General features: G+C 33.3%; 180 protein-coding genes, 1 tRNA gene, 2 pseudogenes and 2 riboswitches (1 of these 185 running past the window's edge). Of the genes and pseudogenes, 18 read left to right on the forward strand and 165 right to left on the reverse strand.

The window, feature by feature from the left end:
• Positions 1-2,270, reverse strand: partial view of an excinuclease ABC subunit UvrA gene (uvrA, locus tag BLV68_RS04780; protein ID WP_093751371.1) — the 5' portion only. The gene continues 559 nt to the left of window position 1, outside the view; 2,270 of the gene's 2,829 nt are visible here — the first part of the coding sequence; the start codon lies at positions 2,268-2,270; its stop codon lies off the left edge, out of view.
• A 38-nt stretch (positions 2,271-2,308) separates the two neighbouring features.
• The gene (uvrB, locus tag BLV68_RS04785) at positions 2,309-4,288 is read right to left on the reverse strand and encodes an excinuclease ABC subunit UvrB (protein WP_093751373.1); all 1,980 of its coding nucleotides are present in this window, start codon (positions 4,286-4,288) and stop codon (positions 2,309-2,311) included.
• 144 nt (positions 4,289-4,432) lie between these two features.
• Here uvrB and BLV68_RS04790 point away from each other — a divergent pair, with 144 nt between their 5' ends.
• The gene (locus tag BLV68_RS04790; protein ID WP_093751375.1) at positions 4,433-6,040 is read left to right on the forward strand and encodes a TolB family protein; all 1,608 of its coding nucleotides are present in this window, start codon (positions 4,433-4,435) and stop codon (positions 6,038-6,040) included.
• Between the two features lie 21 nt (positions 6,041-6,061).
• Here the strand turns inward: BLV68_RS04790 and BLV68_RS04795 are convergent, their stop codons facing one another.
• The 5 genes from BLV68_RS04795 to ftsE all read right to left on the reverse strand — a co-directional run bounded on the left by BLV68_RS04795 (position 6,062) and on the right by ftsE (position 11,304).
• On the reverse strand, positions 6,062-6,997 hold the full coding sequence (locus BLV68_RS04795; RefSeq protein WP_159428614.1) for a PDZ domain-containing protein: 936 nt from the start codon (positions 6,995-6,997) through the stop codon (positions 6,062-6,064).
• Positions 6,998-7,252: 255 nt separating this feature from the next.
• Entirely contained in the window at positions 7,253-8,476 is a 1,224-nt protein-coding gene (locus BLV68_RS04800; RefSeq protein WP_093751379.1) for a S41 family peptidase, read from the reverse strand.
• Between the two features lie 98 nt (positions 8,477-8,574).
• Positions 8,575-9,714 (reverse strand): murein hydrolase activator EnvC family protein, encoded by a 1,140-nt coding sequence (locus BLV68_RS04805; RefSeq protein ID WP_234949833.1) that lies wholly within the window; start codon positions 9,712-9,714, stop codon positions 8,575-8,577.
• A gap of 17 nt (positions 9,715-9,731) precedes the next feature.
• Positions 9,732-10,634 (reverse strand): permease-like cell division protein FtsX, encoded by a 903-nt coding sequence (gene ftsX, locus BLV68_RS04810; RefSeq protein ID WP_093751381.1) that lies wholly within the window; start codon positions 10,632-10,634, stop codon positions 9,732-9,734.
• A complete protein-coding gene (gene ftsE / locus BLV68_RS04815; protein WP_093751383.1) occupies positions 10,609-11,304 on the reverse strand; it encodes a cell division ATP-binding protein FtsE in 696 nt (231 codons plus the stop codon). Before ftsE ends, ftsX begins: the two co-directional genes overlap by 26 nt.
• Before the next feature lie 185 nt (positions 11,305-11,489).
• On the opposite strand from ftsE, the gene BLV68_RS04820 reads away from it, so the two are divergent.
• Entirely contained in the window at positions 11,490-12,071 is a 582-nt protein-coding gene (locus BLV68_RS04820; RefSeq protein ID WP_093751385.1) for a 5-formyltetrahydrofolate cyclo-ligase, read from the forward strand.
• 69 nt (positions 12,072-12,140) lie between these two features.
• Positions 12,141-13,328 carry a coenzyme F420-0:L-glutamate ligase gene (locus BLV68_RS04825; RefSeq protein ID WP_093751387.1) on the forward strand — a complete coding sequence of 396 codons (1,188 nt, stop codon included), beginning with the start codon at positions 12,141-12,143 and terminating at the stop codon, positions 13,326-13,328.
• Between the two features lie 32 nt (positions 13,329-13,360).
• Here BLV68_RS04825 and BLV68_RS04830 read toward each other — a convergent pair whose 3' ends face one another.
• The 25 genes from BLV68_RS04830 to BLV68_RS04950 all read right to left on the reverse strand — a co-directional run bounded on the left by BLV68_RS04830 (position 13,361) and on the right by BLV68_RS04950 (position 36,544).
• Positions 13,361-15,757: a Lon protease family protein gene (locus BLV68_RS04830; RefSeq protein ID WP_234949842.1), complete on the reverse strand. Its 2,397-nt coding sequence runs from the start codon at positions 15,755-15,757 to the stop codon at positions 13,361-13,363.
• A gap of 143 nt (positions 15,758-15,900) precedes the next feature.
• On the reverse strand, positions 15,901-16,338 hold the full coding sequence (locus tag BLV68_RS04835) for a protease complex subunit PrcB family protein (RefSeq protein ID WP_093751391.1): 438 nt from the start codon (positions 16,336-16,338) through the stop codon (positions 15,901-15,903).
• 117 nt (positions 16,339-16,455) lie between these two features.
• Positions 16,456-17,391: a transketolase family protein gene (locus BLV68_RS04840; RefSeq protein WP_200773648.1), complete on the reverse strand. Its 936-nt coding sequence runs from the start codon at positions 17,389-17,391 to the stop codon at positions 16,456-16,458.
• Positions 17,384-18,211, reverse strand: a complete 828-nt coding sequence (locus BLV68_RS04845) for a transketolase (protein WP_200773649.1) — start codon at positions 18,209-18,211, stop codon at positions 17,384-17,386. The genes BLV68_RS04840 and BLV68_RS04845 overlap by 8 nt, the downstream gene beginning before the upstream one ends.
• A 14-nt stretch (positions 18,212-18,225) precedes the next feature.
• Entirely contained in the window at positions 18,226-19,080 is an 855-nt protein-coding gene (locus BLV68_RS04850) for a YitT family protein (RefSeq protein ID WP_093751395.1), read from the reverse strand.
• Positions 19,081-19,093: 13 nt separating this feature from the next.
• Positions 19,094-19,849, reverse strand: coding sequence for a WecB/TagA/CpsF family glycosyltransferase (locus tag BLV68_RS04855; RefSeq protein WP_093751397.1), 756 nt, complete (start codon positions 19,847-19,849; stop codon positions 19,094-19,096).
• A gap of 8 nt (positions 19,850-19,857) precedes the next feature.
• Entirely contained in the window at positions 19,858-20,952 is a 1,095-nt protein-coding gene (gene csaB / locus BLV68_RS04860; protein WP_093751399.1) for a polysaccharide pyruvyl transferase CsaB, read from the reverse strand.
• Positions 20,953-20,983: 31 nt separating this feature from the next.
• Positions 20,984-22,327, reverse strand: a complete 1,344-nt coding sequence (locus BLV68_RS04865) for an O-antigen ligase family protein (RefSeq protein WP_093751401.1) — start codon at positions 22,325-22,327, stop codon at positions 20,984-20,986.
• Positions 22,328-22,349: 22 nt separating this feature from the next.
• Positions 22,350-22,859 carry a hypothetical protein gene (locus tag BLV68_RS04870; protein ID WP_093751403.1) on the reverse strand — a complete coding sequence of 170 codons (510 nt, stop codon included), beginning with the start codon at positions 22,857-22,859 and terminating at the stop codon, positions 22,350-22,352.
• A 10-nt stretch (positions 22,860-22,869) separates the two neighbouring features.
• Positions 22,870-23,364, reverse strand: coding sequence for a DUF4330 domain-containing protein (locus tag BLV68_RS04875; RefSeq protein WP_093751405.1), 495 nt, complete (start codon positions 23,362-23,364; stop codon positions 22,870-22,872).
• A gap of 19 nt (positions 23,365-23,383) precedes the next feature.
• Entirely contained in the window at positions 23,384-23,845 is a 462-nt protein-coding gene (locus tag BLV68_RS04880) for a DUF4330 domain-containing protein (RefSeq protein ID WP_093751407.1), read from the reverse strand.
• A 4-nt stretch (positions 23,846-23,849) separates the two neighbouring features.
• Positions 23,850-24,968 carry a glycosyltransferase family 4 protein gene (locus BLV68_RS04885; RefSeq protein ID WP_093751409.1) on the reverse strand — a complete coding sequence of 373 codons (1,119 nt, stop codon included), beginning with the start codon at positions 24,966-24,968 and terminating at the stop codon, positions 23,850-23,852.
• A gap of 58 nt (positions 24,969-25,026) precedes the next feature.
• The gene (locus tag BLV68_RS04890; protein ID WP_159428615.1) at positions 25,027-26,115 is read right to left on the reverse strand and encodes a glycosyltransferase; all 1,089 of its coding nucleotides are present in this window, start codon (positions 26,113-26,115) and stop codon (positions 25,027-25,029) included.
• A 33-nt stretch (positions 26,116-26,148) separates the two neighbouring features.
• A complete protein-coding gene (locus BLV68_RS04895; protein WP_093751413.1) occupies positions 26,149-27,054 on the reverse strand; it encodes a PIG-L deacetylase family protein in 906 nt (301 codons plus the stop codon).
• Positions 27,055-27,561, reverse strand: a complete 507-nt coding sequence (locus tag BLV68_RS04900; RefSeq protein WP_093751415.1) for a hypothetical protein — start codon at positions 27,559-27,561, stop codon at positions 27,055-27,057.
• 23 nt (positions 27,562-27,584) lie between these two features.
• Positions 27,585-28,361, reverse strand: a complete 777-nt coding sequence (locus BLV68_RS04905) for a GNAT family N-acetyltransferase (RefSeq protein ID WP_159428616.1) — start codon at positions 28,359-28,361, stop codon at positions 27,585-27,587.
• Positions 28,362-28,514: 153 nt separating this feature from the next.
• Complete coding sequence (locus BLV68_RS04910; protein WP_093751419.1) at positions 28,515-28,865, reverse strand: type II toxin-antitoxin system PemK/MazF family toxin; 351 nt, start codon at positions 28,863-28,865, stop codon at positions 28,515-28,517.
• Positions 28,862-29,143 (reverse strand): CopG family ribbon-helix-helix protein, encoded by a 282-nt coding sequence (locus tag BLV68_RS04915; protein WP_093751421.1) that lies wholly within the window; start codon positions 29,141-29,143, stop codon positions 28,862-28,864. Before BLV68_RS04915 ends, BLV68_RS04910 begins: the two co-directional genes overlap by 4 nt.
• A gap of 116 nt (positions 29,144-29,259) precedes the next feature.
• Positions 29,260-30,435 carry an alanine racemase gene (gene alr / locus BLV68_RS04920; protein WP_093751423.1) on the reverse strand — a complete coding sequence of 392 codons (1,176 nt, stop codon included), beginning with the start codon at positions 30,433-30,435 and terminating at the stop codon, positions 29,260-29,262.
• A gap of 130 nt (positions 30,436-30,565) precedes the next feature.
• Positions 30,566-31,828 (reverse strand): NAD(P)H-hydrate dehydratase, encoded by a 1,263-nt coding sequence (locus tag BLV68_RS04925; protein WP_093751425.1) that lies wholly within the window; start codon positions 31,826-31,828, stop codon positions 30,566-30,568.
• 12 nt (positions 31,829-31,840) lie between these two features.
• Positions 31,841-32,443, reverse strand: a complete 603-nt coding sequence (locus BLV68_RS04930) for a V-type ATP synthase subunit I domain-containing protein (RefSeq protein ID WP_093751427.1) — start codon at positions 32,441-32,443, stop codon at positions 31,841-31,843.
• Positions 32,444-32,601: 158 nt separating this feature from the next.
• Positions 32,602-33,891 (reverse strand): amidohydrolase, encoded by a 1,290-nt coding sequence (locus BLV68_RS04935; protein ID WP_093751429.1) that lies wholly within the window; start codon positions 33,889-33,891, stop codon positions 32,602-32,604.
• Between the two features lie 13 nt (positions 33,892-33,904).
• On the reverse strand, positions 33,905-34,321 hold the full coding sequence (locus BLV68_RS04940; RefSeq protein WP_093751431.1) for a DUF1893 domain-containing protein: 417 nt from the start codon (positions 34,319-34,321) through the stop codon (positions 33,905-33,907).
• A 1-nt stretch (position 34,322) separates the two neighbouring features.
• Positions 34,323-35,696, reverse strand: a complete 1,374-nt coding sequence (locus BLV68_RS04945) for an MATE family efflux transporter (protein WP_093751433.1) — start codon at positions 35,694-35,696, stop codon at positions 34,323-34,325.
• 50 nt (positions 35,697-35,746) lie between these two features.
• A complete protein-coding gene (locus BLV68_RS04950; protein WP_093751435.1) occupies positions 35,747-36,544 on the reverse strand; it encodes a M55 family metallopeptidase in 798 nt (265 codons plus the stop codon).
• A gap of 157 nt (positions 36,545-36,701) precedes the next feature.
• On the opposite strand from BLV68_RS04950, the gene BLV68_RS04955 reads away from it, so the two are divergent.
• On the forward strand, positions 36,702-38,075 hold the full coding sequence (locus BLV68_RS04955) for an MATE family efflux transporter (RefSeq protein WP_093751437.1): 1,374 nt from the start codon (positions 36,702-36,704) through the stop codon (positions 38,073-38,075).
• Between the two features lie 74 nt (positions 38,076-38,149).
• Here BLV68_RS04955 and BLV68_RS04960 read toward each other — a convergent pair whose 3' ends face one another.
• Together BLV68_RS04960 and BLV68_RS04965 are read right to left on the reverse strand one after the other, a co-directional pair.
• A complete protein-coding gene (locus BLV68_RS04960) occupies positions 38,150-39,817 on the reverse strand; it encodes a putative ABC transporter permease subunit (RefSeq protein ID WP_093751439.1) in 1,668 nt (555 codons plus the stop codon).
• Entirely contained in the window at positions 39,810-40,538 is a 729-nt protein-coding gene (locus tag BLV68_RS04965; RefSeq protein ID WP_093751441.1) for an ABC transporter ATP-binding protein, read from the reverse strand. Before BLV68_RS04965 ends, BLV68_RS04960 begins: the two co-directional genes overlap by 8 nt.
• Before the next feature lie 130 nt (positions 40,539-40,668).
• On the opposite strand from BLV68_RS04965, the gene BLV68_RS04970 reads away from it, so the two are divergent.
• Positions 40,669-41,325, forward strand: coding sequence for a hypothetical protein (locus BLV68_RS04970; protein ID WP_093751443.1), 657 nt, complete (start codon positions 40,669-40,671; stop codon positions 41,323-41,325).
• 59 nt (positions 41,326-41,384) lie between these two features.
• Here BLV68_RS04970 and BLV68_RS04975 read toward each other — a convergent pair whose 3' ends face one another.
• On the reverse strand, positions 41,385-42,068 hold the full coding sequence (locus BLV68_RS04975) for a peptidoglycan-binding domain-containing protein (protein ID WP_200773650.1): 684 nt from the start codon (positions 42,066-42,068) through the stop codon (positions 41,385-41,387).
• Positions 42,069-42,168: 100 nt separating this feature from the next.
• Positions 42,169-42,276 (reverse strand): annotated as a pseudogene (locus BLV68_RS16250) (BhlA/UviB family holin-like peptide); the annotation flags it as partial.
• A 727-nt stretch (positions 42,277-43,003) separates the two neighbouring features.
• Here BLV68_RS16250 and BLV68_RS04985 point away from each other — a divergent pair.
• Positions 43,004-43,600: a hypothetical protein gene (locus tag BLV68_RS04985; protein ID WP_093751447.1), complete on the forward strand. Its 597-nt coding sequence runs from the start codon at positions 43,004-43,006 to the stop codon at positions 43,598-43,600.
• A 344-nt stretch (positions 43,601-43,944) separates the two neighbouring features.
• Here the strand turns inward: BLV68_RS04985 and BLV68_RS04990 are convergent.
• The 5 genes and pseudogenes from BLV68_RS04990 to BLV68_RS05010 form a co-directional block, all read right to left on the reverse strand.
• Positions 43,945-44,307, reverse strand: a pseudogene (locus tag BLV68_RS04990) (transposase); the annotation flags it as partial.
• A 250-nt stretch (positions 44,308-44,557) separates the two neighbouring features.
• Complete coding sequence (locus tag BLV68_RS04995) at positions 44,558-44,917, reverse strand: hypothetical protein (protein WP_093751449.1); 360 nt, start codon at positions 44,915-44,917, stop codon at positions 44,558-44,560.
• A 90-nt stretch (positions 44,918-45,007) separates the two neighbouring features.
• Positions 45,008-45,250 carry a BhlA/UviB family holin-like peptide gene (locus BLV68_RS05000; protein ID WP_093751451.1) on the reverse strand — a complete coding sequence of 81 codons (243 nt, stop codon included), beginning with the start codon at positions 45,248-45,250 and terminating at the stop codon, positions 45,008-45,010.
• An 11-nt stretch (positions 45,251-45,261) separates the two neighbouring features.
• A complete protein-coding gene (locus tag BLV68_RS05005; RefSeq protein WP_093751453.1) occupies positions 45,262-45,804 on the reverse strand; it encodes a sigma-70 family RNA polymerase sigma factor in 543 nt (180 codons plus the stop codon).
• 368 nt (positions 45,805-46,172) lie between these two features.
• Positions 46,173-46,658 carry a hypothetical protein gene (locus BLV68_RS05010; protein ID WP_093751455.1) on the reverse strand — a complete coding sequence of 162 codons (486 nt, stop codon included), beginning with the start codon at positions 46,656-46,658 and terminating at the stop codon, positions 46,173-46,175.
• Between the two features lie 599 nt (positions 46,659-47,257).
• Here BLV68_RS05010 and BLV68_RS05015 point away from each other — a divergent pair.
• The gene (locus tag BLV68_RS05015; protein WP_093751457.1) at positions 47,258-47,575 is read left to right on the forward strand and encodes a hypothetical protein; all 318 of its coding nucleotides are present in this window, start codon (positions 47,258-47,260) and stop codon (positions 47,573-47,575) included.
• A gap of 285 nt (positions 47,576-47,860) precedes the next feature.
• Here BLV68_RS05015 and BLV68_RS05020 read toward each other — a convergent pair whose 3' ends face one another.
• The 7 genes from BLV68_RS05020 to BLV68_RS16260 form a co-directional block, all read right to left on the reverse strand.
• Positions 47,861-49,396, reverse strand: a complete 1,536-nt coding sequence (locus tag BLV68_RS05020; protein WP_093751459.1) for a Mur ligase family protein — start codon at positions 49,394-49,396, stop codon at positions 47,861-47,863.
• Between the two features lie 29 nt (positions 49,397-49,425).
• A complete protein-coding gene (locus tag BLV68_RS05025; protein ID WP_093751461.1) occupies positions 49,426-50,616 on the reverse strand; it encodes a carboxylate--amine ligase in 1,191 nt (396 codons plus the stop codon).
• 151 nt (positions 50,617-50,767) lie between these two features.
• The gene (locus tag BLV68_RS05030) at positions 50,768-51,271 is read right to left on the reverse strand and encodes a hypothetical protein (RefSeq protein WP_093751463.1); all 504 of its coding nucleotides are present in this window, start codon (positions 51,269-51,271) and stop codon (positions 50,768-50,770) included.
• A gap of 4 nt (positions 51,272-51,275) precedes the next feature.
• Positions 51,276-51,674 (reverse strand): DUF4430 domain-containing protein, encoded by a 399-nt coding sequence (locus BLV68_RS05035; RefSeq protein WP_093751465.1) that lies wholly within the window; start codon positions 51,672-51,674, stop codon positions 51,276-51,278.
• Positions 51,675-51,691: 17 nt separating this feature from the next.
• Complete coding sequence (locus BLV68_RS05040) at positions 51,692-52,174, reverse strand: ATP:cob(I)alamin adenosyltransferase (protein ID WP_093751467.1); 483 nt, start codon at positions 52,172-52,174, stop codon at positions 51,692-51,694.
• 169 nt (positions 52,175-52,343) lie between these two features.
• Positions 52,344-52,516: riboswitch (cobalamin riboswitch) on the reverse strand.
• Positions 52,517-52,561: 45 nt separating this feature from the next.
• Positions 52,562-52,702 carry a transketolase-like TK C-terminal-containing protein gene (locus tag BLV68_RS16255; protein WP_407702344.1) on the reverse strand — a complete coding sequence of 47 codons (141 nt, stop codon included), beginning with the start codon at positions 52,700-52,702 and terminating at the stop codon, positions 52,562-52,564.
• A gap of 77 nt (positions 52,703-52,779) precedes the next feature.
• Positions 52,780-52,881, reverse strand: coding sequence for a transketolase-like TK C-terminal-containing protein (locus BLV68_RS16260; RefSeq protein ID WP_399263736.1), 102 nt, complete (start codon positions 52,879-52,881; stop codon positions 52,780-52,782).
• 286 nt (positions 52,882-53,167) lie between these two features.
• Between BLV68_RS16260 and BLV68_RS05050 the strand changes: the two genes are divergently transcribed.
• Positions 53,168-54,412 (forward strand): Y-family DNA polymerase, encoded by a 1,245-nt coding sequence (locus tag BLV68_RS05050; protein ID WP_093751471.1) that lies wholly within the window; start codon positions 53,168-53,170, stop codon positions 54,410-54,412.
• A gap of 11 nt (positions 54,413-54,423) precedes the next feature.
• Entirely contained in the window at positions 54,424-54,687 is a 264-nt protein-coding gene (locus BLV68_RS05055; protein ID WP_093751473.1) for a hypothetical protein, read from the forward strand.
• Between the two features lie 427 nt (positions 54,688-55,114).
• On the opposite strand, the gene BLV68_RS05060 is transcribed toward BLV68_RS05055, so the two are convergent.
• The 6 genes from BLV68_RS05060 to BLV68_RS05080 form a co-directional block, all read right to left on the reverse strand.
• Entirely contained in the window at positions 55,115-55,477 is a 363-nt protein-coding gene (locus tag BLV68_RS05060) for a YkgJ family cysteine cluster protein (protein ID WP_093751475.1), read from the reverse strand.
• A 32-nt stretch (positions 55,478-55,509) separates the two neighbouring features.
• Complete coding sequence (locus tag BLV68_RS05065; protein ID WP_093751477.1) at positions 55,510-56,883, reverse strand: radical SAM/SPASM domain-containing protein; 1,374 nt, start codon at positions 56,881-56,883, stop codon at positions 55,510-55,512.
• Between the two features lie 91 nt (positions 56,884-56,974).
• Positions 56,975-57,136 carry a hypothetical protein gene (locus tag BLV68_RS15405; protein ID WP_159428617.1) on the reverse strand — a complete coding sequence of 54 codons (162 nt, stop codon included), beginning with the start codon at positions 57,134-57,136 and terminating at the stop codon, positions 56,975-56,977.
• A gap of 278 nt (positions 57,137-57,414) precedes the next feature.
• Positions 57,415-58,848 carry a radical SAM/SPASM domain-containing protein gene (locus tag BLV68_RS05070; protein WP_093751479.1) on the reverse strand — a complete coding sequence of 478 codons (1,434 nt, stop codon included), beginning with the start codon at positions 58,846-58,848 and terminating at the stop codon, positions 57,415-57,417.
• A complete protein-coding gene (locus tag BLV68_RS05075) occupies positions 58,845-60,182 on the reverse strand; it encodes a radical SAM/SPASM domain-containing protein (protein WP_093751481.1) in 1,338 nt (445 codons plus the stop codon). Before BLV68_RS05075 ends, BLV68_RS05070 begins: the two co-directional genes overlap by 4 nt.
• Positions 60,183-60,306: 124 nt before the next feature.
• Positions 60,307-62,007 carry a peptidase domain-containing ABC transporter gene (locus tag BLV68_RS05080; protein ID WP_143035246.1) on the reverse strand — a complete coding sequence of 567 codons (1,701 nt, stop codon included), beginning with the start codon at positions 62,005-62,007 and terminating at the stop codon, positions 60,307-60,309.
• 469 nt (positions 62,008-62,476) lie between these two features.
• Here BLV68_RS05080 and BLV68_RS05085 point away from each other — a divergent pair, with 469 nt between their 5' ends.
• Positions 62,477-62,713: a hypothetical protein gene (locus tag BLV68_RS05085; protein WP_093751485.1), complete on the forward strand. Its 237-nt coding sequence runs from the start codon at positions 62,477-62,479 to the stop codon at positions 62,711-62,713.
• A 26-nt stretch (positions 62,714-62,739) separates the two neighbouring features.
• Here the strand turns inward: BLV68_RS05085 and BLV68_RS05090 are convergent, their stop codons facing one another.
• Together BLV68_RS05090 and BLV68_RS05095 are read right to left on the reverse strand one after the other, a co-directional pair.
• Positions 62,740-63,873: a DUF1648 domain-containing protein gene (locus tag BLV68_RS05090; RefSeq protein WP_093751487.1), complete on the reverse strand. Its 1,134-nt coding sequence runs from the start codon at positions 63,871-63,873 to the stop codon at positions 62,740-62,742.
• Between the two features lie 15 nt (positions 63,874-63,888).
• Entirely contained in the window at positions 63,889-64,269 is a 381-nt protein-coding gene (locus BLV68_RS05095) for a GntR family transcriptional regulator (RefSeq protein ID WP_093751489.1), read from the reverse strand.
• A gap of 123 nt (positions 64,270-64,392) precedes the next feature.
• Between BLV68_RS05095 and BLV68_RS05100 the strand changes: the two genes are divergently transcribed.
• Positions 64,393-65,223, forward strand: coding sequence for a sigma-70 family RNA polymerase sigma factor (locus BLV68_RS05100; protein WP_159428619.1), 831 nt, complete (start codon positions 64,393-64,395; stop codon positions 65,221-65,223).
• Here BLV68_RS05100 and BLV68_RS05105 read toward each other — a convergent pair.
• The 9 genes from BLV68_RS05105 to BLV68_RS05145 form a co-directional block, all read right to left on the reverse strand.
• On the reverse strand, positions 65,205-66,443 hold the full coding sequence (locus BLV68_RS05105; protein WP_159428620.1) for a M48 family metallopeptidase: 1,239 nt from the start codon (positions 66,441-66,443) through the stop codon (positions 65,205-65,207). The genes BLV68_RS05100 and BLV68_RS05105 overlap by 19 nt on opposite strands.
• A gap of 612 nt (positions 66,444-67,055) precedes the next feature.
• Positions 67,056-67,886, reverse strand: coding sequence for a hypothetical protein (locus BLV68_RS05110; protein ID WP_093751495.1), 831 nt, complete (start codon positions 67,884-67,886; stop codon positions 67,056-67,058).
• Between the two features lie 12 nt (positions 67,887-67,898).
• On the reverse strand, positions 67,899-68,597 hold the full coding sequence (locus tag BLV68_RS05115; protein ID WP_093751497.1) for an ABC transporter ATP-binding protein: 699 nt from the start codon (positions 68,595-68,597) through the stop codon (positions 67,899-67,901).
• Positions 68,594-68,962 (reverse strand): GntR family transcriptional regulator, encoded by a 369-nt coding sequence (locus tag BLV68_RS05120; RefSeq protein ID WP_093751499.1) that lies wholly within the window; start codon positions 68,960-68,962, stop codon positions 68,594-68,596. The genes BLV68_RS05115 and BLV68_RS05120 overlap by 4 nt, the downstream gene beginning before the upstream one ends.
• Positions 68,963-69,064: 102 nt before the next feature.
• Positions 69,065-69,898 (reverse strand): aminotransferase class IV, encoded by an 834-nt coding sequence (locus tag BLV68_RS05125; RefSeq protein WP_093751501.1) that lies wholly within the window; start codon positions 69,896-69,898, stop codon positions 69,065-69,067.
• A gap of 22 nt (positions 69,899-69,920) precedes the next feature.
• The gene (locus tag BLV68_RS05130) at positions 69,921-70,802 is read right to left on the reverse strand and encodes a hypothetical protein (RefSeq protein ID WP_093751503.1); all 882 of its coding nucleotides are present in this window, start codon (positions 70,800-70,802) and stop codon (positions 69,921-69,923) included.
• 52 nt (positions 70,803-70,854) lie between these two features.
• A complete protein-coding gene (gene cls, locus BLV68_RS05135) occupies positions 70,855-72,312 on the reverse strand; it encodes a cardiolipin synthase (protein ID WP_093751505.1) in 1,458 nt (485 codons plus the stop codon).
• Between the two features lie 42 nt (positions 72,313-72,354).
• The gene (gene typA / locus BLV68_RS05140; RefSeq protein ID WP_200773652.1) at positions 72,355-74,175 is read right to left on the reverse strand and encodes a translational GTPase TypA; all 1,821 of its coding nucleotides are present in this window, start codon (positions 74,173-74,175) and stop codon (positions 72,355-72,357) included.
• A gap of 148 nt (positions 74,176-74,323) precedes the next feature.
• Entirely contained in the window at positions 74,324-74,728 is a 405-nt protein-coding gene (locus BLV68_RS05145; protein ID WP_093751507.1) for an ATP-binding protein, read from the reverse strand.
• Positions 74,729-74,890: 162 nt separating this feature from the next.
• On the opposite strand from BLV68_RS05145, the gene rd reads away from it, so the two are divergent.
• Entirely contained in the window at positions 74,891-75,052 is a 162-nt protein-coding gene (gene rd, locus BLV68_RS05150; protein ID WP_093751509.1) for a rubredoxin, read from the forward strand.
• A 13-nt stretch (positions 75,053-75,065) separates the two neighbouring features.
• Here rd and yihA read toward each other — a convergent pair whose 3' ends face one another.
• From yihA to BLV68_RS05210, 12 genes are all read right to left on the reverse strand, one after another.
• On the reverse strand, positions 75,066-75,677 hold the full coding sequence (yihA, locus tag BLV68_RS05155) for a ribosome biogenesis GTP-binding protein YihA/YsxC (RefSeq protein WP_093751511.1): 612 nt from the start codon (positions 75,675-75,677) through the stop codon (positions 75,066-75,068).
• Positions 75,664-78,036: an endopeptidase La gene (lon, locus tag BLV68_RS05160; protein WP_093751513.1), complete on the reverse strand. Its 2,373-nt coding sequence runs from the start codon at positions 78,034-78,036 to the stop codon at positions 75,664-75,666. The genes yihA and lon overlap by 14 nt, the downstream gene beginning before the upstream one ends.
• Positions 78,037-78,122: 86 nt before the next feature.
• Positions 78,123-79,403: an ATP-dependent Clp protease ATP-binding subunit ClpX gene (gene clpX / locus BLV68_RS05165; RefSeq protein WP_093751515.1), complete on the reverse strand. Its 1,281-nt coding sequence runs from the start codon at positions 79,401-79,403 to the stop codon at positions 78,123-78,125.
• Between the two features lie 13 nt (positions 79,404-79,416).
• Positions 79,417-80,004 carry an ATP-dependent Clp endopeptidase proteolytic subunit ClpP gene (gene clpP, locus BLV68_RS05170; protein ID WP_093751517.1) on the reverse strand — a complete coding sequence of 196 codons (588 nt, stop codon included), beginning with the start codon at positions 80,002-80,004 and terminating at the stop codon, positions 79,417-79,419.
• A 17-nt stretch (positions 80,005-80,021) separates the two neighbouring features.
• Positions 80,022-81,311: a trigger factor gene (gene tig / locus BLV68_RS05175; RefSeq protein ID WP_093751519.1), complete on the reverse strand. Its 1,290-nt coding sequence runs from the start codon at positions 81,309-81,311 to the stop codon at positions 80,022-80,024.
• 159 nt (positions 81,312-81,470) lie between these two features.
• Positions 81,471-81,554: transfer RNA gene (locus BLV68_RS05180), tRNA-Leu, on the reverse strand.
• Between the two features lie 224 nt (positions 81,555-81,778).
• Positions 81,779-82,003, reverse strand: coding sequence for a hypothetical protein (locus BLV68_RS05185; RefSeq protein ID WP_143035248.1), 225 nt, complete (start codon positions 82,001-82,003; stop codon positions 81,779-81,781).
• Entirely contained in the window at positions 81,978-82,949 is a 972-nt protein-coding gene (locus BLV68_RS05190) for an ABC transporter ATP-binding protein (RefSeq protein WP_093751523.1), read from the reverse strand. Before BLV68_RS05190 ends, BLV68_RS05185 begins: the two co-directional genes overlap by 26 nt.
• Entirely contained in the window at positions 82,946-83,926 is a 981-nt protein-coding gene (locus BLV68_RS05195; protein ID WP_093751525.1) for an ABC transporter ATP-binding protein, read from the reverse strand. Before BLV68_RS05195 ends, BLV68_RS05190 begins: the two co-directional genes overlap by 4 nt.
• 17 nt (positions 83,927-83,943) lie before the next feature.
• Positions 83,944-84,882 carry an oligopeptide ABC transporter permease gene (opp4C, locus tag BLV68_RS05200; protein ID WP_093751527.1) on the reverse strand — a complete coding sequence of 313 codons (939 nt, stop codon included), beginning with the start codon at positions 84,880-84,882 and terminating at the stop codon, positions 83,944-83,946.
• A gap of 16 nt (positions 84,883-84,898) precedes the next feature.
• Positions 84,899-85,861 (reverse strand): ABC transporter permease, encoded by a 963-nt coding sequence (locus BLV68_RS05205; RefSeq protein ID WP_093751529.1) that lies wholly within the window; start codon positions 85,859-85,861, stop codon positions 84,899-84,901.
• 127 nt (positions 85,862-85,988) lie between these two features.
• Complete coding sequence (locus BLV68_RS05210; protein ID WP_093751531.1) at positions 85,989-87,692, reverse strand: peptide-binding protein; 1,704 nt, start codon at positions 87,690-87,692, stop codon at positions 85,989-85,991.
• Positions 87,693-88,198: 506 nt separating this feature from the next.
• Between BLV68_RS05210 and BLV68_RS15410 the strand changes: the two genes are divergently transcribed.
• On the forward strand, positions 88,199-88,360 hold the full coding sequence (locus BLV68_RS15410) for a hypothetical protein (RefSeq protein ID WP_159428621.1): 162 nt from the start codon (positions 88,199-88,201) through the stop codon (positions 88,358-88,360).
• Between the two features lie 32 nt (positions 88,361-88,392).
• Here BLV68_RS15410 and glmM read toward each other — a convergent pair whose 3' ends face one another.
• From glmM to BLV68_RS05250, 8 genes are all read right to left on the reverse strand, one after another.
• Positions 88,393-89,739 (reverse strand): phosphoglucosamine mutase, encoded by a 1,347-nt coding sequence (gene glmM / locus BLV68_RS05215; RefSeq protein WP_093751533.1) that lies wholly within the window; start codon positions 89,737-89,739, stop codon positions 88,393-88,395.
• 469 nt (positions 89,740-90,208) lie between these two features.
• Positions 90,209-91,549: a CCA tRNA nucleotidyltransferase gene (locus BLV68_RS05220; RefSeq protein ID WP_093751535.1), complete on the reverse strand. Its 1,341-nt coding sequence runs from the start codon at positions 91,547-91,549 to the stop codon at positions 90,209-90,211.
• Positions 91,550-91,662: 113 nt separating this feature from the next.
• On the reverse strand, positions 91,663-92,901 hold the full coding sequence (fabF, locus tag BLV68_RS05225) for a beta-ketoacyl-ACP synthase II (RefSeq protein ID WP_093751537.1): 1,239 nt from the start codon (positions 92,899-92,901) through the stop codon (positions 91,663-91,665).
• Between the two features lie 16 nt (positions 92,902-92,917).
• Entirely contained in the window at positions 92,918-93,154 is a 237-nt protein-coding gene (gene acpP, locus BLV68_RS05230; protein ID WP_093751539.1) for an acyl carrier protein, read from the reverse strand.
• 16 nt (positions 93,155-93,170) lie between these two features.
• Entirely contained in the window at positions 93,171-93,914 is a 744-nt protein-coding gene (gene fabG, locus BLV68_RS05235) for a 3-oxoacyl-[acyl-carrier-protein] reductase (protein ID WP_093751541.1), read from the reverse strand.
• Positions 93,911-94,870 (reverse strand): ACP S-malonyltransferase, encoded by a 960-nt coding sequence (gene fabD / locus BLV68_RS05240; protein WP_093751543.1) that lies wholly within the window; start codon positions 94,868-94,870, stop codon positions 93,911-93,913. The genes fabG and fabD overlap by 4 nt, the downstream gene beginning before the upstream one ends.
• Positions 94,867-95,823, reverse strand: a complete 957-nt coding sequence (gene fabK, locus BLV68_RS05245; protein ID WP_093751545.1) for an enoyl-[acyl-carrier-protein] reductase FabK — start codon at positions 95,821-95,823, stop codon at positions 94,867-94,869. Before fabK ends, fabD begins: the two co-directional genes overlap by 4 nt.
• A gap of 11 nt (positions 95,824-95,834) precedes the next feature.
• A complete protein-coding gene (locus tag BLV68_RS05250; RefSeq protein ID WP_317921623.1) occupies positions 95,835-96,839 on the reverse strand; it encodes a beta-ketoacyl-ACP synthase III in 1,005 nt (334 codons plus the stop codon).
• 187 nt (positions 96,840-97,026) lie between these two features.
• Here BLV68_RS05250 and fabZ point away from each other — a divergent pair, with 187 nt between their 5' ends.
• Positions 97,027-97,458: a 3-hydroxyacyl-ACP dehydratase FabZ gene (fabZ, locus tag BLV68_RS05255; protein ID WP_200773654.1), complete on the forward strand. Its 432-nt coding sequence runs from the start codon at positions 97,027-97,029 to the stop codon at positions 97,456-97,458.
• Positions 97,459-97,473: 15 nt separating this feature from the next.
• Here the strand turns inward: fabZ and BLV68_RS05260 are convergent, their stop codons facing one another.
• The 26 genes from BLV68_RS05260 to lysA all read right to left on the reverse strand — a co-directional run bounded on the left by BLV68_RS05260 (position 97,474) and on the right by lysA (position 121,681).
• The gene (locus BLV68_RS05260) at positions 97,474-97,878 is read right to left on the reverse strand and encodes a hypothetical protein (protein ID WP_093751549.1); all 405 of its coding nucleotides are present in this window, start codon (positions 97,876-97,878) and stop codon (positions 97,474-97,476) included.
• Between the two features lie 344 nt (positions 97,879-98,222).
• Positions 98,223-99,341, reverse strand: a complete 1,119-nt coding sequence (locus tag BLV68_RS05265) for an NAD/NADP-dependent octopine/nopaline dehydrogenase family protein (RefSeq protein WP_093751551.1) — start codon at positions 99,339-99,341, stop codon at positions 98,223-98,225.
• Between the two features lie 94 nt (positions 99,342-99,435).
• Positions 99,436-99,564, reverse strand: a riboswitch (cyclic di-AMP (ydaO/yuaA leader).
• A 305-nt stretch (positions 99,565-99,869) separates the two neighbouring features.
• Positions 99,870-100,427, reverse strand: a complete 558-nt coding sequence (locus BLV68_RS05270) for a 2-oxoacid:acceptor oxidoreductase family protein (RefSeq protein WP_093751553.1) — start codon at positions 100,425-100,427, stop codon at positions 99,870-99,872.
• Positions 100,428-101,174, reverse strand: a complete 747-nt coding sequence (locus tag BLV68_RS05275; protein WP_093751555.1) for a thiamine pyrophosphate-dependent enzyme — start codon at positions 101,172-101,174, stop codon at positions 100,428-100,430. It abuts the gene before it with no gap.
• Entirely contained in the window at positions 101,174-102,235 is a 1,062-nt protein-coding gene (locus BLV68_RS05280; RefSeq protein ID WP_093751557.1) for a 3-methyl-2-oxobutanoate dehydrogenase subunit VorB, read from the reverse strand. Before BLV68_RS05280 ends, BLV68_RS05275 begins: the two co-directional genes overlap by 1 nt.
• A 20-nt stretch (positions 102,236-102,255) precedes the next feature.
• Positions 102,256-102,483, reverse strand: coding sequence for a 4Fe-4S binding protein (locus BLV68_RS05285; protein ID WP_093751559.1), 228 nt, complete (start codon positions 102,481-102,483; stop codon positions 102,256-102,258).
• Positions 102,484-102,509: 26 nt separating this feature from the next.
• Entirely contained in the window at positions 102,510-103,184 is a 675-nt protein-coding gene (locus BLV68_RS05290; protein WP_093751561.1) for a nucleotide-binding protein, read from the reverse strand.
• Between the two features lie 15 nt (positions 103,185-103,199).
• Positions 103,200-104,276 carry a butyrate kinase gene (buk, locus tag BLV68_RS05295; protein ID WP_093751563.1) on the reverse strand — a complete coding sequence of 359 codons (1,077 nt, stop codon included), beginning with the start codon at positions 104,274-104,276 and terminating at the stop codon, positions 103,200-103,202.
• 12 nt (positions 104,277-104,288) lie between these two features.
• Entirely contained in the window at positions 104,289-105,191 is a 903-nt protein-coding gene (locus BLV68_RS05300) for a phosphate butyryltransferase (protein WP_093751565.1), read from the reverse strand.
• Positions 105,191-106,276, reverse strand: coding sequence for a butyrate kinase (gene buk, locus BLV68_RS05305; RefSeq protein ID WP_093751567.1), 1,086 nt, complete (start codon positions 106,274-106,276; stop codon positions 105,191-105,193). Before buk (BLV68_RS05305) ends, BLV68_RS05300 begins: the two co-directional genes overlap by 1 nt.
• 9 nt (positions 106,277-106,285) lie before the next feature.
• A complete protein-coding gene (locus BLV68_RS05310; protein ID WP_093751569.1) occupies positions 106,286-107,500 on the reverse strand; it encodes a CdaR family protein in 1,215 nt (404 codons plus the stop codon).
• Positions 107,481-108,314, reverse strand: coding sequence for a diadenylate cyclase CdaA (gene cdaA / locus BLV68_RS05315; RefSeq protein WP_093751571.1), 834 nt, complete (start codon positions 108,312-108,314; stop codon positions 107,481-107,483). The genes BLV68_RS05310 and cdaA overlap by 20 nt, the downstream gene beginning before the upstream one ends.
• Before the next feature lie 107 nt (positions 108,315-108,421).
• A complete protein-coding gene (locus BLV68_RS05320) occupies positions 108,422-109,630 on the reverse strand; it encodes a CapA family protein (protein ID WP_159428622.1) in 1,209 nt (402 codons plus the stop codon).
• A gap of 66 nt (positions 109,631-109,696) precedes the next feature.
• Positions 109,697-110,401, reverse strand: coding sequence for a PrsW family intramembrane metalloprotease (locus tag BLV68_RS05325; RefSeq protein ID WP_093751575.1), 705 nt, complete (start codon positions 110,399-110,401; stop codon positions 109,697-109,699).
• Positions 110,402-110,519: 118 nt separating this feature from the next.
• The gene (gene ptsP, locus BLV68_RS05330) at positions 110,520-112,229 is read right to left on the reverse strand and encodes a phosphoenolpyruvate--protein phosphotransferase (RefSeq protein WP_093751577.1); all 1,710 of its coding nucleotides are present in this window, start codon (positions 112,227-112,229) and stop codon (positions 110,520-110,522) included.
• Positions 112,230-112,241: 12 nt separating this feature from the next.
• Positions 112,242-112,505, reverse strand: a complete 264-nt coding sequence (locus tag BLV68_RS05335; protein WP_093751579.1) for an HPr family phosphocarrier protein — start codon at positions 112,503-112,505, stop codon at positions 112,242-112,244.
• A 162-nt stretch (positions 112,506-112,667) separates the two neighbouring features.
• Positions 112,668-113,213, reverse strand: a complete 546-nt coding sequence (locus BLV68_RS05340; protein ID WP_093751581.1) for a rubrerythrin family protein — start codon at positions 113,211-113,213, stop codon at positions 112,668-112,670.
• A gap of 309 nt (positions 113,214-113,522) precedes the next feature.
• Positions 113,523-114,491 (reverse strand): ABC transporter ATP-binding protein, encoded by a 969-nt coding sequence (locus BLV68_RS05345; RefSeq protein ID WP_093751583.1) that lies wholly within the window; start codon positions 114,489-114,491, stop codon positions 113,523-113,525.
• Positions 114,491-115,480: an ABC transporter ATP-binding protein gene (locus BLV68_RS05350; RefSeq protein ID WP_093751585.1), complete on the reverse strand. Its 990-nt coding sequence runs from the start codon at positions 115,478-115,480 to the stop codon at positions 114,491-114,493. The genes BLV68_RS05345 and BLV68_RS05350 overlap by 1 nt, the downstream gene beginning before the upstream one ends.
• Before the next feature lie 13 nt (positions 115,481-115,493).
• Entirely contained in the window at positions 115,494-116,399 is a 906-nt protein-coding gene (locus BLV68_RS05355; protein ID WP_234949834.1) for an ABC transporter permease, read from the reverse strand.
• Positions 116,400-116,411: 12 nt separating this feature from the next.
• Positions 116,412-117,338: a nickel ABC transporter permease gene (gene nikB, locus BLV68_RS05360; protein WP_093751587.1), complete on the reverse strand. Its 927-nt coding sequence runs from the start codon at positions 117,336-117,338 to the stop codon at positions 116,412-116,414.
• An 84-nt stretch (positions 117,339-117,422) separates the two neighbouring features.
• Entirely contained in the window at positions 117,423-118,946 is a 1,524-nt protein-coding gene (locus BLV68_RS05365; protein WP_200773655.1) for a glutathione ABC transporter substrate-binding protein, read from the reverse strand.
• Positions 118,947-119,240: 294 nt separating this feature from the next.
• Positions 119,241-119,813: a manganese catalase family protein gene (locus BLV68_RS05370; protein WP_093751589.1), complete on the reverse strand. Its 573-nt coding sequence runs from the start codon at positions 119,811-119,813 to the stop codon at positions 119,241-119,243.
• A gap of 14 nt (positions 119,814-119,827) precedes the next feature.
• Positions 119,828-120,085, reverse strand: coding sequence for a spore coat protein CotJB (locus BLV68_RS05375; protein WP_093751591.1), 258 nt, complete (start codon positions 120,083-120,085; stop codon positions 119,828-119,830).
• A complete protein-coding gene (locus tag BLV68_RS05380) occupies positions 120,078-120,263 on the reverse strand; it encodes a spore coat associated protein CotJA (RefSeq protein WP_093751593.1) in 186 nt (61 codons plus the stop codon). The genes BLV68_RS05375 and BLV68_RS05380 overlap by 8 nt, the downstream gene beginning before the upstream one ends.
• 155 nt (positions 120,264-120,418) lie before the next feature.
• Positions 120,419-121,681 (reverse strand): diaminopimelate decarboxylase, encoded by a 1,263-nt coding sequence (gene lysA / locus BLV68_RS05385; protein WP_093751595.1) that lies wholly within the window; start codon positions 121,679-121,681, stop codon positions 120,419-120,421.
• Between the two features lie 369 nt (positions 121,682-122,050).
• Between lysA and BLV68_RS05390 the strand changes: the two genes are divergently transcribed.
• Entirely contained in the window at positions 122,051-122,278 is a 228-nt protein-coding gene (locus BLV68_RS05390) for an alpha/beta-type small acid-soluble spore protein (protein ID WP_093751597.1), read from the forward strand.
• 65 nt (positions 122,279-122,343) lie between these two features.
• Here BLV68_RS05390 and BLV68_RS05395 read toward each other — a convergent pair whose 3' ends face one another.
• From BLV68_RS05395 to BLV68_RS05415, 5 genes are all read right to left on the reverse strand, one after another.
• On the reverse strand, positions 122,344-123,069 hold the full coding sequence (locus tag BLV68_RS05395; protein WP_093751599.1) for a L,D-transpeptidase family protein: 726 nt from the start codon (positions 123,067-123,069) through the stop codon (positions 122,344-122,346).
• A 202-nt stretch (positions 123,070-123,271) separates the two neighbouring features.
• Positions 123,272-123,664 (reverse strand): SLAP domain-containing protein, encoded by a 393-nt coding sequence (locus BLV68_RS05400; RefSeq protein ID WP_093751601.1) that lies wholly within the window; start codon positions 123,662-123,664, stop codon positions 123,272-123,274.
• A gap of 59 nt (positions 123,665-123,723) precedes the next feature.
• A complete protein-coding gene (locus BLV68_RS05405; RefSeq protein ID WP_093751603.1) occupies positions 123,724-127,425 on the reverse strand; it encodes a chitobiase/beta-hexosaminidase C-terminal domain-containing protein in 3,702 nt (1,233 codons plus the stop codon).
• A 5-nt stretch (positions 127,426-127,430) separates the two neighbouring features.
• Positions 127,431-129,284, reverse strand: coding sequence for an S-layer homology domain-containing protein (locus BLV68_RS05410; RefSeq protein ID WP_093751605.1), 1,854 nt, complete (start codon positions 129,282-129,284; stop codon positions 127,431-127,433).
• A gap of 444 nt (positions 129,285-129,728) precedes the next feature.
• Entirely contained in the window at positions 129,729-130,013 is a 285-nt protein-coding gene (locus BLV68_RS05415; protein ID WP_093751607.1) for a hypothetical protein, read from the reverse strand.
• A gap of 341 nt (positions 130,014-130,354) precedes the next feature.
• Between BLV68_RS05415 and BLV68_RS05420 the strand changes: the two genes are divergently transcribed.
• From BLV68_RS05420 to BLV68_RS05430, 3 genes are all read left to right on the forward strand, one after another.
• On the forward strand, positions 130,355-131,035 hold the full coding sequence (locus tag BLV68_RS05420) for a Crp/Fnr family transcriptional regulator (RefSeq protein WP_093751609.1): 681 nt from the start codon (positions 130,355-130,357) through the stop codon (positions 131,033-131,035).
• Between the two features lie 399 nt (positions 131,036-131,434).
• A complete protein-coding gene (locus BLV68_RS05425; protein ID WP_093751611.1) occupies positions 131,435-133,237 on the forward strand; it encodes an ABC transporter ATP-binding protein in 1,803 nt (600 codons plus the stop codon).
• A 14-nt stretch (positions 133,238-133,251) separates the two neighbouring features.
• Positions 133,252-135,054: an ABC transporter ATP-binding protein gene (locus BLV68_RS05430; RefSeq protein ID WP_234949835.1), complete on the forward strand. Its 1,803-nt coding sequence runs from the start codon at positions 133,252-133,254 to the stop codon at positions 135,052-135,054.
• Positions 135,055-135,117: 63 nt separating this feature from the next.
• Here the strand turns inward: BLV68_RS05430 and BLV68_RS05435 are convergent, their stop codons facing one another.
• From BLV68_RS05435 to tuf, 49 genes are all read right to left on the reverse strand, one after another.
• Entirely contained in the window at positions 135,118-135,804 is a 687-nt protein-coding gene (locus BLV68_RS05435; protein ID WP_093751615.1) for an ABC transporter ATP-binding protein, read from the reverse strand.
• A 1-nt stretch (position 135,805) separates the two neighbouring features.
• On the reverse strand, positions 135,806-136,567 hold the full coding sequence (locus tag BLV68_RS05440) for an ABC transporter permease (protein WP_093751617.1): 762 nt from the start codon (positions 136,565-136,567) through the stop codon (positions 135,806-135,808).
• The gene (locus tag BLV68_RS05445) at positions 136,542-137,564 is read right to left on the reverse strand and encodes an ABC transporter substrate-binding protein (RefSeq protein WP_234949836.1); all 1,023 of its coding nucleotides are present in this window, start codon (positions 137,562-137,564) and stop codon (positions 136,542-136,544) included. The genes BLV68_RS05440 and BLV68_RS05445 overlap by 26 nt, the downstream gene beginning before the upstream one ends.
• 254 nt (positions 137,565-137,818) lie before the next feature.
• The gene (locus BLV68_RS05450) at positions 137,819-138,430 is read right to left on the reverse strand and encodes a phosphatase PAP2 family protein (protein ID WP_093751619.1); all 612 of its coding nucleotides are present in this window, start codon (positions 138,428-138,430) and stop codon (positions 137,819-137,821) included.
• A 34-nt stretch (positions 138,431-138,464) separates the two neighbouring features.
• On the reverse strand, positions 138,465-139,877 hold the full coding sequence (gene lpdA, locus BLV68_RS05455; protein ID WP_093751621.1) for a dihydrolipoyl dehydrogenase: 1,413 nt from the start codon (positions 139,875-139,877) through the stop codon (positions 138,465-138,467).
• A 10-nt stretch (positions 139,878-139,887) separates the two neighbouring features.
• Complete coding sequence (gcvPB, locus tag BLV68_RS05460) at positions 139,888-141,348, reverse strand: aminomethyl-transferring glycine dehydrogenase subunit GcvPB (RefSeq protein WP_200773656.1); 1,461 nt, start codon at positions 141,346-141,348, stop codon at positions 139,888-139,890.
• A complete protein-coding gene (gene gcvPA / locus BLV68_RS05465) occupies positions 141,345-142,691 on the reverse strand; it encodes an aminomethyl-transferring glycine dehydrogenase subunit GcvPA (RefSeq protein WP_093751623.1) in 1,347 nt (448 codons plus the stop codon). The genes gcvPB and gcvPA overlap by 4 nt, the downstream gene beginning before the upstream one ends.
• Before the next feature lie 4 nt (positions 142,692-142,695).
• Complete coding sequence (gene gcvH, locus BLV68_RS05470) at positions 142,696-143,079, reverse strand: glycine cleavage system protein GcvH (protein ID WP_093751625.1); 384 nt, start codon at positions 143,077-143,079, stop codon at positions 142,696-142,698.
• 70 nt (positions 143,080-143,149) lie between these two features.
• Positions 143,150-144,247 carry a glycine cleavage system aminomethyltransferase GcvT gene (gene gcvT, locus BLV68_RS05475; RefSeq protein WP_093751627.1) on the reverse strand — a complete coding sequence of 366 codons (1,098 nt, stop codon included), beginning with the start codon at positions 144,245-144,247 and terminating at the stop codon, positions 143,150-143,152.
• 377 nt (positions 144,248-144,624) lie between these two features.
• Complete coding sequence (gene cwlD, locus BLV68_RS05480) at positions 144,625-145,350, reverse strand: N-acetylmuramoyl-L-alanine amidase CwlD (protein ID WP_093751629.1); 726 nt, start codon at positions 145,348-145,350, stop codon at positions 144,625-144,627.
• A gap of 431 nt (positions 145,351-145,781) precedes the next feature.
• Entirely contained in the window at positions 145,782-146,180 is a 399-nt protein-coding gene (locus tag BLV68_RS15415) for an ATP-binding cassette domain-containing protein (RefSeq protein ID WP_159428623.1), read from the reverse strand.
• Positions 146,181-146,653: 473 nt separating this feature from the next.
• Positions 146,654-147,046, reverse strand: a complete 393-nt coding sequence (rpsI, locus tag BLV68_RS05490) for a 30S ribosomal protein S9 (protein WP_093751633.1) — start codon at positions 147,044-147,046, stop codon at positions 146,654-146,656.
• Between the two features lie 27 nt (positions 147,047-147,073).
• Positions 147,074-147,502: a 50S ribosomal protein L13 gene (rplM, locus tag BLV68_RS05495; RefSeq protein WP_093751635.1), complete on the reverse strand. Its 429-nt coding sequence runs from the start codon at positions 147,500-147,502 to the stop codon at positions 147,074-147,076.
• 158 nt (positions 147,503-147,660) lie between these two features.
• Positions 147,661-148,395 (reverse strand): tRNA pseudouridine(38-40) synthase TruA, encoded by a 735-nt coding sequence (truA, locus tag BLV68_RS05500; RefSeq protein WP_093751637.1) that lies wholly within the window; start codon positions 148,393-148,395, stop codon positions 147,661-147,663.
• Positions 148,396-148,406: 11 nt separating this feature from the next.
• Complete coding sequence (locus tag BLV68_RS05505; protein WP_093751639.1) at positions 148,407-149,213, reverse strand: energy-coupling factor transporter transmembrane component T family protein; 807 nt, start codon at positions 149,211-149,213, stop codon at positions 148,407-148,409.
• Positions 149,206-150,063 carry an energy-coupling factor transporter ATPase gene (locus BLV68_RS05510; protein WP_093751641.1) on the reverse strand — a complete coding sequence of 286 codons (858 nt, stop codon included), beginning with the start codon at positions 150,061-150,063 and terminating at the stop codon, positions 149,206-149,208. The genes BLV68_RS05505 and BLV68_RS05510 overlap by 8 nt, the downstream gene beginning before the upstream one ends.
• On the reverse strand, positions 150,057-150,893 hold the full coding sequence (locus BLV68_RS05515) for an energy-coupling factor transporter ATPase (protein ID WP_093751643.1): 837 nt from the start codon (positions 150,891-150,893) through the stop codon (positions 150,057-150,059). Before BLV68_RS05515 ends, BLV68_RS05510 begins: the two co-directional genes overlap by 7 nt.
• A gap of 150 nt (positions 150,894-151,043) precedes the next feature.
• Entirely contained in the window at positions 151,044-151,385 is a 342-nt protein-coding gene (gene rplQ, locus BLV68_RS05520; RefSeq protein ID WP_093751645.1) for a 50S ribosomal protein L17, read from the reverse strand.
• Between the two features lie 23 nt (positions 151,386-151,408).
• Positions 151,409-152,356, reverse strand: a complete 948-nt coding sequence (locus tag BLV68_RS05525) for a DNA-directed RNA polymerase subunit alpha (protein ID WP_093751647.1) — start codon at positions 152,354-152,356, stop codon at positions 151,409-151,411.
• Between the two features lie 65 nt (positions 152,357-152,421).
• Positions 152,422-153,045 (reverse strand): 30S ribosomal protein S4, encoded by a 624-nt coding sequence (gene rpsD / locus BLV68_RS05530; RefSeq protein ID WP_093751649.1) that lies wholly within the window; start codon positions 153,043-153,045, stop codon positions 152,422-152,424.
• A 20-nt stretch (positions 153,046-153,065) separates the two neighbouring features.
• Entirely contained in the window at positions 153,066-153,464 is a 399-nt protein-coding gene (gene rpsK, locus BLV68_RS05535) for a 30S ribosomal protein S11 (RefSeq protein WP_093751651.1), read from the reverse strand.
• 24 nt (positions 153,465-153,488) lie between these two features.
• Entirely contained in the window at positions 153,489-153,854 is a 366-nt protein-coding gene (gene rpsM, locus BLV68_RS05540) for a 30S ribosomal protein S13 (RefSeq protein ID WP_093751653.1), read from the reverse strand.
• Positions 153,855-153,906: 52 nt separating this feature from the next.
• Positions 153,907-154,020, reverse strand: coding sequence for a 50S ribosomal protein L36 (gene rpmJ, locus BLV68_RS05545; protein ID WP_006555676.1), 114 nt, complete (start codon positions 154,018-154,020; stop codon positions 153,907-153,909).
• A gap of 17 nt (positions 154,021-154,037) precedes the next feature.
• The gene (gene infA, locus BLV68_RS05550; RefSeq protein ID WP_093751655.1) at positions 154,038-154,256 is read right to left on the reverse strand and encodes a translation initiation factor IF-1; all 219 of its coding nucleotides are present in this window, start codon (positions 154,254-154,256) and stop codon (positions 154,038-154,040) included.
• A gap of 30 nt (positions 154,257-154,286) precedes the next feature.
• The gene (locus BLV68_RS05555) at positions 154,287-154,568 is read right to left on the reverse strand and encodes a KOW domain-containing RNA-binding protein (RefSeq protein WP_093751657.1); all 282 of its coding nucleotides are present in this window, start codon (positions 154,566-154,568) and stop codon (positions 154,287-154,289) included.
• Positions 154,569-154,651: 83 nt separating this feature from the next.
• Positions 154,652-155,296, reverse strand: a complete 645-nt coding sequence (locus BLV68_RS05560; RefSeq protein ID WP_093751659.1) for an adenylate kinase — start codon at positions 155,294-155,296, stop codon at positions 154,652-154,654.
• Between the two features lie 19 nt (positions 155,297-155,315).
• On the reverse strand, positions 155,316-156,599 hold the full coding sequence (secY, locus tag BLV68_RS05565) for a preprotein translocase subunit SecY (protein ID WP_093751661.1): 1,284 nt from the start codon (positions 156,597-156,599) through the stop codon (positions 155,316-155,318).
• Positions 156,600-157,046 (reverse strand): 50S ribosomal protein L15, encoded by a 447-nt coding sequence (gene rplO, locus BLV68_RS05570; RefSeq protein WP_093751663.1) that lies wholly within the window; start codon positions 157,044-157,046, stop codon positions 156,600-156,602.
• Positions 157,047-157,067: 21 nt separating this feature from the next.
• Positions 157,068-157,244: a 50S ribosomal protein L30 gene (gene rpmD / locus BLV68_RS05575; protein ID WP_093751665.1), complete on the reverse strand. Its 177-nt coding sequence runs from the start codon at positions 157,242-157,244 to the stop codon at positions 157,068-157,070.
• Positions 157,245-157,256: 12 nt separating this feature from the next.
• Positions 157,257-157,763, reverse strand: a complete 507-nt coding sequence (gene rpsE, locus BLV68_RS05580; protein WP_093751667.1) for a 30S ribosomal protein S5 — start codon at positions 157,761-157,763, stop codon at positions 157,257-157,259.
• A gap of 17 nt (positions 157,764-157,780) precedes the next feature.
• A complete protein-coding gene (rplR, locus tag BLV68_RS05585) occupies positions 157,781-158,149 on the reverse strand; it encodes a 50S ribosomal protein L18 (protein ID WP_093751734.1) in 369 nt (122 codons plus the stop codon).
• 16 nt (positions 158,150-158,165) lie between these two features.
• A complete protein-coding gene (rplF, locus tag BLV68_RS05590; RefSeq protein ID WP_093751669.1) occupies positions 158,166-158,705 on the reverse strand; it encodes a 50S ribosomal protein L6 in 540 nt (179 codons plus the stop codon).
• 33 nt (positions 158,706-158,738) lie between these two features.
• Positions 158,739-159,134, reverse strand: a complete 396-nt coding sequence (gene rpsH, locus BLV68_RS05595) for a 30S ribosomal protein S8 (protein WP_093751671.1) — start codon at positions 159,132-159,134, stop codon at positions 158,739-158,741.
• A gap of 30 nt (positions 159,135-159,164) precedes the next feature.
• On the reverse strand, positions 159,165-159,350 hold the full coding sequence (locus BLV68_RS05600) for a type Z 30S ribosomal protein S14 (RefSeq protein WP_093751673.1): 186 nt from the start codon (positions 159,348-159,350) through the stop codon (positions 159,165-159,167).
• Positions 159,351-159,367: 17 nt separating this feature from the next.
• On the reverse strand, positions 159,368-159,910 hold the full coding sequence (rplE, locus tag BLV68_RS05605) for a 50S ribosomal protein L5 (RefSeq protein ID WP_093751675.1): 543 nt from the start codon (positions 159,908-159,910) through the stop codon (positions 159,368-159,370).
• A gap of 25 nt (positions 159,911-159,935) precedes the next feature.
• Positions 159,936-160,250 (reverse strand): 50S ribosomal protein L24, encoded by a 315-nt coding sequence (gene rplX / locus BLV68_RS05610; RefSeq protein WP_093751677.1) that lies wholly within the window; start codon positions 160,248-160,250, stop codon positions 159,936-159,938.
• Positions 160,251-160,265: 15 nt separating this feature from the next.
• On the reverse strand, positions 160,266-160,634 hold the full coding sequence (gene rplN, locus BLV68_RS05615; RefSeq protein ID WP_093751680.1) for a 50S ribosomal protein L14: 369 nt from the start codon (positions 160,632-160,634) through the stop codon (positions 160,266-160,268).
• A gap of 28 nt (positions 160,635-160,662) precedes the next feature.
• Complete coding sequence (gene rpsQ, locus BLV68_RS05620) at positions 160,663-160,917, reverse strand: 30S ribosomal protein S17 (RefSeq protein ID WP_093751682.1); 255 nt, start codon at positions 160,915-160,917, stop codon at positions 160,663-160,665.
• Between the two features lie 6 nt (positions 160,918-160,923).
• On the reverse strand, positions 160,924-161,130 hold the full coding sequence (gene rpmC, locus BLV68_RS05625; RefSeq protein WP_093751684.1) for a 50S ribosomal protein L29: 207 nt from the start codon (positions 161,128-161,130) through the stop codon (positions 160,924-160,926).
• Positions 161,120-161,563, reverse strand: coding sequence for a 50S ribosomal protein L16 (gene rplP / locus BLV68_RS05630; RefSeq protein WP_093751686.1), 444 nt, complete (start codon positions 161,561-161,563; stop codon positions 161,120-161,122). The genes rpmC and rplP overlap by 11 nt, the downstream gene beginning before the upstream one ends.
• 34 nt (positions 161,564-161,597) lie before the next feature.
• Entirely contained in the window at positions 161,598-162,278 is a 681-nt protein-coding gene (gene rpsC / locus BLV68_RS05635) for a 30S ribosomal protein S3 (protein ID WP_093751688.1), read from the reverse strand.
• Positions 162,279-162,295: 17 nt separating this feature from the next.
• Positions 162,296-162,631, reverse strand: coding sequence for a 50S ribosomal protein L22 (gene rplV, locus BLV68_RS05640; RefSeq protein ID WP_093751690.1), 336 nt, complete (start codon positions 162,629-162,631; stop codon positions 162,296-162,298).
• A gap of 20 nt (positions 162,632-162,651) precedes the next feature.
• Positions 162,652-162,936 carry a 30S ribosomal protein S19 gene (rpsS, locus tag BLV68_RS05645; protein ID WP_093751692.1) on the reverse strand — a complete coding sequence of 95 codons (285 nt, stop codon included), beginning with the start codon at positions 162,934-162,936 and terminating at the stop codon, positions 162,652-162,654.
• 28 nt (positions 162,937-162,964) lie between these two features.
• Entirely contained in the window at positions 162,965-163,795 is an 831-nt protein-coding gene (gene rplB, locus BLV68_RS05650; RefSeq protein ID WP_093751694.1) for a 50S ribosomal protein L2, read from the reverse strand.
• Positions 163,796-163,823: 28 nt separating this feature from the next.
• Positions 163,824-164,114: a 50S ribosomal protein L23 gene (gene rplW, locus BLV68_RS05655; protein ID WP_093751696.1), complete on the reverse strand. Its 291-nt coding sequence runs from the start codon at positions 164,112-164,114 to the stop codon at positions 163,824-163,826.
• Complete coding sequence (rplD, locus tag BLV68_RS05660) at positions 164,114-164,737, reverse strand: 50S ribosomal protein L4 (RefSeq protein WP_093751698.1); 624 nt, start codon at positions 164,735-164,737, stop codon at positions 164,114-164,116. The genes rplW and rplD overlap by 1 nt, the downstream gene beginning before the upstream one ends.
• A gap of 25 nt (positions 164,738-164,762) precedes the next feature.
• Positions 164,763-165,392, reverse strand: coding sequence for a 50S ribosomal protein L3 (gene rplC / locus BLV68_RS05665; RefSeq protein WP_093751700.1), 630 nt, complete (start codon positions 165,390-165,392; stop codon positions 164,763-164,765).
• 56 nt (positions 165,393-165,448) lie between these two features.
• Entirely contained in the window at positions 165,449-165,766 is a 318-nt protein-coding gene (gene rpsJ, locus BLV68_RS05670; RefSeq protein ID WP_093751702.1) for a 30S ribosomal protein S10, read from the reverse strand.
• Between the two features lie 429 nt (positions 165,767-166,195).
• The gene (gene tuf, locus BLV68_RS05675) at positions 166,196-167,389 is read right to left on the reverse strand and encodes an elongation factor Tu (protein WP_093751704.1); all 1,194 of its coding nucleotides are present in this window, start codon (positions 167,387-167,389) and stop codon (positions 166,196-166,198) included.
• Between the last annotated feature and the right edge of the window lie 18 nt (positions 167,390-167,407).

Below are 167,407 nucleotides of genomic sequence, written 5' to 3' on the forward strand. Positions count from 1 at the left end.
ACATCGGGTAAGAAGTGCATTTCCACCCTTAAAATCCCATCGCCTTTACAAGCTTCACATCTGCCCCCTTTTACATTGAAGCTAAATCTACCTTTTTCATATCCTCTCATTTTAGCTTCTGGAGTCATGGCAAATACATCTCTTATATGATCGAATACTCCTGTATAGGTGGCAGGGTTGGATCTTGGAGTTCTGCCAATGGGAGATTGGTCTATTACTATCACCTTATCTAAATGTTCTAACCCCCTAATCTCCTTATGTTTCCCAGGCTTAACCTTTGCTCCATTTAGCTTTTGAGCAAGGCTTTTATATAGTATTTCATTAACCAAGGAGCTTTTACCAGAACCAGATACTCCTGTTACACAGGTGAAAACCCCCAAGGGAAATTTCACATTTATTTTTTTAAGATTATTCTCCTCTGCCCCTATCACTTCTATCCAATTGCCATTGGGTTTAGTCCTTTTAGCTGGAATTTCAATTCGTTTTTTCCCCGATAAATATTGGCCTGTAATGGATTCAGGATTATTTCTAATATCCTCAACAGTTCCTTGTGCCACTATATACCCGCCATGAACTCCGGCGCCAGGTCCTATATCCACTACATAATCTGCACTATATATGGTATCTTCATCATGTTCCACTACTATGAGGGTATTGCCTAAATCGGTTAGGTTTCGCAAAGCCTTTAAAAGTTTAGCATTATCCCTTTGATGAAGTCCTATACTTGGTTCATCTAATACATAGATTACTCCTACTAGACTTGACCCAATTTGGGTCGCCAATCTAATTCTCTGTGATTCTCCTCCAGAAAGGGTTCCAGCACTTCTTGATAGGGTTAAGTAATCTAGTCCTACATCCTTCAAAAAACTTAATCTTTCTCTTATCTCCTTTAACACCTGATGTCCTATTGCTCTTTTTCTGTCATCTAACTCTAAGTTATTTATAAAGTCAATGGCCTGGGAAATGGACATGTGAGTAAATTCAGCAATATTTAGCCCTCCTACTTTAACTGCCAGTATCTCATCCTTTAATCTATCCCCCTTACATTTAGGACAGGGTATTTCCGTCATATAATCTTCTATCCAACCTTTTATATAATCAGAGTTAGTCTCCCTATATCTTCTTTCCAAATTAGGAATAACTCCCTCAAAAGTTCCATTATAATTGCGAGGTCCATTGTAGCGGCTATTAAATTTAATATTTATAATCCTATCAGTCCCGTATAACACTTCATCCAAAAATTTCTTAGGTGCATATTTCAAAGGAGTATCCATATCAAATCCATTTTCCTCAGCTAATGCTTTAAATATCTGATGATAGTAGCTCGATTCATTTGTAGTATTATAGGGGGCAATACCTCCCTCATTTATGCTTAATTCGGGATTTGGTATTACTAAATCCTTGTCTACTTCATAATGATATCCTATCCCATTACAATTGGGGCATGCTCCATAGGGTGAATTAAAGGAAAACATCCTTGGGGATAGCTCCTCTATAGCCACACCACAGTCGGGACAGGCTAATTTTTGACTAAATAAAATCCTTTCCTTATTTATTACACCTACAATGACTAATCCATTAGATAACTTGAGAGCCGTTTCTAAGGAATCAGTTAGCCTACCTTCCACTCCTTCTCTTACAATGATTCTATCTACCACTATTTCAATATCGTGTTTTTTATTCTTTTCCAACTTAATTTCATCGGTTACCTCATATATTTCTCCATCTACCATTACTCTGATAAAACCTTCTTTTTTAATATTTTCTAATATATTCTTATGTTCTCCTTTCTTACCTCTAACTACTGGAGAAAGTATTTGAATTCTAGTTCCTTCCTCAAACTCCATTATTCTATCCACCATTTGATCTACAGTTTGGCTAGTTATCTCCTTGCCACATTTATAGCAATAAGGAGTGCCTATTCTAGCATATAATAGCCTAAGATAGTCATATATCTCCGTTACCGTTCCAACAGTAGAGCGAGGGTTTCTGCTAGTAGTCTTCTGGTCAATAGAAATAGAAGGCGATAAACCTTCCACATAATCTACATCCGGTTTTTCCATTTGTCCTAGAAATAATCGGGCATAACTGGATAGGCTTTCTACATATCTTCTTTGCCCTTCTGCATATATGGTATCGAAAGCTAAGGAGGATTTACCAGAACCACTTAATCCAGTAATTACAATGAATTTATTTCTAGGAAGTTCTAAATCTATATTCTTTAAATTGTGTTCTTTTGCACCTTTAATTATTATTTTGTCATTTACCACTATATTTTCACCTCTTTTTTCAATTCACAATCTGGAAATTATCTTATTCCTGCATCTTGCAGTTTTTTCAGTTCTATCATCTTATCCCTTAGTTCAGCTGCTTTTTCGAAGTTTAACTCTTCTGCAGCTTTTAGCATGGCTTCTCTTAAATTGTTTATCATAACTTCCAATTCTTCTCCAGTAAATGTATCTGCTACATATTCTGCCTCTTCTTCTAAGACGACAGTGGCTTCTATTACATCCCTTACCCCCTTAACAATACTCCTTGGAGTTATGTTATATTCTTTATTATATCTTGCTTGTATTTCCCTTCTTCTATTGGTTTCCTTAATAGTATTTTCCATAGATTTAGTTATGGTATCTGCATACATAATAACCTGACCATTAACGTTCCTCGCAGCTCTTCCAACAGTCTGTATTAAGGAAGTCTCAGACCTCAAAAATCCTTCCTTGTCTGCATCAAGTATAGCTACTAAAGATACCTCTGGAAGGTCTAACCCTTCCCTTAATAGGTTAATCCCTACTAGTACATCGTATTTTCCAAGCCTTAAATCTCTTATAATCTCCATTCTTTCAATGGTGTCAATATCGGAATGGAGATAGGTTACCTTTATTCCAATTTCTTTGAAATAATTAGTTAAATCTTCTGCCATTCTCTTAGTCAGTGTTGTTACTAAGACCCTCTCATTTTTCTCTGCCCTAATTCGTATCTCCCTTACCAAATCGTCTATTTGGTGTTCTGTAGTCCTTACATCGATTTTAGGATCTAATAACCCTGTTGGTCTTATGATTTGCTCTACTATCTGTTCAGAATGCTTCTTCTCATAGGGGCCTGGTGTAGCAGAAACATAAATTATCTGATTGACCAATTCTTCAAATTCAGAGAATTTTAAAGGTCTATTATCTAAAGCTGAAGGAAGCCTAAATCCATATTCAACTAAGGTAGTCTTTCTCGACTTATCCCCTTCGTACATACCTCCAATTTGGGGAATGGTAACATGGGATTCATCCACAATTATAAGAAAATCTTTAGGAAAATAGTCTATCAAGGTAAAGGGTCTACTTCCAGGAGGCCTACCGCTTAAATGTCTTGAGTAGTTTTCAATCCCTTGACAAAATCCCATTTCCCTTAACATCTCTATGTCGTATCTGGTCCTCTGCTCCAATCTTTGAGCTTCTAATAACTTACTTTGCGCCCTTAATTCCTTTAATCTTTCCTCCAACTCCTCTTCTATGGTAGTTATCGCCCTATTAATCTTTTCAGGAGATGTAGCATAGTGGGAAGCAGGAAAAATAGAAACATGTTTCCTAGCACCTATAATCTCTCCGGTTATATGATTTACTTCCACTATCCTGTCTATTTCATCTCCAAAAAATTCAACTCTAATGGTATTCTCACTGGATGAAGCAGGAAATATTTCCAGTATATCTCCTCTAACTCTAAAGGTTCCTCGAGTAAAATTTATGTCATTGCGCATATATTGGATATCTATTAGCTTTCTTATTATTTCATCCCTGTCTTTAACCATACCAGGCCTTAAGGACACTACTAAATTTTCATAATCAATAGGGTCTCCCAACCCATAGATACAGGATACGCTGGCTACTATTATTACATCTCTTCTTTCAAATAAGGCAGCTGTTGCTGAATGTCTTAATTTGTCTATCTCATCGTTTATTGAAGCATCCTTTTCTATATAGGTATCCGTCTGAGGCACATAGGCTTCCGGTTGATAATAATCATAATAGGACACAAAATACTCTACTGCATTTTCTGGGAAAAACTCCTTAAATTCGCTAGCTAATTGATAAGCTAAAGTCTTATTATGTGCTATAACCAAAGTAGGCTTTTGTACCCTTTCAATTATATTTGCCATAGTGAAAGTCTTCCCAGAACCAGTTACTCCTAAAAGGGTTTGATGTTTTAATCCGTTTAATACGCCATTTGATAATTTTTCTATAGCTTGTGGTTGGTCGCCAGTTGGTTTGAAATTAGAATGGATTTTAAATCTTTGCATATATTTCACCTCTGATTGAACGCTTGTTCCTGCCTATTATTATAATACATATAATATAAAAGTCAAAACAATAATTCTGAAATGAAAATAATATTGAACAATTATTATTAATATTATAAACTATTAGGTAAGGAGGAGCTAATTATGAAAAAAATATTCCTTATAGTAGTAATCTTTGCATTAGCCCTAATAACCCTAGGATGTAGTAGCCATATAGACAAATCCTATTCCGGCATTAACAATGAAATTAAGGAAAAATCTTTAAACTACATGATTGAAAAAATTACTTTGTCTAAAGGGTTCCAAGCCCTAGATCCTAGCGTAGAAATACTGGATAAAACTAATAATTTAAAACTTCTGGCAAACATTGGATTGATAGAAAGCTCTGGTGTTAGGATAGATAAAATTACAAAAACCCAAAATACTATAAATATCTTTGTAAGTAGTTTGCAAGAAGAAGGAAAAACCCAGTTAGCTGTTCCCAAAGTAGTATTGGAATTGCGAGATACCATTGATGAAAAAATTGAAAATTTAAAATTTAATATAATCAACCAAAACTATGACCTTATTCCTCTAAAATTTAATAAAGATCAAATATTAGATAAAATTTACACCGATTTTAAAATTGAACCTAATTCCATACCAGAAGTAACATTAGGTAAACTGAGAAATCAAATATATTGGAATATTATTTTTACCAATATATTTGATAAAGAAAACCGAGAATCTCCATTGATAAACTTTAACATAAAAGTTGATGCCCTTACTGGTACTGTATTAAGTTCAACAAAGGAACCCATTTCTACTTATATTGATAATGGCATACTATTAGATTATATACCCAACAGCTACTTATTATATAAGCAATCCCATGCTGAAAATAATATGGATTATGAAGCTCTTTGGATTTACGATCTTGAAAAGGAAGAGCAAAATAAACTATACAGCTCTAAAGCTAAAATTCAATCTGCCCAATTCAGTCCTGATGGTAAATGGGCGTCCATAATTGAAAAGGTTGAAGATAAAACTGATTTATACCTAATATCGATACAAGAAAAAATTGCTTATAAGATTAACCCCGATAGCTATTTGCACCCTAAGCTCATGAAATGGAAGGATAATAAAACACTTATCTTTATAAATATGAAAAATGGATACTCTAACTTTTTAACCTATGATCTAGATAAAAATGAAGCAAAGCAAATATTTAAAACCGACAAAAATGTAGATTCCTTTGATATATATGGGGATATGATACTATTTACTGAACCAAGGCAGGATCTTACCAATAAGAATATCTATATCTATGACGGTGGTAACAAATATAGCGATGGCAACAAATCAATAAAGATAGGGGAAGGATTTAAAATTAGCTTTTTAAATGATGAAAAGATTATTTATTTGAAAAATTTAGAAGTCGAAAATAAGAATATATTTTATATATTTGATTTAAACGAAAATAAATTTGAATATAAAATAGATAAAAATATCGCCAACTACATGAAATTAAGTAAAGACGAATTCATTATCATTGAGCAAAATACCCACAACAAGGACTATACCCTATACAAGTTTAATAATTTGGAAAAGACCATAACCCCATATGCTAAAATTAATAACGATAAATTATTCTATGATTCCGCTAAGGAAAAAGGATATATCAGTACTCACTTACCCTATGATAGGGATGAAATGAGTATTATATATGCAGTAGACTTAAGCAAATCCGATGTAGTTAATAATAAAAATTAATGAACCCTAAAATAGGGTTCATTAATTTTTATTTCTACATCTTCTCTTTTTAAAATTTTTGATAAGCTTATTTACAGGAGCAATGGATTCTTCTACTATAAAAATCTGTTCTGGAATTTTGGGAACTACAACAATTCCTAAGTGACTAATGCCATTCTGATAATCTTTGTACTCCTTTGTTACAAACCTCTTATTTAAGTCATAAACCTCCATCCAGATGTATTTTGGTCTAAAGAAAAGCAAAGTTTCGATATCTCTATTAGAATATACCCTACATCCATTTAAAGCTAATATAATGTCACCAGGATTAAGTCCTATTTTTTCACCAATACTTTTTGGCAATGTGTCCAATACTCTTAACCCCTCATCTACAGAAGTAAAAATATAATCCTTTTCTTCCATTTTTCTTCCTATCTTTATTATTATTTCGTGAGCTACAGGTGAAAAGATAGCTGCCAAGTATTTAAAAATAAAGTATTCCCGAGATAGTCTTGCTAAAATCAGTAAAGTTAAGCTAAATAGAGAAAGCATACTAGCAGTTATTCTAGCTTTTTTTTCTGGAAAATTGGAAAGGACAAAATCACCATAACCCAATATGGCAAATACGGTTACTGGGTGTAAATATCCTGAATTAATAAGTATGGTAAAGGGGACCGGCCAAAACCTATTCATGGAAAAACCACCTACTATTTCCCCTCTTCTTTCCATAAAGACTGGTATTTTACTACTTTTCCCATCTACAAGGATTAAAAAGCTTTCTACCAAATGAAGCACTCCAATTATAAACATTATTTCACTTATATTAATTTCAGGCCATCCAAATATAAGACTTATAATGGAAATAATTCCACCAGCATATGAAAAACAAATGAATCTAGGATGAATTAAGGATAAAAATAAAGCTAATGGCAGAATAAAATAAAAATCCATAGCCCTAATAGTTATGCCGAAGTACATTAATAAAATACTTCCTAATATGCCTCCTATTAATCCATATATAGTGGATAGTAATACATTTAGAAAAGGGGAAACTTTATAACAACCTAGGATCCCCTCCTCCATTTTTCCATATTTTCTATACTGAATATATATAACCCCGATAACAACCCATAAAAGGGGAGATTTTAAAATATTAAATACATTGTATATGGAATAATATACAATTTGTAATAGATAATGCATATCATTGCTCCCTTACAATGGTTTAAAAAGTTATTGAATCATATCTTTAATCTTCTCTATGGCCTTTTGTAATTGTGTATCTTCTTTTAAGTTTTCTACTCCTATTTCCTGTATATCTTCAGGCAAGTCTACAACTATATCTGGTTCTATCCCTACGCCATGAATATTGGTGCCATTTGGAGTAAAGTATTCAGATACTGTTAATTTAAAACCAGAACCATCAGATAATTCTCTTATCCTTTGGACAACCCCTTTGCCAAATGTTTTGCTTCCTATAAGAATTCCTCTGTTATGGTCCTTAATAGCTCCTGCTAATATTTCAGATGCACTGGCACTACCTTCATTTACTAACACTACTAAGGGAATATCTACATGTCTTTTATCCGATCTCTCATAAACCCTTTCTCCATGTCGAGTTTCTGTATATACTATTACCCCTTCTCCCAGTAGCTCATCTGCTATATCCACACATACATTTAATAGTCCACCAGGATTATTCCTTAAATCTATTATAATACCTGCTATATCTTTATTCATCAGATTGTTTAAATCCTTTTTAAAGTCATCATAAGTTAATTCATCGAATGAGGTTATCTTAATATACCCAATATTGTCCTGTATTATATCCGATTTAACCGTCTCCAATCTAATTTCTTCCCTTATTATTTCTAAATCTATATACTCATTCTTGCCATCTTTATCTTTCCTTAAAATGGTTATATTTACTTTTGTTTTGGGTTCACCCTTCATCAATTTTACAGCTTGATCCATCCTATCTGCTGTAAATTCTTCACCGTTCACCTTGATAATCTTATCTCCCGTTTTAATGCCTGCTCTTTCGCCTGGAGTTCCTTCTATGGGAGATACCACAGTTATTAGATTGTCCTCGCCAGGTGTTACTATTACTCCTATTCCTCCATATATTCCTTGAGTTTGTTCTGTAAAACTTTTAAATTCATCTTCAGTCATATATACTGAATAAGGGTCTTCTAGGGCTTGGAATAACCCTTTTAATTGCCCTTCCATAAGCTTATCTTCATCTACAACCTTAAGGTAATTATCTTTAATATAATTTTCCAACCCCATAACCTTAGAATATTTTCTATACGAAGACATAAGCTGTTCATATTCACTTGCTGGTAGAATAACTCTATCTTTGAATCTAATGGTCAATAAGTTGGTTGCTCCAAAGGTAATAATATTTGTAAATATGATCAATATTATTACCAACGTTATGTTTCTTTTTTTAGACATGTTCTCACCTCTATATTATGGATATGTATTCTATTGTATTAGTTCTACTCAAACATTATACCATAAAAGGACCAAAGAAAGATAATAAAAAAGGGGAATCAATTCCCCTTTAGCCAAGGTATAGGATCTACATATGAACCATTCTTTCTAACTTCAAAATGACAATGTGGGCCTGTAGATATGCCAGTACTACCTATTTTTGCTATTGTATCGCCTTTTTTCACCGATGTCCCTTCACTTACCACCAGCGAGGAATTATGTCCATATAGTGTGACAATACCTCCTCCATGATCTATCATTATTGTTTTCCCATATCCTCCTAAAGTGCCCGAATATATTACAGTACCATCAGCTGCTGCAACTACTTTAGTTCCTGTAGATGCAGGAATATCGATTCCCGTATGTAATTTTTTAGTCTTAAATACTGGATGTATTCTATACCCATAGGGAGAGCTAATCCTAGTATGCCCTGGTACTGGCCAAGCCATAACTCCACCAGAATAGGGACCATCCACCCTTTGCCTTTTTACTATTTCTGACTCAATATCCTTCGCTAACTTGTTTAATTTATCATATTCTTCCTCATATTTCTTTATATCCTTTTCTAATTCCGCCATTAAGGATTCTTTAGCCCTAGTGGCTCTTGCTAATTCAGATCTCCTTTCCTCCAATTTACTCCTTGTAACCTCAACGGAGGCTCTTTGCGCCTGAAGTTGAACCTTCTTAGCATCTATAATATCCCTCTGTTCCTTCATATACTTTAAAAGCTCCACATCATGATCAACTATTGCTTGTATCATATCCATTCTAGTTAAAAAATCGCTTATATCTGCAGACGATAGCAATACTTCTAAGTAACCTACATTTCCATTTTTATACATTACCCTTAAACGAGAATTAAAAACATCTTGTTTTCCTTCTATCTTCTTTTCTGCTTCTTCTAACTCCTTCAATGTTTTATCTATAGCTTGGTTTAATTCCTCCAATTCCTTTTCCACTTTCTCAAGCTCTACTGCTGCATGATCCATTTGCCTGTCCAATTCATCTATTTGGCTGCTAACATCTTTAGCCTGATTCTGTAAATTTTTAATTTCCTCTTTTGTTTTATCCATCTGTTGCAGTGTTTCTTTTTGCTTCTTTTTTAAATCGTTTAAAGAATTATCTGCAAAAACCAAAGCATAGTTAAAAATTAACATTAGGGCAATGATAAAATATATTTTTCTCTTCTTATGTCTCAAAATCCCCAACCTCCTTTTTATGCATCTAAAAAACGCTTCAAAGAAACTAAACTACCTAAAGTCCCTATTCCCGAACCTATTGCTAAGAAGATGATAGCAATATCCTTTACCAACACCTTAGGCGATACTAAGTATACGGTAAATAATACATAAAGCCTATCATTTACCCTGTTAAAGAAATAGCCATACCCATAATTTATAATTAAAATGGATATCATGGCTCCAATAAGCCCAAAGAGTAAACCTTCTATAATGAAAGGTCCCCTTATATAGCCATTAGTAGCTCCTACGTATTTCATAATGTCTACCTCTCTTCGCCTTGCAGTTACAGTTATCTTTATGGTATTAGATATAATAAATACCGAGACAAACACTAAAATAGCAACTACTACTAGTCCTCCCGCTCTAATATAATTAGCAAATAGTACCAGTTTATCTATAATATCCTTATTGTATTTAATTTCTTCTACTCCCTGAAGACCTTTTACCTTGTCCACTACTAAATCAGCATACTCTATATCCCTTAACTGAACAATCAAAGCATCGGGTAGAGGATTTGTTTCTAAACCTTCCAATAGATAAGCATCATCTTCCCACTGTCTCTTCATTATTTCCAAAGCCTGTTCCTTTGTTTGAAATACTACTGATAAAACCCCTTGGGTATTCTTAGCCTCATTCTCAATCTTGCTTCTCTGTTCATCTGTAATTCCATCAGTTAGAAATATTTGCACTTCATCAAATTTATTCTTGGTATCGATTACCACATTATTTATGCTCAAAATAATTATTAGAACCAAACCAAGGATTACCAATACTGCAGTAATAGAGCTAATGGAAGCTAGTCCCATTCCTCTATTCCTCCACATTCCTTGAAATCCCTGCTTGATAATATTCTTAAGAATTCGAAAGCTCATGCTCATACACACCCTTCTCTTCGTCTCTAATTATCCTGCCTCCTTCAATGGCAATAACCCTCTTTTTCATAACATCTACTATGTCTTTAGCATGAGTTGCCATAAGTATAGTGGTTCCTCTTCTATTAATATCCCTTAATACTTTCATTATCTCCCAAGCTGTATCCGGGTCTAAATTCCCCGTAGGCTCGTCTGCTATTAAAATAGGAGGGCTGTTGACTATGGCTCTGGATATTGCCACCCTTTGATGTTCTCCTCCAGAAAGTTCATGGGGATAGCAGTGAGCTTTCTGACTTAAATCAACCATACTTAAAACCATAGGAACATTTCTTCTAATATCCTTAGGATGTGCCCCTATTATTTCCATAGCAAAGGCTACATTCTCATATACCGTTTTATTTGGTAATAATCTAAAATCTTGAAAAACTACTCCAACATTCCTTCTTATGTAGGGAATTCTCCTATTTTTCACTTTTGTAATATCCATATCATTTAAGTAAATCCTTCCTTCCGTTGGATCTTCCTCTTTTAAAATTAACTTTATTAAAGTAGACTTTCCTGCTCCACTAGGCCCAACTAGGAAAACAAATTCTCCCTTAGATATAGTAAGATTTATATTAACCAAAGCTTTTACTCCATTTTTATATTCTTTGCTTACATTGACAAACTTTATCAAAAGTTTTCACCTCTATGTATTAAAAATTCTACATAATCTGTATATTATGATTATAACATAATTACTTAACTATTCTATTTTAAATTTAGAAATCCTTTTATTATTTCAATCCTAATTTACATATTCGCTTAATTATATATTATAATATAAGCTAGACTATAAATAAACAGTAAAGGGTGGTAATTTTGGATAAAAAAGCAATGCGAAAGGAAATATTGGAAAAGAGAAGTAAACTAACAGAAGAGGAGATAAGAGAAAAATCCAATATAATTAAAGAAAAACTAATGGGGTTAGATAAATTCAAAAAATCTAAATTCATATTTTCTTTTATAAGCTTTGGAGATGAGGTTGATACCCACAATATAATAAAGGAAGCTTTAAATTTAGGTAAAAGGATAGGGGTCCCCATCACTGTCCCCGAAAAAAGAAGGCTATTAGTTTCAGAGTTATACGATTTCGATAAAGAATTGGAATTGGGATATTACAACATATTAACTCCTAAAAAGGAGTATATTAGAGAAGTGGATCCTAAAGAAATAGATATGGTATTGGTGCCTGGGGTAGTATTTACTCCAGATGGCTATCGTATAGGCTATGGTGGCGGATATTATGACCGATTCTTTAATAAAAACGATAAATTATTTAAAATAGGTTTGTGTTTTGATTTACAAATTGCAGAAAAGATTCCCGTTGACATTTATGATATACCCGTTAATTGCATCATTACCGAAAAAAAGATAATAAATTGTTCTAAAGAAAATTTCTAATTTATTATCTTTATATTACAAATAATGTTATAATATATATGGTTAAATTAGATTCTAGGAGGAATTTAGATGGTAAGAACTGTTGGCACTACGGTAAGAGGCATAAGAGCTCCTATTGTTAAAAAAGGGGACGATTTAATAGAAATTGTTGTAGAATCGGTGCTCATGGCAGCAGAACAGGAAGGATTCAGTATCAATCATAGAGATGTAATTGGAATTACCGAATCTTTAGTAGCAAGGGCTCAAGGTAATTATGCAACTGCAGAAGATATTGCACAGGACATTAATAAAAAGTTTCCTGGAAGTATTGGCGTTGTATTCCCAATATTAAGCAGGAACAGATTTTCAATTATTTTAAAGGGCATAGCTTTAACTGGCAAAAAAATATATCTGTTGCTTAACTATCCTTCTGATGAAGTAGGAAATAGATTGATGGATATAGATAAAATGTATGAACTTAATATAAATCCCTATACTGATACATTAAGCGAAAATGAGTATAGGAAATTATTTGGAGAAAGGATATATCATCCTTTTACGGGAATAGATTATGTAAAACTGTATAAGGATTTAATTGCAGAAAATGGCGGAGAGATATATATTTCCAATGACCCTACAGTAGTTTTGAAATATACAAATGATGTTTTGGTAGCCAATATTCATGATAGAAAACGGACTAAAAAGATTTTGAAGGACGCTGGTGCCAATATAGTATTTGGATTAGATGAAATATTAACTGAACCCAATAATAGTAGTGGATATAACCCAGATTATGGTCTACTAGGTTCAAATTTGGCAACGGAATCAAAAATTAAACTATTCCCAAGAGATTCACAACATTATGTAAAGGAAATACAGAAAAGAATTAAGGAGAAAACAGGAAAATTAGTAGAAGTGATGGTTTATGGGGATGGAGCCTTTAAAGACCCGGTAGCTAAAATTTGGGAACTAGCAGATCCCATAGTTTCACCTGGCTATACTTCTGGTTTAGAAGGCACTCCAAATGAAGTTAAGTTAAAATACTTAGCAGATACTGAATTAAATGACCTTAAGGGAGAAGAAGCCATAGAAGCTGCTAAAAAACGAATTGCAAGTAAGGATGCAAATCTATTATCCCATAATGAATCCCTTGGTACAACACCTAGAAGATTAACTGATTTATTAGGCAGTTTATGTGATTTAACTAGTGGCAGTGGGGATAAAGGGACTCCAATAGTCCTTATCCAAGGATATTTCGATAATTATGCTACTGAATAATACTTTAAATATTAAGAAGGAGTTGTTGAATATCATTCAACAACTCCTTCTTTACTCATTTCATAATAGCTTCTCAACTTTTCCTGAACAAAATAATTAATTGTTCCTTCAGGATACTCGCCATTATCATCTAATTGTCCTGCTTCTATTCCAGTCAGTATTTCGATTCCTTCATCTATGGTTTTAACAGCATATATTTTAAATTTGCCGTTTTTTACCGTGTCAATTACCTCATCTTCCAGCATTAGATTATCTATGTTTTGATAAGGTATGATGACCCCTTCTTCCCCTGTTAATCCTTTCAATTTACAAAGCTTATAAAATCCTTCTATCTTCTCATTTATTCCTCCTACAGGCTGAACTAGACCTTTTTGATTTACAGATCCAGTAACCGCTATGGACTGCTTTATAGGTATTTCAGCCAAACTGGATAACATGGCATACAATTCAGTGCTAGAAGCACTATCTCCATCTATACCGCTATAGGATTGCTCAAAGGTAATGCTGGCAGTTAAAGTTAAAGGGAATTTTTTCGCATACTTCTCTCCTAAATAACCTCCTAAAATTAAAACTCCTTTATCATAGATACTGCCTGATTGTTCTACTTCCCTTTCTATATTTATAATACCTTCTTTACCAGCATAGGTATTTACAGTAATTTTACTTGGTCTCCCAAAGGCATATTGGCCTGAATCTATTACGGACAATCCATTAATTTCACCTATTTTTTCTCCTTTTGTGTCTATTATTATTGTGTTATGCTCCATTAATTCCATTAACTTTTCTTCATAGGTATTATTCCTATAGTTTTTCTTCTCTATTGCTTTTATTACATCTTCTCTACTAACTATATCTCTGCCATCCATACTAGCCCACAAATCGGCTTCATAAATTATCTCCACTAGTTCATTAAATTTTGCTGTTAATTTGCTCTGATGCCCTGCAATACGACTACTCCGTTCTATTATAGCTGCCAATGCAGTTTTGTCAAAGGGCTTTAAATTTTCTTCTTTACACTGATAGGCTACAAAAGAACCTATCTTCTTAATATTTTCTTCCGTTTTTTCCATTTCCACATCAAAATCTGCCCTTATCTTAAATAGCTTTCTAAAATCATCATCGAAAGTGTATAGCAATTGGTGGAGGTAATAATCTCCAATTATTATAACCTTTATTTCTAAGGGAAGAGGTTCTGGATGCAATGTTTCAGATATTAGATTTAGGCCTGTTATGTTTTCCACAATCAACTCTTCTGTAGTTAAAGCTCTTTTTAACCCTTCCCAAGCATGAGGGTTTTGTAATATATCCCTTACCTGTATTATTATATAGCCACCATTAGCCTCATGTAAGGATCCAGGTCTAATTCGCATATGGTCTGTCTTTAATACACCAAATTCATTCACATACTCAATCTTTCCAAACAAGTTGTAATAAGTAGGATTCATCTCCCTTATTACTGGAGCAGTCTTTCTCCCATTGTTATCTATGAATAGATTTACTTGGTACCTTTTCATAAAACCTTCTTTTCTATCAACTGGTGTAAATATGGTTTCTAAATATTCTTTCTCTTCTTCTTTCATGAACATTTCATAATTTTTCACTATATCCATTTTCATATCATTAAGATATTCACATATATCCTCATTATCCTTATATTTTTCTATGAGAAGGTCTATATGATTGTTTAAAACCTTTAGTACATTTACCTCTCTTAACTCTCTTATTTCCTTTAAATATTCCTTTTCTACTTCCTTTATCCTTTCAACATAATCGTAAGCCTTTTGGTTTAATTGGTTGGAAGTTTTAACCAGTTCTTCAATTTTAGATTCCGATAATTGTTCTAATTCCTCATCGGTCATAGGCTTACCATCTATTAACGGTATACTCAATATTCCCTTTTCAGTATGTCTGAAAATAAAATTATATTGTTTAGCTAAGTCGTTTAATTCGTTTATTATCTTTTGGGCTCTTTTTTGATGAGTCGTATATAATAAATTCCTATTATTTTCATATTCCTTAGAAGTTAAAGTTTTGGGAATTTCTGTACCTATAGCTTTTATTACCTGTTCCACGTCTTTCTTAAATTCTTTCCCCTGTCCTGGCTCCATGCCTATTGCTTTAGGACATTTAGGCCTTTTAAAATTGAATACATAGCACCAATCCTTAGGAGCTTTCCTCTTTTCTGCAAATTCCTTAGCAACTAGATAAGAATAGCTATTTCTTCCAGTCCCTGTTAAGCCTGAAACATAAATATTATACCCCTTTCTTTGGATGGAAAGTCCATATTTTAGGGCCTCCATAGCTCTATTTTGCCCAATTAATTCTCTTGATGCAGGTAAATACTCTGTTGTATCATATTCAAATAGATTAGGATCACATTTTTTCTTCAGCTTCTCTACAGGTACTAAATACTTATCCAAATATTCCACCCCCTTTAAAATAATATACCCAGTTTGTTTCATGGTACATTCTAATTGTTCGTAAAATATTTTTATTAACTATTTAATCGAACTTAACTTTTTTCATAGATACCTATAAAATTTAAGACGCCTATTAGGCGCCATAATCGGTTTTATTTCACATAATCTACTTCTAATCTGATGCTTTCAGGCATCTTATCTAAGTTCGTTTTTACTATGGTGAAAGGATATGAAAAACTCTGGGTTACAATGTCATTAGCATCTGGATCTTTAAACTTGGCATAAACTACTAAATCAAAATCATCTTTGTTCTTCTTTTCCATGATGATTTTGTCCACATTTACAGTATAGCCCCCGGTCTGTTTTTCTCCTCTTGTCACTAATACATATATTTCATCACCTAATCTACAAGTTATAGCTCTTTCTTCAGATAAGTATTTAGGAAGTATTTCCTTTATTTTTTCTGGTATTTCAGATGATTCCAATACTTTGAATTTCACCTTTTTATCCTCCTTGCTTAATATTTTGGGAACAAAAAGGGCCCCTAAAATCAATATTATGATTATTCCAAACATATATTTTTTTTTCAACTCCATCCCTCCAACCTTACCTTTTATATTATCCTATTCTTGGAGAGATTGGTTTATGTATTTATGAAAAAATATAGCACCAAAATATGCTGGTGCTATATTATATTATCTAAAATGCTATTTTGATAATATTCTCTTTGCTTTATCGATGATATTCTTTTCATTTAACCCATACTTTTCAAGGAGCTTATTGCCATCTCCCGATTCACCAAAAGTATCCTCGACACCAATTCTCTCTAGATGGGTAGGATAGTTTTCTACCAATACTTCTGCTACAGCACTACCTAATCCTCCAATTATACTATGTTCTTCAATAGTAACTATTCCCTTAGTCTCCTTTGCTGCCTTAATGATTATCTCTTCATCTATTGGTTTGATAGTGGATATATTGATGACTCTTGCAGAAACACCTTCTTTACCCAATTCTTCAGCAGCCTTTAATGCCTTTTCAACCATTATTCCAGTTGCAATTATGGTTACATCATTACCTTCTACTAACTCTACTCCCTTACCTATTTCAAACCTATAGGTTTCATCGAATATTACTGGTACCTTACTTCTTCCCAATCTAATGTATACAGGCCCATCATATTCTGCTGCCCTATAAATACATTGCTTTGCCTCCACAGCATCGGCAGGATTTATAACTACCATATTTGGAAGACTTCTCATTATACTTATATCTTCTAAAGCCTGATGGGTCGCACCATCTTCCCCTACCGTCAATCCCGCATGGGTTGCTGCTATTTTTACATTTAGTTTTGGGTAACATACGGAATTCCTTATTATTTCAAAAGCTCTTCCTGAAGCAAATACCGCAAAGGTACTTGCAAAAGGAATTTTACCTGCTGTTGCTAATCCTGCTGCTGTTGCAATTAAGCTCTGTTCTGCAATTCCCACATTAATAAACCTTTCTGGAAAGGCTTTTTTAAAAACGATAGTTTTAGTTGAACCTGATAAATCTGCATCTAACACCACTATATCATTATTTTTCTCTCCTAATTCCTTCAAAGCTTCACCATAGGCATCTCTAGTTGCTACCATATTAGCCATTTATCCCACCTCCTAGTTCTTCTAATGCCTTCAATGTTTCTTCTTCATTAGGTGCCTTGCCATGCCACTCTGCTACATTCTCCATAAAGGACACCCCTTTTCCCTTAACGGTTTTAGCTATAATAATGGAGGGCTTGCCCTTAATATTTTTAGCTTCATCTAGAGCCTTGAATATTTCCTCAAAGGAGTGCCCATCAATTTTCATTACATGCCAGCCAAAGGATTTGAATTTTTCATCTATAGGCTCTATATCCATTACCTCTTCATTGGCCCCATCAATTTGCAATCCATTATGGTCTAAAAAAACAGTAATGTTGTCAAGTTTATAATGGGCTGCTAACATGGCAGCTTCCCAGATTATACCTTCCTGACATTCTCCATCGCCAATTAAAACATATACCCTGTAGTCTCTTCCATCAAGTTTTCCTGCTAAGGCCATTCCATTTGCAACTGCTAAGCCCTGGCCTAAAGAACCGGTGGTCATATCTACTCCCGGTGTACCTTTCATGTCAGGATGGCCTTGCAACATAGAATCTATTTTTCTAAGCCTATATAACTCCTCTTTAGGGAAATATCCCTTTTCAGCTAAAGCAGCATAAAGCACCGGTGCAGCATGTCCCTTGGATAGGACGAATCGGTCCCTATCAGCCCACTTGGGATTTTTAGGGTCCACATTCATTTCCTTGAAATAAAGGGCTGTAAGAATTTCAGCCGCTGAAAGAGAGCCTCCAGGATGGCCAGATTTAGCTTCCTTTAGCATTTCGATTATACTAATCCTAATTTTCTTGGCTACATTTTCCAAGTAACTATAATTTTCCATTTCCATACCTCCTATTACTTTTTAATTTCTTCAAATCCTTCTCCTAAAACTTCTGACATTTCTGTAACCATAATGAAAGCATCTTTATCAATGTTATAGACTATATCCTTGGCCTTTGTAAATTGATACCTATTAACTACACATAGAAGCACATCCTTTTCCTCTTTTGTATACATTCCTTTTCCTTTAAAAAGGGTAACACCTCTATCTAAGTCCTCCATTATTCTTTGGCTTATCTCTTCGGGTTTACTAGTAATAATTATAAATCCTTTTAAATAGCCAATTCCTTCTAATATCATGTCGATAACCTTAACGGTTATATACATGGATATTACAGAATAAAGGGAAGTTTCCACCTTTTTATCTACGATGCCTGCAAAAGCTACTACCACCACATCTATCATCATCATGAAAGTGGACAAACTTAAGGTGGGAAAGAACCTATTTAATATAGCACCAGCTAAATCCGTTCCTCCAGTAGTACCACCAAACTTAAAAACTATTCCTAAGCCTATACCCGCAACTAAACCTCCAAATATGGAGGATAGCAGTAAATCTTGAGTAACTGCTTGAGCAGGTATAATCTTTAGAAATAGGGATAGTAGGGCTGTTGCATATAAGGTCTTCCATCCAAAATTCTTCCCCAATACCATTATCCCAATTATAAATAGTGGAATGTTTATTGCAAGATTGGTTATGTAGACAGGGATGCCTGTAACCTTCTTAAACACAATAGCAAAACCAGTTACTCCTCCTGGAGCAATGGTATTGGGTTCTAAAAAAAAGGTTAATCCAATTGCCAACAAGAATACGCCTAAAGCTATTCCTATTAAGTTTAATAAATATTTTCCCACCTTTCCCTTTTCCATATTGGCCTCCTATTTATTGAATAGCATCCTTAGAGAATAATACATACAGCATAAATTTAGGCAATACTACCTGTCTTTTAATGCGCTTAGGCTCCCTGATCAATCTATATAACCACTCCAAACCAAGCTTCTGAAAAATTTCAGGAGCTCGTTTAGAATCCCCAGATAAAATATCCATGGTTCCTCCATTGCCTATTATAACTTTTCCATAAATCCTGTTTTTATTTTCAGCTATCCAAATTTCTTGTCTTGGAAATCCAAATCCAACAAATATTATATCTGGTTTGGACTTATTAATCTTATCTATTATTTCCAATTCTTCTTCATAATCCTTATGTCCAGTATGACTACCCTTGAAATATCCATGATGATATCCTGCTAATCTTATATTGGGATATTTAATTTTGATATTTTCACCAGCTCTTTTAGCGACTCCTTCCTTTCCACCCAATAAAAATAAGCTATAACCCTTCTTATTGGCAATCTCTAATAACTTTATGGAAAGGTCAAAACCGGTAACCCTCTCCTTGAGAGGCTTTTTCCGGATTCTTGAGCCATATATAAGTCCAATACCATCTGGAATTACTAAATCGCTTTCATTTATTATTCTCCTTAGGTACTCATCATCTTTAGCGTTCATTACAATTTCAGTATTAGGGGTTGATATGGTTTTTAATCCATCTTCCATAAGATACTCTTCAACAGTCCTACTTGCTTCTTCTAAGGTAATATTATCTATCCTTATTCCAAATACACTTACACTTTCCATAAAACCACCTATTCCCGTAATAATTCTAAAGCCATGTGTACATTCCTTAGAGCTTGTTGCCTCATATGTATATCTATTTCCTTTAACTTTTCCTCCAAATGCCTCCTATTTTGCCATACATAATCTATATTGGAAATAAGTTCATCATATTTTAAATCCTCAACGGAACACATACTATCCATTCCAATGGATTTCAAAAACCCTTCTATTTTAGGGTCATATACTAACCCAACCATGGGTACTTTTTGAGTTGCTGCATATATTAGGGAATGAAGCCTCATGGCTATTATTATCTCTGTTCTACAAATTATACCCATTATATCTTCTACACTATATTTTTTAGAAATGATATAGCAATTTTTAGTGGCAACTCTATCTAATATACTATTGCTAATGGATAGATCTTCAGGATAATGCATTGGAATTAATATGGCATTTGCTTGGTATTTTTCTACAATATAATCTATAGCTTTAGCTAAAATTGATACTAAATTTTCTGCATTTGTCCAGTTTCTAACCGAAATTCCAATTAAGGGTTTATTGTCATCTATCCCTTCTGCCTTAAATAGCCCTGCTATAGTCTTCTCATCGGTAGGCTCTAGAGTAAACACTGGATCCGCCGTTACATACATATTTTCATTACTAACTCCCAATTCCTCAACAAACCTCTTAGAATCCTCATCCCTTAGAGTAATTAAATCCACTTTTTCTAAAATATTCCTAGTTATGTATCTATTCATCTTTCCATTAATAGGACCTATGCCATTGGCATAAACCATTACAGGTTTATTGAATATCTTGGCTAATTTTATTAGGGCTAAATAGTATAATAGGGAACGGGTACTGGTTACATCCTGTAATAGGCTTCCTCCCCCAGATATAAACAGGTCACAACCCCTAATAGACCTTATTATATCAACAATGCCAAATCTATTTACAGCTTCAATACCATATATCTGCTCTGTGAAAGTAGGGTTGTTGGAAAATGCAGTTATTTGTATAGACTCATCCTCTGCCTTTAAATCTTTGACAATTGCTTTTAATATGGCGTCATCCCCACTATTATCGAATCCATAGTAGCCAGATATTAAAACTTTCTTCATTATAAAAAACTCCTTTATTATAGTTGATAGACTAGAAGCTTTCTAACTCCTCTTTATCGCTGAACTCTAAAATATATCCTACAATTCCAATTGAAATTAATATCCAAAACATCAAAATAATCCTATCGTTAAAGAAAATATGGTCTACTAGCCCATGAAAAAGTACCCCTAATATTGATGCAATTACTGATACACTGATCCTTTTGATTCTAACATCTACTCCCTTAACAAAAGTTATCAAGCTTACCCTAATTGAATTAAATATAAAAGCTATAAATCCTATAAAGCCAAATACTCCCGATTCTAAAAACATTTGTAAAAATACATTATGAGAATGCACAGCCACTATCCCCTGTCTCATATAACGTGGATATATGGCTCTAAAAGCATTTATTCCCAGACCAATTCCATTAATCCAGTGATCTTTAATCATTTGTATAGTAGCTTTCCATAAAGGAATCCTATAAGCGTTAGAACTATCCTCCATGCTTCCAATAGTTGATAGTCTAGTCATTATTGCTTTAGGGCTAATTATAATTAAACCCATTCCTGCTAATATATATAATAATAATAGTCTTCTATCAACAAAAATTGCAAATATCAGCATGGCCAAAAATAGTCCAAGCCAACCACCTCTAGAAAAAGTAAGCAAAATACATAGCCCCTGAATAATCAATCCTAAAAGAAATAATAACTTTTTCAATATACTATCTGTATTATATATAAGAGCAAAGGTTATGGGAATAGTAAGTATCAGATATTCGGCTAATATATTAGGGTTATCAAAAGTTGATATTACCCTCGTTTGAATATCTGGATTTTGCTCCTTATCTATCCAGCTTTCCTTCAACTCAATTCCCGTCTTATATTGATATAAACCATAAAGCCCTACTATAGTAGCAGCAATAATCAATGCAATTATTAAGTAATATAGCTTGCGTTTGTCATCTATCAAGTTCATAGATAAAAATAGGAATAAAAAAGCAATGATATATACTATTAGCTTCACAATACTCTGTTTTAAGGTAAAGGAAGTTATAGCTGCAAAAACTAAAGGAACTAAAAAGAATGTTATTGAGTATTTAATAGGTATTTTCTTAAAACGAAAATCTTCATCTATAAGCATTTTCAATCCAAAAGAAATAGCTGTTAATCCAAATAACAAAGCCACATATCTAAATGAGATAAGTGGTAGCGTTATTACCGTAAAATATAATCCAAATTCAGGCTTATATAATACCAGCACCACTCCAATAATCCCTAATATCATTTTTAATCCTTTTGTTAGTGGAAATAGGAATAATATAATTCCTATTAATAATCCAAATATGAGCCCTATTATATTAACTTTATTCTTTCTAAGATAGTTTTCCATATATCTCTCTCCTATAAATTGTTTAGCTGTTGTAGTCGAATATTTTCTTTATTATTCTTATAAACTTGCTATCCTTGAAAACCAAGTCCATTTCAATATTTAGCCATCCAAATACAAAAGGTAAAATCCCTAAAACTATGATAAATAGGGTTCTTTTAATTGAATATACTCCTTTAATAAAGGATAGTACTCCAAAGGTACATATGCTTGTGCCTATAGCTGTAAACATGAATCTATAGATATCGGAAGCAATAGTTCCCATAACAGAGTTTACTAGGTTAATTAGCAAACTATTAGATATGGATTTGTAAAAGATTCCCCTAATCCATTTTAATAATTTGATAATACCTCCATGAAGCCTTTCAACAGTCTTTAATAGTAAACCATTTTTGCCGTAAATATTTCCATCCTTTAAGAGAGTAGAAATAATGAAGCTATTATTTAAACTATTAATAAATACCTTTTTAATTATTGATAATATTCTACATATAAAGCTATCCTTCCACAAATCTATCAGTAAATTCAAAACCACAAACTCACCTCTATTCCTCTTTTACATTCACTTCTAATATTATAGAGTCCAGAGCATAGGTTTTTGTCCTTAGAACCAATTTATTGCCTATTCTCAATTCACTTTTTCCAGATATTATAGAATTATCAGTTACTATAGCCTCTCCATCTATGGTAATTATTAAATCATATCTGTCTGGAATCTCAGCTGCTTTTATCTCACCTTCTGTCGTTACCACTTCAGTAGATGCTGGATATACTTCCACTTTCTTTATTTGCCCTAGTATCGTCCCTGTATCATATTCTTTCAATATATCCCCTTCCTTTATCACATCCACGCCTATTTTTTCTCGATTCATAACTATAATCTTTAATTCAATAGGTTTGGGCCTTATCATATCAGTTGGATTAGCCCTACTGATCTTATAAAAACCACCTATACTTAAAATTAAAACCATAAGTATTATAAATAAGTCCAGTATATTAAATTTCCCAAAAATTCTTCCCTTCTTATCTAATAAAGGCATTTTCCTTTCCTCCCTAGAATTATTCAAGTATATTAATATCTGTAATAATGGATTTTACGGAACTCAAAGTACTCTTCAAAAATACTGTACCCTCAATTCTCATGTCTCTGCCTCCCATACGGATATAATCATCGGTAATTATAGCATCTCCCCTAATAGTTATATATACATCATATCTATTTGGTCTTCTGCTCTTCACTATTCTCCCATCACCAGTTTCCACTAATTCATAGGCATCCGTTACCTCTTTAGCCACAACTTCTCCTATAACCTGGTTAGTATCCTTATCCTTAAAAATATCTCCTATTTTAATGCCATTGACAGATTCCATTAAAACTCCTTCTACTCTATAGGTTATCTCTACAGGTACCTTCTCTACGGAAGTACCGCTAGGTTTCAATACAAATGAATATCCAACATAAAAAATTGCCACTAATATACAGATAATTGCAATATCTATCCAATTAAATTTTCTCTTCATATTATCACCTACCTAATATTTGTTGGTAAATTAATATCTGTTTATCTGCCATCTTTTCTGATGTATAAAGTTTATTAATTTTATCGTATAGATTATTGCCCAAGAACTTTCTTAACTCTTCATCCTTGATTAATGTCAACATATGCTTTGCTAAAGTATCTATATCTCCAGGTTCAAACATTAATCCAGTTTCTCCATCAGTTACCAAATCCTTTATTCCACCCACATTGGAAGCTATTATAGGTTTTTTAAATACCCCACCTTCTAAAATTACATAAGGAAAACTTTCACTATAAGAAGTATTGGTATTTATATCCATTTGGTTGATAAAGCTATATGGATCTCGAATATATCCCAATAAATGTACTTTGTCATCAATCCCTAAATCTTCTGATAATTTTAATAGGTTTTCGCGCTCTTCCCCATCACCTGCAATAAAAAATTCAACATCCTGTCTTTCTTGTAATACCTTATGGGCAGCTTTTATAAATACATCCACTCCCTTTACAGGATATAACCTAGCCAAAATCCCTACCTTTATTGTGTTTTCATCTAGAATTATTCCATATTCCTGCAAGAAGCTTTTATTTATATTTGCTGATTCAACTTCCTTCACATTTATCCCATTATAAACCGTCATTACCCTATCAGGGTCAAACTTTCTATCTATAAGCATTTCTCTAAAACTTTCAGAAACCCCAATATAATAATCAATATGTTTCAGTGAAAAATAATTAATATTTTTATAAATAAGATTTTTATAAAAGTTCCCTTTAAAATCCAATTTATAATCGCTGTGTATTGTAGTCACAGCAGGAATATGACAAAACCTTTTTAGGATATACGTAATAAAATTTGCCCTAGCCCCATGGCAATGGATTAAATCATATTCTTCTTTTTTGATTTCTTCCAATAATCTTTTTATGATAGATAGATCATAACGCTTTTTTTGCTCAAAAACTTGAATATTGATTCCCTTTTCTTTAGCCTCATAATAGAATTCGCCCTTAATAAAACAAATAATCTTTACATCAATTCTTTCGTTTAACTCTTGCAATAAGTTTATTACATGGGTCTTAGCCCCTCCTGTATCTCCTCCACTAATTAAATGTAAAACTTTCATTATATTAACCTATTGTATAATAGGTTCGACCCTCCTTTTATATATTTCCTAAATCTATTTATCCTTTAATCAAGTCATAATATAAATTGTGCGTTTTTTCTAGCATACTAATTTGAGAAAAATTCTTTATTACCATATCCCTACAATTCGATTTAAATGAATTTAACTGCTGATTATTATTATATAATTCAACAATTACTTTGGCAAATCTATCTTTATCTCCAAAGGGTATTAAAACTCCCACATGGCCCTTTTCGAATATTTCTGGAACTCCTCCAACCTCGGTAGCTACAACAGGTACACCACAGGATAATGCTTCTATAATAGAAAATGAAATGGCCTCATTTTCGGAAGGAGATATATAAATATCGGTAGCTGCTAGTATTTCAGGAATATCTTCTCTATACCCTAAGAAGATCACATGATTTTCCAAGTCATACTCTTTTACCTTTTCTCTAATAAAACCTTGATCTTCTCCTTCTCCTACTAATAACGCTTTAAAATTTGCAATATATTTTTTTAACTCATTTAATCCTTCAATCAAAAAGCTATAACCCTTTTCCTTCCTAAATCTCGATATGGTAGTTAATACAAGGGTATCCTTTTCAATATTTAGCTCATCCCTTATAAATCCATCTCCCAAAGGCTTAAAATAATCAGTGTCCACCCCATTGTATATCACCTGGATCCTATCTGGTGATATGCCTTCTTTTATTAAGGATAATTCCACAGCTTTAGAAACACATACAATCCTATCTACAAATTTGGAAAAGATTCTATTGAAAAACTTAATTATACTATTATTTTCTGCAATTAAATGGGTGGTCCATATTATTTTAACCCTTGGATTAAATATTTTTGATAAAACGCTAATATAATTTTCCCTCAAAAAATGGGTTTGGATTATATCAATATCGTTCTCTTTACAGTATTTGGCTACTTTCCTAGCAGCCACTATATCGAATACATTTCTCATCTTCATTATTTCCACATTACTGCATCTATTTAAAATTTTTTCATGGTTAGTCCCTTCATGGTCACATATTACAAAATAATTCACATCTTCTTCAGGATTGTCTAGTAAATTATACAAATAGGTTTCTGTACCGCCCTTTTCTATACTGAAAATTATTTGGAGTATATTCAAAGCCATTCTCCTTTCGGCTAAACTTTCATATGATTAGAGTTTTTTTAATATATCCATGTATTTATCCTTCAATTTTTTATTCTTCATATAGCTTAGGATTAAATTATATCTACTGCTTAGTTGCCTAAATTCATAAGGATTAAATTTCTCCTCAATAAGGATATCGTTAAATTCAATTATCTTATCTAAATCTCCTTTTACAAATCCTTCTAAAGCATAACCTTCCTTTGCAATAAGCCTTAATGCCCTATTAACCGACATAAAAGCATCAAATCCCATAACATATTGAGATTCAAATACACGATATAGGCTGTTTTTCTTTTGGAATAAATGCTTATCCATTATAGTAATTGAATTAATAATATCTGGCCTAATAGGAGTATTTACGCTATACATATAAATATGATTAAAACTACTATTCCAACGTTTTATACTCTCAATAACTATCCTCGCACTATTTACATGGTCTATATGACCATCCAAAAGGAAAGGAACATAGATAATATCTGGATTCTCCTTGATTAAAATGGAATAGACTTTATCGATATATTTATCCTTAACTATAACTTGTCCATCGGGAATATCTAAAAAATACACTTTGTCCATCCCAATTAGGTCCTTTATCTTATTAGCTTCTTCCTTCCTCAATTGAATTAAGGATTCCTTATCTAGATTAGATACCGCTCCTCCTCCATCTGCCACATATAAGCAGACTATCCGATCCCCTTTTTCCCCATGCATTAAAAGAGTTCCTCCCGCTCCAATGGTTTCATCATCTACATGGGGCGCTATAAATAATATCTTGTTGTTCTTATCCGAGAAAGCAGTAGTTTTCTCATAGGTTCCTTTTTCACATAAGCTGTAATACACATGCAAAAATACATTATTGAGTAATATAATAGGATATTTCAAAATGATTTTAACAAACTTCTTTAACAACTAATTCACTTCCTCCGTTAATCCTTGTATTATTTCATACTCTCCTCTAACTAAAAACACAGAATCATTAATAGCATGAACTCCTCTTCCATCATCTCTTGGGACTATCAATAAATGATTTAAAGGTACTTCTTCACCCCTTTTTAAATCCTTTCCATCTGTTAAATCCGATAGGCCATCTTTACCCATGGCTACTATCTTCGCTTTTCCAGGTCCATTTCCTGTTCCCCCTCTCAGTATAATCTCTGTTCCCCCTTTCCCAATAATAGATTGGCCAGATGATATCTCCACCACTACAAAGGTATTAGACAAATTATTATTCTCTCCAATGTTCAATAATCTGTTATCTATGTATTGTTTTAGTTCATCTATTTTTTTCTCTAAATAGCTCAATGACACCAAAGGGTCTGTTTCCGAGCCTGGCTCTGAAAAAACAAATACACTTCCTAAAATTACCAATATTATAATTAACCCAGATAAAACTTTCTTGAAATTGGCAGCTTTCATCTAATCTCCTCCTCTTTTAATTATTAAAAGTAATCTGCCTTATACTCGGGAATAGGTATCCTTTCTTCAACTTCTATTCCATTATTATAAAAAACTATAGTAGCCTTGTTTTTAAATATTTTATATATGATAGTCTTATTGGTAGTATATTTAAACAATATAGGAAAACTAGCTTTAATAAAATAGTCTTTAAATTTTCCATTAAACCTTCCTAATACATAATAAATATTTTTTCCCCTATTAAATAGCAGGTAAAATTCCCCACCTTTTTGACAATAGTGATATTTTTTTATTGGAGATTTAATAAATCTCCACATTAAATAGTCGTCATCTATAAAATGGGTTTCATCCTTTAATCTAACCTTATTAAATACAGGTTCTAAATATGCGAATCTATCTATCTTCCAACCTAGTTTTAAATTCCCTGGCAAAGAGTTTTCATTGGGAAAATTATAGATAAAGGCTCCTTTCGTGTTTTCCAAGGCTGTTAAGCTTGTTTTTGTAAATATACCCCTTCCCCTATATTCCTTTAATACGGCTGTATCACAAGGTTGGTAGCATAGATAATTCCCTATATCGTTCCTCCAAAAGGCTCTTATTCCGATAACCTTGTTCTTATCATAAGCCAAAACAATATATGAATCTCCATAAATATTATCTAAGTATTTCCAATTAAACCATTCTAAATCATAATTGGTGTTAAAAACCCTATTGAAGACTTGTAAAAATCCTTCTTTTTCTTCCTTAGACAATTGACTGCTCAACTTACATGTATAAATTAAATCTTCTTTATCCGACAAAATTCAACACCTTCTTTCCCGTATATATTACCCTTCTTCATTTGATTATACTACAATTTAGCTGCCTTTTAAATAAAAGAAAAAAGGCTCCTACCGAAAATATTATGGGGAAGCCTTTTGATACTCATTATAGAAAGCACTCCTATTAAATTTTCATAAGTCTATAAGACCTAAACTTATTTTTAGACACTCATCTACTTTAGCCATCATTTCATCATTGAATCTGCCTATTTTTTCTCGCAGTCTCTTCTTGTCAATGGTTCTAACCTGTTCCAATAACACTACAGAATCTTTTGGAAGTCCATACTCTGGAGCACTGATTTCCACATGGGTAGGTAGCTTAGCTTTATTTATTTGAGAAGTAATAGCAGCTACAATGGTAGTAGGACTGTACTTATTCCCTATATCATTCTGGATAACGAGAACTGGTCTTATTCCACCTTGCTCTGAACCAACAACAGGACTCAGGTCAGCATAAAAAACATCTCCTCTTTTTATATTCACATTTTTTCACACCCAGTTAAATTTGTTTCATATTGGCTTAATTCTGCCATATCCTGTTCAAAGCCAATTTCAGCAAGAGCTAAGTTTATCTTACTCATTTCAACATATCCATCCTTCAATCTTTGAGAAACTTCCATGCGCCTTTTTTCGCGAATATATAATTTCATAGCCTCTTTAATGAATTCACTCCTATTCTTCTTTTCCATGGAGACGATAAAATCTACCTCTTTTAACAAACTATTTGGTAGGCTAACCGTAATCCTCTTAGTCTCAGCCATTGAATTTCCACCCCCAAGCAAGTTATATAAAACCAAAAAAGCCCACAAGTATAAGTCAATTATATATCCTTAGCATTAAGTGTGTCAATATAAATAGATATTTATTCAAATATGGATTATTCCAATAAATAATCTATTACATCTATTATTTCTCCATTTTTTACATATATTCTAGGAACCCTCCTTCCAACCATACAAACTATTTCATAGTTTATAGTATTTAATCTATTTGCAACCTCGTCTACATGGGGGACCCCTTCTTTCCCATAGCCAAACAATATTACCTCATCTCCTACCTTCACATTATCTAAATCGGTAACATCTAACATACATTGATCCATACATATTCTACCTACAACTGGTATCCTTTTCCCTTTTAAGAAAACTTCAGTTTTAGAGGTTAAAAGCCTTGTAAAGCCATCAGCATAGCCTATGGGAATGGTAGCAATTTTAGACTCCCTTTCAGTAACGAATATTTGACCATAACTAATTCCAGTACCTTTTGGAACCCTTTTTACATGGGAAATCCTGGCCTTCAAATTCATTGCGGGTTTTAAATGCACCTTATCTTTACATACTTCATTAGAAGGATAAAAGCCATATAACATAATACCTGCTCTGACCATATTTAGGTTATATTCTGGTAGGTCTATTATAGCTGCACTATTAGATACATGTTTAATAGGAATAAATAATCCCTTCTTTTCCAATGCCTCAATTATTTCCATAAACCTTTCATACTGAACCTTAGTAAAAGCTTTATCCTTTTCATCGGCAGTAGCAAAATGGGTATAAATCCCTTCTATCTCCAGATTGGGAAGTTTAGAAATCTTGATTATAGCTTCAATAGTCTCATCTCTGCACAAAAGTCCTACCCGCCCCATGCCGCTATCAACCTTTAAATGGACAATAGCCTTTTTATTAAATTGAGCAGCAGCATCCGAAATGACCTTAGCACTTTCATAATCCCATATGGTTTGGGTAATATCATATTTTAACACCTTTGAATATTGTGATTTGGGAGTATAGCCTAGAATAAGTATAGGAACATCTATATTAGCCTTTCTTAGTTCCAGAGCTTCCGATAAAGTTGCTACGGCTAATCGTTCTGCCCCGTTGTCTAAGAAGGTCTCAGCGGATTTAATAGCCCCATGACCATATGCATTTGCTTTGACTACAGCCATTATCGAAACGCCTTTATTCACATTTTTCTTTACTTCTCTCATATTATGAGCTAAATTATCCAAATTAACCTCTGCCCAAACAGGTCTCAAATCCTTCAATATATCCATCTTACCACCTCTTGCATTGCCATATGCTTCCAAATATTACTTCATCTAATATATTCAACCTGTTATGGACAAAATCCTTCTTTTTATACTAAATTTTTTGAACTTTTTCATTTTTGCAAATCTTATGATGCTAACTTAAGAGCTCAAACTCCTTTATGCTATAAGGAATATTAGCAAGTATGTCTCCAGAAATCAATCCATACTCTCCTTTGTCTCTCTTAGCCAAATCTCCTGCCAATCCATGACAGTATACCCCCAGCAAAGCTGCTTCATATGAAGGTATTCCTTGCCCTACAAAACTGGCAATGACACCAGTCAAAACATCTCCGCTACCAGCAGTCGCCATTCCAGGATTTCCCGTTGTATTTATATATACATCTCCTTTTGGGCTAGTAACTACAGTATTAGCCCCTTTCAATACGTTTATTACATTATATTTATTAGAAACAAATTTAGAATATTCTAACCGCTGCCCTTGAATAGTTTTAGTATCTACATTTAATAGCCTTGAAAGTTCTCCAGGATGAGGGGTTATTATAGTATCACCCTTTCTATTTCTCAATACCTCTGGATTGCCCTTTGAAATACAATTTATGCCATCAGCATCTAATACTATCGGCTTTTGATAGGTTAAAAGTATCCTCTCCACTAATTCTATTCTAGATTCATCAACCCCTATCCCAGGTCCAATCGCTAAGACATCCATATCTCCTATTATTTCTTCTATTTCCTTAAAGGAATCAAAAACAAAATGACCAGTTCCCCTATCTTCTACAGGTTTAATTATGGCCTCTGTCAATTTCACTGAAAAAATATCACATAAGCTATTGGGGATGATAGTATAAACTAGTCCACTGCCGCTTTTGAGAGCTGCCATAGTAGTTAAATAGGCAGATCCAGTCATACCTTTACTACCGGCAATTACTCCTAGTCTACCAAAGGTACCTTTATGTGAATTCTCCTTCCTTTTAGGTAATATGTTTTTAATCTCAGGAGGAATAGTTATTTCTTCTTTAGTCCCTTCCATCCCTATTACAAAAGCTATAGCATACTCTCTTTCATGGGATATAGACAATTGAATATTTATAATACCTAATTTTTTGGCAATTTTCAGCCCTTCACCATACAGGCTTACAAAGGGCTTTCCATTATCGTCATGGAGTACTTCTACGTCCTTCCAGTTTATTTTCCCAATGCCAGTTCCTAACATCTTTGACAAAGCCTCTTTTGCAGCAAATATTCCGGATACAGTTTGAGGATTGTATCTTTTCTTCTCTATATATTCCTTTTCAGTTTGGGTAAATACTTTCCTCAAAAAGCTTTCCCTTTTATTCATCAGCATTTCTTCAATTCTGGATACTTTAACTATATCTACTCCATTTCTTAAAACCATAAAGATTCCCCTTTATTCCAATATTCGCTCATCCAATTTTTCAGTTTCCTCCCTACCTAATAGCCCATGTAAGAAAGAATAAGTTAAATTTATCCATTCTTCATAGTCGTATTTCTCATTGATCAATACTTTAATCCTTTTCCTCAGCCTTTCCAACTCATCAACAATTTCCTTTAATTTGGACTCTCTTGTTTTAAGTTCTTTATAACCATAGTAAACTGTAGCCTCTAACAGTTGGAAGTTTAATTCCCTAATTTCTTGTGGGAGGGTTTCCAATTGATAAGTTATATCATCTAACTCCTCGTTAATTCCCTCTATTTTTTCCTTATATTCATCTAGTAATCCAACAGTATGAACCTTGTTTTCATTATTTACAGCATTTGATATTCCTAAAATCATCTTCATTGCCATGGTTTTATCCTTTTGAAGGGTTTTTTGCCTTCTTTCCAATTCCCTTTTCCTTTCTACCAGCTCTTTTAATTCCTCCTCAGCATATTGAATGTCCTTGTTGTTCACATCTCCAAACAGTTTGACCCAAGTCTCATCCTCTATCAATAAAGGAATCTTATTTTTCAAAATTATCTTTTCATCCAAATCTATTTTTTTAAATGCCATAATATTCACTCCTCTATAAAAGATTATACTACATAATCCTTCATGAAGGGATGAGATATTAAGATTATTTTTTGATAATATTCCATATACAAAAGTTTTTCTTTTGGTTAAAAAATAAGGCAATGAACTAACTTATCATTAGTTCATTGCCTTATTTTTTATCTATTTACCAAATCCTTAGCAACTTTTTCTGCATTAAATATAATCTTTTCAACATCTAAAGTCTTTATTTCCCTATTTTCCATTATTATGTTTCCATCCACTATTACCGTATCTACATCGGAACCTTGTACCGAATAAGCCAATGCTGAAATTATATTATGCCGTGGATATAGATGTGATTTATACATATCGATTAATATAATATCGGCCTTTTTACCTACTTCAATGGAGCCTATCTCTTCATCCCATAGTAAGGCCTTAGCTCCATTGATGGTAGCCATCTCCAAGGCTGTTATAGCAGGCACAGATACAGCATCCATATTAACTGCCTTGTTAACTATGGAAGCCAAGTGAATTTCTTCAAACATGTTTAAATTATTATTGCTGGATGACCCATCAGTACCTAAGCATACATTAATTCCAGATTTGAGCATCTGGTCTACAGGTGCAAATCCACTGGCCAGTTTCAAATTGCTGCTTGGATTATTTACTGGGCTTACATTGTTATCCTTTAATATCTTAATATCTTCTTCATCAACATGGACACAGTGGGCAGCTATAGTAGGTAGTTTAAATAGCCCTAAATCATATACATGTTTTATAGGTGATTTGCCATAAGTTTTAAAGCTATCTTCCACTTCCTTTTTGGTTTCTGACAAATGAATGTGTATCCCAGTATTTAATTCGTAAGCTAAATCCATTATATCCTCTAAATATTTAGGACTGCAAGTATATGGGGCATGGGGTGCTACCATCACCTTAATCCTTCCATTAGCATTTCCATGCCATGACTTGTAAAGTCTCCTTGTATCGTCAAGTTTTTCTATTTCTTGTCCTTTCTCCTCTATAATTCCCCTAGTTAAAACTCCCCTAATGCCTGCTTCTTCTATTCCCTTTCCTACCTGATCCATAAAAAAATACATATCACAGAAGGCAGTAGTACCCGATTGGATCATTTCTACCATGCTTAATAAAGAACCCCAATAAACATCGTCTCCAGTAAGCTTTGCTTCTATAGGCCATATTTTATCATTTAACCATTCATGTAAAGGTAAATCATCGGCATAATTCCTAAGTAAGGACATACCAATATGAGTATGGGCATTAATTAGCCCAGGCATAGCCACCTTGTTTTTCCCATCGATGGTTTTATCTATTTTAAAGTTCTCTTTTAATTCCCCAATTGAAATTATTCTATCCCCTTCAATATAAATATTTGTATCTTCCAGGACCTCATCTTTACTATTCATAGGCACTACGGTAACATTCTTAATGAGTATACCCATTTTATCCCTCCTTCTAATATCCTAAAAACTCCTTTAAATGGGCAAGAAATTCTTCTGGAGTTTGAGCCTTAAGAGCTATCTTTTCAACAGGGCATATATCCGTTCTATCCCTATTCTCAATATAAGGACTTAAGTCATCATAGCTATATGGAATGTTGTTTTCCAATAGTATTTCCACTGCCTTGTTGGACATTAACTTTCCATATACCTCTTTTACTTCTAAGTATATGGAAAGCATAGCTGCTGCTTTACCTATTACCCTATCAGCTACAGACGAACCCTTTATTTGCTCTTTCATTTGGGAAGCCAATATATACATGGGTTTAATGCCCCTATCCTGACTTCTAAATATTAGCTTCCCATCCTTTACCACAGCTATGGCCAAACGTTTTTCTTCCAAATACCTTTTTGCCAATTCTATATCCATCATTTTATTCACCTTCAATCAAAGATTTACTGCCATATACATCCTTTTTCATAAATAATATTAAACCACAGATAAACCTGAATATTAAGTCCAAACCTAGGGCAACCCAAATAAAAGTAATACTAACCTTAAATACAAAGGCAACCAATAAGGAAAGAGGTACCCTTATCAACCACAAGCCTAACATGGCTATTATCATTGGAATTTTAGAATAGCCAGCCCCTCTTAAGGCTCCATTGAATACACCGTTAATATTTTGCGGTATCTGCACCAAACCCATTACAAATAGATACATGGCACCTATTTTTATAATCTCCCCATCATTGGTTAAAAGTCTCATAACTTGCTTTGGGAAGAAAACTAATACTCCTCCTGTGAATAGAGTAAGTATACTTGTCCATTTAATTAGCTGTCGAATATATTTCCTTCCTTCCTCCCCATCTTTAGATCCTATAGCATGGCCTGTAAAGGTAGTAGCTGCTATCCCAAAGCCAGCTGCTGGCATATAGGAAATAGCTTCAGCTTGTAAGCCCAGTTGATAAGCTGCATAAGCAATTTCTCCATAAGTTAGAATAGCTTTAGTCATTAGAATGGCTGCACCTTCCCAGAATATAGTTTCAAAAGAGGTAGGTAATCCTATCCTATATACAGGCAATACTTCTTTTAATTGAATATTAATGGGAGATTTATCTCCTATTGTGGTTAATACTCCATCTTTTCCAAATAACACCTTTAATCCTAATATAGCTGCAATAATTTGTGCTATCAATAAACCGAATGCAGCTCCTTTTAATCCCATAGGCCGTATTCCCAACTTTCCGAATATGAATACATAACTAAAGGTAATATTTACAATATTCATTATCATAGCAATCTTCATAGGAGTTTTAGCATTTCCCATGCCTTGTAAGGCACCAGCCACTATTAAAACGACAGTAATAAAAGGCAGTCCCCAAGAAATGATTCTAAGATACAATGTACCATTAGCTAATAGCTCTTGACTAGGGTCAAATATTTTTAGCAGAGTATTAGCATTCCAAAAAAGTAACTGGTGAAGTACTATAACCAATAGGATTGAAAAAAACAAGGTCTGGGTGACGATTTTCTTCAACTTAATGTAGTTATTAGCACCATGAGCTTGAGCAACGAATACGGATACTCCCGTTGATACCCCCCTAAATATAGCCCATATCATATTAAAGACGATATTGCTCATCCCTATGGCCCCAACGGCTATAGGGTTGATCCTACCTACCATAGCCATGGAAATAATTCCAGATGTCATCTGAAGAACGTTCTCAAGGGTTATAGGCAGGATTATAGATAGTATATTCTTTCTAATTATTCTGTTTTCTGCCTTTTTACTTATGCTGCTCATTTAATCTACCTCTGTTTAAGTTTTTAATTATAATTTCACTACATTCTAGGCTATATTAAAAACCTTATAGCTCTAACTATTTCCATTAAATCTTTAGATTTAAAGCTAACTCTCATGGAATCTATAGCCTCTACTCCCTTATAATTTAAAGCCTTTAAGGCATCTGCATGTTGCCTATATTTTATCTCTAAGTTAAATTCCTCTGGCAGCTCTATTTTATAAAGAGACAAATCCCTTTTTAAGCTTGTCTCTACGCCATCCCTTATCAGCTCTAAAGCCAACTGAGGATGGATGCTTATAGTGGAATTTCCTCTTCCCTCCTTTACCGCCACTGTAACTATATTTTCATTTATCTTCTTTACCTCATTGCATAATCCTAAATCTCCACTTAAAAACACTACTGGTACCTTTAAATAAGATGCTATATAGCTATGGATAAGGAATTCCGATAGATATTCTCTATTTAGTTTCATATAATCTATATTGGTATTCATAGTGTGGGATAAAGGATTGTCATTAGTACCTCCAGCTGAATGGTATCCTATAAATACTAAGGCATCAAAGGTTTCGTCTAACTCTTGAACCATAGAAAACATATGGCCACTCCAGCCTCTAATCAACTTGGTGCTTTTAGGCAATAGGTTATGGTCTATGTTCCTAGCGCTATCGTGAGCATCTTTTACCCAAATTTCATCTGCACCTGCATTAATGGCTCCTTCGCAGGCAGCCTTTACTTCCAAGGTCATTTGATGGGCAAATTCCTTATAGTCAGCTTCAGACTTTTCCGTTTCATTCCAATGGGTTACCCCGGTTACACCTTCAATGTCTGCACTTATGTATATTTTCATAGCCTTTTCCTCCTTCAAGAAATAATTCTCTATGTATTCATTATAGCAAGATTTCAAGGTAAGATAATAATTATTTTTCAATATTGCCTTAATATTGAAAATGTATTAGTATATATTTATCGACAAAGACACCTTATAACTTTTAGGGAGGAATATGATGAGCAATTTAGTAAATAATGAATTATTGATGGGGGATTTAAGAAAAAACCTACTTAAACTTTCTATTCCTACCATGCTTGGATTCGTTTTACAAGCAGTATACGATATGGTGGATATGATTTGGGTCGGTAGAATCTCAGCTTCTGCAGTGGCAGGAGTTACAATCTTCTCTACTGTTTTTTGGTTGGTAACGGTATTAAATGAAATTATAGGTACTAGCTCTGTTTCTCTAATTACACAAAGTTATGGAAAAGGGGATATTGAACGGACAAGAAGGATAATAGAACAAACTCTAACCTTTAAAGCCCTAGTGGCTATTGTCTCGGCACTTATAACATCAGTTATATTAAAACCCATGCTATCATTTTTTACATCAGACCCACTGGTCCTTGAAGCTGCTTTAGATTATGGATATATAAGGATGTTTTTCCTCCCCATCTTATTTTTATCCTATTCAGTAAATACTGCTCTAAGATGTTTAGGAGATGCCACAACTCCTATGAGAATAATGATAATATCCTCCATAGTTAACATGATATTAGACCCCATATTTATGTTTGATAAGATACCGGGAACCAACATACCTGGCTTTAATATGGGGGTATTTGGTGCAGCTTTAGCCACAGTTATTTCTACCATAATTGCCTTTGCTTTAGGGTTCTATGTATTGCTAAGAGGAAATAAGAAAATTAATATAAACCTTAAAGGGCTAATTCAATTGGATTGGGAAATAGATAAAAAATTATTGACCATAGGACTGCCAACGGGTATAGAAATGCTAATGAGAAACTTATCTAACATAATCATATTAAAGTTCGTATCTATTTATGGTACCAACACGGTAGCAGCTATGGGAATTGGTTCTAGACTGTTTAGCTTCGCTCTTATGCCTATTTTTGGTATATCATCAGGCGCAAGTACTATAGTAGGTCAGGCCCTAGGTGCTGAAAAAATAGATAAAGCAATAGATGCAGCTAAATTTTCTGCCCTAGTCAATGTAATAATGATGAGCTTTATATCCCTCATATCCATAATGGTGCCTGATAAAATAATGGCTACTTTTATAAACGATTTTGAAGTCATAAGAATAGGAATTCCAATGGTAAGGATTCTAATCCCATCTCTAATATTTGCTGGATGGTCTATAGGGCTAGGTTCCGTATTTACCGGTTCTGGCTACAACCTCCCTTTTCTTTTGGCAAGCATCATTGCCAGATGGGGTATACAAATTACCATGCTTTTAATCACCACTAAAGTATTAAACCTATCGGAAATCTATATCTGGATTAGCTTTACAGCGTCGGAAATTGGAGAATTAATTACAATATTAATCCATTATAATAAGGGAAAATGGAAAACTAAAAGGGTTTAAAAATTTTACTGATAATACCAATAGCAAAATATAAAAGGCATAATGATTTAATTCTCATTATGCCTTCTATAATATTACTCCAATATTTTAAACTGCCTTTCTATCAACCCCTTAAGGAGTATATAGAATAGGATGGTTGTGAGAATGAAAATAAAACCTATTATCCCATATATGAATAAAATACTAATTTTATCCAATAGTTTGTATGCTAGAAATCCTATCCCCAATAGGTAAAGGGAACCTATTCCCATTGCTATTAATACATTTAAATTCTGCTTCATAACCTTTTGTGGATTATCCCAATTAAGCAGTGGTCTAAGTATGTCTACTATCATACCCAGTTCCGTCGTGGCAATACTCCCTAAAATCCCCAGTACTGTAATCCAAAATACATCTTCTAAGTTTAATAAGCCTAAATAAGCTATAGCTCCTAATAGCGCTAAAATTCCTATTAACTGTACGAAAAGGGAAGATAAAACTCGACCCAATATTTGATCCCTTGCCTTTATAGGTAGTGTCCTTTGAATCCAAAGACTTCTACCTTCTCTAGAAAAAGTGGTACACCCTACACAGTTCATAATACCCAATAAGGTAATCATTCCAGCACCCATAAGGGGTATTAAATGAGAGTAACTACTTATTAATATATTTAATCCTTCCATAGATTGACTCCTATCCATGGAAGTAGACAGAACCAATAATATAGGTACTATAACTACCCCTACAACAGAATTCAATAGATAAACAGGAGTCCTTATAAGCATTTTTATCTCCTTTAATCCCAAGGCTATAAAAGCAGGAAATCTTTTACTGTAGTCTGATACCTTAATCTCACTACTTCCTCTAAAGGTACCCACTTCTAAATTCCCAATAAGACCATCAAAAAATACCCTTTCGCTTATATATACCATTGCCAAAAATATTAATATAGATAAACCTACGAATAATATTAGGTTTACTAGACCCATTATACTAATATAATTGCTTAAAGTTAATGCACCCCACATGCTTGGTGGAAAACTTAATCCTAATCTTTTAACCAATAGATTTGAATCCGTTGCTATTTTTATAAATAAGTCCTCTCCTTCCATCAGGGCATTTTGGGCTAAAGATTGGATTTTAAATTGGAAAGCAAGTAAGCCTATTATAAATACAAAATAACCAATAATTCGAAATAAATCCTTTCTACCTCTAATATTCGTATACTTCATAAAGAGCATTACCACTATTGAAGCCAAAGCCAAAGGTATTACTGGCAAGAATATAATTAGTATTAAAGCATATAGCCAGTATAGTAGACCTTCATTTCCTTTAAACCCAAATATAATTATAAAGGGAAGTATAATTGGGAAAGAGGTCAAATATTCATTGACCATCAAAGATATAAATTTACTTCCAATTATCTCCCTAGGTTTCAGTGGTAAAGGTACCAACACATTTAAATCATTTGAAAAATAGTTTTTTGACATTACATAGAGTATTCCTAATATAAATACGGTCATTTGGGATAATAAAAATCCATTCAATAAAAACATAGATTCCTGTCCTATGCTATTATAGGCTTCGTATAGATTAGATAATCCCTTTATTAGCATCAAATAAGAAGGTAAAACTGAAAGAATTACAATACCAAAAATGATAATTTGCAATCTATCCCTTTTATTTATAAGTTTATATTGTAATGCTGATAAGCCAAAGGTATTATTTAAATCGGTTTTGACTAAGGATAATATCTTATTCATTTTCCGTCAACTCCAAGAAGATTTTTTCTAGGGACTCCCTTTCTTCTGCACGACTACGTAGTTCCTCCATAGTACCTAAGGCGATTATCTTCCCCTTATTGATAATGGCTAATCTATCGCACAATTTTTCAGCTACTTCCAAGATATGGGTTGAAAAAAACACAGTCTTTCCTTCATCACATCTCTCCCTCATAATCTCCTTTAATTGAAAGGAGGACTTCGGATCTAATCCTACCATAGGCTCATCCAATATGAATAGACTAGGTTCATGGATTAGGGCAGAAATAAGCACCAATTTCTGTTTCATACCATGAGAGTAACTGCCAATAATGTCCCCTATGGCATGTTTCAGATTGAATATTTCCAAGTACTTCTCCATTCTTTCCTGTCTAATCTCCCTAGGCACTTCATACATATCGGCTATGAAATTAAGGTATTCTATGCCCTTTAATTTATCGTATATTTCTGGTGTATCTGGTACATAGGATAATTGTCTTTTTGCTTCTATGGGATTTTCCCATGCATCTATTCCATTAATATAAACTTTCCCATCATCTGGTTTAAGTAAACCCACTATCATCTTTATGGTTGTGGTCTTGCCCGCACCATTGGGTCCTAAAAAACCAAATATCTCTCCTGGTTTAATATCCAAATTTATATTATCTACGGCTTTAACTTCTCCTTTACTATAGGTTTTAGACAAGTTTTGCAGTTTTAACAAGGCTATCCCTCCTTTTATATATGTTATATATATAATATAACAAACGCTTATGTTTTTCAACATCAAAGTTTATATTTTATTGTTCCAAATTTTATACAATGTTATAATATGGAAAAGGGGGGAATACAGGGTGAAAAAAGTATATTTATTTTTATTTTTATTTATTAGTATCTTTAACATTACTTCCTGTGAAAAAACTAATAATCTTGAGCCAATTGTGAGTCTAAATACTAATGAAAAAGAGAATATTATTAATGAAAAAGAATATCTTGATGAAGACCTAAAACTAGAAGACAAAAAAGATATATCTTTATCCATAGAGGGTATAGAAGAAAATAGAATTTTTAAACTATTAGATGATAAAAGTTTACCTTTTATAACTTATGTACCCGAAAACTGCGACATTGTCCTAGAAGATAATAATACTATAATATCATGGAAAGAATTAAGTTTTGTAGAAATCCTTATTTTGCCAGATACTATAGATGAAATTAAAGCATTAGAGAAAGTAGAAAGCATAGTTGAAAAATATTCTCAAGCTGAAAAGATAGAAGACAAATCTTCTCAATGGAATACGGTCTATTATATGATGACTATACCTAAAAATGGAGAAACCTTAAAATCTGGTTATGTTTGGCTTGGAGAACATAGTAAAAGATTGTTTATTATATATTTGCATATAGACAATATGGAATTTGGAGAAATATTAATTCCAGAGTTCAAAGCCATTTTTCAAGAATGGATTTGGAAAGATACTAAAGAAGGAATGTGTGATTTATTTAATTAGAACAAAAGTCAGCCTAAAGTATATTTATACTTTAGGCTGACTAAATTTTTAGCCTATGGTCATGGATTTACAACGGTATTAGTTTTCCCAATGCCTTTTGCTAAACTCGTCAACCTTCTCCAAGCATTACATCCTACTATACCATCTACAGTTAACCCTTGATCCCTCTGGAATCTTCTAACAGAATTTTCAGTTCCTGAACCAAAAATTCCATCTAAACCACCACCAGTATATCCTAATGCATTCAATGCATCTTGAAGCACAAATACACAGGTATTTTTGCTACCATTTCTTAGAGTTATATACCCGGTTTCACATGCAGGAGGTTTTAACCTCTTATCGATATGAACACATGTAGGAGCATCAGATTTAGGCTCTACATATTCAAAAACACCAAGGGATTTAGCTAAATTACGTAACTTTTCTCTTTCTGTTTCATTTAAATTTTGACCACAGTCTATAGCTACTCCAGCATAATGCTGAGATTGGTAACTATGCCCTCCTTCCCATATTCTTTTAAAGGCAAATGGAACATATATACCCTTGCCCCAAGCTGTTCTAAGAGTATTCCATGCTTCCATAAATTTTCTATGCGTCCATAAAACAGTAGAACTGGAACTTCCTCTAAATTCTTTTACTTTTAAAGTATCATTGGTAACATAAGGTAATGTATCGTTTAAGCCCAAATAATAAGATTCAAAGCTATTTGTATAATCATTAAATACATAAACTCTAATTGACATTCCAATCATCCTTCCCTATATTTTCTTTTGATATACATAACAGCCGGCTGTTTGTGTATCTACTTAATATAGAGACTTATCAACCCAATATGTCAACCTGCTATACAGTTTTATTTTTAAATTTTTCCAAGCTATTTCTAATGTTTTTCACGTTTTTATCTATATCCTCTATTACATCAAATTTTTTTGTTAAACTGACTATTGTTTCTTGATAACTTTTTTATAACTTTTTCATTGTTTTGAACTATTTTCCAACTCAAACAAACTTTCCCTACACACCTGTTTACCCTCCTTTAAAATCATTTTTTCTTAACACTGCTACAAAAGGAGTTAAAATGTAAACTTATTTTTTATGTATTTGACGTTTTTATCCCAAAATTTAGGAATTAAAATTGAGACCAGTTGAGGAATATGTTATAATATGGCAATAAAGCATTCTAGGAATATCTTTTGGATTCAGGCATATTGTTTATAACACTATTGGTAGCTTTAACCAAATAGTGTATAAGGTGTTTATTTCCAGTGTTAGACCTGCATATTTATCTAAAGCATTGTGAAAATCAAATACACCAATAGAACCAATCTAGGCTAATATACTACTAGCCAATACGAGACCAATACCAGTAGTGGATTTTAGAGATTGATATTCAGTAGCATTAATAACTTTAATATTTCCCTAATAGCTTTATCAATAGTTTTATTTCACCTTCAAAACCTTAATGAGATTACAATTAAAACTTTAAAAGCTCGGATAACACTTAATTTAATCGATAAAATTTTTTTGCAACCTATCGTAGTAATTTAGCAAGTTCGCTGGAATTATTACATCTATTTTTATCTTTAATAACTCTATATCAATTCTAATAATTTATGTTAATTAAAAAATTCAATCACAAGTATTCAAAAATAACGCTTGAATTAAAAGGAGGGATTTATTGAAAAATATTTATAATTATAAACTAATTTTTATATTTATTATTTTGATTATTATACTGTTTCAATTTTGTAAAATTCAATCTTTGATAAAAGAAAAAGAAAGGTATGAGATTACTCTAAATGTATTAATAAAAGAATCTTATGGAAATTTAATAAATATCTCCGATGAATTACTACCAATGCTTACCAAGTTTTTAGAAAATAAACATTTTACAGAAAAAGAATTTGCAGTAGCGAGGAACTTAATAAAAGATTTCTCAGATCATTTCTATACATTGTCTACTTCTACAGAAACATATATTAATAGATATAATTTAGATTATACCACTGATGAACCATTCTCTATTATAGCCAATAGATTGCAAAGAGAATCCTACGGTATAATAAAGACAAATTTTTATAAGAAAACCAAAGAAGGATATGTTATACCAGATGAAAAAATAGAAAAATTTCATCTAATTATAAATTTGCTTACTAATATTAAGGATAAAAAAAGTACCATCATAAATATGACTACAGTTAACCCCAATACGAATGTTATAAAAAATAATCAGTGGATTCAACTATATGAAGAAATAATAAAAAATGTATATTAGTATTAAATAAGTTATATTAATAAGTAAAGAGACTGTAAATAATTTTGTGCTTTTAAAATTATTACACCTTTCCTGACAAGAACTAAATTTTGCTATTTGAGGTCCTGAATTTAGCATTATCTTTCCATTAATTAAAAATTTATGCATCAAATTTAAATTTTGGAGACATATTTTATAATGAGAATTTGTATTCTCTAAAGACTACTTTTGGTGGAGGAGACTATAGCTTGAAATAGTTTCGCTATTTTGCTATAGTCTCTTTTCTTTATTTAGTTTTTATAGATACTTTTCTATTCGACCTTCAAAGAATATCATTAGCTGGTTTAATATTAGGTCCCAATTTCTATATCTTTGAATCCATCTAAATTTACGCCTAAAACTACATAAGCTGCCTTATTCTTAATTTGCCCATCTTCTCTAACCTTGTAATGGATAGCATCCATTACAACAAATAAATATATTGCTTCTAAGGGCCTATTTTGCCATTCTTTTATCTGAGATATTATATTATCAGTTATCTTACTTACCATTTCTGCAGATAATTCAATCCCATAAACATATCCTAATTCTACTCCCAGTTCTGCTTCTAACATCTCTTGGAGAATATCTTTAAACATATCCTTAAGATATGAATGAAGATCTCCAGCTGTTATTAAATTGCCACCTTTAACCATATTTCTTAGAACTTCTTTTGGTAATGTTGTTATAAAAGTAGCTCCTTTCTTTTTAGAATCTTATTTTGATTCTTGTCAGAAAGGAGCAAAGTTTTTCCCAAAAAAACAAATTATTTTATACTATCTAATTAACAGTTACAATGACCTAGTAAAAAAAGTGCATACTTCCATATGGTAAAAATTATTGCCCAAATTACTTACTGTCTCTATCCTGCTAATATCCATTGTCCATTTTTATCCATAAAACCTGTTTCTAAAAAATACACAGGTATTTCTACTCCTTCTATAACCTAACTACCATATTACACCTGCATAATATATATCTATCTTCCCTAGGATCTTCCCCATCCATAGTTCTGTATACTCGATTCATTCTAGTATAAGTTCTTATTATATTATTATTCATCCCATCCTCGTATCCTGCGTCATCTTGAAATATTGAAATTAATATACTTGCTATTGCAGCAGCGTTACCTATTTTTTTACTAAATCCTAACAATGTTAGACCAATATTTGCAAGGTATGATCTAAGATTTGATTCATTATTTTTCCTTTCAATAATACCTTCTAGTGCAGTTGCCATATTATCTAAATCTTTTTTTGTCAGTTCCCTATCATAATAGCTTCTTTCGTAATAACTCATTCTATCCCCTCCTTTATTTTTTATACAAAACAGCCGGCTGTTTGTGTATCTACTTAATATAGAGACTTATCAACCTAATATGTCAACCTGCTATACGGTTTTATTTTTAAACTTTACTATGCTATTTTTAATATTTCTCACATTTTTATCTATGTCTTCTATTACATCAAATTTTTCTGTTAAACTAACTATTATTTCTTGATAACTTTTTTCCCTTTCATCCTGCTTTTTATCCATTTCCCTTTGAACTTTTAGAATATAAAATATTAGAAAAATGCTTAAAGTAGCCCAAATTCCCTGAGAAGCCGCTATCTTTATTAGTTCATTTTCCAATTTACCACCTCCTAACTAGATAAGGCATATTTTTTCATCTTAGTAAGTGCCCTATTTTTCGTACTATTTACTGCTTGTCTTGAAATCCCAACTTTTTTTGAGATTTCAATATCGCTATACTCTTTAAAATATTTTAGATGTATTATTTCTTTTTCTCTTTCAGTTAATAATGATAATAACTCGTCAATATATAACTTGTCTCCTACATTTATTTGATAAGAATCCTCAATTATATCTAAATTGATCGTAGGTTCATAATAGTATAATTTATTTCTTTTTTGTGAAAAACGTATATAACCATTCCTTATAGATCTATTTATATAACTAATAATGTATTTATCCTGTTTAAATCTGGGGTTATCAATGGGAATTTTGTAAAGCGTTTCAATAAAATTCAAAGTTAATTCCGATAGGCTATCTTCATAATTCAATAGATATGAGTACTTTCTAATGAGAGGTTGGAATTGTTTTACGAGCTTGAGTATAGCAACTTTATAACCTTTTTCTTTGACTTGAATCATCTTTATTAACTCAAACAAACTTTCCCCACACACCTATCTACCCTCCTTTAAAATCATTTTCATTTAATAATGATGTAAAAGGAGCTAAAATGTAAACATAACTTTGGAAAATTAGTAAATTAATTTACTTTATGCTTTTATTATACATTTTTCATAAAATATAATTTGTAAAAACATGTTTACAAATCTTTTGTGATTACTAAGGTTTCCTGTCTATTATTTCAGAATTCAGGCTGCATTATTGTGATGGCAAAATTCAACTTCCATAACTGTTGCTACTAGAAATTCTGACTCGGATTAAGATAAAAACTCAGCCTAAAGTCCATTTAGACTTTAGGCTGAGTAATTTGCAAGCCTAAAATTATTGTCCTACAACATTATTTAAAGACTTAACAGCCCCTTCATTGGAAACTGTCTAATATACTATTGATATATTCATAATCAAATTTAGAATCTATAATCTTGTAGTATCCATTTTTAAACTTAGGTATATCGGATCTAATGGAAAGAACCGTCAAATCATCTAAGTAAACTTCCGTTATATATACAAAGCTATATTTCAAATCGCCAAATCTAAATCCACATGAATAGTATGATTCAGTATCATGTTTATAAATTTCATCTCTGTGTCTTTTTTCTTTTAGAGGCATTAAATTTAATTTTTCAAAATAACCAAAAATAAGAGCATTGTCATCTAAGTTATAACTACTTTTAGATAAAGTCACTCCATTGGGACCGTTTAAATTTAAATAAAACTTAGTTGGAATATCTGTGGATAGTTCAGCCAAAGGGTTATAGGGAATCCTATAAAAAATATAATTTTGGTAAAAGTTTAATAATAATAAAAACAATATTAAAACATAAAACAAATATTTTAATCTTTTCATATTTTTAAACCATCCCCATAATATTTACCTTTCTGAAATAACGCTTCATAACTTTTCTACTTTTAAATTTTCATCTACAGTATCTAGTTAAATATTAATTCTATGAGTTTAGTATAAATGGATTTGTCCTTGATAATAAATTCAAGAAAGCCCTTACTATATTATAGTATATTTTATAAATATTGGCAAATTCCTTTCATGAATGAACTAAAGCCCCTATAAATCCATTATAAAAAGACTGCTAAACATATCTATTTTGTAATGTTTAAGAAACCCCTAAATTTTTTTAATATTTTAAATTACACGTTTACATTTTAGTTAAAAAAATATCTATATATAGTGAGAAACAAACAGGTTAAATTTTCTTAAATAAAAATGAATAGGAGGCGTTAATATTATGAAGTTAAGAAAAGCTATCTTAAAGCTTAAAAACAGGTCAAAAATCTGATAGCCTTAATATTATACTAATTCATTATATTACACATATAATAAAAATTATTAACTATATATGACATAAAAACGATCAAAATTATTATTATTTGTTTTGCTAATCAGACAGTAAAGTATTAAAAAGTAAAAAAGCAAAGGAAAGATTTATTATGGGAAGAAGAATAGAATATATTGATACACTTACATTATCAAAAGATCAAATAAACAAAATTAAAAGAGCTCAATTTGAAATGAGAATGAAAGATTTTCAAAACCAAGATGAAGAAAAGCTTAGGCAAAAATTATCTGCATTTGCCTCTGTACTATCGTTAGCATTTATGCTAGGAACCCCCTTTACTTTAGCCGTTGCGGTAATTTCTACCATAACTTCAGAACCAAGTGACCGTGATATTATAATCACTGTTTGTAGACATGGAGAAGATTATCTAGAAAGACTGTGGAACATCATGGACGATAATCCAAATTAGAAATTATTAAAAGTAGAATTACCATTCCTTGAATTTATTGATGAAGGATTTAGGATTGTTTCAGGTGCTGGAAGAGTTGTAGCAGTAAAAGATAATGGTATTTGGATACCCATGTAATTCACATGATATTAGAAAAACTGTTGACTTAAAAGTCCTATAATGTTTGACGTTGGTTTAATCACCAACACCAAACATTTAGTGACATTAATTTTATTTTTTGAAAATAATCAGAAATAAAAGCATTGTCAGCTAAGTTATAACTACTTTTAGCTTAAACCAGTTTTATCACATCCCCGCTATCCTATTCCCTAGTGCTCTAAATAGCTCTTTTTTATCCATATTTGGTTTTGACTTATATATCTCTTCTAGGACAATTTTGGCCCCATAGTCCATCCCCTGGCAACCTGCCAGAAGCAATATATCCTCTTTCGATACTTTGGATAATCCGTGGGATATAGCATCTGGCAATTCATCATATAAGTGAACTTTAATATTTGCTTCATCCATTATCTCCTTGAAAACTTCTATCTCTTCATCTCTTACCCTATCCTTTTCTGCGACATGGGATCTGCTTAATGTGGCGATTATCTCTTTAATATTTAGCTTTGAAGCCCATCTGACTATAGCTTTAGCATTTTCTCTGTTTGTAATTACCCCCCTGCTGCCTCTGATAGCATATACTATGTGAAGATCATTATAATCCATCATGCTCAAGGTTTCCAATGTAACATTTATGTTTTCAGGATTTGCAAAATGGTCGTCTATTATTTTGAAACCTTCATCATATATGATTTGAAAGCGCCTTTCCACTCCCTTAAAGGAATTGATCCCCTCCTGAATTATGGGAACAGGTACACCAGATAATAGCCCAACGGATATGGCTACCATCGAATTGTAAACGGAATGGAAGCCTGGAACGAACAAATCTATATTAAATTCTTGAGGTTCATACCCCATATTGTCAACCTTAATTGGATTTTGAATATGGACTTTGAATTTAGGTCTACCTGTAGATAGGTCTAAATTGCTGCAGTATAAATCCCCCCTATTATCCTTTACTCCAATAGTTAAAACCCTCGCCTTCGTTTCATCTATTAAAGATTTGGAATAGGGACAATCTAAATTTAGTATGGCCCAAGCAGTTGACTTTGCATTTCTTATTAAGCTGGCTTTATACTCAAAATATTTTTCAAAGGAAGTATGTAAATCGATATGTTCTCTCCCTACATTATTTAAAGTTACTATATCGAAATCCACCTCACCTACCCTGTTGAGCTCCAAGGCAGAAGAGGAAACCTCCATTACCACATGGGAAACTCCCTTTCTATTCATCTGGGCAAAATGACGCTGAAGGTCTAAGGATTCAGGAGTTGTTAATATTGCCGGTTCTATAAAATCTCCATATTTCACCATAACGGTGCCTATTAGCCCAGTCTTTATTCCATAGCTTTCCAAAATGGAATTGACCATAAATGAAGTAGATGTCTTTCCATTGGTGGCTGTAATACCAATTACCGTCATCTTTTCCGAAGGACGACCATAATAGTTATGGCTCAAGGTAGCTAAAGCCTTACGGCTGTCTTTTACACGGAATTGTGGAATGTCTATCTCTTGATAATCTTCCACTATAACTGCTGCTGCACCATTTTCAATGGCCTGGTTAACATACTTATGTCCATCGACATTGCTTCCCTTTATACAGACAAACAAATCCCCTGGGCTTACCTTTCTTGAATTATAAGCAATGCCCCTTATATCCATATCCTTTTCATTCCAGAATTCAATTACATCTATAAACTGGAGTAATCCATATAGCCTCATCTTTAGTACTCCCTTCAATATAAGTAGTGTTACCTATTAAACTTAAACATTTTTCTAAATAAAGAACCAAATTTATTTCCAAGAAATGCAAAAGCAGGTTTAGGATCCTTCCAATCCCAGATAGCATATGCCTTTGGTTTATTAAAAGACCTTATTATGTCCATTAGTTTCAATTGTCCAGTTTTTAAGTAATCCCTTATAGCAAATAAATCTTCATAGGCATACCAAAATACTAAGTTTGTATCATACGTAATGGCATAAGGTTCTAAAGGCTTACCTGTTAATTCTCGATAAGCAATATAGGGCATATTAATTCCTGCCTTAAACAACAAACTATTAAGATTGGTAGTCCTAGTATTGATCTCTATTAAATAGTATTTCCCAGTAGTTGCATCTTTCTTAAACTCTATTTCTGCAAAACCTTTATAACCAATATCTTCTAAGAACTTGCCACCTATGTCATATAATTCGGGTACATATTTTTGTCCAGTATAAACAGAAGCCCCAAAATTAACGGGAAATTGTCTATATTTTTGGCATGTTATCCAGTGTGTTACCTTAGCATCTTGATTTAGATAGGCATCAAAGGTATACATATGGTCATCAAAGCCGGGTATAATCCTTTGAACTATTACCTCCAAATTTGCAGAAGTAGCCTTTTCAATAGCCTCTTCCAATTCCTTTATATTATACACTTTGAACAGTTTCCTCCTAAATTTGGATACAAAAGCAGGAGAATCAGTAGGCTTTACTAAGCATGGAAATTTTATAATCTCTTCTACCTTCTCTTTAAAATTTTCTTCATCTATATGAACTGTCTCTGGCACTAATACCCCATGTTTCTTAGCTAAGGAATGTAATTCTCCCTTATCCATAACCTTCGTATATAGACCTTTTTCTGTTTGTGTAACTAAATAATATTTAGATAGAATAGGCAAATACTTATCCATAAATTCTACATATCCATCTGCAGAAGGAAATAAAACCGGCTTATGCTCTTGCTTTTTGCCATATTCCACTAAAAAATCCAATAATCCTTCAGGGTCTTTCTTACAATTTGGTCCAACCAAAAACTCAGAACAATATTTAGAGTAAAATCCATAAGTACCCTTTTTTGAATAGTCTATAGCAACAGTAGGTATTCCATGAACACCTAGACAGCGCATAATACTCAATCCTATATAATAATTAGCTCCAAGAACAACAGCTTTAGTTTTCATTATTCCACCTCAATATTCTATCCACTTTTCTATTAATATAAACCATTACATTGTTTAAAATATTGTAGCATATAAATGGAATTATTTCCAAATAGTTAATTATTAAAAACATAAAATTTTTATGGAAAAAAGCTAAGGTATTGCCTTAGCTTTAAGTTCTATAATATGTCTTCTTTAACCTATTTAATATATCTAATATAGGTTTAAGAAGAACTAGGACTATAATAAAATTTGAAGTTCCATGGATTAAGTCAAACAATAAACCTCTAACCCAATAAGCCCATCCATAAGCTGCACCATAGAAAAAGGATTCTACTACGGAAAAGAAAATTCCAAAAGTGTAGCCAAATATGGCTCCTATGATTGCATAACCATATTCAGATTTTACCCTCCTTTTCAATAGTTCCGTTATTATAATAAGGATGGGCCAAATTATATAATAGACAAGGAGCCAAGTAGCAAACCCATATATGAATATTTCAGTAGTTGTAAAAACTACTGATATTAGCAATACCTTTTTATAACCGAACACAATGGTATATGCAATAAATAATAGGGTAACAATTTCTATATTGGGTATGAAACTTAAGACCAATTTCCCTGCTGTAATAGTTGCACTTAAAATTCCTATAAGAGCTATATCTCTAATCTTCATGGCATTAATAGTTTTTCAATTCAAAGGTATAAGTATCTCCATCGGTTAGAGGTATTTCTCCCGGCCCCGTTGTCGCATCCTTTCCGTTAATATAAATATGGAAGTATTCTTGATTGTTGGGGTCAGCTACATATCCTAACATTCCTGTTACCATGGTACCAAAATCGTATTTTTCAAATGTTACCCCTAGTTCTTCTTCCTTTTCCTCTAATAGTTCTAATAGAAAATTATGGTCTGTATTATATTCAAATGTTTTGTCTACATCTTCATTTTTATTAATAACATGTATTGTAACTAATTTTTGACCCTCTACCCCTTTAGGGCTTAAAAATGCCTTATACCCAGCAAATAATAGTACTGTAACTATTAAAACTAATATAATTGCTATTATTTTTTTATTCATAATATTCCTCCTCACTTTTATCTATAACTCTTAGATATAAAAGGCTTATTCTCCATTCTATCTAAAAAGTTTATATAACAACTTAAAACATATAGAAAATTTGCTAATAGATTAGTAAATGAAAACAATATCTTTGGCACCTTCTCCTGTTGTTGATCTATCTTATGAAGTAATCGAACTAATTCTTTAGTTTTATATCTTAACACATTTAAGTGGCAAGAAAGATAGGAACCAACAGGCAGTGTAAAGCCTTCAACGTGAATTTTATCTTTGTAAAAATAATATATTTCATATAACCTGTCCAAATCCTTTTGTTCAACGGCCAATTTACCTCTTAAAGAACCATTAACATGTAGGCTCATCTCTGCTAACCATTCTAGAATATTACATATGTCATCTGGATATGCTCTATCTCTAGCTATAGCTAAAGATAAGCCAAAATAACTACTAATACCATCAGATAATATTTCAAAATCACAAAATAGCCCTTCTTCATCCATAAATGGATAGCAAATTTCACCCAGCTTCTTTATAATTTACACCTCCCTTAGCAAACAAAAAACCTCCCAACTTCAAGCTGAAAGGTTTGCATACTGTATCCATAGATAAGTGTTCAATATACGAAACACCCTCATCTAATCATACAACACCTCCATCCCTCGTGAAGTTGTCGTTGTACTAATATAGGCAGGTCTTCCGGCTCGGCTTGTAATAGTAGTTTGCCTTCCCAGTTTCCCAGTGGCATTGTAAACTACTAAAATACCTTACGGCGGCGGGACCGCACAGGATTTTCACCTGTTTCCCTATTAATGCTTAAAGCAACCTATATTAGGATATTAAGTTTTCATCTAGATTTATAATACTATAATTTTAAATGCTTATCAATATTATTGATTATTCGAATCCAATAATCTTAAAGCTTCTTTTACAATCCTATCTACTGTAAATCCAAATTTCTCGAATAATTTATCCCCTGGTGCAGATGCTCCAAAATCATCTATAGATAAGATTTTCCCATCACTGCCTATATATTATCCGATGCTGCTTTTACGGCCAATCTTTTGGTTACTTCTTTAGGCAGTACCTTTTCCTTATAGTTCTTTCCTTATTCTTCAAATATCTCCCAAGAAGGCATGCTTACCACTTTAGTACCAATTCCCCTATCCTTCAATCTATTAGCAGCTTCATAGCTAATGCCTTCCATCAAGCAGTCGTCTCCTGCAAGTATATAGGTATGGTGGTCTATTATTTCATGGCTTGGCCTATTAAAATGAGCTGCTAAATGGGCTTCTGCCTATAAAACCCTTATGGTATTAATGGTTAATTTATCTATATTAATGCGATCCTCCCCTTTAGTTTAATCCAATCCCATATTATATATATAACCCAAAAATCCTGTTAATAATTGCACCATTCCTCTAATATTTAAAAAATATTAAAATACTATTTACACAAAACATATGTTCTGTTATAATAGGCTTGGAGGGATTTTAATGAAACACAGGATTATATTCCATATAGATGTTAATTCTGCCTACCTTTCTTGGGAAGCAACATATAGATTGCAACATGGAGAAGTCATAGATTTAAGGGATATCCCTTCCATAGTAGGAGGTGATGAATCAAAGAGGCATGGAATAGTACTGGCTAAATCCATTCCTACTAAAAAATACGGCATTTTAACTGGAGAAAGTCTCTACTCAGCAAGACAGAAGTGCCCAAATTTAACCATAGTTCCACCTAACTATGAAATGTATATGAAGGCCAGTAATTCCATGATAGACCTATTAAAAGAGTATTCCCCTTATATTCAAAGGTATTCTATTGATGAGGTATTTATGGATTATTCTTACAATAGAGAAACAAACTTTTTAGATACTGCCTATGAAATAAAGGAAAGAATAAAAAAGGAATTGGGCTTTACAGTAAATATAGGCATAGGCCCCAATAAATTATTGGCTAAGATGGCCTCAGATTTTGAAAAACCCGATAAGGTTCATACTCTTTTCCATTATGAGATAAGAGATAAGATGTGGCCTCTGCCGATAAGTAAACTGTTTATGATAGGCCCTAGGACTAAAAAGAAATTAAACAAAAGAGGTATTTTTACCATAGGAGAATTGGCTAAACTAGACAAAGATTATATATACGCGTGGTTAAAAAAACCAGGGATACTCATATGGGAATACGCCAATGGAATGGAAAACTCTCACGTAAGAAATGGATCCCTTCCCATTAAATCTATAGGCAACTCCACTACAACCGCCTATGATGTGGATAATAAAAGGGAAAGCCATATGTTTTTATTGGCTTTATCGGAAATGGTAGGTATGAGAATTAGAAATTTAGAACAATGCGGAAAGGTGATTTCTGTATCCTTAAAAAATAATCAGTTTTATTCATATTCCCATCAACGGAAATTAAACTTACCTACCGATTCTACTAATGTCATATATAAAACTGTTAAACAGTTATTCGATGAAATGTGGCAGGGAGAACCTATAAGGCGGTTTTCCATAAGTATTTCTGAATTGTATTCTAACGATTTTCAACAGCTATCCTTGTTAGAGGATTATAGTGAAAAAGATAAAATATTGGATAGAACCATAGATAAAATACGAAATAAATATGGATATAATTCCATAATTCGTTCTTGCTTTCTCCATTCTGGAATAAAGCCTATTATTGGTGGAGTAGTAACAGAAACAGATTATCCCATGATGTCAATTTTCTTATAGGGGTGGTTATGATGAAAGTATTGATGAAACCTATAGAGATGATCGCTTGGTTTAGTGTAAATAAAAATCCAATTCCATTAAGATATAGGATTGTGGATGCAAACAACGTTTACAGAGTCATAAAAGTTGATAAGGTTTTATTTGTTGAAGAAGAAAAACTAGCAGGCAATAGGATGATCCTATACAGGTGTGAAAGCATAATTAATAATGCTAAAAGGATATATGAACTAAAATATGAAGTGGATACTTTTAAATGGTTTCTTTTTAAAATTTAATTTAATAAGTTGTATAGCAGTTTAGTACAAAATTAGCTAGGATAAAAACCAAAAATATATTATCTAAAATAGCTAAAATAAAAGCATAAGTTAGCAAATATAATCAGAAGCCATTTTATACCTAAATTTATTCTCGAAATTATCATATAATTTGTGGGTCTTTAAAAATACTTATAACCTTTCAGCAAAAAAATACATAGAAAGTGGTACCCACTATAGAATCCCTGTAAACATTTGGACATGTCCTCTTTTAATAAAAATATTCGTAACTACAGTTCTTATATAAATTTATGTTGAGATCTCTTGCTTTTAAAGCAGATTATTTAAGACTTATAACAATTCCTAGCATCAATTCTACAAATAAAAAAATGGAAGAATATTCATAACCATATAGCTACAAGTCAAATTACACTATATATTTCAAAATTTAAACTTGTTGTTTCCTAGATATTTTATAAAAAGTTTTCTCGGCATGACGTACTAAATCAGATTTTTCATATGTATTACTAACTTTGGCCCAAGCAATGCAATTAAAATCCCTACATAGCTGAGGTCTTTCTTCATAAATTGTACATAAATACTTTTTTTCATCATTATTTTCAATTATCTCTAGCTTTGGACAGTTTCCCCATACAATCCGAATTGTATTTGGTGAATCCTGTATATATGGAATTCCTATACTTTTAATAAAATTTAAATATCTCTCATCACATTTTACGGGAATAAATATTTTACAACAGGCACCACAATGTACACATAAATCACTTTTTATATCTGCATATGTCAACATAGATTCCACCTCCCATTGTTTCAAGCATTTTTTTATGCAAATTTGTCTTTTACTCCTTTATAAACATCAGGATGTTCGCCTATATCCCACATGGCACTTATTATAGATTGTTTTATTTCTTTGCACCAAGGAAAAGGAGAATTTATTTTTCCTGTAATTTTATAAGTTACACCTCGACAAAAACCAGCACATATATAACGAAGTTCACATTTTTTACATGGAATAATATTATCAACATTAATGTCGTTTCTTACTTTTTTAAGAGTTTCTGAGTTAAACCATATCTGATCAAACATTTGATCGTATATATTTCCACATTTAAAATAACTTGCACCTATTGTATTTGTACATGGATATATATCACCATTAGCATCCATAAAAACACTAGACATTCCTGCTCCACAATAATTGCGTCTTGTTAAATCTCGCATAGGCAATATCATTGTATGAAATAGTGTACCAGCTAGATCTTTTTGATTGAATCTGCCTTCAGAGTACCATCTCGATAATATATTATATAAGTCATTAAAAGGCACATGACACAACTTATCATCCTCTTTACATCTTCCGATAGGAAACAAAGGTGATGTGAAACATTGGATACCATTGATTTTACAAAATTCAATAAATCCCTCCAGATAATCAAAATTTTCTTTGTGTACAGTCATGCTAGCAGTAACATTTAAATTATATTTTTTAAGTATATTTATTGCTCTAATTGCATAATCATAACTACCCTTTCCTCTAAATTTATCATGTTTTTCTTTATCTATGCCATCAAGTGATACTGTAATATTATCAATAGAATATTCCTTAAAGAAACGTGCTACTTCATCATCAATTAATATACCATTAGTATTTATTGTTATCTTTGGAAGTTCAATTTCTCGAGCATATTTAATTGACTTAAATAATAATTCTTTTCTTAAGAGCGGTTCTCCCCCTGTAAATTGAATATAGCAATTTTCTGAGGCATAATTTTTAACTCCGTCAAGATATTTTTTAATTCCACTAAAATCAATTTCATCTTGATAATTAATTATTTCCTTTCCAGCATCAGCGTAACAATATGTGCATCGCAAATTACAATTATTTGTTATATTAATTCCAGCAGTATCAATTATCCCTTTCCATTCTACACTATTACCATAATTTGCTTTTATAATTTTGTGTTCTAATAATCTATCATAAATTTTTTGCACTGCAGCCCTTGTCCTATCAGCATCTCCATTATATCTTATTACATATTCCTCTACTACCGATTCAATATCATCTTTTTTCTTAAACAATTCTAATAACCTTTTTGCATTTTCATTAACAACTAACCAATAAGGAATATCCGGATAGATAAATAAATATTTATTGCCTTTTTGATAATACACATATTCATTATTTAATATTGACATATAAACACCACCTTATATAGTAATATAATAAGGATAGTTAGTTTCAATGCAAGTTATTTGCATTAAAACAATCCTATCCTTATTATATTATTTACTCAAATGTTATTACTGTCTGTCCTGCCTTATACCACATGACACTTGCAGATGAAGTCGTTAAGTCAGGATTGAAATCATCACATCCTATAAAGTCAAATTCTTGGTCTAAATCTTCAAAATCTAATAGATCTAATCTTACAGAATTAATTCTTTCCACATCAATTCCCTCCTTTCATTAATTTTTAATTAATTTCAAAAAACCTTCACTAGTACTATCATTACATCTTTTTATATTACAACTAATAAATCCAGTATTTTATATATTAGATTATGTATAAACTCAAATTAGTACTTTAATATCAAGTTCCTATCCAAGTATTTTAAATAGCAATTATTTAATCTGGTACCATAAGTATAAGACCTTCAATAATATTTACTATTACTTAACTACCTGTTTCATAGCTAAACCTATGTATCAAAAAATTTCTCTAAGCATCAATTTGCAATAAGCTTCTCCAAGTACTTATTTATAATATCTCTTGATTTATCATTAGAAATCTTATATTTTTCACTAATTATTTTTATAACTTTTTCATAATCTTTAGTTTCATATAACAACCTTAATATCATATATCCAGATTTATTGATATTCAAATAAGTATCATGCGGCACAAATACACTACCGCCTGATTCTTCTTTTCTTATTCTCATAGACCTACCTTTAACATTAACTGAAAATGCATTTGATGATTCAAATTTCTTTACCTCCCTGGGAAACTCAATTCTTTTCTTGGTAACTACCGGAATTTCTAATGATATCTTGTCTTTCTTCTTTACAAATGGACATAAAGGATCTACCCCTAAAATATCACCTGAATAAAAATAAGCCCTAGCCCTACATCCACCTCCACAAAGAGAATGATATTTGCATTCAACACAGTCAGTTTTTAAATCTTCTAGTCTAATTGAACGTATCCAATTAAAAACTGGGCTATTATCCCAAATTTCTTTTATATTATTATTGAAAATATTACCCCCTATAAATTCTGAAATTCCAGTTAAAATACAGCAAAAATACATATTCCCTACAGAATCAATAGCACCAAGCATTCTTCCACCAGGACATGCTAAATTAGTCTGTTTATTATAATAATCATCGCTTAAATTATTAACAGCATAGGGAATTTTCTCAAGAATTTCCTCTTTTGAATAACCAGCTTCCAACAATGGTACAAAAAATTCAAATGGTTGAGTTAGTGCTAACGAAATAGGGACTGGCGATTTTACAACTAACCTCTCAATATAATCAATCATGAAATTTTGAAATTCTTCATAATTAAAACCTACATTATCTTCAATAGCCCTTCCAGTATTATAGAGAACCATTAATCTAACATGGGGAATTCCCATTTCTTTAGCTAATTCTAATACTTTAGGGAGATAAGAATATGTTTCTTTGCCTACTGCAAAATTCCATGCTACTTCTATACCATATTCAACCATCATTTTAGAGGTCTCAATAGCTTTATTAAATGCAGTTTTATTATTCCTTAAAAATGAATAAGTTTCTTCATCATAACCATCCATAGAAATATGAACATACTTTTTATTTCCCTTCAATTTGGATAGTTCATAGATCATTTTTTCATTCCACAGTATACCATTAGTTACTATACTTACATTGATATCTCTATATTTATCTATATGTTTAATAATGCTCAATAAATCATCTCTTAAAGTTGGTTCTCCGCCACCTAATTCAAATCTAAATACCCCCAATTTATATAATTGATTTATTAATGTGAATATTTCTTCTGTTGTCATTTCATTATCTTCATACCTAGGGAAGTTCCCATAACAATGCTTACATTTTAAGTTGCACTTACCAGTTAACTCAATTGGAACATATGTAGGTGAGCTATATTTCATTTAGCTACCTCCTTTCTTGATTTCATGTCATATATATACCACATCGTATCTATATATGTATCATGTAGATCTTTACACCATACAAACGGATGCTCTAAATCCTTATATTCCTCATAAGTCAAAGCTCTACAATGACCAGCACAAATATATTTTAAATCACATTTTCTGCAAATAGGAAAATTATCTACAGATATGTTCCTTAAATATTTAGCCTTAGGAGACTCCTCCCAAATTTTTTTGAAATCACATTCTTCTAATGAACCTAACTTGAAATATTCACTACAAATACTATCAATACATGGATAAACATCACCATTAGCATCTATAAATATCTTGTTCTTGGCTATATTACAAGATTTCTTACGAGTTAAATGCAATAACGAATTTATTAAAATATTATTCAAAGTATATGCTGCTGTATAATTTGAGATTATGCTTTTACTTATCCCTGTTTTTATTTCATCAACTATTCTATTTAAACTTGCTGGCTCAAGATTCAAATTCTTAGCCCTACCTAATTTTGCAAGAGGAGTTAAAGATGGAAATATCTTTTCTTCACTGCACATCCTTAAGAAATTTTCAATATCAGAAACATTTTTTTCATGAATAGCCATTCTTGCAATAACTACTAACCCATTATCTCTAAATATCTTAATTCCCTTTAATATATTGGAAAATGCTTCTCTAGGTCTTGTTATACAATTAATTTCTTCACAAGAACCATCTAAAACAACTGTAACCTCACGTACGCCAAGCTTGTACAGTTTTTTAGCAATTTCTGATGTTATCAACATTCCATTACTTTCAATATAGAAATCATTAAATCCTAAACTTCTCGCCTTATTTAGTGCGTAAAAGAGTAAATCCAACTGCATTAATGGCTCTCCACCAGTAAAACCAATTCTGCATTCCTCTGTAGCGTATTCTTTTAGCCCTTCCAGTACATTGTTTATATACTTTTTTTCCAAAACCCAATCATTATTTTCAAAACCATAGTTCCTATAGCAGCTATTACATTTTAAATTGCAATCCCTGCTCAATGTGAATTCACAAAGTTCAATTTTATAATTTGAAGATTCCCTACTTTTTTCTTTTAATTGCAAAATCTTATTAAAACTATCTAGGAAGTTTTTACAAACTAACTCACTTTGCTTGATATTATATTTTTCTTGTATGTGCTGGCTTACTGTTTCTAAACTATCGTTTCTAGTTAATAAGTTTAATAGATCCATACCTCCCTTTCCTGTTACAAACCAATATGGAATTTCTGGGAAAATAACAAGATATTTATCACCTCTTTTATAAAAGTTAAAATTCTCAGTTATTAAACCCACTTTATCACCTTCCACCTCTCAAAAGTACTAATAAAGTATTGCATTTTCTTGTTAGTATATTTTCATGTATTTGTAGACCTACATAATACGGTTTTATTATTGTGAAATCTTACAACCATACTTTTTAATAACTAGCATTACAAAACATTTTATCTAAATCTATAACTTCATCAGCAAAATCTAGCATTTCTTTTTTATGAGTTACACAAATAATAATTTTATCCTCTCTTATCTTTTTTAAATATTCATAAAACTTAATTGAGGTTTCATAATCTATAGATGAAGTTGGCTCATCTAGTAATAATATTTGTGGATCATTATATAATGCCCTTATAATATTAAGTTTTTGTTTTTGACCCTCAGAAAATATATCACCATTTCTTTTTACTAGAGTTTTATATCCGTAGTCTAATTCATCAATATCCTTTGTAATATTCAATATATCAGCTAGTTCCGCTATTCTTTGCTCATTATAATAGTGTCTTCCAAAAGTTAGATTTTGCGCTATACTCATATTGTTAAAAAGAAAAGCATTTTGTAAAGCAATACCAAAAAGTTTCCTAAGTGACATATTATCTATTTCTCTAATTGGAATATCATCTATCAATATATTTCCATCCTTGATTGTATAAATCCCACAAATAAGCTGAATTAAGGTAGATTTACCAATGCCATTTTTCCCAATGATACATATAATCTTCCCTTTTTGGAAGGTATAACTAAAATTTTTTATGATCAAAGTATTATTATGCGAGAAATTTACATTTATAAAATGTATGCCTTCATTAACATAGTTCTTTTTCTTTTTCTTGCTATTTGTATTATCTTCATTTTTAAACAAGTAAATTTCACAAAACCTTTCCAAAGCAACTATTGATTTTTGAAATTCTAAATTTATTTTTGCTACAGCATTAATTGGATTATATAATTTACCAATATACATATTAAAAGATATAAAGCTTCCAAGAGTCATTTGCCCATCAATAACAGATATCCCACCAATCAATAATAAAGAAATAGGTGCTATCGTATATAAAAAGGATAATACTTGATTATTTATTGTAACAAGTTTTACTCTATTAACATGTTCTTTTATTAACTCATGTAAATGTCGACTGAATATTAAACAACTCATTTTTTCTCTATGATTAGCTTTTATTATGGTTATGCCTTCAATGTGCTCTTGTAATCTATTAGTTAGCTCAGAAGTTTTAGCCCTTACTTGAAATTGATTTTCTCTTATTTTTCTATTAAAAAACTTAAAGTGAACTATAATTAAAGGAATAACCATTAGAGTAATTAAAGTTAATATAATATTTATTTTAAACATGATAATAATTACTAATATAATCAGAAGTATTTGAGACAATAAACTTATTAAAAGATCTGAAAATAAATTTGTTATATTGCTAATTTCACCTAGAACTCTTTGTATTAATTCTCCACTTCTGATTTTTTCAAAAAAATACATATCTTGTTTTAAAATCTTATTATATAGAGCTGTACTTAAATCGTAATCAATTCTATTTTTTAAATATGATAAATCTCTAGTTAAGCATATAGAAAAAAAGGATTCCAAAATATAACATACAATAAATATAGAACTTAAAGTCAATAAAGTTTCCATGTTTTTCAAAATTAAGCCTTCATCTATAATTAGTCTATAAATATGAGGTTTATATAAGTTCAATATTAGACCCAAAATTGTTAAAACAAAAATTCTAGCATGAACCCAAATATACTTAAATATAAATTCCAAATAGATTTTAAAAATAATATTCATATTACCTAACTTTGTCACAATATCACCAATTCTTATATGCATTATATAAAATGTGAATTTTAGGGTTTTTATAAAGAAGAGTCTCTTATATTTTTTATCTTTATTAGTTAACTGATATGTAAAGTAGGATAGTCTATGAGAATTGCCTTTCACTTTTTCCGAAACTTAAAATATTAAAATTTTAAAAATATTAAAATTTTAATGGATTATTATAATTACTCTATTCTTTCGCACCTCAAGTTTTTATATTATAAACATTATATACAATATAACGCAAAAAATTTGTCAATTATAAGGAACTTGCCCATAATTTTATAATATAATATCTAGCATTTTCATATTAGTAAACCTATTATTCTTTAATATTCCAAACTAAACGATATATATCATAAAAATTTCTTGTCGATATTCGCGATAATAAATTAACACTGCACAAGTTCAATTAAATAATTTTTTATTTTTGGTACATAATAAATAGGGAAAAATGCAATACTAAGAAAGGATGAATCCTATGAAAAATCAAAAAGCCATTGGTGAAATATTAGACCAAACTAAAAAAATTGATGAGAACAACTGGAACACCACCCAATGCTTAAATAACATCAATATGCTCCTTACATCTAATGATTTAGGTAGAACAAAGGATGATGAACTAAGCAAAAAATTTGAGGAATTAAATAGCAAAATAGAGGATATAAATAAAATAACCTCCGATTTATTGGAGGACTTATCAAGAAGGCATAATTAAAGTGATGGAATCCATCACTTTAATTTTTATATTTCTAATAATTTGTAGTTAATTATTAAAATTATGATGACTATTATAAAAGGCATTATCATGATAAACATTCCTAAAGGCCTGCCTACATTTACAGTCCACCCAACACCAAAACGTTTTTCTACAAATATGGAGGAATCTTCTGGATTATAGTATATAGTATTTCCTAATATCCATAGATGATCATCCTCTTTATAGTAATTCCTATTTAGCACTTCCTCTTCATCGAGCTTTAATTTTTCACCACCCTGACCTATCTTTGTGCTAATTACAATAGAACCAATTATGCTAAAACCTAATATAATCAAGGTAATTACATATACCCCTTTTATAGTCTTAAAAAATATTCCATAGGATAGTAGGGTTATAATTGTAAATAATAGAGTTATCAGGATGGTTAGTGTAAAAAGATATATAGACCATACCCTTCTAAATATTATATTCTTCTTTAAAGAAATTTGAGGATTATCTGGGTCTATCTGCTGTTTTGTCTTGCTAATGCTCCAATGGGATAAATATAAGATACCTAATGTTAACAATTGAAAAAAAGGCAACATAAGTACCGTTCCATAGGATTTATCAGTATAGGTAGTTATTTCTCCCTTAAAATCCCAATGGGTAGGAATTTTACCTGGTAAATTAGGATATAGGACAATTCCCAATATAAGATTGAATATGACTATAGCCAAAGGAATCAGATACCATAATGGAGATATAACTCCAACCTTTGATTTATCTCTGCTGTACTTTATATCGACAGCTACTATTTTTTGACTCATTTTATCCCAATTCTTTTCCTTTTTTAAGCTTTTAGATTTAGAATTGAATTTTAAATATATTAGGAACAATATTCCTAAAAAAACAAATGTTATAATTATTTGAAGGAGGGGATTTAAAAATCTATATAGCAAAAAGGATGAAATAATTATAGCAGGAATGCCTATTATAAAATTGTATAATAGAAATCTATTCTTTAGCCTTAAAACCTCTTTATCTTCCATAGCCTGCTCAGGAACCTTAATACCAAATAATATACTCTTTCTAGTAGCCCAAGGCATGATAACATGGGTTATTAAGCTCAACAAAAGTACAAGACCATTGATTAAAATTAACACTAATCTCTCATCCACTAAAATCACCACCTTCTATTTGCTTTCTAATTCATCAAAGATGCTTTCACAAATATTTAAAAACTCCTTTTTATCAATACCTCTGCTATAGCTACTATAGATTAGAAATTTTAATTCACTATTCAAGTACTCCATGTATTCCTCTGTGGCATGAGGCATTATGCTGCTTACCACAGCCCCTTTTCTTCTATCTATGATTAAAAAACCTTCATTCTTCAATATATTATAGACCTTGTTCACCGTATGAAGATTTATCCCAATATCTTCGGCTAACTGCCTAACAGAAGGCAACTGCTCACCTTTTTTTAGCTCTCCTTTGGCTATTCCCTCTATTATCTGCCTTCTCAATTGTTCATATATGGGAACTTCTGATTCAAAGTCTATTTTAACGATCATATCCTTCATCCTTTCTATATGTTATATAAATTATATAACATAATGAAATTTACTTCAATAGTTTATTATTTTAAAGAAGGATTTTATAGATCAACGTAGAATATAATATAATAGGTGATGGAAATGAGTACCCAACAATGGGAATTAAGGGATATAAATCGTCTTTCCAACGAAGAGCTTGTAGCCCTTTACAAAAAAAATAAGGATATAAATATTCGAAACAAAATTATACTAAACAACATAGGTTTAATATATTCTGCTGCAAAAAAGAGAATTAAAAGCCCTTGTTCTTATACATTAGAAGATTTGGTACAAGAAGGGGTAATTGGAATGATGAAAGGCATAGAGAAATTTGACATCACCAGGAATACCAATTTTACTACCTATGTCTATTATTGGATAGTTCAGCAAATGGATAGGGCCATAATGAACAATGGATATATGATAAGACTTCCTGCCTACATATATGATAAAATCAATAATATCTCTACAGTTGAAAACAACTATCTTGCAAAAAATGGAGAAATAGATTTAAAGAATATGTGTAACGAAGCAAATATAACGGAGCAAGAATATCTTTTAACCTGCCACTACAAGAGGAATTACTCCAACTTTACTTCCCTAAACTCCATAATCAATATAGATTCCGATGAAAATTATGTAGAACTTCAAGACTATATTCCGTGCCAAAATACTTCGGTTGAAGATACAATCATTTCAGAAAGCCTGAAAGATCAATTGATGGAAACTATGAACGAGTTATCCCCAAAAGAGAGGGAAGTTTTAATGCTACGATTTGGATTAAATGGTCATGAACCTTTAACTCTTGAGGCAATTGGAAATAAATATAATCTAACTCGAGAAAGAATAAGGCAGATTGAAAATAAAGCACTAAACAAACTAAAAAGACTAAATCTAAAAAAGGGATTAAAGGATTATCTATTGGAATATTGATAATCCTCAAAGAATTTTATCCTATCCTCAGTTGTAGGATGAGTATAATACCATACTTCATATATTTTGCTTGGTCGAGGTATGCTTAAATTGCTTTCATTTAATTTTAACATGGTGGATATGGCTGCCTCTTTATTTTTTGTCAATTCTATTTCTATCATATCTGCTTCCCTTTCCATATGTCTTGAAATTAAATTCATTATTGGATTTGCTAAAAACAAATAGAAATTCAATATCAATAAAATCAAGGGTAAGGATGCTATATCATATAATCTACTAAAACCAAAAATCCCATTGGAATTTATAAGTACCCAATTTGAAGTCCTATATATTAAGTAAATTAAAAATATAGAGAATAATCCTCCTAGTATTATGCTCTTCCAAATGTGTCCCTTTATATAATGGCCAATTTCATGGGCTGTTACGGATAAAATCTCATCCTTTTCCAATTTTTTTATAGTAGTATCCCATAGAACTATCCTTTTAGATTTAAATATTCCCGTCATGTAAGCGTTCATCTCTTTAGTATCCCGACTCTTATCTACCTTATAAATTTGGGCTTCTTCTATATTTGCCTTTTGTAAAAGCTTTTGTATTTCCTTACCTAGTTCCTCATCCTTTATGGAAGTGTATTTGTTAAATATAGGGTCTATATACATGGGAGATATGAATGTGATAAAAGCAATTACAGGTATGGAAAGTAACCCTAGATATAACCACCATCTATTAGGATGTTTATAAATTAGATAATACGGAAACCATATTATCAAGGAAAATATCAAGATATTTAATGTGAAATTTTTTAAAACTAATTCCAGCCACCTCAGTATAGACTGATTAGATAAATCATATCTATGTTTTAGAATGAATTCACCATAAAAGCTAATGGGTAGAGAAAACAATAAATCTATAGCAAAAAATATTATTACATATAAAAATCCAGTTAAAAATAGCCCCCTTCCATTTCCTTCAGCAAAAACTCCTATTCTTTTGGATAATCCCGTTGTTAAAAATAAAAGAGGAAATAAAAACTTTAAGATCAAATTTATTGCCCATATTTTCAACCTGGATTTCCTATAATCATAAGCCATTTCCAATATACTAATATATTCCATCTTTAATTTATTCATATTTCTATATTCACTAATAAATATGACTGCGATGAATAATATCAATAAAATAAAAAAGATTCCTATAGATAAAGCAAGTTTTTTATTCATTCCAATCCCCCATTCCATAACAACTTTTATTTAAATAGTATTTCTGTTTACATTATTATATCCAAAGAAGAAGGGGATTTGACTAAAAAATACCTTTAACTTTACTATCCTTCTATAAATTATCATTTATCCGTGAAATATTGCCAATTATCATTTACAAGCTTTTTTATAACTTATAATATATTATTAAGTAATTTAATTTAGATATCTGAATAGGGGAATAATAGCAACTCCTAAAGGAACTTTTAATATCATTACGGACATTTCCCTTATTATGGTATCTGTAATTCTTCTATTGAAAAAATGCTACTCCAATAGAAAGTTTAAAATAGTATATTTTATAGTGCCAATAGTATTTTTATTAGTTTCGCTATATTATCTGTTTTTCCTATAAAGTTACACTTAATTAGGAATTTTAATCATAGTACAAATGCTATAAAAAAACGGTATCAATAACATATAAGTAGATATACAGTGTCTTTATAAAAAAACAGCATGGTAATTTTCACCACGCTGTTTTTAGTTAAATTACTAACTTTATACAACCATTTTGTTTATATTCTCACTAACTATTCATCCATTTTATAGATAAATTCCCAATCCCTTTGCCTATTAAATATCGATTTTGTTTTCTATGAGATATCCAGTACCTAGGAACATTACAATTCCTATTATTATGCTGTAAATAAAACTTGGTATATTAAACAATATATTGCCAAAATCTCCAGCCATCATAATGCCATATCGATCCACATCTACATGAAATCCATGGCTTAATATATCCATTGACCCAATAGTAAATGTAGATATATCTAAATAATAGGGAATTAATTGAGCGATTTTTATTTGGCTATAAGTTATTATTCCATTTAACACTAAGAATACTACAAACCAAAATCCACCAATTTTTTTATTTCTGAAGGTCACCCTGCTAAGAGCCATGGAAAAGTAAATTAGTATTAAAGTTAGTGTCCCATTGATAAAGCCAAGGATAATAGTAGTAATAATCTCTTTATAGGGGAGGGCCGCACTCGTTGCCCTTGAAAACATTTGAGATATACTGAATTCAGTTGGAGCAAAGATGGACAACATAATCAAATGATAAACTACTATTACAATGGCTAGTATAGTAAACCACATTAAGGCTACAATTAGCTTAGCACCTAATACTTGATTTCCAGTAAGAGGTAAAGTAAAGGTTAGATATCCCCTGTCTTCATATAATTCCTTTCTAAAAGAGCTTACTATATATAAAAAAGTAGTTAATAGGGACCCAAATATAATTAGAACCGATAAGCCTACAAACAACGCTCCTGCTGGAGAACCTCCTTTATTATTGACTATATAGGCATATATTCCTGTTGTAAGTATTAATACTAAAGCTAACACTCCCAATATAAATTTATAGGACCCTTTTATTTCATATTTCATCAATTTACCCATCTTATCTCCCTCCTATACTCCAAATATCTCCTTGTAAATATCATCTATACACTTCCCTTTTTCTTCCCTTAAGGCTTCTGCACTGCCCATTAAGGCTATTTCTCCTTCTCTTAAAAACACTACATCATCAAATATACTTTCCATATCTCTTACTAAATGGGTGGTTATTAACATGGAACTACTTCTATTATAATTATTTATTATAGCATCTAATATTTGATCTCTAGCTACTGGATCAACTCCTGCTATTGGTTCATCTAATATATATAGTTTGGCATTTCTAGATAGTACCAAACTTAAATTTAATTTTTCATGCATCCCCTTAGAAAGGGTGGTTATCTTCATATCCATTCCCAGTTTCATAAAATCTAATAATTCTTTAAATTTCTCATCATCAAAATCCTCGTAGAAATCCTTAAAAAATCCAAAAGCATCCCTTATAGCCATCCAATTATATAAGAAGTTTTTATCTGATAAATAAGAAACTATTGATTTAGTATATACTCCTACCTTATGTCCATCTATAAGAATTTCCCCTTTAGTTTCTCTCAAAAGCCCAGTTAATATCTTAATTAAAGTGGTCTTTCCGCTACCATTAGGACCTAAGATCCCCACTACTTTTCCTTTTTGAATATTCAAGTTTATATTGTTGAGAGCTTTTTTATTGAAATAATTCTTAGTGAGGCCATTGATTTCAACTATATTTTTCATTCCCTCTCCTCCTTTTCAACCCATTCTGATACTATTTCTATTATTTCATTGGTACTAAATCCTAGTTCCTTCATTGTTATTAAAAAATCTTGAACTATATTAGTAGCCATATCCCTCTTTAACTTATTTATAGTCTGTATATCCTCCGTGACAAATGTTCCCATTCCCCTTTGGGTAAAAACTAGCTCTTCTCTCTCTAATTCCTGATAGGCTCTTTGTATGGTATTTGGATTTACCCTTAACTCTTTAGAAAATTCCCTTACTGATGGCAATTTATCACCTCCGCTTAATTCTCCTGATACCATCCTACTCTTTATTAGATTCATAATTTGGATATATATTGGAAGATTTTCATTGAATTCCATCTCTTCACCTCCACTATCTCTTTGTAATAGTGTATTAATTTTATAGTACACTAATATTGCGTGAATGTCAATAAAAAAATATAAAACCTTGTAACTTTTAAGCTACAAGGTTCTACTTTCTATATACTCCCTCATCTTATTAATATAGGCTTTGCTAATTTCTTTTATTATTTTATTACTTACTGAGTCTAACCTTATATTATCAATACTTGATATTGGCAATACATTTACTGAAGTTCCCGACATAAATGCCCCATCTAACCTTATTAAGTCATCTTTATGTATATTTTCTTCAACTATTTCTATATTGAGCTCTTCACATACTTGAAAAATATATTTTCTTGTAATCCCCAACAGTACATCTCCTTTTGGAGCAGTATATATATTTTCTCCCTTTACAAAGAATATATTTGATCTGCTACCTTCTGGAATATATCCATCCTTATTTACCAATAAAGCTTCAAAAGCATTGTTTTCTTCCAATTTTCTTGCTACCTCTTCCCTAAAAGACAACATCTGTATCTTAGCATTGGGATTCTCTCTTTCATAATTGAACAATATAGTATGTATACCTTCTTCATAATATTCTTCTGGTGGATAGAAGCTTTTTATAAAATAAGCTAGAACTACTTGTCCCATGTTTTCAATATCTGTACACAATAATTTAACGTTTAAGTTTTTAACGCCATTTTTTATTATCAAGTCCTTAATATCCTCTTCTATCTGAACGTCCTTTCTTTTGATGGGATAATCAATTATCCTGGCTGATTCTCTCATCCTATCTAAATGGTCTTCTAAAAATAGTGGCACCCCATCTATTACCCTTATCACCTCATATATAGGCGGTTTTTCTATTTTTTCAAATATTTCAGTGTTTGAAGTAGGCTCTAACCTACCATTTACCATTAAATATTCTCTTATGGCTTCAGGTTTCATAGAGTGTTCCCCCTTAATTTATCTATTCTTCTAATGATTTTATATTATTTAGAGCTATATCCCTTTTTATCTTTAACAGTTTTTCATTATTGTCTTCTAACGCCAATCTCATATCTGTTATTGATAATGACAATTTATCTAAATCCTTTATCTTGTCTTCTTCTTTTTCTATTTTTTGCCTAATGCGAGAAATATGATCTTCAGCATTAGTTAATAATTCTTTTGCCAAATCCTTATTCCCTCTCTGTCCTTCTATGAAAGACTGATATACAGAATACTTTATCCTAGATAAATCTCCTCTTATTTCATCTTTATATAGATCAAAATACACAGCAAGAAAATTGATAGTTTTGCTTCCTATATTGACAATATCCTCCATAGTCCTATTTTCAACAGCTATAGAAAAAGCATTTAAATTCTTCTTAAATTCATTAGCCTTTTCAGTATTAACACCTTTTTTAATACTTTCTACTTCATAATTATTCCAGCTTTCATGAATTTCCTCTAATTTCTTATCCACTTCCATCCATTTTAAAAACAGAGCTTCATCTTTAGTCATAGTCCCCTTTTCTTTCTTGCTTTGATGATTGCCTTTATTCTCTTGACCTTCCCTTTGATTCTTTCCTTCTTCAGAATTATTCCCCGATTTATTATTAGATTCATCCTCCATCTTTTCCCCTTTATTAGATTGCTGAGTTTGAAATTCTGATTCTGTTAAGTCAACAATCTCCATTATAGAATCTAATGAGTCTAATAATTCATCTATGCCATCGGATACTTCAGTCAAAGTTTTTGGAGCCTTTTCCTTTTGTTCTATTTTTGAAGATTTGTCGTTCTTATTCATGCAAGCCATTAGAAAAAAGGGAATTATTATAATAATAGCTAAATATATTTTCCTGTTCAAGATTATCACCTCAGAAAATAGTGTTCCCCTGAGGCAATTTTTTATCCCACTGTTATAAGATAGGAGAAAGTAATCTGGAGATGGATTCCTTTATTTTCACAATATTAGACCTCTGAGCATATTCTTCTTTAGTTATTTCCCTACAATGTTCTAGATCCTTATTAAACTGTTCTACCATTTTCCTATTCGCATCCTCATCGTATATAAAAGCATTTACCTCAAAATTAAGCTTAAAGCTCCTAATATCTAAATTAGCTGTACCTATGGAAGTAACAAAATCATCCATTATAAAGGTTTTACAGTGAAGGAATCCATTTTGGTAGGTATAAAATCTCACCCCAGCTTCTAATAGCTCTCCTATATAGGAAAGTCCTGCCCAATAAACAAAGGGGTGGTCTGGTTTGCAAGGAATCATGACCTTTACATCTATACCAGAAAGGCCAGCTACTCTTAAAGCTTCAAATATACTATCATCTGGTATAAAATATGGAGTTTGAATATAAATCCTTTCCCTAGCATTGGCAATCATCTTAAAATATCCATCTTTTACACTAGCCCATTTTGAGTCTGGTCCACTACTTACTATCTGAATTCCCGCCTTCCCCTTCTTTGGTCTTTCAGATAGTTCCATGTTCCATTGAATATTATACTTCTTGGCTGCAAAAACCCAATCTTTAAAGAACCTCCACTGAAGGTCCTCAACTGCAGTCCCTATTATCTTTATATGGGTATCTCTCCAATATCCAAATTTTTTGGAAAGGCTTAAATATTCATCCCCTATATTAAATCCACCAATAAAGGCTTCTTTACCATCAATTATGCAAATCTTCCTATGGTTTCTATAATTTATTCTGGGAGTAACATAGGGGGCAAATGGAGGGAAAAAAACTGCTACTTCTCCGCCAGCTTTCTTCAGTGCATCAAAGCAATCCTTCCTTAACTTTCTTCCTCCCATTCCATCATATAATACCTTAACTTCTACTCCTTCTTTCGCTTTTTGGGTTAATTTATCTATAAGCTTAGTACCTATGCCATCACTCTTCATAATATAGTATTCCAAATATATATATTTCTTGGCATTTTCAATACTCTCTAATAAAGCCTCAAATTTTTCCTGACCCGAGAAATAAAATTCAATATAATTGTCCTCAGAAAAAAAAGATTCACTAGTTAAGATATGCATCTTTATTATATCATCATACTCTAAAAACCTAGGATTAGAAAACTTATATTCATCTTCCACCATCTTTTGACCTTGTCGTAATACCCTCTCTCTAATTCCCTTATCCTCTTTTTCCTTTATTTTAAACATCTTTTTTTTACTCATGTCCTGCCCGATGAATAAATATAATAGAAAACCTATACCTGGAAGAAAAGTCAATACCATAAGCCATAACCAAGTGGTAGTAGGATTTCTCCTTTCAAAAAATACCAACAATATAGCAAATAAAATATTTATCCATAATATATTCGTGAATAGCCAAGTATAGCCATCTATTATATACTCCATAGAATCACCCATTATGAAATGTAAAATAATCTAATCTAAAGATTATTTCTTCGATTTATGTCTTTTATTCGAATCCAAAATCTTCTTTCTTATCCTAAAGCTAGTTGGAGTTACCTCTATAAGTTCATCATCTTCTATAAACTCTAAGGCTTCTTCTAAGGATAATTGCCTTGGTGGAGCTAACCTTAAAGCTTCGTCAGAACCTGCAGCTCTTATATTGGTTTGATGTTTTTTCTTACAAACATTTATCTCAATATCCATTCCTTTAGGATTTGAACCTATTACCATCCCTTTATAGACTTTAGTTCCTGGAGTGATAAAAAGTTCCCCCCTGTCTTGAGCTGAATATAATCCATAGGCTGTTGCTTCTCCTGTCTCATAAGCAATCAAGGAACCTTCCTTCCTCGTAACAATGTCCCCCTTGTAGGCCCCATAACCATCGAATACAGAATTTAGAATGCCATTGCCCTTAGTATCCGTCATAAACTCGCCTCTATAACCGATTAAACCTCTAGCAGGAACAGAAAATATTAGCCTATGATATCCTCCGTTGCTTTCCGACATGCTGATTAATTCACCTTTTCTCATACCCAATTTTTCTATTACTATTCCAATATATGATTCCGCTACATCAACTGTTACCATTTCCATTGGTTCTAATCTCTTCCCATTTTCGTATTTATATAAAACCTCTGGTTTTGAGACTTGAAACTCATAACCTTCCCGCCTCATGTTTTCTATGAGAACAGATAAATGTAATTCTCCCCTCCCAGATACTTTAAAAGCATCAGTAGAACTTGTTTCTTCTACCTTCAAGCTAACATCCGTTTGCATCTCCTTAAATAACCTGTTTCTTAATTGTCTTGAGGTCATATATTTTCCTTCTTTTCCCGCAAAAGGGCTGTCGTTGACCGAAAAAGTCATGGCAATGGTAGGTTCAGAAATCTTTACAAAGGGAAGAGGCTCCGGAGCATCTACATCACAAATGGTATCTCCTATATGAATTCCCTCTACGCCTGTAACTGCAATTATACTCCCTGCTTTTGATTCTTTTACTTCTTTTCTGTTTAATCCTTCAAATTCATAGATATTAGTTATCTTTACCCTTTTTATTTCGTCTTTTTTGTTTTCATTAACAATTATAGCTTCTTGATTCGTTTTTATTTTTCCTCTTTCTATTTTACCAATTCCAATTCTTCCTACATAATCATTATAATCTATAGTGGAAATTAATAATTGCAATGGTTCATCTATATTGACATTTGGAGCTGGAATATATTTAATTATCGTCTGGAATAAATCCTCTAAGTTATCTTTTTTCACGTTCAAATCTAATGTTGCCGTTCCCTCCTTTGAGGAAGTAAATACGAAAGGAGATTCCAAGTATTTTTCATCTCCACCTAATTCGATGAATAAATCTAAAACCTCATCTAAAACTTCTTCTGGTCTTGCTTCAGGCCTATCTATCTTGTTTATGCACACTATAGTTGGCAAGTTTAACTCCAAAGCCTTCTTTAATACAAATTTGGTTTGGGGCATAGGCCCTTCAAAAGCGTCTACCAATAATAATACTCCATCTACCATTTTAAGAACCCGTTCCACTTCTCCACCAAAATCTGCATGGCCTGGAGTATCTACAATATTTATCTTAACATTTCCATAATAGATAGCTGTATTTTTTGCTAAAATGGTAATACCTCGTTCCCTTTCAATATCATGTGAATCCATAATTCTTTCTGCAATTATCTGGTTTTTTCTAAAAATCCCGCTTTGCTTTAACATACTATCTACTAATGTTGTTTTCCCGTGATCAACATGAGCAATAATTGCTATATTTCTTAAGTCATCCCTTATAATTTCCATCAAGAATATCCCTTCCTACTTTAAACTTATAATTAATTTTTATATATCGTCAACAATCTTCCATATACTATATATGGACTAGCAAATTCTTTAATATTATCTTTAAATTATGATGGCAGGGGGTACCCTGCCATATTCATAATATATATTATCCCATATATTTTACAGCTACAATTCTATTATTGTCAATATATAACTCATCAGATAACCCATCAACAATTATCAAGCCCCTCCCACAGCATTTTAATTCCGTCGGATCATAGCTAGATATATCAAAATCTATACCCTCTCCCTCATCAGCAACTTCTATTCTTATGGTATTACCTGCTATTTCAAGGAATAAGTTCACACTCTTATTACAATTACATCGATTCCCATGAACTACACTATTTATAATGAGTTCATTTAATATTAATTTTATATCAAACATTATATCCTGATCTTGGATAATCTTTTCTATTCTACTTAGTACCTTTTTAATAAATGCTTTTATATCGTCTAAATCGCTGCGTACAGAACCCTCAAATATGAAAGACACCTCAATCACGCCCATCTACTCAATAATCCTTATTTAGTATTATTTATAGTTTACCCACAAATCATCCATTTAATCTTATACCCTTTTATTATTCTATCACAATATTTAACAAATTTCAGTTTAAAATCTATATTTTTGGGTATTATCCCAGTGATTACATATGAAAGGAGAGTATATATGGACAGATATGTTTGTGAACCCTGTGGATATGTTTATGATCCAGAAGAAGGTGATCCGGATAATGGAATAGAACCTGGTACATCTTTTGAAGAATTACCAGATGATTGGGTTTGTCCAGTATGTGGGGCTACAAAAGATATGTTCGTTAAAGAAGAATAATACTCTAGAGCAGCTATCTTTTAGATAGCTGCTCTTCTTTCTTAATGAGGATATTCTGTATTAAGCTCCATATCTTATCCCTATTAATATAATTTGATGAGGAATAGGGTAATATAAGGTTTAAATCCTCTATCTGCAATTTGTCTTTAATAATCTTAATATTTTTCTGGTATTTTCCCTTCGATATTTTGTCCGCCTTTGTAGCTATAACTATCCCTGCAAATCCAAATGTTCTAATCCAATTATACATCATTAAATCCTGTTCTGTTGGTTCGTGCCTTATGTCTACCAACTGGATTACTTCGACTAAATTTCTTCTAGTATTTAAATATTCCTCTATTATATAGCCCCATCTCTCCTTTTCCTTTTTAGACACTTGAGCAAACCCATAACCGGGCAAGTCCACAAGTCTTAATCTCCCATCTATATTGTAAAAATTTATAGTTCTAGTCTTCCCAGGTTTGCTACTAGTTTTTGCTAGATTTTTTCTGTTTAATAGGGAGTTAATAAAGGAAGATTTTCCTACATTAGATCGCCCAACAAGAGCAATTTCCGGTAATCTATCATCCGGATACTGTTTTACATTTACAGCTATTTTCTCTAATTCAGCTTTAATCACTTTCATTGTCCTCTTCCTTTTTGAGCCCCTCTTTAAGCAACGCATGCTCTAAAACTTGGTCCATGTTCTTTATTAGTACGAATTCTAGTTTTTTCCGTATGTTCTCTGGAACTTCTTCTAAATCCTTACTATTCTCATGGGGAATTAAGACCTTCTTTATTCCGACCCTATAGGCTGCTAAAACTTTTTCTTTTATGCCTCCAACTGGCAATACTCTGCCACGCAGGGTTATTTCTCCAGTCATTGCAATACTACCGTCTACAGGTCTGTTGGTTAAAGCGGAAATTGCTGCTGTAGCCATAGTTATTCCTGCAGATGGCCCATCTTTTGGGATTGCTCCCTCAGGTACATGAACGTGGATGTCCATTTCCTTATAGAAATTGCTATCTATCCCCAGTTTGTCTGAATTAGCTCTAATATAGCTTATACCTGCCATAGCTGATTCCTTCATTACATCTCCTAATTGGCCTGTCAACTGCAATTTTCCAGTACCCTTCATTGAATTTACCTCTATAGAAAGGGTATCTCCACCAAAAGCAGTCCAAGCTAATCCAGTTGCTACTCCCACTTGATTTTCTACACTTCCTAGACCATCCCTATACTTTTCCACTCCTAAGAATTTATGAAGATTACCAGTATTAACCTTTACCTTATCAACATTGGTTTCAACAATTTTTTTTGCTGCCTTTCTGCATATATTAGCAATATTCCTTTCTAAATTTCTTACTCCTGCTTCTCTAGTATAGTTGTTGATTATTTTTTTCAATGCCCTATCCGATATAACTAAATTTTCCTCTTTTAGTCCATGTTCCTTCAATTGTTTAGGCAATAGATGATTAGTAGCAATCTTAAACTTTTCCTCATCAGTATAGCCGCTTATCCTTATAACTTCCATCCTATCCAATAATGGAGCGGGTATGGAATTTACCGTATTAGCTGTGGTGACGAATAGCACCCTAGATAGGTCGAAGGGTAGCTCTAAATAATGGTCTGTAAAGCTACTATTTTGTTCCGGGTCTAATATTTCTAATAAAGCACTGGCTGGATCTCCTCTATATCCAGTACTTAACTTATCGATTTCATCGAATAGAAAAACAGGATTCTTAGTGCCAGCTTTTCTAATTAGTGAAATAATTCTTCCTGGTATGGCTCCCACATAGGTTCTCCTATGTCCTCTCATTTCTGCTTCGTCCCTTACTCCTCCTAAGGACATACGTACGAACTTTCTACCTAAAGATTCAGCAATTGATTTGGCAATAGAGGTCTTCCCAACTCCAGGAGGCCCTACTAAGCAAAGGATTGGCCCTTTCATATTGCTTGTAAGCTTTCTTATGGAAATAAACTCCAATATCCTTTCTTTCACATCTTTTAGACCATAATGATCCCTGCTTAAAATCTCCCTTGCCCTCTTAATATCTACTATATCTTTCGTCTCCTTATCCCATGGTAGTTCTACTATCCAATCTAGATAGGTCCTAATAACGGCTGTTTCCGCAGAATGAGTAGACATTTTATCCAATCTTTCTACTTCCTTTAACGCCTTTTCCTTTACTTCTTTAGGCATTTTAATCTTTGCAATCTTATTCTTATACTCTTCTATTTCCTCATCTAACTCATTTTCTTCTCCCAGTTCTTTTTGTATGGCCCTTAATTGCTCTTTTAAATAATACTCTTTTTGAACCTTACTAATCTGCTTTTTAACCCTTTGATTGATCTTTTCTTCTATCCTTAATAATTCTATTTCTTCTTGTAATATGGCGTAAAGTACTTCTAATCGCTTATAAAAGTCAAAAATCTCTAATATCTTTTGATGATTTTCGATTTTTAAATTCATATAAGAAGCTATTACATCAGCTAACCTTCCGGGATCCTCAATATCAGTAATAGTTAGCAATATATCAGGGGATATTCTGCGACTTAAAGTTAAATATTCCTCAAAGTTGTTAACTACTAAACGCATAGCTGCTTCCATTTCTTTGTCTACTGTTATTTCTTCTGGATCATAGGAATATTCCTCCACTAAAACTTCATAATATTCATCTTCTTTAACTATTTCTACTATTTTCCCTCTGTTTATTCCCTCAACTAATACTCTTATACTACCGCCGGGCAGTTTTAACATCTGTTTTATTTTAGCAACAGTCCCTATATGATAAAAATCTTCTGGTGATGGTTCTTCTATCTTAGCGTCCTTTTGAGCACATAAAAAAATCAATGAATCATCTATCATAGCCTTTTCCAAAGCGTTAATAGATTTTTCTCTACCTACATCAAAGTGGATTACCATGTGAGGAAATACCGACATACCTCTCAAAGGAATAAGGGGTATTGTTTTTTTCTGCACAACATAAGGGTTTTTGTACATAACCTCACTCCTTATCTATAGATAATAGAAACTACTTTTTAAATTGAAACAAGTGAGAAAAAAGGCTCACGGTCTAGTGAGCCTTTTTATGATACTGATTCCTTGTTATCTTTTTTCCTAGCCCTATTCTTTGCTTTTCTTTCTGATAATACCAAAGTTGGTTCACCATTAAATTCAATGGTTTCTTTAGTAATAAGGCATTTTTCTATCTCTTCTCTGGAAGGAATCTCATACATTATATCCAATAGGATTTCCTCAATTATACTACGAAGCCCTCTTGCACCAGTTTTTCGTTCAATGGCCTTCTTGGCGATGGCCTTTAACGCTTCTTCTTCAAAGTCTAAGTCTACTCCATCCATGCTGAATAATTCTTTATATTGTTTAACTAGTGCATTCTTAGGTTCTGTCAATATTTTTACAAGGGCGTCTTCATCCAATTCCTCAAGAGTAACTATTATGGGCAATCGTCCTACAAATTCAGGTATTAGCCCATATTTTAGTAAATCTTCAGGCTGTATCTCCTTTAGTAAATCTCCAATATTATAATCTTTTTTACCCTTAATTGTAGCACCAAATCCCATTGATTTAGTATCTATCCTGTTTTTAATTATCTTGTCTATTCCATCAAAGGCTCCACCAACTATGAACAAGATATTAGTTGTATCTACTTGAATGAATTCTTGATGAGGATGCTTCCTTCCACCTTGAGGAGGTACATTGGCAACAGTGCCCTCAAGAATTTTTAATAAAGCTTGTTGTACTCCTTCTCCACTTACATCTCTTGTAATAGAAGGATTCTCAGTTTTTCTAGCAATTTTGTCTATTTCATCTATATATACTATGCCCTTTTCAGCTCTTTCTATATCATAATCTGCAGCTTGAATAAGCTTTAGAATAATATTTTCCACATCTTCACCAACGTATCCAGCTTCTGTTAAAGAAGTTGCATCTGCAATTGCAAAAGGTACGTTTAGTATTTTAGCCAAAGTTTGAGCTAGTAAAGTTTTTCCAGAACCCGTTGGTCCAATCATAACGATATTGGATTTTTGTAATTCTACATCATTATTTTTGGATGGTTTTCTATTTATCCTTTTATAATGATTATATACAGCAACAGCCAACGCTTTCTTTGCTCTTTCCTGCTTTATTACATATTCATCTAAAGTCTCTTTTATCTTCTTGGGCTTAGGAAGTTCCCTTACTTGATAATCGAAACTTTCAATAAATTCTTCATCTATAATCTCTTGACACAATTCTATACACTCATCACAAATAAATACATTTGGCCCAGCAATAAGTCTACGAACCTGATCTTGAGGTTTACCACAGAAAGAGCAGCGTAGCTGTTTATCATCATATTTGGCCATCATGACACCTCACTTAATATTTTTTTCTTGATATTACCTCATCTATTATACCATATTCTTTTGCTTCTGAGGCAGTCATAAAGAAATCTCTATCTGAATCCCTAGCAATTTTTTCTAAAGGCTGCCCAGTTCTATCACTTAATATTTGATTTAATTTTTCTCTAGTACGGATAATCCTTTCTGCATGAATTCTAATGTCTTCCGCTTGACCTGAAGTTCCTCCTAATGGTTGATGTATCATAATTTCAGCATTTGGAAGTGCAAATCTCTTTCCTTTTGCACCAGATGCTAATAGAAAGGCACCCATACTAGCTGCCATACCAATGCAAATTGTAGACACATCTGGCTTTATATACTGCATAGTATCGTATATTGCAAATCCAGCTGTTATTGAACCTCCAGGACTATTTATATAAAGTTGTATATCCTTATCTGGATCTTCAGCTTCTAAAAATAATAGTTGTGCTACTACCAAATCGGCAGTAACGTTGTTTATTTCTCCCCCTAAGAATATTATTCTTTCCTTTAATAGTCTAGAATATATATCATAGGACCTTTCGCCTCTATTAGTTTGCTCAACGACTATAGGAACTAATGCCATACATACCCCTCCTAAATCTAATTTACCTTAGCATTGTTAACTAATAATTCTATGGTCTTATCCCTCATTATACCCGTCTTCAGGAATTCTAAATCCCCTTTTTTCATATTTTCCTTGAATTTTTGGGCATCTTCTTGATTGTATTCTTTTGCCATCTTTTCCAGTTCCTCATCTAGATCTTCCTCAGTAACTTCTAAACTTTCTTTCTTTGCTATAGCTTCTAAAACTAGATCGGTTTTAATCCTTCTTTTCGCTACAGGGGTCATTTCTTCTTTTAAGGCATCTATGCCAGTATTAGTTAATTCAAGATATCGATTTATATCTAAACCTTGTAGTCTCAACCTATAGTCGAATTCACTTATCTCTCTTTCAATTTGACGACTTATCATAACCTCTGGTATATCTACTTCAGCAGAATCAACGACTTTTTCAATTATTTTATTTTCAAGTTCTCTCTTTTCTTTTTCCTCAGCTTCCTTTTCCAATCTTTCTCTTATACTATTCTTAAATTCCTCTAATGTTTCAAATTCACTTACATCTTTGGCAAACTCATCATCTAATGCTGGTAATTCCTTTTCTTTCACTTCATGAATAACCACTTTGAATAAAGCTTCCTTTCCTTGTAAGCTCTCTTCAAAATAATCTTCAGGGAAGGTTACTTTGACTTCTACCTCATCTCCTTTTTTTCTACCAATAAGCTGTTCTTCAAAGCCTGGGATAAATCTATTGGAACCTATTTCAAGGACTTGCTTCTCAGCTGTTCCACCTTCAAATTTTTCTCCATCTATATAACCTTCAAAATCTATAGTAAGTATGTCCCTTTCTTTAGTTTCTCTGTCCCCAGCATCTATAATCCTACCATTCATTTCTTGAATTGCTTTTAATTCCTTCTCTACATCTTCATCTGTAACATTATACTCTACTTTTTCAACTTCTATACTTTTATATTCTCCCAGTTTTACCTCTGGTTTAATAGTTACCTCTACCTTTACTATAACTGGTTTTCCTTTCTCCAACTGCTCAATATCCACTTCTGGAGTATCTACTGGCTCTAATTCCAAATCTTCTACGGCTTTATCATAAACTTCTGGTAAAAGTATATTTAATGCTTCTTCATAAAATACACCCTCACCATAATTCAATTCGATTATCTTTCTTGGTGCCTTACCTCTTCGAAACCCGGGGATGTTAAATCTATTTCTGTTTTTCAAATATGCCTTTTGTATAGCTTTTTCAAATTCATTTTGGTCAATTTCAATATTAAAAAAAGCTTTATTATTTTCCTTTTTTTCTAGAACAGAATTCATTACATTGTCCTCCCTAAACTTAATATTTATTAACATTTAAAGCTAACCTATTATACCATAAAATTATACCAATTAAAATATTATTATCCCATTCATATGTATTATATCATAAATTAGTGCAATATTAAAAAAACCAATGGCATGACCACTGGTTATGTCTGGTGCGGGAGAGAGGACTTGAACCCCCACGTCAAAGACACTAGATCCTAAGTCTAGCGCGTCTGCCAGTTCCGCCACTCCCGCTTATGAAAAATTCTTACCTTATCATTATAGCATGTATTTAATTTATGTCAATAAGATTTAAAGATTTTTTATATTTTTTTATAAATAATATTATCTCGTCATTAAAGTCCCCAAATGCACATAAATTAAAGCCTGAAGCCCTCATTTATAATAGAGCCCAGGCTATGTTAATTTATAGTAAAATTAAATACTTTAATATATTTTCATAACATTAGATATTCCATCTATTTTAGATAGAAATTTAAAAAAACATAAACAAATACGCTCATTACAAGTACCCCTATTAAAACCAAAGGCATTATCACCTGATATCCTGCTATTATCATAGCTAGGATATCCTTTCTCGTAAATTCAAAGGGTTCTTCATCGTTTTTTTTATCCACTTCTATCTTTACATCTCTCTCGTATTCTCTAATTGGCTTTCTACTCGGCAAAGTGACACGCGACAAAATGTTCTCCTCCTAAATCCCTAAATTCCGGAACTACTTCTTTACAAATATCTTTAGCGTACATACATCGGGTATGGAATTTACAGCCAGACGGTGGATTTGCTGGACTTGGTATATCTCCCTCAAGTATAATCCTATCCCTCTTCATAGTTGGATCTGGCACTGGGATAGCTGATAAAAGAGCTTGAGTATATGGATGTTTTGGACTATCAAAGAGGGCATTCTTTTCTGCCAATTCAACCAATGAACCTAAATACATAACTCCAACTCTATGGGAAATATATCTAACAACTCCTAAATCATGGGAAATAAACATATATGAAATGTTTAGCTCCCTTTGTAAATCTGTAAATAAATTGATAACTTGAGATTGGATAGAAACATCAAGAGCTGAGACAGGTTCATCTGCCACTATAAAAGATGGATTTAATGCCAAAGCTCTAGCAACACCAATCCGCTGCCTCTGTCCTCCAGAGAACTCATGGGGATATCGATTCATATGATATCTGGCCAAACCACATTTATTCATAATTTCAACCACATAGTCTTCTAATTCTTTTCCCCTTCTATATAGCCCATGTTCAACTAGAGCTTCCCCTATTATTTGAGATACGGTCATCCTAGGATTTAATGAGCTATAAGGGTCCTGAAATACTATCTGCATTTTTCTTCTTAATTCTTTCATCTGATCCTTCGAAGCTTTTAATACATCTATGCCCTTAAAAGTTACCTCTCCTTCTGTAGCTTCATACAACCTTAACAAAGTTCTTCCTAAGGTAGATTTCCCACATCCTGATTCTCCTACTATGCCCAATGTCTCGCCTTCTTTAATGAATAGGGAAACATTATCCACAGCCTTAACTTCCCCTACTTTCCTCTTCAAAACTCCTTTTGTCACTGGAAAATATTTTTTTAAATTTTTCACTTCTAATAAAACTTCGCTCATTGTCTAGTCACCTCCTCAGCTCTTATACAGGCAACCTTATGTCCAGGTGCTATTTCTCTTAATTCAGGTTGGGCATGTTTACATTCTTCTACGGCATACTTACATCTAGGATGGAAATAGCATCCTTTTGGTAGATATAATGGATTTGGTACCATTCCTGGGATGGTCTCTAACCTTTGCCCTTCCTTAACCAAAGAAGGAATAGAGCCCATAAGTCCAATAGTATAAGGATGTCTTGGATTTTTAAACAATTCTATGATAGGTGCATCTTCAACTACTTTCCCAGAGTACATTACAATAACATGATCTGCCATCTCTGCAACAACTCCTAAATCATGAGTTATTAGCATAATGGATGTATTCAATTTATTTTTTAAATCATTCATGATTTCTAATATTTGAGCTTGTATTGTTACGTCCAAAGCTGTAGTAGGTTCGTCAGCAATTAAAAGTCTAGGTTGGCAAGCTAAAGCCATAGCTATCATTATCCTTTGTCTCATTCCACCAGATAGCTGGTGAGGATATTCATCAACAATCCTTTCTGGATTAGGAATACCTACCAGTCTAATCATCTCAATTGCCCTTTCCCTAGCTTCTTCCTCACTTAATTTCTGATGAAGCATTAATACTTCTCCGATTTGGTAACCTACAGTAAATACCGGATTTAAAGATGTCATTGGCTCCTGAAATATCACAGAAATATTATTCCCTCTTATTTCACGAATTCGCTTATCCGATACCTTAGTAAGGTCCTCTCCTTCAAATATAATCTCTCCGTTTACTATCTTTCCTGGCGGATCTGGTATTAAACGAAGTATAGACATGGCAGTTACACTTTTACCGCACCCTGATTCTCCTACTATCCCTATGGTTTTTCCAGAATCTACTGAAAAGCTAACTCCATCTACAGCTTTTACCACTCCATCATCTGTATAAAAGTAAGTTTTTAAATCCGTAACTTCTAATAATTTAGACATATTCTACCCTCCTATCCTTATTTAGACTTGGGATCTATAGCATCACGTAGCCCATCACCAAGCAAATTTATACTCATAACTGCCATAAATATACACAATCCAGGCGGTAACCATAGCCATACTCTATTCTTTAGCACATATATATCCCGTGCGTTTTGAACTAAGTTACCCCAAGTAGGCACTGGTGGTGTCACCCCAAGACCAAGGAAAGATAGTCCAGCCTCACTAAGTATTGCTCCCGCCATTCCTAATGTGGCACTAACTATAATATATCCGACAGTATTTGGTATTAGATGCCTCCAAATAATTTTTCTGTCTCTTATACCTAAAGCTTTGGCAGCAAGGATAAATTCTTGCTCTCTTAAGGAAAGTATTTGTCCTCTAACCATCCTAGCAAGACCAGGCCAACTTAACAATCCTATAATCATCATAACTATATACATTTTATGTTCTGGCTTAACACGAACTCCTACTACAGCAGATATGGTAATTGCCAAAGGCATGAAAGGAAAGGACATGACTATTTCAACTAACCTCATAAGCAAGTTGTCTATCCAGCCTCCATAATATCCTGCTAATCCTCCCACTAAAGAACCTACTATTACTTGAATTATAACAGCAAAAAGTCCCACTTTCATGGAAACTCTTCCACCGTATAAAATTCTTGCCAAATAGTCTCTACCTAACTCATCTGTGCCTAATATATGCTCTTTAGATGGTTTTTGGTTGATTTTAGTAAAATCCATTTCATAAGGATCATGTGGTGTTAAATAAGGTGCAAATGCTACTGCTAACACCATTAAAACTAGTATTATAAGACCAGCCATGGCAACTTTATTTTTTCTAAATTTTCTCCTCACTAATTTCCAGGGAGTTAATATCTCCTGCTCTTTCTGGCTATTATCATCTATTTGACTCAGTTTTTCATCTTCAATTATTTTACTTTTATCAGTCATGTTTACCCTCCTTTGACTAATCAGTTTTAATTCTTGGGTCTACAAGTGCATAGCCAATATCTGCTAATAGATTACCAAGTAAAGTCAGTAATGCAAAAAACATATTAAGTGCCATCAGCAAGTTGTAGTCTCTATTATTAATTGCATCCATCATAACATTTCCTATTCCAGGCCATATAAATACTCTTTCCAAAATAACAGCCCCTGAAAAAAGTGAAGGTATAGTAAACCCTATTATTGTTACAATAGGAATTAAAGCATTTCTAAATGCATGTCTATATATAACCACCTTCTCTTCTAATCCCTTTGAACGAGCTGTACGTATATAGTCTTGATTTATAACTTCCAACATGCTAGTCCTAGTATATCTGACCAAACTTGCCAAACTACCTATAGTTAACACTACCGCTGGAAGTACTAGATGGTGAAGTATATCTTTAATCCTAGCCCAACCTACTGCATTACTGCCAGGTGTTACCATTCCATTGATTGGAAATAGATTTAATTTAACTGCAAAAAAGTAAATTAATAATAATCCAAAAAAGAAAGTGGGCATAGATATTCCAATAATTGAAAAGACTGTCCAAAAATTATCCGTTCTAGAATATTGTTTAACTGCACAGATGATTCCAATAGGAATAGATATAACAAAAGCAAATAAATATACTACTATATTCAGTATGAAAGTATTTTTTATGAATACTGGTATAACTTCTTTAACTGGTCTTTTATAAATATATGAATCTCCAAAATCGCCTTTCACAGAACGTTTTAACCAATTCCAATACTGAACAGGCAAAGGTTTGTCCAAACCTAATCTAGCCCTTTCTGCTGCCCTTTGCTCTGCAGTTGCTTTAGGATCAAGATTGGCACCTACAGGATCACCAGGAGCCATTTTAATTATTGCAAATATGAGAATAGATATAACTATAACGACAGGTATTAAATGAAGTACTCTTCGTACTATATATTTTAGCATGATTCCCCTCCTTAAAAGTGTTATCGCTTTAACGGTTTAAAGTTATCCATTATATAGCATAAACCCGGTGGCTTAAACCGGGTTTATGCTATATTGTTACTAAACAAGTTAACATTTTATATAGATACTATTCTAATTCAACGCTTAGAATTATATCTGGAGAAGTGAATTTTTGATATGGGGATGTATTAAAGTTTTTAACCCTCTTATTTACAACATCCCAGTTTTCACCTTGATTAATGAACATATAAGGAAGTTCTTCATTTATCAAGGCAGCCCATTCTTGGTATATTTGAGCACGTTTTTCTGGGTCCACTTCTCTTCTTCCTGCTTCAAGTAGCTCATCATTCTTTTCATTCCTAAAGCCCATACAGTTAAATCCTCCAGGAACATCTGCTGAACTATGGAATATTTCATAGGAATCTGGATCTATGCTTAGAGACCATCCCATATTATACATTTCAAATTCTCGTTTATCAAATACTTTTTCAGATAGAGCATTGAATTCCATCAAATTCGCTTCAACTTTAACACCTATTTTTTCCCAGTCAGCTTTTAACATAGGAATTAATGTTTCAACATATCTACTTTCAGTATAGGTATCCCAGATAAACTCTAGTCTTTGACCATCTTTTTCTCTTACTCCGTCTGGCCCTTCTTTCCAGCCAGCTGCCTCTAAAATTTCAATAGCTTTTTCTGGATTATATTCATAAGCATTAACATCCTCTGAATAAGCCCATGATACTTGTGAAATTGGTTGGTTACATACCGCACCATAGCCTTGATAGTAAACATTTACGAATTGCTCACGATTAAATCCATATACTAAAGCTTGACGTACGTTCTTATCAGAAAGCCTTGGATCTCTTAAATTGAACCCCATATAATAATAGCTATTTCCAGGGAAGCTAACTATATTTAAAAATCCTGTTCCTTCAATAATTTCTTTGTTTTCATTATTCGTTGCAGCTGCCAACTGAACATCTATAGTTCCCTTCTCAAGCTCAGACATATAAGTCTCTGGAGTAGTGAACTTAAGTATTAACTTAGGCACTTTTGGTGCACCTAAAAAGTAGTCTTCATTTCTTTCAAATTCTACATATTGTTTCGGCTCAAATTTAACTAATTTATATGGTCCTGAACCAAGTGGTTCAAGCATTTTAGCCTTTGCTGTTTCAATATCTCCTTTTTCAAAACCATAAATATGTTTTGGCATTATTCCTATACTAAAATTCCAAATATTTGTTGCCAATCCTTCTGTAAAAGTAAATTCAATTGTATGGTCATCTATTACCTTAATTCCTTCTACATCTGTAGCATCACCATCATGATACTCTTTATATCCTACTAAATCAGAAACATATGAAGTACGTGGACCATCATACTTTGGGTCACTTAAAAGTAAATAAGTAAACTTCACGTCTTCAGCTGTAAGTGGTTCTCCATCTGTGAACTTAACATCTTTTCTTAAATAAAATGTAAAGGTTTTATTGTCATCTGTTTCCCACTTTTCAGCTAAATGAGGTACTGGATTACCCGCTGCATCATTGCTAATAAGGCCATCAAATATTAAATCTACTACATAACCATCATATACTGATGATGAAAAGCCAGGCATAAACTCACCTTTTGCCTCACTTGTACCTATAATTAATGTATCTGCTGCATCTGATCTGCCCTTAGCTGGATTATTTACATCATCAGCTGGAGTTTCAGTTTCTACTGGTTCTCCTTCACCAACGTCAGCTGGTTCATCTTTTTGGCCGCAGGCTGCTAGAAAAATTGATAACACTAGTACCAAGGCCAATAACACTGCTAACTTTCTTCTCATTAAAATACTCCCCCTTTTACTCTTATTTGAATATTATTAATTTATTGTATTATACCACTAATCTTTTAATTCTGTCAATGAGAGGTATAATACAATACAATTAAAAGCAAAATGTAATAAATAACAATTGCTTTAAAAGGTTAAAATTATAGCCTTTGAATCTAATTGCGTAATATAATCAGATAATTCTTATAAATGAATGTTAAAAAAAATAGTACATAATATCGGACTCTTATAATATAGATATTCTACAATCCTAGTAATTATCCTTCTAAAATATTTGTCGTATTTTATTGTATTTTTGTAATTTTAAATAGAAGTTTTATTTTTACTATTATAACATATACTGTAGCAATAATGTAAGTATGCATCCATATTTTATTCATTTTAATAAGCAATTTAATAAATTATAAAATATGTTAATATTTTGTAATATTTGTAATTAAATAAAGGATTTTTTGAGTATATCTTTAATTTAGTAAATATAAATATTATGGGGTGGTGCTGTGGATAAAATTGATAATGAAATCCTTCAATTGTGCACTGATTTTTTATTATTATTGGAAAAGTTAAAGGAAATGGGAAGGATATCCGAAATTGAATTTGAATCACATGTTAAACTAAAAAAACGATTCATCCATCAAGAAAAGAGCAAGCTTTCTACTTAGAAGGCCTGCTCTTTTAATATTATTTACAAATATTAGCTTCCTAATCTTTCCTTAATTAATTTTGCTAATTCCTCTGCTACTTTTTCTATTTTTTCTTTGTCTTTTCCTTCTATCATTACTCTAACAAGGGGCTCAGTTCCTGAAGGCCTTATTACCACTCGCCCTTTACCATGGAACATTTTCTCTATTCTTTCGATTTCCTCTCGTATCTTTTCATCTTCAAGATAGGAATTCTTCAATTCATTTTTCACTCTTGCATTTACTAATATTTGGGGGAAATTAGTCATTAAGCTATTTAGCTCAGATAATTTCTTACCTTCCTCTTTCATAATTTGGATCAATTGTAGAGATGTTAATAATCCATCTCCTGTAGTATTATGCTCTAAAAATATTATATGACCTGATTGTTCCCCTCCAAGTACGTAATCATTATTAATCATTTCTTCAAGTACATACCTATCTCCAACGGCAGTTTTTACTATGTCCATCCCTTTACTCTTTAAATATTCGTCTAATCCCATATTGGTCATTACTGTGCCTACTACTTTGTTATTCTTTAGCTTACCTTTCCTATTGAGATAAGTACCACAAATAGCAAGTATATGGTCTCCATCTACTATATGGCCCTTTTCATCTACAGCTATGAGTCTATCTCCATCTCCATCGAAAGATAAACCTATATCAGCTTGAGTTTCCAATACTAAAGATTTAATCATAGATGGATTAGTAGACCCACATTCCACATTTATATTGCTACCATTTGGCTTATCATTTATGACTATTATCTCTCCGTTCAATTCTTCTAATAATATAGGTGCTATCTTAAATAAAGCTCCATTTCCACAGTCAACGGCTATTTTTATCCCTTTTAAATCCCCTTTTATGGTGGATTTTAAATGATTAACATAATGTTTATATCCTTCTTCTTCTACTATTACCTGCCCAATATCTTCACTTATAGGCCTTAAGTCTATGTCCTCATCTTTTAAGACCAGCTCTTCAATCTCCTCTTCTACTTCATCCCTTAACTTAAATCCATCACTATTAAAAAACTTTATTCCATTATATTCTACTGGGTTATGAGAGGCAGATATGACAATACCTGCTAATGCATCGTATTTTTTTGTCAAATAGGCTACTGCTGGAGTTGGAACAACCCCTAAAGATATTACATCTAATCCTGTGGAGCAAATTCCTGCTGTTAATGCGGCTTCCAACATATCTCCTGATTTTCGAGTGTCCTTGCCAACCACTATTTTTCCCTTTTTACCCTTTGATAATATATAAGCTCCTATCCTTCCTACTTTAAATGCCAGCTCTGGAGTCAAATCCTTATTTGCAATTCCCCGTATTCCATCCGTACCAAATAGTTTTCCCATGTTTGAACCTCCCAACTAAAATATACAGTATAATAATAACACAAGTTTTATCAATGCACAATTATTATTCAATTGACAATTGACAGTGAACAATTCTTATCAATTTACAATTCATGATGCACAATCCATAATTGCTTGGGTATAACTCTCTTGGGATCTCTTTTGTTGGGTCTTAGAGTTTGTAAACAGATAATATGTCCTTATTTTTTCTTCTCTCGTGGTTGTACTAGGTATATTATAAAAAACAGATCTCCGACTCAAGATTTACAAATATCACGTAAGTCAAGCCTTTTCTCTATGGATATGTTTTTCAGCCTCCCAAGTATATTTAATTCGTTTGCCTAATTAAAAAAATTGGAAAGACAAGCCCCAATTTATAAAAACATGTGATACCTATCGAACCTTGAATTGGGGGGGCTTCTTCCCAAATATGTTATAGGCCAGACAATTTGTGTAGCGTAGCCAAACATCATTTCTTATCTATATAGTCTAAGGCTAACTTTTTTAAAGTATCCTTCTCATTTAACTCGGGTTTATCCATTACTCTATCTAATAAGTATTCCAATACTTGACCAATTATGGGACCTTGTTTAAAACCTAGATCTAACAAATCCCTGCCATTTATGGCCAACTGCCTTATTTCATAGGCTTCTTCTTTTTCAAGTATTTCTTCTATCCTTTTCCTTCTTTCTACTATATGGTCGATGGTGGCCTTTTCATTTGAGCATTTAATATCAGCAATTTGTAGGTCTATTAAGTCAAATATTTCTTTTTCTCCCATCCTTCTAATTAATCTTTTTAATCCCTTTTCCTTAAAATCTGCATGGTGATTCATATGCTCTTTAACTAAAAGGTAAACCTTATCCCTTAAATCATTGGAGGCTTTAAATCTCTCCAATACCATTTTGGATGTTTGGGCTCCTATTTGGTCATGACCATAAAAATGGCCTATTCCTCTTTCATCTATAGTTAATGAGCTGGGTTTACCAATATCATGGAATAAAGCAGCCAATCTGGTTTGAATTATAGGAGGGGTATTATCTAATACGCATAATATATGGTTATATACGTCCATATTGTGGTTAGGATTTCTTTGATCAAATCCTATGGTTGGAATTAATTCTGGTAATACCATTTCCAATATCCCCATTTCCTCCATCATCCTAATTCCATTAGATGGCTTCTTAGATAAAAGGATTTTAAAGAATTCATCTGAAATCCTTTCCATGCTCACATTTGAAATTTTACTACTGCATTTTCTTCCTGCATAAAAGGTAGGCTTATCTATAGTAAATTTAAGCTCTGTAGCAAATCTAATGGCTCTTAATATCCTAAGGTAGTCTTCACTAAACCTTTTCTCTGGGTTCCCTACGGTTCTAATTATTCTATTTTTAAGGTCTTCCCTACCTCCATAAGGATCAATAATTCCCACTTTCTTATTATATGCCATCGCATTAATTGTAAAATCCCTGCGGCTTAAATCATCTTCTACTTTTCTGGAAAAAGTCACCCACTCGGGTCTTCTTCCATCCAGATAATTACCCTCTTGTCTAAAAGTGGTTATTTCTACATTACCTTCCTCCTGACATACTATAATGGTCCCAAATTCTTTTCCTACACTAATGGTTTTAAAATCAGAAAATATGTCTTCTAATTCAAAGGGCTTGGCATCTGTAGTAATATCGTAATCCTTAGGATTTTTCCCCAGAAGCATATCCCTAATACTTCCACCAACTACATAAGCCTGATATCCTTCTTTCTCCAACTTTTCAAGTATTTTCTCCACATAATCTGGAATATTAAACTGCATTATATCACCTCAAGAATCAGTTCCTATTTACCAGTATATCATAGTAGAGATATTAAGAATTATTCTATTCCAAAAAAATATAGGGCTCTGGATTTAAATCCAAAGCCCTATACTTATTCACCATATTTTTTCAGCAATATGGAAGCATTATGTCCCCCAAATCCTAAAGAATTGGACAGGGCATATATTACCTCCTTTTTTGCTGGAACATTTGGAGTATAGTTCAAATCGCATTCTTCATCTGGAATTTCATAGTTAATAGTTGGAGGTATTATACCTTTCTTAATAGTCAATATAGTAGCTATAGCCTCTATACCACCAGCAGCTCCTAAAAGGTGACCCGTCATAGATTTGATTGAACTTATAGCTATATTATAAGCATGTTCTTTAAACAGCCTTTTTATTGCTAAAGTTTCCAATTTATCGTTATAATAAGTACTGGTGCCATGGGCATTTATATAATCTATATCAGTGTAGTTAACTTTACCTTCCTTTAGAGCCAATTCCATGGCCTTCGTTGCTCCTTCCGCTTCAGGGTCTGGGGCTGTAATATGATAGGCATCTGAAGTTGCACCATAACCTATTATCTCTCCGTATATTACTGCATTCCTTTTCAATGCATGGTCTAATTCTTCAAGTATTAAAATTCCAGCACCTTCACCCATCACGAAACCATCCCTTTCCTTATCAAAAGGTCTACTTGCTTTAGTAGGTTCTTCATTTCTTGTGGATAAGGCCTTCATGGAACTAAAACCTGCTAATGAAATTGGCGTTATGGCACTTTCACTGCCTCCCGTTATAACCAAATCACATGTGCCCCTTTGAACCATTCTATAGGCTTCGCCAATAGCATGGGTACTAGAAGCACAGGCAGTGGTAATGGTTAAACTAGGTCCTTTTAGCCCATAAAGGATAGATATATATCCAGGAGCCATATTGGATATCATCATAGGAATAAAATGAGGACTAATCCTATCAGGCCCTTTTTCCAGTAGTTTTTCATGCTCTTTTTCTAAAGTTGTCATACCTCCTATACCAGAGCCTAATACTGCCCCAATTTTATCTTTATCCAATTTATCTAAATCTATTTCTCCATCTTCTAAGGCCAAAGCTGTAGCTGCAATAGCATATTGGGTAAAACGATCCATCCTCTTGGCTGTTTTTCTATCCATAAAATCTGCTGGATTAAAGTCCTTCACCTCTGCGCCAATCCTTGTGCCAAATTTACTTGGATCGAACCGGGTTATATATCCAACTCCAGAGTTCCCTTTTAAAAGGGAACTCCAGAATTCGTCCTTGCCAATACCTATAGGGGTAACTGCTCCTAATCCAGTGACTACTACTCTTTTCAATTGTAGGCCTCCTTATTTAACTTATCTTATTCTCGATGTATTTTACTATATCTCCTATATTTTTAAACTTTTCAGCATCTTCATCAGGTATTTCAATATCGAATTCATCTTCCAAGGCCATCATCACTTCCACTGCATCTAATGAGTCAGCATCTAAATCATTCATTATTGAAGTTTCCATTGTAATGCTTTCTAAATCATCTATTTCTAAAACATCACCAATTATATTTTTAACCTTTTCAAAAATTGCCATCTTTCATCCTCCTTTTTTACATTACCATTCCACCATCTATATTGATTACTTGACCTGTTATATAATCTGCCTTTTCACTAGCTAAAAATACTACAATGTTGGCTACATCTTCAGGTTTCCCTATTCTCCTCATTGGAATACTTTTAACTAGTGAATCCTTAATATCTTCCTTTAAGAGTTCTGTCATATCAGTTTCTATAAACCCAGGTGCTACTGCATTAACGTTTATGCCTCTGCTAGCTAATTCCTTTGCAATAGCTTTAGTAAAACCTATAACACCTGCTTTCGATGCACTATAATTACCTTGACCAATGTTTCCTGTAACTCCCACTATGGAAGCTATGTTTATTATCTTTCCATATCTTTTCTTCATCATTCCCCTAGCAACTAATTTAGTGCAAATATAAGTCCCCTTTAAATTCGTATTGATTACATCATCCCATTCTTCCGCCCCCATGCGGATTAACAGATTATCCTTAGTTATTCCTGCATTATTTACTAGTATATCTATGGAACCCATTTCTGCTTCAATTGCTTTAACCATATTTTGTACATCTGTTTCTTTGGAAATATCAGCTTTTATACTCATTCCCTTAACTCCATTCTTCTCTATCTCCTTTACCACCTCCTTAGCCTTTTCTTCATTATTTAAATAGCTAATAGCTATATTAGCACCATACTTTGAAAGCTCTAAGGCAATAGCTTTGCCTATTCCTCGAGAGCCCCCTGTAACTAAAGCAACTTTATTAGATAAATTCAATTTGCCATCTCCTTTCCCAAAGAATCAACGGTCTTTTTAAGAGTTTCTACGCTATTCACATTATAGGTTTCAACGCTTTTGTTCATGAATTTTCCTATTCGCTTTACAAAACCAGTCAATGCTTTACCTGGCCCTATTTCTATAAATGTATTAACGCCATTTTCAATCATAAATTCTATACTATCCTGCCAGAGCACAGAACTGCTTACCTGTTCAGCTAATTTCTCTTTTATTTCCTCTTTAGAGTTAACGGGTTTTCCGTCCACATTGGATACTAGATTTTTCTTCAAATCGAACAGGGGTATTCTATCCAGTTCCTCCTTCAATCTTTCAGCAGCAGGTTTCAACAAGCTAGTATGAAAAGGTGCACTTACCAGTAGGGGGACGGTCTTTTTAGCTCCAAGATTTAAAGCCTCTTTACAAGCCAATTCGACCCCTTTCTTTTCACCAGATATGACTATTTGCTCTGGAGAATTATAATTTGCTACCTCTACTATACCATGTTCTTTCACCCTATCTAATACCAACATGACCTTTTCTCGGCTTAATCCCAATATGGCAGCCATTCCTCCTACCCCTTCTGGCACAGCTTCCTGCATAAGTTTACCTCTAATTTTTACAAGCCATAGGGCATCTTCAAAGCTAATACCTTCAGATTTCACCAAAGCAGTATACTCACCTAGACTTAAGCCTGCCGTATATTCACAATCTATCCCTTGCATTTCCAAAGCCTTCAACATGGCAATACTTGTAGTAAGAATGGCCGGTTGAGTATTTTCCGTCCTTATCAATTCTTCTTCTCTGCCTTCAAAACAGATTCTCTTTAAATCCATGTTTAAACAGTCATTAGCTTCTTCAAATACCCGTCTAGATTCAGGAAAAACCTGATAAAAATCTGCTCCCATTCCAACGTACTGGGAACCTTGACCTGGAAATATAAAAGCGATTTTTCTCATTGCTCCCAACCTCCTCTATAGGAGGCTAACATATCTAAGTACTTCCCAGCTTCATTTATTATATCCTCAATTATTTCTTTGCAGGGCTTTATCTCCTTTATAAGACCTGAAATCTGACCAGCCATAACGGAACCATTTACAACCTCTCCCTCTTTTACTGCCATTTTAAGTCTGCCTACTGTAAAAGCTTCAAGTTCCTGAATTGTTGCACCCTTTTTCTCCATTTCAAAATACTCTTTGGTAAAACTATTCTTCAATGTTCTAGCTGGGTATCCAGTATTTCTTCCAGTTACTACTGTTGACCTATCCTTAGCTTTTAAGATCATCTCCTTAAAATTATCATGAGCCACACATTCAGTGGAACAAACGAATCTCGTTCCTAGCTGTACTCCCTCGGCTCCTAAAGATAAGGCCGCTAAAAAACCACGACCATCGGCAATACCTCCAGCAGCTATAACTGGAATTTTTACCTCATCTACTACTTGAGGAATTAATACCATAGTAGTTAATTCTCCAATATGACCACCAGCTTCTGTTCCTTCTACAATCAAGGCATCCGCCCCTTGCTTTTCCAATCTCCTTGCTAAAGACATAGTAGGTACTACAGGTATTACTTTTATATCAAATTCTTTAAATTCCTTAATGAATTTGGATGGGTTTCCTGCACCTGTAGTCACCACAGGAACCCTTTCTTCACAGATTATACCTACTATATCCTCAGCATAGGGCGACATTAACATTATATTGACTCCAAAAGGTTTCTTTGTAAGTTTTTTAGCTTTTCGAATTTCATCCCTTACTACATCTGGTGGTAAATTACCTGCAGCAATAACTCCCAATCCACCTCCTTCAGATACTGCTACCGCCAGCTCATGTGTAGCGACCCATGCCATGCCACCTTGAATAATTGGATATTTAATATCTAGGAGTTTACATACCCTTGTACTAAACATAATCACCCCTCCTATTTGATCCATTTCAATATAGTTGATCCCCAAGACAAGCCAGCACCAAAAGCTACCAATAATATTATATCTCCTCTTTTAAGCAAGCCATCCCTATAAGCTTCATTTAAAGCTACTGGTATGGAGGCTGCAGACATATTTCCATATCTGTCTAAATTAATATAGATCTTATCATCATCTAACTTAAGTTTATTTTTTGCCGATTGGATTATCCTTATATTGGCTTGATGGGGAATTAGATAGTCTATATCCTCTAAAGATAGATTAGCACTCTTAAGAACTGCTTCTGAGGATTTTTCTATTATTCTGACTGCAAATTTGAACACTTCCCTGCCATCCATTTTAATGGTGTGAAGTTTGTTCGACACGGTATCAAAACTTGCAGGTAATCGAGAACCACCTGCTGGTTGTGAAAGCAAATGTCCTCCTTCTCCATCCGATCCTAAGTCGAAGGAAAGAAATCCAAAGCCTTTTTCACATTTTTCCAATATACAAGCTCCTGCCCCATCGCCAAAAAGTACACAGGTGTTTCTGTCTTCCCAATTTACAATTTTAGATAATGTTTCTCCTCCAATTACCAATACTTTTTTACACGTTCCAGCTCTTACCATGTTATATCCTATGGATAGTCCATATATGAATCCAGAACAGCCTACGGATATATCAAAAGCTGCTGCATTTGTAGCCTGAATGTTTTTCTGTACTATGGAAGCTGTTGCTGGGAAAAACATATCGGGAGTGGCTGTTGCTACTATTATTAGGTCAATTTCTTTAGGATCAACTTTTCCATCAATTAATGCTTCTCTAGCAGCAATAGTGGCAATGTCAGATGTAGAAACATTTTTTTCTACAATTCTGCGTTCCCTTATGCCAGTCCTTGTTACGATCCACTCATCTGATGTATCCACCATTTGGCTTAGGTCAAAATTAGTTAACACTTTTTCTGGTACAAAGCTGCCTATTCCAGTTATTCCTACTGAGTACAAATTATTCAATTGTTTCACCTCCAAAAAATTATTAGGATGACTTTTATCAACTCCCTTCCTTGAAAATATAAGTAGTTGCTAGAAAATTCAAGTTTTTGTATTATATTAATAGGAATGACAAAAACTTTAAAAACAAGTATATATTAATTTCACTTGATGGTCAATAATCATTTTGGCACGTAAAACTATAATAAGAGGTGGTATAATGAATAATATGTTAGAAATTCAAGATATAATAGAGATTATTCCACATAGATACCCTTTTTTGCTTGTTGACAAGGTTGAAATCATTAGAGAAGGTGAAAAAGGGATAGGTTATAAAAATGTAACTATAAACGAACCCTTTTTCCAAGGTCATTTTCCAAAGAAACCTATAATGCCTGGAGTTTTAATAATAGAAGCATTAGCCCAAGTAGGTGCAGTCGTTTTATTATCGAAAGATGAATATAGAGGAAGAACACCCTATTTTGCAGGAATAAATAAAGTCCGTTTTAAAAGGAGAGTAGTTCCTGGAGATATACTAAAAATGGAGGTTGAAATACTTAAAGTAAGATCCTCCATTGGTATAGGAAAAGGAGTGGCCTTAGTAGGAAATGAGATTGCTTTAGAAGGGGAATTCCTGTTTGCCATAGAATAAAAACTAAGTTGCCTATTAACCATTAATAGGCAACTTGTTCCCATTTGATAATTCTATACTCTTTATATATTTAAGCTGTATAAGGACATTATAAAATTCATCAAAACTTAACTCATTATACAGCTTATTTTTAAAATAGTATTTCCCAGAATCACTACATAGTTTTAGAAAATCCTTGAAAAATCTATTTAAGGTCTCCTTTTCTTCATCTCCCATTAATGAATTTAAGCTGTCAGATTCTATTAGATCATGTATTACTTTTAATATTTTTTGATCAATATCCTCTTTTTCTATTTTTGAGTACCTTATTTCATCACATATATCTATTATTATGCTCAAACCTTTCGTTAAAGAAATACCTTTTAGGTAATCTAAAGCCATCTCGATACAATTATCTATCTTCCTATCTTGCTCCCCCATTTTAAACACCCCTGTTTGAATAGTTCAACCAAATTTAGACCATGTTCAAATATAAATACTAAGAGCTTTCCATAATTTAGAATATTCTTGTCAACATATATAGAATATTTCCCAGGAAATTTACTACTCAGCAAAAATTAGAAACTATTATAGTGGTATTTCAAGTTTATTGTCTATTATGGTAGAAAAATATAGGCAAAAAGTCCCAACTTATTGACTATATAGTACTATATGGAAACAAACATTTCAAGTAAAATTTTCCCTTTTCTTAATAAAAAACATCTTAAACCAAATATCCTGATATTTGGTTTAAGATGTTCAAATCCATAAATTATTTTGTATTTTTATGAAGCCGCTTCTTCTTCTACTCTCATTATTTTACCCGTTTCTGCAAATTCATGAATTTCCTTTACAGACAAGCCCTTAAGCCCTAGTCTTTCCACAGTTCTTCCTCCCTTGAAAAAGTCTTTACCAGTTATCAATCCCGCTATTTTGATTATGGAATCTATGGCTGGAGTTTCAATATTAAATTCCTTTGCTATAGATGACATTGGAATTAAGCTGTAAGGAACATCTTCATATATATACCTAATATTTAGACCTTTGGGTGCTTGCAGCCCTTTATATGCGGGGTTATTTTGTACTGCTTCGTATAGATTGCTCCCCTTGGCTCCATAAGTTTCTTCAAGCCATTCCCTAGCGGATAAAGTATTTACATTAAGTAATAATCCTATTTTCATCCTTTCAGCATCCATCTTTTCTAGGAAATTCCCTATGGAAGGAGTAATACCCTCTGTATAATAGTCAAATGCAGCTCCCCTTTCAATGTGTCCACTGTTTAGAAGAGTTGGAGCAGGATGGAAAATAGCCCCATAATTATTAATACTAGTTTCGATTACATCCTTAGCTGGTGTAAATTGAGGATATGCATCTTTTAGAATTTCTATAACATATTGTGTTTTTATCGCTGGAATTGCTGCTAATGTAACTTCCTTTTTACTTTTAAATATATGAGCACTGGTTAAGGATGTTTTTCTACAAGCGTAAATAAAGGTTTGAGCTTCAGCCACAATAATATCTTTATTAAATCCACATCTTCTAATGGTTGAATAAACTTCCAAAGCCCCTCCTGTTCTACCAGGATTTAGTACTATTATCTGGCCTTCTTTTAAATGAGGTGCCATTTCCTTAGCTAGATCATAATGCCCCATAGCTGGTATAGTTACCATTATTATATCTGCACCTTCAATAGCTTCTTCTATTTGATTCGTGGCCATATTTAATTTCCCTTCGCCTTCAACTTCACCAGTAAGGCCTATTAATGGGCTATCTATCAAAGGTAGTATATTTTCTAAAGTTCTATTATAAAGATTCACCTTATAACCCAGTAAACTTAAATATCCTGCCATTGCAATTCCGCCATTACCTGCACCTATTACGGCATAAACCAAATCTCTTTTCATATTATTACCTCCTATCCCACTATTTCCCTATTTGTTTTGAAGTAAAATAAAAGACTATAGAGGGCTCCCCATAGTCTGTATATGGCAATAAATATCTATCCCCCCTCCACGCTTACGAGGTTAGCTGACGGGTTCGGGCTAAGGGTTTTGCCCGTCCTAAAAAGGATTCACCCCAAAAATTGGTTCCCCCGCTTCTTTTACAAGAATTCAGCGATTTATTTATATTAAATTATTAATAGTAAAAATGGAATAATAACTAATAATATCAATTACCTAGAGATAAATGACTTAAGAAAATTTATTTAATATTATATTATAGTTAATGTGATAATATTCAAAGAATGTAGGATCTATATAAAAGAATTTTTGTCAGTTTAAACGTAAAGAGAATAGACTTAATAGAAAGTTATTCAAAAGTTAATAGCATATTTATACAAGAATTAGTATATCATATTTTTTAGTGAAATGCAAATTTTTTTTAAAAAATTAATGAAAAAATTAAAACCGATTCTTCACTAGAAGAATCGGTTACGCCATCACCTTCATCTGTTTCCTTGCAACTTGAGCTCCTCTTTCTAGAGCTTCCTTATTTATAGGAATTAAATGGGCTCTATTTTCACCAAATACCTTTGTGAACCCTTCAAGAACAGATTTAATATCAACAATCTTAGAAACTTCTAAATAGGCTCCTAACATTACCATATTGGCCACTCTCATATTGCCTAATTCATCTGCTATTTCATTAGCAGGAATATAATACGCCTCTATATCATCCCTATTGGATTTTTGCTCTATTAAAGAAGAGTTAATAAATAGCTTTCCATCCTTATTAACACCAGATTCAAATTTATCTAAAGATGGCTTATTCATAACAATAGCCGTTGTAGAGTTTACTACTACTGGTGAGCCTACTGGCTCAGTAGAAATTATAACACTACAATTGGCTGTACCTCCGCGCATTTCAGGACCATAGGAAGGTAACCATGATACGTGTTTTCCTTCTATCATGCCAGCATAGGTTAAAAGCTGTCCCATGGCCATTACTCCTTGCCCTCCAAATCCTGCAATTATCAATCTTTCTTCCATTTATTCCACCTCCTCAGGCCTTTTAAAGTTTCCTAGAGGATAATAGGGTATCATGTTATTTTCCAACCATCTTAAAGCTTCCTCAGGAGTATATCCCCAGTTGGTTGGGCATGTGGACAATACCTCTACAATCCCAAATCCCTTTCCTTCTATTTGGACCTTAAAGCATTCCATTATGGCTTTCTTAGCTTTCCTAACATGGGCAGGAGTGGTAACTGTAACCCTTTCTACAAACTTAGCTCCATCTATAGTAGCAAGTAACTCCGACATCCTTATTGGCTTTCCGCAATGGGCTTCATCTCTACCATACGGAGCAGTAGTGGCTTTTTGTCCAACTAAAGTAGTAGGTGCCATTTGTCCTCCTGTCATCCCATAGATAGCATTATTGACGAATATAGTCGATATTTTCTCACCTCTATGGGCTGCATGGACTATTTCCGCTGTTCCTATGGAGGCTAAATCTCCGTCCCCTTGATAAGTAAAAACAAAGTTTTCAGGTCTAGCCCTTTTTATTCCCGTTGCCACAGCTGGAGCCCTACCATGAGCAGCTTCGTGCATATCACAATTAAAATATTTATATGCAAGTACTGAACATCCTACTGGAGCTACTCCAATAGCAATGTCTAATACTCCTAAATCTTCCAAGGCTTCTCCTACTAATCTGTGGATAATACCATGGGTACACCCAGGACAGTAATGGGTTGGAACATCGGTTAGGCCTCTGGTTTTTTTAAACACTACTGTCATTATTTTTCACCTCCATAGATTTCCTTCACCTTCTCGATTATCTCATCAGGAGTTGGCACCATTCCCCCAGTTCTGCCATGGAAATATACTGGACATCTCCCATTAACGGCTATCTTTACATCATCTATCATCTGTCCCGTATTCATTTCCACTGTCAAAATTCCTTTACAATTAGGATTGATTTTATCAAATTCATCATAAGGATAAGGCCATAAGGTAATAGGTCTAATAAGTCCTACTTTATATCCTTCCTTTTCTAATTGTGAAATGGCAGTTTTTACAATTCTAGATGTAGTTCCATATGCAGCTATGACTACATCTGCATCTTCTGTATTATAGGATTCAACCTTCACTTCGTTTTCCATTATCTTCTTATATTTAACTTGTAACTTAATATTATGCTCTTCTAATTCTTCTGGTGCCAAATATAAGGAGTTTATGATATTAGGTTTTCTTTTTCCTCCAGTACCAGTGGTAGCCCAATCCTTTTCTGGAAGCTCTCTTCTTTTTGGTTCTTTAAACTCTACCGGTTCCATCATCTGTCCTATCATTCCATCTCCTAATATCATAACTGGATTTCTATATTGATCTGCTATATCAAAACCCTCTATTATTAAATCTACTAATTCTTGCACATTAGATGGAGCTAATACTACAAGTCTATAATCTCCATTACCTCCACCTCGGGTTGCTTGGAAATAGTCGGTTTGAGATGGTTGAATACTTCCAAGACCCGGTCCACCTCTCATTATATTAACTATTAAACAAGGTAGCTCTGCTCCTGCAATATAGGAAATACCTTCCTGTTTTAATGAAATACCTGGACTTGACGAGGAAGTCATAACCCTTACTCCTGCTCCGGCAGCACCATATACCATGTTTATTGCTGCTATTTCTGATTCTGCTTGTAAGAAAACCCCATCAACCTTAGGTAGTTCTCTGGCCATATACTCTGGTAATTCGCTTTGAGGCGTTATAGGATAGCCGAAAAAATACTTACAACCCGCCTTAATTGCTGCTGCACCTATAGCCTCATTCCCTTTCATGAGAACTTTAGCCATCAATAACCCTCCTTCATAATTTAATTGCTTAACCTCTCAACTGTTATTACTAAATCTGGACACATCATTGCACAACTAGCACAGGCTATGCATTTATCCATATCGGATATGGTAGCTGGATGATACCCTTTTGCATTTATCTTATCATTATCTAGATAAATAATCTTTGTAGGGCACACTGAAACGCATAATCCGCATCCTTTGCAAAGGTCTTCCTGGAATGTTACTCTTCCTTTTACTTTGGCCATCATAAAACCCCCTTACCTATTTATTATTAGACCATCCACTCTTCCCTCATATATAAAGTCATCGGGAAAATTTCTCCTTCTAAATCCTTTGGCAATTCCTTTGCTACGCTTTCGATAGCAGATATATATTTAATAGGTAGATTAGCTTCTTGCGATAATTTCTCTGCCAATTCTTGTCCTCTTAATACATCTTCTATTGTAGTGCTTTTCAACATATGGGTATTATTTATTATGCCCGTTACTTTTACTCTAGCTGCGTCTTCAATTTTTCTTAAGTATTCAATAGCTTTTTCTACAGTTTGGGTTTCAGGTCTATTGGCGTTTAATACAAAAAACATATCGTATTCTTCTGGTATAAAATACTGATAGTACATACCTAGCACCCTAGCTCCTACTGGATCTCCTCCTACATCTATAATCCCCTCATAGGATTTATCCTGCAAAGGCATCAATACTTCAGAAGAGATAGCCGGTATATCAACGGCCGCACCCTTTACAGAACTTCCAATAACCCTTATGCCCATCTCTTCTAAAATATTCGACTTTTCTCTGCTTCTAAAATAGAGGTTTACAATATCTAGATCCACTAAAGCCACCTTTTTCCCCATTTTGGCTAATTTCACAGCGTAATTGACGCTAAACTCAGTCTTGCCACTGCCATAATGCCCAATAACAATCCTTAATCTTTTATCTTTAAGCATTTTTCTCACCTAATTCTAAATATATTCTTTTGCTACCTCTTCACCTCTTAAAACCCTAAGTCCACCTTCTGCCAAGGCAGTTAGCTCATCTTCTCCAGGATAGATAAACACCTTAGATATAAAGCTAACCCTTTCTTCTATCCAACCAGTAAACATCTTGTCGTGGGCTATTCCGCCAGTAAGTAAAATACCATCAACTTTTCCCTTCAATACTGCAGCACAAGAACCTATTTCCTTGGCTATCTGATAGGCCATGGCATAATAAATGGATTTAGCATAATCATCTCCTGCTTTAATCCTTTCGCAGACTTCCATAGCATTATTTGTATTCAAATAGGAGACCATTCCACCCTTGCCTACTATCATGCTCCTCATATCTTCATAGGTGTATTTGCCAGAATAACATAGTTTTATTAGATCTCCAACTGGAAGCCCTCCTGACCTCTCTGGGGAAAAAGGTCCCTCTCCATCTAAAGCATTAGCTACATCTATAACCCTTCCTCTTTCGTGGGCTCCTACAGAAACCCCTCCTCCCAAATGGGCAATAATTAAATTCATATCTTCATAAGCCTTACCTTGAAGCTTGGCATGTCTTCTAGCAACTGCTTTTTGGTTCAAGGCGTGGAATATGCTTTTTCTTTCTATTTCTTTTAAACCTGAAATCCTGGCTATATCCTGTAATTCATCTACCACAACAGGATCTACTATAAAAGCTTCAACGTCAATCATTTTGCCAATCTCATAGGCTATAATTCCCCCTAGATTAGAAGCATGTTCTCCATAAGTTCTACTCCTTAAATCCTCTAACATCTTCTCATTAACCTTATAGGTACCACCAGGGATTGGTTTTAGAAGTCCTCCTCTCCCAACAACTGCAGATAAGGATTCCAAAAGAATTTGATTCTCTTCTAAGGTCTTTAAAATGATATCCTTCCTAAATGCAATCTGGTCTGTTATATTTTCATACTTAGATAGTTCTTCTACCGAATGTCTCAAAGTTTTTTCTAATACTATGTCCTCATCGTAAAATACTGCAATTTTTGTGGAAGTTGAACCTGGATTAATGATTAGTAATCTATGTTTTGCTGACATTAATATCCTCCTCTATTTCGAAGTTAACATTATTCCTAATATTATAGAGTTTAATTTTGCTTCTTGGTTGTCTGCTCTTGAAGTCAAGACTATAGGAGCCTCAGCACCTAAGATAATACCTGCACTTTTAGCTCCTGCTAAAAAAGTCAATGATTTATATAATACGTTACCAGCATCTATATCGGGTACTAATAATATATCTGCATCACCTGCTACCGTCGATTCAATCCCTTTATGTGCTGCAGCCTCTTTAGAAATGGCGTTATCCAAAGCAAAAGGTCCTTCTACTATACAGCCTTTAACTATCCCCTCTCTATTCATATCAGCTAATTCCTTTGCATGAACTGTGGCCTCCATTTTTGTGGAAACCTTTTCCTTGGCAGCAATCACAGCTACTTTTGGATTGGCTATACCTAAGGAATGAGCTAATTCAACTGCGTTTTCTATTATTTCCCTCTTTTGATCCAAATCGGGACTTATATTCATAGCTGCATCGGTTACAATAAATATTTTATGGTATGTATTAACATGGAAAACCGCTGCATGGCTGATTATTTTTCCTGCTCTTAACCCTATTTCCTTGTCTAATACCTGTTTCATGATAATTGATGTGTCAATTAACCCTTTCATAAGTATATCAGCTTTGTTGCTGCTTACTAACCTTGTAGCCTCTTTTGCTGCTAAAATACCATCTTTTTCATCAATTACCTCAGCCTTAGAGAGGTCCAAACTTATTTCATCGCTAATTTCAACTATTTTTTCCTTATTTCCTACCAGTATTGGTTCTACTATATTTAAGTCCATTGCTGCTTTTACAGCTTCTAATACGGGTTTGTCCTCAGCAACTGCAACAGATAATCGCTTCTTGCATTTTTCTTTAGCTAAAACTTTTAAATCTTCAAAGGATTTAATCATTATCTTATCACCTCATTTTCATATATTTTAGGCTTTTCTTCACCATTAATTACCCTTAATACTCCTTTATTTAAAGCACCCATTTCATCCTCTCCAGGATATACTATTACAGGTCCTATAAAGGATACCATTTCTGTTAATCTTTCAACTAAATATTTTGAGCAAGCAAGACCTCCAGTAAGAATTATATTATCCACTTCCCCCTTGAGCACTGCAGAAGCAGCCCCTATTTCTTTCCCAATTTGATATATCATTGCATCGAATATTAGTTTAGCATATTCATCTCCGGATTCAATCCTTTTTTCCACTTCTCTTGCATCAATAGTGTCTAGATATGACATCAATCCACCTTTACCTTTTATCTTCTTCTTCATATCCTCATAGGTATAATTCCCAGAGTAGCACATTTTTACCAAGTCCCCTACTGGAAGGCTTCCAGTCCTTTCGGGAGAAAAGGGGCCCATTTCACTCGCATTATTTACATCTATCATGCGTCCTCTTCTCACAGGCGCTACAGAAATACCTCCTCCTAAATGGGCAACTATTAAATTTAATTCCTCCAAATTCTTATTTAATTCCTCTGCCCTTCTATGGGAAACAGCTTTAATATTAAGAGCATGGATTAAGGATTTTCTTTCAATTAAATTAAGACCAGATATTCTTGCCACTTCCTCAAATTCATCTACCGATACGGGATCTACTATATAGGAACTTATATTTTCCCTATCGGCTATTCCCCTGGCGAGAATCCCTCCAAGATTAGCCGCATGCTCTCCTCCAACACCTAATCTTAAATCCTCTATCATCTTATCGGTAACAAGGTATGTCCCACCAGGAATTGGCCTTAATAATCCTCCCCTGCCTACTACAGCCTTTAAACTGCAAAGTTTGATATTTTCTTTATCTAACCAATTAAGAATTAGATTTAATCTGTATTCATATTGGTCTAATATACTGTCATATTTTGCTAATTCATCTTCTTTGTGCTGTATCTTGTGAGTTTTTATTTCCACGTCTCCATCATAGATGGCTACCTTGGTAGAAGTAGAACCTGGATTAATAACTAATACATATTTCCTTTCCATTTTTACCTCCTACTCTTTGATTAGCGTTATATTTAGACCCTCCGGAACAAGAGTTACAACTGTAATCCCTTCTTCAACTGAAACATCTACATTAACCCTATGAGTTCCTTCATCAAGATCCTTTAAGTCCATTGTCAAATCTATATCTTCCTTGTTTAGTGAATTAATCTTAGAACTCATTCCTTCAACAGTAACCATAATGGTTTTATTAAAATCATTTTCATCTATAATGAGATTAGAATCTAGGTTTACAATATCAACATCTTCCAAGGTGTAACCAAAGGTCCTAGATATTTTTTCATCTACATTCAAGGTTATGATTACTTTTTCATCCGGCCTTAATAAACTTACTCCTTCTGGTAATTCCAATTCTACTGGAATATTTCTATTATCTATTAAAGCATTAATATCAATAGGTTTAGTTTTAATTAAATTAACCTTGGCTAGATCTTCTTTTCTACCTTTAATTTCTATAGTGCTTGGATTTATATTTATCTCCACTATTTCATAATTATCTGGCAGTTGATTTTCCGTTTGTAGTTCTATTGGTACTTTTTTAACCTGATATACTGGAATGAATACATCGACTACACTTTGCTCCATGGTCACTCCTCTTACATCATTTCCCTCATCGTCCACAATTTTTACTGCAACAGTTGTATTAATATCCTCAGCTTTATTTGAAACATCTACATATGCTATAGCTTTAGCCACCAAATTTACCCATGTTCTAGGACCTTGTATATAGATGGATTCTGGTTTTATTTCAGGAGTGGCAAGAACATATCCCTGAGCCAGCTTTCCTTGAGTTTCAACTACAACTGGGCTACTCTTTCTAATTATCTTATCAAATCTAAATAGTATTTCCTTCGGACTATAATCTACAATTTTAACATCATCTGGAACCTGAACGTATACAGGAACTTTCTGTTCCCCTTCGGAATAACCGCTTAAATCTACTTGAGCTATGATATCCTTTTCAGATACTTTTAATACCTCAGACCTCCTGCCAGAAATGGTTACTCTAATAGTGGCCTTTTGAGGCTCCATTACAACCAAACCTTGTCTTTCTAAGGCAGCTTCATTTATATATTCAACATTCACATTTTTAAATTCATTTTCAAAGGGTGGATTCACTTCACTCATAACATAGCTCCACAAAATGATAGCTATTATTAGAGCAAAGATCTTCAAGGTTAAATCATTATTTTTCTCTTTGCCCATCTTTACGCCTCCATTTTGCAATAAAAGTAGATTTCTGGTCTTTAGGTTTATACATATCCATCAATATTTGCCTTAAAGTTTTAGTATCTAAATATCTAGCTAAACTGCCATTTTCAGCAATGGAAATGGCTCCCGTTTCTTCTGATACAATTATGGAAAGACTATCAGATTTTTCTGAAATGCCAAGAGCCGCTCTATGTCTAGTGCCTAAATCCTTACTAAGAGATGTATTCTCCGTCAAAGGCAAAAAACATCCAGCAGCTTTTATTATGTCCTCTTTTACTATTACAGCACCATCATGAAGGGGAGTGTTTGGAATAAAGATGTTTATAAGAAGGTCACTCGAAACTTTTCCATCGATCCTTGTACCAGTCTCAATTACCTCGCTTAATCCTGTAGTTCTTTCAATAACGATGAGAGCACCAATTTTCTGTCTGGAAAGGGATGCCACAGCTTCTACAATTTCTTCCACCAACTGACTTAAACTTTCGTCCTTTATTTCTATAAAGGATTTAGTAAAGAAATTGCTTCTGCCTATATATTCTAAAGCTCTTCTCAACTCCGGTTGAAAAACTATGATTAAAGCCAGTATTCCAACGGTCATAGTCTTATCCAGTATCCAGTGAACAGTGTAAAGTTGGAGCCAATCACTTACCTTAGTAAAAACGAATAAAGCTATAATTCCTTTAGTTAATTGCTCTGCTCTTGTTTCCCTAATCAACTTGAATAGTTTATAAAAAGCCATAGCAACTATAAAAATATCAACAATATCTTTTAGTCTTAAATTGATGAATAATCCTTTTATAAATTCCAAGGGCTACCACACCTTCAAATATATTATCATTTTTATTATATAACAAACATATGTCAATTTGAACTAAATAATATTAAATAAAAAATGTAAATAAATTCAGAATTTAGTTAATTTTGTGCCATCTTTTCCAGTGTATCATGATAGGATTCCTCTATTCTCTTTCTTTCCTTTTCACTAATTATTGAATATAGCCCTTCATCTTCAAGAAAATCAACAATAGGCAGTATTTCATACTTTACTCCATTATCATTATACCTTCTAACCCAAGTAGGTATATAGGTAATGTCTTTTATAATCGTTTCATCTCTAATAAGATCCTTTTCTAGCAAGATTTTAACCATTATTCCATCCTCTGCATATTTAGTGTTGACATTTTCTCTTCTCTGATTAGATAAAAAATTCCCCATGGAATATATGATGAAATTATCTTTCCCCCCATAATGGACAATTTCAGACCTTTGCACTACATGGGGATGGCCTCCTAAAATTATATTGGCTCCCCATTCTATCATTTTTTTTCCTAATTCAACTTGAAACTCCGAAGGTTCCCTTTCATATTCATTACCCCAATGAATGCAGACTACTATTATATCCGAATCGTGCCCCTTTGCCTTCAGTATGTCCTCCTTAATTCTGTTCTCATCTATTCTATTGACCAAATAGGAAAGTTCTTCCTCAGTTAGACTATATTCTAAACCATTGAAACCATAGGAATAGGATAATAGGGCTACTTTTATGCCATTAATATTCTCTATAAGTAACTGGTCACTTGGTTCCCTATAGGTGCCTAGATTCTTCATTCCTTCCCTCTCAATAAATTCAATGGTCTTCAACAGCCCTTCCTTTCCTTGGTCTAATGCATGATTATTAGCAGTAGTAAGAATATTAAAACCCGCATTTTTAATAGCTTTCAAGGTTTCTTCTGGAGAATTAAACCTAGGAAACCCAGAAAAACCCCTTTCATTACCTGCTACTACCGTTTCAAAATTGGCAATGGATAAATCTGCAGAATCTATATATTTTCTAACATATCTGAACACATCGTTGAAATCATAAGTATTATCGACCGGATTATAGGCAGATTTTATTTGAGGCATATGAAACATTATATCTCCAACCGCTAACAAGGTAGCAGTTGTAATCTTTTCCTCTTCTTCTTGGGGTATTTCAGATTCTGGTAGAGGGGATAGAAATCCATTCTCTTCTTGGCTTGTCCCATTATGGATTTTAGTTATATTTAATAAAAACTGGTTAATGATAAAGAGGGAAAAAAGTAGTAAGAGCAAAGACGGTATTATTATATTTCTTTTCTTCATTATAAATATCCTCATTTCATCAATTATATTACCATTTTATTATTTATCATAAAAATTTTCAACCCGCTATTCCTCCCTTTCAATATCCATAATCCTATTTCTTGAATCGTATATGAATTTATTTAATTTTTGTTGGTTTATCCACCATATATAGATTACATAAGGAACAAATAATATACTAAGTTGAGGAATATTTGTCATCAATATAAAATTAAATGTACCATGTAGAAGAATTGGCATATAAAGAGATCTTCTCATATTTTTTCTCGATCTGATTTTGTCCCCATCAAATTTTGCTAACGATAAATAATATCCCATGGTTATTCCAAAGACAGCATGAGCAGGAACGGAGAAAATCCCTCTGTATAATCCTACATGAGGATTATTGGCATATCGATATACAACATATACTATGTTTTCCACTGTAGCAAATCCCATGGATGAAAATACTCCATATACTATCCCATCTAGTTTCTCATTAAAATACCTAGTCTTATAAGGTACTCTCAATATAACCTCCCTTTTAAAGAATTCTTCTGTAAGACCTGCCACTATGAAAGCAGTATAAAGAGCTTCTAAAGTTCCACCAAATATATTAAAGCTCAATAATACCTCCTCAACTATAATTATGGGTATCACAGTTAGAGCACCTAGCAAATATGTTAATATTAATATTTTTAATGGTTCCCTATCATATCTATCGCTTAAGTATATAGCAAGTATTATGGCTACTGCTGGTGTTATCGCAGTTATGAATAATCTAGTATTCAAAATATCCCCTCCAATAATATTGTTAAATATATTATTTGGTAGATATCAAATTATTATCCTAGAAATATTAGTAAACTTTAGCAATTAAAAAATTAAAACCCGCCTTTAGCGGGTCCTATCATCTAATTATTATATTTTTATCTATAAATTTTTCCACATCTTCTGCTGTTGGCAAGCTTAATATTTCATCAAGCATGGATTCTACTTCTTTTTTTGATGTATGGTTTATTATATATCTGGCCTTCAATATGGAAGCTGGATTCATGCTAAACTCATCTAAACCCATAGCCAATAATACAGGAATTAGCTTTTCATCTCCTGCAGCTTCCCCACACATACCTACCCAAATTCCTGCTTTGTGACCGTTGTCTATGGTCATCTTTATTAACCTTAATACAGCGGGGTCATATTGGTTGTATAGATGAGAAATATCCTGATTACCTCTATCCACTGCCAATGTATATTGGATTAAATCATTGGTTCCAATACTGAAGAAGTCTACTTCCTTTGCGAATATATCTGAGTGTACAGCAACCGAAGGTATTTCAACCATTATTCCTACCTCTATATTTTCATTAAACGGAATGTTCTCTTTCCTTAACTCATCTTTAACTTCTTCTAAAATTCTTTTAGCCTCCCTTACTTCCCCTATATTGGATATCATGGGAAACATTATCTTAATATTGCCAAAGGCAGAAGCTCTTAATAAAGCCCTTAGCTGAGTCTTAAATATATCCCTTCTGTCTAGACAAAGCCTAATGGCTCTATACCCTAGGAAAGGATTCATCTCTTTTGGAAGTTCCAAATATGGTATATCCTTATCCCCACCTACATCTAAAGTCCTAATTACAACTGGTTTCCCTTCCAACTTCTCTGCTACTATTTTATAAGCTTCAAATTGTTCCTCTTCAGTCGGTAAGCTATCACTATCCATATAGAGGAATTCCGTTCTAAATAGTCCTACTCCTTCTCCATCATTTGCTATGACATTATCTATATCCTTCGGTGTACCAATATTGGCAGCTATCTCTACCCTTATGCCATCCTTAGAAATGCTCTCTTTTCCCTTCATTTCCTTGACTTTTGATTTAAAATCTTCATATTTCTTCTTTTTTTCTTCATAAAACTCAATTTCCTCTTTAGAAGGATTGATTAAAATTATCCCTGTATTTCCATCTATAATCATGAAATCCCCGTCTTTTATTAAATTGGTAATATCTTTCGCTCCAGCTACTGCTGGTATTTCTAAACTTCTTGCCATTATAGAAGTATGAGAAGTTTTTCCACCTAGTTCAGTTACTATTCCTACTACCTTTTTCTTATCCATTTGAGCAGTATCTGAAGGAACTAAATCCTCTGCTACAATGATGGATTTTTCCTTTATAGATCTTAAATCCCCACCTTCTATTCCAGCTAATATCCTAAGAAGCCTTTTAGATACATCCTTTAAATCTAAAGCTCTTTCCTTTAAATAAGCATCTTCAATATTCTCAAATAATGATATATAGTAATCTGTTACCTCTTTCAAGGCCCATTCTACATTAACTTTTTCTTCCTTTATCTTGTTTTTAACACCTTCAATGTATTCTGGGTCATGTAGCATCAATTTATGGGCATTAAAAATCTCTGCTTCTTTTTTGCCAATACTTGCTAAAGTTTCTTCATATAAACTTTCAAGTTCTTTTATACCTTTCTTAACTGCATTATCTAATCTTTCAATTTCATCGTTATAATTTTCAGTCTCTTTTCTTTCAACTTTAATATCAGGTTCCTTGTACACTAGTACCTTACCTAGAGCGATTCCTGATGATGTTCCTATGGCTTTCATGCGAAATGCCTCCTATTCGTTAAAATTGTCATTTACAAGTTTTACTAAAGCTTTCACTGCTTCTTCAGCATCGCTGCCTTCTGCTTTTATTATTATAGTATCTCCTTTTGCAGCTCCCATACTCAATATTCCCATAATGCTCTTTGCGTTATATTCTTTCCCGTCTTTTTCAACGATTACATTTGATGTGAATTTTGAAGCCTCTTTTACAAATAAACTTGCTGGTCTTGCATGAAGACCTGTTTCATTTGTTAATGTTACCTCTTGTTTATACATATTAATTTCCTCCTTTTGTATTTATATAAGTTATTATTATTTATTTTATTATAATTAAGCATATTAAATATGCATATTGATTTCAAAATTAGTTTAATAGGGTGTAAATATAAAATTCATGAAAAGGTTTGTATAAAAAAGTGAGGTGGAAATTCCACCTCATCAATACTCTTTAAATAATTCTTTTTTAGCATTACACAATGGGCAAGTTTCTTCTTCACCCGTTATACTAATAAAGCCACATACTGGGCATAACAAGATAGTTTCTGCTTCTAAATCTTTACCTAAATCTACAGCTTCTTTTGCTTTAGTAAACAATTCAGCATGAACTTTTTCCGCTTCTATAGCATATCTATAAGCTGAAAGTGCAGCCTTCTCATTTTGCATTTCTGCTACAGCTATGTAAGCAGGGTACATTTGTTCCACTTCAAATAACTCTCCATCAATGGCTCCTTGCAGATTATCCGATGTAGAATCATAGCCAAACACTCCACCAGATAATACATCAAAGGAACCCACTTCATCTTTTAAAGCTTTAAAATGCAATGTAGCATGTACTTCTTCAGCATCGGAGGTTGCCATAAATAATCGGGCTACATTTGGAAAGCCATCCTTTTTAGCTTTTTCGGCCCAAATCCTGTACCTCATATGCGCTTGACTTTCTCCACCATAAGCCGACCTTAAATTGCTTGCAGTCATAGCGTTCATATGTATTCCCCCTTTAGTAAAGTAAATATACTATTAACTTATATTATATCCTTATTTAATAAATAAGTCTAGTTATATTAGCATTTCAAATACTTTTTCATTCAAAATTCTTAGTATTATTACATTTTTAAATGTAAATACATATAAAACAACCTTCATAACATGACATTATATCCCATCATTTCCAGATATAATTCTTCTTGCAACTATAACCATTGAATAAATATTATAAATTTGCTTTCTACAAGACTTTTAATATTCTATTGTTCAATTCATAAAGATTAGGAAACTAAATGTATACAATTTTTGTTAATTATCAGTATTTTCTTCTACTAAGAAACAAGCTACTTGATGGCCACTTCCTACTGCCATTAATTTTGGTTCTTCATCAAAACATCTGTCCATTACATAATTACAACGGGCTGCAAATCTACAACCAGGTTTTGGGTCTATTGGTGATGTTATCTCACCCTTCAGTATAATATGTTCCCGTTTGCTCTTTATACTGGGAACTGGAATAGCCGAAAGCAATGCTTGGGTATAGGGATGAAGGCTATTTTTAAACAATTCGTCTGCAGGAGCTTTTTCTACAACTTTACCCAGATACATCACTGCGATATTGTCTGAAATATGCTTAACTACCGACAGATCATGGGTTATGAATAAATAGGTTAAGTCCAGATCTTCTTGTAAATCCTGCATTAAATTTAATATTTGAGCTTGGATGGAAACATCTAACGCAGATACGGGTTCATCACATACTATGAATTTAGGTTTTAAGGCTAAAGCCCTGGCAATTCCTATTCGCTGCCTTCTTCCGCCATCTAGCTCGTGGGGATATGAATTCATCAATCTTTTAGCCAGCCCGACTAAGTCCATTAAACGTAGTACTTCCTTTTCCAGTTCAGAATTCTTCTTGCCTACAATATTATGTATAATCAAAGGTTCCGCTATAATTTCGGATACCGATAATCTCGGGTTTAAGGATGAAAAAGGGTCTTGAAATATTATTTGCATATCCCTCCTAAGCTTAGTCATCTGCTTTTTGTTAAATTCATTTATGTTCTGACCTTCAAAATAGATTTCCCCTTCGGTTGGCTCAAGAAGTCGAAGTATAACTCTACCTATAGTCGATTTTCCACAGCCTGACTCCCCTACAAGCCCTAATGTTTCTCCTTTTTCCATATCAAAATCTACTCCATCAACAGCATGTAACATGCCTTTTGGAGTTTTAAAATACTTTTTAATGCCTTTTACCTTTAACAGTGCTTCAGCCATTAAAGCACCTCCTTTGCTTCTATAACGCCTTCATATATTAGACATTTCACCATATGACCTTCTTCTATATTGGTTATAAAAGGTTTTCGTTTCTTGCAAATATCCTGGGCATGGGAACACCTAGGATGGAAAGTACAACCTGAGGGAAGATTTGTAGGATCTGGCATGAGTCCTTTTATGGGTTTCAATCTTTCCACATCTTCTTCAAGGCTGGGTATGGAACCAAAAAGGCCTAGTGTATAAGGATGTTTAGGATTTTCAAATAATTGCTCCAATGTAGCATATTCTATTATCTCCCCAGCATACATTACAGCTACCTTATCACAGGTCTCTGCTACGATGCCTAAGTCGTGGGTTATAAGGATCATAGCTGTATTAAACTCATCCCTTAATCGCTTCATAAGCTCCAGTACTTGAGCCTGTATGGTAACATCTAGTGCAGTAGTTGGCTCATCTGCAATGAGCAAACTAGGATTACAAGCCAAGGCTATGGCAATTACCACCCTCTGCTTCATACCACCAGAAAACTGATGAGGATAATCTATAGCCCTTTCCTTTGGAATTCCTACTAATTCCAACATCTCATTTGCCTTTTCCATTGCTTCCTCATGAGATAAACCTTGGTGGATTTCGATTCCCTCTGCTATTTGATCTCCTACGGTCATAACTGGATTTAAAGAGGTCATAGGGTCTTGAAATATCATGGATATCTTATTACCTCTAATGCTTCTCATATCTTCTTCAGATAGCTCCAATAGATTTTCTCCATCAAAATATATTTCACCACTAATTATCTTCCCTGGAGGATTTGGAATCAACCTCAATATGCTTAGAGCAGTTGTTGTCTTCCCTGCTCCAGTTTCTCCTACTAAGCCCAAGGTTTCCCCCCTTTTAAGAACCATATCTAATCCATTTACAGCTTCAACTACACCCTCATCAGTAATATAATGTACTACTAAATTTTTTATTTCAAGAATGTTATTATCCATATATTCCCCTCCTTTACTGCTTTAATCGTGGATCCAGTGCATCTCTTAACCCGTCACCCAATAAGTTCAATGCAAGGATAGTTATTACAATAGCTAGACCTGGGAAAGTAGTAATATGGGAAGCATCCCACAAATAGGTTCTTCCATCGGACAACATTGATCCCCATTCTGGTCTAGGCTTAGGTACTCCCAGTCCAATGAAACTTAATCCAGCTGTAGATAGTATAGCTGTTGCTACTCCTAAAGTTCCTTGAACGATTACTGGAGCCAATGCGTTGGGGATTATATGTTTGGTAATAATCCTAAAGTCAGATGCCCCTATGGCCCTAGCTGCTTCTATAAACTCTTGGTCCTTCACAGTTAATACCGAGGCCCTAACTATTCTAGCATAACCTGGAATAGAGGAAATCCCAATAGCTAACATTAAATTAAATAGATTGGTACCTAAAGCAGTAACTATTGCAATGGCAAGCAATATACTTGGAATAGCTAGAAAAATATCCATCGCCCTCATAATGATGTTATCTATCCTCCCACCATAAAAACCTGCTATTGCACCTAAGGTTCCTCCTATTAATACCGCAATACCTACAGCAACTACCCCTACCATTAGTGAAACTCTTGCACCATGGATTATCCTGGCGAATATATCCCTACCAAAGTTATCAGTTCCTAACCAGTGTTCCTTTGATGGTCCTTGTAATCTAATAGCAGTGTTCTGTTTAATTGCCACCTCTTCATAATCTGCAATTATATTTGCAAATATGGCCAGCAAAATTAATATGACCATAATAATTAAACCAACCATAGCCATTTTATTCTTTTTAAGCCTTCGCCAAACTTCACCCCACTGTGATCTTTTCCGTCCCGAATTAGGTTTTAAATTAACATCCTTTTCTGCTGACATGCTTGAATTCATATTATGCCCTCCTTACCTGTATTGAGATTTTATACGCGGGTCTAAGAATGCATATAATATATCTACCAATAGATTGACAATACTAAATACAACCGACATAAATATAACCGATGCTAATACCACAGGAGTATCTTTTTGCTTGATGGCTTCTACCATAAGCCTACCAACTCCGGGCCAGGAAAATACGGTTTCAGTTAGTACAGCCCCCCCTAATAGATATCCAAACTGAAGCCCTATAACAGTAACTACAGGTATTAGTGCGTTTTTTAAAGCATGTTTATTTATCACCTTTCTTTCTGCAACTCCTTTAGCCCTTGCAGTTCTTATGTAATCTTGCCTTATTACCTCTAGCATGGATGAACGGGTCATTCTGGTTATAATAGCAGCCACTCCTGTACCAAGGGTAATTGCAGGAAGTATTAAGGAGGAAAATCCTGCATCCCCTCCAGAAGGTAATAAACCCAGATTAACTGAAAATAATAGTATTAGCATTAATCCCAACCAGAAATTAGGCATAGATACTCCTAATAATGCTAGAATCATGGTAATACTGTCTATTGCTGAATATTGTTTAGTAGCGGAAATTATACCAACTGGGATACCAATTGCAACAGCTATTAATAATCCTGCTGTAGATAGTTTTAAAGTGGCTGGAAATCTGGAAAAGATTTCATCAAAGACTGGCTTTCTTGTTGAATAGGACCTACCAAAATCGCCTTTTAAGGCATTCTTTAAAAATCTTAAATATTGTATAATGAAGTGATCGTTTAATCCCATTTCTTCTCTTAATTTTTCAACCTGTTCCTCGGGAGCATTTTCTCCTAGTATAATTAACGCTGGATCTCCAGGTGTAAAGAACATAATACTATATACTATAAAGGTAACTCCTATAATTACTGGTATTAACATTATTAACCTTCTAACAATATATTTATGCATTGTTTCCCTCCTTCATTAGCTAACCAATTGAACAGCAATGGTATGGAGTCCTTTGAAAGGACTCCAGTACCATCCACTTTAATATTACTTAAAGCTTACATTTACTAATTTATGATGTCCTGCTGGATGTAATCTAAATCCTTCTACATTGCTTTGTACCCCAGCATTTTGAGTTTGGAAATATAGAAATAATTGAGGAGCATCTTCTACAATTAATTCCTGAGCTTTAGCATATACTTCTAATCTTTCACCTTCATCTATAGAGGTTCTACCTTGGTCTAATAGCTTATCTACCTCAGAATTAGTATAGAAGGTTCTGTTACCAGCTCCGCCATGCTGAGAACTGTGGAACAATGCATATAGTCCATAATCTGCATCACCAGTTACAGTAACCCACCCTAATATGAACATGTCATGCTCTCCAGCAGCAGTCCTTTCTAGATAAGCACCCCACTCTACTTCTTCAATTGTTACCTCGACTCCAACTTCTTTAAGCTGGGCTTGGACCAGTTCTGCTATTCTAACCCTTACCGGACTATCATTTGTCCAAATGGTAGTTTTAAATCCATCGGGGTAACCAGCTTCAGCTAATAATTCCTTAGCCTTTTCTGGGTCATATTCATATCCTTTTAGGTCCTTATTATAGCCAAACACCTTATCGTTAATAGGTCCTGTGGCCTTTTTACCTGCTCCTTCTAATACTACCTCTATTATTTCATCAACATTTACAGCATGATTTAAAGCCTTTCTAACTCTTACATCGTGGAATGGAGCTTTTTTAGTATTAAAGCCTATGTATGATGTAGATAGGGATTCTTCTTCGATCAATACTAGTTTATCATCTTCTCTAACCTTGCCTAAATCAATTGGCTCTATATCATAAGCAATATCGATTTCTCCAGTTTTTAAACCTATGGTTCTATTAGTACCTTCTGGTATATTTCTGAATATTAAAGTATTGACCTTTGCAGGTTCACCAAAGTAATCATCAAATCTTTCTAATGTAACCTTATCTCCTGCATCATGACTTACAAACTTAAAAGGCCCTGTGCCTATAGGATTATTTGCATAATCATCTCCAGCCTCTGTAACCGCCTTTTCGTTTAGTATTGAAGCAGCTGTATGGGCTAAATGAGCTAATATAGGTGCGAAAGGTTCTTTGGTCTTTATTATTACTGTGTAATCACCCTCAATTTCAACAGATTCTACAGCTCCAACTATATGAGCTACTTCTGGTGAATTCATCATTCTGTCTAAACTGAATTTCACATCGCTTGCTCTTAGCTCTTCACCATTATGAAATTTAACCCCTTCTCTTAGTTTAAATCTCCAAGTAGTTTCATCAACTTGTTCCCAACTTTCGGCTAGTCCTGGCTCTATCTCCATGTCCTCAGTTGCTTCTACTAGGGTATTATAGATTTGCTTATTAACCCTAGAAGAAGGTTGATCGTTAGAGGCATGAGGATCTAATGATTTAGGGTCTGCCCCTTGAGCCACTACTAGTTCATCTTTCCCACTTCCTCCAGTCTCTTTGCTACCACAAGCAGATAAGGTCAGCATCAAGACTAGTAAGATTGACAGGACAAAATAGGTTTTTCTGCTAAACACAAAATCTCCCCCTTATTACTTTTTATTATAAATTGAGATTAAATCTCAATTTATAAACAGCAATTAATATGATGCTCTATTTCATACTATGTAATATAAAACCATTACTTTCCAAATTTATAACCCTTTTTTGGAGTCCCACTAAATGTGATTATATTTCACCAATATAATTTTGTCAATATATTCTGATTAGTGTGACTTGTGTGTAATATTGGAATTATGTAATTTTACTGACTTTTCTATTGATTATAAAAATTTTGTCTTGCTAAAAAGGTAGAGAATTTTTCTCTACCTTTAATAATATTTCTTTCTATTTAATTCATCTTGTATAATCATAAGGGCTTCTCCAAATCTTTGAAAATGGACTATCTCCCTTTCCCTTAAAAACCTTAAAGTATCCGTTACCCCTGGATCATCGCTTATATTTATTAGCCATTCATAAGTTGCTCTTGCTTTTTGTTCTGCTGCCATATCCTCATGAAGGTCCGCTACAGGGTCGCCTTTAGAATTAATGAATTTAGCTGACCAAGCATCTCCTGCTGCATTATGTGGAAATGGGCTTTTACCATGATTTACATAATGGGCTTCAAAAGGAGTTCCCTTTATTTGGTCTACAGAAGCATCTTTTACCAACTTCCAAACTAAGGTTCCTATTATTTCCCAATGTGCTAATTCTTCAGTTCCTATATCTGTTAAGATTGCCTTAGCTTGATTAGTAGGCATGGTCCACCTTTGAGTTAAGTATCTAATGCCTGCTGATAATTCCCCATCAGCTCCACCAAATTGCTCGATTATCATAGCTGCCAGAGTAGGATTAGTCGTATCTACTCTAACTGGATATTGTAATCTCTTTTCATATATCCACATAGCTTCCCCTCCTATTACATGTCAAAGTTTATTTCCCAAGGCCAGGGTCCATTGATATAAGACCAAGGACAGCTACTCATACCCATAAAGGTTAATAAGCCATATTTCGCCTCATAAAGAGATTTTAACTCTCCATATTTTTGCGAATAGGTATTATGGAGTCTTAAAGCTCTTTCGTCTTCTGGATGGGTATCCAAATATAAATTGGTTTCCACTAGTAAAAAACCTACTTCCATAATCTCCTTTAAAAGCATCATTTGTTCCCTATCCATAATACCCACCTCCGTTTAAATTCCCTCTTTCTTTCCTATAGGGCATATACAATTCTGGAAACAAAGTACCTCTCATTAGGGCTTCACTAGGACTAAATACCTGATTCATAATTTGAAAGGGTATATAGACTCTAGCCAATTGCTTTTCCCTTCCCCTTTCATAATAATCTCTATTCATTTACAATCCTCCTCATGAATATATGAATTTATGATTCAATATATTGTACGTGAAATATATTAAATTGTTACAATAAATAGAATGAAAATAGTAACCAATGTGCTTTCCAAATATTAAAATGACAAAATAAAAATGGCCCACTAAAATGAGGCCATTTACAGTTCATTTTTTATCATATCTTCATAACTTTCCCTCTTTACAATTAACCTATCTACACCATCCTTTATCATAACCACAGCTGGCTTAGGAATCTTATTGTAATTACTAGCCATAGAATAATTATAAGCTCCAGTAGACAAAACTGCCAGAATATCTCCAGATTCAATTGGTGGTACCTTTAAGTTCCAAATTAATATATCTCCTGATTCACAACATTTACCTGCTATAGTAACAGTTTCACTAGGCTCTTTGTCTGCTTTATTAGCGATAATTCCCTTATATTCCGCTTGATATAAACTAGGCCTTGGGTTATCAGTCATACCTCCATCAACGCTTGCATAAATTCTTACCCCGGGAATTTCTTTTATTGCACCTATTGTATATAAAGTTATACCAGCTTCCCCAACAATCCATCGCCCTGGTTCAATTATAACCTTAGGCCTTTCTAAGCCATAATCATTACAGCTTTCTTCAATTTCCTCCATGAAAGCATCCGTATAATAAGAAATTGGTTTTCTTTCTTCCTTATCGATATATTTTATGCCATAACCACCACCAATATTCAATTCCTTAGTTATAAATCCAAATCTGTTTTTAGCTTCCGCCATAAGATTAACCACATTTTTGATTGCTTTAATATAATTTTCTTTATCGAAAATCTGAGAACCAATATGGAAATGAAAACCTAATAGTCCTATATAAGTTGATTTTAAAGCATTTTCTATAGCTTCAAATATAATTCCTTGACTTAAAGGTATTCCGAATTTAGAATCTATCTGTCCCGTTTGAATATATTTATGGGTATTGCTGTCTACTCCTGGAGTAACTCTAAAAAGTACATTAATTTTTTTATTATATCTTTGAGTGATGTTGTTTAATAAGGAAAGTTCATATAAATTGTCTACTATTATCCTGCCTACTCCATACTTTATAGCTTTTTCCAATTCCTCTTCAGTTTTATTATTCCCATGAAAAATAATCTTTTCTGGAGGAAAATCCACTTGCATAACCGTATACAATTCCCCACCAGATACTACATCTATGCCAAGCTTCTCACTTTTTATTATTCTTGCCATTTCTTTGGTCAAAAAAGCTTTGCTAGCATAGAAAACCTCCGTATTTTCATATTTTTCTAAAAAATTGGTTTTAATTTCGTTAATTCTATCTAAAATCATATTTTCAGACATAACATATAATGGGGTTTTATATTTATTCGCTAAATATACTGTATCGACTCCAGCAAATTTAAAGTTGGTCATATTAATCCGTCCTTTCTACAAATAATTCTTCTGACTAATTAACAAGCAATAATCATACCAATATAAACGCTTATACTTATTGAATAAAGTGAACAATCTATTCAATTAATTCCTAGTTTTCGAACTTATTATAAAAAATCACAGCTAAAACTATGCAAATTGCCAAATTTCCTGATGCTCGTACCATATTCCATTTTTACGTACTGTTTCAACATAGTTTTCCCAAAAAATTTTCTTTTTATGGTCTGGTTAACTAATAGAACCACTGCTACATAAATTTACATGGTTTATATTTGCTTTTTCTACACATAATACTACTACAATTTCATATAAAAATAAAAATTAATACCTAGGAAAGGAGTGAATATAGTGGCTAACAACAATACTGGCTCCAATAAAATACTAGTACCTGAAGCACGACAAGCTTTAGATCAAATGAAATTAGAAATCGCTTCTGAACTTGGTTTGTCAAACTACAATTCAATTGACAAAGGAAATCTACCCTCTAGACAAAATGGTTATGTTGGTGGATATATGACAAAGAGATTAGTTCAGATGGCACAACAAAGCATGGGTGGAGGAACTACAACTAGATAGGTTTTATTGAAAAAGGCAGGTTTATAACCTGCCTTTTAATATTAAAAAAATTTCAATTTCCATTATTAATCCATTAGTATTATACCTAATTTTTCATAAATCTCATATTCGATAGTGTCTGTCAAAGCCAGATCATTATCCTTTAAATATTGGATTAAAGCATGTTTCATTCCTTCCCCATATATGCCATCTAAAACTCCAGTATAATATCCTTTTAATTTCAATCGCTTCTGTACCTCCATCACATCTGAACCTCTATCTCCTGGTCGTAGTTTTCTAAAGCCATGTGCAAAAGGACCATAATCTCCACTTACTATGGCAACAGTAGTATTATAATTTATAAGGCTATAAAGTTCTTCCACATCTTTATTCCTCATCCTTATACATCCTGCAGAAGCATTAAAACCAATAGAACCTGGCTTGTTAGTTCCATGTATTCCATATTTACCCCAGGGCACATCTAGTCCAATCCATCGGGAACCAAATCCGCCACCCCATTTGGCCTTTTCTACTATTTTAAAAGTTCCTAAAGGAGTTGGTGTTTCTGGCTTCCCTGTAGCCACTACATACGACTTTATAGTACTACCTGTAGCCAAATCTATTACTGAAAGCCTCTTTTTATCTACCTCAATAAGTATGGCAATTTTATTTTTATCTATCTTCAAATAGGTATCCTTGTTTTCTGAATCCATACTTTTTTGAATTAATAAAAGATGAATGTTATTTCCAATCAATATAACCATTAATACCAATGAAAATAATAAAAGTGTGGTCTTTATTCGCCCCTTCATCCATCCATCCCCCCTATGTACTATTTATATGCGGATATAAAATAATTAAAACTCTAGTTTATATCCTAACTTCAATATATATTTAAGAAAACTCGAATACACTTATTGTCAAATCTAACCTTTGTTTTAACCTTCTTTCTATAAAAACAATATGTAATAGATAAAATAAATATAACCAGCCCTAACGGACTGGTCCATTTTTTTAACCTAACCTACTATCTACGGTTATTTTTAGATATTTTGCATTATCGAATTCTTTTCCTATTACTATGGCATGGGGGATAGCCTTATATGGAAAGACTACAATAGGTTTGTCTAATTTGAAACCTTTAATATAAGCAACACTACCATTGTGAGATAAAAATTTAACTGGTATTTGGTTTAATGTAATTCTTTGATTAGTACCATTTCTAATATAAAATCCTATACGTATATAATCCTCCTCCTCAACAACATGAGTTGTGTTTATTAATATTTCCCCTTTCATAATAGGCCTATGTTTATTCAACTTATCCAGTTCAAATTGTAAATATTTAACTGCCTCATTCGATTTGCTCCCATTCATTTGTAAATCAATTTGAAAGTCTTTACCCATATTAACACCCCTTATACTTTTATAGAAGGCAGCACAAGCTGCCTTCTATTTTATTGTATTTATTGCACAGGTACAATCTCATTATCCGTTAACGGCTTCATATTCTCCAAATTATCCCATATAAAGTATTTTACTACATAATTCCCTACCTTAGGAACTTTAATATTTGTTGCAATGGTCTCAATAGTTTTAGCACTAACAGTTTTGGAAATAGTCTTTAATTGGCCTATCAATCTATTCGTATCCTTCTCGTATACCCCTGCAATTAAGATTATATCTTGTGATTTAGTAGTTCCATTTTTCACCTTTATTTTAATTTCAGCAATATTTCCATAATTAAAGCTCTCCATTTTAGGTTTCTCTATTTTTAGTTCATTTCCTATAGGAGTTTCTGCTCCTTCGTTAGAAAAGTCTATTTGAATCATTACTGGATCATGATCACTTATCCTCCCATGAGCTTCAATAAATTCTGCATTTATATTTATAATATCTACTTCTATTTTCCCTTCTAAATTTTTACTCACTAATATATGGTCCAATACTTGAGAATTACCTTCATGAACATAAGTATGTTGTTCTTCTATAGGCAGTAAATCTATTGCATTAATCATCTCTTCCCCTTTTAAAACTCTCAAGGTTTCAGAAAACTGAAAATCATTTAAATCACCCATTACTACTATATTAGCATCTGGATTCCTTGCCATTATATCTTTTACAAAATCGTTTACTATTCTTGCTTGTTTATGCCTATTTTCCTCACTTCCATTTGCTGGTGGTTGTATAGCTCCAAATAGTGGAGTATCACCTCTCTTAGATGCAAAGTGATTGTTTATTACAAATATTTTCTCATCACCAAACTTGAACTCTGCTATTATTGGTTTTCTGCTATCTTCAAACCCTAGGTTATTAGGATCTATTCTGCCAGGATTTAAAGTAAGGGTTGTATTTTTGCCCTCACCTTCAAGTCCTACAGGAGTCGTTGCATCTCCAGGCTCTGCTTCTACTATAGATACCCTATCTTTCCTATATATAAATGCTGGACGAATATTAGCATTTGGTGCTCCACCATCTTTATTATTTTCAGGATTTATATTTACAAACCCATATTCAGGTCCACCATTCTTTTTAATACCTTCTATAATCATACTAAGAGTTTCAGTAGCATCTGAGCCTGCTTTGCCTCCCTCTCCATCATTATCCTGTATTTCTACAAGCCCAATTATATCTGGGGATTTCATATTTTCAATAATATCCCTTACCAATCCATCTAGTCTGTCAGTAGATTTGGCCGAAAAGTTTTCCACATTATATACTGCCATACTAAGCTTTTCATCATGGGGGGCTATCTTAGTTGTATCCCTTCTAAGCCCTCCATCTATTATATTAGGTAGCCTTTCTGTATTATATAGTTTATAATTCCCAAAATCATAGGACATGATCCCAACAACCGTGCCGTCAAATTTATCCCCTACCTTAACTCTAAAATTAGGATCATCAAATTTTTTGTCCTTTGTAATAGGGAGTATCTTGTCGGATATTAATACTCTCTGTGGATTATGATGTCCTGGTAATAATAATATGCCATTATTATTAGAAAGCCTATCTGCACAGCATTCTCCTTCATCAGGCAGTACTATTATTTCACCATAATCTTCCCGAACCCCTACTATCAATGGCTCTTCCACTTCTACTAACATACCCTCTAAACTTTCATAAAAATCTAATGCTTTAGTTTCTGGAGCAAATATCTCCCAGTTTCCATCGTGTATCTTATCTGGAACTTGTCTTCCATTTCTGCCTATCAAAACTGGGTTAGGTAAAGAATTATTGCTGGATAATACGCTTATTTCATCAGCATGAATTTGAGTTACTGTTAAGGTATTATCATATACATTTTCAAATTTATCTTCTTTTACCACCCCGCTAACGATTACCATATCTCCCACATTCACACTAGTATTGATACCATTTGCCTTCCTATTTATAAAAATACCTTTTGATTTTATTTGGTCATCATCGGGGTTTATTTCCTGTATGAAGAAGCCATCATTCCAAGTATCTACGAATATTCCTGTCACAATTCCAGTTACATCGATCACCCTTTCGTTTTCAAGGGGTGATCTATGCCCCGCACCTTGAATATCCGAAATCTTGACCCCTTGTTCTATATCAGCTATCTCATACTCAAAAGTGGCAACTATACTATTCTTCAAACCTTCTTTTACAGCTATTGCCTTTAAGATAATAGGTTCATTTATAATTATTGGACTAGTATATTTATTGCTTTCAATTGTTGGTTCGCTACCATCAGTTGTATAATATATAATTGCTCCTTCAGTTTTTGTTGACAGTTCAACCTTAGAACCAGCAACTACTTTTCCACCACTAGGATTAGCTTGTACTGGCTTAACTATTGTTTTATCCTCTACTATATCTTCCGGAAAACGGGTTAAAAGTCTTACCTGATCATACTCATATACTACAATGCCTGTAATACTTGCATAAGAATTTCCTACTTCTATCAAACGGGATTCAAATTCCCTAGCAAATGTTGCTCCTTCACTATCATCCCTTAAGGTAAATATCCTATGCCTATCTACGGATTCTACAAATATATTCTCAATTTTAACTAATTGCCCCTGCACATCGTTTGTTATTTCTTTAGACTTTAATACTTTCGCCTCAGGGACTTCTGAATTCTCTAAAAATTTTATGTCATTATCCGAGTCTAATACTATTTCCTTTAAACCATAATAGGTCCTGGTTCTTCCCCTCACCTCCACTTTGTCTCCTAATTTCAAACTGCCCTTATTAAAACCCCTTTTATATATTGCTATACCCCCAGTATCATCTTGGATATATATGGTATCGCCAAAATCAGCGGTAATAATACCTTCTGCCATAACTTCTATGTCATCGCCTAGCTTTCTAATTTCATTAATAGGGGTGCTTTCAAATACTGTATAAGTAAATTCAGATATATCGCTATCCTCCATATCTTCCTTTACAGCTATTGCTTTAATGGTTGTAGTTTGATTTATAACTATTGGTCCAGTATACACTGTACTATTAGTATCTGGATCACTACTATCTAATGTATAATATATAGTTGCTCCTTCAGTTCTTGTTTCTAATATAATCTCTGTTCCTTTGCTAACTCTACCTTCTTTTGGTGTAGCTGTTACGTTATGAACTTTGTTATCAGAGTGTCCAGTATAAGAAGTCCAAGTAATATTGTCTATAACTATTTGAGAACCGTCTTTTGTACCAATATGCCTTATTTCAAGTTTAAAATTACCTGATATATTTATATTGTTAATCTCAAATGTTTGAACACCATCATTGCTATTATCTAATAGAAATGTTGCCTTTGATTTATCATTTATCAATAATTCAATTTCCCTTCGACCTGAACCTGTAAATGCTTTTTTAGTATCTATCGAAAAGCTACTTATCCCGCCTTCAATATTAGCATAAATTTTAGCCCCATCTCCCGGTCTTCTAAACATAATTCCTCTGCCATCTATTTCATAAGCATCTAAATCCCCTCTAGCACCTTCATAGTTCCATGTAATATCGTTTACTCCTACAAAACTACCACTTGAATATCTTTCACTGGTTTCAGGGAAATTATCAAATGTCTCAACAAAAACCTGCTCCTCAGCCTCTACTATCATAGGCATGCCTATGATAAAAGTAATACTTAATATCATTATTAATGATAAAATTACATTTAAACTTTTATGAATCTTGTTTTTCAACCTCACTACCCCCTTACCCTTTCAATTAGCTGAATTGGAAATTCTAAGAACCTATTTATTGGTTCATTTAATTTTAATATCAGTTCATATTTCCCTAATTTTGTACCTACAGGTACCTTAAAACTATAGCTAAAATTCCCATTTTCATCGGTTTTTAGCTGATCTACGGATATTAACTCATTTTCGGCATCATCCTGCAATTTTAGAGTAATATCTACATTATGTAATAATGTTTCACCTTCTAGTATCTTACCAGTTACAGTTATAATCTCATCTATTGCATATCTTTCTTTATCTAGTTTTACATCAACATTATACTTTTGATCCACTTCAAATAATATTATTATCAATTTCTTAACCATATTAACAGGCTCATTAGCTTTTACTACTAATTCATATTCTCCCGGAGTTGTATTCTCCGGCACCATAAATGTATAGATAAATTCACCATTTTTATTCGTCTTTAATTGATCTACAGTTATAGGTTCATCACCTAGCTTTAATGTAATATCTACATTTGATAATCCGATATTACCTTTAGAAATGTTCCCTGTTATTATTATTTTTTCGTCCAATCTGTAGCTATTTTTATCCGTTTTTACAGTAAGTATATAATCTACAGGAATTGGTTCTTCATCACCTTCATGATCATCCCTGTAGTCATCCTTATAAGCATCATAATCATCTTTAGGTTCTATCCCTTTATACTCATCATCTTTTTTAAGTCCTATAACTTTGCCATCCTTAATACTAAATTTCCTTCCCTTACTAATAATCATATTATTTAGTTTATATTCTTCATTAGCAATCACTGATTTAATATTGCCCTCTACTGCTATTTCCACACCTTTGGATTTGATTTCAATTTTGTCAACTTCAGCATCCTTTGCTATATTAATGCTAGATGACCCTATAATTTCAATTTTTTCAATTATAGTACCCCTTTTAACAAAAAGTTTAGTATTTTTATTTACCACCACCAAAGAGGATCTTGAATTATCAAATACTACATGCACTAATCCATCTACTCTATTGATTATAATTTTATTTATACGTGAATTCTTTATGTTAATACCATCTGCTCCGCCACCTGTAATATATACAGTGCCATCAATAGTTACATTATCTAAAACAATATCTCCATCTCCAATTCCCTCTGTTAAATACAAATCCCCTGATACATGAATATTTTTCAATACTACACCAGTAGTATTTACTAGTAGATTTTTTGCCATAGCTTTAGAATATTCCCCTTTTACATTAATGATTTCACCACTAACATTGGTAATCATCTTTACTGACTCCGCCCTAGTAATTGGAACATTAGGACGAAAACTCCCATCTGCATAACCTGATACATATCCCTTGTTTTTTAATAGGGCAACGTATTCCTGAGTCCAATTACTTGTTTCCTTTTGATCGATAAAATTACCATTATTTAAATTATCATTTTCTAGTTTAAAAGCAGTAGCTAAAATTTTAGCAGCCTCTTCTCTTGTAATTGGATTGTTAGGTCTAAAAGTATTATCTCCGTATCCCTGTACATAGCAAGATTTGATAGCTTTAGCTATCTCATCATAAAACCAGTCATTCTCATTCACATCCTTAAAAGGTACATTAGCTTTGCACCTGTTACCTATTGTTCTGTTAATAATTTTTATAAACTCTGCCTTGGTAATAGGTTTATCTGGTTTAAATGTCCCATCTGGATATCCTGAAACAATCCCTTTTGATAATAAATAATTGATTTCATCTTGTGCCCAATGACTTTCTCCATAAGATAAAGTATCTGCAGTAAAGAATAGTATACAAATCATAACACTCAGTACTATAACTTTACTAGCCTTGTGTTGTTTCAATTTTTATCCCCCCTTAGCACATTATAAAAATTTATTGGAATAAATATACTATATCATATATATAGATACATTTAATTATATAAATTGCATAAATTGTATAAATTGTACAATTTATTCAGCTATTTTACTTCTATTTTGCACAAATACAAATAATTTCCATTAAGCATTTATAATAAATCTAAACACAACAACAAACCAGTCCTTTAGGACTGGTTTGTTGTATATAAGTTCACACAAAAAAGAGATAACTTTATTATCTATTATCGTTCTTGGTAGAATTTCTATAAGATTAGCATGGATTTATTTGATTTGTAGAGCCCAAGAAGTAGTGACCCTTCACCACCAAATTGTTACCCATGCCTAGCATACCTAAAAAGAGAGTAACATTAGTGCTACCCTCAGCATTATGTAAATAAAGTTAATCCACTTATTAGATTGGCTTAACTATTCTTCTGGCATATAAGGCTTATATATTTCGTATATGGAAAAATTTTTATTACTTAATAGCTTAACCACAACAGGTATTTGTTGTACGCTTATATTTAACTCTATTCCATTATATTTTAAAACCATGTCTTCTGCTTCCACAAGCTTGGATTGAAGAATTGTATCCACAATTCGACTTCCAGTATCTGGTATATTCATTCCACCTATCACAAAAAAAATCCGCTGTTTTTTATTTGAATAGTCTTGGGGATCTAGCTTGTTTATCAATAATATCTTGTTCATAATCAAGCTCCTCGCATTCTATTTTATTAATTCATTGTAAACGAATATTACTAGTATGACTTATTTAGCTAAAGTCTCTTCATAATAAAATCTATTTCTTAAGCTGATTTTATGTCATTAGATTTTCACTCCTTTGTTTATATTACAGTATCGGAGAAAATATCCTATTTTTTAATTGGTCTTTTATTTTTATTTACCCAATTTCCATAAAATATTCACATTTTAAAACAATTTATTTTTTTCGAGAATGTATATTAGCCTATACATCTAGGATTGCTTTAAAACCTCCAATATAATAAAATATTTATAATACTAGTAGACCCCCATTGGAGGTTAAGAAGATGAAAGAATATATAGGACAATTGTTGAAATGTGTTTTATTTAGAAATATGGATCAAGATGAAATAATAAGGGCTTTTAATAAAATACCTTATCAAATAATAGAACACAATAAAGGTGAATTGATTGCAATAGAAGGAGACGATTGTCACAGTTTAGGAATCATATTAAGGGGCAAAATAGAAATCCAAAAGGTATTTCCATCAGGCCAGGTTATGACCATAAATATTTTTAGCGAAGGAAATATATTTGGTGAATCCTTAATATTTTCAAACAAACATACCTATCCTGCAACTATAACTGCTATAGAAAAGGCTAAAATAATGTATATAAAAAAGGAAAATATAATCGAACTGTCCATGTTTGAACCAAAGGTATTAACTAATTTTGTCTCCGTATTATCTGAACGAATTTTAATGCTAAATAATAGGATAGCCAATTTAAGCCAGGATACCATTAGAAAAAAAATAGCTAATTACCTTTTGCACGAATATAATATCCAGAAAACCACAGTTTTAAATATACCATTTACAAGAAAGAGAATGGCAGAACTTCTAAACATTCCAAGACCTTCTCTATCAAGGGAATTGGGACATATGAAAGAGGAAGGAATAATCGATTTAGACAAAAATATAATTAAAATATTGAATATTCAATTATTGGAAGAAGCTCTTTTTAATTAATATGAATGTTAAAAATAATATGGATAATTATTACAATTGTATTACAAATATGTAAATATACTTGCATTTTTGTGTATACAATGTATAATATAGCCATAATAAATTAAGTTAAGGAGGTCGTGAAAAGTGATCATAATAAACTTAATAAAGTCTAAAGAGAACTATATAAATATAAAAACACGGCCTATGAGTATTTTTTGATATAATTCTATCAGCCCATACCCATAGGCGTGTTTGCCTATGGTTTTTATTTTGAATATAATGTTAATTTCAATTTTTTGGCTCTTAGGAATAATTAGGCCTATTTTTAATAGTTTATTGCATAAAACCATAGGATTGTAGACATTTTGTCACATCTTATGGTTTTTTATATTTTACGATTTAAGAAGGAGGGTAGTTATGAAGGAAATAAAAAAATTATTCGAATTTATGACTGGTTACAGAAAGATTTATTTGTTAGGAATGGTATGTATTATCCTCTCTCAAATTTTTAGCATGCTATCTCCCTTAGTAGTTAGAACCACAATAGATTCCATCATTGGGGATGAAGTAATCAGTTCTAAAATAATGAAGAATATTATAGATCTTTGGGGAGGCAAATTTTTCTTAAGGAATAATATATGGTTAATCGGCAGCATCATAGTAGTAATAACCTTATTAAGAGGATTATTCTTATACTTTAAGAATACTTTATCCAGCAAAGCCGCAGAGCATACTACTAAAAAAATTAGAGATTTACTTTATGACCATATACAAAGACTTCCATATGAATACCATATAAAAGCAGAGACGGGTGACCTGGTTCAAAGGTGTACCTCAGATGTGGAAACCATTAAGAGATTTTTATCCATTCAGTTGGTGGAAGTGGCAGGCTCCTTATTTATGGTAATATTGGTCTTTTATATTATGGTTAGCTTAAATGTAAAAATGGCCCTAGTATCTACCATTACCATGCCTGTAATATTTGCTTTTGCGTTTATATTCTTTTCTAAGGTGAAAATCGTCTTTCAAAATTCCGATGAAGCTGAAGCTGAACTAACTACAGTCCTTCAAGAAAATTTAACTGCTGTAAGGGTAGTAAAGGCTTTTGCAAGACAGGATTATGAGATAAAGAAATTTGATGAAAAAAATAAAGAATATAGGAACAAAAGCCAGAAATTAATCAATCTTCTAGCTGTATATTGGGCAGTATCAGATTTTCTCTGTTTTTTGCAAATAGGTTTGGTATTGGTCTTTGGAAGCTTTTGGGCTGTTAGAGGAGATATATCTTTAGGTACTTTAGTAGCTTTTATAAGTTATATAAACATGCTCCTATGGCCCATTAGGCAAATGGGACGAACTCTTACAGATATGGGAAAAGCTGTAGTCTCTGTAAGGCGTATTGAAGAAATATTAAACCAACCCATAGAAATATTAGAGGAAAAGGGAGAAAAACCTGCTATTCATGGTAATATCTCCTTTGAAAAGGTTTGGTTTGGATATGACAAAGCTAATCCTGTGCTAAAGGACATATCTTTTACAGTAAAAGCTGGCAGCACCCTAGCCCTAATTGGACCTACTGGATCAGGAAAAAGTTCATTGGTCCATCTACTGTCTAGGCTATACGATTATGATAAAGGTTCTATAAAAATTGATGACATGGAATTGAAGGACATAGATAAAAAGTGGATTAGAAAAAATGTAGGAATAGTCCTTCAAGAACCCTTTTTATATGCGAAGACCATTAGAGATAACATTAAACTGGCAGATCCTACTATTAAAGATGATAAGGTTTATGAATCTGCAAAGATTGCTAGTGTTCACAAAGATATAATGTCCTTCGACAAAGGCTATGATACCTACGTAGGAGAAAGAGGAGTATCACTATCTGGAGGACAAAAACAAAGAATAGCTATAGCTAGAACTATTATTAACAACTGTCCTATTGTGATATTTGACGATTCTTTATCAGCTGTAGACACAGAAACGGATATTGCTATTAGAAAAGCTTTAAAAAATAGACAGAGTAAATCTACCACGATAATAATATCCCACAGAATTGCTACAGTATCCGAAGCAGATATGATTTTAGTCATGGACAAAGGCAGAATAGTCCAAAAGGGAAGCCATGAGGAATTGTTAAAGGAAGAGGGATTGTATAAAAGAATTTATCAGATTCAAAATCCCACTGAAGAATTCATGGACCTAAATCTTAGAACATAATGGAGGTGAGAAACATGGATAAGGAAAAAATCAACATTAATGTATGGAGAAACTTTGCCCAACTTATAAGATCCCAGGGTAAAAATATTGTATTTCTATTTATAATTATGATAGGAGTAGGAGTATTAGATTCAGTTTTTCCACTGTTTTCTAAATATGTAATAGACAATTTCATTGCAAAAAACACCCTCCATGGGCTTGATAAATTCATCCTCATATTTCTTTCGATAATACTAATCCAAGGTATAAATGTATTCCTATTTTTAGTCCTAGCAGGAAAAATAGAAACCAATATATCCTATGACATAAGAAAGATGGGCTTTGAAAAACTTCAGTTGCTTCCTTTATCTTATTATGATAAAAAGGCTGTTGGTTGGTTAATGGCTAGAATGACGTCTGATATAAATAGAATTAGTGAAACCATTTCCTGGGGATTAGTGGATTTTTCTTGGGGAATTGCCATGATGTTAGCCATAGTCATTGCCATGTTTAATCTAAATGTAAAATTAGCATTAATAGCATTAACAGTGGTACCTCCATTGGCTATTACAAGCGCATACTTCCAAAAGAAAATCCTTAAAGCTCAAAGAGAGGTAAGAAAAATTAATTCCAAGATTACTGCCGCTTATAATGAGGATATATCTGGTGCAAAAACCACCAAAGTATTGGTTAGGGAAGATATCAACCTAGAGGAATTTAGCTTAATTACTGAAGATATGTTAAAGGCTTCTATAAGGGCCACCATAATTTCCTCCTTGTATATTCCTATAGTGTTAGTGCTGGGAAGTATTGGAACAGCTCTTGTATTAAATGCTGGTGGAAAAAACGTAATAATGGGAAGCATCAGTTATGGTACCCTGGTAGCCTTCATATCCTATACTATGCAGTTCTTTGAGCCCATAAGACAATTGGCAATAATCTTTGCTGAGGTTCAATCTGCTCAAGCCTCTGCTGAAAGGGTTTTTTCCCTTTTAGATGAAAAACCTTCCATTACCGATAGAAGAGATGTAGTAGTAAAATATGGAGACTTATTTAATCCAATAAAGGAAAACTGGCCTGAAATTAAAGGTGAAATAGAGTTTCGAAATGTATCCTTTGCCTATGAAAACGGAAAAGAAGTTTTAAAGGATTTTAATCTAAAAGTTAAACCTGGAGAAACCATAGCCTTAGTCGGTGAGACAGGTTCAGGAAAGTCTACAATAGTAAATCTGTTATGTAGATTCTATGAATCTACCTCTGGAAAAATATTAATAGATGGAATTGATTATAAAGATATGCCTCAGGTTTGGATACACGAAAATCTAGGATATGTTCTCCAAACTCCCCATCTATTTAGTGGAACTATTAAGGAAAATATAAAATACGGAAACCTTAATGCCACAGAAGAGGATATAATAAGAGCCAGTAAGTTAGCTAATTGCCATGAGTTCATTATGGAAATGGAAAAAGGGTACGATAGTCCCGTGGGAGAAGGAGGAAGTCTGTTATCTACAGGTCAAAAACAGCTAATTTCATTTGCAAGAGCTCTAATTAGACAACCTAAAATACTAGTATTGGATGAAGCCACTTCCTCTATTGATACTGAAACTGAAAAGATGATACAGGATGCAATTGAAAAAATTCTTGAAGGCAAAACCAGCTTTATTATAGCCCATAGATTATCTACCATCCGAAACGCTAATAGAATTCTAGTAATCAAAGATGGAAAAATAATAGAAGAAGGAGATCACGAAACTTTAATAGATAGAAAGGGTTACTACTATAATCTATATGTAAATCAGTTTATAAAGGAAAAGAGTATGGAAATGTTAGGATAATATTAACAATTAATAAGTTGTTCCTAAATTAGTAGACAAAGTAATTTAATTAAATTACTTTGTCTACTTTAAAGGCATTATATCAAAATAAGATTCAATTAATTTCCTAGCATCTTTTATATTTTTATTTACTACTTTCTTTACTTTAGTAGGCTTTTGGGTTAGCATTACTATTTTATCTCCCAATTCCAAAGCTTCCTCTATATCATGTGTTACTAAAATACAAGTCTTATTCTCTATATCTCTTAACTGTTTAAAAAACTGCATTACAACGGATTTACTCTTTATATCAAGTGATTTAAAAGGTTCATCCATTATTAGTACATTGGAAGGGTAGGCAAAAGCTCTTAGTATGCTTACCTTCTGTCTCATTCCACCACTCAATTTTTTTGGATAATAGTATTTATATTCTTCTAGATTGACCAATTTTAAGTATTTATCTATTATATTTTCCATTTGCTTTCTATCCATATTTCCCCTTAACACAAATTCCAGATTTTCCTTTACATTTTTCCATTTAATAAGCCTATCCTCCTGAAAAACATAGGATATTCTTTCATCCTTAAATCCAATTATTTGGCCTGAATCCATTGGGATTATACCTGCTATTATATTTAATAATGTGGTCTTTCCACATCCAGAAGGCCCCAATATGCATGTAGTCTTATTTGATTCAAAGTCTATGCTTATATTATCTAATACTTTTAAATTCCCATAATATTTAGTTATCCCTTCCACCTTATATGCCATATTATCCCTTCCAATCGTTGATATGGAATAAATTATCTAGTCTATTTAATATGAATTCTAATAATTTGGAGATCAATAATATTATTATAATCCAAGCAAAAACTGCTGAAGTATTTAGATAGGTTTTCTCCAATTGGAGACTATTGCCTATTCCATAATTAGGTTGTGATAAGGCTTCCCCTGCAATTACCATTTTTAAATTAAGGCCTAAAGTGGATGAAAACACATTACTTAAACTGTAAAGTATGCTAGGAATATATATATACTTTATGATATAGATCCTATCTACTTTATAGAACCGTGCCATCTCAATTATATCCTTATCCACATTCTTAATGCTCTTTAATACGGTTTCATACAATATGGGAAATATCATAATAAATCCTACGAACAGAGGAACTACCTCATTATCCAACCATATGAGGGCCAATATGATTATGGCCATAGTTGGTACAGAACTTAAAAAATTGGTCACAGGAACCATTAAATGGTGAACCATCTTAAATACACTTGCCAAAACTCCAATAAATATGGCTAAGACAAGCGAAATAATGAAGCCAACCAAACTTCTAAACAAAGAATATTTTATTATACTAAAAAAGTAGCGCCCTTTAATTATATTTATTAAACTTGCTATAGTGCTTTTAACGGTAGGAAATATAACTTCATTATCCACAATTCTAGACAGTAATGTCCAAAAGATTATTATAATGCCTTTAGAAATAAGGGAGAATTTCCTACCTTTCAAAGAATAAATCTTCATCAGGAATTTTTCCTCCTATGAAATCGGGTGAAAAGTCCATAATGGCTTCAAAGTAAACATTGTACTCCTCCCTGCTGTCTTCAATTGAAAAAGAGCCTATATTCATCCTTTCTATACCCTTTATAATTGGTTCCTTTCCAACTCCTAACTCTAATTCCTCGGAAATATCTCCTAATTCCTCTGGATTCTCCTTAGCCCATTTAATGCTCTCTTCGTATAGTTTGATAAACTCATCAACAAATTCCTTATTGTTTTCAATTAGATCTGACTTCATTATTAAGCTAGCCTGAGGAAATCCACTCTTTGTTCCAGCTATATGGCTCCATTCCTCATTTAAATCTAATACTATCTTGGCATCCTCTTTCTTCATCAATATATTGGTTGCCAGGGGTTCAGAAAGAAGGGCCAAATTAAATTTTCCACTTAAGAAGGCAGGTCCTACTTCTGAAGCAGCATTTAAATAAGTGATTTTTACGTCCTCATCTGGTTGAATCCCATTTTGAGAAAGCACAAATCTGAGTACCAAATCAGGGGTAAGCCCTTTTCCAAAAGCACATACTTCCTTTCCTATTAAGTCTTCAAATCCTTCCACATCTTCAGTGCTGACTAAATACATACTTCCCCAAGTAGCAGTGCCCATCAATTTATAGGAAAGTCCTTTATTATAAGCTTGAGCAGCTAGGTTGGAAGGTACTATAGCAATATCTGCTTCCTCTTTTAATATCTTTGTAACTAGTAAATCTGGACTTTTCTGTATTTCAAAATCGATATTGATGTTCTCATCTATAACAGGATTGTCCTTCATTAGTTTAGCAACAGTTAAAGCTGGAATGCCATCTCTAAAACAGAACTCTATAGTAATAGGCTCTTGAGACTTTTGAGTTTCTTCCGACTTAGTAGCAGTTTCTTGCATTTGAACTTCTTGCGATTTACACCCGGACATAAAAGCAATTAGAAAGACTAACATTAATAATATTATTAAACATTTTTTCTTCATTTCTAATACCTCCCCATCATAATATAATATCGTAAAATGATTATTTTTCAAGAGACAAAGCCTCTAAATAAATATAATATCTTTTTAGTTCTTCTCTCTTTTTCAATAATTCATTTCACATGGGCAGCAAAATTTATCCATATTAATAAATATTTAAAATGGAAAATCATATATCCTAATTAAAAGACTCCATCCATTATATCAAATAAAGAGATGGAGTCTTTAATTCAACTAATTAGAATATTTGCCAATTTTCATTTGTTCGATCTCATAGTTTTTATAGATCCATGGGTAAAAATGAGTCCAACAATAAATCCCATTAAGACATCCGTTGGCCAATGGACACCTAAATAAATCCTACTAAGGCCTATTAAAGCAATAATTATAAAATTTAGAAGCCATATCATAGTTTTCAGGCCTCTATTATTAATTTTTCTAGTAATTAAATAGGTCATAGTAGAATAAAAGGTCATGGATACCATGGCATGCCCACTGGGAAAACTATAGCCCCCCTGCTCTATTAAGAAAAATTCTAAAGGTCTGGTTCTTATGAATATGTTTTTAAGAATCACATTTAATCCATAAGAACCAATAGTTGATAGGAATAACAAATAGATTTCCCTTTTTCTCTTTCCTTTCAGCATATATAAAAGTATCATTATACCCATGAGAATAAAGAAATATGCCGACCCTAGATAGGTTATTTTTTTCATAACTTTTATGCCTGAAGGAGTAACTTTGTCATGGATATATTCCATGATAAACTGATCGAATATTATGCCCTCTTTAGAGCCCCTAACCATTATCCCTATAATCAAAAATATAGCTATTAATACAGCATTTAACAATATTAAACTTCTTTCCATAATCCCTCCAATAAAGAAAGATAGCAAGAATCTGCTATCTCCTTTTTCTTGGTGGAGCCATGTGAATTGCTTTATCGTCTAAACCATGCACTGCTTCCATAAAAGCTTCACTTAAAGTTGGATGTGCGTGTATGGTTCTTGTAATGCTGTCTACATCCATACCATTGGCTATGGCTAAGGCTCCTTCATGTATTAAATCATTAGCATGAGGGCCTAGTATTGTCACTCCTAGGACTCTATTATCCCTTTTGGAAGCAAATACCTTTATAAATCCCTCGCCTTCACCTAAAGACAATGCTTTTCCATTGGCAGCAAAAAGGAATTTGCTTACTTTGTAGTCGATTCCCTTTTCCTTTAATTCTCCTTCAGTTGAACCAACATAGGCTACCTCGGGTAGCGTAAATACACAGTTAGGATATATATCTAAATTGATATCGGGAGTTAATCCCATTATCTTTTCCATCACATATACGCCTTGAGCTGAAGCCACATGGGCTAATTGAATACCTAAATCATTAACATCCCCTATGGCATAAATACCTTTAACTGTAGTTTCAAAGTTTTCATCTACTTTAATACCATTGTGGTCATATTCAACTCCTATATCGTTTAAATTTAGTCCTTCAACCACAGGGCCTCTACCAGAAGCAATAAGAACTTTATCTCCTATCACTTCAATTTCTTCATCCTTATTCTTATATCGAGCAATAACCTTTAATTTATCCCCTTCTTTTACAATTTCCTTAGCTCTTATATCCACATAGGTTTCCATACCCTGTTTTTTGAAGAACATAGGTAATCTTCTAGTTAGTTCCATATCTACATTCTTCAATATCCTAGAAGCAAGAAGTATTACCTTAGAGCCTAGCTCTTGATATATGCTTGCAAACTCCAATCCTATTACCCCGCCACCTATGACAATTAGTGTTTCGGGTATCTCTTCCATTTCTAAAAGATCATCGCTGGTAATAACTCCTTCTAGGTCTACGCCTTTTGTTTCCGTCATAGTTGGCTTGGAACCAGTTGCAATAACTATATTGTCCACCGTTATTTCACGGGTATTTCCATCCTTTAAATTTACTATTATAGTTTTCTCATTTTTAATTTGTGCCTTTCCAGGAATGAATTCTATATTTTTATAAGAGGATATTAGCTGTTCAATACCTTTAACTAGCTGATTTACTACCTGTCTTTTTCTTTCCTGAAGCGCTTTTCCATCTAATCTATAGTTTTCTACGGTAATCCCAAACTCTTCTGCTCTTCTTAAATCGCGCATTATTTCTGCATTTCTAAAGTAAGTTTTAGTGGGGATACAGCCTCGGTTGAGGCATGTTCCCCCTATTTCTCTTTCCTCAATTAAATATATATTTGCGCCTAGCTGAGCTCCTCTTATTGCTGCTACATAACCTCCTGGACCTGCACCAATTACTGCGATATTTTTAGTCAATTAATGACACCTACCCTTCATATTTTAGTACAGGATTTCTAGCTGCTTGAGTTTCATTCACCCTTCTCACCGGAGTATTATGTGGAGCTTCTTTTAATATTTCTGGATTTTCTTTAGCTTCTTCTGCTATTTTAATCAATATGTCCGCAAACTCATCTAGAGTTTCCTTGCTTTCAGTTTCAGTTGGTTCCACCATAAGCGCTTCCCTAACTATTAGTGGGAAATAAACTGTTGGTGGGTGATATCCATAATCTAATAATCTCTTAGCCACGTCTAATGTTGTAACTTCAGATAGGTCTCCCTTTAATCCAGCCATTACAAATTCGTGTTTATAAATTGTATCTTCTGGTAAATTATAATGGTCTTTTAATTTCTTAGCCAAATAGTTAGCATTAAGAACTGCCATTTCACTTACTCTCTTCAATCCGTCTCTACCCATAGTTAATATATAGGTATAGGCTCTTACCAAAATGCTAAAGTGACCATAGAAATCCTTCATTCTTCCAACGGAATGCGGTACATCATAGTTTAGATAGTATCTATCTCCATCCTTTTCTACAGTAGGAGTTGGCAGATAGTCTAGCAATATGCTCTTAACGCCAACAGGTCCACTTCCTGGTCCTCCTCCACCATGTGGAGTTGAGAAGGTCTTATGAAGATTAAAGTGAACTACATCGAATCCCATGTCTCCTGGTCTTACTTGACCAAGTATAGCATTGGCATTAGCCCCATCATAGTATACTAATCCACCTGCTTCATGGACTAATCTTGCTATCTCACAAATCTCCCTTTCGAATAATCCAAGGGTATTTGGATTGGTAAGCATCAAACCTGCAACTTCATCACTTAAAGCTGCCTTCAAGCTTTCTATGTCCACAAGGCCTTCTTCAGTGGATTTTATTTCAATAGTATCGAATCCAGCCATTACGGCTGACGCTGGGTTTGTACCATGGGCAGAGTCTGGAACGATTATTTTAGTTCTCTTAGTATCGCCTCTATGCTCATGGTATGCTTTTATTAACATTAAACCAGTAAGCTCACCATGGGCTCCTGCTGCTGGTTGTAATGTCATCTTATCCATTCCCGATATTTCACAAAGGGCTTTATCTAATTCATACATCAATTTTAAAGCACCTTGTACAGTTTCCTCTGGTTGAAGGGGATGGATGTTTTTAAATCCGTCTAAATTTGCCATATCCTCATTTATCTTCGGATTGTATTTCATAGTACAAGATCCTAGCGGATAGAATCCCGTATCTACACCGAAGTTTTTATTCGATAGGTTTGTATAATGTCTTATTATATCGACTTCACTTACTTCTGGAAGGTTTAACTCCTTAGTATTTAGGAATTCACCAGGAATAAGTTCTTCTAAAGCCATATTATCCACATCATTTTCTGGCAACTTATAGGCCTTTCTTCCCGGTTTGGATAGTTCGAATATCAATTTATCATACATTGTCCTTCTCATTTTATCCCCTCCAATACCGCACTTAATTTATCGATTTCCTCTTTTGTCCTTTTCTCCGTAACTGCAAAGAGTACTCCATTTTTGTATTGGGGATAGTCCTTTTCTAATGAGTAACCACCTAATATGTTTTCCTTTAAAAGTCCCTTTCTAATATCATCAGCAGGTACATCGCTTGTCACTGCAAATTCTTTAAAGAAAGGTCTATCAAATAGAGGTTTATACTTCCCAGACTTGGTTATCTGTTTCATGGCATAATGAGCCTTTTGAGTTGCCAAAGTAGCCACTTCTCTTAAGCCTTCCTTACCTAAGGTGACTAGATATACTGCAGCAGCTAATGTATTTAAACCTTGATTGGAACAAATATTAGAAGTAGCCTTTTCCCTTCTTATATGTTGTTCTCTTGCTTGTAATGTAAGTACAAAAGCTCTATTCCCCTCTTCATCTACGGTTTGACCTACTATTCTTCCAGGTAGTTTTCTCATATGAGCTTTATTTACTGCTATAAATCCAAGATAGGGACCGCCAAATTGTAAAGGAATACCCAATGGTTGCCCTTCTCCTACTACTATATCTGCTCCTAATTCACCTGGAGCTTTCAATATCCCTAAAGATATTGGATCTACGCTGGTAATAAATAGAGCTTTCTTTTGACTATGAACCACTTCTCCAATAGCCTCTAAATCCTCTATTATTCCAAAGTAGTTAGGGCTTTGAACTACAACTGCTGCTGTTTTATCTGATAAAGAATTTTTTAATAAGTCTACATTGGTTACTCCCATATCATCGTCAATCTCAATGACCTCTATATTTTGAACATGAGCATAGGTTCTTAAAACTTCTCTAGTTTGAGGATTGACAGTTTTTGAAATAATTATTTGATTTCTCCTAGTTATATTAACTGCCATATAAGCTGCTTCAGCAACTGCAGTTCCTCCATCATATAAAGATGCATTAGCTACATCCATTCCCGTTAAATTTGCTATAAGAGTTTGGTATTCAAATATATTTTGTAAAGTACCTTGGCTTATTTCAGCTTGATATGGAGTATAGGATGTATAAAACTCACTTCTCGATATTATATGTCCAACTATTGAAGGGATGTAATGGTCGTAAGCTCCAGCTCCTAGGAAACATGTTAATTGTGTAGTTGAAATGTTTTCATTGGATAAGCCTATTATATTTCTGCGTACTTCCAATTCTGACTTAGATGGTGGTAAATTTAATTCTCTGTTTAGTCTAACATTTTGTGGTATGTCGCTGAACAAATGATCCACTGAATCTACCCCAATGTACTCCAACATCCTCTTCTCATCGTCCTTGGTATTTGGGATGTAAGGATACATTCAATTATACCTCCTCATCTACGAACTTTTCGTACTCTTCACTTGTCATCAATTCATCAATTTGTGATTTATCGGCTAGTTCGATTTTTACAATCCATGCTTCATATGGATCTTGATTTATTAATGCTGGATCATCTAGTAATTCTTCATTTACATCTGCTATTCTACCATCTACAGGCATATAAACATCAGCTGCAGCCTTTACTGATTCTACAGCAGCAAAAGCCTCTTCCTTAGCAAATTCATCGTCAACTTCAGGTAGCTCTACATAAACAATATCCCCTAATTGGTCTTGGGCAAAATCTGATAACCCTATATATGCTTCTTCTCCCTCAACTTTTAACCACTCATGATCCTTAGTATAATATAAGCCTTCTAAAATTCTCATATGTTTAACCCTCCTTAAAATTATTAATTATTTAATTACTAATTATTTATTATTTGTCTTTTATTCTTAATTATTTATTTTTTAAAAATTTTCTACTAATTACTTTAGCCTTAACAGGTTTATTTCTAATCATTATTTCGAATTCATTGCCAATTTCAGTTTCATTGATATCTACCAAAGCATTTCCTATGCTCTTCTTAAGAGTTGGTGACATATATCCTGTAGTTACATGACCAATTTTTTTGCCATCTTTATATATTTCATAGCCCTCTCTTGGAATTCCCCTTCCCAACAACTCAAAACCTACAACTTTTCTCTTTAAGCCTTCTTCCCACTGTTTATTCAATGCTTCTTTCCCAATGAAATCTTCTTCTTTATCCAATTTAACGAAGAACTTCAATCCGCCTTCTAATGGATTAATATCCTTAGATATTTCGTTTCCGTATAGGGGCATTGCAGCTTCAAATCTAAGGGTATCCCTACATCCTAAACCACATGGCTTAATTCCTTCTTCTTGACCCTTCTCCAATAAAGCATTCCAAATCTTTGCGATTTCATCAACTGGTGCATATACTTCAAATCCATCTTCTCCTGTGTAACCAGTTCTTGAAACTATACATTCTATGCCCATTATATCGACTTTAGGTTCAAAATAGAAAGGTTTAATATTGGATAAGTCAGTATCGGTAAGCTTTTGTAAAACCTTTTCAGAGTTGGGGCCTTGTATAGCAATTTCTCCATATTGATCTGATTTGTTTTCAATAATGATATTAAAATCTTTTTTATTGTCAATCATCCACTTGAAATCTTTTTCAGTATTAGCAGCGTTAACTACTAAAAGATATTCTTCTTCATCAAACTTATAAACTAAAAAGTCATCTACTACTCCCCCATCAGGATAGCAGAATAAAGCATAGATGGTTTGATTTTTTTCTGCTTTTGAAATATCGTTTGTGCATAAGTACTGTAAATAAGCTAGTGCATCTTTTCCTTTAACAAAGATTTGTCCCATATGAGATACATCAAATATTCCTACTGCATTTCTTACAGCTTCATGTTCTGGAATTAATCCTTCGAATTGTACTGGAAGGAACCATCCTGCGTACTCAACAATTTTTCCCCCAAGCTTTACATGTTCATCGTAAAGGGGAGTTTTCTTTGCTACCATTTAACCACTCCTTCCTTAATTTTACACTTAAATGGGTACATCCTATATGTTACCCTAAATTCCTTTTTTGTATCAGAAGTCGCTTATGTAAAAAAAGGAATTCAAAAAATATCATCGTCTTTATTATACAAAAGAAAAATAAGGAATGCAATACGGTGAATCAACAAAGGAGAGAAATATGTTATTTTTTTGACAAAATTTTTTTATACTGGAACCAACTTTTCCTGTTATCCACCTTACCCACATTATCCACAGTATCAAGTGGATAACTTATGTAAACTTAATCTATTACCTAATTGCCCAGATATATAATTAGGTGTTTACATAATTAGCTAATTGTCCACATTATTTACATTTATCCACAATACTTATCCACATTAAAAGCTATATTCTCCTATCCCGTGATTAAAATACTTCATTATTCCTCTATAAATGGCGAAAGCTATTTTTTCTTGATATTCTTCTGTATTAAGTAACTTCTCCTCCTTATGGTTTGATAGAAATCCGCATTCGACTAGGACGGAAGGTATATCCATCTCATTTAACAAAAATATATCGTCTCTTTCTTGTGGTACTCTCCTGTTATCTTTATCCAACGTGTCTCTCAATTCATCTTGGATAAAATTTGCAAGTATTGCACTAGTTTCATCGCCTTTTTTATAAAAAACCTGAGCTCCATAGTATCTGGGATCTTTAAAAGCATTTAAGTGGATGGATACTAATAAGTGACAATTTCCTTTTTCTATTATTTCTTTCCTCCTATGTAAATCTTCAGTTTTCATCTCTTTAATATTTTTGGATTTATCTGTATACAATCCATCTTTAGTTTTTCTAGTGATTATAACCTTCCCTCCATTTTCCTCTATATATTTTTTTAATTTTAATCCAATTTTCAGATTTATTTCATCTTCTCTTATGCCACTTACACCTATAGCTCCAGGATCTACTCCTCCATGACCTGGGTCTATTCCTATTATCATGTTCTTCATTGAATTATTGTATACAGCCTTCGTCTGATTTTTCCGAAGGATTATTAATATCGGTATTAATAAAATAAGAAATAGTATAATCTTTAAATGACTTTTCTTTATATAAAATACCAATATTATCCCTCCTTTATATTGAAATATATTGTTTTAGTTTTTAGCTTATTCCTAATACTTAGCAAAATAAAAACGCCAGATTTTATTTTCAACCTGGCGCTTATATTCTTATAGATATCTATTATCCTTTTCCTTCAATTTAGACAACCTCCTATTGAATTTTAAGTAATGAACATGAGTAATTTTGGGAAACGAACTCCCATAGCTTAAACTATTTTTATTATATCAAACCTTCCTCCATGAACAAAAACATCTACCTCTTTATCTAATTGAAGTTTGAAAAAATTATCAATTCGTTCATATGAATTGATATATACTTTCTGTCCTTTTTAGACAAATTTTCTTTAAAATAAAAATTAATATATTGTAGATTTTTAGGTTGAATATAGACACCTTTCATTATTATTTAGTTTAAAACATCACCCTGACAATTACTCGTACAAGTACACGCATCTATTGATAGGTTTATATAGTCCTAACATAAGCTTAATCAATGTTGATTTGCCAGATCCATTTGGACCCAAAATAACATAGCTCTTGTTTAAACTAAATGTACATGTAAAGCCCCTGATGATATAGTCATCATTATTTGGATATTTGAACCAGATATCATCAAAATATATTTTATAGCTTCCATATATAACTGAATTTTTCAGATACTGTCTTTCAGTTTTATTGAAGCATATATCTTTATAAGCCCTATGGTCAGAAATAATATCTACATATTCTGATTTCTTATTTAGTTCATCACTAATAATAGTATTAAAAGTAAGAGTAAAACTAAATAAGACTAAAAGCATTCCTAAAGTAATATTATTATTGTAATACATAAGTATCCATATGCATAAACAAGTAAAATTCATTATAATTGATACTAGCTCAAATATAACATTAAAAATGTAGTTGTTGCAAGGCTTCTCCCATTTTCTTCCCTTGTAGTGACAAAGTTTGCTCGCGGGTTTTATTACCTTAAAAAATATAAAAAAAGATATAAAAAATGAGAAAATTACAAGCGAGTTTGCTCGTGAGCAGTGAAGAATGACAAAGTTTGCTCGTGGAAGGTAATGAGTATTCATACGCAGGGTATAACCTACGGGAGGAAATATCGAAACCACCTACACATACGAGTTATACAGGCTTACGAGGGATTAAAACTGCGTCCGGATTTAATAATTTATACATTCTTATATGCTTTTTTACACAACAAAAAACCGCCAAAGGGAATTCTCCCCCCTGACGGTTGGCGCTTGCGATAAGCAAACTTTGTAATTGTAAACAAACTCGTGTGTAATGAAACAACATATTATCTCTTTGAGAATTGAGGTGCTCTTCTTGCTTTCTTTAGACCGTATTTCTTTCTCTCTTTCATCCTTGGATCTCTTGTTAAGAAGCCAGCTTTCTTCAATATAGGCTTTAACTCTTCATTAGAATTTACTAAAGCTCTTGCGATACCATGTCTGATAGCTCCAGCTTGCCCAGTAAATCCGCCGCCTTTAACATTTACAAATACATCATATTTGTCTAATGTATCAGTTATAACTAAAGGCTCTTTAACAAGAACTTTTAGTGTATCATAATCAAAGTATTCATTAATGTCTCTTTTATTTATTATAATATTACCTGTACCTGGTAATAATCTAACTCTAGCTACTGAGGTCTTTCTTCTTCCTGTTCCTATATATTGTACATTAGCCACTTACAGTCCTCCCTTCTTTAGGCTCAATTAAAATTCATATACTTCTGGTTTCTGAGCTTCATGATTATGTTCTGAACCGCTATATATCTTTAATTTTTTGATCATTTTTCTTCCAAGTCTGTTCTTTGGAAGCATTCCTCTAACGGCTAAATGAATAGCTTTTTCTGGATTCTTATCCATCAATTTTCTATATGGTACAGATTTTAATCCACCAGGATAACCTGAATGGTATCTATATTCCTTTTGGTCTAATTTCTTTCCTGTTAATTTAACCTTGTCTGCATTTATAATTATTACATAGTCCCCAGTATCTACGTGAGGAGTATATATAGGCTTGTTCTTGCCTCTTAATATAGAAGCTACTTCTGAAGCCAATCTACCTAAAACTTTACCTTCTGCATCTATAACGTACCATTTTCTCTCTATCTCATTTGGGTTAGCCATATAGCTCTTCATCTTATTCCCTCCTTGTTCCAACGTTGGTTATAAAAAGTTCCGGGGCTTTTTAAAACACTCTAATATATTCTAATACAAGGCAATATCAATGTCAATACGTATTTTGAAAGGAACACTCCATTATATGCTTTATATTTAACAATTGATATTTTCTATGTTTAATAAAATACCTTTACCAAATAAAGTCCCTCTGGAGGTGCTGTATGTCCAGCAAACCGCCTGTTTTTTGATTTTATGATATGAGGTATCTCATCGCTTTTAAATCTTTTTCGGCCTACATCTACTAAAGTTCCTATTATTATTCTTACCATATTATATAGAAATCCATTTCCCTCTATAGTAAAAACCATTAGGTCATCCTTTTTTTCAAGAAAAAACTTGTCAATAGTTCTAATGGTAGACTTTGCACCGCTATTTGATGCCATGAATGCAGAAAAATCATGGGTGCCTATAAAAAATTTCATTGCCTTTTTCATCTCTTCAATGTCAAAAGCAAATGGCACATGGTAAGCAAAATTCCTATACAGCGGATTTCCGATTTGGCTACTGTAAATAACATATTTGTATCTCTTTCCAATGGCATCATACCTAGAATGGAAATTTATATTTACTTCTTCCGACTCTATTATTCTAATATCTTCAGGCAATATATTGTTTAATGCAAATTTAATTCTATCCGGTGGAATACTGGTATTGGTTAAAAAATTTGCTACCTGTCCTATTGCGTGTACTCCCTTATCGGTTCTTCCAGAACCAATTAAATTTACATTTTCTCCTGTAACCTCTTTAATTGCTCTTTCTATTTCCTTTTGAATGCTATTGCCATTTTTTTGCTTTTGCCAACCACAATAATTAGTACCCTCATACTGAATAGTAAGCTTAATATTGATCATATTACTACCTCTTATATCAATTGGATATATCTATTAATGATTATAAACCCAAAGAATATAGTCATAGAAATGATGGTCAATACATCCTTATTATCCAGTTTTAACTCATTCAACCTAGTTCTATGTTCTCCTCCACGATAGCATCTAGCCTCCATAGCTATAGCCAGCTCATCTGCTCTTCTGAAAGCATTTATAAATAGCGGAACCAGTAGTGGTACCAAATTCTTGGCCCTATTGATAATGTTCCCACTTTCAAAATCTGCACCTCTAGCCATTTGAGCTTTCATAATCTTATCCGTTTCCTCCATAAGTGTAGGAATAAACCTCAATGCTATAGTCATCATCATGGCTAATTCATGAGCTGGTAAACCAATTTTCTTAAAAGGAGATAATAGCTTTTCTATCCCATCAGTAAGGGCTATTGGTGATGTAGTAAGAGTGAGTAGAGAAGTACCGGTTATTAAAAAGATTAACCTTAAAGCCATAAATACCGCTTGGCTAAGTCCCTCTTTAGTAATTGTCAAAGGCCCTATTTCGAATAATACTTCTCCCTTCGTTAGCAGTAAATTTATAACAAAGGTTATCCCTATTATTAGCATAAGAGGTTTTAATCCCTTTAATACATATTTAAAGGGTACCTTAGAGGCCCAAATGGAAAAGAGTAAGAAGACTAAAATTAGTAAGTAGGGTTTAAAGGTCTTTATAAAAAACAAAGAAGCTATAAACATCATCACTATTAATATTTTTATCCTAGGGTCAAGTCTATGGACAAAAGTATCTCCTGGAAAATATTGACCTATTGTAATATCCTTAAGCATTTCCTCTTCTCCTTAAATAATTTATTATTTCTTCCTTGGCCTCTTTCACAGTAAGCACTATATCTTTAACCTGATTCCCTCTATTCTTATACTCTCTCATAAAAGATGTAACCTGTGGGATACCTAAGCTCAATTCAGTTAATTTATCTGCTTGCTTAAATATTTCTCTCGTTTCACCTTCCATTGCTATTTTCCCCTTATGCATTACAATTATTCGATTAACTAATCTAGCTATATCCTCCATGCTGTGGGAGACCAATATAATGGTAATACCTTCTTGGTGTAGGATTTCTAGTCTGCCTAAAATTTCATCTCTTCCCCTGGGATCAAGACCTGCTGTAGGCTCATCTAAGATTAAAACTTTAGGGTTCATTGCTAAAACACCTGCAATAGCTACCCTTCTTTTCTGTCCGCCACTGAGTTCAAAGGGAGACCTATCTTTTAAGCTCTCATAATCTAATCCTACCAATTCCATGGCTCTTATAACTCGTTCTTCTATTTCCTCTTCTTTCAACCCTAAATTTTTGGGCCCAAATGCTATATCCTTATATATGGTTTCTTCAAATAATTGGTGCTCAGGGTATTGGAATACTAAGCCTACCTTTTGCCTTATATCCTTTAAATTAGTTTCTTTAGTTATATCCACTCCATCAACAATTACCTTCCCAGATGTAGGCTTTAAAAGGCCATTTAAGTGTTGAACCAAGGTGGATTTTCCCGAACCCGTATGCCCAATAAGGCCGACAAAATCACCTTCATTAATGCTTATATTTACATTGTCTAAAGCTTTCCTCTCAAAAGGGGTATTTGGATTATATACATAACTAACATTTTCCAATTTTATTAACATAAGGCTTTCACCAATTCCTCTATGGTTAATATGTCTGTTGGTATATCAATGCCCTCTTTCCGCAATTCAAAAGCCAGCTCAGTTACCTGCGGAACATCTAGTCCAAGACTTTTAACTTTTTCTACCTGACTGAATATTTCCCTAGGGCTTCCTTCCATAACTATTTTCCCTTGTTCCATAATAAGTATTCTGTCTGCTTCTACTGCTTCATCCATAAAATGAGTAATATGAACTATAGTCTTTTTTTCCTCTCTATTTAACTTCATAATTGTATTTATTATCTCAATTCTTCCAATGGGATCCAGCATTGCCGTAGGTTCATCTAATATTATACATTCAGGTCTCATAGCAAGAATCCCTGCAATTGCTACCCTTTGCTTTTGACCCCCAGAAAGTAAGTGGGGAGCATGCTTTTTATACTCTGACATTTCCACAATTTCCAATGCTTCATCTACTCGTTTTCTTATCTCTTTTGGAGGAATTCCCTGATTTTCTGGGCCAAAGGCAACATCTTCTTCTACAATTGTTGCTACTATTTGGTTATCAGGGTTTTGGAATACCATACCAGCTGTTTCTCTTATTTCCCAAATTTTGTTAGCATCCTTGGTATTCATATTTTTTACATATACATCTCCTCTAGTAGGTAGTAATAGGCCATTCATTAGCTTGGCTAAAGTAGATTTGCCAGAACCATTATGTCCTAATATTACCAAGTATTCACCTTTTTTTACGGATATATTTATATCTTTAATTGCAGTTAACTGGCTATCTTCTCCAACAGAATTGTACTTATATGTGACGTTTTCTATTCTAATGATATCTTCCGACATTTTTATCTCCTAGCTTTCATTTATTTCCATTACTTAATATAACACAAAGCTATTTAATTGACAATGGACATCTATCATTACTCATTGAAAAAAAGGGACTAAGTATTTTACAATGAAGACTAAAGTCTTCCTTACTTAATCCCCTATCCACTATACTAATTCTAGAATTGCCATCTCTGAACCGTCTCCTCTACGAGGACCTAGTCTTAATATTCTAGTATATCCACCATTTCTATCGGCATATTTGGGAGCAATTTCATCGAATAGTTTTTTTACCACGTCTTCATCGTAAATATACGCTAATGCTTGTCGTCTAGCATGTAAATCCCCTCTTTTACCTAGGGTTATCATCTTTTCAGCCATTCTCCTAGTTTCTTTAGCTCTTGTAACTGTTGTCTCAATTCTTCCATGTTTTAAAAGGCTTGTTACTTGATTTCTCAACATTGCTTTTCTATGATCTGTACGGCGGCCAAGCTTTCTCAATGTAGCCATATCTCTCCCTCCTTCATATCCTGCTAATCATCTATTTCTTTTAAACTTAGACCTAATTCAGCAAGCTTTTCCTGAATTTCCTCTAAAGATTTTTTACCTAAATTTCTAACCTTCATTAAATCATCTTCAGTTTTTTGAGTTAGTTCGTCAACTGTATTAATTCCAGCTCTCTTTAAACAATTGTAACTTCTTACCGATAGGTCTAATTCTTCTACTGTCATTTCTAAAACTTTCTCTTTTTTGTCCTCTTCTTTTTCTACCATTATTTCCACATCATTAACATGGTCTGTTAAGCCAATAAATAGATTCAAGTGCTCGGTAAGTATCTTAGCCCCTAAAGAAGTTGCCTCTTCAGGTTTCATGGAGCCATTAGTCCACACTTCAAGGGTTAACTTATCATAATCAGTAAATTGGCCTACCCTTGTATTTTCTACCCAAAAATTCACCTTCCTCACAGGAGAAAAAGAGGAATCAATGGGTATTACTCCTACCGATTGTCCTTCCTTTTTATTCCTTTCAGCAGTTCTATACCCTCTCCCCCTTATCATTTCCAGTTCCATATATAATTTACCATCTTCATTTACAGTTGCTATATAGTGATCTTTATTAAGTATCTCAACATCGGGAGTAGTGATAATATCCCCTGCTGTTACTACCTGTGGACCTTCCACTTCCAATCTCAAGGTAACAGGTTCATCCGTATACATCTTAGCAGTAATTCCTTTAATGTTTAATATCATTTCTGGAACATCTTCCAAAACACCTGGCACTGTAGAAAATTCATGCAAAACTCCTTGAATCTTTATAGAGGATACGGCTGCCCCTGGTAAAGACGATAACAATACCCGTCTTAGTCCATTTCCTAAGGTAGTACCATATCCTCTTTCAAGAGGCTCGACAACAAATTTCCCATAAGTGTTATCTTCGCTCAATTCCACAATCTCTATTCTTGGTTTTTCAATTTCTATCATTAACATTAACCCTCCTTATTAAATTTGTTATCAAAGGACGAGGGTGACTGATTCTATTATAATTATTATTTTGAATATAGCTCTACAATTAAGTGTTCTTGTATTGGAATATCGATATCTTCCCTTGTAGGCTCAGCTACAACTCTACCCCTATATTCTTCAGGATTCACTTCTAGCCATCTAACGGTATTTCCTCGATGATTCTCAACTAATTCCTTAAATTTAGGGCTATTTTTACTCCTTGCCTTTACTTCGATTACATCTCCAACTTTCAAAATGGTTGAAGGGATATCAACTTTATTTCCATTAATTGTGAAATGCCCATGTCTAACCAATTGCCTTGCTTCAGCTCTGGATGATGCAAATCCAAGTCTATATACTGTGTTGTCAAATCTTAGCTCTAATAGTTTCAGCAAGTTTTCCCCTGTAATTCCTGGCATCTTATCTGCTCTATCAAAATACATCCTCATTTGTGATTCTTGAATACCATAGAATCTACGAACTTTTTGCTTCTCCCTTAACTGTAAACCATACTCTGTTACTTTTTTTCTCGATTGTCCATGTTGCCCTGGAACATAGTTTCTCCTAGCAACTGGGCATTTATCAGTATAACATTTATCGCCTTTTAAATATAATTTCTGTCCTTCTCTACGACATAATCTACATACTGGACCTGTATATCTAGCCATCTATCCTCACACCTCCTATATTAAACTCTTCTACGTTTTGGTGGTCTACAACCATTATGTGGTATTGGAGTAACATCTTTAATTAAACTAACTTCCAAGCCTGTGGCTTGAAGAGATCTTATAGCAGCTTCTCTACCTGAACCAGGGCCTTTAACGTATACTTCAACGCTTTTCAAGCCATGTTCCATAGCTTTTTTTGCAGCTTCTTCTGCCGCTTGTTGAGCTGCAAAAGGTGTTGATTTTCTTGAACCTTTAAAGCCTAATTGCCCTGCACTTGCCCATGAAATAACATTACCTTGTAAATCTGTTAAAGTTACCATGGTGTTATTAAAAGTCGATGTAATATGGGCTTGCCCTCTTTCTATATTCTTACGTTCTCTTCTTCTAACACGAGTTGCTCTAGCTTTCTTTGCTGCCACTTTACTTCCCTCCTTCATACACCTCTATTTTTTCTTGCCTATAATCCTCTTGGGACCTTTTCTAGTTCTTGCATTAGTCTTTGTTCTCTGTCCTCTAACTGGAAGTCCTCTTCTATGTCTAATCCCTCTATAACAATTAATTTCTCTCAATCTCTTTAAATTTAACGCAATTTCCCTTCTTAAATCTCCCTCTACACGATAGTTGTGGTCAATTATATTTCTAATAGCATTAACTTCAGCTTCTGTTAAATCCTTTACTCTTGTATTTGGATCTATGTTTGCTTTCTTTAATATTTCATTTGCTCTGGACCTACCAATTCCATAGATATAGGTTAAACCGATTTCTACCCTTTTATCTCTAGGTAGGTCAACACCTGCAATTCTTGCCATTACAATTTACACCTCCCATAGTATCTTCATAAATTTGAAACCAAATCCTGAATTAGCCTTGTTTTTGCTTGTGTTTTGGGTTTTCACAAATTACCATTACTCTTCCTTTTCTTTTAATGATCTTACATTTTTCACAAATTTTCTTTACAGATGGTCTTACCTTCATCTAATCTCCCTCCTATGCTACTTGTTTCGCCAGGTTATTCTGCCTCTAGTCAAATCATAAGGTGACAATTCTACCGTTACTTTATCTCCAGGAAGTATTCTAATATAGTTCATCCTTAGCTTTCCAGAAATGTGGGCTAAAATTTCATGGCCATTATCCAGCTTCACTTTAAAAATGGCATTTGGTAAGGCATCCACTACTGTACCTTCCACTTCAATGACATCTTTTTTAGACATTCAATTATCGAACCTCCTATTTTAACGATTTTAGAAACTCTTATTGAAAGGTTCTAACAATCTTCTAATATAGGCATTATTGATCTTTATATTATTATCCAATTTATCTTTCAACTCTGTTAACACCGTATTATAAACCGTTAGATGTTTTACCTTCTTCTTCTTTGGCTTATCCAATTTCCTTAAATCGCCATCTACTACTAAAACGTGCTTATCATCCAAAATTTCTAATACCAAGAAAACTCTACCTTTATCACGACCAGCCCTTGACTTAACCACCTGCCCGATGGTTATGTCACTAGTTGAATCCATTAAGTTCACCTCTTTAAAAGCTTAGTTAGACGAGCTGTCATATTGCCAAGGGAGAAAGGCTCTCCCCTTCTCTAACTTTTCCCCTAATCTCCTAAGGAATTTATAATATCCTGGAAAATAGAGTCAATTGACTTAGAGCCATCTACATTTAATATTAACCCTTTTTCGGTATAATAATCAATTAAGGGCCTGGTTTGTTCTAAATATACTTCGATTCTCTTCTCTATGGTTTCCTTCTTATCGTCATCCCTTTGGAACAATTCTTCGCCACATTTATCACATATATTTTCTTGTTTCGGTGGACTAAACTTAACATGATAAGTTGAGCCACAGCTTTTACATACCCTTCTTCCTACAGCCCTTTCTATTAATACTTCCTTTTCCACATCTATATTTATTACCTTGTCAAGCTTTAAATCCATATCCGCTAATACATCATCCAAGGCTTCTCCCTGAGCCAAGGTCCTAGGAAATCCATCTAAAAGGAAACCCTTTTTGCAATCACCTTCAAGCAATCTATCTTTAACAATAGATATTACTAAATCGTCGGGAACCAATAGCCCTTGATCCATATAGGATTTGGCTTTTAAGCCTAGTTCAGTTCCCCTTTTTATATTATCTCTAAAAATATCGCCAGTTGAAATATGGGGAATATCATATTTTTTAACTATAGCCGATGCCTGAGTGCCTTTACCCGCTCCAGGAGGTCCTAGTAATATTAGTCTCATATAGATCATCCCCTATAAATTATTTCAAGAATCCTTTATAATGCCTCATTAACATTTGAGACTCTATTTGTTTTACAGTTTCTAATGCTACCCCAACTACTATTATAATAGCAGTACCACCGAAATTAACATTCATCTTAAACAGATGAGATAATATGATTGGCAGTGAAGCTATTACAGCTAAGGATATAGCACCTATAAAGGTTATTCTTGATATTACCTTATTTAAATAGTCGGAAGTTGGTCTTCCTGGTCTAATTCCTGGAATAAATCCACCATATTGTTGTAAGTTTTTAGCATATTCAACTGTGTTAAATTGAACAGCTGTATAGAAATATGTGAAGAATATGATCAACAATACATTCAATATAGAATAAACCCATATTCCCACACTACCTTGTACTGTCAAATACTTAGTTATCCATTCTGAAGGCTCTCCTTTGAAGAAAAGAGCTAATGTTTGTGGGAACGCCAGTAATGAGGTAGAAAATATTACAGGTATAACTCCTGCCATAGAAACCTTTAAAGGTATATGTGAACTTTGCCCACCATACATTTTTCTACCTACAACTCTCTTTGCATATTGAACAGGTATTCTTCTTTCCCCTTCTTGTAAAGCTACAACTACTGCAATTATTACTAAGGCAACTATTACAAATAGTACCAATTTAACTATACTAAGGGCATCTAAAACTCCCATTCTAGCCCATGCAATTGGCTTCAGAAATTCAGAAGGGAGCTTGGAAATAATCCCAACAAAAATTATTAGAGAAATACCATTTCCAATGCCTTTTTCAGTAATAAGGTCTCCAATCCATATTAAAAAGGAAGTTCCTGCTGTTAAAGATATTATTACTATAGCAGTTTGTAATGGCCCCTGTGCAACAAGAGCCCTATTGAAGAAACCAAAAGTAGTACCTATTGCCTGTATAATGGCTAATATTACAGCACCATATTTGGTCCATTGAGCTATTTTCTTTCTGCCAGCCTCTCCTTCCTTAGCTATCTCTTCAAGTCTCGGAATGGCAATTGTCAATAACTGAATTATTATGGAAGCGGTGATATAGGGATAAATATTCAATGCAAAAATACTAAACTCACTAAAGGTTCCACCTGCCATTAAATCAAGAAACTCTAATACTCCTGCTTGGCCTAGTTCAAATATTTGCCTGATTATATCCCTATCCATATATGGCACTGGAATACTTGAACCTAACCTTATGACTAAAAGCATTAATAAAGTAAAGATGATTCTTTTTCGAATATCCTCTATTTTCCAGGCATTTCTCAAGGTTGAAATCATCTATATCACCTCTACCTTTCCCCCTGCAGCCTCAATCTTTTCAGCAGCTGTTTTGCTAAACTTATGGGCTTTTACAGTGAGTTTTTTATTTATTTCTCCATCCCCCAATACCTTTACACCATCTATAGCTTTGCCTCTTTTTACTACCCCATTAGCTATTAACAATTCTGGTGTTACAACTGTGTTTTCTTCAAATCTATTCAAGTCTTCTACATTTATAATAGCATATTCCTTTGCAAATATATTAGTAAAGCCTCTCTTTGGCAATCTCCTTATAAGTGGCATTTGACCTCCTTCAAAACCTGGTCTTGTTCCACCTCCAGACCTTGCCTTTTGTCCTTTATGCCCTCTACCAGAAGTTTTCCCATGACCTGAGCTAGTACCTCTACCAACTCTTTTGCGTTTCTTAGTTCCTCCAGCACTTGGCCTTAATTCGTGTAATTTCATTGGTAACACCTCCTTAAAAGATTATTCTGTTACTTCAACCATGTAGTCTACTTGAGCTATCATACCTCTAATTTGAGGAGTATCTTCTTTTTCTACTACCTGCCCAATCTTTCTAAGTCCAAGAGCTTCTATAGTCCTTCTATGTTTTTCTGGTCTTCCAATAATAGATCTAACCAATTTAATCTTAATCTTAGCCACTATACTCCCCTCCTAGCTTATTATTTCATCTGCAGTCTTTCCTCTTAGCTTAGCAACATCTTCTACTTTCTTTAAATTTTTTAAAGCTTCAATAGTAGCATTAACCACATTCCTTGGATTATTAGATCCTAAAGATTTAGTTCTTATATCTCTAATGCCAGCTAACTCACAAACTGCACGTACTGGTCCACCGGCTATAACTCCCGTACCTTCCTTAGATGGCTTAAGTAAGACCTTTCCTGCACCAAAAACTCCTATTATTTCATGAGGAATAGTTGTACCTACAAGTGGAACCTTAATAATATGTTTCTTAGCATCTTGTATGGCTTTTCTAATAGCTTCTGGAACTTCTAAAGCTTTACCCATTCCTACGCCCACATGCCCATTTCCATCTCCAACTACTACAAGGGCACTAAATCTAAAGTTTCTACCACCTTTAACTACCTTGGTAACGCGATTTATGCTAACAACTCTCTCCTTTAAATCTAACTCATTTGAATCTATATATGAACGCTCCATTTATTTCCCTCCTTTTCCTAGAATTTAAGACCAGCTTCTCGAGCTCCTTCTGCAAGCTCTTTTATCTTTCCGTGATAAATATATCCACCTCTATCGAATACTACTTCTTTGATTCCCTTTTCAAGGGCTCTTCTACCTATTAATTGGCCTACTAGTTTTGCTGCTTCCACATTTTTAGTTGAATTTAATTCTCCCCTTAGTTCTTTATCTAAAGTTGAAGCTGATGCCAAAGTATGTCCTTTTATATCATCTATTATTTGAGCATAGATATGATTGTTACTTTTATAAACGTTTAATCTTGGTCTTTCAGGAGTTCCATAAACTTTTTTTCTAATCCTTAAATGTCTATTCTTTCTCATTTCATTTCTACTTACCTTTTTTAACAACTTCATTCACTCCCTTCTACTTACCAGTCTTACCAACCTTACGCCTTACATATTCATCAGCATATCTAATACCTTTGCCTTTGTAAGGTTCTGGTTTCCTAAAGTCTCTAATTACTGCTGCATAATTACCAACTTTTTGTTTGTCTATTCCTTTTACAATAATTTGATTGGCTGCTGGTACCTCAACTTCAATTCCCTCTGGGTCCTCTAATTCTATTGGATGAGAATATCCTAAGTTCAAAATCAATTTCTTTCCTTGTTTTTGAGCTCTATATCCTGTACCGTGAATTTCTAGTTTCTTAGAGTAACCATTAGTCACCCCTTCGATCATATTGGCAATTAATGTCCTAGTTAATCCGTGTAATGACTTGTGTTTCTTATCATCTGATGGCCTATTCACGAAGATCTGATTATCTTCAATTTTTATTTCCATTTCTGAACTTAGTTGATCCTTTATAACTCCTTTAGGCCCTTTTACTTCTATATGATTTTTTGTATCTAATTTTATTTCAACACCTTTTGGAATATCTATTGGCTTCAATCCTATTCTTGACATAAGTGCACCTCCTATTCCTGTAAATTACCTTTGTTACCATACATAACAAAGAACCTCTCCGCCTACTCCTTCTTTTCTAGCTTCTTTATCAGTCATAATGCCTTTTGAAGTTGAAAGAATTGCTATTCCAAGCCCACCTAAAACTCTAGGTATTTCATCACTTTTAACGTAAACCCTTAATCCTGGCTTGGATATCCTCTTAATTCCGCTTAATACCTTCTCATTATGCTTTCCATATTTTAATTCGATCCTAATAATCCCTTGTTTCCCATCATCTATTACATCAAAGCCTTTTATATACCCTTCATCTAGTAGGATTTGTGCTATTTCCTTCTTGATGTTTGAGGCAGGAATATCAACAGTATCATGTTTTGCATTATTACCATTTCTTATTCTTGTTAACATATCTGCAATTGGGTCAGTCATCATAATTAGCTACCTCCTTTCATAACCTTAATACTACCAACTGGCTTTTTTAACTCCAGGGATTTGGCCTTTATATGCTAATTCTCTAAAACAAATACGACATACTCCATATTTTCTAAGATAACCGCGAGGCCTACCGCAAATTTTACACCTATTATATTGTCTTGTACTAAATTTGGGTTTTCTCTTTTGCTTAGCAATCATCGATTTCTTTGCCAAATTCTTCCCCTCCTTCTTTACTTTCTAAAAGGCATACCCATTAGCTCTAAAAACACCTTCGCTTCTTCATCTGTCTTAGCAGTTGTAACTATGACTATATCCATTCCTCGAATGCCTTCCACCATATCGTAATCTATCTCTGGGAATATTAATTGTTCTCTTATTCCTAATGCATAATTCCCTCTACCATCAAAGGAAGAACTGCTTACCCCTCTAAAGTCTCTAACTCTTGGTAGTGAAATATTCATAAGTTTATCTAAGAAATCATACATTTTATCTCCTCTTAAGGTTACTTTAACTCCTACCTTCATACCTGCACGCAATTTAAAATTAGCTATGGATTTTTTTGCATGGGTTACTACAGGTCTTTGGCCGGAAATTAGTGCCATTTCGTTTACAGCAGATTCTAAAGCTTTTGGATTATCTTTAGCTCCTCCAATACCCATATTTAATACTATTTTTTCCAATTTGGGAACTTCCATAATATTCTTATACTGAAATCTTTCCATCAAAGCTGGTACGACTTCATTTTTATACTTCTCTTTTAGTCTGGAAGCCATATTTATTACCTCCTTTCAATGCCAGTTATTTATCTAATACTTCTCCACATTTTCTACATATCCTAACTTTAGTGCCATCATCCAAAAATTTATGGCCTATTCTTACCCCAGTCTTATCCTTCTCACAATAATACATTGTTTTTGAAGCATGGATTGGCCCTTCTTTTTTAATTATTCCACCTTGTTGGTTTGGACCTTGGGCTTTCATATGCTTTGTAATCATATTTACGCCCTCAACAATTACTCTATTTTCTTTAGGAAATACCTTTAGTACTTTGCCTATTTTACCTTTATCTTTTCCAGAAATAACTATTACAGTATCTCCGCTTCTCACATGCATATTCTACACCTCCTCTTATAGAACTTCTGGTGCTAGGGATATTATCTTCATAAAGTTTCCTCTTCTTAATTCCCTTGTTACAGGCCCAAAAATACGAGTTCCTACAGGATTATTATCATCTTTTATAATAACTGCTGCATTGTCGTCAAATTTAATATAGGATCCATCACTTCTTCTTACACCATGTTTTGTTCTAACGACTACAGCCTTGATAATTTGTCCTTTTTTTACAACTCCTCCAGGTGTTGCACTTTTAACAGAGCAAACTACTATATCTCCAATATTAGCATATTTTTTATTAGTACCTCCTAATACTCTGATAACTAATAGCTCTCTCGCACCTGAATTATCTGCAACTTTTAATCTACTTTCAGTTTGAATCATTAGAATACCTCCTTTCCAGGCATAAGGACTATTTTGCTTTTTCTACTATTTCCATAACTCTCCAGCGTTTTTCCTTGCTTAATGGTCTAGTTTCCATTATTCTTACTAAATCTCCAATCTTACATTCATTGTTTTCATCATGGGCTTTAAACTTTGTAGTTCTTCTTATTTGCTTTTTATATAAAGGGTGGGTTACAAAAGTCTCTACAGCAACTACAACAGTTTTATCCATTTTATCGCTTACTACATAACCTACTCTTACCTTACGATTTCCTCTATCCATCTGAGGTTAAACCTCCTTTCCTATACCTAATTCTCGTTCCCTAACGATGGTTTTTATCCGAGCAATATCTTTTCTAACAGCTTTTATCCTCATGGGATTGTCTAATTGACCTGTGGCCAATTGAAATCGCAAATTAAACAACTCATTTTTTAAATCTAATAGTTTTGCCTCTAATTCCTTATCTGACATCTGGCGAATTTCCTTAGCCTTCATTAGCTTCACCACCCTTTTCTTCTCCATCTTCACGAGTGACAAATTTAGTCTTAATTGGTAATTTATGTGCCGCCAATCTCATCGCTTCTCTTGCTACCTCTTCTGATACTCCACCCATTTCAAATAATATTCTTCCTGGTTTTACAACTGCTACCCAATATTCTGGTGAACCTTTACCAGCACCCATACGCGTTTCAGCTGGCTTTTCAGTAACTGGTTTATCCGGGAATACTTTAATCCAGATATTACCGCCTCTTCTTACAGATCTGGTCATAGCACGTCTTGCCGCTTCTATTTGATTTGAAGTTATCCATGCTGGCTCAAGAGCTTGCAATCCATATTCTCCGTAAGTAAGTTTATTACCTCTAGTAGCTTTTCCTTTCATTCTTCCTCTATGAACTCTACGAAATTTTACTCTTTTAGGCATTAACATTTTACCTTCCTCCTTCCTACAAGTTATTTATATACTACTCTGTTAAATCCTCTTCATCTTTTTTTTCATCTTCATCTACTTTTTTAGTAGGAAGAATCTCTCCTTTATATATCCATACCTTTACTCCTAATTTTCCATAGGTGGTATCGGCTTCAGCAAATCCATAATCTATATCTGCTCTCAAAGTTTGGAGAGGTATAGTTCCTTCACTGTATCCTTCAGTTCTAGCCATATCTGCTCCTCCAAGTCTACCGGATACAGCAGTCTTTATTCCTTCTGCTCCTGCTCTCATGGTCCTTTGTATTGCTTGTTTCATTGCCCTTCTAAAGGAAACCCTTCTTTCTAGCTGAGAAGCAATATTTTCAGCTACCAACTGAGCATCTAGCTCGGGAACCTTTACTTCTTCCACATTAATAATTACTTCCTTTTTAGTCATCTTTTCAACATCTTTTCTTAATTGTTCTACACCTGTACCGCCTTTTCCTATTACCATTCCTGGTTTTGCAGTATGAATAGTAACCTTTACTCGATTAGCTGCTCTTTCTATCTCAATCTTTGAGATTCCTGCAATAAACATGCTCTTCTTAATATATTCTCGAATTTTATAATCCTCTATTAGATAATCGTTGAAATTCTTCTTATCTGCGAACCATTTAGAATCCCAGTCCTTAATTATTCCAACCCTTAAACCGTGTGGATTAACCTTTTGACCCATTATCTATCCCTCCTTTTCTACTCTCTTTCTTCTACTACCACTCCAATATGACTAGTTCTTTTCAATATTGGATAAGCCATTCCTCTCGCACGAGGTCTCCATCTTTTAAGCTGAGGTCCATCATTAGCATAAGCTTCCTTAACATATAAATTATCTCTATCTAAATTAAAATTGTTCTCCGCATTAGCGATAGCAGAATTTAACACTTTTTCAAGGACTCTTGCACCCTTTTTAGGTGTAAATCTAAGGATTGTCAAAGCTTCATCTACATGTTTTCCTCTAATCTCTTTGCATATATAGTTAACCTTCAAAGGTGAAATCCTTATATATTTAGCTTCAGCTCTAGCTTCCATCCTCATTCCCTCCTTTATATCTATTTAAGTGCTGTTGACCTTTCAGTCTTATCACCGTGTCCTCTAAATGTTCTAGTAGGTACAAATTCGCCAAGCTTGTGTCCTACCATATCTTCTGTTATATATATGGGTACATGCTTTCTTCCATCGTGAACTGCAATAGTATGACCTACCATTTGAGGAAATATGGTGGAACGACGAGACCAAGTTTTAATGACTTTTTTCTCATTTTTCTTATTTAATTCTTCTATCTTCTTTAGAAGATGGTCATCACAAAAGGGACCTTTCTTTAAAGATCTACCCATTATTATTCCTCCTTTCAGACATCGTTAGCTACTTTTTCCTTCTTCTCACAATATATTTATCCGATTTCTTGTTCTTAGGTCTAGTTTTATATCCTAGTGTAGGTTTACCCCATGGAGTTAAAGGCGATGGCATACCAATTGGAGCCCTTCCTTCTCCACCACCATGTGGGTGATCTACAGGGTTCATAGCACTACCTCTAACATGAGGTCTTCTACCTCTATGTCTGCTTTTTCCCGCTTTGCCTAATGTTAAGTTTTCATGTTCAACATTTCCTACTTGCCCAATAGTTGCACGGCAATCTAATAGAACCAATCTAAATTCTCCTGAAGGTAATCTTAACTGTGCATATTTCCCTTCTTTACCCATTAGTTGAGCTTCAGAGCCAGCAGATCTTACAAGTTGGCCTCCTTTTCCTGGACTTAACTCTACATTATGAACAGTAGTACCTACCGGAATATTTCTAAGAGGTAAAGCATTGCCTATTTTAATATCTGCATGTTCTCCAGATTCAATAACATCTCCAACCCTTAATTTGTTTGGAGCAAGTATATATCTTTTTTCACCATCAACATAATGTATTAATGCAATTCTGGCTGTCCTATTTGGATCGTATTCTATAGCTGCAACCTTTCCTGGAATTCCGTCTTTATCCCTCTTAAAATCTATGATTCTATACTTTCTCTTAGCTCCGCCTCCCCTATGGCGTACTGTAATTCTCCCTTGAGAGTTTCTTCCACCTGTTTTCTTCAAGGTAACAACCAAAGACTTTTCAGGCTCTCTTTTGGTTATCTCTGCAAAGTCGGAAACAGTCATTTGACGTATGCCTGGGGAAGTTGCTTTGTATTTTTTAATACTCAATGTTATTCCCTCCTTCTTCTAAAAACTACTACATTCCTTCAAAGAATTCTATTTCCTTAGAATCTTCAGTTAAAGTTACTATTGCCTTTTTCCAGTTGGGTCTCCTACCAACATGTACTCCCATTCTCTTTTCTTTTCCCAACATGTTCATGGTATTTACCTTTTCAACTTTTACATCGAATATCTTTTCTATAGCCTTTTTAATTTCAGACTTATTCGCTCTTTTATCTACTTGAAATGTGTATTTTTTTTCGGCCATAGCATTCATACTTTCTTCTGTTATTATAGGCCTAATGATTATGTCGTGTGGATTACGCATTATGCATACACCTCCTCCACTTTCCTAACCGCATCTTTAGTGATTATAAAGGAATCATAGTTTAAAATATCATAAACATTCAAAGTGTTTACCAATGCGGTTTCTACATTCGGAATATTCCTAGCTGATTTAATTACATTTAGGTTCTTCTCATCCATTACTATTAAAGCTTTTTTGTTAGCTTTTATATTTTCTAATATCTTAACCATTTCCTTAGTCTTAGGTTCACTCAAATTTAACTCGTCTAATACTATTATCTCATCGTTTAGGACCTTAGAACTTAAAGCTGATTTCATAGCTAATCTTTTAACCTTCTTAGGAACTTTGTAGCTGTAATCTCTTGGTTTTGGTGGGAAAACTATTCCTCCGCCTACCCATTGAGGCGCTCTTATGCTTCCTTGGCGAGCTCTACCTGTACCTTTTTGTCTCCAAGGTTTTCTTCCTCCACCTCTAACCTCTGCCCTCGTCTTAGCAGATTGAGTCCCTTGTCTTCTATTAGCTAAATGGTTCTTTACCACTTCGTAAAGCACATGCTGATTTACTTCAACGCCGAAAACATTATCACTTAATTCCATTTCTCCTACTTGTTCACCTAATATGTTGTAAACATTCACCTTAGGCATACCAGTTCCTCCTTTCTACTATCTCTTATCTGTTTTTGACAGATTCCTTTATAATTAACAAGCCACCCTTTGGTCCTGGTACGGCACCTTTTACCAATAATAGATTCTTATCCGCATCTACCCTAACCACTTCAAGGTTTTGGACTGTCACTCTTTCATTTCCCATTCTACCAGCTTGTTTTGAACCTTTAAAAACTCTTGCCGGGAAAGTAGCTGCTGCCCTAGCACCTGGCCCCCTATGATATTTAGAACCATGACTTTCAGGTCCTCTTGAGAAATTATGTCTCTTGATAGGGCCTTGAGTCCCTTTACCCTTTGATATTCCTGTAACATCCACTTTATCTCCAGCTTCAAATACATCCACTTTAATTTCCTGACCAACTTCAAATTCTTCTACATTATCCACTCTAAATTCTCTAAGATATCTTTTATATTCTACTCCTGCCTTATCGAAATGTCCTTTTAAAGGCCTATTAACTCTTTTTTCCTTTACATCTGCGAAACCTACTTGTACAGCATTATATCCATCATTTTCTACAGTTTTCTTTTGTATTACCTTAACAGGACCTGCTTCAACAACTGTTACTGGAATAACAACTCCATCTTCATTAAATATCTGAGTCATTCCAATTTTTCTTCCTAGTATATTTTTCATCTCTACACCTCCTATTATCTTACAGCGGATTACCCTTTGGTAATCATTCTAAGAAATTATAGCTTAATCTCAATATCTACACCTGCTGGTAAATTCAACTTCATAAGTGAATCTACAGTTTTTTGATTTGGATTGAGAATATCAATCAATCTCTTATGGGTTCTTTGTTCAAATTGTTCTCTTGAATCCTTATACTTATGAACCGCACGTAGAATTGTAATAACTTCCCTATCTGTTGGCAATGGTACTGGACCAGAAACGTCAGCCCCAGTTCTCTTAGCTGTCTCAACTATTTTTTGTGCAGATGCGTCTAGCAACTCATGATCATAAGCTTTCAATCTAATCCTTATTTTTTGTTTGTTCTTATTTGACATTAAAATTCCCTCCTTCTATCGCATGTTGTTTTTTACATGCGACAAGGAATTGCCGATACACACTTCCGGGTGTGTTGTAACTTTTTTTATATAAAAGCTAAGCCATTTAAGACAATTCCCGTCGCCCGATTTTAAACCGGACATTCTCAACAAAAATTCCCCCCGCACTCAATCCAATAAACAAATCAGATACAATTAATTTTACAAGGGATTGAGAAATATTTTAATTACAATATTTATTTATAGGATTGAGTGCGGGGCAACCTTTTGTATCATCGCAATGTCTAAAAATAAAAGTTTTTGGACACTACTATAGTTTATAGCATATTTTAGAAAAACTCAAGTCTTTTTTATACTGTTTGTTAATTTTTTTGAATAACAAGAGATATGAAAAGAAAGGGAGCTTTTAGTCCCCTTCTTTTAAAATTATTACCCAAGAATCTTAGTAACAACTCCAGCACCTACTGTTCTACCACCTTCACGAATAGCAAATCTTAATCCTTCTTCCATAGCTATCGGAGTTATTAACTCTATAGTAAATTTAGCATTGTCGCCTGGCATTACCATTTCTACTCCTTCTGGTAATTCGATGTTGCCTGTTACGTCAGTTGTTCTGAAATAAAATTGTGGCCTATATCCATTAAAGAATGGTGTATGTCTTCCACCTTCTTCTTTTGTCAATACGTATACTTCAGCTTCGAATTTTGTATGTGGAGTAATTGTTCCAGGTTTTGCTAATACTTGGCCTCTTTCTATTTCGTCTCTTTGAACTCCTCTTAATAATGCACCTATATTGTCTCCTGCTTGGGCTTCTTCTAGTATCTTTCTAAACATTTCTACCCCTGTTACTACTACTGTTCTCGATTCATCTGTTAATCCTACTATGTCTACACTGTCTCCTGTCTTTATTACTCCTCTTTCTACTCTTCCTGTTGCTACTGTTCCTCTTCCTGTTATACTAAATACGTCTTCTACTGGCATTAGGAATGGTTTGTCTATTTCTCTTTCTGGTTCTGGAATGTCTCTGTCTACTGCTTCCATTAATTCTATTATCTTATCTCCCCATTCTCCATCTGGGTCTTCTATTGCTTTTAAAGCAGAACCTACTATTACGCTTGCATTGTCTCCGTCAAATTCATATTCGCTTAATAGTTCTCTTACTTCCATTTCTACTAATTCGATTAATTCTTCATCGTCTACCATGTCTGCCTTGTTTAAGAATACTACTATCTTTGGTACGCCTACTTGTCTGGATAATAGTATATGTTCTCTAGTTTGTGGCATTGGACCGTCAGCTGCTGATACTACTAAAATTGCTCCGTCCATTTGAGCTGCTCCAGTTATCATGTTCTTTACATAGTCAGCGTGCCCTGGACAGTCTACGTGTGCATAGTGACGATTTGGAGTTTCGTATTCAACGTGGGATGTGGATATTGTTATTCCTCTTTCCCTTTCTTCTGGTGCTTTATCTATGTTTTCATAGCTCATTACTTGTCCTGACCCATATCTTTTATTTAATACCATAGTTATTGCTGCAGTTAATGTGGTTTTACCATGGTCTACGTGACCTATTGTACCTATATTTACGTGAGGTTTCGTTCTTTCAAATTTTTCCTTTGCCATCTGAATTCCTCCTTAATA

The organism is Tepidimicrobium xylanilyticum (assembly GCF_900106765.1).
Taxonomy (GTDB): Bacteria; Bacillota; Clostridia; order Tissierellales; family Tepidimicrobiaceae; genus Tepidimicrobium; species Tepidimicrobium xylanilyticum.

What these genes read in the sequence shown, in the direction of transcription:
- BLV68_RS05290 (WP_093751561.1), bottom strand. Translation starts at nt 103,184, where the DNA reads ATGCTTAAAGATAAAAGATTAAGGATTGTTATTGGGCATTATGGCAGT.
- BLV68_RS04825 (WP_093751387.1), top strand. Translation starts at nt 12,141, where the DNA reads ATGGTAAGAACTGTTGGCACTACGGTAAGAGGCATAAGAGCTCCTATT.
- BLV68_RS05440 (WP_093751617.1), bottom strand. Translation starts at nt 136,567, where the DNA reads ATGAAGATTTATTCTTTGAAAGGTAGGAAATTCTCCCTTATTTCTAAA.
- BLV68_RS05020 (WP_093751459.1), bottom strand. Translation starts at nt 49,396, where the DNA reads ATGAGGCTATATGGATTACTCCAGTTTATAGATGTAATTGAATTCTGG.
- BLV68_RS05370 (WP_093751589.1), bottom strand. Translation starts at nt 119,813, where the DNA reads ATGTGGATATATGAAAAGAGATTACAATATCCAGTTAGAGTAGATACG.
- uvrB (WP_093751373.1), bottom strand. Translation starts at nt 4,288, where the DNA reads ATGCAAAGATTTAAAATCCATTCTAATTTCAAACCAACTGGCGACCAA.
- clpP (WP_093751517.1), bottom strand. Translation starts at nt 80,004, where the DNA reads ATGGCATTAGTTCCTATAGTCGTTGAGCAAACTAATAGAGGCGAAAGG.
- BLV68_RS04800 (WP_093751379.1), bottom strand. Translation starts at nt 8,476, where the DNA reads ATGTCTAAAAAAAGAAACATAACGTTGGTAATAATATTGATCATATTT.
- BLV68_RS05220 (WP_093751535.1), bottom strand. Translation starts at nt 91,549, where the DNA reads ATGCAGTTTAATATTCCAGATTATGTGGAGAAAATACTTGAAAAGTTG.
- BLV68_RS05340 (WP_093751581.1), bottom strand. Translation starts at nt 113,213, where the DNA reads ATGAACGCTATGACTGCAAGCAATTTAAGGTCGGCTTATGGTGGAGAA.
- rpsE (WP_093751667.1), bottom strand. Translation starts at nt 157,763, where the DNA reads ATGGAGCGTTCATATATAGATTCAAATGAGTTAGATTTAAAGGAGAGA.
- ptsP (WP_093751577.1), bottom strand. Translation starts at nt 112,229, where the DNA reads ATGAAAGCCATAGGAACATCATCAGGAATCGCTCTAGGTAAGGTACTA.
- BLV68_RS05070 (WP_093751479.1), bottom strand. Translation starts at nt 58,848, where the DNA reads ATGAAATATAGCTCACCTACATATGTTCCAATTGAGTTAACTGGTAAG.
- alr (WP_093751423.1), bottom strand. Translation starts at nt 30,435, where the DNA reads ATGGATATATTGAAGGATTTGAGACCTGTTTGGGCAGAGGTTAATTTG.
- BLV68_RS05275 (WP_093751555.1), bottom strand. Translation starts at nt 101,174, where the DNA reads ATGACAGTAGTGTTTAAAAAAACCAGAGGCCTAACCGATGTTCCAACC.
- BLV68_RS05420 (WP_093751609.1), top strand. Translation starts at nt 130,355, where the DNA reads ATGAAAGAATATATAGGACAATTGTTGAAATGTGTTTTATTTAGAAAT.
- BLV68_RS05555 (WP_093751657.1), bottom strand. Translation starts at nt 154,568, where the DNA reads ATGGATTCAACTAGTGACATAACCATCGGGCAGGTGGTTAAGTCAAGG.
- rplF (WP_093751669.1), bottom strand. Translation starts at nt 158,705, where the DNA reads ATGTCAAGAATAGGATTGAAGCCAATAGATATTCCAAAAGGTGTTGAA.
- BLV68_RS04845 (WP_200773649.1), bottom strand. Translation starts at nt 18,211, where the DNA reads ATGGAAAATTATAGTTACTTGGAAAATGTAGCCAAGAAAATTAGGATT.
- csaB (WP_093751399.1), bottom strand. Translation starts at nt 20,952, where the DNA reads ATGAAGAAAGTTTTAATATCTGGCTACTATGGATTCGATAATAGTGGG.
- tuf (WP_093751704.1), bottom strand. Translation starts at nt 167,389, where the DNA reads ATGGCAAAGGAAAAATTTGAAAGAACGAAACCTCACGTAAATATAGGT.
- BLV68_RS05310 (WP_093751569.1), bottom strand. Translation starts at nt 107,500, where the DNA reads ATGGGCAAAGAGAAAAATAATGATTTAACCTTGAAGATCTTTGCTCTA.
- BLV68_RS04960 (WP_093751439.1), bottom strand. Translation starts at nt 39,817, where the DNA reads ATGAATAAGATATTATCCTTAGTCAAAACCGATTTAAATAATACCTTT.
- BLV68_RS05425 (WP_093751611.1), top strand. Translation starts at nt 131,435, where the DNA reads ATGAAGGAAATAAAAAAATTATTCGAATTTATGACTGGTTACAGAAAG.
- rplM (WP_093751635.1), bottom strand. Translation starts at nt 147,502, where the DNA reads ATGAAGAGCTATATGGCTAACCCAAATGAGATAGAGAGAAAATGGTAC.
- rplO (WP_093751663.1), bottom strand. Translation starts at nt 157,046, where the DNA reads ATGAAATTACACGAATTAAGGCCAAGTGCTGGAGGAACTAAGAAACGC.
- BLV68_RS05350 (WP_093751585.1), bottom strand. Translation starts at nt 115,480, where the DNA reads ATGGATAATAACATTCTTGAAATAAAAAATTTAGTAGTACATTATATT.
- BLV68_RS05115 (WP_093751497.1), bottom strand. Translation starts at nt 68,597, where the DNA reads ATGAAAAATATAGTTGAAATCAATGGCCTCACTAAGAATTATTTCAAT.
- BLV68_RS05510 (WP_093751641.1), bottom strand. Translation starts at nt 150,063, where the DNA reads ATGTTAATAAAATTGGAAAATGTTAGTTATGTATATAATCCAAATACC.
- rplN (WP_093751680.1), bottom strand. Translation starts at nt 160,634, where the DNA reads ATGATTCAAACTGAAAGTAGATTAAAAGTTGCAGATAATTCAGGTGCG.
- BLV68_RS05525 (WP_093751647.1), bottom strand. Translation starts at nt 152,356, where the DNA reads ATGATAGAAATTGAAAAACCAAGAATAGAGATTGTGGAATTGAGCGAA.
- BLV68_RS05085 (WP_093751485.1), top strand. Translation starts at nt 62,477, where the DNA reads ATGAAAAATCAAAAAGCCATTGGTGAAATATTAGACCAAACTAAAAAA.
- BLV68_RS04885 (WP_093751409.1), bottom strand. Translation starts at nt 24,968, where the DNA reads ATGAAAGTTTTACATTTAATTAGTGGAGGAGATACAGGAGGGGCTAAG.
- BLV68_RS05285 (WP_093751559.1), bottom strand. Translation starts at nt 102,483, where the DNA reads ATGGCCAAAGTAAAAGGAAGAGTAACATTCCAGGAAGACCTTTGCAAA.
- BLV68_RS05445 (WP_234949836.1), bottom strand. Translation starts at nt 137,564, where the DNA reads ATGAAGAAAAAATGTTTAATAATATTATTAATGTTAGTCTTTCTAATT.
- BLV68_RS05080 (WP_143035246.1), bottom strand. Translation starts at nt 62,007, where the DNA reads ATGCATATAAGAATTGGTGATATTGTGACAAAGTTAGGTAATATGAAT.
- BLV68_RS05060 (WP_093751475.1), bottom strand. Translation starts at nt 55,477, where the DNA reads ATGTTGACATATGCAGATATAAAAAGTGATTTATGTGTACATTGTGGT.
- rplE (WP_093751675.1), bottom strand. Translation starts at nt 159,910, where the DNA reads ATGGCTTCCAGACTAAAAGAGAAGTATAAAAATGAAGTCGTACCAGCT.
- nikB (WP_093751587.1), bottom strand. Translation starts at nt 117,338, where the DNA reads ATGCATAAATATATTGTTAGAAGGTTAATAATGTTAATACCAGTAATT.
- BLV68_RS05400 (WP_093751601.1), bottom strand. Translation starts at nt 123,664, where the DNA reads ATGGGTAAAGACTTTCAAATTGATTTACAAATGAATGGGAGCAAATCG.
- cls (WP_093751505.1), bottom strand. Translation starts at nt 72,312, where the DNA reads ATGGAGTATATAATAGATGGCTATACTTGGCTATTCACGAATATATTA.
- BLV68_RS04955 (WP_093751437.1), top strand. Translation starts at nt 36,702, where the DNA reads ATGAGCAATTTAGTAAATAATGAATTATTGATGGGGGATTTAAGAAAA.
- buk (WP_093751567.1), bottom strand. Translation starts at nt 106,276, where the DNA reads ATGGAAAGGAAATATGTATTAGTTATTAATCCAGGTTCTACTTCTACC.
- BLV68_RS15415 (WP_159428623.1), bottom strand. Translation starts at nt 146,180, where the DNA reads ATGTATTACAATAATAATATTACTTTAGGAATGCTTTTAGTCTTATTT.
- BLV68_RS04795 (WP_159428614.1), bottom strand. Translation starts at nt 6,997, where the DNA reads ATGTACTTCGGCATAACTATTAGGGCTATGGATTTTTATTTTATTCTG.
- rplX (WP_093751677.1), bottom strand. Translation starts at nt 160,250, where the DNA reads ATGCATGTGAGAAGCGGAGATACTGTAATAGTTATTTCTGGAAAAGAT.
- BLV68_RS05040 (WP_093751467.1), bottom strand. Translation starts at nt 52,174, where the DNA reads ATGGATGAAGAAGGGCTATTTTGTGATTTTGAAATATTATCTGATGGT.
- BLV68_RS04935 (WP_093751429.1), bottom strand. Translation starts at nt 33,891, where the DNA reads ATGGGTATACTCATTAAGAATGTTACCGTAGTGCCTATGAATAGTAAA.
- BLV68_RS05430 (WP_234949835.1), top strand. Translation starts at nt 133,252, where the DNA reads ATGGATAAGGAAAAAATCAACATTAATGTATGGAGAAACTTTGCCCAA.
- BLV68_RS04850 (WP_093751395.1), bottom strand. Translation starts at nt 19,080, where the DNA reads ATGGAAAAGGGAAAGGTGGGAAAATATTTATTAAACTTAATAGGAATA.
- BLV68_RS04975 (WP_200773650.1), bottom strand. Translation starts at nt 42,068, where the DNA reads ATGTCAATTAGAGTTTATGTATTTAATGATTATACAAATAGCTTTGAA.
- rplP (WP_093751686.1), bottom strand. Translation starts at nt 161,563, where the DNA reads ATGTTAATGCCTAAAAGAGTAAAATTTCGTAGAGTTCATAGAGGAAGA.
- BLV68_RS05195 (WP_093751525.1), bottom strand. Translation starts at nt 83,926, where the DNA reads ATGTCTAAATTATTAGAAGTTACGGATTTAAAAACTTACTTTTATACA.
- acpP (WP_093751539.1), bottom strand. Translation starts at nt 93,154, where the DNA reads ATGGCAATTTTTGAAAAGGTTAAAAATATAATTGGTGATGTTTTAGAA.
- BLV68_RS05015 (WP_093751457.1), top strand. Translation starts at nt 47,258, where the DNA reads ATGGGAAGAAGAATAGAATATATTGATACACTTACATTATCAAAAGAT.
- glmM (WP_093751533.1), bottom strand. Translation starts at nt 89,739, where the DNA reads ATGGGAAAACTATTTGGTACGGATGGAATACGGGGAATTGCAAATAAG.
- BLV68_RS05120 (WP_093751499.1), bottom strand. Translation starts at nt 68,962, where the DNA reads ATGGAATTCAATGAAAATCTTCCAATATATATCCAAATTATGAATCTA.
- typA (WP_200773652.1), bottom strand. Translation starts at nt 74,175, where the DNA reads ATGGAAATTATAAGGGATGACTTAAGAAATATAGCAATTATTGCTCAT.
- BLV68_RS05260 (WP_093751549.1), bottom strand. Translation starts at nt 97,878, where the DNA reads ATGGGGGAGCAAGATAGGAAGATAGATAATTGTATCGAGATGGCTTTA.
- rpsH (WP_093751671.1), bottom strand. Translation starts at nt 159,134, where the DNA reads ATGATGACTGACCCAATTGCAGATATGTTAACAAGAATAAGAAATGGT.
- rplV (WP_093751690.1), bottom strand. Translation starts at nt 162,631, where the DNA reads ATGGAAGCTAGAGCTGAAGCTAAATATATAAGGATTTCACCTTTGAAG.
- clpX (WP_093751515.1), bottom strand. Translation starts at nt 79,403, where the DNA reads ATGGCCAAATATGATGATAAACAGCTACGCTGCTCTTTCTGTGGTAAA.
- gcvPB (WP_200773656.1), bottom strand. Translation starts at nt 141,348, where the DNA reads ATGAGAAGGACAATGTATGATAAATTGATATTCGAACTATCCAAACCG.
- rpsM (WP_093751653.1), bottom strand. Translation starts at nt 153,854, where the DNA reads ATGGCAAGAATTGCAGGTGTTGACCTACCTAGAGATAAAAGGGTAGAA.
- tig (WP_093751519.1), bottom strand. Translation starts at nt 81,311, where the DNA reads ATGAATTCTGTTCTAGAAAAAAAGGAAAATAATAAAGCTTTTTTTAAT.
- lon (WP_093751513.1), bottom strand. Translation starts at nt 78,036, where the DNA reads ATGTACAAAAACCCTTATGTTGTGCAGAAAAAAACAATACCCCTTATT.
- BLV68_RS05110 (WP_093751495.1), bottom strand. Translation starts at nt 67,886, where the DNA reads ATGGGTAAATTGATGAAATATGAAATAAAAGGGTCCTATAAATTTATA.
- BLV68_RS04855 (WP_093751397.1), bottom strand. Translation starts at nt 19,849, where the DNA reads ATGGAAAGTGTAAGTGTATTTGGAATAAGGATAGATAATATTACCTTA.
- BLV68_RS05055 (WP_093751473.1), top strand. Translation starts at nt 54,424, where the DNA reads ATGAAAGTATTGATGAAACCTATAGAGATGATCGCTTGGTTTAGTGTA.
- infA (WP_093751655.1), bottom strand. Translation starts at nt 154,256, where the DNA reads ATGTCTAAAAAAGATGTCATTGAAGTGGAAGGTACAGTAGTGGATGCC.
- gcvH (WP_093751625.1), bottom strand. Translation starts at nt 143,079, where the DNA reads ATGAGAATTTTAGAAGGCTTATATTATACTAAGGATCATGAGTGGTTA.
- secY (WP_093751661.1), bottom strand. Translation starts at nt 156,599, where the DNA reads ATGATTTCAACCTTGAGAAATGCCTGGAAAATAGAGGATATTCGAAAA.
- BLV68_RS05190 (WP_093751523.1), bottom strand. Translation starts at nt 82,949, where the DNA reads ATGAGCGAAGTTTTATTAGAAGTGAAAAATTTAAAAAAATATTTTCCA.
- BLV68_RS04840 (WP_200773648.1), bottom strand. Translation starts at nt 17,391, where the DNA reads ATGGCTAATATGGTAGCAACTAGAGATGCCTATGGTGAAGCTTTGAAG.
- BLV68_RS05450 (WP_093751619.1), bottom strand. Translation starts at nt 138,430, where the DNA reads ATGGAAAGAAGTTTAATATTGTTAAATGCTGTATTAATAGCTATATTT.
- BLV68_RS05395 (WP_093751599.1), bottom strand. Translation starts at nt 123,069, where the DNA reads ATGAAGGGGCGAATAAAGACCACACTTTTATTATTTTCATTGGTATTA.
- gcvPA (WP_093751623.1), bottom strand. Translation starts at nt 142,691, where the DNA reads ATGTATCCTTACATCCCAAATACCAAGGACGATGAGAAGAGGATGTTG.
- BLV68_RS05415 (WP_093751607.1), bottom strand. Translation starts at nt 130,013, where the DNA reads ATGAACAAGATATTATTGATAAACAAGCTAGATCCCCAAGACTATTCA.
- BLV68_RS04865 (WP_093751401.1), bottom strand. Translation starts at nt 22,327, where the DNA reads ATGGAAAACTATCTTAGAAAGAATAAAGTTAATATAATAGGGCTCATA.
- rplD (WP_093751698.1), bottom strand. Translation starts at nt 164,737, where the DNA reads ATGCCTAAGGTGAATGTTTACAACATATTAGGTGAACAAGTAGGAGAA.
- rpsQ (WP_093751682.1), bottom strand. Translation starts at nt 160,917, where the DNA reads ATGGATAGAGGAAATCGTAAGGTAAGAGTAGGTTATGTAGTAAGCGAT.
- BLV68_RS05025 (WP_093751461.1), bottom strand. Translation starts at nt 50,616, where the DNA reads ATGAAAACTAAAGCTGTTGTTCTTGGAGCTAATTATTATATAGGATTG.
- BLV68_RS05515 (WP_093751643.1), bottom strand. Translation starts at nt 150,893, where the DNA reads ATGTCGGAAGATATCATTAGAATAGAAAACGTCACATATAAGTACAAT.
- BLV68_RS05435 (WP_093751615.1), bottom strand. Translation starts at nt 135,804, where the DNA reads ATGGCATATAAGGTGGAAGGGATAACTAAATATTATGGGAATTTAAAA.
- BLV68_RS05095 (WP_093751489.1), bottom strand. Translation starts at nt 64,269, where the DNA reads ATGATCGTTAAAATAGACTTTGAATCAGAAGTTCCCATATATGAACAA.
- lysA (WP_093751595.1), bottom strand. Translation starts at nt 121,681, where the DNA reads ATGACCAACTTTAAATTTGCTGGAGTCGATACAGTATATTTAGCGAAT.
- BLV68_RS05560 (WP_093751659.1), bottom strand. Translation starts at nt 155,296, where the DNA reads ATGAGACTAATATTACTAGGACCTCCTGGAGCGGGTAAAGGCACTCAG.
- BLV68_RS04930 (WP_093751427.1), bottom strand. Translation starts at nt 32,443, where the DNA reads ATGGCATTTAAAAAAATAGATTTGGATGAAAAGATAATTTTGAAAAAT.
- BLV68_RS05050 (WP_093751471.1), top strand. Translation starts at nt 53,168, where the DNA reads ATGAAACACAGGATTATATTCCATATAGATGTTAATTCTGCCTACCTT.
- BLV68_RS05505 (WP_093751639.1), bottom strand. Translation starts at nt 149,213, where the DNA reads ATGCTTAAGGATATTACAATAGGTCAATATTTTCCAGGAGATACTTTT.
- rpsS (WP_093751692.1), bottom strand. Translation starts at nt 162,936, where the DNA reads ATGGGTAGATCTTTAAAGAAAGGTCCCTTTTGTGATGACCATCTTCTA.
- buk (WP_093751563.1), bottom strand. Translation starts at nt 104,276, where the DNA reads ATGTCAGCAAAACATAGATTACTAATCATTAATCCAGGTTCAACTTCC.
- BLV68_RS04940 (WP_093751431.1), bottom strand. Translation starts at nt 34,321, where the DNA reads ATGATGGATATAGAATTGGCAAAAAGGTATTTGGAAGAAAAACGTTTG.
- BLV68_RS05270 (WP_093751553.1), bottom strand. Translation starts at nt 100,427, where the DNA reads ATGGAAGAAAGATTGATAATTGCAGGATTTGGAGGGCAAGGAGTAATG.
- rpsD (WP_093751649.1), bottom strand. Translation starts at nt 153,045, where the DNA reads ATGGCTAGATATACAGGTCCAGTATGTAGATTATGTCGTAGAGAAGGA.
- BLV68_RS05105 (WP_159428620.1), bottom strand. Translation starts at nt 66,443, where the DNA reads ATGAATAAAAAACTTGCTTTATCTATAGGAATCTTTTTTATTTTATTG.
- opp4C (WP_093751527.1), bottom strand. Translation starts at nt 84,882, where the DNA reads ATGACTGATAAAAGTAAAATAATTGAAGATGAAAAACTGAGTCAAATA.
- BLV68_RS05125 (WP_093751501.1), bottom strand. Translation starts at nt 69,898, where the DNA reads ATGAAACCTGAAGCCATAAGAGAATATTTAATGGTAAATGGTAGGTTA.
- rplC (WP_093751700.1), bottom strand. Translation starts at nt 165,392, where the DNA reads ATGAAAAATATACTAGGAAGAAAAATTGGAATGACTCAGATATTTAAT.
- BLV68_RS05345 (WP_093751583.1), bottom strand. Translation starts at nt 114,491, where the DNA reads ATGGCTGAAGCACTGTTAAAGGTAAAAGGCATTAAAAAGTATTTTAAA.
- BLV68_RS04950 (WP_093751435.1), bottom strand. Translation starts at nt 36,544, where the DNA reads ATGAAAATATACATAAGTGCAGACATTGAAGGTGTAACCGGGGTAACC.
- ftsX (WP_093751381.1), bottom strand. Translation starts at nt 10,634, where the DNA reads ATGAGCATGAGCTTTCGAATTCTTAAGAATATTATCAAGCAGGGATTT.
- BLV68_RS05030 (WP_093751463.1), bottom strand. Translation starts at nt 51,271, where the DNA reads ATGAAGATTAGAGATATAGCTCTTATAGGAATTTTAAGTGCAACTATT.
- BLV68_RS04900 (WP_093751415.1), bottom strand. Translation starts at nt 27,561, where the DNA reads ATGAAAGCTGCCAATTTCAAGAAAGTTTTATCTGGGTTAATTATAATA.
- fabD (WP_093751543.1), bottom strand. Translation starts at nt 94,870, where the DNA reads ATGAGAAAAATCGCTTTTATATTTCCAGGTCAAGGTTCCCAGTACGTT.
- BLV68_RS05035 (WP_093751465.1), bottom strand. Translation starts at nt 51,674, where the DNA reads ATGAATAAAAAAATAATAGCAATTATATTAGTTTTAATAGTTACAGTA.
- BLV68_RS05010 (WP_093751455.1), bottom strand. Translation starts at nt 46,658, where the DNA reads ATGAAAAGATTAAAATATTTGTTTTATGTTTTAATATTGTTTTTATTA.
- BLV68_RS05265 (WP_093751551.1), bottom strand. Translation starts at nt 99,341, where the DNA reads ATGAAAAGAGATTTGGTTTATGCCGTAATAGGTGCAGGTAATGGCGGA.
- truA (WP_093751637.1), bottom strand. Translation starts at nt 148,395, where the DNA reads ATGATCAATATTAAGCTTACTATTCAGTATGAGGGTACTAATTATTGT.
- rd (WP_093751509.1), top strand. Translation starts at nt 74,891, where the DNA reads ATGGACAGATATGTTTGTGAACCCTGTGGATATGTTTATGATCCAGAA.
- BLV68_RS04880 (WP_093751407.1), bottom strand. Translation starts at nt 23,845, where the DNA reads ATGAAGAGAAAATTTAATTGGATAGATATTGCAATTATCTGTATATTA.
- BLV68_RS05300 (WP_093751565.1), bottom strand. Translation starts at nt 105,191, where the DNA reads ATGATTAAATCCTTTGAAGATTTAAAAGTTTTAGCTAAAGAAAAATGC.
- fabZ (WP_200773654.1), top strand. Translation starts at nt 97,027, where the DNA reads ATGAATAATATGTTAGAAATTCAAGATATAATAGAGATTATTCCACAT.
- BLV68_RS05280 (WP_093751557.1), bottom strand. Translation starts at nt 102,235, where the DNA reads ATGGCTAAAGTTCTCATGAAAGGGAATGAGGCTATAGGTGCAGCAGCA.
- BLV68_RS05320 (WP_159428622.1), bottom strand. Translation starts at nt 109,630, where the DNA reads ATGAAGAAAAGAAATATAATAATACCGTCTTTGCTCTTACTACTTTTT.
- BLV68_RS04995 (WP_093751449.1), bottom strand. Translation starts at nt 44,917, where the DNA reads ATGAGTTATTACGAAAGAAGCTATTATGATAGGGAACTGACAAAAAAA.
- BLV68_RS05375 (WP_093751591.1), bottom strand. Translation starts at nt 120,085, where the DNA reads ATGGATAGGGAACAAATGATGCTTTTAAAGGAGATTATGGAAGTAGGT.
- BLV68_RS05355 (WP_234949834.1), bottom strand. Translation starts at nt 116,399, where the DNA reads ATGAATTCAAGCATGTCAGCAGAAAAGGATGTTAATTTAAAACCTAAT.
- BLV68_RS05065 (WP_093751477.1), bottom strand. Translation starts at nt 56,883, where the DNA reads ATGTCAATATTAAATAATGAATATGTGTATTATCAAAAAGGCAATAAA.
- BLV68_RS04790 (WP_093751375.1), top strand. Translation starts at nt 4,433, where the DNA reads ATGAAAAAAATATTCCTTATAGTAGTAATCTTTGCATTAGCCCTAATA.
- BLV68_RS04875 (WP_093751405.1), bottom strand. Translation starts at nt 23,364, where the DNA reads ATGCCTTTATTAGATAAGAAGGGAAGAATTTTTGGGAAATTTAATATA.
- BLV68_RS05380 (WP_093751593.1), bottom strand. Translation starts at nt 120,263, where the DNA reads ATGAATAGAGATTATTATGAAAGGGGAAGGGAAAAGCAATTGGCTAGA.
- yihA (WP_093751511.1), bottom strand. Translation starts at nt 75,677, where the DNA reads ATGAAAGTGATTAAAGCTGAATTAGAGAAAATAGCTGTAAATGTAAAA.
- BLV68_RS04915 (WP_093751421.1), bottom strand. Translation starts at nt 29,143, where the DNA reads ATGGCTGAGACTAAGAGGATTACGGTTAGCCTACCAAATAGTTTGTTA.
- BLV68_RS04945 (WP_093751433.1), bottom strand. Translation starts at nt 35,696, where the DNA reads ATGAGCAGCATAAGTAAAAAGGCAGAAAACAGAATAATTAGAAAGAAT.
- rplW (WP_093751696.1), bottom strand. Translation starts at nt 164,114, where the DNA reads ATGCGTAATCCACACGACATAATCATTAGGCCTATAATAACAGAAGAA.
- BLV68_RS05210 (WP_093751531.1), bottom strand. Translation starts at nt 87,692, where the DNA reads ATGAGAAGAAAGTTAGCAGTGTTATTGGCCTTGGTACTAGTGTTATCA.
- rpmJ (WP_006555676.1), bottom strand. Translation starts at nt 154,020, where the DNA reads ATGAAGGTAAGACCATCTGTAAAGAAAATTTGTGAAAAATGTAAGATC.
- BLV68_RS04925 (WP_093751425.1), bottom strand. Translation starts at nt 31,828, where the DNA reads ATGGTTTTAAGAAATGGAGTAGATATAGTTAAAGTATCCAGAATTGAA.
- gcvT (WP_093751627.1), bottom strand. Translation starts at nt 144,247, where the DNA reads ATGGTAGCAAAGAAAACTCCCCTTTACGATGAACATGTAAAGCTTGGG.
- BLV68_RS05205 (WP_093751529.1), bottom strand. Translation starts at nt 85,861, where the DNA reads ATGCTAAAATATATAGTACGAAGAGTACTTCATTTAATACCTGTCGTT.
- rpsJ (WP_093751702.1), bottom strand. Translation starts at nt 165,766, where the DNA reads ATGTCAAATAAGAACAAACAAAAAATAAGGATTAGATTGAAAGCTTAT.
- BLV68_RS05335 (WP_093751579.1), bottom strand. Translation starts at nt 112,505, where the DNA reads ATGTATAAACAAGAGGTAACATTAACAAATGAAACAGGTCTTCATGCA.
- BLV68_RS05100 (WP_159428619.1), top strand. Translation starts at nt 64,393, where the DNA reads ATGAGTACCCAACAATGGGAATTAAGGGATATAAATCGTCTTTCCAAC.
- rpsC (WP_093751688.1), bottom strand. Translation starts at nt 162,278, where the DNA reads ATGGGTCAAAAGGTTAATCCACACGGTTTAAGGGTTGGAATAATTAAG.
- BLV68_RS05145 (WP_093751507.1), bottom strand. Translation starts at nt 74,728, where the DNA reads ATGGGCGTGATTGAGGTGTCTTTCATATTTGAGGGTTCTGTACGCAGC.
- fabK (WP_093751545.1), bottom strand. Translation starts at nt 95,823, where the DNA reads ATGTTTAGTACAAGGGTATGTAAACTCCTAGATATTAAATATCCAATT.
- rpmC (WP_093751684.1), bottom strand. Translation starts at nt 161,130, where the DNA reads ATGAAGGCTAAGGAAATTCGCCAGATGTCAGATAAGGAATTAGAGGCA.
- rplQ (WP_093751645.1), bottom strand. Translation starts at nt 151,385, where the DNA reads ATGGCTACATTGAGAAAGCTTGGCCGCCGTACAGATCATAGAAAAGCA.